We start from the raw sequence: 230686 nt of genomic DNA, 5'->3' as shown, positions 1-230686 counted from the left end.
TCAGCGCCGACAATCCCGCTTTGGTCGCGGCATAAACAGTCATTGCGCGCGGCATCCCGCGGAGTGCTGAAATAGAACTCACCGTTACTAAGTGACCATCCCCTTGTTCGCGAAAGATTTCGAGAGCGGCCTCACATTGTGCAACGGCGGCGACAAAATTGGTTTGCGCCGTTTGTACGTTGGCATGGAAGTAGCCAGTACCTAAAGACGCTCCCTTACCCATTCCAGCATTGACGATGACGCGATCGATGCTGCCAAACTCATCGCGAAATGCTTTGAACACGCTAAAAACCTTTTCGTGATCATTCACATCGAGCGCTTTCACCGATACCCTGGTTTGCGGATAATCAGCTTCAAGTTCGGCTTTTAGTGCTTCGAGACGGTCGGTCCGACGTGCGCACAATGCTAAATTGCGGCCGAGTTTAGCAAACTCACGCGCCATGCCCTCGCCCAGCCCTGAGCTTGCACCGGTAATAAGTATTGTTTGACGTACCATGCTTTATCCTTGCTTGATGAGCTTACGCGCTCGCCAATGTAAATAATTCACCAAAAACCAGAAGTTCTTGAACGAAGGATTACGTGTCTGCTTATGGTGATAACGATAATAAATTTGTTGTGCGATGACACTCAGTCGGAATAGCCCAAATACCTCGTAAAAGGTGAAATCACGCACATCGACATTCATTTTTGCGCAGTAATAATCAATGACTTCTTGCCGCGTAAACATGCCTGGTAAGTGGGTCGGTTGGCGGCGCGTCGATTGCGCGATGCGATCATCGTCCGCTTGAATCCAGTACGCCAGCATATTGCCAACGTCCATCAATGGATTTCCCAACGTCGCCAATTCCCAGTCTAGTACTCCGATAATTTCGGTTGGGTCATTGCTATTGAGTACTAGGTTGTCAAAGCGAAAGTCGTTGTGGGTCATACAAATGGTTTCGTGTTGCGGTTGATGTTCAGCTAACCACTTCATGATGCCTTTGCCACTCGGCACATTCCAGGTCTTAGCACGGCGATAACGTTCGCTCCAACCACTCACCTGGCGCTCGGTGTAGCCTGCGCCCTTCGCTAGATCGGTGAGACCGGCCTGCTGAATATCCACTTGATGCAGCTCAATCAAACAATCCAACGCGCGTTGGCATAATGTTCGCGTTTGCGCTTCACTCAAAACCAGTTCGCGCGGCATATTCTTCCGCGGGATAATGCCAGCAATACGCTCCATGACATAGAATTCAGCACCAATCACAGCTTCGTCGCTGCAATGCAAGAGCATTTCAGGGACGTATGGAAACACTGCCTTCAACGCTTTTTGAATACGGTATTCACGGCCCATGTCATGCGCTGATTTAGCTTTAGTTCCAGCAGGTGGACGCCGCAAAATCAAGTCGGCATTGTCAAATTGCAAACGATAGGTCCAATTGGACGCACCTCCTGCATATTGTGTAATGCGCACATCGCCCTCTAGTTGCGGCAGCTGTTGCTTGAGATAGGCTACTAATGGAGCTTCGGGCAGCGCTTCACCATCGCGCACTCGGCCGGCTTTATCTTCCGCCGTCGCGAGATTGGCTTGGCTCATGACTCACGCTCCCGGTATTTGTTCAGTTCAACTTTCGCAATAGTTGCACGGTGCACGGCATCCGGACCGTCCGCAATCCGCAGTGCGCGAGCGACGGCGAACAAGTTCGTGAGCGGCACATCATGTGACATGCCTGCACCACCATAGAGTTGAATAGCTTCATCAACTACTTTCTGCAAGACGCTGGGCGCTGCTAATTTAATCGCTGAGATCTCAGCGAGCGCTTTCATCGCCCCCACTTGATCGATTTTCCATGCCGCGAAAAACGTCAACAGCCGCGCTTGATCGATAGCGACACGCATATCAGCAACCCGTTCCATATTGCCGCCTAGTTGCAATAGTGGTCGCCCGAAAGCGATTCGCTCTTGACCGCGCTGCATAAACAGCTGCAATGCCTTTTCTGCTGCACCCAGAGCACGCATACAATGGTGAATTCGTCCTGGACCCAGTCGTCCTTGTGCAATTTTGAAGCCATCGCCCAAGCCACCAATCACATTTTCCTTAGGTACACGCACTTGATCAAATAACACCTCGCCGTGACCGTAGGGCGCATCATATTCGCCAAACGCCGGCAACATGCGTTCAATGATCACACCGGACGTATCAAGGGGCACAATTACCATACTATGACGTTGATGTTTAGCTGCATCGGGGTCGGTCAATCCCATCACAATCGCAAACTTCGCATCCGGGTGCCCTAACCCAGTTGACCACCACTTGCGACCAGAAATCACGACATCATCACCATCTGCAACAATACGAGCTTGCATATTTGTCGCATCTGAAGACGCTACGTCGGGCTCTGTCATGCAAAAAACAGATCGAATATCACCCGCTAATAGTGGCTCTAACCATTGCTGCTGCTGTTGTTTCGTACCAAAGTGATACAGCACTTCCATATTCCCAGTATCGGGAGCATTACAATTAAAAACCTCTGGAGCCAACAGGCTATGCCCCATCACTTCAGCTAGAGGCGCGTACTCCAGTGTCGTAAGTCCAGCCCCCAGATCGTCATCCGGTAAAAATAGATTCCACAAGCCCTGCGCTTTGGCTTTGGCTTTCAATTCATGCACTAGTGGCGGTACCTGCCAAGTGCGCCAATCCGCCGAGCCGTTTAAGCGCCGACATTCCTTATGGTAATTTGCTTCATTCGGCTCGATATGATCGCGCATGAATTGAATAAGGCGCTGCCGATACTCGGTTGTTTTCGCACTTGGAGTAAAATCCATGAGAATCCTGCCTTGCTACTAAAGTTAAACGCATGTTTGAATGATTGTAGAGAGCCTGCTCGCAACATTCAATACGAATGCTCATTGTAATACAGCTGCTGAGCGTAACTGGGGAGGCGTTCAACGAGAAAATCAACAAATACCCGCACTGCAGGTAATAAGCCCCGTCGATAGGGATACACTAAATGCATGATTCCTAGAGGCAAACTCCATTCCGGCAACACTCGCTGTAATTGCAGTTGTTGCACCGCATCTGAACAGATGTAGTTGGGCAGAGCAACCATCCCTTGACCCGCAATCGCTGCTTCACGGAGAACGAACATGTCATCGGTAATAAGTCGCGGTTGATAGCTGATACTCAGTTTATCGCCGCTAGTGTGCGTCAACTCGTAGCGGTAACGGCCACTGCTATAGTGCATCGATAACAACGGCACTTGCAGAATATCCAAGGGGTGCTCGATTGCATGCTGATTGAGCAAATCTGGCGCGGCATACAAGGTTGTCGGCGCTCGACTCAACGTCCGGGCGATAAGCGAAGAATCCTCGATCGTCGGTCGCACTCGCAACGCAACATCGATGCCTTCCTCGATGAGATTGACGGGTTGATTAGTCACCCGCCAATGAATACGAACCTCGGGATAAAGCGCCATAAACTCAGGTAGCAAATGTACCAACAAGCTCTGGCTAATAGCATAAGGACACGACACATGAATATCACCCCTTGGCGTTTGCTGCACCATCTGTGTGACTTGTTGAGCGGCCTCTGCGGCTGCCACTAAGCTCTCACAATGCACTAAAAAAGCCTGGCCAATATCAGTGACCTTTAAGCCCCGCGTACTACGATGTAGCAGCCGCACGCCTTGCTCACTCTCGAGCTCAGTCAAGCGTCGACTTAACGTTGACTTAGGCATACCAAGCTCGCGCGCGGCTTCACTGATACTGCCAGCTGCAACAGTTTTGGCAAACAACAGATAATTCGTTAAATCAGGCAGCATCTTCCCCCCTACGTCAGCTAATGGCTACTAGCTACTGGTTACTCGCTACTAGCGATCTGTGTTTTCGAGTAACTAGTAACCAATAGCCAGTGACGCACTGATGTTCCATATATGGAACGTTTGATTCTAATTTAGCCTACTACCGTTAGTAATGGAACAGCTTAATATAGTAAACAGAGTACACAGCGCACCTTTGGCTACGGCCATTCTTTGTTTGGAGGTTGTATGAAGATATTACATTTAGATTCTGGATTATTTATTGGCCAATCGGTCAGCCGCAAGTTAAGCGCGGGTATTGTTGAACGTTTACTGAAAACGGGCAGCCATGAGGTCACGTATCGTGACTTAGTCACTCAGCCAGTCCCGCATTTAGATGCGGAAACGTTGATGGATGGTGAGAATGCTCTAAGTCAGGAGTTGATTGCTGAGTTGCAAGCTGCTGACATTATTGTCATTGGTGCCCCTATGTATAACTTCACGATTCCTACTCAGCTCAAAGCTTGGCTTGACCGTGTATTAAAGGCTGGTGTTACCTTTCAATATACTGAGCAAGGTCCACAAGGGCTGTTGACCGATAAAACGGTTTATATCGCGTCAGGTCGTGGCGGTATCTACAGTAAAGGCGAAGCTGCAGCAATGGATCACCAAGAAAGCTATTTGCGTCAAGCATTGGGTTTTATTGGGATAACCAATGTTCATGTGGTTCGCGCAGAAGGCGTGAACTTAGGTGAAGAGCCGCGTGAGCAAGCGCTGCAAGCAGCACAGGCGGAAATTGAGGCGCTCGCATAGCGCCTCAATGTGGCCATATTAAAGCTGGGTGCTGTAATTGATCGGTACCCAGCGATAACCCTGCTCTTCCTCACTTAAATGACCAATACCAGGAAATGCCACGTGAGCGCCAGCAGCCCAATAACCTTGTTCAGCAACTTCTTGAAAAATCCGTTGCCGCTGAGCAAAAGCTTGCTCACTGTTGGTGTCGAAGGCAATGGTGACGCTCGGATCCTCAAATTGAACACTGGCGACGTGCATAATATCGCCCCAAACCACGAGTGTCTCACCTTGACTCTCAACATGATAAACACTATGACCGGGCGTATGTCCGGGAGTTGGATTCACCGTTACACCTGACACCAGCTCATCTCCATCTGCAAAGGTAACGAGTTGATTGCTGTCGCGATAAGGTAGTAACGACGCTTGGGCACCTTGGAAAAAACCTTTGTCACTCTCGGCAGCCGCATTCAAATTGGCCTCACTCAGCCAAAAATCAGCGTCATCTGCATCCACATATACCGTCGCTTGACTAAATACCTTTTCACCTTCATGCATCAAGCCGCCGACATGATCGGGATGCATGTGCGTAATCAGGATCACGTCAATATCCTCCGGTTTGTAGCCAGCCATCCACAAATTTTGGCGGAAGAAACCCAACGTCGGCCCGAATAGTGAACCGGCCCCGGTATCAATCAGAATTTGCTGTTCGCCAGTATCCACTAAATAGCCATTGACGGACGTCTCTAACGGGCTTGCTAAAAAGTCTTCGGCAAGGCGCTGCTTCACTGCGTCTGCATCCATGTGAAGTAGATCGTGTACTGGCAGATTTACGGTGCCATCGCTAATCGCAGTAACTTTAAAATCCCCCAGTGTCATACGATAGAACCCAGGCGCTTGTTTAACACTCTCTGATTCTTCCATCGCTACGACCGCTGAGGATAGCGTTAACGAGACAATGATGCTTGCTGTGGTGAGCACGTCCTTCATAGCTTTTATCTCCTGTCATTAAATACGTTCATGAACTATTCAGTCTAGACAATGTACAGACAGCCTGAGTATTTAGATCGCGCATCGTTACTATTTTCCAGATCAACTTCACAAGTTTATGGAGCACTTCTCAGCAACGCACTCGCGAATTGTTGATGAGTCAACTGCTGAAGAGTTTCTTGAAACACTGTGTATTGATCGGACTGCGCAGTTGAGCGTGCTAGAAACTCCTGCCAAAAGTAATAGATTCCGAATGGATACTCGCGCAATAGCGCCTCGTCAATTCGCTTGGCTAACAACATTCCGCATGCATAGTCTTGCCGAATCCTGTCATCTGGGTTCGCTTGCGCACATAATTTCTCTGCCCGCGCTAACCTCAACTCTAAATATCCAGTGGATACACCAATGCTTTCTAAATAGCGATATGCCATCCACTCGGCGCTTCCTTCATGGATCCAAGCATGATCATTATCGAATAGATTGCGTTGATAGAGATGAGCCACTTCGTGAGCAAAAAACCACAAAGTGTCATTGACGAAGGTTGGCTCAATCATTCTGTCCTCAAGTGCCATGCCGTACCAATGCACGAACAATTGATTGCCAATTACCCCACCTTGGTTACCGTAACGGCCATTCGAGGTGCTACTGTACGAAGCGAACACCATTGGCGCGGTTTCTAGGGCTCCTAAGCGCGCCGCGAAGTAATCCAACATCGGCTCTAGACTGTTTCGCAGTTCACTTTGCAGTGCTGCAGGAATACCTTGGTCAATCAACAGTGGCATGCCGCTTTGATTCGGCTGCTGGTCGCCCACATAAACCATCAAACCGTCATCCGCACTTTCATACCAACTGAGGTCTCCAGTCGCGGATGCAGTGGGAATCACAATGGAATCAGTGGATGCGCTCTGCATAGTGAAGTAAAAGCGAAATTGACCGGCAAACTCACAGGATTCTGGGCAAACTTTGAAACGACCGCTAAACCATGCCATACCACCATCCGAATAAGGTGAAAATGGCGCATAATCTTGTTCAAGATAGATATATGTGGGAGTCAATTCGAAACTGACAAACTGGAAAGGTTGTTGATCGACGCGTTGTATATATTCATCACCATTGGCAGCAACGGCAATCATAAACTCGCCGGACTCCGGAGACCAACGGGTAACACGACTTTGATCTGGCGTACGAATAAACTCGAGTTGGGTAACCGGCTCAGCTAACTGGTATTGGATCCACCATCGATCGCTTAAACCCGTTTGTTCGCGGTACATATTCACATTGATTTGTTCACGCGGCTGTTGCGCGTATATGTACAGCGCAAACACGCCTAGTGCGCAACAGAGCAACACGAACAACCGAATGGAACGATTCTGCATAGGTCCTCACCACGAATGAGTCGGTATGTCACTCACCTCGACTACTGCCGGCGACTCATGACCACCCAAGCGATACCGCTGATAATTAAGACAGTGGCAATAAATAAACGCATTGTCAGAGCTTCGCTGGCAAATAACACGCCACCTAACGTCGCCACGACCGGTACCGTCAATTGACTCACAGCGGCAATAGTAACCGTTAAATGAGGCAGCGCTAAATACCAAATAGCATAACCCACACCTGAGGTAAGGCTGCCTGATAAGATTGCCAACGCTACACCCTTTTCACTCCATACAGAGTGCTCGATTGTCATGAGTAAAAGCAAGCCTAACAGCGGTAAGGTTCGCGTAAAGTTGCTGGCGGTATCCAGCAACGGCTGTTTTGACCCGCGACCAACCAATGAGTAGATGCCCCAGCAACAGCCCGCTGTGATCATCAAAGCTACCCCAAGTGACGAATCCGGCACACTCAGCTGCGGCTTAATCAAATACACAAATCCTGTAAACGCCAGTCCGACGCCAAGCCATTCGCGCAACATGACTCGATTGCCCTGCCACCAACCAATCAGCAACATAGAGAGTTGTACTGAAGTAAATAAAATAAGAGCACCAATTCCTGTTTCTAACGTGACGTAAGCAAAGGAAAAGGCGATAGCATAACCAAATAACGCGAAAGCCCCACGCCAACTTCCCCCGCGTGTAAACTGTCGCGGGGGATGTCCGCGTAGCGCTAGGATCAGACACAAGGTCACGATTCCAGCGAAGAGTCGCAACCACGTGAAGGTGCCCGCATCAATAGCGTCATCCTTGAGTGCCAACCGCGTCAAAATGGAATTTCCCGCGAACGCCACAATCGCGAGCACGGTCATCAGGACTAAGGTGAATGGATTCAGCTTTTGTACCTTAGTCACGGCTTTGCTTACTGAGCAGGTAATCGAGGCCACCCGTGATAGCTGCAACTTGCGCAACAATGCATTCTTCAGGGTTTGTTTTTGGACTATCTGGGTACACCTCGGTCGTCGTCACATAAGCTGCGTTGGTCATACCCATACATAACCCTAATGGCTTCGCAGCGTAGTTGATAACACCCGCTTGCTCCATTGGAACGCCGATAAAGTTACCTTGATCGTCAGGTTCAGCAATATGCGTGATAGCGCCGACACTTCGAATAATAGCGGCCTGAAAATCAGCCTCCGCCCGGTCGGCGTCCCCGACTAAATAAAATCCATCTGGAATATTCCAGTTGGTGTTCACCGTCCCTTCTTTCGCTGCAAGAGCTGGGCGAAACTCCGAGTTATCGGTATCAGTTGTCTCATGCAAATCAACATGCATTGCAATAGGCGTCTTCAGTCGCGCGAGATACTGCATCGGTAATTCTGACTCCAACACGCCACTTCCTTCCTTGAAGGAACGGTTTGGATCAGCTGCAGTAGGATTCCAGCGGTTTATGGTTTCATACCCCCATGGACTGAGGCAGGGAAACACGACAATATTTACTTGGTCTTCATAAGCAGCCGCAGTGGTTTGCAAGAACCGTAAGGCACCATGCACGCCACTTGTTTCATAGCCATGCACACCGCCAGTCACAACAATAGTTGGCAACTCTGGATGCCACTGACGACTCTTAACTACAAACAAATCATATTGCCCAACAGCATACTCAAGATGGCCGTAGCACTCGACGGTAAACTGCTCTTTCAAAGCATCTATAGCAGTCACAACATCATCTACATAAGAGCGTTTCTTGTGTTGTTCACTCAACCATTGCTGCTTTTCCTCTGCGCCCCAGGGTTGGCCTTTCGTGCCGATGTGATAGACAAATTCGTCTGCCATAGAATCCTCTTTTTTTGTGTTGCTGTTTCTGCTCTACTAGATGCTACTAGCGCTCATGGAATAAGCGTATCATGGTTCCGCCGATCACGGCAGCAGGAGATCAATGCAATGCGTATGTTGGGACAACTGGCTTGGTTGTTGTTTGGTGGATTGGCTTTGCTGCTTATTCTTTGGTGGGCTCCGGATAAACCAGTACAACAACTCTACCAACAATACGCCCAAGCTCCATCGCAATTTGCCCAAGTGAATGGTCTGACAGTGCACTATCGAATTGAGGGTATGGCTTCAGCAGCGCCGCCTCTGATATTGCTACATGGCACTTCAGCCAGTCTTCATACTTGGGATGGTTGGGTGAGAGAATTACAGGATCAGCGCCAAATTATCCGCTTAGATTTACCAGGATTTGCACTGACCGGGCCGCGCCTAGATGACGATTACCGCGTCGAAACTTATGCGAATTTTGTTGCTGACTTTGCAAATGCGCTTGGTATTCAGACCTTTGACTTAGGCGGTAATTCTCTCGGTGGTTTTATTGCTTGGAAAACAGCGGAATTTTATCCAGAGCGGGTTTCGCGCCTTATTCTTGTCGACCCAAGTGGTGGTTACGAGTGGAACCCTGAAGAATTACCTTTGGGCTTTCGCATTGCTCAAGCACCTATCCTCAGCTATTCCATGGAGTATTTTACGCCGAAGTTTTTGATTCGCCGTAGTGTCGAGAATGTTTATGGTGACCCCAGCTTAGTCACAGATGAGCTGGTTCAACTGTATTACGATATGACACTTCGGGAGGGGAATCGGCGTGCCTTGCGGCTCAGATTTAAATTGCAGCAGTCTCGCAATGAGAGTGAGACATTACGCACTCTGAGCCAACCGACGCTCATTCTTTGGGGTGGTCGTGACACACTCATTCCGGTTGCCAACGCGCATAAATACGCAGCGGATTTACCCAACAATGTGTTAGTTATTTATCCAGAACTGGGGCATGTTCCACACGAAGAGGCTCCAGCCCAGACCGCCGAAGCAGTACGCGCATTTTTGCGCTAAAACGAAAAAAGCCACTCCGCATTCGGAGTGGCTTTTGTAGTCGTGAACACTAAACTAGGCTTACCAGCCTGTTTTCTCACGTAATGCTTTACCAATTTCTGCAAGACTACGTACAGTTTTAACGCCTGCTGCTTCTAACGCTGCAAACTTCTCATCTGCTGTGCCTTTACCACCAGAAATGATAGCGCCCGCATGACCCATGCGCTTACCCGGAGGTGCTGTAACACCCGCAATGTAAGACACAACAGGCTTGGTGACGTTGTTTTTGATGTATTCCGCAGCTTCTTCTTCTGCAGTACCACCAATTTCACCAATCATGACGATCGCTTCGGTTTTTGGATCTTTCTCGAACATCGCTAAGATATCGATAAAGTTTGAACCTGGAATCGGGTCACCACCGATGCCAACACAGGTAGACTGACCAAAACCTTCGTCCGTTGTTTGTTTCACGGCTTCATAGGTCAACGTACCTGAACGCGAAACGATACCGACTTTACCTGGCTTATGGATGTGACCTGGCATGATCCCGATCTTACACTCACCCGGAGTGATCACACCTGGGCAGTTTGGACCAATCATCCGCACGCCTTTGTGCGTCAAGTATTCTTTCACATACAGCATGTCCAGTGTTGGAATGCCTTCAGTGATACAAACGATCAGTTCGATACCAGCGTCTGCAGCTTCAACAATAGAGTCTTTACAGAATGGTGCTGGTACGTAGATAACCGATGCAGTAGCGCCTGTTTGTTCAACAGCTTCACGCACCGTGTTAAAAACTGGCAAACCTAAATGCGTTTGACCGCCTTTGCCTGGAGTGACACCGCCAACCATTTGCGTTCCATAAGCAATCGCTTGCTCAGAATGGAAGGTACCTTGGCCACCGGTAAAACCTTGGCAAATAACTTTCGTATTTTTATCGATCAAGATAGACATTATTGACCTCCTGCCGCAGCAACCACTTTATCAGCAGCATCAGACAAGCTCTCAGCTGCAATAATATTGAGGCCACTTTCCGCTAACTTCTGACGACCCAATTCTGCGTTGTTACCTTCTAAACGAACAACAACCGGAACTTTCACGCCGACTTCTTCCACTGCACCCATAATGCCTTCAGCAATCATGTCGCAACGGACAATACCACCAAAGATGTTGACGAGTACGGCTTTGACAGCCTTGTCAGACAGGATAATTTTAAATGCTTCAGTAACGCGCTCTTTGGTCGCACCGCCGCCCACGTCAAGAAAGTTTGCTGGCTGACCGCCGGCTAACTTGACGATGTCCATGGTACCCATAGCCAGACCTGCACCATTGACCATACAGCCAATGTTACCGTCCAATGCTACGTAGTTGAGTTCCCATTTCGCTGCTTGTGCTTCACGCTCGTCTTCTTGTGAAGGATCGTGCATTTCACGAATCTTCGGCTGACGATACAAGGCGTTGCTATCGATATTGATTTTACCGTCCAAGCAATGCAAATCGCCTTGCTCGGTGATGACCAGCGGATTGATTTCCAACAACGCGAAATCATACTGCTCGAACATTTTGGCCAAACCAAGGAAGATCTTGGTGAATTGCTTCACTTGATCCGCGTTCAAGCCTAATTTGAAACCCAGCTCACGACCTTGGTATGGCTGTGCGCCGACCGTTGGGTCAATGATCGCTTTCAGAATTTTTTCAGGTGTTTCTTCAGCAACTTTCTCAATCTCAACACCACCTTCAGTTGATGCCATGAACACGATTTTACGTGTTGCACGGTCAACAACAGCACCGAGATAAAGCTCTGAGCCGATATCAGTCAAGCTCTCAACCAAAATTTTGGTAACTGGCTGGCCATTTGCATCCGTTTGATAGGTCACAAGGTTTTTGCCGATCCAGTTGTTCGCAAATGCGCGAACGTCGTCGAGGCTAGAGACCAACTTCACGCCGCCCGCTTTACCGCGACCGCCTGCGTGTACTTGGGTTTTCACTACCCAACGCTCACCACCAATTTTCTTTGCAGCTTCAACGGCTTCTTCCGCAGTGTCTACCGCGTAGCCTTCTGATACTGGCAAACCAAACTCTCTAAAAAGTTGTTTGGCTTGATACTCATGCAAGTTCATGATGCTCTTCCGATTCGTTTGAACAACTTAAGCAGCCACCGTGGCCACTACCCGAAAATCGCGCGCATTTTACAGCTTTGCGTGCGAAAAAGACAGCCGCCGGGAAGATTTCTCTTTGCGGCGGCTGTGTATTTTCTTTACACGTCTAACAACAGACGTTGTGGATCTTCCAGTAACTCTTTGATGGTTACCAAGAAGCCGACAGATTCTTTCCCGTCGATAATACGATGATCATAAGATAAGGCTAAATACATCATCGGTAGGATTTCAACTTTCCCATCTACCGCCATTGGACGATCTTGGATTTTGTGCATCCCCAAAATAGCGCTTTGTGGCGGATTTAAAATAGGCGTCGATAATAATGAACCAAACACACCACCGTTGGTGATGGTGAAATTACCGCCCTGCATATCATCCATGGTCAATTTACCATCACGACCTTTTAGAGCTAAATCACGAATCCCATTTTCAATGTCAGCGATACTCATTTTATCGGTGTCACGCAATACTGGTGTAACCAGACCACGTGGCGTTGATACCGCAATGCTGATATCGAAATAGTTGTGATAAACAATGTCATCACCATCAATCGATGCATTGACGTCTGGGAAACGTTTCAACGCTTCAGTCACCGCTTTCACATAAAAGCCCATGAAGCCTAAACGAGTGTCATGACGCTCTTCGAATACATCTTTGTACTTCTTACGTAAGTCCATGATTGGCTTCATGTTGACTTCGTTAAACGTTGTCAACATAGCCGTCGCATTCTTCGCCTCTAACAAGCGCTTGGCAATAGTCTTGCGCAGGCGCGTCATTGGCACGCGTTTCTGATCGCGATCACCGCCAGAAGCTGGTGCTGCGGCTGGCTGAGCCGCTGGAGATTCTTTCTTACCACCGTCTTTCATGTGTTTCTCTACATCTTCCTTCGTTACCCGACCGCCTTTACCGGTGCCCTTGATATCCGCAGCTTTTAAGTTGTGCTCGGCGAGCAAACGGCGCACTGCTGGGCCCGCAACGTCGCTATCGCTATCATCATCAGAACTCGATTCAGCTTTATCTGCTTTATCGTCTTTTTTGGCAGGTTCAGCCGCGGCACTACCGCCCGCTTCAACAATACCAATCACGTCATCAGCACCGACCGTTGCGCCCTCTTCGTGTTTGATTTCAGCCAACACGCCGTCAGCTGGAGCCACAACTTCAAGAACGACCTTGTCAGTTTCGATATCCACTAGGTTCTGATCACGTTTGACCGCATCGCCGGCCTTCACATGCCAGGTTGCAATCGTAGCATCAGCAACTGACTCTGGTAGCGTCGGTACTTTGACCTCAAGCTTCTCACCGCTACCTGAACTCTTCTCCGCTGGCTTGGTTGATTTCTCTTCTTTGGCATCAGCTTTCGATTCATCTTTCGAGTCTGACTTAGACTCTGACTTGTCTTCTTCTTTGGAGTCAGATTTAGCGGCTGCGCCATCGCCCTTCTCGAGTTTACCGATAACTTCTTCGGCACCGACGGTTGCGCCTTCTTCAGCAATTATCTCGCCAATGACACCATCTTCGGGCGCTACCACTTCGAGTACCACTTTATCGGTTTCAATATCGACCAAATTCTGATCGCGCGACACTTTGTCACCTGGCTTGACGTGCCAAGTAGCGACTGTTGCATCAGCAACAGATTCAGGGAGTTGAGGAACTTTTATATCAATAGCCATGGTCAAATATCACCTATTTAATGGTTAGCGCGTCATCGACTAATTGGGATTGCTGCTTATTGTGCTCTGTTAAATAACCCACCGCTGGGGCAGCTGACGCCGCCCGGCCTGCGTAAGTTAATTCTGCACCTTTCGGAATGACTGCCCAGAAATTGTGCTGGCTACTGTACCAAGCGCCTTGGTTCTGAGGCTCTTCCTGACACCAAACAAAATCTTTCACATGCTGATAATCTTTCAAAATTTCAGCAACTTCTTCAGCTGGGAACGGATACAACTGCTCTATCCGCACTATCGCAACATCTTCTTGTTCACGCTTGCGACGCTCTTGGAGAAGATCGTAGTACACTTTCCCCGAACAGAACACGACTCGTTTAACTTTCTTCGGCGTCAACTCATCCACTTCCGCAATAGCATTCTGGAACACACCGGTAGTCAATTCTTCCAACTCAGACACTGCTAACGGATGACGCAACAATGACTTCGGTGTCATGACAATCAGCGGACGGCGCACTGGACGCAAATGCTGTCGACGAATCATATGAAATACTTGCGCTGGTGTTGTTGGCACACAGACTGACCAGTTGTGGTCCGCAGATAGCTGCAAGAAACGCTCTAAGCGTGCCGAGCTATGCTCCGGCCCCTGACCTTCGTAGCCATGCGGTAGCAACAACGTAAGGCCACACAAACGCCCCCATTTCTGCTCCCCCGAGCTCAAGAACTGGTCAATGACTACTTGCGCACCATTCACGAAGTCGCCGAATTGCGCTTCCCACATCACCAGAGCTTTAGGTTCTGCTGTTGCGTAGCCATATTCAAAAGCAACGACTGCAGCTTCTGAGAGCACAGAATCATAAATTTCAATCTTGCCTTGACCGTCGCGAATATTATTCAACGGCATATAGGTCGATGCGTCTTCTTGGTTATGCAGCACCGCATGTCGATGGAAAAAGGTTCCGCGACCACTGTCTTGACCCGTCAGACGAATATGAACGCCTTGATCGACTAATGTCGCATATGCCAACGTTTCAGCAAAGCCCCAGTCGGCTGGCTTGTCACCGGCAGCCATTTTCAGGCGCTCGTCGTAAACTTTACCAACCCGAGAATGCAATGCATGGGAGTCAGGAACCGTACTGGCTGCTTTACCTAATGCTTTCACTTGTTCGAGACTGATTTTCGCGTCGTATTCGACGTTCCATTCGTTATCAATAAATGGCTTCCAGTCCGATGAATGACTCTTCATCTCACGGAATTCATCAACGACAATTTCACCTTTATCGAGCAAGTCGCGATAATCACTCACTAGTTGCTCTAAATCTTTGTCTTTGATAACACCGTTGCTCAACAAACGCTCAGCATAGACTTCGCGCGGCACTGGATGCTGCTTCACTTTTGCGTACATCAACGGCTGTGTGGCGCTCGGCTCATCCGCTTCATTATGGCCATGACGGCGATAGCAGACGAGGTCAATCATCACGTCGCGTTGGAAAGTGTTGCGGTAATCCAATGCTAATTGAGTGACAAACACAACGGCTTCGGGATCATCTGCATTCACGTGGAAAATTGGCGCCTGCACCATCTTCGCAATATCCGTACAATACTGCGTCGAGCGACTGTCTTCACGTTTGGACGTAGTGAAACCGACCTGGTTATTAATCACAATTCGAATCGAGCCGCCAACTTGGAATGCTCGAGTCTTCGACATATTAAACGTTTCTTGCACAATGCCTTGTCCGGCAATAGCGGCATCACCGTGTATCGTAATCGGGAGCACTTTTGAACCTGTGCTATCACCAAGACGGTCCATCCGTGCGCGAACGGAACCCATCACTACAGGATTCACAATTTCTAAGTGCGATGGGTTAAATGCGAGCGCCAAGTGCACATCGCCGCCCTTCGTAGCAAAGTCAGACGAGAAACCCATATGGTATTTCACATCGCCCGAGCCTTTATTGACCGCATGCTTGCCGGCGAATTCATCGAATAAATCGGCTGGCTTTTTACCCAACACGTTGACTAACACGTTGAGTCGACCACGGTGAGCCATACCGATAACTACTTCTTTGCTGCCTTGCTCACCAGCACGGTGAATCAATGCTTTCAGCATTGGCACCAAGCTGTCGCCGCCCTCTAAACTGAAGCGTTTAGCGCCAGGGAACTTGGAACCTAAATATTTTTCCAACCCATCAGCGGCGACCAATTCTTTTAGAATACGCTGCTGCAGGTCTTGGCTGAATTCTGGACGCCCCAAGACACCTTCTAAACGCTGCTGAATCCAGCGTTTCTCGCGCGTGGATACGATGTGCATGTATTCTGCACCAATCGAGCCGCAATAGATTTGGTTGAGGGTCTTATGAATATCACCGAGCTTCATCGTGTCTTTGCCAACAGCTAAAGACCCGACGTTAAATTCTTTGTCATAATCGTCTTTCGACAATTCATGATGCTCTAAGGTTAAATCTGGAACTGTCGGCTGCTTCCATAAATCGAGCGGGTCCAGATTTGCGTGCTGATGGCCGCGGAACCGGTAGGCATTGATGAGCTGGAGTACTTTGACTTGCTTTTGATCGGGCGCTGCTGCAACCGTGGTTCCAGCTTGCTTGAACTTATTTTTTGCCGCTTCACGAAATTGTTCGCGAATGGTGCTCAGTTTGGTATCGGCTCGACCATCATCGCTCGGCAACTGATCAAAAAAGTGGCGCCATTCGTCGCCTACCGCCGTTGGATCGTCAAGGTAAACCTCAAATAGCTCCTCAACATAGGCCATATTACCACCAGCCAGGTGGGAGGATTCTAGCCAGGCTTGCATTACGCCATCTTGCATCGCTGTTCCTTCACACTCGTTTTACAAAAAAATAGCCATCCGGGCTGGATGGCCATTTCGATACAGCACGCCCACTACTATAGCAAATCATTGCCAAATGATTAAATGGCGCGATTCAATAGCATGGATTTGATGTGTCCAATAGCCTTGGTCGGATTCAATCCTTTCGGGCACACGTTTACACAGTTCATGATGCCGTGACAACGGAACACACTGAATGCATCATCAAGGTCATCTAGGCGCTGCTCGGTTGCTGTATCACGACTATCAATCAAGAAACGATAGGCGTGTAAGAGACCCGCAGGACCGACGAACTTGTCTGGATTCCACCAAAACGATGGACACGACGTTGAACAACACGCACACAAAATACACTCGTACAATCCGTCGAGCTTCGCGCGCTCTTCAGGTGATTGCAGACGCTCACGCGCTGGTGGTGTCTTGTCGTCGTTAATGAGATACGGCTTAATTTTCTCGTACTGTTTGTAGAACTGGCTCATATCTACAATCAAGTCACGGATAACCGGTAAGCCGGGTAATGGCCGAATCACAACTTTTTTACTGCCACCATTCAGGGCTGACAGTGGAGTGATACACGCCAAACCATTTTTGCCGTTCATATTCAAACCGTCAGAACCACACACGCCCTCACGGCATGAGCGACGGAATGCTAAAGTCGGATCTTGCTCTTTTAACTTCAGCAAGACATCCAGCACCATCATGTCACGCCCTTCTTCCACTTCCAGCGTGTAATCTTTCATGTACGGTGCGTTATCAACATCCGGGTTGTAACGATAAACTGAAATTTTCAACGTCTTCATCGTTTTCACCTAATCTTAGTAAGTCCGCGCTTTCGGCGGGAATGCTTCACGCAACTTCGGCTGCATATTCACTTCACGAGTCGTCATAGACTCATCGCCTGGACGGTAAACGGTATGCACTAACCACTTGTCGTCATCCCGGTCTGGGAAGTCAGCACGACTGTGCGCGCCGCGGCTCTCAGTACGGAAGTTAGCAGCTACTGCAGTTGAATAAGCGGTTTCCATCAAGTTATCGAGCTCTAAACACTCGATACGTTGCGTGTTGAATTCTTTACTGGTGTCATCCAAGCGCGCATTCTGCAGACGCTCACGAATGGCCTTCAGCTCTTTCAGACCTTCTGCCATCGCATCACCTTCACGGAATACCGAGAAGTTCAATTGCATACATTTCTGCAGGTCTTTCTTGATTTGCGCTGGATCTTCACCATCTTGGTTATTTTCCCAACGATTCAGACGCGCTAACGCTGCTTCAACATCATCGTTAGTGGCTTCACGCGCTTCGGTATTTGCAGCGAGTGATTCACCCAAATGTAGACCCGTAGCGCGGCCGAAGACGACCAAATCGAGTAACGAGTTACCACCCAGTCGGTTGGCACCATGTACAGACACACAAGCAATCTCACCACACGCAAACAAGCCTTGAATTGGCGTTGCTTTTCCGTTGGCATCAACTTGTAATGCTTGACCGTTCACATTTGTTGGAATGCCACCCATCATGTAGTGACAGGTTGGGATAACTGGAATTGGCTCTTCCGCTGGGTCGACGTGTGCAAACGTTTTCGCAAGGTCACACACACCTGGTAAGCGACTTTCCAAAACATCACGACCCAAATGATCGAGCTTCAATTTAATGTGAGTACCCCATGGGCCTTCACAACCACGGCCTTCACGGATTTCGGTCATCATTGCGCGAGCAACAACGTCACGTCCCGCTAAGTCTTTGGCGTTTGGTGCGTAACGCTCCATGAAACGCTCGCCATCTTTGTTCAAGAGGTAACCACCCTCGCCACGGCAACCTTCAGTCACCAGCGAGCCGGCTCCGGCAATACCTGTGGGGTGGAATTGCCACATTTCCATATCTTGAACAGGTACACCTGCACGCAAAGCCATGCCAACGCCGTCACCCGTGTTAATGTGAGCGTTCGTAGTTGAGGCGTAAATACGTCCGGCACCACCAGTCGCCAAGATCACCGCTTTCGCTTTGATGAAGAAGACTTCACCCGTCTCGATATTCAGAGCCGTAGTACCAACGATAGCGCCGTCTTGGTTCTTCACCAGATCAAGTGCAAACCACTCCGAAAAGACGGTCGTTTTGTTCTTCACATTTTGTTGATACAACAAGTGCAGCAGCGCGTGTCCAGTGCGGTCAGCTGCGGCCGCGGTGCGCGCAGCCTGCTCGCCGCCGAATGCTTTCGACTGGCCACCAAATGGCCGTTGATACACTTTGCCGTTTTCGAAGCGTGAGAAAGGTAAACCCAAGTTCTCCATTTCCAAAATCGCTTCGGGGCCGGTCTTACACATATACTCAATTGCGTCTTGGTCGCCGATGTAATCGGACCCTTTGACGGTATCGAACATGTGCCATTCCCAGTTATCTTCGTGGGCATTACCTAAAGCGACAGTAATACCACCTTGAGCAGACACAGTGTGCGAACGTGTCGGGAATACTTTCGACATCAGAGCGCAGGTCATGCCCGCTTGAGAAATTTGTAATGCGGCGCGCATACCCGCACCGCCAGCGCCGATGACTACAGCGTCAAATTCGAGTGTTTGATAACTCACTTACACACCCTCCACTGGCCACACGACCAACAAACCGGCAAGCCAGTATGCCATCAGTGCAACACAGACAACGAATTGAATGAACGCCCGTAGACCAGAGTGTTTAACGTAGTCAGTCAGTACCTGCCAGATACCAATCCAACCATGAATCAACACTGAGGTCAGTGCGAGCATCGTGAATATCTTCATTCCTAAGCTGGCGAACAAATTAGTCCAAGCAGCATAGGTTAATGGCTCCGCTGTAACAAAGAAGCTCATCAGAAAAATAGCGTATAAGGCCATGATAATGGCAGACGCCCGAATGAGGATGTAATCGTGGGTACCGCTACGGCCAAATGTTGAGGCTACCTTTACCATAACCAGACTCCTGCTAATGCTGAGAGGACCACTGTCAGAACAAACACAAGCTTAGCGCTCAGGCCGCCTGATTTGATTTCTTCCCAATAGCCAAGGTCCATGACCATGTGACGGACACCCGCCAGCAAGTGGTAGCTGAATGCGGTGAGAATGCCCCACGCGATGAATTTGGCAAACCAGCCGGTAAACAAACTTTGCACCATGGCAAAGTCATTGGCGGACTGCAACGATACGGCGAGCGCCCACACCAACAGACCGATCGCGACCAACATGATCACGCCAGAAATGCGATGTAAAATGGAACTAATGGCTGCTGCCGGGAAACTAATTGTCGTAAGGTCTAAATTTACAGGTCTTTGTTTTTTCACGATTGTTGTGCCTTTCAGAAAAGCATTTTTAACATGCTCGGAACTTCAAACATCCTCTCGTTGGAGGACCCTGTGAGATCGCCGCCAAAGTATATAAGCCATGGCCTTGAATTACAATTCTCCAACGCCTTCAATTACGAAAAAAGCAAAGAAAAAGATTACCTAACGTCGACCCAGTGCCGAGGGTAGCCCAGAGCTGGACTTGAGCTGAGCTTGGCGATCTAATTTCACGCGATTTAGTTGACAGTGTGTTTAGATTATTATCCATGAGACCTGCGATCAGTTTGAATCCTACCTTAGTCTCATTTCTTTCTGGAACAAATCAGCGTATAACCAGCCAACGCCCTGTAATCCAAGCGTCACAATTTGGCGTAATAATGCCCTGTTCAGCGCTGTGATTATTCTCTCGCAAGCAACCTCTCGGTTTTGGTTCAAACAGTCGTTTGAATTGACAAACGGGGTTAAGATCGAGTAAAACTAGCGTCCTTTTTTAGTGATGAAGCAGACTCAAACAAGGAGATTTCCTTATGGCTGATCGTAAAGCCACCCTGCAGATTGACGGCCAATCCATTGAATTACCAGTGCTTACTGGTACAGCCGGCTATGATGTAATTGACGTGCGTACTTTAGGTAAACATGGGTACTTCACTTTCGACCCAGGCTTTTTAGCAACAGGCTCGTGTGAATCAAAAATCACCTATATCGATGGTGAGCAAGGCATTCTTCTGCATCGCGGATACCCTATTGATCAGCTTGCTACACAAGCAGATTATCTCGAAGTATGTTACATGCTGCTCCACGGTGAAGCTCCAACTGAAGATGAATACGCTAAGTTTAAGCAAACCATAACCAAACATACGATGGTCCATCAAGGATTACACAACTTCTTTAATGGCTTCCGTCGAGACGCTCATCCGATGGCCATGTTATGTGCTGTAACGGGCGCACTCTCATCGTTCTATCACGATGACTTGGACATTCATGACTCAAAGCAACGTTTGCGCAGTGCTTATCGTCTGATCGCGAAAATGCCTACCATTGCTGCAATGGCGTATAAGTTTAGTATCGGTCAACCGTTCGTCTATCCTCGCAACGACCTGTCCTACTCTGAGAACTTTCTGAACATGATGTTCTCGGTTCCGGCAGAGGATTACAAGATCAGTCCAACTATCGCGAAAGCAATGGATCGGATCTTCACGCTGCATGCGGATCATGAGCAAAATGCATCCACTTCAACCGTGCGTTTAGCCGGTTCATCAGGTGCGAATCCTTATGCTTGTATCGCAGCCGGTGTCGCATCATTATGGGGACCTGCTCACGGTGGTGCCAACGAAGCTTGCTTGCGTATGCTGAAGGAAATTGGCTCGGTCGATAACATTCCGCGTTATGTTGAGAAAGCGAAAGACAAAAACGACCCATTCCGCTTAATGGGCTTTGGTCACCGTGTTTACAAAAACTTCGACCCACGTGCGACCGTCATGCGCGAGAGTGCTCATGAAGTGCTGAAAGAGCTCAACATTCAGGATCCTTTGCTAGATGTAGCTATGGAACTCGAGCGGGTTGCACTCGAAGATCCATACTTCGTCGAGAAGAAGCTTTATCCCAATGTTGATTTCTACTCAGGCATTATTTTGAAAGCTATCGGTATCCCAACCAATATGTTCACGGTCATTTTTGCGCTGTCACGAACGGTCGGTTGGATTTCCCATTGGCATGAAATGATGAGTGAGTCGAACCAGAAGATTGGACGTCCACGTCAATTGTACACTGGCGCTGAACAACGTGAGTTCAAACCACTCAAACGTTAAGCCTCAATTCAAACAGTTGGTCAAATTCACTAACTGTTACCAAAAAGCACCTCTCGAGGTGCTTTTTTTTATTCATTTCCACACTAAACTACGCACCATCAACTCACCACTTATTCACCTGAACCAATCGCAATCCCACTGCTGATAAGCACTAGCGACTGAATACTAAGATGAACATGTAAAGTTGGCACAGTACATGCATAACACTGATGACTTTAACCATTTAACTGATTTTTGTTTGACGGGACTAACTAAAATGAATACCAATACTCGTTTCCCCATTCGTACTAGCCTCATGGCCACTCTGCTTGCTGTGAGCTTCGGATTAAGCGGTTGTGGCAATGCCGGTGCGCAAAATCCTGAGCCTGAAACCGAAGTTGCAGCGCGAATCCCCGTTGCCACGCAACAGGTTAAATTGAGCGCCATCACCTCCAGTTTCCGCACGACCGCCACTCTCGAGGCTCGTGAGGAAACCGATGTCGTGAGTAAGGCAAATGGACTGGTTGAAGAATTATTGGTTGAAGAAGGCGACTATGTTCAAAAAGGTCAGGTACTCGCGCGCATTCGCGATGAGGAATACCAAATACAAGCTGCACAAGCTCGCGCCGAACTGAATAGTATTCAGCAAGAACTCAGCCGTATGAAAGAAATGGCCGAACAGAACATGATCAGCCAAGACTCTTACGAAAAATTGCGCTTCTCAGCCGATTTGATGCAAGCTCGTTACGATATGGCAGCATTGAACCTAGCCGAAACTGATATTCGCGCACCAATCAGTGGCTATATTGCCAAACGCTATGTAAAAACCGGTAATTTAGTCAAACAGTACGAACCGCAAAAGTTATTCCACATTATCGCGCTCGATTCGTTACAGGGTAATGTCTACTTACCTGAGCGTGAGCTCCGTCATGTCAAAGTTGGGCAAACGGCTCAATTGCGTGTCAGTGCGCTACCAAACGAAGTTATCCCAGCAACGGTAGAACGTATCAGCCCGATGATCGACACGCAATCCGGTACCTTCAAAGTGGTGCTAAATGTCGCCAACCCAGAATTAAGTTTAAAAGCGGGTATGTTCGCGAACGTCAACTTGAACTATGCAACACGCGAGCAAACCGTCACGGTACCCCGTTATGCTCTACAAAGTTTGGATAATCAACACACTATCTTTACTGTTGATGCTGATGGCGTAGCCCATAAAATCGATGTGAAAATTGGCTTTGAAGACGAAACTCACATTGAAATTGTGGAAGGCCTAAACGCGGGTGACGAAATTGTTGTGAATGGGCAATCGAATCTGAAAGATGCAGCTCTGGTCGAGGTCATTCGTCGTGAGCAACAATCATGAGTATTGTCACCTTAGCGGTCAAACGCCCAGTGACCATCACCATGGTCACCTTCGCGGTACTCCTGTTCGGTATGGTTTCACTGGGCCGTATTCCAGTGACGCTACTTCCCGACTTAGCCTATCCAACTCTGACAGTACGCACCGATTATCCTGGCGGCGCGCCCAGTGAAGTTGAACAATTAGTCAGTAAACCGCTGGAAGAGAACCTAGGCACCGTCAAAGGGATCCGTCGCATCGAGACGATTTCACGTGCCGGACAAAGCGATGTCGTGCTTGAATTTGCTTGGGGCACTGACATGGACATGGCCAGCCTTGATGTCCGCGAAAAGATTGATCTGGTGGAACTGCCATTAGACCTCGAGAAGCCGGTGTTGCTGCGTTTTAACCCAGCCGAAGAACCTGTTTATCGATTAGCTCTGGGTCTTGCCGAAGGCACCGATGGGGCGTCTATTAGCACTTTAAAGCGCCTGCGTACCTTTGCTGAAGAAGATCTCAAACGACAGCTCGAAGCGGTTGAGGGGGTTGCGTCGGTGCGCTTAGGTGGTGGTCTGGAAGATGAAATCCAGGTTCTGGTGAACGAACAGCGCACGAGTCAATTGCAAATCCCGATGACGTTGATCATGGAACGTCTGCGTAGTGAAAATATCAATCTATCAGGCGGCCGCCTCGAATCAGAACGCGCCGAATATTTAGTCCGCACACTGAATCAATTCGAAAACTTGGATGATATTCGCAATATCTATATTGCCACGCGTGACGGTCAATCGATTCTGTTACGCGATATAGCTGATGTGAACAACAGCTACAAAGAGCGCGATTCTATTTCACGAGTGGGTGGTTTAGAAGCCGTTGAAGTGTCTCTGTACAAAGAAGGAGATGCGAATACAGTCGCAGTTTCCAAAGCGATTCAGTCAAACTTGACTCAATTACAAAATGCCAAACTCATTCCGGCCGAATACACCGTAAAACCGATTTATGATCAAGCTGTCTTTATCTCTGCCGCAATTGCCGAAGTTCGCGATGCTGCGATACTAGGTGGCCTGTTAGCAATGGTGATTATCTATCTGTTTTTGCAGCGTGTGTGGCCGACTGTCATCATTTCAATTGCAATTCCAGTGTCCATTATTGCCACCTTCAACTTGATGCATGGCTACCAAGTTTCACTCAATATGATGTCGTTAGGCGGCATTGCATTGGCCGTGGGTATGCTGGTCGATAATGCCATTGTGGTACTCGAAAATATTGCACGTCGCGCAGAAACCGATAGCCCAGAGCAAGCCGCCGAAATCGGTACCAAAGAAGTAGCTGGGGCAATCACCGCGTCAACATTAACCACCATGGCCGTGTTTTTCCCGCTCGTCTTTGTTGAGGGCATTGCCGGGCAACTCTTCCGTGATCAAGCGCTGACGGTCACATTCTCGCTCGCGGCATCGCTATTAGTTGCTCTGACGTTAATCCCGATGCTGTCGACTAAAGGCTCGAAAAAACAGCGTGAACCGGCTGCGGAACTCAGTGCGTCGAACGAGTCAAATCAGCCGCTAACGCGCTGGCAAAAAGTCGGGCATGGGCTCATGTGGCCATTGCGGATTCTGTTCCATTATATTCCACTGGCTATCACCATGCTGGTGACACTGATTTGGCGTCTGTTGAGTCGTAGTTTCTTATTCATCACTACACCATTATTGGTCGGCTTCAACTGGATGTATCAACGCTTGTCAGGCGGCTACGAGAGACTTTTAAATACCGCACTGAAGCAGGCGAAGTTGACTCTCGCGTCTATCATTATCGTGGCGTTGGCATGTTACGCCCTCTTGCCGCAACTCCCGGTAGCACTGCTACCCGATATGGCGCAAGGTGAATTCTACGTAGAAGTAGAACTGCAACCGGGCGCCACTATCACTGAAACTGATGCGGTCTTGGCCGGTCTAGGCTCGGTAGTCGCAAACGATGAGCGAGCTACGGCAGCGGTTGCGCGGTATTACAGTGTGGCTGGAACCGGCAGTCTACTGAATGCAGCACCGGGTCAAAGTGGTAACCAGTGGGGTCGATTCAATGTAGTGATGCATAGCGGCCTAGCCGACTCTGAAGAAATATACGTGCGTGAAGCGTTGCGGCAGTATGCTGCGCAACAACCTGGTGTCATGGTGAAATTTGGACGCCCAGAACTGTTCAACTTCAGTAGCCCAATCACCATTGAGATCACTGGCTACGATCTTGCGCTACTTCAACAATCCGCGGAATTATTAGCAACAGAGCTCGGTGCTATAGACCGCTTTACCGATATCCGTGTCAACATGACTGATGGTCAACCAGAACTGGCGGTCTTCTTTGACCACGCTCGTTTGGCTCAGTATGGACTCACCAGCGCCGATGTTGCTGAACTTCTAGCGACCAAAATCGGTGGTCGTGTTGCCACTCAATTTAGTCTGGCCGATCGCAAAATCGATATCCTCGTTCGCAGTCAAGAGGTGGACCGTGATTCGATTCGTGATTTGGAGCAGCTGATCATCAACCCGGGTGCTGAACGTGAAATCCCACTTACCGCGGTAGCCACTGTCACGCCGATTGTGGGGCCAAGCGAAATCACCCGGGTTGACCAACAACGCACCGCACTGGTGGAAGCCAACTTCACTTATGGCGACCTCGGTGCCGCCGTCGCAGAAGCTCAGCAAGTGCTAAGCGATACGACACTGCCACTGACCATTACGGCGCATGTTGCCGGTCAAAATGAAGAAATGCAGGCGTCATTCCAGTCATTGCAGTTTGCACTCATATTGGCTGTGTTCCTGGTCTATTTAGTCATGGCATCGCAATTCGAGTCCCTTTTGCATCCGCTGTTTATCCTATTTACGGTGCCGCTGGCGGGTGCTGGTTCTGTGTTGGGGCTTTGGTTACTCGGTACCGAGCTGAGCATTATCGTGTTCATCGGCTTGATCATGTTGGCTGGTATCGTGGTCAACAACGCCATTGTTTTGGTTGATAGAATCAATCAATTACGAGCTGAAGGTTTGGCTCGTTTTGACGCAGTCTTCACTGCCGCTCAAAACCGACTGCGCCCGATTCTCATGACCATGCTGACGACAGTGCTAGGTCTGTTGCCGTTGGCATTGGGACTCGGTGAAGGTGCAGAGATTCGTGCGCCTATGGCCATTAGTGTCATCGCGGGCTTGGTCTTCTCGACCTTGCTGACCTTGCTCTTCATTCCATGTTTGTATTTGCTGGTTGATCGCAAGCAGGTGAAAACTGAGGAGAAGCCAGCATGAACGCCGCTGAAATAGGTTCTGCTTTGGCTCGTTGGGCGCTCCGGCGCCCTGTCACCACCTGCATGATCTTCGTATCTCTAGTCCTGTTAGGTGCGATCAGTTCGCGATTATTGCCACTGGAAAAGTTTCCTGGAATCGAAATACCAGAAATTGTCGTCATTGCACCCTACCCTAACTCTACCCCTGCTGAGGTCGAGCGCTTAGTGACGCGGCCACTGGAAGAGGCACTTGCAACACTCAGTAACGTGGAGCGGTTGCGCAGTTCTTCAAGTTCAGAAGGTGGTCAGGTATTTTTACAATTTGCCTGGGGCGTTGATATCAATGCCATCAGTATTGAGGCGCGAGAAAAGGTCGATGCCGTCAAACACCTACTCCCCGATGATATGGAGCGACTGCAGGTACTCCAGTTTAATACTGAAGATATGCCAGTATTTCAGCTGCGCATTTCCAGTCAGCGCGACCTGTCCAATGCCTATGATTTGCTCGATCGCAGTCTGCGTCGTCCCATCGAACGCGTGGATGGCGTGTCACGAGTCACGCTCTATGGGGTGCAACCGCAACAGATAGTCATCCGCTTAGATCAAGCTCGCTTACTAAGCCACAACTTATCAGTTCAGGAAATCACGCGTCTGTTACAACGCGCTAATTTCTCGCTCACTGCGGGTTACATTGAAAATGCTAATGAGCGTATTTTGGTTAATCCAGTGGGCGAATTTCAGAGCGAGTACGACATTGAACAATTCCCGATTAAGCCCGGCTTAAAACTCGGGGATATCGCTGAAGTCGGACGCGAAATGCCGCGACGCCAAGACGGCCGGCACTTAGATCAACGCTATGCTATAGGCATGGAAGTCTTCAAAGATTCGAGTGCGAACCTAGTCGACGTCTCGCAACGTGTCATGGCCGTGATCGAAGAAATTCGTGACGACCCGCAATTCGATGGTATCAACTTGTATGTCATGGACGATACGGCAGATGGTGTCACCACCTCGTTAAGTGACCTCGTCAACGCCGGCTTGGTGGGCGCTGCTCTCTCATTTATCGTGTTGTTTATCTTCTTACGGAATTTGGTCACGACGCTGATTGTAGTGTTATCGGTCCCAATTGCGATGTTCGTAGCATTGGGCGGAATGTATTTCTTAGGGTATTCGCTCAACGTTCTGTCGCTTATGGGCTTGATGCTTGCTATAGGGATGTTGGTCGATAACGCGGTTGTTATTACTGAGAGTATTCAATACGAACGCGAGCAAGGCGCCGAGGGCGAAGAGGCGACCATCAAAGGTGTGGGCAGTGTTTCTCTAGCCGTCGTTGCAGGAACGTTAACGACCGCTATCGTATTTTTACCGAATATTTTTGGAAAGAAAATTGACGTCACGATCTTCCTCGAGCACACCGCGATTGCGATCTGTCTCTCGTTGCTAGCGTCATTGTTGATTGCCCAAACACTGATTCCACTGCTGACTAGTCGACTCGCCAAGCATTTGGGTAGCAAAGCGAAATCAGCGGTAACACCGACAACACCGTCCAGATATGAACGTTCGCTGAATTGGACGTGGCGGCATCCGCGATGGACAGGCTTCTTTGCGGTTCTCTTATTGCTCAGTATCGCTTTTCCATTTGCGGGTGTCAGTGGTGATTCCGCACCGCAAGGGTTTAACGATCGGATTTTTATCAATTATCGGCTCCATACTCAATACAGTCTGGCTGAAGTTGAGAATGAAGTATCGATCATGGAAGACTATTTGTATCGCAATCAGGAAGCATTTGATATCGATGCAGTTTACAGCTATTACACCCCCAACTATGCAATCTCAACGGTGCTTTTAAAGCCTGAGCGCGAAGGCAAATTGGCGGACTTAATGGAACGGATCCGCTCAGATTTCCCCAAAATGTTGCGCAGTCAGCCACAATTTGGTTTCGGCGGTGGCGGCGGCGATCAAGTGCGCATTACGTTGTCGGGTAACTCTACTGACGTGCTGCAGCAATTGGCGACTGATATCGTTCCGCGTATTGCTGGTATTGAGGGTTTTACCGATGTTCAAACCGAGATGGATGCAGGTCAATTCGAACTCTTAATTCGAATTGACCGCGAACATGTGCATCGCCTTGGCTTAAGCTCCGAAGACGCCGCACGCTCTGTTGCGACGGCACTGCGTGGCCAGCGGTTGCGGTCTTTCCGCGGCGACCCCAATGGTGAAGTTCCGCTGCGCGTTGCATTCGACAAGGAATTGGAAACCTCACTAACAGCACTTGAGAATTTGCCGATTGCTCAAATCGATGGGCGTGTCTTACCGCTCGCGGCTGTTGCCACTATTGAAAAGCAACCACGCTTAGGTGAAATTCGCCGAATTGATCGGCGAACCTCATTGAATATTGAGGCGAACTTAGTGGATATCACCACCAGTGAAGCACGTACTCAAGTAACTCAGGTACTGAATCAACTGGCATTGCCGCAAGGTTACGCCTGGTCATTGGATGGCAGCTTCCAGCGGCAACAAGAAGCCGAGAACGTGATGTTGGTGAACACACTTTTGGCCGTAGCGATGATTTACATCGTCATGGCGGCTTTATTTGAGTCGATCTTGCTACCAACAGCAGTGATTACGTCGCTATTATTCTCGATTGTCGGCGTATTTTGGGCATTGTACATTACCGGCCAGTCCATTGATGTGATGGCAATGATTGGCATTCTGATATTGATGGGGATAGTCGTAAACAACGGTATTGTCCTGGTCGATAGGATCAATCAGCTATTGGCTCAAGGACACAGTTTAGAAAGAGCGGTGATTGATGGCAGTGTGAGTCGCTTACGGCCGATATTAATGACCGTAGCGACCACCGTTCTTGGCTTGGTTCCGTTGGCGTTCGGCACTACGCAAATTGGTGGTGACGGACCACCCTACGCACCTATGGCCATTTCAATTATTGGCGGTTTAGTGTTCTCCACCGTCACCAGCCTCTACTTGGTGCCTTACGCGTATGTTCGATTGCTCAGCATTCGCGCACGCTGCCGTCGCTTAAGGCTGAAAGCTGGTCAAAAAGTTAGTCGAGTAATTGCTGGTTAGCACGCACGAGGTCGGCGGGTGTATCAATACCCGCCGGCGGAGTTGCGATGGCCTCAGCGACATGAATGCGTTCTCCGTACCAAAGCACCCGCAACTGTTCGAGTGACTCAATTTGTTCCAGTGGGCTTGGATCCCACTCAACGTAGCGCCAAACGAAACCGGCTCGATACGCATAAATACCGATGTGCCGGCGATAATCGGCAAGCGCAGCAAGTTTGTTCTGACTTAATCCATCGCGCTCATAAGGAATAGGTGCGCGGCTAAAATACAAGGCATAGCCATTTACATCCGTCACCACTTTCACAGCGTGTGGACTCAGCACTTCTTCGAGTGAGTGAATCGGTACTGCCAACGTGGCCATTTGTGCTTGCTTTTGATTGGCAAGGTTATCGGCGACTTGGCGGATAATTTCCGGAGGAATAAACGGCTCATCTCCTTGCACGTTCACCACGATGTGATCATCGGCAATGGCCAAATAATCGATAACTTCGGCAATCCGCTCGGTTCCTGATTGATGATGAGTCGAAGTCAACATCGCGCGGCCACCAAATGCTTCCACAGCGCTAACAATCCGCTGATCATCGGTTGCCACAATAACCTCAGCGGCACCTGCAGCTGCAGCACGTTCGTAAACGCGCTGAATCATGGGCTTGTCCCCTATCATGGCAAGAGGTTTGCCAGGCAAGCGACTCGAGGCGTAACGTGCTGGGATGATGACCGTAAAACTCATATCAATCGGTACTCCATTACTTAAGTTCGTCTGAGGACATTTCTCGGGCTGCGGACAACAGCAAATGTGGAATATCATCAAGTACTGGAAATGCAAGCTTTTCACCCCGACAAACCAGTTCTTGTTGCTCTTCGCGCCATTCCAAGCGGCCTTTGCATTGTGGGCAAACGAGCAAGGCCAACGTTCTTGAATCCAAACTCATACCTATTCCTTACTGCTGTCTGCGTGCTATTGCTGCGTCAATACACTGTTGAAATGCCGACCAAAACTCATCACTAAACTGCGCCTTAACCGGCAAATAATAGCAACGGTCTTGCGCGAATGATTGACACTTTACAGCATCTTTTTCCGTCATCAAGATAGCATCACTATTTGACCACTTGGCAAAATCAGCAAGAGTAAATGGGTGATGATCCGCGAAAGCATGGCAATCACTGACCTGTTGATTCTGTGCTCTCAGAGTGTCAAAGAAACGGCTTGGATTGGCAATCCCGGCAATCGCGACTCGTTCACCAGCCGGCAACTCGGAAACCTCGACCCCATCGCTAACCCGCCGCCAATTGAGCGGGGTTAGTTCAAATCGGTAAGAATGCTCACACCAATGCCTCAAAGCGCCGTCATCACCACCATTCTGAACGACTAAATCAACTTCACTCAAGCGTCGCGCCGACTCTCGCAGTGGTCCCAATGGCAATTGCTTTTGATTCCCCAAGAGCCTCTCACCGTCAACCACAACGAGTTCAATATCGCGTGGCAAGGCATAATGTTGTAAGCCGTCATCACTAACGATAATGGAAATCTGTGGGTCCAGCTCGAGCAAAGTTGCTGCCGCCCGTGAGCGGTCTGGGTCAACCACCATAGTAACGCCTGTCCGCAACACAATAAGACGCGGTTCATCGCCGACTGCAGCGGTTGCTGATTGAGGTGTCACAGGTTGAGGAAAAGGTCCTTTACCACCATAGCCTCGAGCAATGACCCCAGGCCGATGCCCCTGTGTTTGCAACCATTCGACCAGAGCAACCACGGTGGGAGTTTTACCGGCGCCACCGACCGTAAGATTGCCGACGATCACGACTGGAACAGGGAGACCTTCAGGTGGTTTCTGCAAGAAGCGTTGGCGGCGGCGTTGTACCACTAGACGATACAGAACTTGCAGTGGCCACAACAGCCACAGTAAGGGATGCACACCGGAACGATACCAGGCGCGCTGCCACCACATTACTGTTCCTCGCCGCTGAATTGCAGCCGGTAGAGTTGATGATAAGCACCTTGTGATTCGAGCAACTGTTTATGGCTTCCGCGCTCGATAACTTTACCATCTTCAAGTACCAGAATTTCATCAGCACTTTCAATAGTGGATAGTCGATGCGCAATCACAATCGACGTCCGATTTTGCTGTAAACGACTCAGCGCATGTTGAATGTGTCGTTCTGACTCGGTATCCAATGCTGAGGTTGCTTCATCCAAAATAAGAATGGGAGCATCACGCAACAAAGCGCGAGCAATGGCAATTCGTTGTCGCTGACCACCAGAGAGCATCACACCATTTTCACCGACCATCGTATCTAAGCCCAAAGGTAAATTATCGGTAAACTCGGTCACGTAGGCTTGTTCGGCAACTTCTCGAATGCGCTCTGGGCTAATTTTCCCTGACGCACCGTAAGCAATATTGTTCGCAATCGAATCGTTGAACAGAGTCACATGCTGCGACACCACTGCAAATTGGCGCCGAAGACTCTTCAATTTGTAGTCAAAAATATCGACGCCATCGAGCAAGATCACGCCGTCTTGCGGGGTATAAAAACGTGTCAACAAATTGGAAATGGTCGACTTGCCGCTTCCGGAACGCCCAACGAGGGCGAGTGTTTTGCCTTCAGCGACCGAAAAACTAACGTGATCTAAAGCGGGTGAATCTGCTTCGTCATAAGCAAAACAAACATCCCGAAATTCGATATTCCCAGCAACTCGTTCGACGCGGTTTTTCCCTGTGTCCCGCTCGATTTTTTGATCCAGTAGCTCAAAAATACTTTGTGCCGCTGCTATCCCGCGCTGGAAATCACTGTTCACCGTTGTCAATTGCTTCAGCGGTCGCAACAACATAATCATCGCCGTCAGTATGGTTGTGAAACCGCCCGCGGTAAGCTGCGCAAACATCTCTGGGAAACTAGCAAGCACCAACACCATCGACAGACTAAATGAGGCAATTAATTGAATGACCGACGTACTGATGGTCTGCGCATTCACCAGCTTCATATTCTGATTTCGGGTAACATTATTAATGTGTTCGAACCGTTTCGACTCCCGCTTTTGCCCTTCGTACATCACGACCACTTTATGACCATTGAGCATCTGCTCTGCCAATGTCGTGACATTACCCATGGCCGTCTGAATTCGACTCGATACTCGGCGAAAACGCTTGGATACCACAGCCACAACTTTGGCAATGAGTGGCCCAATGATCAGAAATACCAAAGATAGCTGCCAAGAATGATAGAACATCAAGCACAACAACCCGAATACAAACGCCCCTTCTTTGATCAGAATAGAAACGGCTCGACTGCTTGCTTCAGCGACTTGCTGCGTCGTGTAGGTAATCTTCGACAGTAACTCGCCGGTAGAGTGACGATCGTGAAACGATACGGGTAACTTCATCATGTGATCGAAGAGTTGTTGCCGCATGGTTGTCACTACACGGAAACCCACCCAATTTAAGGCGTAGCTGGAGATGAAGTTAAATAGGCCTCGTGCGATGAATATCACCGGCACAAAAATAGCGCCATAAATCATGATTTGGGCATTGCGATCAGTTAACCCATCATCGATCAGCGTTTCAATTTGCGACAAGAAAAACGTATCGACGGCGGCATAGCCGAGCATCCCGATGATGGACACAATAAAGGCAGCTTTATAAGGCTTGATATAGCCCATTAAGCGACGGAAGGTGCGGTCGCGCACTTCTGGATTAAGTTGAGTGTCGTTCATTGACAAGGTCATGATCCGAAAACAATTTCAGCTATTCTATACGTTTTTGCAGGCGACTGGCTAGTTATCCCGATCAAACCAGCCGCCATTTTTCGCCGCCAAGGGTTGCTGAATGCTCCACTGGTACCCATTTGTTCGCAATTGCACTTGTCCTCCCTGCGCTGTATCCATCAATGTTAGCGCGCGTTGTTGGATGCGTTCCCGAACACGTTCGTCAACCATACCGTAAGCATTATTGCGACCACGACTTGCAATGGTGACCGAAGGTCGAACATGGTCGAGGAAATAGGATTCCGATGAACTATTGCTGCCGTGGTGGGCCAGCACTAGCACATCAGCTTGAACTGGAGCGCTGTGCGCCAATAAATTTCGCTCTGCGGCTTGTTCAATGTCACCCGGGAATAGGATGACCAAATCTCGGTAAGTGACTTGAATGACGCAAGAATTATTATTGTGATGATTATTGTAACTGCGCCTTGGATGCAAGACTCGCCACTGCACACCACGCCATTCTCCCGTTTGCCCAGCGATACATAAATGACCATCCGGTGGCGTCCGACCGAACCAACGCACCCGTGGATAGGTTCTTTGAATGGTTGCAAATCCACCACTGTGGTCCAGATCTGTATGACTGATGAACGCTAATTCAGGCGTCAATCGTTGCTGTGCCAAATAGGGTAAAACAATTCGTTCCGCTATATCTGTCCCAGTTGGCCATTTAGCCCCCGTATCAATCAGTAACGCGTATCCTTGTCTTTCGAGTACAGCTGCACTACCTTGCTCCACATCAAGCAAAGTGACGACGAGATTCGAGTCGTAGGTGCGCAAGGTTTGACCGATCGACACTGCTATGAACAACGCGCCGAAGCTGGCAAGCCGCCACCGCCATGCAAGCGGCCATGCAGCCATCAATAGTGCACCGAGCACTGCCCACAGCGGCCAGGTTTCCGCGGTGGTCAACCATTGCCATGAGGTGGTACTGAGCCAATCTAAGAACGGCCACACAATACGAAGCGGCCACTCCGCTAACCACCAGATAAAATGCGTTACTGCTGGAAGCCCAAGCAGCATAAAACACAAACCGACCAGCGCCAGCGGCAATATCCACACGGCAAACACTGGCACCAGCAGGAGATTCGTTAATGGCGCGGCCACCGGCAAACCACCAAACCACAGCAGCATGAATGGCCACAACGCAGCTGTAATCACACATTCTAAACGCCACAAAACTCGCAGTTCGCGCCAAGAGCCGGTGATCCGCGGCCAACGCCAGTGCATCCACAGAATAATACCGACGGCACACACCGACAGCCAAAATCCACTTTTTAAAGGTGCCATAGGCTCAAACACCAGCACCACCGCTACGGTTCGAACTAGCACGCGCCAAACCGACACCCTTTGCGCAAAACGACGATGGAGAACAAAAACCAATACCATCACGAGCGCACGCAACGTGGCGGTCGCAAACCCAGCTAACCACGCATATAGCATCGCTAACAGTACTGCAAACCACCATGCCCAAGTCAGTGAATTAGCCCCATCGCGGCGACTACGACTGCGCGACAACCACCAACGCAAGACTTGTCCAAGCCACAATGCAGCACCGACTAGCAGGGTTAAATGTAGGCCAGAGATGGCAATCAGATGCGCCAAACCGGTTCGCTGAAATACCATCCGATGGGTATCCGTAAGATGTTCCCGTTGGCCCATCACTAAAGCCAACAAAACGCCAAAAAATGGCAAGTCACCCGCGTTGACTTGGAGATCGTCATACAATCGTTGACGCCAAGTCGCAGCCGCGTGGAGTTGCTGTCCATGTCGCACGGTACCGAGTATTTGAATACCCTCAGCGATTAAATAGCGATGATAGAGAAAGCTGCCCTGATTTCGGGGGCCTTGAGGTGCGCGCAGTTTGACTGCCACTAGCCATGTATCGCCCGCGCTTGGTGGTGTGAGGTTTTGCTCAGGTTCATACCAATTCAGACGTGCCATCGGCTTTTGATTGATGGAAGCACCTGACATCTCCGATACGACACCTTCCAATTGCCAATAGTTATCTTCAATGCGAGGGATTTCAGTGATACGAATTTGCAGCGTTACTGTGGTATTGATGGTGGGTTTAGGCAACACGTATTTTAATGCCAAAGTCGCATTGCCAATCCCCCAGGTTATACCGCACAATACCGCCGCTAAACTGGATAGAGCGAAAGCAAGACGTCTCGGGTGAGATTCTGTATAATTCACCCAGCGGATAGATTTCGAATGGACGCAAAACGTCATTCCCAATATGACGAGCGTGCTGACCAACAGGCACAACCACGCATCCCAAGTGGGTGTTGAAGGTAATAAAAATGCCACGGCATAGCCGCATAATAGAGCGCACAACCACCGATCCATGGACGTTGTACCTTCACCTTGTAATAAACTAGGTTAGACATGCCAAAGAAGTTTATGAAAAGTATCATGCCCAGCCACGACAGCATCAAACGCAGTCGGAGCATGAAGATCTTTGGCCGTTTATTGCATGACGCAAATCTGTGGCATCTGAATCGTCGTTCCGCAGCTGGAGCCTTTGCTGTGGGCCTATTCTGTGCGTTTATCCCGGTTCCATTTCAGATGTTTTTAGCTGCTGCCGCAGCCATTCCATTTCGCGTCAATTTACCGCTTTCAGTTGCTATGGTTTGGGTATCGAACCCGATAACCATGCCGCCGTTGTTTTACCTGTGCTACAAACTGGGGGCGTGGATTTTAAGTCAACCACCACAACCGTTTGCTTTTGAACTATCCTGGGCCTGGCTTGGTAGTAGTATCTCGAGTATCGGACCGGCATTTTTATTGGGCTGCTTAATCTTTGCCGTTGTCAGCAGTATTACGGGCTACTTCGCTATTCGAATTCTATGGCGTCAATCGGTGATCGCTGCATGGCAAGAACGCGCAAAACGCATGCGTAAACGCTTGCCGCACCCGAAAGCTAAAGCGAAATCAGATCATCAATCGAGTGATTGAACGATTTCGAGACGCGCTGCTCGCCACGCGGGGTACAGCGTAGCTAATAGACTCATAAGCAGTGCTACTGCCGTAACAATGAGCACATCCTGCCCCTGCAAAGCGACTGGAATCTCCGCTACGAAATACACATCGCTCGCGAGTAAACTCTCGCCAGTCAGGCTTTGCCAACCGGCAAACAAAGCAGGTAGCGAGGCGGTGAGTGTCAGTCCACCCAAAATTCCAAACACAATGCCCCAGAGCCCGTTCAGCAATCCATGCCAGATGAACATTCGTTGCACTGTTGAGGCACGCATCCCCATCGTCCGCAAAATGCCGACTTGTTGCTGCTTATCCTGAACAGTCATGATCAGCGTCGAGACAATATTGAAACACGCTACAGCTAACACTAACGACAACACCACATACATGACTAACCGCACGAGTTGGATATCGCGATATAAGTGACCTTGCGCGCGCATCCAGTGGTCTAAATAGACATGTTCACGAATGGATTGTCCAAGTTCATAAGCTACAGATTGTGCGGCGTAGATATCGCGCACAGAAATTTCGACAGCTGCAGCTGTTTGCTCGAGTCCCGCTAATTCTCTGGCAGTCGCTAAGCTGGTATATGCCAACTGATGATCAACCTGACCACCAAAGGTAAAAGTACCGGCCACCTGCACTTGGATTCGCCGTGGTTGCCGAAAACTGTTCTGTTCAGCAACCAGTAACGTCAGCGTATCGCCTCGGTCCACTTCAAGCTTGGCCGCAAGACCACGGCCGATAATGACCTGCCGTGGTTGCGTCAGTTTTTGCCAACTCTCAGCATCTGTATATTGTTCAATCGGTTGCGATTGATTTAACGCGACGCCTTGTAGTTGCATACCGACAAAATCACTACCTTGCTGCACCATTGCTTGGCTTTTGATAACCGGTCGCGCAGTCTTGACCTGCGGATGAGCCGTAACTTGCTCAACGAGCGCTAGAACATCGTCAAGTTCACCGTCAACAGCAGTAATCTCAATATGTGGAATCAATTGAAGGAAACGATTTTCAAGGAGTTGCGAGAATCCATTCATCACACTGAGCGCCGCAATAAAAACCGTGCAACCCAGCGCTATGCCCAGCGTTGAGGACGCTGAAATAAAACTCAAAAAGCCCTGTGCTGGCCCATCACCGCTCGCGCGGTAGCGACGAAAACGTTGGGCAATTGACCAATCTAAGCGCATCAGTCAGCGTCCACAGTGGCAGTAACGAGTTGCCCATGCTGCAAATGCAACGTGCGGGGAAGTTTCGCGGCTAAGGTTTGATCGTGAGTCACAATCACAAAAGCAGTGTCGAGTTCGGCGTTCAATTGCAACATCAGATCGAAGACTTGGTTTGCTGTGGTGGTATCAAGGTTACCGGTCGGTTCGTCTGCAAGCACCATAGCCGGTTTATTCACTAAGGCTCGCGCTATAGCAACCCGTTGCCGCTCACCACCGGATAATTCACTGGGACGATGATGTTGACGGTTCGCTAAGCCGACTTTGGCGAGCCAGTGTTCCGCCTGTTCAAGGGCCATCGTGCGCTGTTTGCCAGCAATCCAGAGCGGCATGGCGACGTTTTCAAGCGCAGTAAACTCGGGCAACAAATGATGAAACTGATAAATAAATCCGAGTTCTCGGTTACGCCAGTCTGCAAGTTTATTACTCGACCAACGGCTGATCACTTCATTCCGAAACAACACCTCGCCACTGGTTGGTTTATCTAACCCACCGAGTATATGCAACAGTGTGCTTTTCCCAGAACCTGAGCTACCAACAATCGCCATCAGTTCGCCGGCGGCGATACTGAAATTCACGTCTTTGAGTACTGCTAATTGGTGTTGTCCGTCGGCATACACGCGTCCCAACTGTCGACACTCTAGCAGTGGTCCTGAACTAGTTGTAGTCATAGCTTTCCTTATTCATAGCGCAATGCCTGAGCGGGCAAGATACGGCTTGCGCGCCATGCCGGGTAAATCGTGGCAACGATGCTCAATAAGCACGCAGCGGTCAGAATCCAGACTATTTGTTCCACTTCAATAACGACTGGTAGCCCCGTACCCCCCACTAAACTCATGTCGATACCGAGAATAGTGAGGATGTCATTCATCCACCAACTTCCCGCAAGCCCCAGCATTAATCCGACGAGACTACCCATGACACCGTTGTGGATGCCCTGCATTAAAAACACACATTGGATGCCACGCCGCCGCATCCCCATGGTTTGTAAAATCGCGATATCCGCCCGTTTGTCTTGAATCATCATCATGAGCGCCGACACAATATTAAATGCTGCAACCGCAATAATCAGTCCAAGCATCAAACTAACCATACGTTTTTCGAGTGCAACGGCATCAAATAACTCGCCATAGGCTTCACGCCAGCTGAGAGAGGTGAGTCCCGGTTGATTCTCCGCAAACCATCGGCCTAATTGTTGCTGAGCGGACAGTGCCTTAAAGGGGTCATCAAAGTAATAGCGTAACTCAGTCACCTGACTTGTTGCCATCCTCAATAAACGCGCGACATCGGCACCATGTAATAGCAGCAATTGACTATCGGCCTCAGACTGCATGGCCACAATTCCAATCACTGTAAATTGACGTTGCGCAGGGACTAAACCTAGCGGAGTAAATACACCACCGCCTGCGGCAATCAGACGAACACGATCACCTGGCCAGACGTCGAGCTCTTGCGCCAAGGCTTGCCCCAATACAATTTCGTAGTCACCCGCCGTTGGTTCAAAGCGGCCAACCACCAAATGTTCACGTACAGCTGACAACGCCTGTCGACTCTCGGGGTCTGTGGGGAAAATACCTTGCAGTAGTACTGGCCTTAAGCGCCCTTGCGCTTGAATCACGCCCGCTGTCGATACTTGCGGCACTAAGGCTTGTTGACCGGGAATTGCAGGCAGCTCACTGCGCAATTTCTGCCAATGAGATAATGGTTCACGGTCGATTGAACTGACGGTTAGCTGAGGAACAACGCCTAAAATTCTTTGCTTTAACTCAGATTCAAAGCCGTTCATTACTGAACCCACGACAATTAGGGCTGCTGTGCCGACGACAATGCCAGCTAATGCAAACCTATTAATGAAGCGTGTAAAACGTTGGCCATGCCGAGCACGACTAAAACGCCACGCCAGAAGTGTGGGAGCAAACAGTGGCATAAAACCTCAAATGAACAATATCTTGCGCTGCAAGCATAAAGAAAAGCACGCACTGATCCAAGCGCCAAGTTCAGGTATACTTAGCTCTTTCCAACCAATGACCGACTAGAGATGTAACCGGGGCCATGACTCGTACTTCCATTTTGATGCCACCGATGCCGACCGATGCCAGTAAAGACATGACTTGGCAGGAGCTCGCGGGGAGCAGTGCTGCTTTGGCATTAGCTCAACTCATTGAAACGCATTCGGCACCTATTCTGATCGTGACGCCCGATGCTCCACAAGCGCATCGGCTGGAACAAGAAATTCGTTACTTTGCGCCGCAGTGGGCCGACCAAGTATGGTTGTTTCCTGATTGGGAAACCCTCCCCTACGACAGTTTCTCGCCCCATCAAGACATCATTTCCGAACGCTTGAGCGTGCTCGCGAACCTGCCTGGTATGCAACGCGGTGCACTCATTGTCTCGCTGAACACGCTACTGCATCGAATTTCACCTACCGATTACGTTGCGGGTCAAGCCCTACAGATGAAAGTCGGTCAACAGGTTGATGTGCACGGCATGCGACTCAGCCTCGAGCGCGCCGGCTATCGTTATGTCGCGCAGGTTATGGAACACGGTGAATTCAGTGTGCGTGGTTCCATTCTCGATTTATTCCCGATGGGAAGCTCTCAGCCATTTCGGATTGATTTTTTCGATGACGAGATCGACACCATCCGTGGATTTGATCCAGACACGCAATTATCGACTGAACAAGTCGACACGATTAACTTGCTGCCAGCGCATGAATTCCCGACCACGACATCAGCTATTGAAGGGTTCAGAGCACGTTATCGAGAACGATTTGGTGCTTCTAACGAACGCGATTCGGTCTACTATCAAGTTTCTCAAGGGCAGTTTCCCGGCGGGATTGAGTATTACCTACCACTGTTTTTTGACCAGACAGCCAGTTTATTCGACTTCCTCCCCGACCAAACCATGATTGTCACATTCGGTGACTTGCAAGGTAGCCTCGAGCATTTGTGGCACGATATTTCCAGTCGCTATGAATCGCGCCGCTATGACCCGTTACGCCCGCTCCTGCCGCCGCATGATGTATTTCTCACCGTCGACCAGTTGCATAGCGAATGGAAACGGCGCCCACGTATTCGCGCTCAAGTGCCAGCGGATAAGCCTCAGCCGGGACCGCGTAAATTCGGTTTAGAAGCGGTCAGTGAAATTGCTGTGGAGCCACAGCACAAGCAACCACTGCAAAAACTTAGCGACAAACTGAAACAATGGCGCCAAGACCGCTATCGCGTGCTTTTTGTTGTAGAGTCAGCAGGTCGCCGTGAATCCTTGCGTGAACTGCTTGCCCCATTACAACTTGGACTCGAGGAAGTTGATTCCTTTGCCGAATTTATCCAAGCCGAAGCCTTCGCGGCTATGTCAATTGGCCCCGTCGTACACTCTTTTGCATCACCCGCAGAACGCCTGATCGTCATTACCGAAACGGAGTTACTTGGTAACCGTATCGTTCAGCGTCGCCGCCGCGATCAGAAAGCTACCGTCAGTACTGAACACATGGTGCGCAATTTGGCGGAATTGCGGATCGGCCAACCGGTTGTTCATATTGACCATGGTGTCGGGCGGTATCAAGGACTGCAAACTCTCGAAACTGGCGGTGTTACTACCGAATTTGTCACCATTGAATATGCGGGTAACAGTAAGCTCTACGTGCCCGTCGCTGCGCTCCATCTGCTCAGTCGTTATAGCGGTGGCGAAGAGAGTAGCGCACCCTTGCACAAGTTGGGCAACGACCAATGGGAACGCGCCAAACGTAGAGCAGCAGAAAAAATCCGCGATGTCGCAGCCGAACTACTCGATGTTTATGCGCGTCGCGAAGCCAAACCCGGGTATGCATTCCAATTGAACGAAGAGGAATACAAACGTTTCGCGGGTAGTTTTCCGTTTATCGAGACCGACGATCAATTGGATGCGATTGCGCAAGTATTAGCCGACATGGAATCCGATCGCGCTATGGATCGTCTCGTCTGTGGTGATGTTGGTTTCGGTAAAACGGAAGTAGCGATGCGCGCCGCTTTTGTTGCCGCTAATGACGGTAAGCAAATCGCCGTATTGGTCCCAACTACCCTACTGGCACAGCAACATTACGAGAATTTCAAAGACCGTTTTGCCGATTGGCCATTCCGAGTGGAGGTGTTATCGCGATTCCGCAGCGGTAAGCAAACGACCCAAGTGCTTGCAGACCTAAAGGATGGCAAAGTGGATATCGTGATCGGTACCCACAAGTTATTACAAAACGATATTCATTTTCACGACCTTGGTTTGCTGATTGTGGATGAGGAACATCGCTTTGGTGTTCGCCAAAAGGAGGCTATCAAACGGCTTCGTGCTGATGTCGATATTCTAACTCTCACGGCCACACCAATCCCTCGAACCTTAAATATGGCGATGAATGGTGTTCGCGATTTATCCATTATTGCGACCCCACCCGCCAAACGACTGGCAGTGAAAACTTTCGTCCGTGAATATGATGAACCAACCATACGAGAAGCAGTATTACGGGAGATTTTACGTGGCGGCCAAGTCTATTTTCTCCACAACAATGTCGAAACCATTGAAAAAACCGCGCGCGATTTAGAAGCTCTTATTCCAGAGGCTCGTGTGACGATCGCTCACGGGCAAATGCGCGAACGTGACCTCGAGCGCATCATGTCCGATTTTTATCATCAACGCTTCAACGTATTAGTGTGTACGACCATTATTGAAACGGGTATTGATGTACCAACCGCCAACACAATCATTATGGACCGAGCCGATCACCTCGGTTTAGCTCAAATGCATCAACTGCGTGGGCGCGTCGGTCGGTCGCATCATCAAGCCTATGCCTACTTATTAACGCCGCATCCCAAGCGGATGACCAAGGATGCACTGAAGCGCCTTGAGGCTATTTCGCAACTCGAAGATCTGGGCGCTGGATTTATGCTAGCTACCCATGACCTAGAAATTCGTGGTGCCGGTGAACTGCTCGGCGATGATCAAAGTGGTCAAATTGAGAGCATTGGTTTCACCTTGTACATGGAAATGCTGGAGCAAGCGGTGCAAGCCCTACGCGATGGCAAAGAACCTGCATTAGATAGTCTGTTGCGACAACAGAGCGACGTCGATTTGCGCGTGCCTGCATTGCTGCCAGACACCTATATTGCTGATGTGAATACGCGTCTGAGTCTCTACAAACGCATTGCCAGCGCCGATAACTCGCAAGCATTGCGCGAACTACAAGTCGAAATGATCGATCGCTTTGGCTTGCTCCCAGACGCCGTAAAAAATCTGGTGCGTGTCACTGAATTACGTAATCGTGCTGGCCACTTAGGGATCCGCAAAATTGATGGTGGTCCACAGGGCATTACGTTTGAGTTTGATGCAGACACCAAAGTTTCCGTTGAACTATTAATCCAGTTGATTCAGGAACATCCGCAGTATTATCGACTCGAAGGTGCAAACCGTTTACGTATTCTTGAAAAAATCGAAGATACTCAAGCACGGTTGAAACTGGTAGAGTCATTATTAGAAGCTTTTTCTGGAAACTCATAAGCATGCGTCAATCATATGTGCGACAGTTTTGGCGATTGACTGTCACTAGCCTTGCGAGTTTGTCGTTTCTTGCTACGGCAGGTCCCGCGCTAGCTCAGACCAATGGCACCACACAACCCGTCGACCCATCGCAATGGCGGTGGTTTGATGTCGAGGTGCTGATATTTAAACATTCGAATAGTGATGTAACCGAGCAATTCCCGTGGCTACCACCACGTCCGGTTCAAAATGCGCGCAATGATCTATTGACCTCCTACTATGCACCAGACTTTGGTAGCTTCCTGTACGAAACCGATCCTTGCGACTATGACAAGGCGCTAATGAAAGGCGAAGCAATATGGTTATGTCACCAACCCAATGAACTTGATTTAAGCTACAACAAAACATTGACAATGCCGCTTGCTCGTCTCAATCGATTTGATGCTGCGCCGGTTAATGTGGTTGATGGGTTTGGTGGTGAGATGGAGAATTCTCCACGGCCATTTTTACTGCCTGCAACGGACATGGAACTGATTGAGCTACGTGATAACTTAGTGCGTCGAAATGTGGGTAAACCACTTCTGCATCAAGTCGTTCGGCAACCCGTCTTCAACCGTTCCGATAGGTATACATTCCGCGTATTCGGTGGCGCAAACTTCGGCAATCGTTTTGCTGAGGACGGCTATCTATTGCCCCAACCTGACTCCGAGTCACAATTTGCGGAATGGTCTGCTCTTGAGCAACCCGAGCGCCCCTCTTTAGCCCCGCAAGAAGAGTTATTCACACAACTCGAAGAACTACTCCAAATGGCCGATCAGGGTGACTTAGAACTGACCTTGCGTGAGCAAAAGACGCCGCCGCCACCGCCGGCCAACCGGCCTGATGTCATTGAGAAGCAACCCTTGTGGGAACTTGAAGGCTTGCTTCACATCTATTTGGTGGCAAACTACCTGCACATTGAAAGTGACTTACAACTGCGACAACCCGAAACCGTGCGGTTTAGTGCTGGCACCCTAGCCGACCAAGCGCAACTCGCTATTGATGGGCAAGAGCAGACGCAACCTTTCTTGCGGCGCTATGATTTGCAACAATTGCGCCGAGTGATTAGTCATGAGACGCATTATTTTGACCACCCGAAGTTCGGTATCGTAGTGCAGATTCGCCGCACTGATTTGTCAGCGCGACGTTGATTCAAACAGGCAGAAAGATGGAGAAGCACGAAGAATTATTGCTGGCACTGCGGAAAGTTATCCGCGCCACTGACCTCTATTCGAAGCAACTGAATAAGCTCGCGGGGCTCACGGCTCCGCAGTTGCTTATCTTGCGTGAAGTCGCTGCTGCATCCGAGGGTATTACCGCCAGTGCCGTCGCACAAAATATTACGCTCAGCCCGGCAACCGTCAGCAACGTCATCGATCGCCTTGAACATAAACAGTTAATTCGCCGCGAGCGAAGTACGCAAGACCGACGACGCGTCGTACTTTGGTTAACTGCAGCAGGCGCTGAGCGCATGCATGCCGCACCACGCCCTTTACAAGAAGACTTTATTGAGCGTTTCCAAGATTTAGAAGATTGGGAACAATCACAATTATTAGCGGCGATGCAACGCATTGCTGCCATGATGAACGCCGAACGGCTGGATGCAGCTGAAGTTCTTGATGTAGGAAGTTATGTTGAAACACAATCAGACTAGTACTCAATCGAAATTACACTGGCTGTTAGCCAGTTCCGCAGCCATTACCCTTCTGAGTGCCTGCAGTTTTTCGGCAGCACCACCTATTTGTGCCGAATCGACCACACCGATTCATGCGATTCAAGGCAATCAAGCTCAGTCACCGTATCTCGACCAAGTGCTCACGGTTCGGGGCGTGGTCACCGCGAACTTTCAAGGTGAAACAGAGCTTGGTGGCTTTTTTATGCAGAGCCTATCCGAGGATGCAGATAACGATCCTACAACTGCTGAAGGATTATTTGTTACTTATGCCGCCATCGCTTCAAATACACTTGTAAAACCCGGTGAAATAGTCAGTGTAACCGGCACCGTGTCCGAAGATGAACAACTGACTCAGTTGCAACAAGTCACTCAAGTGACTGTTTGCGGTGCTACTGAACAACCCCAAGCTGCAGAACTGTCACTCCCCGTCGAGATTCTGGCTCAGTTTGAGCAGTATGAAGGCATGTTAGTTACGACGAGTTCTTCATTGGTAGTGAATGGTAATTATAACTTGGCACGGCATGGTCAGTTTCAGGCTGCGCCAGAACGTTTATTTACACCCACACAGCGAGTTCAGCCGGGTACAGAAGCGCAACAAGTTTCCGATTACAATAGTCGCAGTCTAATTACGATAGACGACAATCAAGCCCCAAACCCAGAATTGGTTCCCTATCCAGCACCCGCTCTCACTTCAGCTAACAGCTTGCGAGCTGGAACGACTATCAAGCCCGTAACCGGCATATTTAGCGAGTTCAATTCTGATTATCGAATTCAACCAACACAACCCGTCGTGGTTTCTGAATTAGCGCAACGGCCTGCCGCTCCACCGGCACCTGCAACACAAACCATCCGTATTAGCGCATTTAACGTGTTGAATTACTTCAATGGCGAAGGTGAGGAAAAATCGTTTCCAACCGAGCGCGGTGCGAAAAATCCGGCTGCATTTACTTTGCAAGAGGCGAAAATCGTGCAAGCCATCGCAGCCATGAATGCGCATATCGTCGGACTCATGGAAATCGAGAATGATGGTTACGATACGGCAAGCGCAATTGTGCAACTCACCGCGGCTTTGAAAGCGCAAACCGGTCATCCTTGGGAGTTTGTTCGCGCCACGGAATCCGGTCCGTTTGGTTCCGTTCAAATCACCAATGGTCTGCTTTATCGAGCTGATAAAGTGACTCCAGAAGGCTCTGTATTGACTGTAACCGAGTATCCATTCGGCGCTCGCAGTCGGTATCCGCTGATTCAACAGTTCACACCCACGCATAATCAAGAGTCTTTCTTGGTTGCGGTAAATCATTTCAAATCTAAGGGAGGCTGCCCACGCACCGCTGACCCTTTGAATCAAAATAATTCTGACGGACAAGCCTGTTGGAATGGTGTTCGCGTGCAATCGGCGCAACTACTGGCTGATTTTTTGGAGAATGATCCACGTACAGCACGAATAGAAGCACGTGTGCTGCTGGGCGATTTCAATGCCTATGCCCAGGAAGAGCCTATTCAATTGCTCCTGCAACGTGGTTATCACAATCGTGTCGATGTATTTGAACCGAATGGTTATTCTTACGTATTCGCTGGGCAAGCAGGCAGTCTTGATCACCTTTTAGTGTCAACGACCTTGCACAATCGCGTCGTGCGTCAGCACCATTGGTCAATCAATGCCGACGAACCGACAGCACTGCAATATAATCAAGCGATCGATAATCCAGAATGGGTGAGTAACTCGCCGTTTCGCTCGTCTGATCATGACCCGGTGTACGCCGACATTCAGTTTTAGTAAAAGTCTTGTCACAACGTCTTCGTTTCAGGCATCTTGTTGCTAAGAACAAGGAAGAGGACGAAGGCGTTGAGCACAGGATTTGGTAGTGAAATCAGCCCAGACACAATTCGCGCGGCACAAGAGGGTCGACGTGATGCCCAGCGTGTCATCTTCGAAGTGTTTCAACGTCCCGTCTTAACCTTATTACGCGGTCTTTGCAAAGAGCCTGAATTGGCTCGCGACCTGGCACAAGATGTCTTTGTCCAAGCATTTGCAAAGCTAAATCAATTGCGAGAAACCTCCGCTTTTGGCGGTTGGCTAAAGCAATTGACGCTCAACACCGCGTTTGCCTATTTTCGGCGACCCACAAATCAGAACCATAGTCTTGAGGACGAAGCTGAGAGTGAGTCGGTTGACTGGCATAGCCAAGCGGATTGGCTCAGTCGAGTCGATGATATTGAAGCATTATTCAGCGTGTTAAGTGATGAAGAACGTCTCATCGTCTGGTTGTTTGTGGTTGAAGATTACTCGCATCAAGAATTAGCAGAACAGTTTGCTATTTCAGCAACAGCGGTTCGACAACGATATCATCGGGCGCTACAGAAATTGAAAGATAGGAGTCAATCATGACCTTACCATCAACGCCAAAGAGTCCAGCGGAACAAGCGTTGAAAGCACGTCTTGAAGCTTGGGTGGACCAAGAGCAATCGGAGCTAACTTTGCGTTGGCAAGATGTTCAGCCACAGTCAGCTTTGGCGAAACAACGTCGCTGGTTATGGTTCGCGCCTGTCGCAACAGCTGCTGCGGTCGCTTGGTTTGTGTTGGCACCTATGACGCCCACAGCGCCTGCTTTGGAACCCGTGCCACCGATGTTATTAGCCGATAATTATGCGTTAGATGCGCTCGATCAGCGTATTCAGCAAGCTTATTTAAATGGTGCAGAGCCTCAGCAAATTGATCAACTTTGGCAAGAACGCGAATATTTGCAAGCGAAGGAGCAAATTTTATGAAGCCATTCTCTCGTATCACTCTCGGCATATTAACCGCCCTGACCTTTAGCAATGCGCTGGTAGTTACTGCTGCTCAAGCGGTAGAGCCGCAAGAGGACCGAGCTCGTGAAATGGCACGTTCAGCTGCCGTGGAAGCTGCTAAGTCTGGCGGTAAAAATGACACTGTCGTGCTCGAAGAGCCAGCCCGTAGTTATTTTGAATGGGGTGCTATCGTACGCCCCGATGGAGAAATCCTTAGCGTTCGTCCAGGAACCGTTGCGGCGGATATGGGAGTCGAAGCAGGCGACCACCTCACGCATATCAACGGCACTTCGGTCGAGCGAGAATCATTACAGACCATTCTGCAAATGTTTGATGACCTGGAGCATGGTCGCACCTTCAACATTACAATTGAGCGTGATGACAAAAGTTTGACGCTCGAGAGTATCGTCCGTGCGACGGTGGTGCCTGGTTGGCGCCTTGAGGTTGACTCAACTTTCGAAGAAACGGCTCATGCTATTCAAAACGCGACTGCGTGTGGACGCGTGAGTATATTTCTGCAGCCGCCAGTGACGCGAGATTATTACCCGGCGTTTATCAACACAATCAATGGCGAAGATACGCGCATCAAGAATCCAGTGATTAAGTTGGGAGTTGGTGAGCACATTATTGGTCTTCATGAAAAGATCGGTGACCCACGGGCAACCCGTTCACCCAGCTTACGGACCGAAAAGTTGCTCCGCTTAGTTGTTGAACCCAACAAGAAGTATCACTTAGCGGCACATTTTATTGCCGACAAACGCTATGACCGAGTGAATGCAGGGTATTGGGAACCGATTGTTTGGAAAGTCACTGAACACAGTTGTGACCCGAACGATTAAAAAAACAGCCAGCTTCAAGCTGGCTGTTTTCATTTCAGTACGAGTTAACTCGACTTTTTCTCAAGAAGATTGAGTGACTTACCGATTTTGATTTGTTTTGGCTTCATGGCCTCGGGAACGATTTTCTCGAGCCCAATGGTCAATAAGCCATTTTTCATTTCGGCGCCAATCACTTCGACATGATCAGCTAGATTGAATTTCCGCTCAAAGCTGCGAAACGCCACTCCTTTGTGTAAATAGTGACGCTCTTCTTGCTCGTCAGCTTTCTTGCCCTGCACTTTGAGGACACCGTTCTCAACTTCGATGCTCAGTTCATCTTCTTCAAAACCAGCAACCGCGAGAGTAATAGCGTAGCGATTCTCATCAATCACTTCGATGTTGTAAGGAGGATAACCTCCGGCACCATTACCATCTGCGCGCATTGCTGCATCGAGTAAACGAGCCATACGGTCAAAACCAATCGAACTACGGTATAAAGGGGATAAATCAATTGTTGCCATCATCATTCTCCTAAGAAGCAATAATTTAAGTAGCCAAGACTCTCTTGGAGACATCTTGGTACTCATTATTTGTGGCTGCTTGATTCACATTTCAAGTGTGCCGACTCGAAATTTCAATACTGCTTCAGAGCCCATATTGTCACTGCATTGTCACGCAGCTGTGCTAGGATAATCGCACTTATTTTGACGTGGACATTTTGACGAGGAATTAGTCATGAAATCCAGAACTCTCGTGGCCTTAGCAATAGCAGCTGCCATCAGCACTGCCAGTTGCGCCACCACCGAAGCACCCTCAGAAGCGGCTGCCGACACGACACCACCAAACATCATTTTCATGATTGGTGATGGCATGGGGTTTGAATATATTTCGGCTTACCGCTATGCCATGAGCGAACTCGGTGCTGACAAACTTGCTTCAACACCGTTCGATGATTTGTTGGTCGGTGCAGCAACCACCTATCCGGATGATGACACTTGGGTAACCGACTCAGCGTCTAGTGCTACAGCGTTAGCAACCGGCATTAAGAGCTACAACGGCGCCATCGGCATGGATGCCAATAAACATCCGCAGCAAACACTCATGGAATTGGCTCGCCAAAATGGTTGGCTTACTGGCGCTGTATCTACGTCACAAGTGACACACGCGACCCCAGCTTCGTTCTTCACCCACCATCCGTCACGCAATATGTATCATCAAATTGCCGATTCCATGGCAACACCGATTGCGGACGGACAATGGAGCTTTGATGTCATGCTGGGTGGTGGTTATGCACACTTTAACCGTGACGACAAAAACTGGTTACCGGAACTCGAAGCGCAAGGCATGACCATAGTGACTGAGTTTGAGGAACTGCCTGAAGTTCAGCAATTACCGGCCATGGGCCTATTCGCACCCATTGGCTTACCACACGCGATTGACGATGAACCACGGCTGGCAAGCATGACCGAACACGCACTCCGACTGCTGACAGAACAGCAGACGGAGGGACAGCCTTTCGCCTTGATGATCGAGGGGAGTCAAATTGATTGGTGTGGTCATGCGAATGATATTGCGTGCGCGGTGCATGAAATGGCTGATTTTGCTGCTGCCATCGAGGTTGTCAAAGCCTATCAAGCAGAGCATCCCAACACTTTATTGGTGATTACAGCCGATCATTCGACTGGCGGTTTAACATTGGGACAGGGTGGTGAGTACGCGTGGTACTCGGAGCGTGTAATGGGTATACAAAACTCCCTCGCGTTTCTCACAGAACGACTACTCGAAATGCCTCGTGCTCAATGGCGAGAGTACTTACAACCGCGATTGAATCTCGACTTTAGCGATGAAGATTGGCAGCAATTGATTGAAGCTGAGTTGCCTGATTCTGAGCGTGCTCGTGATCAGCAATATGCTTTAGGTGCTGTATTAGTACCGCTGATTAGCAAGCATACACGAACGGGTTGGACGACAACCGGTCACACCGCTGTTGATGTGCCGGTTCTCGCAGTAGGCCCGTACGCTGAGCAACTGCGCGGTTATCAAGACCACACAGATATTGCCAAAGTGTTACTCAATATCGTGAAGTAACCCATGAAGGGCTGGCACTATGCGTGCCAGCCTAGCTCTCTCGCTCGCTTTGCAGCTAACTCAGGCACGTCAGTTTGCACGAAATGATGGTGCAAAATTTGTACCCCTAACATGTGATTAATCACCGCATCCAATTGAACTTTTTCATCAATCGGAACCGTTTCATCTTCATGTTTGGCAAAAGTGGCTTGGACCATCTCGTAGTCCAACAAACCGGCTTGAGTGACCGGCTCTTCAGACAAAAACTGCTCCGCTAATTTTAGAACAGCTTGCCATTTCTTCGGATCCGTATGCGCCGGCGGGGCCATAAATGCAAACTTCTCGCGCTTATACAACGTTTCCGGGAGCAACCCCTTCATCGCCTCACGCAGCACATATTTCTCTTTATTACCTTTGATCCGTAAATGTGGCGGAACGGTGAACGCATACTCAGCCAAATGATGATCCAAAAACGCCGGCCTCGCTTCCATTGAGTTTGCCATATCTACTCGGTCGCCACCCCAAGTCAGAATTTGCCCTTCCAACATTGTTTTGATCCACACATACTGCGCTCGATCGAGCGGGTGCCTACCCTTAAGCATTTCTTCATCGAGGGTTGCTGCAATAGCCGAGCCTGGGTCGTAATCTTCCACATCAGCGCGCCGCTCAGCCGCTATCAAAGGCAGTGCGACATCAGCACAGGATAACCATGGCTGGACACAACTTGGGGTGAAACCCATCTTGGCGTTAAAAGCTGGACTGACAAACTCTTCACGCGCCAACATAGCGCCCTTAAAGAGCTTATTGTTCTTCTCCAGCAGCTCTTGCCACGCTTTGCGCTCACTGTCAGGAAGGTGGTCTAAGCCATGTAAAAACATGTCTTTACGGAATGCTGGATAGCCTGCAAATAATTCGTCCGAGCCTTCGCCCGTCAACACCACTTTATAGTTCACATCATGAACTTGCTGACTCATCAAATATTTTGCCACGCCCAGAGTGTTGTATATGGTGCGTTCCGTATGCCAAATCGTTTTGACAAAATGATCATACAGATCATCGGCTTTGAGTCGCATGATGTGATGATCCGCACCGGTGGCCTCCGCCATTTCTTGGGCAATGGGTGTCTCATCATAGTCACTGGAATCAAAGCCAATGGTAAAGGCTTTCACGGAGGTCTGTGTAGACGCTGCAGATAGCCCTAGAATCGCACACGAATCAATCCCGCCAGAGAGGTAGCAACCGACCGGAACATCGGCTGTTAAGCGATGCTGAACGGCTTCTAATAGATGTTTACGTACCCCTTCAATGTAGGGTGTTTCATCAACTTCATCGCCCGGGTACTCATGCGCTAAAGGAAATTTCACATCCCAATACTTACTGGTTTCGATCGCCAATTTGCCCTGCTTTCGGGTCACTTTCACCACATGCCCTGGTGCCACCTGATGAATGCCCTCAAACGCAGTTGAGCCCGGCACCATAACTTGAATAAGCTGATGCAGAAGACCTTCGGTTGAAAACTCACGTTTGACATCAGGATGTGCGAACAACACCTTCAATTCCGACCCAAATACCAATCCGTTGTCGGTTTCGGTGTAATACAACGGTTTGATACCGAAACGGTCCCGCACCAGATACAACGCATCTTCATCACGATCAAATAACGCAAAAGCAAACTCGCCGCGTAATTCTTTCAGTGTTGCTTCCAATCCCACGCGCTCGAATAAGTGCAAAACAATTTCAGAGTCGCTTTTGGTACGAAACCGAGCACCCTGAGCCGTCAGGTCCGCGCGGATCCGCTTAAAATCATAAAATTCGCCGTTGTGAGCCAACAGTAATCGATCGTTGGCCGAACGAAATGGCTGCCGTGCACGATCTTCATCTAAATCAATAATCGACAAGCGTGCATGACTAAACCCAACACCACAGTCCTCCATACGGTCATAACCGAAACCGTCGGGTCCACGGTGATGCATAATAGCGGCCATATTGACGAGCGTTTGCGCCTCAATAGCAGCATTCGGTTGCTGCTGAAAAACACCTGCAATTCCACACATAAATTCGTCTCCTTACTGCTTAAACGACGTCAATAACACGCTCTGCGCGCTCGACCATACAAGTGAGTAACGCCATTCTGAGGAATACGGCACCGCGCGCTTGGCTGAAATACCAATTGTGGGCGGTATGATCTAAATCGGTTGCTAATTCTTCGCCACGCGCCAACGGGTGGAGAATAATTGCGTTTTCTTTCAGAGGTGACTGCGCGTTCAAATGAAACTTGCTGCCATAAGTATTGAAGGTATCGCCTTCCCAAGAAATCGCATTAATGTAAACCACATCCAAGGTCGGTAAACACGCATCCAAGTCGGTTGATGTCGTGATTTTTAATCCGCGACTTTCTAGTTCTTCACGCTGCCCTGGCCCGAATAGTTCGGTCTCACTCGCGCTATCGTGAATCACCACCACTTCGCTCACTGCATGCGGAAATACCGACAAGCACTTCAGGAAACTGCGAACCGTGCGCATTTTGTTTGGAACACCAATAATACCCAGCTTGATCGAGGTGTTATTAGCAGGATCAATCAATTCCGGGCACCATTTAAAAATGGCGTACATATCCGATAGCGCTTGTGTTGGATGTTCGTCCACACCGTTACCGGCATTAATAATTGGGATCCGCAATGCGTCCATCATCTCAAACAGCGAGCTTTCTTGGGTATCCCGCAACACGACACAGTCACCGTAGTTGTTAAACATTTCCGCGACATCGGCTAAGCATTCGCCTTTCGCAATTCCAGTGGTAGACCTATCGGTAATAGACATAATATCGCCACCAAGACGATGCCATGCACTCTCAAAGGAGAGTCGCGTGCGGGTGCTCGGCTCGTAGAATGCACTAATCAAAATTTTATTCTGCAACGGGGAGCTAAACCGCTTTGGGTTACTCTCTATTTTCGCAGCCAAACGAAAGAGTTGTTTCATGGTTTCTTGATTAAACTGATCACCAGAAACAATGTGCTGATTGGCTAATTGCACCAAGTAATCACCATCCTCTTGGATAGCTCGTAGCAGGGCTTTCGGATGCGCATCACCATAGACATCCGGACGCTCTCGCTCAAACGAAACGTCATTTACGTTCATAATTGATTACCATAATTGTTTAGAAATGAAATCCTTGAGCCATAGCCCCAGTAAAATAATCGGTGCACAAGCAGTCAATGCGAGACACACGTAAACCAATACACTAAAACCCGTCAGACTCATCATAGTGACTCCTCGCGCTCCGCTAATTGGTCCCACTTAAACGCTGAATTGCTGCGCCACAACCCAAGTGCACAAATACTGGCGGAAACTGCACAGGAAATCAGAGCGGCGACATAGAACCCAATCATAAAGTAGCTGATTAATCCAAGCAGTGTACCCAATGTCATAGCAGTTGCGGCATAGGCTCCGGTTATTCGGCGGCTATACAAACCGAGGACAACGGGGAAAATAGTGCTAGCAACAAAGGCTCCGGCAAAATTCAGCAAGGCGCCCAGTGTGGCTATTTGCGGCAGACAAAACAGCCAGGTCAGCACACCCAAGCCGATAATACTGTAACGATTGACGCGCATCAGTTGGCGGTCGCCTGCCTGCGGATTGAATTTTTTGTGGTAGAAGTCGCGGGTAACTAGGTCGGCAGTTGCAGCAAGCAGCGAATCTAAACTTGATGCCAATGCAGAGAACACCACCACAAACACAACCACTGCCCCAACTTTACCCAGTACTTCGGCGGCAACCATAGGTCCAACCATATCAGCACTCGGTGGGAAGATACCTAATTGTGGCGCGGCGAGCGCAATAAACCCCGTGACAATCGGGATCGGTAGCCACAACAAACCCCCTAATAAAAACGCCTTCATGGCGACTTTGCCACGAAAAGCGAGTGCGCGTGACCACCACACATTGGAATGGAAGATCTCTCCCAAACCAAAAAAGATATTGTTGAACAAAAACATGATGGCAGCTGGGAATAGTAAATCGAGTAATTGTGGATGTTCGCCACTGAGCTCACGATGAATCGAGTCTAAGCTGACAGTATCAATTAAAAACCACGCGATCAGCACCACACCAAGAATGATTATCACCGCTTGAATAAAATCCGTCGCGATGACCGCTCGTAAGCCACCAAAAAGGGTGTAGCCTACACAAATCAACAAAATAGCTGACATACCGATGTGATAATCTAAGCCGCTCAAGGCTTGCAAGAGTATGCCTCCAGCCATACCCAACGATACCAACCAACCAAATGCATAAACTACAGAGATGACAATAAAGGCCCACCATGCAGCGCGGCCATACCTGAGTCGGATGAAATCGCCCGACGTGTAGCCGTTCGGCATGAGTTGTTTGATGCGCGCAGCAAGCGGCGCAAATAAAATGAGGCCGAGCGCAGCGAATGAATATCCCACCATGCCCCAGATTCCGAACTGATAAGTCAGTTGCGGCGCGACTAACGTGGTGTTGCTAGTGACCCAGGTCGCCATAGCGGTTGCAGCAGCCAGAGCCATACCAACGTTGCGTCCGGCTAAGGCAAAGTCCTCGTGGCTTTTATTCGCGCGCCCCAAATACCAGCCAAAAGCTATCCACGCGCAGCCAAACAGAACGACAAGCCAAAGACCTAGCTCGGTGCTCAGCGCAAAGCCAGAATCACTCATGGTTCACTCCTTGGCTTGCTTGCTGTGAAGCACGTTTGAAAAAATACAGTTGTGTCGCTACAAGAATCACAAACAACAGCAAGCCAATACCGAATAACGATAAAGCCTGCCACAATGAGTAATGGTCAACGGTCACTTCAATCACATTGCTATGCGAATGCCCCTGCTCATCCACCAGACGCAAAAAATACTGACCCGATGGCACACCCGTAGCGGTGAGCTCAGAGAAATCGCCAAAGTAGCGATAATATTTGGGATTAGTGAAATCTGTGGAGGTGGCTTGTTGAAGTTGAAGCTCGGATAGTGGTATCGGATTTTCTGCTGATTCCACCAGAGACGCTTCGACTACGAAGTATCCGGCGCGCACAGATCCGTCAGGTCCACTCAGTTGATAGTCTTGAGCAGAAACCTGAGTTGCAGTGAACATTACTGCTACTAATGCAGCCAAAAAACTGCAATATCGACGCACTAACCGAGTGACCTTCGGCACGAATCCTTCCAAATTGAACGTGACTTTAAAGCCTACCAACCCCAGCAACTCTTTTCAACTCGAACTGTTTTAACAAAACTGCGCAGTCATGCCATCTGCGAAAGATCGTTCTGGCGTGGTAGTTCGTAATAGGTTGAGGTATCCTTTTTTCAGACTCATAAAGCGGTAGTAGCGAGATGATATACGTGTATCTATGCAGTATGGGAGCCAACTTGGCTCCTGAAGAGAATTTCGCCAAAGCACGGTCGAAACTGACCCCATTGGGCGAGATCCATTACTCGCGTGCGGTCTATACGAAACCAGTTGATATCGACACCGAACATGATTTTTTGAATTCGCTATTTGTAATCGCGACACAGCTCGATGCCGAAGTTTTAAAAATGGCCTTTAACAAAATTGAGACTGAGCTGGGTCGTGATAGAGACGATCCTGAATGCAGTAAAAAAGATCGACCTATGGATATCGATATTCTGGGTGCTATTGATGAAGATGTCTGGGAATCCGTTCCAGCTTATCTAGCCAGCGCCATCCCCTCACTACAACCTATTGCACAACGATTAACTGAGCAGGAGCAAGTCACTTTATGACCCAGCGTGTCGCACTCATCACTGGCGCTGGCCGCCGTTTTGGCTTCGAGTTGGCGCAAGCGCTACTCGCCGAGGATTACCTTGTTTTTGCTCATTACAATACGTCCAAAGCAGGAGTCGAAGAACTCGAATCTAAAGGTGCGATTGGCGTGCAAGCCGATCTCGCTGATTTGAACCAAGTCCAAGCGTTAATAAAAACTGTGCAGCAGCACACGCTGAAAATTGACCTGTTGGTGAACAATGCATCCTGCTTCTTCAATAATGAGGCGGTCGATGCGAGTTTAGCTAATCTGGATGCGGTATTTCGCGTGCACACTATCGCACCCTATTTACTCATTTCTGGCTTGCAACAAGAACTCAAAGAGTCTGGCCAAGCATTAGTTTTAAACATTACTGATATATACGTAGACAGTCCGTCCACCGACTATTTGGCTTATTGTGCGGCAAAAGCTGGTCTCGCGAATCTCACCCAAGGGTTTGCCAAAGCATTAGCACCGGAAATTCGCGTTAACGCTATTCAACCTGGCCCGATTCTATTCTTACCCGAGCATGATTCTGAGCATCGTCAAACGGTCCTCGCACAAACTCCGTTGAAGGTCGAGGGTGGCTTACAACCGATGATAGATACGGTCAGATTTCTGCGCGACAACCCTTTTATTACTGGGGAATCCATTAAAGTTGATGGTGGTAGAGCGCTAAATATTTAAAGGCATTCCTGACTTAATGTGCTAAAACTTAAGCGTTAAATTCGTTTTATCACTGCAAGGAATTCGCCATGAAAGTTCAAGCCTTGACGCTAACGGGGATTCTCCTCGGGCTCGTCACCGCCCCTGTTTTAGCTGATGAATCAGCGCGATTACTTCGTCAGCCAGATCTATCTGATAGCCATATCACCTTCGTTTACGGTGGTGATATTTGGTTAGCTGATCGAGATGGCTCTAACCCACGCCCATTGACCACTTCGCCAGCGCCAGAATCGAATCCGAAATTCTCGCCCGACGGCAATTGGATTGCCTTCACCGGTAATTACGATAGCAACGCAGATGTGTATGTAATGCCGATTACTGGCGGGCAACCAACCCGACTGACTTACCATCCAAGCGGTGACGTGGTGAATGGTTGGAACCCAGCTGGCGATAAAGTTTTATTCGCATCCAATCGTGAAATACTTAATTCGCGCTCCAATCAGCTGTTTGAAATTGCTGTCGACGGCGGTTATCCGACGAAACTAATGACTGCAGTGGCCTATGAAGGGCAATGGTCTGATGATGGCGAGCGACTCGCGTATCGACCCAACAATATGGCTTATTCGGGTGCGAGCGGTTGGCGCTTGCATCGAGGTGGAAGCACACCACCCATTTGGATTATGGATGTCGCGGATAATAAACTCGAACGAGTGCCACATCCGAATGCCAACGAGCACAATCCATTTTGGCTTGGCGACTCGGTTTATTTCCTATCCGATCGCGACAACGTCGCAATGAATCTTTTCCGCTATGACGATGGTGACGTGGTGCAGCTCACTGAACATAGCGACTGGGATATTCAAAGCGCCAGCGGCCACGACGACCATGTCATTTACGAAGCTGGTGGCTACTTGTACCTCATGAATATTGATTCAGGGGCGCGTGATGTCTTAACAGTAAAGCTAAATGCTCCATCAGAACAACGTCGTCCACAATGGAAAGATGCATCACGTCAACTGACGTCTGCTCAGCTTTCAACGACCGGTCAGCGAATTTTGGTTACGGCACGTGGTGATATTTTTACCGTTCCAGCCAAAGATGGCAGTACTCGTAATCTAACCGCAACCTCCGGCATTCGTGAGTTTGACGCGCTGTGGAGTGCAGATGGCACCCAAGTGGCTTACATTTCTGACCAAGGCAATCGACACAGCTTGGTGATTGCTGCTCAAGATGGCACCGGCGAACCTGAGAAGTATTTATTGGGTGAAACGGGTTATTTTAATCTGTTAGCGTGGTCTCCAACGGGTGATCGCATCGTCTATCAAGATAACCATCTGAATCTGTATAGCTTTGATGTAGCTTCTGAATCGATGCAACGCATTGCGACGACGCCTCGTCGAGCCGATTTCCAAGTCAGCTTTACCAGCGATGGACGCTACTTGGCATTCACTACGTCTGAAGCGAACTACTTCAGCCAGATTACCATTCATGATTTCAGTACGGGTGAACAATACCGTCTCACAGACGGCATTAGCCACGCGCAAAATCCAGTTTTTACAGATGATTATTTGTATTTCGCAGCATCTGTTAATACAGGTCCAAGTCAAGTCGGCTTAGATCTGTCAACGCAGGAACGTCCGGTAAGACTCGGTATTTATGCGGCAGTACTCCGTCATGACGGTCAATCACCATTATTCCCGAAAACTGGCGATGAACCTGCGGTTTCGGCTGACGAGAAATCGGCAACTGAAGAGGATGCGGATAAATCAGTAACCATTGATTTTGATTCCATTCAGAATCGAATTGTAGGTTTGCCAATTGCAGAAAAGAATTACGGCAAGCTTGGCGTTGGTAAAGACGGTGGACTCTTTATTCTGGAGTCACCTCAAGCAGGTGCTAGCAATGAGCCTCCGGGCTCTGGCGGTCCAGGCGACGCAACCTTGCATCGTTTCAACTTTGAAGAGCAAAAACTGGAAACCGTTGAATCCGGCCTGTCCACCTTCGAGTTGAGTCCAGATCGCAGCAAGCTTTTGCTGATCACTCGCCCAAATCAACTCAAGCTCGGTGACGCTGCAGCTAAACCGGATGCTAAGCCGGTCAAACTCAGTGATGTCCGCAGTTTCATTGATCCAGCGGCTGAGTGGCAGCAAATTTTCGATGACACTTGGCGGATGCAGAAGGAATACTTCTACGACCCGAACATGCACGGTATAGACTGGGATGCGATGTACGACAAATACCAACCCATGTTAGCGCATGTACAGCGACGTGAAGATCTGAACGACGTTCTCGTTCAGCTCATCGCGGAACTGCAGGTCGGTCACAACCGCGTCGGTGGCGGCGATGTCTATCGCGGTGAATCGACCAATACTGGCTTACTGGGCGCCGATTTTGCTATCACGGACGGTCACTATCAAGTGACTCGTGTCTATCAAGGCGACCGCTGGAGCCCGTATTTGGATGCGCCACTCGCGCAACCTGGCGCCACCGTGGAAGCTGGTGAGTTCATTCTTGCCATCAATGGTCAAGCTATCGGCAGTCAGACTAATATCTTCCAGCATCTGGAGCAAACTGCCGGACAGCAAGTCACCCTTACCGTAGCGAGCGATGCTTCTGGCTCAAACTCGCGTGAAGTCTTAGTAAAGCCAACGCGATCAGAATCGACACTACGACTGTGGCATTGGGTTGAGCAAAATCGGCAGTACGTCGATGAAGAATCGAACGGGCAAGTCGCATACATCTACCTACCCAATACTGCCGATGGCGGGTTCTACTTCTTCAATCGGATGTTCTTTGCGCAAGTCGATAAACCGGCTCTGATTATCGATGAACGTAGAAATGGTGGCGGACAAGCAGCGAACTACATTACCGAAATATTAGCGCGTCCCTTTTTATCCGGCTGGAAAGACCGCGATGGTTTGACGTTCAGCACGCCTGGTGGCGGCATCTATGGACCGAAAACCATGCTGATTGACCAAGACGCTGGCTCTGGTGGTGACTTCCTGCCATGGTCCTTCAAACGGTTAGGCTTAGGTAAACTCATTGGTACACGCACGTGGGGTGGTTTGATTGGAATTTCTACCAATCCATCCTTGATTGATGGTGGCGGTCATGTGGTTCCTTTCTTCCGCTTCTACACGCCTGATGGCGAGTGGCGGGTTGAGAACGAGGGGGTTGCGCCAGATATCGAGGTCATCCTCGACCCAACATTGGTGAATCAAGGTCGTGACCCGCAGTTAGAACGCGCTGTAGCTGAAACTCTCAAAGAGTTACGAGCGAACCCGCCTGCTGATCATAGCGAAGCGCCAGCGATGCCAACTAAACTCGGCCTCTAGCGTTTCATGCTCAAAATAAAAAACCCCGTGGCAACAACCACGGGGTTTTTCTTATGACCGACAACGGACTTTTTACGCCGCCAGCATCTGCCGCAATACGTAATGAAGAATACCGCCGTTTTTGTAATAAGCGAGTTCGTTACCGGTATCAATTCGACACTTCACTTCGAACTCAACCGTCGAGCCATCTTCTTTTTTCGCCGTTACTGTAAGCATCTGCCCCGGCTTCAAATCCTCATTGATACCGGCAATAGAAATCTCTTCCTTACCGGTGAGTCCATGCGCTTGAACGCCCTGCCCGTCAACAAATTGCAACGGCAACACGCCCATGCCCACCAAGTTGGAGCGGTGAATACGTTCAAAACTCTCAGCAATGACCGCTTTCACACCAAGCAAGGTTGTCCCCTTGGCAGCCCAGTCGCGGCTCGAGCCAGTACCATATTCCTTACCAGCTAATACCACCAGTGGCGTGCCTTCTTGCTGATACTTCATGGCAGCATCATAAATCGACATCTGCTCGCCGGATGGCACATGCACGGTATAACCACCCTCAACATCATCCAACATTTGGTTTTTGATACGAATGTTAGCGAATGTACCGCGCATCATGACTTCGTGATTACCGCGGCGCGAACCGTACGAGTTGAAATCAGCGACATCGACGCCGTTTTCTTGCAGATATTTACCTGCTGGCGAAGAATCCTTGATAGAACCTGCAGGCGATATGTGGTCAGTCGTAATCGAATCTGCAAACACAGCCAAGACGCGCGCCTGATCGATGTTGCTAATCGGCTCTAACGGCTTATCAATGCCATGGAAATATGGCGGATTTTTCACATAGGTCGAATCGTCACTCCAGTTGTAGGTATTCCCCTCACCAATTGGGATAGCGCGCCATTCATCATCACCTTTAAATACTTCCGCGTATTCACGACGGAACATATCGCCATCAACAAACGCGACAGCTTCGGCAATTTCAGAGCTGCTTGGCCAAATATCCTTCAAGTAGACTGGGTTGCCATCTTTATCGGTACCGAGCGGATCATTACTCAAGTCGATACGAGTGGTTCCGGCCAGAGCATAGGCAACAACAAGTGGCGGTGAAGCCAGCCAATTGGCTTTGACGTCAGAGTGCACTCGACCTTCAAAGTTTCGGTTGCCTGACAGTACCGATGACACCGTCAAATTACCTTGATTAATTGCCTTGCCGATTTCCGGTGGCAACGGTCCTGAGTTACCGATACAAGTCGTACAACCATACCCGACCAAGTTAAAACCCAACTCATCCAGATATTTAGTGAAACCAGCTTTGGCGAGGTAATCCGTCACCACTTTTGAGCCTGGTGCTAACGATGTTTTCACCCACGGCTTCCGATCTAGGCCTTTCTCGATTGCTTTTTTGGCTACTAAGCCCGCAGCCATCAACACACTCGGATTTGAGGTGTTGGTGCAGGAAGTAATGGCAGCAATGACGACATCACCGTGCGACAGCGCGTAGTCAGTCCCTTCCACAGGAATTTCTTTATCTTTCTCGTCGGCTTGGCCCGAACTCTCGAGTAACAAGTCAAAATTTGCACCTAACTGCGGCATGGCGACGCGATCTTGCGGACGTTTTGGTCCCGCCAGTGACGCGCCAACCGAACTCAAATCCAGTTCCATAGAATCAGTAAATACTGGCTCTACGCCCGTTTCCCGCCACATTCCTTGGGCCTTGCTGTAGGCCTCAACCAAATCAATCGTTTCTTGATCGCGGCCGGAAAGCTCTAAATAACGCAGTGTTTCGCCATCAACTGGGAAGAAGCCACACGTTGCACCATACTCAGGCGCCATATTGGCGATAGTCGCACGGTCGGCCAGAGGCAGATTGTCCAAACCTGGACCATAGAACTCAACGAACTTACCGACTACGCCATGCTTACGTAACATCTGCGTTACCGTCAGCACCAAATCGGTTGCCGTCACGCCCTCTGGTAATTTACCGGTCATGCGGAAGCCGACGACTTCTGGAATCAACATTGAGATTGGTTGACCCAACATAGCTGCTTCGGCCTCGATACCACCAACACCCCAGCCCAATACGCCTAAGCCATTGATCATGGTCGTATGCGAGTCGGTGCCGACCAACGTATCTGGAAGCACATAAGTCTTGCCGTCTTGTTCTTTCGTCCAAGCTACTTTCGCCAAATATTCCAAGTTCACTTGGTGACAGATACCGGTACCTGGCGGTACGACGCGGAAGTTTTCAAAGGCACTTTGGCCCCAGCGCAGGAACTGATAGCGCTCGAAATTACGCTCCATTTCAATTTTGACGTTTTGTTTAAACGCCTCGGGTGTCGCAAATTTATCCACCATAACGGAATGGTCAATAACCAAATCAACGGCAGATAACGGATTAATCTGATTTGGATCCTGTCCTGCTTTAGCAACAGCATCACGCATTGCCGCTAGATCAACGACCGCTGGAACGCCGGTAAAGTCCTGCATGAGTACACGAGCAGGACGGTATTGAATTTCTCGATCGGAACGTTTGTCCGCCAACCAATGTGCAACGGCCTCGATGTCCGTTTTGGTGACCGTGTCATCGTCTTCATTACGTAACAAGTTCTCCAACAATACCTTCATCGAGACTGGAAGCGTTGCGGCATCTCCAATATTTCGCAATGCCTCAGTTGCTTTGGGCAGACTAAAATAATGGTACGTTTTACCGTTTACTTCTAGGGTACTTAAGGTCTTCAGGCTGTCGTGGCTCGACATAGCTCTCTCCTTTTCCACGCACAATATCATTCCATAAGCTTAGCTGCTTAGTGCCAGCTAGGCTATATTTCTAACTTATAATCACTATGGTAGTGCTGTCGTACAAGATCAACCTTCATCCTGCCACAGGCAGATTCAAATAGCAGGATATTTGCTTGAAACCTGTAGGTTTTCCTTCCACTTAGCTAAGAATTGCGATTTACTATAAATGCTATCACGCTACATTTATTGGGAACTTGACCACTGGCATGGATAAACCGGCACTAGAGTCACTAGGTCGCTACATCGATTTACTCCTCGATGTCGTTTGCGTCGTCTCGTCGAACGGCGAATTCGCATACGTGAGTAAAGGTAGTGAAGTTGTGTTTGGATACCGCCCTGATGAAATGATCGGTCGGCAAATGATTAATTTTGTCCATCCCGATGACCGCGAGCGCACTCTCAATGCCGCGCGCGATATCATGTCCGGTCAGCATAAAGTGAATTTTCAAAACCGTTATATTCACAAACAGGGACATGTAGTTTACGTGCTGTGGTCAGCGCGCTGGTCAGAGGCTGATCAAAGGCGAGTTGCCGTCGCCCGAGACATCACCAAGCAATATCAAGCTGAACAACGTCAACAACTGTTGCTTGAGATCTCACAAGCAGCGCATGAAGCGAGAAATGTGACCGCTTTAAACCAGTCAGTGCAAAAGCTAATGGCGAACTATCCCGACCAAAGCATGGATACTGATTTAGAAAGCTTTATTGCTCGTCATATTGACACGTTGCAAGAGCGCCAAGCTCTCTTAAATCGATTACAAAATTTAGCGCACACCGATGTTTTAACCCAACTTCCAAATCGCGCAGCATTCTACACCACCTTCCAACAAGCTGTTGAACATGCACATCAGAAGCGTCAAGCATTAGCGCTACTGTACCTGGATCTAGACAACTTCAAGACCGTAAACGACCTACACGGTCACAAGTCAGGTGATCGAGTATTGTTACAAGCGGCTCGCATTATTCGTCAAGCAGTTCGTTCTACAGATACCGTCGCTCGAATCGGCGGTGACGAATTTGTCGTGTTGCTCGAGTATCTTGAACATCCCAACGATGCGACTGCCGTTGCTCAGAAAATTATTACCGCTTTTGAGAATCAATCTGGCGATGAATTGCTCGATCAAGTGAGACCAAGTATTGGCATTGCTATCTGGCCGCGACACGGTGCTGATCTGGATGATCTTCTGCAAGTTGCCGATACCGCGATGTACGAAGCTAAACATCATGAAACAGAGTCGTTTATAATGGCGAGCTCGAGCCCACCTATTCACAAAGCTTAGGACTAATTCATGAGCAAAGTACTAAACGACCTATTAAACTTACTTCGTTTAGAGACCATTGAACAAGGAATCTATCGGGGTCAAAGTCAAGATTTAGGATTTGGTGCTGTATTCGGCGGCCAAGTGATCGGCCAAGCCTTATCCGCAGCGAAAGAGACTTTGCCCGAAGACCGTAAAGTACATTCACTGCACACCTACTTTCTTCGCCCCGGCGATCCAACGCGCCCCATTGTGTACGATGTAGAAAGCATTCGTGATGGCAAGAGTTTTTCAACGCGGCGGGTCCAAGCAATTCAGCATGGCAAACCGATTTTTTACATGACTGCTTCGTTCCAAATCAGTGAGCCAGGATTTGAACACCAAGATCCGATGCCAGAAGTGCCCGGGCCAGAGGGATTAGTATCGGACATCGATATCTATCGTGAGCATGCCGATTTAATTCCTGAACAAATTCGGAACAAGTTCATCTCTGAAAAGCCGATTGAAATGCGTTTTGTCACCAGCTTTAACCCGTTTAAACCGCATAAAGCAGACCCGAAGCGCTACGTTTGGTTGCGAGCGAATGGCCCAATGCCAGACGACCAACGCGCTCACAAATATCTGTTAGCCTATGCATCCGACTTCAACTTTTTACCCACGGCAATGCAACCTCATGGGCATAGTTTTGCCGAGCCAACCATTCAAATGGCAACCATTGACCATGCCATGTGGTTTCACCATGAGTTTAGAATGGATGATTGGTTGTTATATGCCATCGACAGTCCAGTCGCGTCTGGAGCACGTGGTCTAGTGCGCGGACAGTTCTTTACCCGCCAAGGCAAGTTGGTTGCCTCGACCATTCAAGAAGGTGTGATGCGGAAACGCTGAGAGAAAACGCTACGGACTGAGAAGCCCGTAGCGTCATTCATTACGAAATACTAAAAAAGAAACCTGCGATAGCTGCACTCATCATATTCGCGAGCGTTGCAGCCAATAATGCCTTGATACCAAGACGAGCGATATCATGCCGACGGCTCGGCGCCATACCACCCAGTCCGCCCAGTAAGATTGCGATGGACGAGAAGTTCGCAAAGCCACACAAAACAAAGGTGATAATCACTTGGCTATGCTCACTGAGTTGGTCTTTGTAATTGACGAAATCGAGATAGGCAACGAATTCATTAATCACTAGTTTCTGGCCAATAAAGCTACCCGCTAATTGTGCCTCATCCCAGCTCACACCTAACATGTAAGCAACGGGCTGGAAGATATAGCCAAAGAGCTCTTGCAACGATAATTCAGGGTAACCAAACCAGCCGCCAACCCAGCCAAAGATGCCGTTGATCAATGCAATGAGGGCAACAAAAGCAATCAACATAGCGCCGACGTTGATAGCCAACTGAACGCCACTTGACGCGCCGGCTGCCGCGGCATCAATCACATTCACCGAACGATCTTCAACTTGAACGTCACCTGCCTTCTGCGTGTCTGTGCCTTCGATGATGTTATCGAGATCCTCGCGCGGTTTTTGCGTTTCTGGCATGATCATCTTGGCCATCAGCAATCCAGCTGGAGCGGCCATAAAACTCGCCGCAATCAGATACTTCAGCTCAACGCCTACACCCGCATAACCGGCCAATACCGAACCCGATACAGATGCCATACCACCGACCATTACCGCGAATAGTTCTGAGCGCGTCATGCTGGCTATGAAGGGACGGACCATCATGGGTGCTTCCGTTTGTCCAACAAAGATATTTGCCGCAGCTGACATGGACTCAGGCCGACTACTACCAATAATCTTCTGCAACGTGCCGCCCAATATTTTGATGATCCACTTCATGATTCCGAGGTAATAGAGCACGGAAATCAGTGATGAGAAAAAGACGATAACGCTGAGTACTTGAATGGCGAATACAAAACCAAAATCGGCAGAAGCCAAACCGCCGAACATAAATTGAATGCCCGCATTGGTAAACGAGATGATCTTCGCGACTCCCGCTGCTACTGCATACAGTACGTCTTGTCCAAACGGCACGTACAAAACAAAAGCGCCCAACAATACTTGAATTGCAAAAGCGCCACCGACAGTGCGCCAGCGGATTGCTTTACGATTTGCAGAAAACAAATAGGCAATCAGCAAGATGATCGCGATACCAAGAAAACTATTCATATATTCAGACCATGTGTTGTTTTTATCATCACTGCTTATTCAGCAAGCAGTTGACGTATTTTTGATTTAATAAGGTCGATTGCGATTTCATTTTGACCGCCGCGGGTGACTACTAAATCAGCAAATTGCTTCGACGGCAAGATGAACTCGAAAAAAGCTGGCCGAACCGTCTCTTCATATTGGTCAGCGACCGATTGAATGGTTCTGCCCCGCTCTTCGACATCACGCCGCATGCGTCGCAGCAGACAAACATCTAAGGGGGTATCCATAAACACCGAAATATCAAATATTTCGCGTAGTTTTGGATCGGTTAGGAGAAGAATCCCTTCCACCATAATCACTTTACCGGGACTGACCGAAATCGTCTCTGGTAAGCGGGTATGGGTTTTATAGCTGTATTGTGGCATGTCGACCGAGTGGCCGTCGCGAAGTTGAATAAGGTGCTCGACTAACAACTCATGTTCAAAGGCAGAAGGATGGTCGTAATTGGTCAGTTGGCGCTGCTCGAAGCTCAAATGACTTTGATCTCGGTAGTAGGCATCTTCCGCCAAAATGGCGATTCCACGGCCTCCGAGCTCAGCTACCAACTCTTGGTAGACAGTTGATGCAAAGAGACTTTTCCCTGATGCTGAAGCGCCAGCAATGGCGATAATGGTTGTCTTTCCCACGCGTCCGATCTTCGATTGCCCCACAACAGCGAAGAATTATCCTTGATCCGCTTTGGAATTGGAAGCGTTGTAACGGTTTGACCAATCTTGTTACATATTCGATTGGCTCGACACATTACAAAACGAAGTCAAGTTGTCTATTATCGACGAGTTAATCTCCCAAGTTTTATTCAGAGCAATAGGAAACACATAATGCGATTTGCTAAAACGTTAACGGCCGTAGCCGTTGCCACTGTTCTACTCGGTGGATGCCAGGCCACTGCTAACACCTCCAAAGCAGCAGCGGCACAACAACAAACCGTACAGCAAAACCTTCCAGACGTATCCATTCCATACGAAACATTCAAACTCGATAACGGCTTGACGGTAGTTGTACATACTGACCGTAAAGCGCCTATCGTGGCTGTCAACGTTTGGTATGGCGTTGGCTCAAAAGATGAAAGCGAAGGTCAAACCGGATTCGCCCACTTATTCGAACACTTAATGTTTAATGGTACTGAAAACTACGATGACGAGTACTTTGGCCCGTTTGAACGCGCTGGAGCAACCGATCAAAACGGTACCACCAATAGCGACCGGACCAACTACTTCCAAAACGTTCCAACCCCAGCGCTAGATATGGCACTGTGGATGGAATCAGACCGTATGGGTCACCTGCTTGGCGCCGTCACCCAAGAAAAGCTTGATGAGCAACGTGGCGTCGTACAAAACGAGAAGCGCCAGGGCGAATCACAGCCTTATGGTCGCGTCTTCGGTTTCCTAGCAGAGCAAACATTCCCTGAAGGACACCCCTATTCGTGGTCGGTTATCGGCTCGATGGAAGATTTGAATGCGGCATCGCTTGATGACGTGCATCAGTGGTTTAACGACTACTACGGCACCGCCAATGCGGTTGTAGTATTAGCCGGTGATATCGATGTCGAAACTGCTAAAGAAAAAATGAACCACTTCTTCGGTCATATCGATGCTGGTAAGCCATTACAGAAAATGAAGAGCTGGATTGCTAAGCGCGATGGCGAAAAACGCGCTTCAATGGAAGACAATGTCCCTGTTCCACGTATCTATAAACTGTGGAATACCGCTGAGATGGGTACTGAGGATGGCGAATACTTAAGCCTTTTAACCGATATTCTTGCTGGTGGCAAAAACTCACGTTTGTATCAGCGTTTAGTGTATGACGAGCAGATTGCTAGCTCAGTGTCAGGTTTCCAATATGCCCGTCAACTCGCCGGCCAATTCTTTGTCATTGCAGATGCCAAGCCGGGTGTCGATTTACGTGACATCGAAGCCATTATTGACGAAGAGATGGCGCGTTTAATTGCTGAAGGTCCAACCCAAGAAGAACTGAACCGCGTGCGTTTCTCCAGCGTTGCTGGCTTCGTTCGTGGAGTCGAGCGTATCGGTGGCTTTGGCGGTAAATCAGACGTGTTAGCCGCAGGTCAGGTCTATCACAATGACCCAGGTTACTATGAAAAAACGATGGCGATATTGAAAGGTGCAACCCCTGAGAAAATTCGTCAAGCGGCAGAGCGTTGGTTATCTGATGGCGCATTTGTGTTGGATGTAAATCCACAACCGCGTTACACCACTATTGAAGCGCAAGCCGACCGTTCTGGCGTGCCTCCAGTGGGTGATTTGCCGACACTTGATTTACCTGAGCTCTCAAGCTTCACGCTATCCAACGGGCTCGAAGTACATTTAGCAACACGCAGCGACGTACCCACAGTTCAAATGAACCTAGTATTTGACAGTGGTTATGCCTCAGACGTCGATGCCAAAATTGGTACCGCGAGCTTTGCTATGAGTATGCTGCGTGAAGGCACACCATCACGTCCTGCACTCGAGTTGAGCCGCGAACTCGAAACCATTGGCACCAACTTGTTTACTTCAGCAAGTCTAGATACGTCTAACATCCGTATGGACTCGTTAACCACGAACCTAGACCAGAGCTTGGATATCATGGCCGACCTGATTCAGAACGCCGCATTTGATCAAGAAGAGATCGAACGTAAGCGTGGTATCTGGTTAGAAACCATTAAGAAAGAAAAAGCATCACCGCAATCGCAAGCATTTCGCATTCTGCCGAGTATCATGTTCCCTGAAGATCACCCGTACAATGCACCATTTACTGGTTCAGGTACCGAAGCTTCAATCAACTCGCTCGAGCGTGCTGATCTGGTGAACTACCGTGATACATGGTTGCGTCCAGATATCGCTCGTTTAGTGGTTGTAGGCGATACTACCGAAGCTGAACTGAAGCCATTGTTAGAAAAATACTTGGCGTCATGGGAAGCTCCGGCAAGCGCTGCGCCAGAGAAAGTGTTTGCTGGTGTTACCGCACCAACGCAACCACGGGTCTTCTTGATTGATCAACCGGGAACCCCACAATCAACCATCATTGCAGGTCAGTTTGCCCCTTCAGGTAAGGCCGACAATGCTGAGGTTGTGGATGTGATGAATACCATCATCGGCGGTAGTTTCACCAGCCGTCTGAACATGAACCTGCGTGAAGACAAAGGTTGGTCATACGGTGCACGTTCAGTGTGGTTTGATGCTGAAGCGCAAGGCCTATTGTTGGCGTTGGCACCGGTTCAAACCGACAAAACTGCTGAATCCATCCAAGAAATCTTGAAAGAATTCAACGGTTACATTGGTGATGAACCAGCAACAGCTGAGGAGTTGGAAAAGGTTAAATCCAACAAAACAGCGCGCTTACCGGGTGCTTATGAAACCAAAGGCGCTTTGTTAGGTGCTGTCGTTGATATGCTCGAGAAAGAGAAAGACATGGCATGGTTAGAGTCATTTGGACAACGCGTCAACGCGATGGAATTGGATACTATTCAAGCCACCGCTCAAGACGTGCTGACTCCGAATGCGCTGACTTGGGTCATTGTTGGTGACCTGAGCCAAATCGAGGAGAAAGTTCGTGAACTGAACCTCGGGGAAGTTACGAAGCTCGACGCAGACGGTAACGTCCTTTAATCTCTCCCATATTCTGCATGGGATTTTTGAGCCGCTCATTTGAGCGGCTTTTTTTATCCCATTCACAAGTACACTAAACTTATGTCGTATGGCATGCGTACTGTGATTTGTTACTCTTGAGCATTACTTGAATTCTAAACAAGGACACACCCATGGAAATGATTAAAACACGTGCTGCAGTTGCCTGGGCCGCTGGCGAGCCGCTGAAAATTGAAGAAGTCGATTTGATGCCGCCGCAGAAAGGCGAAGTTCTGGTTCGAATCGTAGCCACCGGTGTCTGCCACACTGACGCCTACACACTTTCGGGCGATGATCCTGAAGGCATTTTCCCAGCTATTTTGGGTCATGAAGGTGGCGGTATTGTCGAGGCGGTTGGCGAAGGCGTCACCTCGGTTGAGGTCGGCGACCATGTCATTCCCCTCTACACTCCAGAATGTGGCGAATGTAAATTCTGTACCTCAGGTAAAACCAACCTGTGCCAAGCGATTCGTTCAACGCAAGGCAAAGGCTTGATGCCTGACGGTACGACGCGTTTTTCGAAAAATGGACAGCCCATTTATCACTACATGGGCACATCGACCTTTGCCGAACACACGGTCGTTCCGGAAATCGCGCTCGCCAAAATCAGTAAAGATGCGCCATTGGAAGAAGTGTGCTTGTTGGGTTGTGGCGTTACCACCGGTATGGGAGCCGTTCGCAACACAGCCAAGGTGCAAGAAGGTGATACCGTGGCCGTATTCGGACTTGGCGGTATCGGCCTGAGCGTGATTATCGGAGCGGTGATGGCAAAAGCGAGTCGCATTATTGCTATTGATATTAACGAGTCGAAATTTGATATTGCGCGCAAACTTGGCGCGACCGATTGCATTAACCCAAATGATTACGATAAACCCATTCAGGACGTTATTGTGGAGTTGACTGACGGTGGTGTCGATTATTCATTTGAGTGTATCGGCAACGTGAAAGTCATGCGGTCAGCACTCGAAAGCTGCCATAAAGGCTGGGGCGAATCGGTCATCATCGGCGTGGCCGGAGCGGGCCAAGAAATTTCGACGCGCCCATTTCAACTCGTTACCGGTCGTGTTTGGCGTGGCAGTGCTTTTGGCGGCGTTAAAGGCCGTACGCAACTACCAGACTATGTGCAACGCTACCTCAATGGCGAATTTGAACTGAGTACGTTCATTACGCATACCATGGGGCTAGAAGATATCAATAAAGCCTTTGATCTTATGCATGAAGGTAAATCGATTCGTTCGGTGATTCACTATGCTAAATAAACTCAGCAGTGTGCAGTGCTTTGGTGGTCAACAATTACGATTTGAGCACAGCTCCAAGGTGCTCAACTGCACCATGCAGTTTTCTGTCTTTTTACCACCTCAAGCTGAACAGAGCCGAGTTCCGGCTCTCTATTGGCTCTCTGGGCTTACCTGTACCGATGAGAACTTCAGTAGCAAGGCGGGAGCACAACGCACCGCCGCTGAATTAGGGTTGGCATTGATCATTCCAGATACCAGCCCTCGTGGTGATGATGTCCCCGATGCGGAAGATGGTGCCTATGACTTTGGACTTGGGGCTGGGTTCTATGTGAATGCCACTCAAGAACCGTTTGCCAAACACTATCAAATGGATAGCTACGTCGTCGACGAGCTGCGACACTTGGTAGAGGCAGAGCTGCCGGTGAACAGCCTCCGAAGTATTGCTGGGCATTCAATGGGGGGGCATGGCGCTATAGCATTAGCATTGCGAAACCCCGGCTTGTACCGGAGTGTTTCTGCATTTGCGCCAATTGCCCATCCAAGTTCTTGTCCCTGGGGTCGGAAGGCGTTTACTGGCTACCTCGGATCGGACCCCAAAGCGTGGCGCGACTATGACTCCGTTGAGATGATCCAAGCCGGTAAGCCTTGCCCTCCGCTATTTGTCGATCAAGGCGACGCTGACCAATTTCTGCCCGAGCAATTGGGTTTTGATGCACTGAAAGTTGCCTGTGAATCCAGTCAAATTGACGCAACATTGAGACTCCAAGCTGGCTACGATCATAGTTATTATTTCATCGCTAGTTTTATAACCGACCATTTGCGTTTCCACGCACAATACCTCGTTGATTAACCGTCAATAAAATTGGTTAAAACGCCTCCCCTCTGCTAGGTTTAAAGTGTATTTAAAACGTAGCAGTGGGGAAACAGTATGTCGCCACGTAAGGCTGCAGCGTTGGTGGCGTGTATTTATGTCGTAATGGGGGTCGTCTGGATCCGCTTTTCTGACCAAGCGCTCTATGCCATTGCAGCAGATTCCGCGTTATTGACTGAGTTACAGACTTTTAAAGGGTGGGCCTACGTTGGCGTAACCGGCATACTGCTGTTTTTTTTAGTCCATTTGGCTCTGATAAGAGAACGCAGCCTCAGTGAGCGTGATAGTCTTACCCAACTTCTGAACCGACATATGTTCCGCCGCGAACTCGAAGCTGAGCTTCAATTTGCCGAAGAACATGATCAACCGCTTGCTTTGATCTTGCTAAACCTCGATGGTTTTAAGCAAATCAATAATAACGTTGGACTAAAAGCCGGCGATGAATATCTTCAAGACGTCGCCAATGTACTTCGCGAAACCTTTACTCAGCATTGTATTATAGGACGATTTGATGGCGACGAATTTGGTGTAGCCCTCCCCTCGGCACTGTGGCCTGACACTGTCATCCCTGCAGTGGAGCAACTGCAACAACGCATTCGAGCGATAGAAGTCAAAGAACGACCAAATCTGAGTCTGACCACCTGTGTCGGAATTTCCTTATTCCCGCGTGATGGCAAGACCATACAACCTTTGATCGACGCCGCAACACTGGCGCTTGATGAAGCAAAATCCGCCGGTCCGAACCAACAGCGTACCTATAAATCCACATACGGCGAATTTGCTAACCAACGTTCACGTTTACTCTTAGACCTAAAAGCGGCTCTGGCAAACGATCAGTTATCCGTTGTCTATCAACCACAATTTGACGCCAGCAAACATACAGTAACCGGTGTTGAAGTGCTTGTCCGCTGGCAGCATCCGCAGCAAGGGTTCATTTCACCCGATCAATTCATCCAAATAGCCGAGCAAAATGGTCTTATCACGGAAATTACCGATTTCGTCATGCGGCAAGCCATAGGCGAGCTCAATGACCATGGTTTGCTCTATCACGACGTGACGCGAGTTTCATTTAATGTCTCGGCTGCAGATTTTATCGGTGAGCGTAGTCGCGAACGCTTTGCTCGAAATTTAAGTCAACTACCTGGAGATTGGTCTATCGTTCAATTAGAGCTCACAGAAACGGCAGCATTGCTCAATCTCGATAGCGTTCGCCGCGTATTGCAAAGCCTGCGGGAGCGCGGCGTGCAAGTATCTCTGGATGATTTCGGTACTGGATATTCATCCTTGAGCACCCTCCGCCAGTTGCCCATACAAGAGCTTAAAATTGACCAGTCCTTTGTCCGCGACATCGCCACTAATATGAACGACGCTAAACTCGTCCGCACAATACTCGCGATGGCTAAAGCACTGCATATGCGCGTCGTTGCTGAAGGCGTTGAAACCTCGGCACAAGCCAGTTTCTTGATTCATGAGGGGTGTCATGAACTTCAGGGCTATTTGTACGCTAAACCTATGGGAATCATGCAACTTGCTACTTTTCTGAGAAATCTTCGTTCTAGTAAGTTACAAACATGATGAAGAGGCTTTCGTTCTCAATGCGCACCGTCTCCGCAGTAGTGTCGATCATATCAATCGGTTTGCTGTCGCTCACAGTTCACGCCGATACTCATTTGATACGGCCGTTGAGCACGGATGCATCACGCATCTGGAATACTCACGATGGCCTACCCCACAATACCATTAATCATATCCACCAAGATGCACAGGGATTTCTCTGGCTAGCCACATGGGAAGGTCCAGTACGCTTCGACGGTCGTAGTTTTGAAGTCTACGGTGCTGAAAGCGGTATTCCTGATGTCAGTACACTCTTCGTTACTAGCCACCCAGTTACGAATAAGGTTGTGGCGACCGGCGGTCGAGGCGGTGTCAGTCACTTCGATGGACGACAGTGGCAAGTCAAACCGCGGATATCCAATCGAGTCGACGTGGTGCTATACGACTCTAATGGGCAGACTTGGTATGGCACTGTGGATGAGGGGGTAGTGCTCGAGCGACCTGATGGTACGCGCGACCACTTTTCTATTGAGCAGGGACTGCCCAGCACTATGGTGCTGCATTTGAGCATAGATTCTCGCGACAACCTTTGGGTGGGTACGAATCGTGGAATTGCGGTGTTTAACCCTTATGAACAACGTTTTGAGACGCCCGCCAATCTACCCACCGGGATTAGCTTTTCCATTGAAGAGGACAGCTTGGGTAACCTGTGGGCGGCTATCGACCGGAAAATCTATCGCCGCGATCTCAATGACAGCCAGTTTGAAGTGCTACCGGTCAGCTTTCCAAGTACGATAACTGAGCTTCATTTTGACACGCAGGGACGGTTGTGGGTCGGCACGCATGAACATGGTATAACGGAATTGCGTCAAGCCAATATTGATGGAGAGCCCCTGCAATTCACCAATACCGATACGGGGCTTCCCAACAACCACATTATCGATATTTTTACTGACCGCGAAAACAGTCTATGGCTGGGTACTCACGGCGGTTTAGTGCAATTTCGCAGTGCACTTGCACATTCTCATACGCAACAAGATGGATTAGGCTTCCAATTCACTCGCGCTCTCGCAGCCTACGATTCACAGCGGGTTTTAGTTGCTGGACTGGGCGGTATTGCACTGATTCAAAATGAGCGTATCACTCCCTTCGCTGCCACTACCCCAGTCAGCACTGAATCTATCTTAAGCTTGGCTGTTGATGACCAACAACGGGTCTATATAGGTACGTTCACGAATGGCATTTTTGTCATCGAGAATGAACAAGTTATTGCGCATTACAACGAGAGTAACGGTTTCCGCGGCAATGATGTGAGAGATATCCTACTCACTCAAGATGGCCATTTATTTGCAACCACAGCCATTGGCTTGCTGGTTGCGGTTCGAAATGACGATGGTACTTTAAGCGATCCACAATATTTTGGGGCGCAACACGGTCTCCCTGATCAAGTGGTGTATGCGGTACATGAAGACCAATCCGGAACCATCTGGGTCGGCAGTATGCGCGGTATCTCTGAATTTCAACGTCGTGATGAGAGTCACCAATCGTTGGTTCAATTTATCGATATCAGTGCCACCAGCAACAGTGAATTCGTATTCCAAATACGCGAAGATTCCAACTACGTATGGTTCGCTACTGACCGAGGCTTGGTGGCCTGGTCCAAATCAGCAGAGTCGTGGCATCAGCTCAGTCGGCAACATGGATTGCCCTTCGATAAGGTCTTTGACCTGATCATTGATGGTCGCGGTGACCTTTGGTTAGGTACTGGCAGAGGCGTTGCATTTGTGCCTCGCGACGAAGTTGAAGCGGTATTCGCAGACAAGAGTTCACAAGTCAACGCACGTCTTTATCATGAGTCTCACGGTTTAAGAAGCGCGCAAGTGAACACTGGTGGCCCGAGTATGTTGCAAGCAAACAACGGCTCGATTTGGGTCGCAACTGCACGCGGGGTCGGGCATTTTAATCCTAAACAGCGGACTTCGCTCTACCCGCCCCCACCGCCGGTGGTTATCACGAAAGTACAGGCCGATGACCGAATTTTGCCAGACGGTAGTTATTTGACCGCGGATACCCTACGTTTACGATTTGAATACGCTGCACTTGGTTTTCAGCACAATGAGGGGATCCGCTATCAGACCCGTCTGCGTCATTTCGACCCTGATTGGATTACTCATGATAATGGGCGCTACACCGAGTATACGGAGTTAGCTCCAGGAGACTATCTGTTTGAGGTGCGCGCAGCCTATCCAGATGGTGAATGGAGCGAAGCTGCTTCATTTTCATTCACCCAAATACCCAGTATTTGGCAACGTCCGTTTATTTGGGCCATTATCGGCATTATTGGCATGACGCTGATTGCGCTGCTGGTAAATCTGCGGTTGCGCGCACTGGCGCGATCACGCGCCCGTCTGAGCCAATTAGTTAAAGCACAAACACGCTCTCTAGAACGCTTAGTGAATCAAGACACCCTGACCCACTTGGCGAACCGACGAGCATTTGATTTGACGTTAGAAAACGCTGTAGAACAGCAATATATTCAACATCAGCCAATGGCATTATTGATTCTTGATGTCGATCACTTTAAACGCATCAACGATCAATACCTTCACACGACTGGTGATAAGGTATTACAGCGGATTGCCGAAGTATTACGATCAACCTCTCGCGACAGCGACTTAATCGCTCGCTGGGGTGGCGAAGAGTTCGCGGTATTATTGAGCGGACCAAACGCTGATGCCGCCGCATTGATTAGTGAGCGTATTCGACACGCAGTTGAAAAGGCCGATTTCAGTGATCTGGCGCCACAATTACAAGTCACTATTAGTATTGGCTTCGCTATCCATACACGTGACGAGTCACAGGCAAACTTTGTACGTCGTGCTGACCAAGCGCTTTACAATGCCAAAGCAAATGGGCGTAACCGGGTTGAAAAGGCAGCTAATTTTTAGTTCGCTGTGTGTGGGTTGTAGACAATCTCCCACAAGTGTCCGTCAGGGTCTTGAAAGATCGCTCCATAGCCGCCCCAAAACAGCTCGCGGGGTGGCTTTTTGATGGCAGCACCCGCGTAGCGAAGTTCGGCAATTAAATGGTCGACTTGCTCACGGCTAGACACGTTGTGCGCCAACATGAGAGCGCTCTCATCGCGTGGTTTTACTTCGATATCACAATCGTGTGCAAGGCTTGTCCGTGGCCACAACGCCAACGTGAGTCCGGATTGCATTGGAAAAAACGCAACCGCCCCAGATTCATACTCGCTACCCACAATGCCGTCGGTCGGAAATCCGAGTACATCGCGATAGAATGCCACAGCTCGATCCAAATCATCGACTCCGAGCGTTATATAACTTATCGATGGTTTCATGGTTTGTTCCGTTCTATTTGGTCAAAAAGTAGGTAACAAGTGTCACAATCTGAGTTGTTTCAAAATCAGCTTTCAAAACATACGCCGGCACATGAAATGATGCAACGGTGGAGTGCAGATACATTGCATTGGAAAGGCCTCGCGCGGCGCTACGAAAAAGAACTGATGCACGCAGTAGAGACGGTATTCGCGGATGCACCGCCGCGCCAGTTGCAAACACCGGGCGGCAAGACCATGTCCGCCGCAATGACCAATTCCGGCGACTATGGCTGGGTTTCTGATCGGAAAGGCTATCGTTATGAAACAAAGGACCCACTCAGCGGTCGTCCATGGCCCACACTTCCAAACGTCTTTCATGTACTTGCAGAGCAAGCTGCAGCTGCAGCTGGCTATCCAGATTTTCGACCGGATGTCGCGTTGATCAACCAATATCAACCCGGCACGGCAATGGGATTACATCAAGATCGGGACGAAGCTGATTTCACTCAGCCTATTGTCTCGATCTCGTTGGGTTTACCCGTCATCTTTTTATGGGGTGGTTTGCAACGCCGCGATAAGCCGGAACAACATCTACTGGAACATGGTGATGTGTTGGTATGGGGTGGCGCAGACCGACTTCGATTTCATGGCGTCAAAAAGCTAGCCAAAGGTACTCATCCACTGTGTGGTCAGCAACGCATCAACATCACCCTGCGACGAGCTCGATAATCAGTCAATGACGAACCGATTCGTTATCACGCCCTGCTCAGTCATGATCACTTGGAACAAATCCCCGTAGTCCTTTTCCGTCAAATCAGGAGCTTCGCCACCTGCTGCACGCACAATGTTGGGCACAGTATTACTATGCCCAATGATCAGTGTCGGATGTCTTAATTTTTTAACCGTGGCAATAATCGCATCGGCATCACCCGCTTGATAAGTTTCAACAGCAAGACCCAGCGCTGTAGCGAGTGGCGCAGCCGTTTGTTGTGTGCGTGCATAGCGGGTGCTGAAAATGGATTGGATGTCTGCATGCTGCAGTGCCCGGGCAAGTTGTTGGGCGCGCAATTGGCCTTGCTCGTTTAACGATGGATTATCGGCAGTATCGGCCTTTTCTGCATGACGAAAAACATAGATAACCTGAATTTGCATGGCATCTGACTCCACTGTTCCGCGGGCTTGAGAACTTATTAACCCCACCATAAATACAGCAAACATTAGCATAAAGAATCGCTTCATAGCTGTTCTCTCCGTGATGAGGAAGATGCTCATCGTTCGTCTTTAGACTACCGTTAGTATCCATCTTTCAGAAAGACTTATAAATAAAAACCAGAAGTGACACAGCTACGTATAAGGTTTAAGTTTCAAATTTCTGAAAGGTGATGACTCTGCAACACCCTGACTTGATTATATTCTATGACGGTGGCTGCCCACTTTGTCTGCACGAAATGCGACAGTTACGCAAGCGTGACCCAAGCCATCGTATTCAAATTGAAGATATCCTTGCTGATGATTTCCCGACTCGGTTTCCGCAAATCGATCCGTTGCAAGCTGACCGAATACTGCATGGCCAGTTGCCTGATGGAACTGTGATTTATGGTTTAGATGTCACTCATAAAGCGTGGACCCTAGTCGGTCGTGGTTGGTTAACGGCCCCGCTGCGCTGGCCAATTATCAGACTCGTAACCGACCGCATTTACCTTTGGTTTGCTCGTCACCGCAACACAATTTCCCGTGTTTTGACCGGTAATGAGCGTTGTGATCGTTGCCGAATTGATTAAAGTTATGCCATGCTGCAAGCATGAGCACAAAATCAATCCTACAACTCACCCTCTGTACTCTTGTTGCTAGTCTTCTGACTGGCTGCACGACCTATGGCTCGATTGAAAACGAGTCCAGTGTGGTATCCGAGAATCAGCAAGGCTACTCGCTAGAACACTACCAAGCCAATGACACGCGTTCTGATCGGATTACGCTGGTCGTTGCTTTTTCTGGTGGCGGCAGTCGCGCTGCAGCATTGTCCTATGGCGTCATGAAAGCGCTTCGTGACACGAACGTAGAGATCGATGGCAAATCGGAACGATTATTGGACCAGGTTGATCTGATCACCTCAGTCTCCGGGGGCAGTTTTACCGCAGCTTATTATGGTTTGTATGGCGATCAGTTATTTGAACGATTCGAAGATGATTTTCTGCGCAAAGACTATGTGACCGAGTGGATCTACGGCCTAGCCAGCCCACTTCTTTGGTTTTCGTCACAAGGTAGAACCGATATTGCGACGCAATTGTACGAGAATCAATTATTTCGCGGAGCGACTTTTGCCGACCTACAACGCCGGGACGCTCCGTTGATTCTCCTCAATGCGACCGACCTGGGCGGTGGCATCAGGTTCTCCTTTATTCAAGAGTACTTCGATTTACTATGTTCAGATATTTCGAGCTATCCAATAGCTCGCGCGGTGACTGCCAGTTCGGCGGTACCCATTATGCTGAATCCCGTGGTATTGAAGAATCACAAAGGTTGCATCAATCCTGCACAGAACTATCTCCGTAATCTCGACGATAAAAGGTTGGAGTCATTATCGCCGCACCTGCTCGATACATTGCAATCACTGCGCAGCTATCAAAATAAAGATGAACGTGAGTACATTCATTTAGTGGATGGAGGTATTACCGACAATCTCGGCTTGATGGCATTTTATGAAATGGTTGAGCTTGCCGGTGGTATTCAAGGGTTTATGGAGCGTATTGGCACCCGTCCGTCCGAACGCTTGGTGATCATTTCTGTGAATGCTTCGGCTAAACCTCGTTACAACATCGAATCGACTAATGAAATTCCTGAAATCGAAGATACCATCAATGCTGTAACCGATACGCAGTTGCACCGTTATAACGCAGCAACCCTTAGCCTTATTCGAGATAGTATGGAGCGCTGGTCGGACGAACTCGGTAGTTGGTGGAAGCCAGTCGACCCCTTTCTGATAGAAGTCAGTTTTGAGGGTATCCAGCAGGAGCGACAACGCATGTTTCTCAATCAAATACCCACCAGTTTGTCCCTCTCTCAGGATCAAGCAGACGCGCTGATTCAAGCTGGCGAGCAATTGGTCAAAGACCATCCTGAATTTCAACGTTTAATGGCGGATTTCTAACCGATTCGACCATTGACTAACAGATTCATCTAGATATCACTTGTACGCTAATCTAGGTGCTCTTATAGTGTACGTTGTTTATTTGAAAGTCTGAGCTATACCAGCTAGGTCAATGGATGTGCGTGAAACAAAGACAATAATAACCAAACACGCTTTCTGGTTTCTCGTTACTGCCTTGTTATTTGGTAGTCTCGCGGCCTTATCACTACACCTCTCGCAGCAAGCCAATAGTATCTCTCTAATTTGGTATGCCAACGCTGCCTCTGGGGTCGCTTTTGCGATCGCGGCGAAACGCTTTTGGCCTGCTATGATCACCGCGCTGATTATCAGTAATTTTGCTGTTGATAGCCTATTTTCGACACCTATAGCCGTATCCGCAAGCTTTATCCCAGGTAACTTAGTTGAAGCCCTCTTAATTGGCTATTTAATCCATCGTTGGTTTCGCAATGACCCGAGTCAGGTGCCTATCCAAACCACGTTGGAACGCCTTGCTGTACTATTTATTGCTCCGGCTTTGATTGGCGCCAGTCTTGGCGCCGTAGCAGCAACCGCTCAGTTTCAAACGCCCTATGGCTCAGCTTGGTTTAGTTGGGCGGTCAGCTCACTGTTCGGCAATATCACCATCATCCCTCTTGGACTCGAAATTCTACGTAAGCATTTGCGTGAGGATAAAGTACGATTAACTGACAGTACTCATCTGGCCATCGCGACAGTATTCTTGGTGCTGGCATTATTGGCATTTAGCTTTATGCCTTATCCATTTGTCTATGCCGCATCGTGCCTGCTCGCTGTTGCTTTATTGACCCACAAAGCAGAATTATCAATTATCGTGGTGCCATTTAGTATCGGCCTCGTTGCGTTGGTGGCATTTGGCTACCACGAACCTGCCTACGCTGATTTCGATCTCGCTGAAAGCCTGTTCTATTTGCCGATGGCTATTATCGTCGCCATGGCATTGCTGCTTTCATCAGTGCTACGCGCGCACAACAGCGCCATTCGCCAACTCGAAGTCAATAGCTCACGATTTCGGTCTCTCTATGAGAGAACGCCAGTACCACTGCATTCCATGGATATTGATAACAACTTAATTGTGGTCAGTGATGGCTGGCTGGATTTACTCGGGTACGACCGTAAAGATGTGGTCGGCAAACGCTCACTCGATTTCTTTACTGCAGAGTCCGCTGAATATGCGGTTAACCAAGTATTTCCAGAATTTAAAAAGCATGGCATTGTCAAAAATGTGCCCTATCGAATGATCCGGAAAGACGGCACAATTATTCATGTAGAGGTTTCGTCTATTTGGGAATATGACCAACAAAATAGACCCTTCCGTACACTTGCTGCGATACGCGATGTCACTAATGAGACCCTATTGAGTGATCAACTGGCACGGGATCGCGACCTCATTCAAGTCACTCTCGATTCCATTGCAGATGGTGTCATTACGACGGATATTCGCGGCAAAATTACCTATATGAATCCAGTTGCTGAACACTTGTTAGGAATCAAGCATCAAGCCGCAGCAGGAAAGAATTTTGACGATGTGGTCGAAATCTTTAATGAAGTGACCTCAGAGCCCTACCATGATTTGATTAACAGTAGCTTACGGCAACGGCGAAAACGCGAACTTAGCGAATTTGCAGCAATCCGTGACCGCCAGCACCGAGTCCGCTCTATTCAAACGACGATTGCCCCTATTATCAATCAAAAAGGCCTATTGCATGGGGCTGTGATGATATTCCAGGATGTCACAGAATTCCGTGCCAACGTGCAGCACATGCAGTACTTAGCGCAGACCGACACGCTGACTCGACTTCCAAACCGGCTCAAACTGCTGGACCAACTTGCCGATGCTTGCAAACGTGCAGCGCAAGGTCGTTATCACTGTGCCCTGTTATATATGGACTTAGATAACTTTAAGGCGATTAATGATTCACTGGGACATTCAGTTGGAGATGAGTTACTCAACGTCATCGCGGCTCGCTTACGAAGCAACATCCGTACCGGTGACACTGTTGCTCGGTTGGGAGGCGACGAGTTTGTAATTTTGCTGGGGGCCACCAGCGAGCGCAGGGTGATAGATAATGTTTGTCGGAAAATCATTCGTGAAGTGAATCGTCCGATTCAACTTCATAATCATGTGCTCGAGGCATCGGTCAGTATCGGTATTACACTATGCCCCGAAGATAGCGAAGATGCAGAGACCTTATTGCGGCAGGCAGAGTCCGCCATGTACGTGGCGAAAAAGCAGGTTCGTAATGGCTTTCATTATTTCTCCGAAGCTATTGCCGCGGAAATTCGCTCGAAATTCGATGCTGAACAAAAAATTCGCTACGCCATTCAAAATCAATTATTTACGTTACACTATCAACCTATAGTGCAAGCCTCTGACCAAGCTGTGGTTGCCTACGAGGCACTATGCCGCTGGCAACCCGAAGCGGCACTTGATTTGACGACGACCGAAATCATTCAAATTGCAGAGGATAGTCGTCTTATCATCCCTCTGGGTTACCAATTGCTCGAACTAGCTTGCGCGACTATTCATTCGTTACCAAAAGTTTTTGCTGATGGAAACGTACGACTCACGTTCAATGTCAGCGCAATCCAGCTCAACGAAACCGACTTTGTCGATAATCTTCTAAAAATACTCGACGATTACGATGTGAAACCTGATCAATTCATTTTTGAACTGACTGAAACCGCCTTAATGGTTAATCCGACCGAGTCTTTGGCGACACTGCAACGTTTACAGGACCTTGGTGCCGAAGCTGCTATTGATGATTTCGGCACGGGTTATTCGAGCCTGAGCTATCTCGCTAACTTACCCGCGAGCATGATTAAAATTGATAAATCATTTACCAGTGCAGAATCGCTGACAGTTCAAAGTAATATTGAGATGGTCAAAGCGATTGTCTCCATTGCCAATACAATGAATTTGCAGGTCGTTGCGGAGGGTGTGGAATCTCAAGCGCAAGCCGAACACCTGGCCGAGCTGGGTTGTACTTTGCTGCAAGGCTTCCATTGCGGCAGACCTACGTCCCTATAACGATTCAGCATGTCTCTGATGCGCGCGTAAGAGATAGTTTCTCGGTGTTATTGAATAGTCACAGAACTCAATGATGTCGACGCGGTAGCCCTGCTCTTCGAGAAAACATGCGCGATCCAGAATCAATAAACGCTCCAAAAAACGCTTGAACGGTGATTGCACACGTTCGATAGCATCTATCAATTGTTTGCGCTCTAATGCCGCCTCGAGCAGCGGTTGTTCAGCTTGACTCACGTCGTAATTTAACCCGTGTTGAACAGCTGCCCAATTGGCGAATGCGCTAAAGGTTCCGGTTAAATATTGCTTCGCAACTGAACGCAGTGGCTGGTAATCGCTGCAACCTGTGTGTCGTTCCCGCCAAATTTGATAGGCCAAGCGCCACAGTACTTCCGTATAGCGAAGGTTCTCGATTCGCTGACCACCCGTTACCTGTTCTTGAACGACAAACTTCAATTCGCGACGAGTAAGCGGGAAATCAGAGCCGCGGAGTATTTCTGATAGCGGCTGATAATGTTCATCTGCGATCAATGGATAGCAACAAGGCACCACATAAATAGCTTCTGCTTTGGCGAACGCTGCCGATTCAAGTAAACGCATGTGCAGCTGCCCACAGGCGTGCAATGCCATGACTTGAGGATGGGCTTGAATTGCAGCAGTACCGGCATTAGAAAGCGCATCCGCATGAATAAACGTCTGCTGCAGCTGATGTTGCTGAGCAGCCTGCTGACCAGCAACACAGAGCTGTGCATTCCATTCAATGCTGGTAACGGGACGCTGTTGCTGAAAACTGAGCAGCCTGCCCAAATGTCCTTTACCTGAGCACCATTCCAATAGAGGTGTTTGACTCGGTTGAATCTGACCGACGAATGCTTGAATTTGCTCCAACTTGCGACCACCGATACCTGCCGTTAACCAAAAAGGTGCTGGCGGCATCGCCAGTTCTGGTTGGCTTGTCACAATATCTGGGAGCGTTGCGAGTAATTGCTGACTTTGTTGCCGAAACGCCGACTCGTCGTCTCCCCATGGCCACTGTCGCTGCGCAAATGCAGGCAAACGCCACAGTTCCTGCATAGCAGACAATGTCTCGACATACTGTCGAAGTATAAAAGCCGTTGCGGTTTGCATGTGTTGTATCGAGTGCGGTTAAGAAGTCAGGAATTATACTCGAATTCCTAAACATCGATGTGCATTCTCTCACTGAAAGGAATAAAAAAAGCGGCCCGAAGGCCGCTTTGAACAGGGAGTAAAGATACTAATCTATTACGGCTGCCACTCGACAAAGAGATCAGCGCCTGAATAAGCACTGTAGCCACGAATACTCACATACCACCGACCTTGCTGCGGATCTGAGATATTACATGACTCATTATTGCCCTCTAAGTATGGACGACAGTTGTACGAGCTCGTGGTTGGCTGCGAGTTATAACGCACATACAAGTCCGCATCACCCGTGCCGCCCGATAAGTTTACATTCAACGAGCTCATACCGGCTGGAATATCCACATAGTAATGCGTGAAGCTACCGCTTGCGCCCGAGAGGTCATTGGCTGTTGCAGAGCCGCCACTGCCGCCGCTGGTGGGTTCGGTGTAGGAACCCGTGAGGCTCACACCAGAGTAGCTGGAATAGCCACGGATCATGACATGGTAGGTGCCGGCCTGAACCGAGCTGATGTCACACGACTCATTGTTGCCACCTAAATAGGGACGACAGTCGAACGTTGACGTGGTTGGCTGTGAGCCATAGCGTACGTATAAATCCGCATCACCACTGCCACCTGCCATAGAGAAGTTCAAGTCTGAAGCTCCCGCTGGCACTTGCAACGTAAAGTAGCTGACACTTCCGGTTCCACCGGATAGATTTGTCTTGGCTACCCCGTTGCTTAGCTCTGCACTGCTCGGTGGTTGCGAACCACCGCCACCGCCACAACCATTGGCTGCGAGATAATCCATCGCGTCCTTCGCTTGCACTAAGCCAAAGCCGTATGCGACATCGCGACCAGCAGCACCCAGGTCTTGGGCAGATGCGTTCAAGGCGTTACGAATTTGGGTCGCTGAACAGCTTGGATAATTGGACCAAACCAACGCAGCAACACCGGCCACATGGGGCGAAGCCATCGACGTACCACTCATGGTTCCGTAGTTACCACCGCCGGAGCCGGTGCCGGTCGGATAAGTGGACAACACACTCACGCCAGGCGCTGCGATCTCGACTTGTGAATTCTTTTGCGAGAAGCCCGCCAAGTTCTTATTGCTATCCACTGCGGCAACAGACATTACCGCATTGTACGAAGCAGGATAGGACAGCGCATCGGTCGATCGGTTTGGACTGCCATCATTCCCTGCAGCGGCAATCAATAGAACACCGCTACTTGCAAGTTGCTGCATCGCATTCGCCTCGGTCTGTGAAGCGCCACCGCCACCTAAGCTCATGTTTACGACATCGGAACCGTTATTTGCGCACACTTCAATGGCAGAAACCAAAGATGACGTGTAGCCCCAGCCGCTGGCATTAAATACCTTGACGATATGCATACTAGGATTGCTACCGATCACGCCACGTACGCCGGTGGAATTATTAATCGCAGCAATAGTACCGGCTACATGCGTCCCATGGGGTCCACCTTGATCGTACCAATTTCCTGTACCTGAGTTGTTCGTGCCATTAATGGTGCCGCCGAACGACCCCATGTCTTCATGCGGCATTTCTAAACCCGAATCGATCACACAAATCTTTTTACCGCCTGCTCCCGCGGATGCGGCAGCATCGCTGACTTGATCCGCTTGCACCATGCTAATGCCATAGGGCTGCGTTTGCGCCATCAAGCGTCGGGGATGGTCGACTTCGACATATTCCACATTCGGATTTTTAGACAAGCGTTTGAGTTGCGCTTTATCGAGTACGGCAGCGACAGCCATATTGCCGCGCATAGCCAACTTCATTTGTCCACCGACCGCTTGTACTGCGCGTTCAGCGGCTTGAACATTTAGTTCACGCTTGCCATTCGCCGCTGCAACGGCAAGGCCGGGCGCCTCTTTAAACTTGATTATGTAACGAGATTCTACAATCTGGTCAGCTTTGACGGGAGTTAATAACTGTGAGTTATCAGCGGGTTGCTGCGCGAGAGCGGCAGAAATGCTTCCTGCGACCAAGGTGGTCAACAGCACTTTGGATTTATTCATTATTATTTGACCTTGTTGATGTGTTCTTATTGTTTTCCACCCGCCGACCACAATCCTTTGTGCAGGCTAAATTTCATCCATTATTCACAGAAGGTAGCAGCCTGTTGTCAGATCAACAAGTAAAGATCGTGTTAATTTACTTTGTTAATAGTAACTCACTATTTTTTATACAACTTTATTTTTTGAGGAGGATGTTTCGAAGGATTCGATGATGGGGCAAGGTCCGGCATGACCGGTTTGACAGGCGTTTACGAGTTGGCTGAGAGCGTCTCTCGCGTCATGTAGATCTATGATCTTGCGCTCAATGTCCTGCAGCCGTTCTTGCGCTAAGGCAAGTACTTGCGAGCGCTCCTCCGTGCTGTCGAGGGCGATCAGCTGTTTGATTTCGCGCAATGTAAAACCAGCTAATTGCGCCTTTTTAATGAATTGAAGACGTTCAACATGTGCCTGCCCATAACGGCGAGTTGCTCCTTGCTGTGCTTGCGGGATCTCCAACAACTCATTACGCTGGTAAAAGCGCACAGTTTCTACACCGACACCACAATGTGCTGCCAGTTTGCTAATGGTGAAATTTAAGTCTTGACTCTGTACCATGGTACGCAGTTTAAGCTAGTCACTCGGCTCCAACAAGAGTCTTCTACTGAGAAGGAGATGTGTTATGAGTAAGAAAGCAGTGATTTACCGCATGATGACTGAGCACCATACCTGTCCGTATGGCCTGAAAACTGTAGACCTATTAAAGCGCGAAGGGTTTGAGGTTGAAGATCACCATCTGACTTCACGTGAAGAAATTGATGCCTTCAAAGAAAAGCATGATGTGAAAACAACGCCACAAACTTTTATTGGTGGCGAACGTATTGGTGGTTATGAAGCGGTTCGTAAACATTTAGGTAAGTCGGTTCGCGACCCTAACAAACCCAGTTATCAGCCGGTCATTGCGCTGTTTTCTATGACTGCGTTGACCTCGTTGGTGTTGAGTTTCTCTCTCTACGGGAATGCATTGACCATTCAAACCGCAGAGTGGTTTATCGCTCTGTCTATGGTGGTGTTGTCGCTGCTGAAGCTACAGAACGTGGAAAGCTTTTCCACCATGTTTTTGAACTATGACCTGCTGGCGAAGCGTTGGGTGCGTTACGGTTACGTGTACCCATTTGCCGAGGGATTAGCTGGTATTCTCATGGTTGGTGGCATTCTAAATGTGATCTCGATTCCGGTTGCCTTATTTATCGGTACCATCGGGGCCGTATCTGTGTTTAAAGCCGTATATATAGACAAACGTGAGCTGAAGTGTGCCTGTGTAGGTGGTTCTAGCAATGTGCCGTTAGGTTTCGTTTCACTGACTGAGAACCTGATGATGATTGCCATGGCTGTGTGGATGCTTTTTGCCCACGGAATGTAATTTATAACAAAGGGTTGATCGATGAAAAAGCAGCACCTCCCCAGTAAAGTTTGTCCCGTGTGTCAGCGGCCATTTAATTGGCGTAAGAAATGGGAAAAATGCTGGGATGAAGTGGTGTATTGTTCGGAGCGTTGCCGTCGCAATAAACAGACGGCAACGTCTTAGTTCGAGTTAATCCATAGCCGTGAGAATATCACGCACGAAATCATGCTCGCTGAAGCCAGGCTCGCCCGCAATGTCATAGCCGCGGCGCACAACCACTAAATTTTTGCTCGGGATCACCACTAGAAACTGCCCGCGATTTCCGCGTGCTGCAATAGTGTCATTCGGCAGCTCCGGGAATCGCTCGTTGTATAACCACCACTGCGCACCATAGCCCGGCGCGCCTTCATTGGGCTGTGCTGGAGCTGGCGTACTGATGTACTCAAGCCAATTAGCCGGCAACAATCGCTCGCCCTGCCACTCACCGTTATTCAAATGCAGAATGCCCAAACGTGCTAGGTCACGCGCAGTCGTCCACACCTGCGATGACAAGATAAAATCATCATTCCAGTCCGATTCTAAGAACGTGTGTTGCATACCGATTTTGTCGAGCAGCGCTTCATACGGAAACTTTAGATAATCTTGCGGATCAGCGAAGGTTTCACGCACGGCTCGCATCACCAGCATGGTGTCATTATTGGCGTATTTCCAACGACTACCTGGCTCTACTTCCAATGCGGTTGTGGTGGCTGTATCTGCGACTCGGCCGCCACCCATATAGACTCGGTCCGTACGATTCCCTGCGGCATTGCTATCGAGCCCTGAGGCCATATGCAATAAGTGTTCAAGGGTGATTTCGGCGCGTGGGTCCAGTGGCGATTGCCAATTCGCAATCGTTGCCGGCGCCTTCACATCCAGCTCACGTTGATACACCGCTGCTCCAACAATACTGGCGGCAATACTCTTCGCTACCGACCACGTCCGCTGCGAGGTTTCCGGTGTGAAACCCTCGATGTAATGCTCAGCAAGAATGCTCTCGGGCGTTGCAATCAATACCGCAGAAGTTCGTGCGCCAGAACCATAGTGTTTGCTAAAAGCCTGCGCAATGACTTGGTCAAGTTTAGCATTGCCCGTTGGTGTATTTATCGGGTGGCGTTGCTGCCAAGGCGCACCACTATCTTTTGCCTTGGGTTGTTCGGTAAATGGGCGACTAACCAACTCTGCATCATCGACCGTTGCGCCAACGGGCAGATCCACACAGCCTAAGCGTGGTCGCCACACCGAGATGCGTTCGCGAGCGCCATCATCATACTTTACCCGAACCCACTGTTGTTCTGGGTCAACCTCGGCTTCTAACACATTTACCCGATCCGCAATCAGCGAGTAAATACCCGTCAGCTCATGCTCGCGAATTTGCTCCGCCGTTTTGTTCGCGTTAAACACAGCACTGCAGGTAAAGCCAGCCACATAGCCCGCCGCATAGCTGTTAACTGTCGTTTCGGTCTCGTCCGCTTGCGCTTGGCTGGCGGTGAGAGCAACCAGTGCGGTCATCATACCGGTCAAGCAAAACTGTTGAATGCGCTGCATGCCAGACACTCCTGAATTTTTTGTTTAGGTTCACGTGGATTCGATGTCCAATCTAGGGTACAAGGACTGTAGCTGTTTGCCACTGTTGTTTTAGACGAATCGCGCGAAAAAGAGGAGAAGTAACTGCGTGTATCAATTGATTCTGCCCACTGCTGACTTGCAAGCGAGTTATCTGGATTACATTGCTGAGTTAGGTGACGAAGAGCGTTATCCGTTTCCACTGGACTTCGATCATAACGACTTCCCTGCACTGTTGCAGCGCATTGAGAACTTCCGGCTGGATATCGACATCCCCGAAGGCTTTGTGCAAAGCACCACACTCTGGCTGGTATCCGACAATGATATTGTCGGCTGCACCAATATCCGCCACCGCCTCAATGCCAAGATCGAACACTGCGGTGGCCACATTGGCTTAGGTATTCGTCCGCGTTACCGCGGGCAAGGTTTAGGCATTGAACTCATGCAACGCAGTATCGACAAGACACGTGAGCTTGGCGTGCAAACCGTGCACATCCACTGCCACACGAATAACGAACCCTCACGCCGCATGATTGAAGCTTGCGGCGGCCAACTGCACTCCACCATCACCCTCGGTGACGAGAACGTCAGCCGCTACTTGGTCAAGTGAGCTCGTTATTTTCAAAGGTGACGGCCATACACTCAGCCGTCACAAAGAACAGATGCTTGATAAAGTGGCGGCCTTTTTGCGCAGCACTTATGAATACTTATCGCCTTAATTCTTTAAGGTGAGGATTGACGCGAATGAGCTTTATCCGTCGGGTTTGCAACGCACTGCCATCTTTTGCAATCCATAAATCAAAGCCTTCTATCAACTTATGCTCTAACAGTTCGTAGAGATAAATATGACTACCCGAGTAGGAGTTATTTTGAGTTAAGATCCTACCATTCGTCGGACTACTCATTCGCTCAACGTTGTACTCAGCTTGTTTTGTGCTTTCCATGTCATTCACAAATGACTGCACTAGCGCCTTATTGTCGCCTTGGAATTCAACCACGATAAGATTAGGGCTTCCGTCACCTTCGCTATAACCGATGTAAACCGATCCAGAGACAGCATATCGATCGTTGTTCGGCGACGTAGGCTCAGATAAACTTTTGTAGGAATTGAAGAATTGGGCTGGGATTGGAGTCTTGTTGTTGCTTTGCAGCTCATAGCTGTAGTGTACCGTCTCGCCAGCACCAATCGTTCTCGATTCAACAACATCCCATCCAAGAACAGACGGCCTCATGAGTATCTGAACTGGCCGCTTATCATCCTCGCCTCTCGATATGCTAATGATGCAGCTACTGTCTGAACAAACCACGTCGTCACGACTGAAGCGCAGGGCTTTAGCCAAACGAAAACCAGAGGCCATTTTGCTGGTTACCAGCGCGTAATTACCCTCCACATCGATAACTAAAGTCTTGTAATCGAGGTAATCTTTAAAAATCCCCTCGTAATATCCTGGTGCTAACTCAAGCACCGACTTTTCTTCACTCAGGGCAACATTCGAGAGTAATACAACGGCCGCAAGCGACAACAGTTTTAAGCAATTCATAAATAGCCAGCCATTATTTCGGGACGTAGATGTGTCCCTCACCATTCCGATAATCGATAGTCAGCACGAAGTGCTTGAGCAGGTCGTAGCCCACTAAGCCGCTGATTTGGACGCCGCGCATGCGGGTGCCTAAATCACGAGAACCTTCGCCAAACTCAATCGGACTGCCTTCGGCTGGCAGTGTTACTTTGACATTCTCGAGCACAAATGGACCAAAGCCGACGGTGGGCATAAGGAAGGTCTCTACTGGCGCCATACCATTCACGCCCATCGACATTCCGGTTTCAATTGGGTATTTTTCCAGCCAATCGTGACTAGTAACGACATTGCGCGGCATCATCAAACCACCACTGCTACCCGTATCGAGCAGGAACCAACGGTCACTTTCACCATTCAAGTTCACCTTGACCAGAGGCTTGCCCGTGCCATCTTGAGCACGCATCTCTAGATTACTGATATCACGAAGGTTAAAGGTGCCCGGATTTGCAAAACGTAAACGACTATTTGGATAGTCAAACTGGACTACAAATTGATTTAATACAGGGGCACCAATCAACAAACTGGTCACAGAGCTTCCGAAATCAATCCCGACCAGCTCCATATTCAGCTCTAACCCAAGAATTTTGGTAGGGATATCTTTGAAAATATTGCGATCTTTGGTCTCATACACACCTTTGACTTTAATCGTAGAATGGCTTTTAAACTCAAGGCCATGCTCCTCCAAAAAGTCCAAGTTGATGCCGTTTAACTGGGAGCCCGAATCAATAATGGCCCAAGACTCAATACCCGCAACTTCAACCTTGATTCGTACATGTCCATTCTTATGCTCAAACGGAACCCAGCTGGTTGCCTGAGCTAACACCGCATTCGACCCCAACAAAGCCGAACCCATCAACACTAAACTCAATAAAAATTTGCGCACAAATCATCCTAATTTATTGTTATATTCCTGTTATGCAGATTATCCTAAAAGTTTGCGGTACGCGAGCACTAAAACGTAAAGATTGCTAGATCTTTGAAAAGCCGCGAATGCTATTCGCATTGGGTGCTGTACGCCTCGAGATAAGTCTTACCGAAGCACGCAACGAAGTTATCCACGATGTGCAAATTTGGTGGCCATCTCATTTCCACTGGATTCCCATTAGCGTCAGTCATATTCAGGCTCGATGGCTTTTCAACCGCCGCCAGTTGTTCGCGTGCTTCAAGTAACCTTTCTTTGTCCTTCTCGATAAACGCAATGGTTGCAGTAACGTAGTAGTTCCAGCCAAAGCTGTCGTTCTCGGGGTCTCTATACGTTTGATGAAATAGCGCCACCGCTTGCTCATACTGCGCTGCTTCCGCACGCATTTGCCCTTCGTGCCAACGCAACAAACCGAGCCTGCCCTCACTCAAATCAGAATGTTCCGTGTAATACGTTCTAATCAAATCAGCTGCCGCCAGCTCACAACCTTCACGGTCAGCGACTTCACGCCAACCTTGCTTCATTGTTTGATCAAAAGCATTGAACTCCATCGCTAAATAATCGGTGCCGGGCGTAAGACAGGCTCCCGGTTCATCTGCAGCTTGGGTGCTGAAAGTAACGAGTGAAATCAATAGTGGTAGAAGAAATTTACGCATAAGTAGTCCCTTATCAAAGCGATTTGCGTTGGACTTACCCTAGCGAAAATTGTTGAAAAGTGGAAACTATTTCGTTGCAATAAATGCACGCTCGGTTACACTTCGTTAACAAATTTGTTCGCTGGCTTGGTTGGTGCCAAATCAATGCCAGAAATGAAAGGATACTCGATGATGTTAACGAGCTTATTTTTGGCAACAACCACTATGTTTTACGTTTTGGATACCTCTTATTCTGAATCAGTAAACATAGAAAAATTTAAACCAACCGTCGAAGTCTCGCTCGAATCGCATGAAGATAGACGTGTGCATAATTTCCTCTTCCCAGACCTCCCCGTTTTCTATCTTGAAAGAGACTTAGGCGCATGCTTTTATCAGACAATTCAGGGCTCACCCAATGTGTTGCTGAAATCTAGAAGCCCAAATAAAGCGCTAACCCTTCTAGATGACCAAAAGGACGGCGTAATCGACAATACTGATGCTCTTCACAAGCTCATTCGATTCATAGATCCAGCAGAAATCAATGGATGTGTCGGACAACCCCAACTAACCTCAAACGACTATGACATTGCCATTAATACCGACAAGCCACAGCGCATAAACCAACAAATCGACAACGTGAAAGTGAACGGTCGCGTACGTGTCTCTTTCGACAAAGAGGGAGAGGTAAAGAAAGGTGCCTGGTTATACTCGATTGAGTTGACAGCGAAGTAGCATAGCCCTGTTTTCTGGATAAAGAATCACAATAGCTAGTGCTATAAAATAGCGAATAGAACTGTAAAAACTCGTTAGTTGTTTCGATATGAGCATAAAAATAGACATTGGCACATTAGCCGACATTGTAGCCATCTGTGCGCAAATACCCGAGTTTGATCGAGAAACCACTCTTGAGCGACTAAAAGCTAGGATGGAAGGAGCCGTTCATCTGATCCTAGTCGCCAAGATAGATGACGCTATTGTTGGCTACAAGGTCGGATATCAGTTAACTAACGAGACATTTTATAGCTGGATAGGCGGCGTCATTCCCACACATCGAAAGCTTGGCATAGCCACGCTATTGCTTAAACACCAAGAACAGTGGGCAATTGACGCAGGCTACAAGCAAATCAAAGTTAAATCCATGAATCGCTATCCCCAGATGTTGAAGATGTTGATATCGAATGGATACGAAATCATTGGCGTAGAAGGTGGGACTGATACCACGGAGCGTAAAATCGTGTTTTCAAAATCCTTAGGCGACAAGTGCGCCTAAAACAAAAAAGGCCGCTCCTGAAAGCGGCCTTTTGGTATTTGGTGGAGCTGGCGGGAGTTGAACCCGCGTCCGTAATACCTACATCCTCGGTCCTACATGCTTAGTCTGTCATTTAGTTAATCACCAAGTCGCCGACAGACAGGCTACTTAAGGTGACGATCCCGATTGGTTTTAACGCTTTGGCTACGGGCGAAGCCTCCACGCGAGTCTGCTTTGGGGTGAACCGACTGATCCTAGTCTCACAGACAAAGCGCTAGGGGTCGGACTCAGCGGGTTATTAAGCCGCTAAAGCGTAGTTGTCGTCGTTTGCAACTATTAAGTTGAGGCTTTTTACGAGGCCAGCCTCACCTCGGCATGCACCTTGGGTTTCGTGTATCCCGTCGAATCCAAATCAGCCCCAGATTCTTTCGAGTACACCCTTGATATGGTGGTCAAGGGTGCGAAACTCAAGTACCCATCTATGATACGCGATCAAGCGGGTTCATTACTAGAGCCATCTTGGCTCTTGGCCAAAACTATTGGCCATTGTCCTTACGCCATTGCCACTCGTTCTCGAGCGTGGCCTTGGGCAGTAACATTTGGAAATCGAGATCCGCCAGCGGTTTGTCATCTTGAAAACGCTCTGGGAAATCCGGATTCGCCAGTGCTTTCTTACCCAGCGCCAACAAGGCATTTGGGAACTCTGCGGCATAGTCGGCGTAGTTGGTTTCATCAATGCCACCGTTGATAATCAACCCTACTTCGCTCTCCTGAGCAACCACTTGTGCGAGAGTGCGTTCACTGCCGCATGCAAAAGGCTTACGGCCAACTGAGGTGTCGGTAGTATGAATAAAATCAACGCCTGCAGCTTCCAGTGTTTTGACCAACTTCACTGCCGCTTCTTCACCTTCCGGCCATTGGTACTCATTGTCGGTGACGGTAATTTGGCTAATGCGAATACCAACTACAAAATCTGAGCCAACTGCCGCTCGTACGGCTTTCACAACCTGCGCCACATAGGCAATACGCTTGTCTAGTGAACCGCCAAAGTCGTCTTCGCGTTGGTTAAAGTGCGTGCTCAGGAACTCATTGAGTAGATAACCGTTCGCACCGTGCAATTCAACGCCATCGAAACCGGCTTCTTTGGCCCGTTGTGCTGATGCGACAAAGCCATTCAATGCTTGCTCGAGGTCACTAGCGGTGGCTTCGCGCGGCTCTAACCAGCCCGGTACATCACCATAGAGGTTTAATGGCTCGCCTTTAGGTTGCACAGCGCTGGGGCCAATGGGTTCGTCTACAAAGCGGTTGTACTGCATCTGCACGCCAGCATGCATTAACTGCATAATGACTTTGCTACCGTGCTTGTGAATGCGTTCGACAATTTGCTGCCAAGCATCGGCTTGATCAGCATTAATCATACCCGGTTGGTTCACGTAACCTTGCGAGGCGCGGTCATCGGTATAGACGCCTTCAGTGATGATGAGCCCGAAGCCGCCTTTGGCGAAGCGCTCGTAATAATCGCCCATTAAAGCAGTGGGGACACCATGCTCATCGGCGCTTGTGCGTGTCATTGGAGCAACGGTAAAGCGATTCGATACATCTATAAACATAAACCCTCACCTTCAGTCAGAATATTTACCTTATGTGCGGATGAATACGCTGATTTCAAGGGAAGTGATCACGGCCTACTGAGGACAATCGCCGCTTTTTGCTTACGTTTACCGAAGCCAAAGGCCCGCCGAAACACGGCAAGCGGTATCGGCAAATACTGGCGTTCTGTAGGAGATTGCCAAGGATAATCTTCTTGGTCGGGGTCGTTAATGTAGACGTAGTTTTCGTCGGCGGCGCACAACAACACCCAGTGCGGCGCTTTGCTGGCATCAAACACATAGGTGCTAATTAACGCCACCACGAGCTTGCCTTGATTCAGGTCATCAAGCAACTGCGGTAGCGTGTATTCACCAACATGAATCGGAATATTCTGCGCTTGGAGTGCGGCGATATCGGTTTCTTGCACCCGAGCCATAATCATTTTTTTGTCGTTACTGCGCACCGAGTCCAGTAACAATGGGCCTTCTTCGGAGACATGCAACTCTACCGACAAACCACGACGAAGCGCAGCGCGGGCTAAACCATGTGGCCCACAACCGCCATGACCTGACGTCATAAATATCGTGGTCGACTCACGCCAAATTTCGAGTTCTTCATGGTGCGGATCAGCTGATGGAATATCGAAGTACGCCATGGCCATCAGCAAGCTGGCTGGACCGCAGGTAAACTCCGTGGTTTGCGTACGATACGGCACCAATCGCTGGTCACCATTAGAACCTTCAGGAATTTCGTAGCGTGGCAGAAGCTTTTGCAGCACCAAAGCGTCGCTATCGTCCTCATAATATTCGGGACGAATCTCCATATCGTAATAGTCGGCCTTGTGATACATGGCTTGCGCGGCGAGGTTGTCGGTCTTGACCTCGAGCCGCATAAAGAGGCAATGGCGGTCGTCGGCGTCATCCTCGGCAGCTTCAAGCAATAGGGTTCCATAGCCCTTGCGGCGATGCGCTGGCGCGACGGCCAATGAGTATAACCGCGCCAACTGTGTCGCTTGGCGATACAACACCATGTAATAACCCACCACTTCACCGTTGACAACCAGTACTTGAAAATCACCTATCGACTGATCGATAAAACGACGGAAGCTCCGGCGACTGATTCGGTCTGTCACAAAGCTCGTCAGTTCGATGCGTTCCAGCGCATCCAAATGCTCACGCGTGGCGCGCATGAGCTGCGGGCGCACCATTTCGGAACGGAGTGAAGCATTGGCTACAGGCATGTGATTGAACCATCCAAGTCAGTTCGGACTAAAAGTGCGCAAATTATACGCAGAAATATCAGAAAACATATGCACGAATAGAAATAATTATAGCGTGGTATGGCTCGTACATATCGCACCGCTGTAGCAAAAGTGATAAACTTGCGCGCACATTTTTCGCACGACTTTTATTTTACAAAAACGTTGAGGATCTATCGGTGAGCGACCAGAAACCTTCCCTAAGTTATAAAGACGCTGGAGTCGATATCGACGCTGGCAACGCCCTGGTGGAACGGATTAAAGGCGTCACCAAACGCACCAAGCGGCCGGAAGTGATGGGCAACATTGGTGGTTTTGGCGCGTTGTGCGAATTACCGACCAAATACAAACAACCGGTGCTAGTGAGCGGTACCGATGGCGTAGGCACCAAATTACGTCTCGCTATTGACCTAAAAAAGCACGACACGGTTGGCATCGACTTGGTTGCTATGTGCGTCAACGACTTGATTGTACAAGGCGCTGAGCCATTATTTTTCTTAGACTACTACGCCACTGGCAAGCTGGACGTCGATGTCGCAGCTGACGTGGTAACCGGTATCGGTGAAGGCTGCGTGCAAGCAGGCTGTGCACTGATTGGCGGCGAAACCGCTGAAATGCCCGGCATGTATGAGCACGGCGATTACGATATCGCTGGTTTCTGTGTTGGTGTGGTGGAAAAAGCCAATATTATCGATGGCACTAAAGTTGCTGCGGGTGATGCGCTGATCGCACTGGATTCAAGTGGACCGCATTCCAATGGTTACTCGTTGATCCGTAAAATTATTGAAGTCAGTGGCGCTGATGTCGCGACTGAAACTCTGGAAGGCAAGCCATTAGCAGAGCATCTTCTAGCACCAACCAAAATTTATGTGAAGTCGGTACTGCAGTTGCTGGAAAGTGTAGAAGCGCATGCTATTTCACATATTACCGGCGGCGGCTTCTGGGAAAACATCCCACGCGTATTACCTGACAACGCCAAAGCAGTGATTGACGGCAGTAGCTGGCAGTGGCCTTCCATCTTTGGTTGGTTGCAAGAGCAAGGCAATGTAAGCACCAAAGAAATGTATCGCACGTTCAACTGTGGCGTAGGCTTGATCATCGCCTTACCTGCCGCGCAAGCTGAACAAGCGGTCAGTATTTTACGTGATAACGGTGAGAATGCTTGGGTGATTGGCCAAGTTGCTGCACGCGATTCTGAAACGTCTGCACAGGTAGAAATCAATTGAAGTTACGCCGTAAATTAGTGGTCCTTATCAGTGGATCGGGGACCAACCTACAAGCCATTATGGATGCCTGCGAAGACGGCTATATTGCCGGAGAAGTAGTCGGCGTGATCAGCAACAAGCCTGGTGTAAAGGGCTTGGAGCGCGCCGAAAAGGCGGGTATTCCAACGGCTGTATTGCCACATACTGATTTTGATACACGTGAAGCTTATGACGCAGAGCTGCAGATGGTGATTGACTCATTCCAGCCTGACTACGTCATCCTCGCTGGCTTTATGCGGATTTTAACGCCAGCAATTACCGAACATTTTGCTGGGCGAATGTTGAACATTCACCCATCACTGTTACCGAAATACAAAGGCATTAAAACGCATGAACGCGCGCTCGCTGCCGGCGATCGTGAACACGGCGTAAGTGTTCATTTCGTGACTGCTGAACTCGACGGCGGCCCGGTTATTCTGCAAGCGCGGGTACCGGTCTTTAAAGGCGATGAAGTGAGCGACCTACAAGAACGTGTCCACGAACAAGAACATCGTATCTACCCGCTGGTCATTCAATGGCTCTGCACTGGACGGTTGATGTTAACTGATAAAGGTGCGGTATTGGATAATGAGGTGCTGGGTCCGTACGGCTATGCAGCCGACTAACTCAGCTACTGGCTACTAGTTACTAGTTACTAGTTACTCGAAAACACAGATCTGCGCTCTTCTTATGAAAAACGTTACTGGCTAATGGCTATTGGTTACTAGAAAAAACAGTGATCGGCGCTCTGCTAATAGCCAGTAACTAGTAACCAGTCACGCTTATGTTCCTACTACTGCGAGCTTTTGCCTAGCGTGATAGAGCCTCGCGGCCATGTTAGCGCGCAAATATGTCCAATCACTGGGATTAAAACGCCCACTACAAACCATACGCGAAAAGCCATATCGCGCTTTTCACCAATCCATCCGCAGGTTCCACCAAATAGCGCAATCCAACCCACTAAAACCAGAATTGGAATGGCAATCATTTCTACGAGATCCACTGAAAAACTCCATTTATTTGTGTTAGTGAAAAGTTAACAGTAAATAGTTGGAGGCACAAATAAAAACCGCTACTGGCTATTGGTTACTAGTTACTCGAAAACACAGATCGGCGCTCTTCTCATGAAAAACGTTATTGGCTATTGGCTACTTGTTACTTGAAAATACAGATCGACGCTCTTCTAATAGCCGGTAACTAGTAACCAGTTGCGCTTTTCAAGCTACGGAGCAGCAACGTCGCTACCTCGTCGCCGTCTTCGCGCTGCTGCATTTTGACCAACACACCATTGAGTTCGGGCGCAAACCAGAAGTCGGTTTCACGGGTTGAGTTTTCGCGGATGCGGGATACTTTTACGGCTTCGACTTCACCATACGGGAGACGGAGAGTTTCGATGCCAACACGCTGAAAGGTTTGCATGTCTTGCTGACCTTTTTCATCAACGGTTTGGTAAGTCTGCTGTTTACCGTCATCCAACGGCAGCATGTCGTGAGACACTTGCTCAATGAGACTGGCTTCATCAAGCAGATCTTCCCGCCAATCAATGGCAAGTGTCGCACCAGTTTCGAGCGCTCTCACCGCTTTATTCTCGCGGTCAAAGAATCCTTCAAAACTGCGGTTTTTACCGGTTCCAGTGCGCTTGTACGCGAATGTTTGTGGACGAATGCGGCCATCTTCTACAACAAACGTAGACCAATAGCGACGCCGATCGGACAAGAATAGCCAGCTGATTTCAGTCTCTGTAGCTAGCTCAAACAGCCCACCTTCAGTTCGAGTAAGCTCACGCGATGCTTCGCCATATTGCGAACCGCCGCGCTCAACCACATATGCAGCCTTGTAGGGCGTCACTTTCGCAACTGCCTCACTGGCAACCGTTGATATCAGCATAGCTATCGCTACCATTCCAAACCGCATCGCTTTCTCCACTTAAGCATTGGTAAAATGTGAACTGTGAATAGATAATAGCACTGACCTCGCGCTAAACTGTTCACTGTTCACTGTTCACTGACATTGTGACCACAACTTCTGCGCTAAGTTTAAAGTTCTTTTGCGAGTAACTAAGCGCCAATAGCCAGTCGCGAAATATTCAAACACCTGTTCAAATTTGACTTGAAAAAAGTGATCAAAACGACTACTCTCAACGTAACTAATACTGGTCAGACCTCTAACAGAATAACGGAGTCCAAGCTATGAGCGTCGCCTTATGGATCATTGCCACCCTAGCCGTGCTAGGAGGCTGTTTATACTATCGCGCATCATTACTCGTGAGCAGCTTAGCGCTCGTGGGAATTTTTGCTGTCGGTAGCTTTTTCGATATCGTCGGTGTGGTGTTATGGGTGTTGCTAGCCATTGTGCTGGTGCCATTGAACTTCACCCCGATTCGCCGCGGTGTTATCGCGAAGAAATTACTCGGTATGTACCGCAAAGTAATGCCAGAAATCTCAGAAACTGAGAAAGACGCCATTGATGCCGGTACCACTTGGTTTGAAGGTGAACTATTCCGCGGTGCGCCAGACTGGAACAAGCTGCACAGCATTCAGAAAGCTGAATTGACTGCTGAAGAGCAAGCGTTCCTAGATGGCCCGTGTGAAGAAGTCTGTAAAATGATGGACGACTGGCAAGCCACGCATGAGCTGGCTGATATGTCGCCTGAAGTTTGGCAGTACCTGAAAGACAAAAAATTCTTCGCCATGATCATCAAGAAAGAATTTGGTGGTTTGGAGTTCTCGGCTTACGCGCAATCACGTGTGTTGCAGAAACTGGCCGGTGTCAGCACTATTCTGGCGTCAACCGTTGGGGTACCTAACTCATTAGGTCCAGGCGAGTTGTTACAGCATTATGGTACGCAAGAGCAGAAAGACCATTATCTGCCGCGCCTTGCCAACGGTGACGAAATTCCTTGTTTCGCATTGACCAGCCCTGAGGCAGGTTCAGATGCGGGTTCTATTCCAGACACCGGTGTGATTTGTAAGGGTGAATGGAATGGTGAAGAAATTGTCGGTATCCGTTTGAACTTCAACAAGCGTTACATCACGTTAGCTCCAGTTGCCACTGTATTGGGCTTAGCGTTCAAACTGTATGACCCTGAGCACCTGATTGGTAGCAAAGAAGAGCTCGGCATTACCGCTGCGCTGATTCCGCGTGACACTAAAGGTGTCGAAATCGGTCGTCGTCACTTCCCATTAAACGTGCCATTCATGAATGGTCCGATCAAAGGTAAGGACGTATTCGTACCATTGAGCTACATCATTGGTGGCGAGAAGATGGCCGGTAAAGGCTGGCGGATGCTGGTTGAGTGTTTGTCAGTGGGTCGTGCTATTACCCTGCCATCAAACAGCGCCGGTGGCGTGAAATCTATTGCTTTGGCAACGGGTGCGTACTCATACATCCGTCGTCAGTTCCGCTTACCGATTGGTAAAATGGAAGGCGTCCAAGAAGCCTTGGCTCGCTTAGCCGGTAACGCGTACCTAATGGATGCAGTAACTACCTTCTCAACCAAGGGCGTTGATTTAGGTGAGAAACCATCGGTTATCTCAGCTATTGCAAAATATCACCTGACCGAGAAGTTACGTGCTTGTATGGACGACGCCATGGATGTTCATGGTGGTAAAGGCATCTGCTTAGGTCCAAACAACTATCTGGGCCGCGGTTACCAAGGTGTACCAATTGCGATTACCGTTGAAGGTGCAAACATCTTAACGCGTAACCTCATGATCTACGGTCAAGGCGCGATTCGCTGCCATCCGTACGTTCTGGAAGAGATGTTGGCCTCTGCTGAGCATGGTCCAGAAGCTCTGGCACGATTCGACAAGGCTATATTCGGTCACATCGGTTTTGGTGCTAGTAACTTTGTTCGCTCGCTGGTGTTGGGCTTAGGCGGTTATCGCTTCAGCAAGGCGCCATTTAGCGACAGCACCAAGCGTTACTACCAGCAAATGAACCGTTTCAGTGCTAACTTGGCGTTGTTGTCGGACGTTGCCATGGGTGTATTAGGCGGCGAGCTGAAGCGTAAACAGCGGATCTCTGCTCGTTTAGGCGACATGCTGAGCTACCTCTACATTGCCGCAGCAACACTGAAGCGCTTTGAAGACCAAGGCCGTCAACGTGACGACTTGCCGTTGTTACATTGGGCAATGCAGGATAGCTTGTACAAGCTGCAGGAAGCTCAGCTGGCATTATTGGATAACTTCGGTGCGGTCGGTAGCACTATGCGCGTCGTCATGTATCCGTTCGGTCGGTTCGTGAAACGTCCAAGTGACTCACTGGATCGCAAAGTTGCGAAAATCTTACTACAACCGAATGCGAGCCGTGACCGCTTAGGTGAAGGTCAATTCTTATCAGCTGATGGTCAGTTCGGTTATTTAGAACAGACCTTGCGTGACGTGATTGCTGCAGAGCCACTGGTTGCAAAAGTTGGCAAAGCACAGAACAAACGTCTCGCGTTTATGTTCCTCGATAAGATTGCCGAAGACGGTAAAGAGTTGGGCATTCTGAATGACGACGATGTCGCATTGTTGAAACGTACTGAGGAAGGCCGTCTCCGTGTCATCAACGTTGATGACTTCGCCACTGAAGAATTAATGGCGGGTAAAGCAGCGCACGAATGGGCGCTGGAAAATGCTGAAGCACAGGCTAAATCCTCAAAAAAGTCTAACGCTGCGTAGTTTGCAGCAACCGCTTCAAGCGAATGAAAAGGCCAGTCACACGACTGGCCTTTTTCGTGTACAATCGCCTGCACGCTAACGTAAATAATAGAAGAATAAAGGAGCCGGAGCTGCATGACGCAACCCAACCCGACCCCAGCACAACGTGGTGCTTTTACGCGCTTTTTGGATACCGTGGAATGGCTAGGTAACCTCCTCCCACACCCGATTACTCTATTCGCTTTGTTCGCCTTGGGTATTGTCGTACTCAGTGGCATTGCCAGTTATTTTGGCTTGAGTGCACTTGACCCGCGCCCCGGCGGTGAAATGATTGAAGTGGTCAGTCTGCTCAATGCAGAAGGCCTGCAACGCATCGTTACCGGCTTGGTGACTAACTTTACCGGCTTTACCCCACTGGGAACCGTGCTGGTTGCATTACTCGGTGTCGGAATTGCCGAACGCTCAGGTATGTTATCCGCGTTGATGCGCGGCTTGGTCATGAATGCGCATCCACGAGTTGTGACTGTTGCTGTAGTCTTTGCTGGTGTTGTTTCGAATACGGCAGCTGAGCTCGGCTACGTCGTATTAGTTCCACTTTCTGCAATGATCTTCCACTCTCTTGGACGTCACCCTCTAGCGGGTCTTGCGGCTGCATTTTCAGGTGTTTCGGCTGGATATAGTGCCAACCTGTTAATCGGAACGGTCGATCCATTATTAGCAGGTATTACCACGCAAGCGGCTAACCTTATCGATCCTGAGTATTACGTAGGTCCCGAAGCCAATTGGTTCTTCATGATGATCTCAACGGTACTGATTGCGATCATGGGTACATTCGTGACCGAGAAAATTGTCGAACCCAAACTTGGTAAATATGACCCAAAAGAAGCAACGATCAACCTGAGCGAACAAAAAATTGAATCGCTAACATCGGAAGAAAAACGAGGACTTCTGGGAGCGGGATTAAGTTTCTTAATCCTCGGAATTCTGTTGGCTATTACCATAGTTCCTGAATGGGGTATTTTACGAAACCCTGAGACAGGCGAAGTTGCTGGCTCGCCTTTTCTAAAGGGGATTGTGGCATTTATTTTCATCACGTTTGCCATTCCCGGCTATGTCTATGGTCGCATCACTAAGGTTATGCGCACTGACCGTGACGTTATTGACGCCATGTCAGAAAGTATGAGCACCATGGGGATGTACATTGTGCTGGTGTTCTTTGCCGCGCAATTTGTCGCTTTCTTTGGCTGGACCAATTTCGGCAGCATTCTTGCCATCAGAGGTGCCGAATTCTTGCAAACCGCAGGACTGACAGGCCCATCGGTCTTTATTCTGTTTATCTTGATGTGTGCATTCGTCAACTTGATGCTCGGCTCAGCCTCAGCACAATGGGCGATCACCGCACCAATTTTCGTGCCGATGTTAATGCTGATTGGCTATGCACCTGAAGTGATTCAAGCGGCGTATCGTATCGGCGACTCGGTCACCAATATCATTACCCCGATGATGAGCTACTTTGGCCTGATATTGGCTGTTGCGGTGAGATATAAGAAAGATACCGGTATCGGTACCATGATCGCGATGATGCTGCCCTACACCATCTTCTTCCTGATTGGTTGGAGCGCGCTATTCTTCCTATGGGTATTCGGTCTCGACATGCCAGTCGGACCAAGCGCACCAACGTACTACACCCCATAACGACAAGAGCGCTAGTGGCTAATAGCTAGTAGCTACTAGCCGCCGCAGTCAGCGTTATGCTGACTGCGGTTTTCTTAGTAGTGAGTAGACGGTGACGGCGGCGAGTCCACAGCAGCCCATCACGATAGCCATCCCGAGTGGCGTCCATTGGCCAACGATATTGACCACCGCTGACACTATGCCCGCGATGAGAAACTGCAATGAACCCGTGACGGCTGATGCTGCCCCTGCCCGTTCTTGCTGCTCAGCAAGCGCGCCAGCCATCGCATTCGGGAATACCATACCCAAGGTACTGATATAGAGAAATAGTGGGATTAAAACTGCCCAGAAGCCCCAGTCCATAAATCCTGCAATCAGCAACATCAGCGCAATAACACCGAGCACCGGCAACGACTTATTGAGAATTTTGCGCGAATCGCGTCGCCGCAAAAGCCATGCATTCAATTGTGCCATGCCAATGATGCCGATGGCATTCGCGCCGAATAGCCAACTGTAGTGCTCGGGCGACAGTCCAAAATGATCAATAAAGACCAGTGGTGAGCCAGAAATGTACGCGAACAATCCAGACTGAGCGACGCCACCCGCCAGTGAATAGCGTAAAAAGCTAGGATCGCGCAAGACACTCCAATAAATCGGCAAACTACTACGAATTCGTACCGATGGATTGGGCAAACGCGTCTCAGGCAAACGCACATGAATAAGCGCTAAGCAAGCAACCGCCAGCACGGCAATAATGGTAAAAATGGATTGCCAACCAAAGAATTTAGTTACATACGCGCCTGCTAATGGTGCCAGAATCGGCGCAATCCCCATTACTAATATCAGGAATGAAAAGACTTGTGCGGATGCCTTCGGTGTATACAAATCACGCACCATGGCACGTGCTATCACCAAACCGGCACAGGACCCGATGGCTTGAAAAAAGCGCAGGACTATCAGTGACTCTAAGTTAGGCGCATAGGCACAGGCTAAAGAGGTGGCGATATACAGGGCTAGACCAAAATACAGCGGCGGCTTACGACCAAAGCGATCGGCCACGGTGCCGTAGAGCAACTGTCCAATAAACAAGCCAAGAAAGAACGACGTGAGTGAGAGTTCAACGCGATGTGTATCGGTCTGATAACTCTCCGCGATGTCTCCAAACGCAGGTAGGTACATGTCGATCGACAGTGGACCGAACATCGTTAACAGCGCCAGCACGATAACCGTTAGGTCAAATCGTGCTTTATCTGAGACAGCGAAGCGCGCGGTCACGAGCCAGACTCATAGCGCTGAGTGCTATGATCGGTGGGTCGCTTTATAGTTTTTGTTGTACGGATCCAGTCGACAAAAGACTGCGCATAATTGACATAGGTATCGGTGACTTTGCCTGCTAGCTCAAGTTCACCGAGTAAGCGCCAGCCATCGCTGCCACCTGCCAAAAAGCTATTCGTAATCATCGTATAGGTTTTGGTGTCATCCAGCGGTTGCCAACTGTCTTCTTGCCACACCTGAATGGCACTGAAGCGCGAACCAAACTCAGCAGTTAAGTCGACATCAAAGCGAATACCCGCGCCATGTGGGTAAGCTCCATCAGAACCGGAGTCAGACAACGCATAATCCAGTGCTTGTTCGAGTACCGTATGTAATTCAGCGCCCGTGATTTGTACTTCCACCAGGGTATTGGCGAACGGCAACAAACGATAGGCATCTGCGATAGTGAAATCACCCGGTGCGATTTCCGCCCTTACGCCACCGCCATTTTGCAAAGCAAAATCAGCTTGCGGCGCACTCGCTAGAAAAGCTTCAGCGACCACCCGATGCGCATCGGACTGGCGGCCAATACCACAACTGTCGCTCGTAGCCGGGCCCATACGACGCAAGCACAAACGATCAGCAACGGTAGCGATAACCTCCGTCGTCAACGAATCAAGTTGGTCTTGATAGGAGACGATCAGTTTTTTAGCCTCTGCTTGCTCGGCAATAGCTGCAAACTGAGGTAATTGTGCGATAGCTTGCGGCGCATCTTCAGCAACCAAAACATGTGCTTGGCCGCCGCAGTTAGCAACATCGTCACCCGCGAATTCAATCACCATTTCGCCTACCGCTTGGCTGTACTCCCACGCGTGACCAATACACACAAGCTGATTATCGGCATTCATCACTGGCATTGGATACGGACCCACGGCATTCAAACCATGCTTGGTGTAATCGCCCAGCAAAGTATGCGAATCACCGCCAATGATAAAATCAACAGCGGGCAAACGCGCCGCTAAATCTAAATCATTTCTGTATTGAATGTGCGTCAGCAAGCCGATCTTCTCAATACCCAAGCCTTGCAACTCACGAATGTAATACAGTGCTGTTTCATACTCGTCAGCAAACTCTGTGGTGCGGTCGGGCTGTGACGACTGTTTGGTTTTCACTGCAATATCCAAACCAATCAAACCAATCTTCTCACCACCTCGTTCGAACACAGCATAAGGTTTAAAGCTATCCCAACGAGTCTTTTGTGTCAGCGCAGATACACCCACTTCCGGTTGCACGTTGGCACCTAAAACGACCGTTGCACAATTGCTCAACGACAGAAAGTCTAGAAACTGTTTTAGACCGCTATCCCCATTATCGAACTCATGGTTACCCAACTCCATGGCATCAAAACACACATGGTTCATCAGGGCTGCATCGGCCTCGCCTTTAAACAAGGTGTAGAACAGTGTGCCAGTAATTGCGTCACCCGCATGCAGCGTCAGCATGTTCTCATGACGTGCGCGAATGACATCAATCTGCGCGGCTACGCGAGCAAAGCCACCGGTTTCGACCTTGTAGGTCTCGTCACCGACACGGATAGACCGATTTGCGGTCGGCAGCAAATGCGAATGATGGTCGTTGATATGTGCTACCGCTAAGGTATAGGGTTGCGGCTCATTCGGTGTACCCGAACAAGCGGCTAAGAAAACAATCAACGAACTAATCAGAAATGGTTTCACGAGGTCACTTTTTACAATGGAGCGTATGAGGAAGAAGTAGCAGACCCGATTCACGTGCGTCAATCGGGTCTGTACTGAAGTTTACTTCACGAGACCGATTTCGCGGAGTCGCTCGAGTAAAAAGTCGTGCGAGCCAATCGCTTCAAATCGCTTCGGATTGTCGTCGCTAATACAGCTCTCCAACGGGTCAATCACAAAATCTGGATTGAAGTGCAGGAAGAACGGAATTGAATAGCGCGATTTGCTATTGAACGGCGCTGGCGGATTTACCACGCGGTGTGTGGTTGATGGCAACACACCATTGGTCAAGCGTTGCAACATGTCGCCCACGTTACAAATAATCGCACCTTCAATAATAGTCACAGGAATCCATGAACCATCTTTTGCTAACACTTCCAAGCCAGGCTCACGTGAACCGATCAATAAGGTCAGTACGTTGATATCTTCATGTGCGCCAGCGCGAACTGAAGGCGTGCCTTCATCAATAATCGGCGGATAGTGCAGCGGGCGCAAAATAGAGTTGCCCAGTTGCACTTTGTCACGGAAATACTCCCGCGGTTGCTTCAAGTATACCGCCAAGGCATCTAAAACCTGCATTCCCAAGTCATCCAGAGCTTCGTACAAGCGCAGGATCTTGGTTTTGAATTCTGGCATTTCTTTGGGCCAAACATTCGGAGTTAACTGCGGATACGGTGGCTCGCCCTCAACTTCACGACCCACATGCCAAAACTCTTTTAAGTCGACATGTTTCGCATCTTTCGCAATTTCGGTACCAAACGGCGTGTAGCCGCGTGCGCCACCGCCACCAGGGATGTGGTATTGCTTTTTCACTTCTTCGGGTAACGCGAACAAGTCGCGGCAAATATCCAGCGCTTCGTCAATCAAGCCTTGGTCTACGCCATGGTTGGTTAGCGCTACGAAACCATTCTTTTCATAACCTTCGCCGACGGTCTGCGCGAAGGCTTCAAAATTCTTGCCATAGAGGCTCATATCAATATGTGGAATCGACTTCATCGTTAGCTTTTCCAAATGCTCTAAATTAAGTGTATATGCTACGTATTTCGGCGCTTTTGCACAAGCTGAAAGCATCGAATATGCGACGGTTAACACCACGCCTACAGAGTAAAACTCGCGTAAACCCGCTGTTCTATCGAGACTAATCTCGTCACACTCCAACTCAGGTTTTATCAACGGTTCCACAGACAAGGAGTAATTCATATGAATTTACGTTCTGGAGTAGTCACGGGATTAATCGTGTTAGGTAGCAGCGTCGTCTGCATGAATGCGGCAATGGCGCAACAAAGCGGCTCACCGCAAACTGTACCTGCTTACGATTACATTGGTCTGCAGTTAAACGATCACGATCAAGGTGATGATAGCCTCTCAGTTCACGGCAGTTATACCTTCCAAAATCCGTTTTTCGTCAACGGCTACTATCGTAATCTCGATTCCGATAACTTTGGCAGTAACCGCCATTCTTATGGCGTCGGCTTTGGCCGCTATTGGTGGCTCGATAACGGCATTGGCAATGGTCTTTGGTTTGATGTACAAGGCCGTTTAGGCCGTATCGACTTTGGGCAAGCAGACACTAATTTCTGGGGTGTGGATGCTAATTTACGACAACGCATCGATCAATTCGAAATCTATGGTGGTATCGGCTACCGCGATTACACCGATGCTGGCGATGATACGGTATATCAATTTGGTCTAGATTATTACCTAAATTCTGACTTCTCTGTCGGTGTAGGCTATGAAGATAGCGAGTTTGGTGATGGTTTAAAGATCAAAGCGAGCTACCACTTTTAAAGTCTAAACAAAGCGTCTAGTGACGTTTTTTCACCAAATCAGGTATGCTGTGGCATCAGTCGCATGGAGCACGGAATCAGGAGTCCACGATGTCACAGCTACCTTCCTTTTTGCAGATGTACCGCGAGCTTATCGGCACTCCGTCGGTATCCTGTCTCGATCCCAGTTGGGATACATCCAATTTAGGCGTAATCGATAAACTTTCGACTTGGTTGCGGACGTTAGGATTTCAAGTCTCCGTTAACGAACTCGAACGGCAGCAAGGTAAATACAATCTTCTAGCTTCGTATATTCCCCCGGGTAGCTCTGGTGGTCTGCTCCTAGCAGGTCATACCGATACCGTGCCTTGGGATGAAGGCCGCTGGACACGTGACCCTTTTGAACTCACCGAAGCTGACGGCAAACTCTTCGGCTTAGGTAGTGCCGACATGAAGGGCTTTTTTGCGTTCGTCATAGAAGCGCTCCGTCATATCGATCTCAAACAATTAAAGAAACCCTTATACATTTTGGCAACTGCCGATGAAGAGACCACCATGGCAGGTGCGCGCGAGCTGAATAAGTTTGGTCAACTCAAACCGGACTTTGCGATTATTGGTGAACCGACACAAATGACCCCAGTGGTGATGCACAAAGGCCATTTAACTGAGAGTATTCGCGTAACGGGTAAGAGCGGCCATAGCTCCAATCCAGCCGCCGGCATCAACGCCATTGAAGTCATGCACGATGTAATTAGCGAGTTGCGGGAATTACAGACGCATTTTCAAAAGCACTACCACGACGGTCATTTTGCGGTGCCCTACCCAACTTTAAACTTTGGCAATATTCATGGTGGTGATGCTGCCAACCGTATCTGCGCCTGCTGTGAGATGCATATCGACCTGCGCCCATTACCGGGCATGAAGATGAACGAACTCTATGGACTGATCGATAGTCGTCTAGCAACGGTGAACGCCAAATACCCTGGTGCCGTGTGTCTCGAACACATGCACGAACCTATCCCAGGCTATGCCTGTGCTGCCGATGCGGCTATCGTGTCTTTGGTGCAAGAAATCACAGGCAATGCTGCCGAACCGGCAAATTACTGTACCGAAGCCCCCTTTGTGCAAGATTTAGGCTGTCAAACCATTGTGATGGGACCAGGCTCCATTGCGCAAGCACACCAGCCCGATGAATTTATCCAGTTGGATGAGATTGCCCCAGCACAAGCGCAACTGCGTACTATTGTGCAGCGGGTTTGCGGTTAGCTAACGCACGAGTGACTGGCGCAAAACTCTGCCGATGAATTGCGCAAGGACCGTGTTCCACTAATGCCGCGAGATGCTGCGGCGTTGGGTAGCCCTTATGTTTAGCGAAGTCATATTCCGGATGCTGGGCATGCCAAGCCAGCATCTGCCGGTCCCGCTCTACCTTCGCCAAAATTGACGCTGCACCAATACAAGCCTCAATGCCGTCACCACCCACTATCGCTTGCGCTGGGACCTTTAATTTCGGTAATTTGTTGCCGTCGACCAGCACCAATGTCGGCCCTATCGGTAACGCCTCAACTGCGCGCTGCATCGCCAGTAGTGATGCCTGCAAAATATTAATCGCATCGATTTCGTCCGCATTACACTGCGCAATCGCCCAGTACAGTGCGCGCTCTTTGATCAGTGCGCTCAGCGCGTTGCGCTTCTTCTCCGATAGTTTCTTCGAGTCATTAATGCCCTCAATCGGTCGGTTTGGATCGAGAATCACCGCTGCCGCCACTACGGGGCCAGCAATGGGTCCACGTCCGGCTTCATCGGTACCACATATCATCTGTTCCATCTGCGCTTATATCCGTGGTTGTGTCTGAAGGTGCTTTGTATGATACTTTCGTCGAATAACAAATTCGAACGATAATAAATTAAAACTAACAAGGGAACGTTCTCATGTCGGAAACTGCAGAAAATACCTTGCTCAACCGCATCCTCGACAAAGTCGAGAAGGTGGGCAACAAACTCCCCGACCCCGCGGTCATGTTTTTCGGTCTACTCATTATTGTGTGGGCGCTCAGTTGGGCATTATCAGGCGTCAGTTTCGATGCTATCCATCCGCTCACAAATGAAAACGTTGGTGTTAAGAACCTGCTCAGTGGCACTGAAATGGCAGACTTTCTCGCCAACATGGTCAACACCTTTATGGGTTTCGCGCCGCTTGGCGTCGTGCTCGTCGCTATGCTCGGTGTGGGCGTTGCGGAGCGCAGTGGCTTTATTAACGTCGCCATTAAACTCATGTTGAACGTGACCCCTAAAGTTTTACTGACTCCAGTTCTTATTCTGATTGCGATTGTATCGCATACCGCAGTCGATGCAGGGTATGTTCTTGTAATTCCACTGGGTGGCGTCATCTTCTATGCTGCTGGGCGACATCCTTTAGCGGGTATTGCTGCAGCTTTCGCAGGTGTATCTGGTGGTTTTAGTGCCAACTTTGTGCCTTCGGCGATTGACCCGCTGTTGCAGGGCTTTACGCAGTCTGCGGCACAAATTTTGGATCCTGCAGTTCAATTGAATCCATTGAATAACTACTTCTTTACTGCCGCGTCTTCACTGATTGTCATGTTTGTTGGCTGGTATCTCACCGATAAAATAATTGAGCCGCGTCTGAATAAGAACGCGAAAATTGACGGTGACAAAGATGAAATGCCGAAGCTGGAAGAAGTGTCTCCGCGTGACCGCAAGGCGTTCTACGCGGGTGTCTTGACCATGGTTGTTGGTTTGGTCGCACTGTACTTTGCTGCAGCTGCGGAAAATACTCCACTGGCTGACCCCACTGGTGAACTTGCATCATTCACCGCTCCGCTCATGCAAATGATTGTGCCGCTGATTTTCTTACTATTCATTATTCCCGGTATCGTGCATGGTTACCTCGCTGGTACCTTTACCAACTCGCAAGACGTTGTGGGCGCAATGACCAAGTCGATGGAAGGCATGGCCTACTACATGGTGATGGCGTTCTTCTGTGCGCTCTTCATTAAGGCGTTTGGTGACTCTGGCTTAGGTACCTTGCTCTCGATTAAAGGCGCTCAGTTCCTAAGTTCACTCGCCTTATCAGGCGGTGTCACCATGGTTGGTATCATCGTATTGGTAGCCTTCATTAACCTGTTTATTGGCTCGGCATCAGCGAAGTGGGCACTCATTTCTCCTATCTTCGTACCGATGCTGATGCAACTCGGTTATTCACCAGACCTAACCCAAGCAGCCTATCGTGTCGGTGACTCTATCAGTAACATTATCACACCATTGCTGCCGTACTTTCCGCTGGTGGTGCTGTACTGTCAGCGTTATGTGAAAGGCACAGGTATTGGGTCGCTAGTTGCCATGATGTTACCGTTCACGGTATCACTGATGGTCATCTGGTCTGCATTCTTGATCATTTACTGGAGCCTCGGTATTCCGTTGGGTATTCAGTCTAGCTACGGTTATCCAGCAGGCTAATGCCCATGAGCTACTACCAAGGTAAGACCGTTTGGTTGACCGGTGCCTCTTCTGGTATCGGTCTTGCCATGGCCAAGCAGCTTGCGGAGGCCGGTGCGCATTTGATTCTGACCTCACGTCGCGCCGATGCCCTCGAAGCAGTTCGGCAAGGCTTGGCACATCCAGAGCGACATCGGGTGTTGGCTTTAGACTTAAGCCAACCTGAGCAAGCCGCAACAACTGCTGCCGCTGAATTAGGTGACCAAGTGATTGATATCCTCATCAACAATGCCGGTGTCTCACAACGATCGCTGATTCTGGATACCGATATGAAGGTCTATCGGCAACTGATGGAAATTGACTACTTTGGTGTCATCGCACTGACCAAGCTGGTATTACCGCGCATGTTAGAGCGTCAGAGCGGTCATATCGTCACGGTCTCTTCGGTAGCAGGGAAAGTGGGTACGAAGCTGCGGAGTGGGTATAACGGTGCGAAATTTGGGGTGATTGGCTTTATGGATTCACTGCGCGCTGAAACTTATGGCAAAGGTGTGATCGTCACATCCATTCTGCCCGGTTTTATCAACACTCAAGTTGCCCATAACTCACTAACGGGCGACGGCTCTGCGCTGGGTCACGAAGATCCTGACAATGCCGGTGGGATTTCTGCCGAAAGCTGCGCCGCGCAGTCGCTACAAGCCATTGCTAAAGGCAAAGCGGAAGTGGTCATAGGTTCAGGCTTATCTAAGCTAGCGCCGTTCTTACAGCGCTTCTTCCCCGGCCTAGTCCGCAACCTAGTCGCCAAACGCTAAAATAAAAAAGGGCCATCCGGCCCTTTTTTGTCTTCGTTTTTCGTATTTCATCTTTTCACGAGTAACTAATAACTAGTAGCCAGTAGCTAGATCATATGTACCAACATTGACGTCGGATCCTCTAGGAACTCCTGCCAACGCTTGTTGAATCGAGCAATAGTGCCACCGTCAATAATGCGATGATCACCGGACCAACTCGCCGTCATCATCTGCCGTGCAACCACGTTGCCGTCGGCATCAAAGCGCGGCAATGCCTGCACTTTACCCAATGCGACAATAGCCGCCTCAGGTTTATTGATGATCGGAGTAGCAACCGTGCCGCCAATCACACCGATATTCGAGATGGTAATCGTGCCACCTTTCATATCTTCCTGCGCCACGCGGCCTTCACGTGCGGCTTGCGTGAGTCGTGTGACTTCGTTGGCAACATCAATAATGCTCTTGTTCTGCACTTGTTTAATGTTCGGAACGAGCAAACCAATTTTGGTATCGACCGCCATACCGATGTTGTGATCATCAAAGTAGGTGATCTCGGTACAATCGTCGTTCACTTGCGCATTCATTAATGGGAATTCTTTCAACGCTAATGACAATGCTTTGATAAAGAACGGCATCATGGTGATACGAATACCTTGGTCGGCATAGCGCTCTTTCAATTGCTTCTGTAACGCGATCACCGCAGTGAGATCAAATTCATCGGCATAGGTGAAGTGCGGAATGGTGCTCACCGAATTCATCATGGCCTTCGCCATAGCCGCTTTCACGCCGCGAATCGCTTCCGTACGTTTGCCACCCGCTGTTGGTGCAGTTGTCGATGAAGAAGCGGCTTGCGGCGCTGGAGCCGGCGCTGCGCCGCCATCAGCAAAGGCTTCCACGTCTTCTTTCATGACGCGACCCTTGGCGCCTGAGCCTTTGACTTTGCTCAGATCGACTTCCAATTCACGGGCACGACGACGCACCGCAGGACTAGCAATCGCTTTCCCGCTAGTGACGCTCGGACCTGGTTTCTCTGAACGCTCAGAACTTGGAGCGGGTGCTTGCGCCTGTGGTTGTGTCGCTGGTGCGTCGGCATTCGAGCTGCTCTCCGAACGAACGGCAAACAATGGCTCGTGAACCTTCGCGATATCGCCTTTCTGATAGTAAAGCTTCTCGACAACCCCAGCTGCTTTCGCTGGAATTTGCACCAACGCTTTGTCAGTCATCACATCGACAACCGGCTGGTCTTCCTCGATGGTATCGCCTTCCTGTACTTGCCATTCGACAATTTCGCACTCGACAATACCTTCACCGATGTCCGGCAAGATAAAATCTTCAACAGCGCTTGATGATGCCGCTGGAGCAGGCGCTGGAGCTGGTGCAGGTTGTGGCGCTGGTGCGCTCTCTGATGCATTCTCTGATGCATTCTCTGATGCACTCTCTGATGCATTCTCCGCACCAGTGATAGCAAACAATGGCTCATGGACCTTCGCAATATCACCTTTTTGGTAATACAGCTTCGCGACTACGCCATCTTCTTTGGCAGGAATTTGCACCAACGCTTTGTCGGTCATTACGTCAACAACCGGTTGATCTTCCTTAATGGTATCGCCTTCTGCAACCAGCCATTCGACAATTTCACACTCGACGATGCCTTCGCCAATGTCCGGTAAGATAAAATCTTTACTCATGATCAACGGCCTCTTAGTAATTCATCGACGCGTGTACCGCTTCGTACACTTTCAAATGGTCAACAAAGTATTCTTTCTCGTGGCACAACGGATACGGCGTATCGAGACCGCACACACGCATAATGGGTGACTCTAAGTACAAGAAGCATTCTTGCTGGATAGTCGCAGCCACTTCGCTAGCAAAACCATTGGTCAGTGGCGCTTCTTGCGTTACCACCAAACGGCCTGTTTTGAAGACTGACTTGGCAACCGTTTCGACGTCCCATGGCAAAATACTGACCAGGTCGATCACTTCACAAGAAATACCCGCTTCCGCCGCTTTGTCAGCAGCCTTTTCAGCCATCTCAACCTGCGCACCCCAAGCCACGATCGTGACATCAGAGCCTTCACGAACCACGTCGGCTTTGCCGAGCTCAAGCGTGTACTCTTCTTCAGGTACTTCACCCACAGATGCACGATACAAACGCTTCGGCTCCATAAAGAGCACGGGGTTTGGATCGAAAATAGAGCTCAGTAACAAGCCTTTCGCCATGTACGGATTACGTGGCATGACAATCTTTAGGCCTGGCGTATGCGCGAAGTAAGCTTCAGGTGACTGTGAGTGGTAATGACCACCCGCAATACCGCCACCGTATGGTGTACGGATGGTTAACCCACCGACATCAAACTCGTTACCTGAACGATAACGGAACTTAGCCGATTCATTCACAATTTGGTCAAACGCCGGGAAAATGTAATCACCGAACTGAATCTCGGCGACTGCATAGCTGCCTTGCGACGCTAAGCCGTTCGCAAAACCGAGAATCCCTTGTTCAACCAGTGGAGTATTAAAGTTACGATGCTTACCGAACTTCTCAGTGAGTCCAGAAGTAGCACGAAATACACCACCGAAAGAACCTGTATCTTCACCAAAGCTGTACACCTTGTCGCTCTTTGTCATCGCGATTTCAAGGGCGCTATTGATGGCCTGGAGTAAATTCATCTTAGCCATTATTTGTCACCTCCATTCAAACGCGACGCTGTTTTTGGATACGCATCTGGATACTTACGAATATGCGCTTTCAGCTCTTCGAGTTGTTGCTTGAGGTGTTTGGGTGGCGTGTCGTACACATCTTCAATCAATTCATCAATATGCGGTGCTGGAACCTTCTCTGCTTCTTTCAATGCAGCCAGGACAGCAGCTTTTTTCTCGTCGTAATTAGCTTGCGCATCATCTTCATTGATCCAACCCTTTGCCAGCAACCATTTCTGGAAGCGTGCGACCGGATCTTTCGCGCGCCATGAGTCTTCTTCCTCACGCGTACGATAGCCCGTTGGGTCGTCCGAAGTTGAGTGACCGGCCATACGATAGGACATGCCTTCAATCAGCACAGGCTCATTCTCTTCAACGGCCAACTTACGCGCCAACTGTGTCGCCTGGTAGACCGCAAAAATGTCGTTACCATCCACTCGAATCGTCTTCATGCCATATGCCACGCCACGCGGCGCAATCCCATCGCCTGCATACTGCTCGCCTTGAGACGGCGTAGAAATGGCATAACCATTGTTACGACAGAAGAAAATGACTGGAACTTTGTACACGGCGGCCATGTTCAGAGCAGCGTGGAAATCACCTTCTGATGCTGCGCCTTCGCCGAAATAGCAAATGGTACAAGTGCCTGATTTATCCATTTTTTGACCGTAAGCATAACCTGTGGCTTGCGGGATCTGCGTCGCCAATGGCGAAGCAATAGTCATAAAGTTCAGGTCTTTACAGCCGTAATGCACAGGCATTTGGCGGCCTTTACCTAAGTCGCGTTCATTAGAGAACAACTGATCCATAAATTGTTCAACGGTAAACCCACGAAACGCTAAAGCACCCTGTTCACGGTATTGACCCATGATCATGTCATCGGCTTGCAGTGCTGCGGCAGAGCCAATACTGGCGGCCTCTTCACCTAACGACGACAAATAGAAACTGATGCGACCTTGACGCTGAGCGGCGATCATCCGCTCATCAAGAATGCGAATAAACTGCATGGTGTCGAAGACCTTTAACGCCAGGTTTTTATCCATGTCGGGTGCTTTCACACCTTTGTGCAAGGTGCCATCCTCTTTGAGGATTTGCAGCATCGGAATTTTCAGTGCCGAAGCATCTAAAAATGCCGGCTTGGTCACTATTTCCAATTGGTGCTTAGTATCTTTCGCCATAACTTTCTCGTTGTAACAAAAATTGCGCTCACTTTACCTTTACGTCAACTGACATGCAAACGGCGCAATCGCGAATTTCACGTGGCTGGTCGTAAAATCTACGCAACAGCCACAGCTCAGACCAGATCAAGCTCCGTGACCGGTAATTCGACCACGGTCAACAATGCTCTCTGGCCAATAGCCACATTGGCATTGGGGAAAATAATACGTTCTTGTGCTTGCTCGACGTGGTACTCCGTGGTGCCATCAACGGCGAGTAATGCTCCTCGTGGAAACGGAGTAAAATTTGCGACATCATCCGGGAAGTTCAAACGGAACTCGCTCTGCGTACGATCGATCGTGCGACACACATCAAAAATATGATGCCGACTCGCGTCAAAAGCCGGTAGTTCAAGTACATCCGTACTGATGAGCTGCCGGAACATATGGTCCGCAGCTGCAAACCGACTCATATCATTCTGACCAAACGGACGCACTTTACCAAGCTCAACGGTAAACGCATCGGCACCAAACTGATGACTGCTAAAGTAGCTAAACGTAGTGGTTGGCGCTTGATTCAATAGAATCGTGGAGACGCCACATTCGGCTAGAAATGTGAGCTGCTCGCGTTTGTAGGGTTGGCCGTGACGAAAAGGATATACCGCAAACTTCTCATAGGCAGAATCACGAATAGCCGTATGTAAGTCATAATGATAGCGCTGCCGTTGCCCGGCTGGAGCACTCGTGTAAAAGCGCTCGACATAGCGCTCTAACTTCGCAGCATGTTGGTGTTCCAATGTGTCACCGGTCGCATGCGCACCGCTAAATAGGCGATTCATGTTCACCTCAACAAAGCGCTTGCCAGCCACAATCGACCACGGGTTGGCAATCATAAAAAGTACGCGCTGGCGAATCTCCAAAGCACCATCGAGAACTGCGTGAATCATGTCGCGCACCAACTCAATCGGTGCAGTCTCATCGCCATGCACCGCGCACGATATAATCACATCTTTTGAGCTACCCTGCTCAGGCTCAATCGCAATGACCCCAGTGTCATAAACGGTCATTTGCGGGTGTTCTGGGAAGTCCGGATAGTTTTCACCGCGGGCAGCGGCAAGGGTCCATTCTAAAACATCGAAAGTACGACTCACTGCGAATCTCCAGTTTCGGTTTTTTGATTGGTTATCGGGCCAGGCTGAAGGCCTTTCGTTGCCAACAACGCCCGTAGAATCGTGGAACGATATTCACGACGATACAGCACAAATACGACTACTGCGGTCGACGCGAGAAATAAGTAGGGATGCAAAAACCATGTCAGTAACGCCAACGCAAAGTAATAGGCGCGCAACCCGTTGTTGTATTCATGACCAGCTTGATCGAGCACTTTGGCTGCTTGTCGAGCGAACTGATCACGGTCTTCATCGGTAAACTCAGTCGAGCGATACTGCGGTGCTGCGCCCATCAATACCGATACGAAACCAAACTGGCGAATAGCCCAGGTAAATTTGAAGAAGGCGAATACAAAAATTAGCGCCAAGATAGCCAGTTTCAGTTGCACTTTTTCGGGTGACGATGGCGCTGTAAACGGAATGGATGCCAGTACCTCTACTACTTTGTCCGCAGACGCCAATAACGTCAGTACACCGGCTAGCACCAGTATGGTCGATGAGGCGAAGAAAGTGACGGTTCGTTCGACGTTACCCAGCAACGCGGCATCCGCAATTTGATGATCTTTACGCGTTAACGTAGTCATCCAATCGACCCGTAACTGACGCAAAATATTTGATAACGAATGGGTGGTGCGAGCACGATAGCGAGCGAATTGCGTGTAGCTGTACCAAAGCACCACAAAGATGCTTAAAGCAATAATATCCAAAGGCGCCAAGTTCATAGTGCTGTCTTCCTATGCAATAGCTTGCTCGGCAAAGAAAAAGGGCTGAGACGAATCGCCTAAGCCCTTTTCGCTGACCGATTCATTGTACGGTCAATAGTTTAACAAATTGTGACAGCTTATGATTCAGTTTTTGGTGCAGGTGGCTTCGCTAAACCATACCAAGACAACATCGTCCGTAACCCACGCTTAGTGTCATCCATGATGAGATACAAACACGGAATCAAAATTAACGTGATCACTGTCGCGAACAAGATACCGAAGGCTAACGAAATCGCCATAGGTATGACAATTTTCGCTTGCAGTGAGGTTTCCATCACAATCGGCACTAAGCCGAAGAATGTCGTCAATGACGTCAACAAGATTGCGCGGAAGCGCACGGCGCCGGCCTCAGCGACTGCTTTACGCAGAGCGGTCCCTTCAGCACGCGCTTTGTTGACATAATCCACCATAACCAGCGAGTCGTTTACTACAACCCCAGCCAAGGCGATGATCCCGAATAAAGACAGAATCGAAATCGGCATGCCCAATATCCAGTGTCCTACTACCGCACCGATCATCCCAAATGGAATTACCGACATGATAATAAAGGGCTGGCTGTATGATTTTAGTGGCACGGCCATCAACGCATAAATTGCAAATAACGCCAACATAAAGCCGATTGCAAGTGAGCTTGTAGCCTCAGCTTCATCTTGTGATGCACCTTCCAATTTAAAGCCGACCGAAGGATATTGGTCAATAATGGGCTGGATCACATTTGCCCGTACTTGACGAACAATTTCGAAGGGCTCAACAGTCTCTTTATCGACACGTGCACGAACGGTTACCGAGCGCTCACGGTTAATACGGTTGATGGTGGCATAGCCTTCCGCAAAGCGGATTGTTGCCAACTCCGTAAATGGAATCAACGAACCATCACTACCCCGCACCTTCATACTTTCCAAATTACCGATCGATTGACGCTCTAACTCCGGATAACGCACCATCACGCGGACTTCTTCATCATTGCGTTGAATGCGCTGCGCTTCAGCACCATAGAACGCATAGCGCACTTGCGTTGCTAACTCGGAGAGTGTGATCCCCATCGCCGTTGCGAGCGGTTTTAGCTCGAGGATGATTTCGTCGTTACCCTCACCAAAGGTATCTTCGATATCAAACACACCAGCGTACTCGGCCATTTTTTCCTTCAATTCCTTCGCGGCCGCAGACAATTCATTCAAATCATCGCCCGTTAACTGGAACTCGACATCGAAGCCGCCACCGCCGCCAATACTGCCCTCAAAGTTGAGGTTTTTCACACCCGCTATTTCTGGTGTTTCAAGACGCCACTCATTGACGATTGCAAAACCATCAATTTCACGTTCCTCGCCTTTCTTTAATTCCACCAGAAGCTGACCACCACTGGTTCCATTTAAGAACATAGTGGCATGACGAACAACGCCTTCACCTTCTTTTTCACGAACCTCGTCATTGACACGGTAGAGTGCATTTTCCAATTCTTGTAGCGCTCGAATCGTCGCTTCTTCTGAGGAACCTGGCTGCATTTCTAAATTAGAACGCACGAAGTCACTCGGAATATTCGGGAAGAATACCCAGCGCACGACACCGCCACTGATTAAGCCAATGGTCAGTATGAACAACGCCAAAAAGGTGGCTAGCGTGGTATAACGGTAGTGCAAACACTTCTTCAGGAACGGCGAATAGTACTTGGTCACAAACACTTTCAGACTATCAGAAATCTTATTGCGACCGCGTTGGAATGCGTTCAGCTTCTCACCACCACCTTTGGAATATTTCATCGCTGCAATGTGTGCTGGCAGAATCAGTTTAGATTCGACCAGGGAGAATGCTAGAGCGATAATGACAACCCATGCGATAGACTCCCAAATGCCACCCATGCCACCTTCAACCATCAGCATAGGAATGAACGCTACCATGGTGGTCAGTACACCAAAGGTCGCAGGCATCGCGACTCGCTTCGCGCCACGTACAACGTTATCAGTAGTCTGCCCATACTTTTCTATCTCGGTATAAGCAGACTCCCCTATCACTATGGCATCGTCGACCACTATCCCCAGTACCAATATAAATCCAAATAGTGAAATCATATTGATGGAAATGTCGATCATGGGCAGCGGCATCATGGCTATGGTTCCTAAGAAACACAGCGGAATACCAATCATGACCCAGAAAGCTAGCCGCAATTGCAAGAACAGTGACAACATGACAAACACCAAGATGCCACCGAAAATAAGGTTGTCGATCATCAAATCAAGACGACCTTGAAGATAGTATGAACTATCCCCCCAGTGCGCTAACTTCACTTCAGGCGGTAATTCTTTCTGTTTGCGTTCTACGTAGCTTCTAACCGCAGCAGCTGTGGCCAAATCATTTTGGTCACCGACCGAGTCAACTCGGACAAAGGTTGCATTATCGCCGTCAAACTTGGTGAAACGACGGTTTTCCACAAACCCATCTTTGACGTTGGCAATGTCTGCAAGCGTCAGCCGTGTGCCATCCGGATTGTTGATCAGAACAATTTTCTCAAACTCACCACCCACGTAGGCTTGGTTATTCGCGCGCAACAAAATATCGCCATTCGGCGTGCGAATCGAACCGCCTGCAACATCAATAGAGGTGCCACGGACAGCTTGGACAATCTGGCCAAACGTCAAACCGTAACGTTGTAAGTCAGCCTCAGAAATCTCGATAGAAATTTCATAGTTTCGAGCACCAACGACTTCTACTTTGGTAATACCGCCAATTTGTTTTAGGTCGTCACGAATCGACTTCGCTAGCTCTTTTTGCATAAATTCATCGGCAGCACCGTAAATCGACAGCCAAATAACCTGACGTTGTGGCCGAATCCGATAAATATTAGGAGATTCAATTTGCTCTGGTAATGCCGGAATACCATCGATGAGCATCTTCACCTCATCCATGACCACTTGCACGTCATAGCTGGGTTCCACTTCAATGGTTAGAGTTCCCAAACCTTCTCGCGCAGTGGAACTCAGCCGCTCGATACCATCGACATCTTCAATCGCATCTTCGATGCGTACAATCACACCCTGCTCAACTTCTTGTGGTGCAGCACCTGGGAAAGGTACTTGCACACTGATGATGTTCAATTCTATTTCAGGGAACATTTGTTTGCGGACTTGGCCAATAGCCAAAATACCCGCAACAATAATAATGGCCATAAGTAGATTAGCGGCGACACGGTTGTTCGCCCACCAAGCAATGAAACCTGTTTCCTGCGGTTGCTGATTATTCACCATTGTCCGCGTCCTTCTCTTCTTCAGCAGCTACTTCGGTCTCTGCATTCGGATTGGTCGGTTGTTCGAGTTGTTTAGGTACGGGATCACCTGGCAAACGGACTTTCATACTCGGTAATGCATTTGCGAGCTGAGTCAATACCACTTTGTCGCCTCGATTCAGACCGCTATCGATATAAAGTTTATTGTCATCAGCACGCAAAATATTGACGTCACGACTCTGCAAACGGCGCTCTTCGTCGACAATCCAGAGTTTGCCAGTTGTGGTTAAAGCATAACGGGGCACTTCAAAGACGCCACTCGCTTCAGAACCTTCAATACTCAGTTGCGCAAAGCGGCCGAATCGAAGCGGCGTTGGATGTGTTTGTGCAGCTTGATTATACGGGTCATCAATTTGGACAACGCCATAGATGACTCGGCTGCTGCTATCCAGAATACCCTCGCTGCGGACCATCCGGCCCAACCAACGCTGCGTTTCACCAGCAATGTTGGAATACACTTCGACCAACGGATAATTGCTCGCGTCGGTCTCACCATCTGGCAGATTAAGGTACGCTAAATCACGGTCGCTCAATGGCACACGGATTTCAGCCACCTCAGTTCCCATAAGTGTTCCAATCTGCGAATTCATCGATACATATTGGCCTAAATCGACGCCTTTATTTTGTAGCAATCCGTCGAATGGCGCTTTAATTTCGGTACGTTCTAAATCGCGCTTTGCTCGGGAAACACCCGCTTCAGCAGATTGCACGTTGGCGACCGCCGCAGCGACTTGAGGTTCGCGAATACCGAGAGCCGGAATTTCGCCCATTTGCAATGATTCCCATTCTTCTCGGGCAACTTGAGCACGTGCGCTTTCTTCAGCCAGAGTGGCTTTAGCTTGCGCTAATTGCGCTTGCGCGCTTTGCAGCGCGACTTGATAGTCAGCTGGATCGATTTTTAGCAGTACTTCACCACGCTCAAAAAAGCCACCATTGACAAACTTGTCCGAGAGTTCAACCACCCGACCACTGACTTGCGCAACCAGATTTGTCGTGCGCTTCGGCATGACGTTCCCTTGCCCGTCGACGGTGAAACGTACATCGGTCGGCGTTGCCTCAAGAACTTCAACCAATACAGCGGGACGTTCCATTGAACGCATCGGAGGTTGAGGCCGCAGCGACGAGAGAACAACGACTACGGTAATCGCAAAAGCAATGATGAGAGGGGGTAAAAATACGCGTTTTCTTAGAGCCATTAGGTGAATCATCCACTGTCGAGATTTATTAGCTGTATTATGCGGGCTAATCCCTTAGAAAGTTAGCGGGAATATGTTGCAGACTGTTAGTTTGGATCAGTCAGTTGTAACGAAGCATTTCAATTAACCGTTTAAAAGATAACTTTCGGCTGCTTCAATCGCTCTCGGACCGCCAGATAACAACAATACATCGTCCTTTTCCAGCGTGAAGTCGCCATCAACTTCTTTGATGTCTTGTTCTCCTCGTCGCACTGAACGAATCATACAATTAATGTCTTGTAGACCTAAATCACGTAACGAACGACCCGTTGCATAGGCATTTTCTGGAATTTGTACTGCGTGCAAAAACTGCAGCTTATCAATGCGTTCCGGATCCATATTGGTGCTTTCACCGGGGTAAAAGCCATGCAGTTCGCCGTAATGCGAGCGGCGCGCGTGATCCAATCGAGAGAGAATCCGGCGAATCGGAACTCCAGTACGACTCAGAATTTGTGATACCAACATCAAACTAGCTTCGAGCGTATCTGGCACGACCTGTGTTGCGCCTGCTTCCATCATAGCTTTGAGTTTAGAGTCATCACGGCTACGCACAATGACTTCGGCATGGTCATTTAGGCTGCGAATAGCTCTGAGCGCATCTAGCGCACGTTCATCTTCCGCGAAGCTAATGATAATCAGCTCAACTTCTTCTGCGTGTACCGCTTTCAGAATGTCGCGTCGACCAGCGTCACCGAAAAATACTTTCGCGCCACCGGCAAGAGCCTCTTGAACACGGCGGGTATCATGATCAATCGCCAGATGATCAATACCCTCTTGCTCCAGAAAACGACTCACGGTCTGACCAACGCGACCGAAGCCTAAGATAAGCACTTTGGTATGTTCATCTTTCGGTGCTAATGATTCTTGATCGTGTGCATTAGAACCTGCAGCGCCAACGAGTTTGAGAACCGCATTCACAATCGGACTACAACGCTGAATTACGAGCGGAGTTAATGCCATGCCAAGCACCCCAATACCCACTAAAATACTGGCGACAGCATTCGGTAGCAGTGCATAAGTAAGTGCCAAAGAAACCAGAACAAAGCCAAACTCTCCCATTTGGAAGAGCATCAATCCTGCGCCCCACGAATCTTCTGAGCGCTCACCCATACGGACAGCAAGCCAGCGCACGACGAGCGCTTTTATGGCGCCTACGACCAGCACACCAAGGACAATCCAATGCAGGTTCTCGATAAATACTATCAAATCGAGCTGCATCCCTACGGTTATAAAGAATAAGCCCATTAAAATATCGCGAAACGGTCGAATATCGGCTTCGAGCTGGTGTTTATACTTACTCTCGCCCAACATCATGCCCGCTAAAAACGCACCCAACGCCATCGATAATCCGAACAAATGGGTCAGGCCACCAGCAACCAGTGCCACCAACAAAGTCGCCAAAACAAATAACTCATCTGTTCTAAGTCGCGCGATTTCTTTGAAAATATGTGGAAGAACCCACTTCCCTATGGCCATCAACACCACAACTACACCGGCACCTTTGCCCATGGCGATGGCTAAATTGGCCCAAATGGAGCTCTCCCCTGCTGTGGAAGCAAGTAGCGGAATCACGATCAAGAATGGCACTACTGCGATGTCTTGAAACAGCAGCGTCGCAACGGTAATTTGTCCGCGCTTTGAGGTTAATTGAGCGGATTCGCCGAGCTGCTTGATCACCACCGCTGTGGATGACAGCGCCAAGACTCCACCAATGACAAATGCGGCTGCCCAGTCATTGCTGAACACATATGCGAGACCAGCAAACAGCACGGTACAAATGACCACCTGTCCAAGCCCCAAGCCAAACACTAAGCGGCGCATAGCTATCATTTTTGGCAATGAAAATTCGAGTCCCAGCGAGAACAACAGCAATACCACGCCAAGTTCAGCAATAAAGTGATATTCATCGGGGTCTTGAATCCAGCCAGTTACATCAGGTCCGGCGATAATCCCAGCCGTTAAATAAGCCAATATGGCCGGTAACTTGACGCGACGAAACCCCCACACCAACACGACTGCTATGGCGAGTAAGAGCAGGACATCTGTGAAGCCACTATTCATGTTCGCTCTCCCTGTAAACTCAAGCCGATAATAATCAAGAGTAATCCAATAACCGTAGTGTAGTGAATGGTTTCGCCCAAAATAAAGTAAATCAATAACAAGCTGATGAAAGGACTGAGAAAGACAAGTGAACTGATGCGCCCAGCATTCTCTGCACTTCGCATGGCGGTAAGCCACACCAAAAAAGTAATGCCCATTTCAAAGAGACCAACATACACGCCGCCTAGCCAACCTTGCAGGGGTAGATTCAAATAGCCCTGCCATGGGTCTGTTACCCACAACAGTTGCGCAATGAGCAACCAACCTGAACCGAATACAAAACACCAGAACAACGCCGGTATCGGCTTATCTTGGTTATGAATATTACTGAGCCAATAGCCCGCCCAGAGCAAAGTACTTCCCAACGCGAGGCCAATACCGACCCAATTGGTTTGTTGAAAATCCCAACGCCCACCAGTGGCAATAAAGATAACGCCAACATAAGCAATCAGCATCGCCAACAGCGCGCGACGTGATAGTTTTTGCTTCAAAATAGGGACTGCCAGTAACGCCATGGTAATGGCCCAACTGTAGTTAATCGCTTGGGCTTGCTGCGCCGGCAACGCGTTATAAGCAGAGAAAAGCACTAAATAATAGGCAAAAGGGTTGATAAACCCCTGAAATATATAAAACTTGTAGCGTTTTACCCCTATCGCACATGCTTCGTGCCAGCGGCGTTGCCACGTCATGATGACTGCAAATGTTATGACACTGACTACTGCTGCAATGGTCAGTAATTGAATTGGGGTTAGGTAGTCAAGAGCGAGCTTGAAGGCCGTTGCAACGGTCGACCATAGCAACACCGCAGTCAAAGCAAACTTAATGGCGCGGGTTTGGTCAGGAGTCACCTTAGTGACCTGATCAGTGGGCGGTATTGCTGCGGTTGCCGCGGTTAAATCAGGTTCGGGTTGCGTGGTCATAACGGCTCTTGCTGAATCTGTAAGCGACGATTTTTACGTGGTTGATTGTGACGGGTGATGGTAAATCGATCCCAACGCACCAGTGGTTGGCGGTCATTTTCACTGTACAGCATTTGTTCGCGAATTTGTTCGAGCACCGCATAGGAAGGAACCGCAGCTGCTGACTTTTCGATCCACAGTCGCAACAAAGCTCGCTGAAGCGCTGGTTGCTGTTGTTCCAACCAACCACACAGCAAACACCCGTCGCTATCGATAATCGCTTTGAGTTGGTCGCTTAATAGCCCCTCGAGGAGCTCTTGCTGCTCAGCGCACAATGCCGCGCTGCGCACCACTGCATCACCGAAACCCGGCCAACGCGCTTCTAAATGGGGAATAATGTCGTGCCGTAAAAAGTTTCGATCAATAAACGTATCGTAATTGGTATTGTCTTCAACCCAATGCAGCTGACGCTCTACGGCATAAGCATAAATTTCAGCTTTTGATACGTTCAGCAACGGGCGTAACCACCAACAACCGCCGCGTTCGGTAAGCGGTGCCATTGCGGATAGACCTTTAGGTCCGGACCCACGCTTCAGTTGCAGCAAGAAAGTTTCAATTTGATCGTTGCGATGCTGACCGAGCAACATCACTATTTGTTTGCCTTCGGCTCGCTCCTTCGCCAATGCAATAAGACGCTGATAGCGCGCGTCTCGCCCAGCAGCTTCTTTGCTGACTCGAGGTCCTTGTGCTACCGCTAATACTTCACCATAAAATGGGAATTGACGTTGTTCACAATCGGTTTTTAAACTGGCAGCCCAGATTGCAGAGTCTGGATGGAATTCATGATCCAGGTGAATGGCTAGAAATTGGCTATCTGGATAGTTGTGACGATAACGATCCAACAAATCTAATAAAGTCTGAGAATCCGCGCCACCACCCAAACAGGCGATAAAAAAACGTGATTCAGCGGGAGGTAGTTCCGTAAGGCATTGGCACAACGTTGGATACAGGTCACGAAAAGGGGGCAAACTCGCTGTCGCCCCCTGTTTCAGTTCATCTTGCTGACGCATCGTTGTTTAGCCGTTCAACATTAGCAGTAGCCGAACGACATCAATTTTTGATAACGCTGCTCAAGAAGTGCAGAACGATCAAGTTTACCTAACTCGGCTAAGTCAGCGAGTAAGCGGGCCTTTAACCGCTTGGCGATCTCTTCGTGGTCACGATGACCACCACCCAACGGCTCTTCGACAATCTTATCGATCAAGCCTAACTCCAACGAGCGTTGCGCAGTGACGCCCATTGCTTCGGCCGCTAGTGGTGCTTTCTCGGCACTTTTCCAAAGAATCGAGGCACAACCTTCAGGTGAGATCACTGAATAGGTTGAGTATTGCAGCATATTGACCCGGTTACCTACACCAATAGCCAACGCACCACCAGAACCCCCTTCACCAATGACCGTACAGATAATGGGCACTTGCAAACGCGACATCACTTTAAGATTACGCGCAATGGCTTCCGATTGACCGCGTTCTTCAGCACCAATGCCGGGATAAGCACCCGGCGTATCGATAAAGGTAATAATCGGCAATTGAAACCGTTCAGCCATTTCCATCAAACGCAGTGCTTTGCGATAGCCTTCTGGCTTGGGCATGCCAAAGTTACGGAGCAGCTTTTCTTTGGTTTCTCGACCTTTTTGATGCCCAATAATCATCACTGGCTGCCCGTCAATACGCGCAGTACCGCCGACAATCGCACGATCATCTGCAAAGGCTCGATCGCCTGCAAACTCGTCAAAATCGGTGAAAATATGCTTGATATAGTCGAGTGTGTACGGCCGCATTGGATGTCGCGCTAACTGCGCCACTTGCCATGCGCCCAAATCACCGAAAATTTTCTCAATGAGTTGCTCACGCTTGCCTTGCAGCTTGTCGATCTCTTCTTCCAAAGAGATATCGAAATCACCTTTCGCGCCGACGGCTTTCAGTTCTTCGATTTGCGCCTGCAACTCTGCGATGGGTTGTTCAAAATCTAAAAATTTGAGACTCATTTAAAATTCCAAAGCTACATGATTCTTGCCAAGTTGGACTTCCAACTCGTGTATTAATTCATCGGTCGGTGTCACATACCAATCAGTGCCCGCCGCGAAATTTGCTTCTAGATCATCACGAACATAGCACAAATGCAGGGGCGTTGTCCCTTGCTTATAGGGCTCAATAACTTCGACTAACCGCTTTAACCCCTGTCCTTCTAACTGATCGGTGCGGACTTTTAAACGCAATCCACGGGCATAAAATTCACGCGCCGTGATCACCGTCATGACCTCTCGAGCTGACATTGTATTGCCACCCGAGTAATCATCAAAGCTGACCTCTCCTTTTACCCACAAAATTTGGTCTTTTTCGAGCAAATGTTGGTAGTTCTCATAAGTTTGCGCGAAGAAGCGTACATCAAGACGCCCAGTTTTATCATCCAGCGTGACAATCGCCCACCGTTGCCCTTTTTTATTGACCAAGGTACGGACGTCAATCACTAAACCAGCAACCGTCGTCATTTGATCGCGACCGGTCGCTTGAACATCACATAAATCACCGGCGACATAATGACGTAGCTCTTGCCGGTAACGATTCACTGGGTGTCCGGTGAGATATAACCCGAGAGTTTCGCGTTCACCTTCTAACCAATGCGCTTCTGGCCAACGCGGTACTTGTACGAATTCCTGCTCAGGCGTTGCGGTATCCGTTGGCGTCAGAATACCAAACATATCACTCTGGCCGATTTCTTCTGCACGGGCTTGTTGCTCGGCTTGCTTCATCGCCTTCTCAAGCGTCGCGATTAAGGCCGCTCGATGCGGACCGAGTGAATCCATCGCCCCGGCACGCACCAGTTTCTCTACTACTCTGCGATTTAATCGTTTTAGGTCAACCCGGTTGCAGAAATCGAACAGATCTTTAAAGGGACCACCCTCGTTTCGCGCTGCCAAGATAGCCTCAATCGGCCCCTCGCCCACGCCTTTGATGGCGCCAATGCCATAAACCACATGACCTTCGCTATCTACGGTGAACTTGTATTCACCCACGTTGACGTCGGGCGGGAGCAGCTTCAACCCCATCTGCTCGCACTCATCAACCAAGGTCACAATCTTGTCGGTATTATCCATATCGGCACTCATGACCGCGGCCATAAATTCGGCTGGATAATGCGTTTTCATCCACAGCGTTTGATAGGACACTAATGCGTAAGCAGCAGAGTGTGATTTGTTAAAACCATACCCCGCGAATTTCTCCACCAAATCGAAGATCTTGATGGCCAGGTCTGGGTCGATGCCGTTGTCTTTCGCGCCTTCCTCAAATACCGCGCGCTGCTTTGCCATTTCTTCTGGCTTCTTCTTACCCATGGCACGACGCAATAAATCGGCGCCTCCGAGCGAGTAACCCGCGAGTACCTGAGCAATTTGCATAACCTGCTCTTGATACAAGATAACGCCGTAAGTTGGCTCCAAAATCGGCTTCAATGAGTCGTGCTGATAATCTTTATCTGGATAACTAATTAACTCACGGCCATGCTTCCGATCAATAAAGTTATCGACCATACCTGACTGCAGTGGACCTGGGCGGAAGAGTGCAACCAAAGCGATGATGTCTTCAAACGAATCCGGTAGCATTTTTTTAATGAGTTCTTTCATACCGCGCGATTCCAACTGGAATACGGCGGTGGTTTGTCCTTTTTTCAGGAGCTTAAAGCAGGCTGGATCATCCAGTGGAATCTTGTCGATCAATATCGGCGCTTGCTGGCTCCGTTCACGCTTTGCATTCACCATTTCCAGCGCCCACTGGATAATGGTTAGGGTACGCAAGCCGAGGAAGTCGAACTTGACCAAGCCCGCCGCCTCGACATCATTTTTATCAAATTGTGTGACCGGCTGTTTACCCTCTTCGTCGCAGTACAACGGCGAGAAATCTGTAATCTTAGTGGGTGCAATAACGACACCGCCAGCATGCTTACCGGCGTTACGCGTCACGCCCTCCAGTATCCGCGCCATATCGATGAGATCACGAACATCCTCATCTTGTTCATACATCTCAACCAAGCGAGACTCTTGCTCAAAGGCTTTTTCAAGAGTCATCCCGGGATCATTCGGCACCAGCTTGGTAATTTTATCGACAAAGCCATAGGGATGACCCAACACTCGACCGACATCGCGAATGGCCGCTTTTGCCGCCATGGTTCCAAATGTGATGATTTGACTGACCGCTTCCCGCCCGTAGAGGTCAGCCACGTGATCGATGACCTCATCTCGGCGATCCATGCAGAAGTCGATATCAAAATCGGGCATGGATACCCGCTCAGGATTCAAGAATCGCTCAAAGAGTAAATCCAACTCCAGCGGATCCAAATCGGTTATTTTGAGTGCATACGCAACGAGAGAGCCGGCACCTGAACCGCGCCCCGGTCCAACCGGAATACCGTGGTCCTTCGACCATTGAATGAACTCCATGACAATCAGAAAGTAACCCGGAAAGCCCATGTCATTGATAACTTTCAATTCAATGTCGAGACGCTCGTCATAAGCGCCACGTTCACGTTCGCGAACGGCTTCGTCGGGAAACAACTGCAAGAGTCTTGATTCCAGTCCTTCTTTCGACTTCTTAATTAGGAAGTCGCCTGGCGTCATCCCGCCAGTCGGGAACTCCGGAAGTACATATTCATCCAGCCGCACGGTTACGTTGCAGCGCTTCGCAATTTCGACAGTGTTAGCCAGCGCTTCAGGGATGTCGGCGAAGAGTTCAGCCATCTCTTCTGGTGATTTTAAATACTGTTGATCGCTATATTTTTTGGGACGACGTTTATCATCAAGGGTATAACCGTCCGCTACGGCAACCCGAATTTCATGCGCATAGAAATTATCTGGACTGAGAAACACGACTTCATTCGTTGCTACCACGGGTGTATCAGTCTCTGCAGCAAGAGCAACGGCAGCATGCAAGTAGTCATCTTCTTGCGGACGACCGGTGCGCACTAACTCGAGATAGAAACGATCAGCAAAATGTTGCTGATAGAATGCCAAAGCCGCGCGTGCTTCTTGAGTTCTCTGTTGCAGGAGTTTACGACCGATTTCGCCCTCGCGCCCACCACTCAACAAAATGATGCCGTGATTGTGTTCTGCCAACCATTGCTTATCGATACAAGGTTTACCTTGGCGGTGACCGGCCAGATAGCCACGACTAATCAGTTGTGTCAGTTGTTGATAGCCATCATTGTTCATGGCTAATGCGGTTAGGCGAGTCGCTGGCTCATCCAAGTCATCAGCATCAACTACCCACAAATCGCAGCCCACAATCGGCTTCAAGCCCAGTTTGTGGGTCATCCGATAGAAGCGGACCAGACCACACATATTCATTTGGTCGGTCAATGCGACGGCGGGCATACCTTTCGCCGCCACCGCTTCACACAGTGGCCCAACTTTGGGCAGACCGTCGATCATGGAAAAATCACTGTGCGTGCGCAAGTGAATAAATTGAGGTGTGGCAGGCATAGATTCAGCTGGTGCTGGTGCGTCAGTCATGTGGCTCAATGCAAGGCTAAACGTAAATGTATCCTTGTATTGTGCCGCATGCCTGCGCTTGTGTCATCCGTAGAATGCGTTCTCTTAGAACGAACCGATAAAGGCTTCGATACCCTCTTCGTTCAATGCATCAAGAGCTTCTTGCAAAGCCGCTTGATCGGACTCAAAGTGGTCTTCCCATAAGGTTGAATTATTGTCTTGATCGACAATCTCTAATATCCATCCGTGCTCGACCGACTTATAAATATCAATTTGAACGGTTTGGTCGTTTTGAGTGTAAGTTTGGGTCAGTGGGCTTTGTTCAAAGTCTTGCTCAGGATTGTCTTGGACGGGCATGTGCGGCTCCATAGGCTGTAAATGACCGCCATGATAGTGTGCTACCGCATAAAAACCTAATTCTTCGTGCTTTGATCAAACTTTTTCATCCAACCATGGACGACTTCCGGATCGACAAGACGGCCCTCTTGAACGGCTGCGGACGCCTGTTCTGCATCAGCGTAAGAATGTTCCGATGCTGTTAAGAACCGCGACTGGTAGGCATCAATAGCAGCTAATAATTGATTATACTCGGTCTGTTGCGCAACAATATTGGGCGACAGCTCACCGAGCCGTTGCAAGGCGACGGCAAGCTCTTGTTCTGTTTTTATTTTTGATCCTGACATACTTCTCAACTACCACTGCTTCAACGGATAACAAATTCCAGCACAATCCACGGAACCAAGAAAAATACGATTACGATGACCTTATAGATCGCCATACTCATATAGTGCATTTGATCAAATGACTCGCGCGATAACGGGAACCACCTCCCATGCAAATTATAAAGGCGCTCCCGAAAAGCCGTTAACACGACGAACCAGAGCAATAAAACACCGTAATTTACAATCCAACACCACAACAACACTTCCTTCCATTCACCCACAGTGACCTCCTAAAGATGCTGACAGCGTTTGTATCGAATGGATTATAGTTTGGTGTTTTAGAATTTGCTTAAATAAAGCTGGTATACAAGCTTTCTGGACATTAAGACAAAAAAAAGCCGTCTCATGCGGAGACGGCTTTAATAACTTCAGTAAGGCTCTGTTGATTACAGTGAAGCGAGCGCCCCATTTAACAGTGCTGATGGACGCATTGCCTTGGCCACTAAATCTGCATTCGGCTGGAAATAACCACCGATTTCCACAGGTGAACCATGCACGCCGTTCAATTGTTTCATAATGGCTTGCTCGTTCTCGGTAAGGAAACTGGCTAGCTTGCCGAAACGAACTGCCAAGTCCTTGTCCTCTGATTGCGCAGCCAGCGCCTCAGCCCAGTAGATACCGAGATAGAAATGACTACCACGGTTATCGATTTCACCGAGTTTACGCGCTGGTGACTTATTGTTCTCAAGGAACTTCGCAGTCGCTAGATCAAGCGCATCAGCAAGCATCTGTGCGCGTTTGTTGTCAGTGCGTTGAGCCAAATGCTCCAACGACGCAGCCAGGGCTAAAAACTCACCTAATGAGTCCCAACGCAAATAGTTTTCTTCAACAAACTGCTGAACATGCTTCGGTGCAGAACCACCAGCACCTGTCTCAAATAAACCGCCACCGTTCATCAATGGCACGATAGACAGCATTTTCGCCGAGGTTCCCAGCTCGAGAATCGGGAACAAATCGGTCAGGTAGTCACGCAAAACGTTACCAGTCACTGATATGGTATCTTGACCAGCTTTCATGCGCTGCAGTGAGTGCAGAGTCGCTTCCACTGGCGCCATAATCTGCAGATCTAAGCCTGCCGTATCGTGATCTTGCAAGTATTGTTTCACTTTCTTGATCAGTTCAGCGTCGTGCGCGCGCTGCGAATCAAGCCAGAACACCGCCGGCATTCCGCTTAAGCGTGAACGGTTTACAGCCAATTTGACCCAATCACGAATCGGCGCATCTTTCACCTGACACATGCGCCAGATATCGCCTTTCTCAACGTCATGTGAAAATACGACATCGCCAGCACTGTTCAATACTTGTACTGTACCTGCAGCAGTCATTTCGAAGGTCTTATCGTGCGAACCATACTCTTCCGCTTTTTGAGCCATCAAACCAACGTTTGGAATGGTACCCATAGTTGCTGGATCGAATGCACCATGTTCACGACAGAAGTCGATCGTAGCTTGATAGACACCCGCATAGCAGCGATCTGGGATCATCGCTTTGGTATCTTGCTGACCACCTTGGCGATCCCACATTTTACCTGAATCGCGAATCATTGCCGGCATAGATGCATCGATGATGATATCGCTTGGCACATGCAAGTTCGTAATGCCTTTGTCTGAGTTCACCATTGCCAACTCAGCTTGTTGGTCATACACCGACTGAATATCTTGTTCAATTTCAGCGCGCTCAGATGCAGGAAGCTCGGCAATTTTAGCCAGAACGTCACCAAAACCATTGGTGGCGTCGACGCCCAATGTTTTGAAGGTTTCGGCATGCTTGTCGAAGACCGATTTGAAGTAAATTTTCACTGCATGACCGAACATAATGGGGTCAGAGACCTTCATCATAGTGGCCTTTAAATGCAAGGATAACAGCACGCCTTCTTCTTTTGCCTTCTGCGTTTCGCGAGCAAAGAATTCTTGCAGTTTAGCCGCACTCATTCGCGCCGCATCAACCACCTCACCCGCTAATACTTTGATACCGTCTTTCAATACGGTTTGACCCGCTGGCGTATTCAGAACCACTTTCAATGAATCTGCGTTGGCGAACGTAGTGGACTGCTCACTGCCATAAAAATCACCATCTTGCATATGCGCAACGTGAGTTTTCGAATCTTTTGACCACTTGCCCATACGATGCGGATGCTTCTTCGCATAGTTTTTTACCGAAGCTGGTGCGCGTCGGTCGGAGTTACCCTCGCGCAGCACTGGGTTCACCGCACTGCCTTTGATTTTGTCGTAACGAGCGCGGACTTCGCGTTCTTCATCAGTCTTTGGATCAAAGGGATAATCAGGCAATTGGTAGCCTTGTTGTTGGAGCTCTTTGATACACGCAGTGAGCTGAGGGATAGATGCACTAATGTTCGGAAGTTTAATGATATTAGCTTCAGGCGTCTTCGCCATCTCGCCAAGTTCAGCTAATGCATCACCGATGCGCTGCTCTTCGCTCAGGTATTCAGGGAAATTGGCGATTACACGACCGGCTAAAGAAATATCGCGGGTTTCAACAGAGACACCTGCTGCCTTAGTAAAGGCCTGAATAATGGGTAGCAACGAATAGGTCGCTAAACGAGGCGCTTCATCCGTTTCGGTATAAATAATTTTTGAACTATCAGTCGAAGTAGTCATTGCTTGCTTAGATCCTAATATCAAAAAAAGTGGGCGGGATTATAGCAAATTAGCTGCGCTCACTCTAGTCGATTGATCTTCTACTTAAGCCGCATGCAATGCTACACTCCGCTCTCTACAACGGAATGAAATCACAATCGAGAGGACTAGGAAAAGAACAATGGATATCAAAAAATTGGTGTTTGCGAGTTGCACCTTTGCCATGCTGTCATCATGTTCGCTACTCACAACTAAAGTCGACGGTTCGCCGCGCTTCTGGCAATGTTCAGCCGAGTCGTCATTTGGGCAACGCGTCGTGATTACCGATAGCTCAAAATACCAAGCAACGAAGCGCGCGCTCGATGAGTGCAATCGAGGTTATGGGCAGTGCAGTACGACAGGCTGTGAACCTCTCGAGTTCGACTTCTAATTGCCAAGGGCAGCCGCTCTTATGCGGCTTCCATGGCTTGGAATAATTCGTCGACTAAGAAGTGTGATTGTTTGTAGACTTTGAACAATTCTGGATCTGCTAAATCAATCCGCTTCATGGCGACCGAATACTCAAAGTCTTCCACCGAGCGCAATTGCTCACCTAATTCACCGAAATAATTCAGCACCGCATCGCGAACCGAGCTCGAGATATTCAGCTCGTTAACAAACTCTTTCTTGTTAACATCAAGCAGAATGTCACAACCCGACAATAGGCCCACTAGAAATGCAACATCAGCAGCGCGCGAGCCATGCGCTGATTGCCGCATTAATTCCGCACACATATAGGCTCGAGTCAGCACCAATTTGGCGGCACCCGGTGTACTGTTGCGCAACGATAGGATGAGCAGTACCCACTTCCGTAACGGTTCCAACCCTAGCAGCATAACGACTTCGCGCACGGATTCTATTTTGCGTGCAACGCCATAATAGGGACTATTAGCTATACGCAGTAGGTTCACCACCAGCAACGGATCGGTCGAAATTGCGGCGACCAAATCATACAAGTCAGGCTCTTCACTGAAGAGTTGTTGAATGATCATGGCTTGCTCGCCAGCGGCTGACGGAACTTTACGTCCTTCAATCACTTTTGGCTTCGCTAAATAGAAACCTTGAAATAAGTCGAAGCCGAGGTCTTTATATTTCTCATAGGTAGCTTCTTCTTCAATTTTTTCCGCCAACCAAAGAACCGGATACTCGCGCATTGCATCATAACGTTCTGCGGCTTCTTCAAATGAAGTTTTAGTAATGTCGACTTTGATGATGGTCGCCAGTTTCAGAATCGGATCCCAAGACGGATGAAATTCGAAATCGTCCAACGCAAAACGAAAGCCTTCGTCAACCCATGCGCGAATCGCGGCAATAATTTCGGGGGTCGGATCAATCCTCTCGATAAGCTCTACAATCACGTCTTTTGGATTCAATGGCAGGAATATACCTGACAATAGGAAGTCAGCAGATACATTAATGCAGACGGGCATTTTATAATGCTCGACATGCTCAATAACACCGGTGCATAGATTGAATAAGAGTTCGCTGGTTGCACGTTCATCGCCAACATCAAGTGCTGATATGCCGCTATCGTGTCGATAGAGAAGCTCATGAGAGTAGATGTGCCCACGACGATCATAGATGGGCTGTGCTGCAAAAAGTATCTCGGCCATTTATTGTAATTATTTTACGTCTAGATATGTCATCTTATATAACAATTAAGCGCAAGAAAAAAGGGGTAGACGCGAATCTACCCCTTTTCTTTTACCTCGCTTAATCGACCTTAGGCGTCGTTAAACCACGGCGCTCCAGTAATGCGTCTACCGTTGGTTCTTGACCACGGAAGTCGATGTACTGTTGCATCGGGTCTTTACTATTCCCTTTCGACAAAATGGTGTCGCGGAACTTCTGACCGTTTTCTAAGGTCAAGCCACCCTGCTCCTGCATGTACGCGAACGCGTCAGCAGCAAGCACCTCAGACCACATGTACGCGTAGTAACCAGCTGAGTAGCCACCAGCGAAGACGTGGGCAAAGTAGGTTGAGCGGTAACGCGGTGGAACCGCTTCTACATCAACACCATTGCGTGCCAGTGCGGCTTCTTCGAAAGCTTGGATATCGTCAATAGCTGGAGCGTCCGCTGGCAGCGTGTGATATTCCAAGTCTAATAAGGCTGCGGAAATATATTCGAGCGTATCAAAGCCCATGTTGAAGTTCTTCGCTGCCATGACTTTCTCAAGTAGCTCAGCCGGAATTTGTTCGTCAGTCTCGTGATGACGAGCGAAGTTCGCGAGTACTTTCGGATTCAGCGTCCAGTCTTCTTGGAATGTCGATGGAAACTCAACATAGTCACGTGATACTGACGTCCCTGCTAATGAAGGATACATGACGTCAGAGAACATGCCGTGGAGCGCATGACCCATTTCATGGAACATAGTACTTACTTCATCAAAGCTTAATAACGTTGGTTCGCCATCAGGAGCCTTTTGAATGTTCATGTTGTTCAGAATAACCGGTTTGGTATCCAGCAAGCCCGACTGACTGACGAACGAGCTCATCCAAGCGCCGCCACGTTTGCCATCGCGCGTAAACCAGTCACCGTAGAACAAGCCCAGGGTTTCGCCGTCCACATCTTTAACTTCATAAACCAAGATGTCATCTGCGTAGGTGGGAATATCATCACGCTTATGGAATGTGATCCCGAATAATTCAGTCATCGCGAAGAATACACCGTCTTCAACAACGCGGTTGAATTCGAAGTACTGCTTCACTTGGTCGCCGTCTAACGCATATTTCTCAGCGCGAACTTTCTCAGCATAAAACGCCCAATCCCAAGGTTTTACCTCAAAATCGCCGCCTTCCGCTTCAATCATTTCTTGAATAGCAAGTTGCTCAGCACGAACGTTAGAAACAACCGCTGGCACTAAGTCACGTAACATGTCTTGCGCGGCAGCTGGCTCTTTCGCCATGCTGGTTTCGAGTACGTACTGGCCCCAGTTGTCATAGCCCAATAACGCAGCTTTATCAGCGCGTAATTCAGCTAAACGAGCTGCAAGTGGGCGGTTATCCGTTGCTGTATTACCCGTACCACGATTTGCAGAGGCTTCCCAAACACGCTGACGCAATTCGCGATTTTCCAACGATTGCAGAATCGGCTGGCGAGTGGTGTTGGTAATTTTAATGGCGTATTTACCATCGTGACCTGCAGCAGTTGCAGCATCAGCTAACTGCTGAATTTGTGAAGCACTCAATCCGGCCAACTCTTCTGCAGAGTCGACCACAATCAAGTTCTCATCAGCAAGCTTCATCAGATTTTGCTGGAATTGGGTGGTCAGTTCAGAAAGCTCTGAATTGATTGCACGAATTTGTTCCTTCTGCTCATCATTCAATTGTGCACCAGCACGAACGAAGCCTTTGTAGGTATCTTCCACTAACCGAAGCTCTTCGCCTGCGAGCATGTCACGAGCATCGTAAACGGCTTTCACACGAGCGAATAAATCAGGGTTCAAACTGATGTTGTCGCCATGTTGTGCCATTAAAGGCGCCATTTTTGACTGTAACGCCCGTGTGTCCGCGTTACCCGCAGCACCTGCCACGTTGTAGAAAACTGAAGCTACGCGGTTCAATAAACGACCTGAACGCTCCATGGCAACGATGGTATTTTCAAATGTTGGTGCGGCTGGATCGTTCACAATCGCTTCAATCTCAACCATATGCTGTTCCATGCCGGCCATCAATGCGGGCTCATAGTCAGCGAAATCAATGTTGTTAAAATCAGGAGCTTGATATGGCAAAGTGCTGGCTGTGTAAAACGGGTTACTCGCATTAAACTCACTGCCGCTGGTTTGCATCTGCTCTTGCTGAGCGGTTTCTGACGTTTGCTGTGCTGCATCTTTGTCTGAGCAAGCGGCTACGGTTAGCGCTGCTCCAATAGCAACAGCAATAAGGCTTTTGCGCATCATAATAGGTTCTCCCTGGTGGACTGAATCCAAAGACTTTAACGGACCTTGGCGTCATTGTTATGTGTAATCACGTGCTCTAATGTAACTTTCTGTGACTATGGGCTCAAGAGCTATTCATAGCGTAAATGGTGTGCTTTGACGGATTTCGCGGTAAATAGCTGCTTTAAGCAACAATCTTGACAGGTATTAATGGTGGTAAGCCGTGTTGAGCTCGGGCTTTATCGCAGAATGGATTATCACCCTCGTCACCGGCAACAAACTCACGGCAAGGCGATGGCCGATTCGCGTAAATGGTACAACCCACTTGCACGCCAACTTCACCCTCGAGCGCAACGCAGCGAGGTTGTTTCTGATTGGTGCCTTGCATGCACAATAAATGTGGGTGAATAGCTTGGGTGAGTTCTGACGGCACATAGCCGCCCGGAGCGCCTGTAGCTTCGCCCCAATAAAAAGATACACGATATGACGCGCAACAAGCACCACACGTCAAGCAGGCTGAAGCCGAACTCATCGCGCAACACTCCCAACAGGTAAAGAAACTTGTTGAAATGGCGGAGCGGACGGGACTCGAACCCGCGACCCCCGGCGTGACAGGCCGGTATTCTAACCAACTGAACTACCGCTCCGCAGCGGTATAACTTTGAGGAAGTGGCGGAGCGGACGGGACTCGAACCCGCGACCCCCGGCGTGACAGGCCGGTATTCTAACCAACTGAACTACCGCTCCAGCTTCCTGATTCGGGACTGACTGGTTAGTCACCCCCTGAATGCGGAGCGAATATTACGAGTGCGCCCTGTCGTCGTCAACCTTTTTTTTATGCTTTTGTACCGTTTGCCTGAAAAACACACAAAAACCACTAAAAGCGCTACTGGTTACTAGCTACTAGCTACTGGCTACTGGCTATTCGCTTTTGTCTTTTCTAATCGCCAGTAACTATTAGCCAGTAACGGTTTTGCTGTTCTGGTAGACGTGATGCAGTGGACTGGTTACCATTAACTATCGTTATGAAACCGAGATAGTTATGCGGCAAATCGTCCTCGACACTGAAACGACAGGCCTTGATCCTGCGCAAGGTCATCGCATCATCGAAATTGGCGCGGTCGAACTCATCGGCCGGAAGTTAACCGGACAAACCTTCCATCGTTATATCAATCCACAGCGCGTGGTTGAGCAAGAAGCCATTGAAGTCCATGGCATAACGAATGAGTTTCTGCAGGATAAACCGGTTTTTTCGCAGATCTGCGATGATTTCCTCGATTTTATCCGTGGCGCAGAACTCGTTATTCACAATGCAGCGTTTGACGTTGGCTTTATGGATGCTGAGTTTAGCCGCGTGAATAAGAGTATTGGTGCGACTCGAGATTTTTGTCAGATCCTCGACACCTTGTTAATGGCTCGAGAGATGCGACCTGGCCAAAAGAATAATTTAGATGCCTTGTGTCGTGCCTATAGCATTGATAACTCCAATCGTGAGTTCCACGGCGCGTTATTGGATGCTGAATTACTCGCTGATGTCTACTTAGCAATGACAGGAGGTCAAACTAAGCTTGAATTGGCGGCGAAGTCCGCATCAGCGAATGGTGAATTGGATACGGGGTGGACCCGTCTATCCAACAAACCCAACTTGCGGGTTGTTCGGGCGACAGCAGCTGAAGAGCAAGCTCATCAAGAGCGTCTTGCGCTGATTGAAAACGCTCTCTGGCGTGACAGCTAGGGGAGCGAATGATGGCGAACACGGTACACATGTATACGGATGGTTCCTGTCTCGGCAACCCCGGGCCTGGTGGCTATGGTGTGGTCATCGAGTATGGTAAGCATCACAAAGAGCTGGCGGAAGGATTTCAACTCACTACGAACAATCGGATGGAAATGCTGGCAGCCGTTCGTGGACTGGAAGCACTCACCCGCCCCTGTAACGTAATACTCACTACCGACAGTCAGTATCTCAAACAGGGGATCCAGACTTGGATTCACAATTGGAAGCGCAACGGTTGGCGCACTTCGAATCGAAAACCGGTAAAAAATGCTGATTTGTGGCAACAACTCGACGCCGCCTGTCAGCGGCACAGCATTCAATGGGAATGGGTCAAAGGTCACGCGGGACACCCGCAGAACGAGCGCTGCGATGAACTGGCTCGAACTGCGGCAACTGCGGCTGATTTAAAAGAAGATAAAGGTTTTATTCCTACGGATTCTTAACCGTATTACTCACCACTCACCAGTGGATATTTCTCGGCTTCCCAAGCATTCATGCCGCCTGCTACTGAAATGACTTGCTTAAAACCCATGCGCTGCAGCGACTCTGCTGCCAGTGCACTGCGGCCACCACTGCGGCAAATCAAATAGATCGGTTCAGCAGCCATGCGCTGCAGTGCATCATCATAACCAGCCACTGCTGGATGCTGATGCAATTGCATTTCCAATACACCACGTGGCATGTTGACGGCTTGCCGAATATGTCCAGCGGCGTATTCCGCCGGCTCACGCACATCAATCACGCGAGCCCCTTCAGCAATTCGTTGTTGTAACGCTTGCACATCAACTTCTTCAACATTGGATTTCGCTTGGGCACAGAGTTCTGCTGCCGTTAACATAATTCATCTCCTGTTCGATTAGCGACGGGTAAAGTCGCGATACGGGCTTTAGATTGTTTCCGAGCTTTCACCAGAGTCAATGGGTACTCTCGCTTACGCGCCACGATATAGTACATGGCTCCGCATTTCGGTAAAAGCTTAAATAAACTTTGCAGGCCTCGATCAGGGGGATCGAGTTTTTCGATGAGTAGGGTTGGGGCAAAGTAACCGTGCTCAACCACTTCAAAATTCAACAAGCTGAGCCAATCTCGGATACGGGCCTTGGTAAAATAACGTCCCGACCACGGAGCTTGTCGCAAATGACTTGGCCAGAATCCAGTTAATAATGCGGGAGATAACGGATTAAAGCCGACATAGAGTAAATACCCATCGGCAATTAAACTGTGCGTCAGTTCGCGCAAAAATTGATGCGGATCACGCTCAAACTCCAACTGCCCGACCTGCAGAATGGCATCCAATGCATGCTCTGCGAACGGCCACTGAGTCGGCTCGGCGCGGACATCGACTTGACCTTGTGGAGCCACAGAAAACTGATGTTTCACGCGGATGTCTGGCAAATCCACAGCCTTCGCCAAATGCCCAACCCGTGCCATATGGTAGCCGAAGATACGATCACTAAAGGGTGCCATAACGTGGCACACCTGCTGCCGCAGCCATTCACCATGCGCCAACTGCTGCCAAGATATCGGCGCCTTTGCAGTACTTTCACTTAATGCAGGTTTTAACATCGCACCCTATCACCTGTATACTCGCGTACATTGATGTCTAGATTAGCAGGGTTTGGTTATGCTTGTTACTGCACTACCCGCATTTACCGACAATTACATTTGGTTGGCTCGTGAGCTTGACTCGCAACACGTTGTGGTGGTTGATCCAGGTGACGAGAAACCGGTGCTCGATTATCTGCAAGCCCATCAACTGACACTCAGTGCGATCCTGATCACTCATCATCATTGGGATCATACCGATGGTTTACTCCCCCTATTAGAGCACTTCGACGTGCCTGTATACGGTCCTGTAAATCCGAAAATCCAGGGCGTGACAGAGCGCGTTCAAGATGGCGATCGGGTCTCGGTGCCAGGTCTCGATGAACCTATGCATGTCATCGAAACGCCCGGACATACGCTTGATCACATCAGCTTTTACAATACCACGGCGGTGTTCTGCGGTGATACGCTCTTTGCCGCGGGGTGCGGGCGTATGTTTGAAGGCAACCCCGAACAATATTACCAATCGTTACAGCGCCTTGGTGAACTCCCAGCAGACACCAAAGTCTATTGTGCACATGAATATACAGCGGCGAATGTAAAATTCGCTGCAGCGGCAGAGCCAAATAACACGTCGTTGCGGGAATTTGCGCAATGGGTCACCGCACAACGCCAACAAAATCAGATCACCCTGCCAACGACCATTGAGCAGGAGTGGCAAATTAATCCTTTTTTACGTGCTCAGTCTGTTGCAGAATTTGCGCAACGACGTCAATGGAAAGATAAGTTCTAATGCCAATGAAGACAGCTCGAATATTCTCACTCTCGGTACTGACCTGCGTACTTTTAGCAGGCTGCTCTATGCTGCCCAGTGAAACCGCAGAAACCGCCGAATCAACCGTCATGGTTGAACCATCGACGCCAATCAAAGAGCCACCCGCGCCAGCACCTGCGAAGATGATTGCCGACCTCGATGCTCCAGCAGAACCACCAGAGGCAGTGGTCGTAATTGCACCGCAAGACGAGACCAATATTTGGTTTCGAATACAACGACAGTTAATGATGGAAGCACCTGAAGTACCCCGTGTAATCAGTCAACGCGATTGGTATTTGCGCAATCCTGCCTATATGGAACGAGTTGCGAAGCGAGCGCAGCCGTTCATGCATTTGATTGTTGAAGAAATTGAAAAGCGCGGAATGCCACTGGAACTGGCGCTACTCCCTATTGTTGAGAGCGCCTTTGACCCCTTTGCCTACTCGCATGGCCGCGCGGCCGGTATTTGGCAGTTTATCCCCGGAACCGCTCGTCATTATGGATTGGAAATCAATTGGTGGTATGACGGTCGCCGTGATGTTCATGCTGCTACACATGCGGCGTTGGATTATCTCGATGCGCTCCACACCATGTTTGACGGCAATTGGCTCCATGCACTCGCAGCCTATAATTCAGGTGAAGGTCGAGTTCGTGGTGCCATTCGAAAAAATAAGCGCGCTGGCAAACCAACCGATTTTTGGTCTCTTGACCTACCCCGAGAAACACGCGCTTATGTACCCAAATTACTCGCGCTTGCTGATATCTTGAAACATCATGAGACCTATCAGTATTCGTGGGTACCCATCGATAATCAGCCGTATCTCGCAGTTGTTCACGCAGAGAGTCAAATTGACCTTGCGAAAGCGGCAGAACATGCCGGGCTGACGTTGGAACAACTGCATCATTACAATTCGGGCTACAATCGCTGGGCTACCGACCCGCAGGGACCTCATCGGCTCTTGTTACCGCTGGAAAATGCGAAGCAGTTGGAAACTTGGTTAGCGAGCAGTGACGCCAAGGACTGGGTCCAATGGACCCGCCATCGCGTGAAAAATGGTGAGAGTTTACTGGTGATTGCCAAAAAGTATCACACCACTGTCGATGCAATTCGTCAGGCCAACGGCGTTCGCGGTTCAATGATTCGTGCCGGAGAATATTTGCTCATTCCTGTCGCTACTCGAGATCTCACCGATTATAGCCTGTCGGCTGAGCAACGACTTGCCGATACCCAAGCAACGCCACGTGGTCAGCATAAAATAGAACACCAAGTTGAAGCTGGCGATACGCTGTGGGATATCAGTCGCAAATACAATGTGAATTTGCGGGCGCTCGCAAAATGGAATGGGATGGCACCAACCGACCCGCTGCGGCAAGGTCGTAAACTGGTCGTTTGGCTACCTGAAGATGAGAAACCAAGTGGCGTGATCCGGAGTTTAAGCTATCGTGTGCGTTCTGGTGATTCGCTCGCTCGTATAGCAAATCGCTTTGGCGTCAAGATTGCTGATATTGAGAAGTGGAATCAGATCAGTCGTAAAAACTACTTACAGCCGGGCCAACAACTGAAACTCTTTGTGGATGTAACCCGACTGAATTCGCAGTCATAACGCGTCGATAAGACACTAGCTCTGGATTAATTCGAGTAACTCGGCTTCGCTTAACACAGGCACGCCGAGTTGTTCTGCCTTAGCTAGCTTCGAACCCGCATTATCGCCCGCAATCACTGCGGTGGTCTTTGCCGATACACTGCCCGCTACTTTTGCACCACGCGCTTGCAATGCTTGCTTCGCTTCATCACGGGTCATTTGGGTTAGAGTGCCGGTTAATACGTATGTATTACCGCTTAGAGTTGCTTCACTCGCTGCCAGCTTCTCAACGGCTGGCCATTGCACACCTTGATCGAGTAGCTCTTCGATGACCTTTTGATTGTGTGGCTCACGGAAGAACTGGAAAATATGGCTGGCCACTACCTTACCCACATCCGCTACTTCTTCGAGTTCTTCTTGCGACGCTGCTTGGAGTTTCGGTAACTCGGCAAAATGACTCGCGAGATTCGCGGCAGTGGCCTCGCCTACTTCGCGAATCCCCAGAGCATAAAGAAACCGCGGTAACGAAGTTGCTTTGCTCTTCTCTATGGCAGCGACAATATTGGTTGCTGATTTCTCACCCATACGCGGCAATTGCGCCAGTTGGCGAGCCTGCAGACGAAATAAATCAGCGGGTGACTGCAACCACTCCAAATCGACTAGTTGTTCAATAAGCTTGTCGCCTAACCCATCGATATCGAGTGCTTTACGTGATGCAAAATGTTTCAACGCCTCTTTCCGCTGCGCCGCACAAATGAGGCCACCGGTGCAACGTGCTACCGCCTCACCCTCCGCTCGTTCGACATGCGACTGGCACACTGGGCAGGCTGTTGGAAACTCAATCGCTTCGGTCTGCTCAGGACGGCGCTCGCGCACCACAGCCACAACTTGCGGAATCACATCGCCAGCCCGACGAATAACGACGACGTCGTTGATGCGAATATCCAGCCGCGCTATCTCATCGGCATTGTGCAACGTGGCATTGGATACTGTCACGCCACCGACAGCAACCGGCTCAAGGCGAGCAACGGGCGTAATAGCGCCGGTTCGGCCGACCTGAAAATCAACACCACGAATCACCGTGAGCTCCTCTTGCGCAGGAAACTTCCAAGCAATCGCCCAGCGCGGCGCGCGTGAAACAAAGCCCAAATCCTGCTGTAAGGCGATGGAATCGACTTTAATCACCACCCCATCAATTTCATACCGTAAGTCAGCACGTCGCGCCAAAATGTCGTTGTAGTAATCTTGACAACCTGCCGCATCGTCGACACGCCTTACCTCAGCACTAATGGGTAATCCCCAGCTCTCCAGCTGTTGCAAACGGCCAAAATGCGAAGTGGCGAGCTCTACGTTGTTACTCACCACACCCATGCTGTAGGCGTAGAAATGTAACGGGCGTTGCGCGGATATACGTGAATCGAGTTGCCTTAAACTCCCGGCGGCAGCATTGCGAGGATTTGCGAATACCTTGTCACCACGCTCCAGCGCTTGAGCATTATATTTTTCAAATGCCTGCACTGGCATGAATACCTCGCCGCGGACTTCAACGCGCTCAGGAAAGTCTCCACTCAATTGCAGAGGCAAATTGCGGATGGTTTTGACGTTCTCGGTAATATCTTCACCGGTTTGCCCGTCACCGCGAGTCGCCGCCTGAACCAATTTGCCGGCCTCATAGAGAATACTGACTGCTGCACCATCCAATTTAGGTTCGCAACAATAAGCAATCGCATCTTGTCGATCCAATCGTTCGGCAACACGAGTGGTAAACGACTGAAACTCTTCCAACTCAAATGCGTTGTCTAAGCTCAACATCGGCATTTCATGGCGAACTTGCTGAAATTCTGCGAGCGCTTGCGAGCCGACTTTTTGAGTCGGAGACTCAGCGGTAGCAAGTTCTGGAAAGTCGCTTTCGAGTTGTTGTAGCTCGCGAAACAAACGATCGTACTCCGCGTCTGGAACGCTGGGTTCATCGAGTTCGTAGTATTCACGGTTGTATTTGGTCAGCAGCGCTATCAATTCTTGCATGCGCTGTGCAGGTACTTTTGAGTTCATGGAGTGCCGTTATTGTCTGATGAGACGTTTACGCTCAAATTCACGAATACGCTGATGAATGTGCTGCACCGATTGCCGCGTCAACGGATTCCGGTGTTCATCCAAAACTTGGCCCTTGTCGACGGCCGCAGCCAATTTTACCGCAGCATTGTGCATCATGGTAAATGCCTGCTTCGAATCGCCTTTAATCGGTAATGCTAAGAATAAGGCAATCCCATCGGTTTGAAACGTTTCCATATGGTCGATATCGAACGTGCCCGGGTTGAACATGTTCGCAAGACTAAAAAGTACAGGGCCGTTGCCTGCGGTATCAACATGACGATGGAAAATATCAAAATCACCGTATTTGAAGCCAAGCTCTGTCATCTGCTGCAACAGAATAGCGCCTTCGAAGTTGCCCGTTACATGCAGGACAATAACTTCTTCGGGTTCTTCGGTAATAATCTTCTCATCAGGCTTTCGCTCGACCTTCAAATCCATTTGCGCTTGGCTTGGTTCTGCTGTCATCGACGGAATTGATTCTGGGAGGTCATCCGTCGCGCGCATGGAGGGTGGTTCAACCACGTCATCCTGCGCTCGCACTGGTGCTGCTTCGGTTTCAGTAGACTCGACTTCTAAACTTTCCGATTGTGGCTCTAAATGTGGTTCTGGCGCAGATTCTGAAGCAGGTTCAGGCGTAGGCTTCGGCTCTGAAAGGGGCTCGGGAGCTGATTTAGCAGCAGGCTTCGGCTGACTGTCCGTGCGTTTGATGACACGCACAGCACCAATGCCGTCATCATCAAATCCATCGGCTGATTGACGTTTGCGGTCCAGAGCAGCAGCACGGTCAGAGTCACGCCGTTCATTCTTGCGGATGGTCCACATACCATGGCCAATAATGGCAAGGATCAGAATTAAACCTATGACCGTAAACACAATCTGCATATTACTCATGTAACGCTCTCTTCGTTGTTATCATTTCGGTTACAAGTTGATCGTTCACACTCAAGCTTCTGTCATGGCTACCGCGGCTTCAATATCAACCGCAACCAATCTCGATACACCCGGTTCTTGCATGGTAACACCAGCTAAATGCGACGCCATCTCCATCGCAATTTTGTTGTGACTGATGTAAATAAACTGGACGGTTTCCGACATTTCTTCAACCAGTCGACAAAAACGTCCCACGTTGGCATCGTCAAGCGGCGCATCTACCTCGTCCAATAAACAAAACGGCGCCGGATTCAGACGAAAGATTGCAAACACCAATGATAAAGCGGTTAGCGCCTTTTCACCACCAGAAAGCAAATGAATTGTACTATTTTTCTTACCGGGTGGCCGCGCCATGATCGTCACCCCAGTTTCCAATAGATCGTCATCTGTGAGCGCTAAGTAGGCGGTGCCGCCGCCAAAGACCTTCGGAAACAATTCCTGTAAGCCCGCATTTACCGAATCAAATGTAGTTCGGAAGCGCTGACGTGTTTCTTTATTAATTTTCCGAATGGCCGTTTCCAACGTTTCCAATGACGACGATAAATCATCATGTTGCTGATCTAAATAGCTTTTTCTTTCCGCCAATGTTTCTGCTTCATCAATCGCGGCAAGGTTGATAGCGCCAAGCCGCTGGATTGCCGCCTGCAGCCGTTCCACTTCTGCTTGCCATTGCTTTTCATTGGCCTCGTCAGAAAGTTGCTCAAGGATCGGTTTTATCGGCTGATTCATTTCTTGCAGAACCGCGAGCACATTGCGGCTGCGTTCTTGCAACGCAACTAACTCTAACTGGCTACTCTGCACCTTCTGCCGTGCTTTCTCAATATGCGCCTCGACCCCTTGCGCGCCAGAACTGACCTCACGTAATTGTTGTTCAAGCGTACTGACTTCATTAGCAATATCACGGCGCTGTTCATCCACAGCTTCGCGCTGCTGCAATAACTCTTCCAATTGCAGCGCCAGCATCTCGAGCTCTTCTTGTTGCTCGCTCGCAGGCTCTTGCAGCAGTTGTAACTGTTCTTGAGTTTGGGCGCTATGCTGTTTACTTCGTTCTAACAGTGTCGCCATCTGTTGCAGTTGCATCTGTGCTTGTTGTAATTGCATGGCGACTTGTTGCGCCTGCTGCTGTCGTTGTTGCAACCGATCGCGTAATTCTTGCCGCTGTTGCTGCAATACTTGACGTTGCTGCTGCCAGTCGGCATCGTCCTGCATAGCCTGATCTTGTTCTAAATATTGTGCTAATTCTTCGCTCGCCACAGCAGCGGTCAGCGCAGCTTCCTCCGCCTCTTGTTGCTGCGCTTCAATACGTTCATGCCACTGCGCAATCTTACTTTGTATGCGTTGTTGCTGCTCTTGTTGCCACAGCAACTTGTCTTGCCACGTCGCCCGCTGAGCCTGCAGCTCATTCATAGCATCACGTTCTGCTTGCAGCTGTTGATCGATTTGCTCAAGCAGACTCTGTTGCTGCTGTCGCTGGTCTTGCAGCTGTTTGAGCTCGCTGCTGATCGCATGCAATCGCGCCTCAATGCTGGTGAGTTCCTGCTGCTGCAACAATTGGCTGTCAGCAGCCTCAATACTGGCGGCGCTATAGCCCGCAGCGGACCAAAATTGTCCCGACGGCGTCATTGCCGCAAGCCAGCCATCGGCAAGGCATTGTTGTGCAGCGTCAGTTGACGACGCCGCTGCGATATTCTGTAGCCACTCCCAACGTGTCAGTAGCCCCTGACATTCAGCGGCTAAGCTTCCTCGCCGTGGCGCGCTTTCGGTTCCAAGCACAACCACGCGTGCGCCCAGTTCCTCAGGCCATTGCTGTAGGCGTTCGTCTACAATCCAAGCATCCAGCCAAGCTCCGGTGAGTTGTTCAATAGCCAGTTGCCAGGCTTCCGTCACTTGCATGTGATCACGCACTTGCCCGCGGGCAGTGACCTGTTGTGTATCTAACCAAGCTTTGACACTTTCCGGCCAATGACTTGCGCTCGCGGCCTCAAGTAGTGTTTGTAGAGAACTCTGCCGGCCACCCAGTTGTTGTTGTTCGGTATGACGTTCAGCAATAGCGGTCTGCAGGTTGTCACTGTGCTCCTGTGCCTGCCGCTTTTCGGTTTGAACTGCACCGAGTTGCTGTTGTCGCTCATGCAACGACGCCTCGAGACGACTTAATTGCTCCTGTAGCTCGGCGGTGTCGAGTGCATTCAATTCACGTTGCGAGGCTTCCAACTCTTGCTTTAATTGTGCAATAGCTTCCAGACATCGGGCTTGTTGGTGTTCCGCTCGCTCGATTTGCAGCTTCAGGTTCTGTTCCGTTTCGCGCCGCCGTTGTTGTTGCTCTAAGAATTGTTGATGCGCATCTTGTTGCGCCTCATAACGCGCCTCAAGCGCCTCGAATTCAACCTGTGCTTGCTCAAGCTTTGCCTGAGACTCTTCATGTTGCGGTGTGAGTTCATCTATCGTCAATTGCAACTGAACTTCAGCTTCCACATCACGCTGATAGGTTTCGTCGAGTCGTTCGAGCTCGTCACTCAACTCGCGTTTGCGTTGCTCACGTTGCTGCAATTGCCCGCGTAAGCTTTGCAGTTGGTGCTCCGTGCGAGTGACATCATTGCCGAGCTGATAAAACTGCTGTTGGACAGCGTCGAGTCGTTGCTTGGCATCCGCTGTTTGTTCTCGTAACTCGGTGGTACCGCGCTCACTGCCACGCTGTTCCGCCAGCCATTTTTCGAGTTCCGTTTCGTCGCTTTGAATTTGCCGGCGAATCGACTCAGCCTGGTTCTCAATCGCCAACCAGCGTAAAGCTTGGAGTTCTGCTCGATAGGTGCGTTCTTGCGCTTTCAATTCTTTATAGCGGCGGGCAGCAGCGGCTTGGCGCTGTAACTTATCGAGTTGGGCACCGAGCTCATCTCGAACGTCAGTCAACCGATCAAGATTATCACGAGTGTGCTGGATGCGACTTTCGGTCTCTTTGCGGCGCTCTTTGTATTTCGAGATCCCCGCGGCCTCCTCAATAAACACCCGTAATTCTTGTGGTTTTGATTCAATCAGCCGGGAAATCATGCCCTGCTCGATGATGGCGTAGCTGCGCGGACCCAGGCCAGTCCCCAGAAATAAGTCGGTGATGTCACGGCGACGGCATTTACTACTGTTGAGAAAATAATCCGAGCGTCCATCACGAGTCACCAAGCGCTTCACCGAAATTTCAGCGTAGCTGGCGTACTCTCCCTGAATACGCCCACTGGTGTTATCAAATACTAATTCGACGCTGGCTTGAGAGACCGGTTTGCGTGCATTGGAACCATTGAAAATGACATCGGTCATTGCATCGCCACGCAAATTCTTCGCAGAGCTCTCACCAAGCACCCAACGCACCGCATCAATGACATTCGATTTCCCACAGCCATTCGGCCCCACCACACAGGTCATCTGGTGCGGGAATGGCACTTTGGTTGGGTCGACGAATGACTTGAAGCCGACTAATTTGATGTGCTTAAGGCGCAAGTACGAAGTCCATGTTGTTATTGTTGTTATCGAAGCTGTTAGGATTCATGAGAATCTCGAAAAACACAAGACTATGATGGCCAGTTTCCCGACCATAACTGCTCTCGTAACTCATATTTACAATTTCAACTGCAGAGAACAAGTCTATCCCCCTATAATGCCCTCTATCTGAATGAAATAAAGAGGACGTTATGGAACGCACCGTCAGTAACTTTGGCCCGAGTTATGTCGCACGTGGTTTTGAATTAGCTTTTCAAGCCGGTGTGCGACGCTACGCTATTATTCCACTGCTACTGAATATTTTGCTGTTTGCGGCCGCTATTTGGGCAGTGTTCTCTTACGCGGGGAGCTGGATAGAACTCGCGCTCAGTTGGCTGCCCGATTACCTGGAGTGGCTGCGCTACTTGATGTGGCCGTTCTTGGTATTGGCTATTATCGTACTTTTTGCGGTGAGCTTTACCAGTGTTGCCAATATCATCGCGGCCCCCTTTAACAGTTTGCTGGCTGAAAAAGTCGAAGAAAAACTCACCGGGCAACGTCCGATTGATGGTGGCGTAGCTGGCATGGTGCGGGACATTCCTCGCATTATCGGTCGTGAAATTCAAAAGTTAGTCTATTTCTTTCCACGTTTTCTCGGTTTCCTGCTGCTGTTCCTATTTGTTCCTGTTTTTGGCCAAGTGCTCTGGTTCCTGTTCGCCGGCTGGGTCATGACCATACAATATGCTGACTATCCTATTGATAACCATAAAATTCCGTTCAAAGAGATGCGACATCAACTCTGGTCGATTAAAGGGAAAAGCTTGAGTTTTGGCTGTTTGGTGGCGTTTCTTGCCTCAGTACCTCTTATCAATTTGATTATGATTCCGGTCGCTGTAGCGGGTGCAACCGCCATGTGGGTGGATCATTTACGCGATCAAACTCTAGTAATGCGGCCAAAAACGTTCTAACCTAGCAACAAACCCATTACATATTGAGTACAAATGTTCGGTTCCGGTCACTTTCGCAAATGGATCTGCGGGGCACTTCTGCTTATGGGAGTACCGACCACGCTTGCCTCCGATATCGTCTGGGGCATTAATCACGTTCCTCCATTTCATATCCTTGAAGGTGAGTACGAGCATCAAGGTATGTGTGACGCGCTTGTACAAGCATTTATCAATGCAAGCCCACATCTGGAACATGAGATCAAAGCGCTGCCCGCATCGAGACTATCGGCACTGATACAAAATAATCAGAACGTCTGTCTGCCGTGCATGATCTTGAAACCGTCCGACCAAAGTATCGCTCAATTTTCCAACCCGACAAACACCTATCCTCCACACGGCATTATTACGCGGCCTGAACTAGCAGAGGCACTGACGAATAAATTTGGTAACCCCATCGATATTGAGGCATTAGTACTGAGCCGCGATTATAGCTTTGGCCAGCCGCCAGGGCGCAAGTTTGGTCGATTGCAAGGCTTTCTCGATCAAGAACTTGTTGATAGCCCGCAGTTTTCGGTGATTGGCGGTTCTCAATCATCCCACAATTTGTTCCTGATGCTGCGTAGTGGTCGTATTGACTACACCATCGATTACTTGATGATGAAAAACTACATTGAGAGCACCACCAGTAATGAATTTGTGTTTATTCCCATCCAGCAAAATAGAGACGATGCTATAGTCGGCGCTGTCGGTTGTTCGAAGAACGCTTGGGGAACGCAAGCCCTCGAACTCATCAATGAAATCATTCCTGTTGCTATTGAAGACCCAGTCTTTCGTGACGCCTATTATCGCTGGTTACAAGAATAAACGAGACGCTATCGGTTGCTTGCTGAAACCGCTATAATATGGCGTATTATCGATCAGTCAGGTTTTCCTCATGAGTGTAGAGCAGTTCACCCCCACCGCAGAACTTACAGCCGGTGCAAAAATAGGTTTTGTCAGTCTCGGTTGTCCGAAAAATCTTGTCGACTCTGAGCGCATTTTGACGCAACTTCGCACCGAAGGTTATGACATCGTCAACAGCTATACCAACGCTGACATGGTCATTGTCAACACGTGCGGATTTATCGACAGCGCCGTGCAAGAGTCGCTGGACGCCATTGGTGAAGCTCTGCATGAAAACGGTAAGGTCATTGTGACCGGTTGCTTGGGCGCCAAAGATGACGAGATTCGTGAAGTACATCCAAACGTTTTAGCCATTACCGGTCCTCATGCTTATGAAGAAGTGATGGGACACGTCCATAAGTATGTGCCGAAACCGACCGCAACCATTCCCTACGAAAATCTCGTACCCGACACCGGCGTTAAACTGACACCACGTCACTATGCTTATCTGAAAATATCGGAAGGCTGTAATCATCGTTGTACGTTCTGCATCATCCCTTCGATGCGCGGCGACCTCGTCAGCCGCCCGATCGGGAATGTGCTTGATGAAGCCAAACGCCTCGCCAATGCCGGTGTAAAAGAGTTATTAGTCATTTCTCAAGATACCAGTGCCTATGGCGTCGATGTGAAGCATAAACTGGGATTCTGGGATGGCAAACCGGTCAAAACCCGCATGCTTGAGCTGTGTGAAGCCCTGGGTGAATTAGGCATTTGGGTTCGCCTTCACTACGTCTATCCATATCCCTCGGTCGACGATGTCATCCCATTGATGGCCGCAGGGAAAATTCTGCCCTATCTCGATATTCCGATGCAGCACGCCAACAAACGTATTTTGAAATTGATGAAGCGCCCGGGCTCAGCGGAGCGGACGTTAGAGCGGATCCGCGGCTGGCGTGAAGTTTGTCCAGATTTAACCATCCGCAGTACCTTTATTGTCGGCTTCCCTGGCGAAACCGAAGCTGAATTTGAAGAGCTATTACAATTCTTGCGTGATGCGCAATTGGACCGCGTCGGCTGTTTTACCTACTCCGATGTGGATGGCGCCAAAGCGAATGACTTGCCTGATCCGGTTCCTGAAGCAGTGAAGCAAGAGCGTTACGAGCGCTTTATGCAAGTTCAGCAAGAAATCAGTGCGCAGCGGTTGCAGGCTAAAATTGGCCGTACCCTCGACGTCCTGATTGATGAAGTGGATGCTGAAGGTGCGATTGGACGTAGTTATGCCGACGCCCCTGAAATTGATGGCTTGGTCTATTTAAATGGCGAGGTCAATGTCAAACCAGGCGACAAAGTCAGCGTTCTGATTGAGCATGCTGATGAATATGATCTCTGGGGCTCACTCGTCGCACAGTAAACTTCTAATAAAAAAATCCCGGCTAGTGCCGGGATTTTTTTATTCGCTGTCGTCACTCGTGTCATCATCCAATAACTTCTGATCGAGCTTCTTACTGGATTGCACACCGAGTTTCCGGAAGTTTTCAACGCGGCCGACCAAGTTACCACGCCCAACTGACAACTTATTCATGGCACCATCGTAATGTTTACGAACAGTATCCAATGAATTGCCAATCTTTTGCATATCTTCAATAAAGCCAACGAACTTGTCGTACAACTTCGCCGCGTCATTGGCGATGCGCTGCGCGTTTTGATTTTGATGCTCGTATTGCCAAATGTTGTTGACCGTTCGTAGCGCCACTAACAAGTTGGTTGGACTCACCAACATAATATTGTGTTCGAGTGCCAGCCGAATCAATTCAGGATCACGGTCAACAGCCAATAAAAACGCGGGCTCAATTGGGATAAACATCAACACGTAATCGAGCGTTCTGACGCTATCGAGCTGCTGATAGTTCTTCTTACTGAGACCTTTGATGTGATTCCGCAGTGAATTGACATGCTCGGTGAGTGCCTGGTCACGGTCAACGTCCACATCACTATTGAAATAACGCTCATAGGCCACGAGTGAAACTTTAGAGTCAATGACAACGTCTTTATCGTTCGGTAGATGCACCACCACGTCTGGCTTAAACGCTTTACCATCATCATCGCGATGGTGAGTCTGAGTTTCGTACTCGTGCCCCTCGCGTAATCCTGATTGCGTTAGAATTCGCTCAAGCACCACCTCACCCCAGTTACCCTGAGTTTTCGTATCGCCTTTCAATGCTTTGGTGAGCGCTTCTGCTTCCAAAGCCATTTGCTTGTTCAGATCTTTGAGCGAGTTCACTTGCTCAGCTAGTGCAGCCCGTTGCTTGATTTCATCTGAGTATTGCTGCGTCACCTGCGTCTTAAAAGTTTCCAGCTGCTGCTTAAATGGTGCTAGCGTTGCCTCCAAGGTTTGCTTACTACTGACTTGCAAACGCTCGGATTTCTGCTCGAATATTTGCTGTGCTAGACGCTCAAACTCTTTCTTCAAACGTTCTTCACTAGCCTCGAGCAGCTTCTGCTTTTCTTCAGCATGTTGCAACGCAGATTCGAGCTTGGAACGAACAGCGGCCAGCTCAGCTTGCACGTCACTGCGCTGCTGTTGTGTGTGCTGTAATTGTTGCTCAGTACGGGCAAGACGCTGCTCATACTGATCACGTTGTTGCTCAGTAGTGGTTTGGCTTTGGTCTAATTGAGTTTGCAGAAACTGCTGCTGTTGCCGCGCCTCTTGCTGCTGCGCTCGCAACCGCGGTTGCCAAATCAACCAAATTAACGCAGCACCGAGAGCAAAAGCGCCCGCTGCTGCACTCAACCATTGCCAGATTTCTAGACTAAGCATCCGCTTCAGCCAGTTTCACACGCCAAATGGCAGGCCCAGTTTCGTGAGCATTTTCACCCGTACTATCAACCGCGACAGTGACCGGCATATCTTCCACTTCAAACTCGTAAATAGCTTCCATACCCAAATCCTCAAAGGCCACTACGCGGGCTTTCTTAATCGCTTTTGCTACTAAATACGCAGCACCACCAACAGCCATCAAATACACTGCTTTGTGTTGCTTGATACTCTCGACGGTCGCAGGTCCACGCTCAGCTTTACCAATCATGCCCAAAATACCTGTCTTATCGAGCATCATATCGGTGAACTTGTCCATTCGTGTCGCGGTCGTCGGTCCAGCGGGCCCTACCACTTCATTACCGACCGGATCGACCGGCCCAACGTAATAAATAAACTTGTTTGTGAAGTCGACCGGTAGCGGCTCGCCTTTATCCAACATGTCTTTAATGCGTTTGTGTGCAGCATCACGCCCCGTCAATAACTTGCCCGATAACAAGACAGTTTCACCGGTTTTCCAGGTTTCGATGTCAGCTTGACTGACTTCATCTAAGTTCACGCGACGCGCGTCATCACCTAACTGGAAGGTAATATCTGGCCAATCTTCAAGCTTTGGCGGTTGCAGATCAGCTGGGCCACTGCCGTCCAGTACAAAATGAGCATGCCGAGTGGCTGCACAGTTCGGAATCAGAGTAACTGGCTTCGACGCAGCGTGGGTCGGCACGGACTTGATTTTGACGTCCATCACGGTTGTCACGCCGCCCAGACCTTGAGCGCCGATACCGAGTTTGTTAACACGGTTATAAATTTCAAGGCGCAATTCTTCTTCAGCGTTTTGTGGGCCGCGATCGAGGAGCTCTTGAATATCCACTGGATCCATCAAACTCTCTTTCGCTAACACCGCAGACTTCTCAGCAGTACCGCCAATACCGAGGCCAATCATACCGGGTGGACACCAACCAGCACCTAATTTAGGCATGGTTTCAACCACCCAGTCCGCAATAGAGTCACTCGGATTCAACATGACCATCTTGGATTTATTCTCCGAGCCGCCGCCTTTAGCAGCAATCATGACGTCCACATGACCGCCCGCAATCATATCGATGTGAACCACTGCAGGTGTATTGTCACCGGTATTTTTTCGTGCGCCAGCAGGGTCAGACACAATAGAAGCTCTTAACGGATTATCTGGATTAAGGTAGGCGCGGCGTGTGCCCTCATCGACCATCTCTTGCACCGTCATGTCGGTTTTATCCCATTGCACATCCATGCCGACTTTGACAAAACAGGTGACGATACCGGTGTCCTGACAGATAGGACGTTTGCCCTGTGCCGACATTCTGGAGTTGGTCAACACCTGAGCGATGGCGTTCTTAGCTGCCTCGCTCTGTTCACGGTGGTAGGCTTGTTCGAGTGCTTGGACAAAATCCAGCGGGTGGTAATAAGAAATGTATTGCAACGCGTCCGCGATGCTCTCGATAAAGTCAGCCTGACGTATAATGGCCATGTGAACCTCTGTTGACAGCTAAAGGGTGTAAATTTGAAGTGTCGCTATAATAGCGCTTTGCATCCCAAGTGACCAGTTATGCTATGCTGCTGCGTCGTGACTTTAGTGGCAACCCGAGACGCCAACACTACGATCGCTTTTTACAGGAGAACGCCGTGATTCTGCAAGCCGTACCGCTTGAACTCGATACTCCGTTTGCGGAACTGTTTAGCCGTTGTGCACAGGAACCCGGCGCATTGTTCCTTGATAGCTGTGACCACCCTCAAGCCCAGTTTGATTTTATTTTTAGACAGCCGCACCAATGGCTAACCGAGAGCACCGATTGGCCCCAACGCTTGCACGCAGAACTGGCACTGCTGCCACCCTATCAAGGGCCCGCGCACATTCCTTTTCAGGGCGGTATCGCCGGTGCATTCAGTTACGATGCGGGTCGAGCTCTGGAACGTCTCCCAGAGCGCGCAGCTATCGATATTGAATTACCTGATATTGCGATCGGCGTTTATCATCAAGCATTGATTCGTTGTCGGCAGACCCAACAAACCTGGTTAGTGGCGCCGCAGACACAACTCGCCGAACTCAAACGCTTCTGGCTCGAACCGAAGTCACCGCAATCGGCCGCTTTTCAGTTGTGCAGTGATTGGCGCAGCAACATGTCATTGGCCGATTACACCGAAAAGTTTGAACGCATTCAGGATTATCTGCAGGCGGGTGATTGTTACCAGATCAATCTTGCGCAACGGTTTTCTGCCGACTTTAAAGGAGACGCGTGGAATGCGTATCAGCGACTTCGCGACACCAATCGAGCACCCTTTTCAGGCTTTTTACGATTATCCGACGGTGCCGTTTTATCCGTTTCACCAGAGCGCTTTTTGCGAATCGATGCCGACGGTCATGTGCAAACAAAACCGATTAAAGGGACCAAACCGCGTTCAGCTGATGCCACCGAAGATGCAGCGCTTGCGGAAGCTTTAGCGCAGTCGGCAAAAGATCGCGCTGAAAATGTTATGATTGTGGACCTATTACGGAATGATTTGAGTCGACTGTGCGAGCCTGGCAGCGTTCAGGTGCCCACATTGTTCGCGATTGAGAGCTACCCAGCAGTGCATCATTTGGTGAGCACTGTGACCGGTACATTGAGCGATGCAAAGCTTGGTATTGAGCTGCTCGGTATGGCTTTCCCAGGAGGCTCCATTACTGGCGCACCGAAGATTCGCGCGATGGAGATTATTGAGGAACTCGAACCCCATCGGCGCAGTTTCTACTGCGGCAGTTTGGGTTATTTTTCTCAGCATGGCCTCGCCGACACTAATATTGCTATTCGGACCTTAGTCGCCAGCGCGAACCGTATTCATTGTTGGGCCGGTGGCGGCATCGTCGCTGACTCGGAAGCAATGAGTGAATACCAAGAAACGCTCGATAAAGTTGCTAAAATTTTGCCTGTACTTCAATACCAACCGAAGCCAACCGACGATGAGGCTCACCATGCATCGTCATGAGTTTCTGCGGCGGTTTCAGCTCTATTGTGCTCCGCAAGTTATACGGCCCTCGTTAAAGCGGCTACGCCCCGCAGCAGTGCTAATTCCACTGTTGGAAACAGCGGACGGATTACAAGTGATTCTCACGCAACGTAGCGCTCAATTGCGGCATCATGCGGGGCAAATCAGTTTCCCTGGCGGGCGCCAAGAGCCACATGATGCGAATTTATATGAAACAGCATTGCGCGAAGCACAGGAAGAAATTGCCTTACACCCAGATGATGTCGAGCTGGTTGGGCAACTGCACGATTATCCAGTAATCAGCAATTTTATCGTGCGCCCCTATGTCGCTATTGTTACGCCACGACAACCGCTGGTTGCCGATCCGCGCGAGGTTGCCGAGATTTTTACGGTGCCGCTAGCGACCATTTTGCAACAGCGTCAACATTTCGTCTATCGACTACAGCGTTTTATGTACGATAAGGTATACTTTATGCCTTATCAGCAGCGCAATATCTGGGGCGCTACGGCTGGCATGCTCCGTGAATTAGCCGATCATGTCTACCCTGATCAACGGCCATGGTCGCGGCCATTGAATTAATCAACGGATGACCTAATAAGAGAATGTATGATTAGTGTTTTTGATATTTATAAAGTAGGAATCGGTCCATCGAGCTCACACACCGTCGGTCCCATGCGTGCGGCTACAGACTTCTTGCGCACAGCAGCGCAGAAGCTCGACCTCGAGCAAGCTACCGGCATTGAAGTGGAATTATTCGGTTCGCTCGGACAAACAGGGAAAGGTCACGGTACTGGCAAAGCGGTTATGCTCGGTCTTGTGGGCGAGTCACCCGAAACGGTCGATACCACCACTGTAGACGACTTTCTCGCCACGGTTGATCGAGAGCAAAAACTAAAACTGCTCGGTCAACACGAAGTACATTTTCCCCGTGAAGGCGCTATTACCTTCCATCGCCGTAAGACGATGCCCCGTCACGCAAATGCTATGGAGCTGCGCTTACTGCGCGATGATGAAGTTCTCTTTAAAGACCTCTATTACTCCATTGGCGGTGGTTTCATTGTTCGCGATGCGGACTTCGATGACAGTCTCGAAGAGGCTATCGAACAATCCAGCAAACCGATTCCGTATCCGTTTGATAGTTGTGCTGAACTACTTGCCCATTGCCAAGAACATGGATTGCGGATCAGTTCACTGATGCTAGCGAACGAGAAAGTATTTCGTTCAGAACGCGAGATCCGCGATGGTTTAGTGCACATTTGGAAAACCATGGATGAATGTATTGACCGCGGCATTCGCACCGAAGGGATATTGCCCGGCGGCTTGAAAGTTCGGCGCCGTGCTCCTGCTCTGTATCAACGGCTGAAGAATGAGAAATCGGCTGACCCCATGCAAGTCATGGATTGGGTCGATTTATTTGCATTAGCAGTCAATGAGGAAAATGCCGCGGGCGGCCGAGTCGTTACCGCACCAACCAACGGTGCTGCCGGTATTGTTCCCGCCGTCATGAAATATGCGGACCGATTTATCACGCCCCTCGACGAAGAAACTATCGTTCGCTTTTTACTCACGAGTGCCGCCATTGGCATTTTGTATAAAAAGAATGCCTCAATATCAGGTGCCGAGGTGGGTTGCCAAGGTGAAGTGGGTGTAGCCTGCTCAATGGCTGCTGGAGCACTGGCAGAACTGATGGGTGGAAACACCAGCAACGTCGAAAATGCTGCTGAAATCGGCATGGAACACAACCTAGGCTTAACCTGCGACCCCGTTGGTGGCTTGGTTCAAGTACCTTGTATCGAACGCAACGCCATGGGTGCGATCAAAGCAATCAACGCAGCTCGCTTGGCATTACGCGGCAGCGGTGACCACAAAGTTTCACTCGATAAAGTGATTAAAACCATGTGGGAAACCGGCAACGATATGCGGTCGAAATACAAGGAAACAGCTCGCGGTGGTCTCGCAGTCAATATCATCGAATGCTAACCCGAAAGGCGTTACTGGCTATTGGCATTTGGTTACTAGAAAACACGGTTTTACGCTTTTCTAGTAACTAGTAGCCAGTAACAAATAGCATTTATTTTCACAGGGTTGGAAGTTCGATTTTTGCGAACAATCGATCAATTTCATCCTGAGATTTCGTTTGCATCGCGCGTTCGACAGTTGTTTTCGTTAAATGTGGAGCGAAAGCTTCCATGAAGTCATACATGTAATTCCGTAAGAAAGTCCCCTTACGGAATCCTATCTTGGTCGTGCTCGGTTCAAAGATGTGTTGCGCAGGGATCGCAATCAAGTCTTTGTCATGCTGCGAGTCGATAGCCATAGACGCCACCACGCCAATACCCAATCCCATTCGAACATAAGCTTTAATCACGTCAGCATCGGTTGCGGTAAACACAACATTCGGTTTGATTCCGGCATGATTGAATGCGCGATCTAATTCGGAACGCCCAGTAAACCCATGCACATAGGTGATAATGGGCAACTCGCGTAAATCTTGAATTGACACTTTACTCTGTTGTCCTAAGGCATGGTCGCGTGGCGCAATAATCGAGCGATTCCAGTGATAGCATGGCAGCATAATCAAATCTTGATACAGATGCAGCGCTTCGGTCGCAATCGCGAAATCAGCCTTACCCTTTGCCGCAGCTTCACTAATTTGCTCTGGTGAGCCCTGATGCATGTGCAGCGACACCTTTGGATAACGAGTCATAAACTTTTTAATGACCGGCGGCAACGCATAACGTGCTTGAGTATGCGTGGTCGCGATTTGGAGTTTGCCTTGATCGGGCTGCGTATGTTCTGCGGCAACCGCTTTCACTGCATCAACTTGAGACAAAATTTGCCGAGCTATATGTATGACTTCCTCGCCAGCCGGAGTCACATGAGTGAGGTGTTTACCACTGCGCCCAAATATTTGAATGCCGAGCTCATCTTCCAACATACGAACTTGTTTAGAGATGCCCGGTTGCGAGGTGAACAGACTATCGGCAGTCGCCGAAACATTGAGATTATGATTTAATACTTCGACAATGTAGCGCAGCTGCTGCAGTTTCATAACTGACCTGTAGTGAATTGCTTATGCCAAAAATATATAACACCTTACTTATTTATTCCAATCGCATTTTGAGGTAATCCGTGAGTTCATTGCAAGATCAGCTCAAAAATCTAGGGTTTTCAACAGCCGATTCAGATACTCCTGAAAGCACGGCAGCGCCGGCCCACCCCACCTCACGTCAGACCCAACCGATCCGCATTCAACGGCAAACCAAAGGGCGCAAAGGCAAAGGGGTAACCGTGCTGTTCGACTTAGAGTTAGAGACCGCCGATATCCAAACTATGGCGAGCCAACTGCGAAAAAAATGTGGCGTAGGTGGTGCTGTGAAAGATGGCACTATTGAATTGCAAGGCGATCAACGCGAAGCTGCCAAAGCGTGGCTATTGGAACAAGGTTATCAGGTCAAATTCGCAGGCGGCTAATCCAGGCTCTACAGTTGATAGCTAAAATACACTTCCCGACCGTTCTGCTCCCATTTCAATTGCGTGGTGAGCTGGCGTAACAAATCGAGTCCGCGCCCGTGATTCATATGACTGGAGCTGATCACGCGGTTGGTATCCCAACCACTGCCAGTATCAGTTACGGTGAACTCTAACAAGCCTTTTTCGGCAATGAAGTTGACGTGGATACGAATCCGTCCCTCATCCAATGCCGACAAGCGTTCCGCGCGTAACTGGTAGTAGTTCATAAAGCCTTCTGGTGCTTGTTTAATTGAGGAGTCGAGTCGTAACAACCCATGCTCCAAAGCATTGTTGTAGGCTTCTGCTAGCAACAGGTAAATAGTGGTTCGATGATTACGCAGTCGCGGCAACGTCCCTATAGCATTAAGAACGTGGTTCACCGGATCCAGCTCCCGTAACTGATTGGATGTCAGATCGATAGTGAGTGTAAACGGCATTGCAGTATCATCTTTGAGCTGTTTGAGCTCATCCAGTCCAGTTGGACAGCAGCTCAGTACCGCGAGCGACAAATCGTCATGCAAAGGCTGTGTGCCGCGGAAATGTTCAAGCTCACCCACCAACTTAGGGAAATCGGCCGGTGCCGAAAACCGCTGCAACAATTGTTCTAAGGTGTCGCTGCCCAAAAATTCCATTTTGTGCCCTAACAACTCTATGACACCATCGGTGTAGAGCGCGATATTACTGTTTGTTGGCGCTCGAAATGTGGTCACACGACTATCGAAATCATCATCATCAAGCACACCGAGCGCCATATGCTGAGCAGGCATTCGATCGATAATTTCACCGGTATCACTGAACAGAACCGCTGGTGGCATGCCACCATTCCAAAAAGTTACCCGCTCACCATTCGCAGACAATTCTAATAAAATACCGGCACAAAACATGTCATCAGGCAGTAAGCGATTTAGGCGGAAATTGAACTCAGTGACCATCTCGGCCACCGATACGCCACGATCCGCCATCGCAAAAAAGGCTTGTGATAACGGTAACGCTCCGGTCGCGGGCGCAAGTCCATGTCCGGTAAAGTCAGCCATAAATACGTAGATATTGCCAATCGGCCCAGGCGCAACGAGGCATAAGTCGCCATTGAATTTTGACACTGGCGTCAGGTAGGTCCGAATGTGAGGGTACTCAAGGTAGTTGCGGCTGAGTGCGTTACGGAAAATATGTTCGACCAATTGATGTTCGCGGTCAATGCGAGTGGCATGCCACGCAAGAGAGTGGCGCGTTTGAGTCAATTCAGCGCGTAAGCTATTGGCATGTTCAAGTGACTGAATTCGTGTTTTCAGAATACCGATGGGTTCTGGCCATAGCACCACGTCAACGAAAAATTTACGTCGGTCGTCGTTCCAACGACCCAGTTGCCTTGCGTCATCCGTTATGATCAAACAATCATTAATGTCGGCTTCAAAGTCATCTTCACGGGCTTGCTGAAAGAGTTTACGCAATGCTGGCGCAAGTTGAGTTTGCGCCGCATAGATGTAGATGGTGATATCGCTACTCAGTAAACCGTTGCGGGCAACCGCTTCCGAATACCCAGCAGTGACAAACTCGAAATCAAGTTGTTCGAGTTGGTGCAGCACATCAGTGGCAAGTTTCGAATGATCATGAACTACATGCATACGCCCTGCCGTCTAATCGCTTACTCAATAGTAAATAGTTTATCGAAACGTGAAATGTCGAGAATACTGCGTACTTCAGGCCGACAATTAATAATGTGAATACCACGCACAGAATTACCTAATGATTTCCGCATGTTCAATAGCATTCCCAATGCAGAGCTATCGAGATATTCAGTTTCACGCAAGTCGATAATGACTGTGGGGCGTTCTTCGCCGATATTGTTGTAGGCTTGTCGAAACTCTTGTACCAAATTGAAATCGAACTTCCCTTTGATCGCAATGATCAATTCTTTTCCGTCGTTGGAGAACTGTCGATGTAAAGCCATGTGATACCTTTATCGCTTCAGTTTATTGTCATAGCATCCCTATCCATTGATACTGCCACAGCCAAGGAATTTGACAAGGATTAGTCGCACAAAATCACATTTTGACACAAAAAAGCCGAGCACAGAGGCTCGGCTTTCCTTAACGTGGTTCAGCTTAAGGTTTTTGCTGATACTTCTTATACAGTTGCATATGACGGTTGTTTAAATCAACCAAACTACCATCAATGAACATCCATTGAATATCTTGCTCGAGATGATTCAAGATATCGCCCTCAGAAACAACCAACGAAGCTTGCTTTCCAACTTCCAATGAACCGACTTTATCCGCAACACCCATTACTTGTGCCGGCTTGAGCGTGATCGCCTCAAGTGCAGTTGCATGGTCCAGTCCATAGGCCACAGAGTTACCTGCGGCGAACGCCAAGTTACGAATATCCCAATAACCAGGGTAGCTCAGCGCGAAGTTTACACCGGCGGCGGCAAGCGCTGCTGGCGTTGCATAGGCTTGATCGTAAGCCTCATCATGACGCGATGGCAAGCCGTACATAGCACCATAAACAACTGGCACTTCCGCAGCGGCTAATTGCTCAGTCATGCGCCAAGCATCACGAGCCCCCATCAGCACTAACTCAAACCCGTGCTCTTGGGAGAAGTCTATCGCCTGCTCCATTTGACGTTTATCATTAGCATGCACAAACAGTGTACTAGAGCCGTCAAACAACCCGGTCATCGCTTCCCAGCGCAAATCCGTGCCATTCAGCTCACCCGCTTGCTTCGCATCATAATAAGCTCGCGCATCAATGAATGCCTGCTTGAGCTCTGCCAACGCCTCGGCATTTGCTTTACGTTGCTCTTCTGGTGAACGCCGTTCCCACCAAGCCGTATTCAGACCGGTACGCGGCCAACTGACGTGAACACCGACATTCAGCGCTTCACCCGCATCTTCATAAGTCCAGCCATCGGTTTGCAACAAGCTCGAGCGTCCCATGATCAAGTTACCTTGTGGCACAATTTGCGCATGAGTAATGCCGTTGTAGCGAATAGTTGGAATCACTTCAGAGTCTGGGTTATAGGCCGTATGGCCGCTCACTTCCGGCGTGATATTGCCCACTTCATCTTGGTCGTCCGTAGCGCGTACCGCACCAATTTCAACCAAACCTAACGTGGTATCCAAAGCAATCAATCCAGGATAAATATGCTTGCCAGTCACGTCGATAACCTGAGCATTTTCTGGTGCAGCTAAATCCCGGCCAATCGCTGTAATTTTGCCTTCAGCAAACAACAGATCGGTGTCTTCTTGAATGCCATTCGTGATGGTGTACAAGGTACCACCTTGCAACAGGATCGGTTGTTGCTGTGGTTCACCAGGAACCATATCGTGTGCAGTTGCGGCAACACTAGCACCGATGACACTGGCGGCGAACACCGCTTTCATTAAGTTTTTCATTAGTGTTGGCCTCCGTGATTATGAGTGTCTAAAGCAAATGCATCCATCCAGACATCATGCTCTGAGTCACAATGCCAAGTCGGTTGTGGTTGCTTGTAGCTACCGCCACTGCCGTTTCGATCGCTCGCTGAGCTACCGAGTACCTTTTGTATCAATTGCTGCTTCTCTTCAACCAAGGCAACGCGCAACTCTGCATCACGCTCGCGATCAAAGTATTTACGTGCGTTGATCCACGTTTGCTGCGGCTGCGCGTAAGCACTCAAAGGATGTGCATTCCAAAGCACAAAGTCCGCATGCTTACCTTCTTTGATACTACCGACGTACTCGTCTACTTTGAGCTGTTTGGCAGGATTAAGTGTGACCATTTGCAATGCTTCATGTTCAGATACACCACAATACCGAACCGCTTTCGCCGCTTCGGTGTTTAACCGCCGCTGCAGGTCATTCGAGTCCGAGTTGATACTGGTCAGAACACCTTTCTCATGCATTAAACAAGCATTCTGTGGAATCGCGTCATACACTTCGAATTTGTAGGCCCACCAATCAGCAAACGTTGAGCCGCCGGCACCGTGTTTAGCCATCTCGGTGGCAACTTTATAACCCTCGAGAATATGCGTGAACGTGGTGAGAGTGAAACCAAACTCTTCTGCCAAACGAATCAGCATTAAAATTTCTGATTGCACATACGAATGCGCGTGTACGAATCGCTCACTGTTGAGAATTTCTAGCAACGCGTCCAAACGATAGTCAGTACGCGGCGGCGCTGTCTTCGCTTTTTCACTGCGACTCAATTTGTCATAGGCCGCTTTGCGTTCTGCATATTCCAGTGCTGCAGTAAAACCATCACGAATCACCGTTTCCACACCCATCCGCGTTTGCGGGTAGCGGGTAGTGAACGTGGTGCCCCAATTGGATTGCTTCACGTTTTCACCCAAGGCGAATTTGATGCTCGGTGGTGCTGCATCAAGCTTCATCTGGTCGCCAGTTGCACCCCAACGCAGTTTGATTACTTGCGCTTGGCCACCCACAGGGTTCGCTGAACCATGGAGTAATTGCGCCATGGTGGTACCACCTGCCAATGAACGATAAATGTGAATATCGTCAGGGTTAACTACATCACCGATCCGCACTTCTGAAGTCAGCGCTTCTGACCCTTCGTTCACACCACGATCAATTGCGATGTGAGAGTGTTCGTCAATAATACCCGGGGTGACATGCATACCGGTTGCGTCAATCACTGTGTAGCCGCGTGGGGTGCTCAAATCCTCACCGATGCGATAAAAATTGCCATCACGTACCAGTATGTCTGTATTTTCTAAAACACCAGCTTCATCAGCTGTCCATACCGTTGCATTTTTGATGTGAAGATTGACCCGCTCTGGCAGAGCTGTTTGTCCATAAGCGACGTTGGGAAACGTCAATTGACTAACATAAGTCACTGCATCTGAGTCAGCTGCGTCTTGTTCTGCTTCAGTACTGTTCGTCCGGGTAGCAGTAATATCGAGAGAGCGACCATCTGGTGCAACCGCGGTACCTCGATAACTCGTATCTGCGATTTGATTCAAACGCATCCGCCAAGCACCATTGACACCAGCAAAGTCAGCATCGACGACAAACTGCAGTGCTTCATCGGTACGCGAAGCATTGCGAAGCTTATTCGACTGCTCGCCAACGGTTAATTCACCGCTGACGTTCTTGCCATCTTTCAACGTTAGGCGCGCAGATTCGTTGGCAATCTGAACATCAAAGTCGCCAGCGAATACTGCTTTTGTCAGTGGTTTTAGCGAGACTTCTTCGCCTTGCAACCATACCGATTTGATTTCGCCGTTGGTAAACAGGTCACCCTCAGCAATAACAAAGTCAGCCATATAGCCGGTTGCAATTTTACCGGCTTTATCAGCAATGCCGGCAATCTCTGCTGGGACTGTGGTTAACGCGGCCAGAGCCACATCTTTACTTAAACCATGTTTAACGGCTTTGCGTACGTTCGGCCAAAACTCACCCGATTTTTCGAGTTGATTCATAGTAAATGAAAAATCTATACCTGCTTGAGCGAGTGCAGCAGCATTACCCGGCGCACGCTCCCAATGCCGCAAGTCAGCTAATTCAACGTCGAGATCATCATCGACACCATCTACAGCAGGTGCACTAGGGAAGTTCAACGGAAGAATAATCTTCGAGTTCGCTGCTTTGATAGCATCAATACGGGCATACTCGTAGTTCGAGCCGACGTAGGTCACCGGGACTTGGAACTGGCTAAGTAAGTCATGCGCGCGCAGCAGTGTTTTATCGTCTTCGACTCTGAAGACCATTCCTTCTTGTTCAATACCTGTCAGCTCAGCTAATGCAGCGTTGAACTCAACCGGACCATTATGTGCATCTTTGCCGTAAGCAGATTCGTACCAGTTTGCATCTGCCAGCGTCTGCCGAACCAATGCAATCGACCCCATTAAAGATGACGGGTACTGTTGTTTCGAACTGCCTTTATCAAAAGAACCAAAATGTTTGGCTTCAGCGCGATAAATCACATCATTGGCAATTTTATCCGCTAACGAGACTGTCACTGCTTGACCTTGAAAAATACCATCTAAACGAGCGCTCTGAACGGCAGTAAAACCTTGCTCAATATAGGGCGTCGCTGCTTTGCTATCATTCGCGAACGACTGGAACCAGTCTTGCTGAGCATGAATTGCATCATTCGCAGCATTACCACCTTCGCGCTTATTATTGTAGATAGGGGGAACATTGCGTGAGCGCCGCTCGGCTTGCTCGGGCTTCGGTACACCATAGTTGCTGTAAGCGTCGATAAACCCTGGATAGATAGTATGACCGGTTGCGTCAATCACGCGTGCACCGTCTGGTGCGCGGTTGTTACTATTCACCGAGATAATCTTCCCGTTGCGTACCACTAAGGTCGCGTTTTCCAGTTGTTTTCCGGGTTCGGTTACAATAGTCGCATTCTGAATGGCCACAAACGTGGATGAATTATCTTGGAGTCCTCGTATTGGTGTTGTTTGCGATGCAGCAGCAACTATCGGTAATGCTGCTAACAACGCTAACGTCACCTTACTCAGGTGAATACTCGCCTTCATTCGCTTCCCCTTGTTCGATGTATGGTATTACACTACAGTACTGGCAGCAGCTACTGTTGCGCAATCCAAATAGAGGCGAAAAGCGTAATGCAGTCGTTAAACCGCTACAACAAGGATAAAACCATGAAACTTACACAACTAATCACAGCAGGTTTGGTCGGCACATTCGTTCTTATTGGCTCAGCCGCAGCGCAAAACGCCTTCAACGATGCAGACAAAGCAGTTGAATACCGGCAGAAAGCATTGTCGGTGATGCAAAACAACTTTGCCGCGATGGGCGACATGGTTAAGGGAGATGTAGCGTGGGATTCAGCTGTATTTGCAGCCCGCGCCGCTGACTTTGCGGCCATGAGCAGTATTCCATGGTCTGGTTTTGAAACTGAAGGCGCGAAGCCCGGCAATAATACCGATGCACTTCCCGCCATTTGGGAAAACTGGAGTGACTTTCAAGAGCGCGCTGAACAACTCGAAAGTGACGCGCAAGCGTTACTGAGCGCAGCTCAAGGTGGCGACGAAGCAGCCATGAAACGATCATTCATGGCCGCAGCTCGCAATTGCAAAGGCTGTCACGATCAATACAAAGATTAATAGAGCAGCCAAAACAGCAGCGCAATAATCACCGCTGCTAGCGCGATTCCAAGCGCACCATGACGCAGTTCTGGTGCGCTTTTTAGTTCGCGTTTGCCATGAATCATGGCGGCTAATAAAGGGATACCCAGCCATTTATAGGCTGCAATAGCCACAATATGCACACCGATAATACCCAACAACACATTGAAGTTTGTCTCGTGTATGGTGGTGAGCAAGCTCGCTGTATCACCGCTAACCAGCGCATTTAAAGGTCCGCTGAAAAAGATATCGTCAGTAGCAAATAGTCCCGTCGAAAATTGAATGAGCAATAACAGTAACATCAAGATGACGGCCCAACCGCCTATTGGATTGTGCGTGGCTTCAGGTTGATACTGGTGCTGGCGTAACTCGCGTACATGCTGAAGCGCAGCGCTCGGACCTTTGAGAAAAGAGGTAAACCGCGCATTCCGACTACCAATCACACCCCACACCACACGCGCAATGACGAGTCCACCCGTTACAAAAGCTAAGCGTTGATGCCAGTCCATGTAAAGGTTCTCTGCCGTCCACCATAACGACACCAATAGTGCCGCGAGTAACCAATGAAAGAGTCGAACAAAGCCATCCCAAACCCGAACTTGTTGCACGAACCTTCTCCTTGAAGTTGATTGCTTGACTATTTCAGTATCGCGAATCTTGCCATATTTTGCTATGGTCTGAGATGTTCACGACTAAGTAGTAACACGGAGATCACCAATGAAAATACTCGTTGTTGATGACGACTTTATTTCATTAGAAGTTCTGAAAGCCATGTTAAGTCACTACGATGCGACCATTCTCGTTGCGCAAACCGGACATGAAGCTGTTGAACAAGCCCTGTCTCAACGCCCAGACTTACTGCTGCTCGACCATGAATTACCAGACATGACAGGACTCGACGTTTATTGCGAGATTTCTGCTCAACTCGGTGACCAGGCTCCAGTAGCAGCCATGATTACCGGTCATGATTTTGCAGAATTTTCTGATGCTTGCGCTCAGGTAGGTATTCATCACCATTTGCAGAAGCCAGTGTCACCGAAAGGTCTAGCGGATTTGCTGCGCATCACCAGCGGCGTTGAGTAAACGCTGACTTTCTTCGAGGAAGTTAGTCGAATAATCTCCAAAATAGTCTTTCAATGCTGAAAACTCGGCAATGAAAGCTGCTTTGTCTGCATGCTCCAACTCATCCAAAATGCGTCTAAAAGTGTTGATGTAGCGGCGCATCATCGCAAAATTCTGAGGTTGCGACAGAATGATGTCGGCATATAGCTCTGCATTTTGCGCAAAGAGCCGCCCTACCATCATCAATTCCAGTCGATAGATGGGTGAACTCAAGTCGAGCAACTGCTGCAAGTCAGCTTTTTCTTCTGCTAAGTGCATGCCGTATACAAATGTTGAGAGATGTCGCATCACTTGCACAAAGCCCATGGCCTCATCATGCTCTGCAGCGCTCACTTCACGAATATGTGCACCCCAGCGAACAATCGAGTCTAATAGCCACTGATATCGCTCTGACTCGCGTCCATGGGTAACGACCACTAACTGTTTTGCCAATGTCGCTTGCTGCGGGCCGAACATAGGGTGCAGTCCTACCACAGGTCCCGGATGCTTGACTAGCATGGCTTGTAAAGGTTTGTCTTTAATACTCGTGACATCAGCAAGAATCGTCTCAGCATCCAGTTCAGGCAGTTGTTTGATGACCGCTTCCGTTTGCGCAATAGGCACCGAAATCAATACTAAGTCAGCGTCCCTAACCAGTTCTGGAGCTCTATCCCAATCATCTCGATCGAGGATTCTGACGGTCGCCCCAGCCGATCGAAATTGCCTTACAAAAAGCTGTCCTAAAGCGCCAGCACCGCCGACAACAGTGACCACGCGCTCTTGCAAATGCACATCAGCGGCTTGTTGTTGCTGGTAAGACTCACGAATCACCCGTCGTAAGACATCCTCAATCAAATCAGGCGACAGACCTAACGCCTCGGCATCACGCCGCCGTTGCTCTAGCATGGCGCGCTCACGCTCAGGTACATACAAAGGTTGCCCCATGGCACGCTTCACAACACCAACATCCGCTGCCAATTGACGCCGACGCAACAACAGTTGCAACAACTCATGGTCAGTTTGGTCTATCTCTGCACGTAAGTGTGCTAATTGCTGTTGAGCGTCCGCCATCAAATACTCCAATGATTGCGCAATGAATGAGTAGTCCTTGCATTGTGCCTGAATTTAGCCACAAAAAAACCCGCATGAAGCGGGTTTTTTGACTATCAGGATAGTATCCCTTACGACAGCTTTTCGCGGATACGTGCAGATTTACCTGAACGCTCACGCAAGTAGTAGAGTTTCGCACGACGTACCGCACCTTTGCGCTTCACGACAATGCTATCTACGATTGGGCTGTGCACTTGGAACGAGCGCTCAACACCTTCGCCGCTAGAGATTTTACGTACTGTGACTGCTGAATGCAGACCACGGTTACGCTTTGCGATAACCACGCCTTCAAATGCCTGAATACGCTCACGGTTACCTTCAGTTACTTTAACATTAACGACCACTGTATCGCCCGGCGCGTAGTCCGGAAGGTCGGTTTTTAATTGCTCGTCTTCGATCGCTTTGATCAAATTGTGACTTACTTTTGCCATATCAGCCTCTCTTGCCTAGATTAACTACCCGAACCTGTATCTTGCGCGTCGTTTGCCGCTATAAATTCAGCTAACAGCCGCTGCTGTTCGTCAGTCAGAGCTAGGTGATTTAACAATTCGGGACGTCGTAGCCAGGTTCTTCCGAGTGCCTGCTGCAATCGCCACCGTCTAATTTCTTCATGATTACCGCTCAGTAACACCGGCGGTACCACCTCACCATCGAGCACTTCTGGTCGTGTATAGTGTGGGCAATCTAACAAGCCCTCTGCAAAAGAATCTTCCTGTGCAGAATCAGCATGTCCCAATACCCCGGGAATAAACCGAGCAACAGCATCTATCAACACCATTGCAGGGAGTTCCCCACCACTTAACACGTAATCACCAATCGACCATTCTTCATCGACGTGCCGCTGAATAACGCGTTCATCGATGCCTTCATAACGACCGGCAATCAGTATCAGTTGCTCATTCTGGGCCAACTCTTTGACACCAGCCTGATCCAACTTGCGACCTTGAGGTGACAAATAAATCACCTTCGATTGCGAGCCCAGTTGCTGTTTGGCGGCAGCAATCGCATCTGTGAGCGGTTGCACCATCATTAACATTCCCGGACCACCGCCATAGGGGCGGTCATCTACGGTGCGGTGTTTGTCATGTGTGTAATCGCGAGGATTAAAACATTGCAGCTTTAATCGCCCATCTTTCACAGCACGGCGTGTCACACCACTTTCAGTAATAGCTTGGAACATCTCAGGAAAGAGCGTTATAACCCCAACCTGCAATTGCTCAGCCATTAAAAATCCGCAGGCCAATCGACAATAATGTGTTTGTTTTGACGGTCAACTGACTGAACATATTGACTCTGAATAAACGGAATCAACCGTTCTGAACGTCCAAACGCATCATTGCTATTCGCTTTCACGACCATGACATCATTCGATGCTGTGGCCATTATTTGGTCGACTACTCCCATGTTATAACCGTCCGTATTTGCGACAGTCATCCCAATCAAGTCTCGCCAATAAAACTCATCCTCTGGCAACGCTGGTAATTGCTCTGCGGTTATCACGACATCCGATCCAGTCAGCGCATGCGCTCCATCACGGTCATCAATGTTCGCTAGCTTCGCAATCAGCCCCTTGTTGTGTCGACGCCATTCCTCGACTTGGACCTGCTGCTGCTTACCACCTTTCACAATCTGCCATGGACTGTAATCAAAAATGGCTTCCGCATCATCGGTATAGCTTTGAATTTTCAACCAACCCTTCACGCCGTAGACCGCACCGATTTGGCCAAGGACTACTTGTTCTGCGTTTGTTGTCATAACTACCTGATACGGTTTTTAAAATTAAGCTGCGCTGCGCGCGTCTTTAACTAACTTTGCTACGCGCTCAGATAAAGCTGCGCCATTGCTTACCCAGTGATCAACACGGTTTAAGTCAACACGTAACTTTTCTTCCTGGCCGCGCGCAACCGGGTTAAAGAAACCTACATTCTCAATAAAACGACCGTCGCGGGCATTGCGACTGTCAGTAACTACCATCTGGTAGAAGGGACGCTTTTTAGCGCCGCCACGTTGTAAACGAATGGTTACCATTACGTTCCTCGATACAGTTTATAATGTTAAGTAAATAAAAATGCCTCCGACCGTAGTCAGAGAGCTGCAGCATTCTACCGATTTTTGGTTCGAATGCAAGTATTCCCTAGCGTTTAGGGAACATTCCCGGCGGCATCTTGCCGCCCATTCCACCAAGGCCGCGAAGCATTTTAGACATGCCACCGCCTTTCATCTTCTTCATCATTTTTTGCATTTGCAAAAATTGCTTGAGAAGCTTATTCACATCTTGCACCTGAGTTCCCGAGCCAGCGGCAATACGGCGCTTACGTGAACCTTTGATCAAGTCAGGATGTGTGCGTTCTTTGGGGGTCATCGAATTGATGATTGCTTCCATGCGAACGGTCATTTTGTCATCCATCTGCCCTTTAACTTGCGCACTCATTGCGCCCATTCCAGGCATCTTGTCGAGCAACCCCATCATGCCGCCCATATCGCGCATCTGAGCGAGTTGGTCACGAAAGTCTTCCAGTGAAAACTTCCCTTCTTTCATAACTTTCTGAGCAACTTTGGCGGCTTTGTCCTTGTCGACTTTCTGCTCCAACTCATCGATTAACGAGAGTACGTCGCCCATGCCCAGAATACGCGAAGCAATGCGCTCAGGGTGGAAGGCCTCTAAAGCAGCGGTCTTCTCGCCTACACCCAAGAATTTGATTGGTTTACCGGTAATATGTCGAATGGATAGTGCCGCACCACCGCGCGCATCACCATCGGTTTTGGTCAGGATGATCCCCGTCAACGGTAAAGCTTCATTAAAGGCACGTGCTGTATTCGCGGCATCCTGACCCGTCATGGCATCAACCACAAACAAGGTCTCAATTGGCTTCACCGCTTGGTGTAGCTCTTGTATTTCGGCCATCATGGCTTCATCAATGGCTGTGCGACCTGCAGTATCCACCAACACCACATCGAAAAACTGCTTTTTCGCATGTGCGATCGCTGCCTCAGCGATGGTTACTGGGCGCTGGTCTACCGTGGACGGAAAGAAGCTAACTTCGACTTCATTCGCCAGGGTCTCGAGCTGTTTAATTGCCGCCGGACGATAGACGTCGGCACTAACGACCAAAACTTTCTTCTTCAGTTTCTCGCGCAAGTACTTCGCTAACTTACCGACACTGGTGGTTTTACCCGCCCCTTGCAGGCCCGCCATTAAAATTACAGCTGGCGGTTGTGCGGCTAAATTGAGGGGAACGTTGCCGTCACCCATTGCGTGCTCGAGTTCTTGCTTAACGATTTTCAGAAATTCCTGACCGGGTGTCAGGCTTTTGTTCACTTCGGCGCCAACTGCGCGTTCTTTCACTCGCGCCACAAAGTCACGTACTACTGGCAATGCGACATCCGCCTCCAGCAGCGCCATACGTACTTCACGCAGCGTATCTTTGATATTGTCTTCAGTCAGTCGACCGCGGCCGCTGATAGCCTTCAATGATGATGAGAGGCGTTCACTTAAATGATCAAACATGTGACTGTTCCGCTTTACTTCGGTTAATGCGCAAGGCACGCATGGAATTCGTTAAAATGGCGTCCAGTATAGCTGAATTCAAGTTCTTTTTCTTCACTGATAACAACTTGAATGACTTGGGTTTCCACTCAAGTATGCCTATACTAGGATTCCATCAAAACGGAATGATTCTCAGTATGACACTGTTATTAGTCATCGCAGTCACACTTTATCTTGTTGCAGCAGTGACCATGTGGCGACAATTGGGCCGCAATGCTCAATTGCCCAAGTGGTTTATTACCTTGCCTATTGTGGCAGTGGTTCTGCATGCTTGGATTCAGTGGGAGCATTGGCGATTTGACGGCTTTGATCATATTAATATCACCTTTAGTCTGAGTGCCGTCGCCCTCTTGCTGGTTATCTTAGCCATTGCGCGAGGCACCAAACCTGGTGGCATGTTGTTGCGTCCGGTCGTTTACTTATTCGCCGCAGTCAGCGTCATTTTGATGAACTTTAGCCCGGTCAATTGGGGCGCAGAATTCAATCTAAGTCCAGGATTGTTAGTGCATGTAGTTCTGAGTCTTTGCGCTTATGCCATTTTAATGTTGGCAACTTTGTATGCTATTCAAATTTTGTATGTCAGTTATGTGCTCAAACACCACAAAGCACAGGCGACCGCAAGTTACCTGCCGCCGCTGATGACCGCGGAGCGATACTTTTTCCGTCTCTTGAGTACGGGAACATTTGTGTTGGTGATAGCGATTATCAGCGGATTTGTATTTCTTCAGGATATGTTCGCGCAAGGACAGTCACATAAAACCGTATTAAGCACGCTGGCGGCGCTCATCTATGTTGTTATTGTCTTCTTACATGGGGCTCGTGGCGTGCGCGGACGCGCCATGGTCATCGCTAGCGTAGTGGCTAGCTCCATTCTCACCCTGGCCTATTTCGGCAGCCGGTTTGTCAAAGATGTGTTATTGAACACTTGACTTCATATCGGTGCTGATTACATTAGACCTCTGACGCATTACTACAGGATTTGTTCTTGGACGACATAGCGACATCCACCCTACTCATTATTTTGGGTGTTTTACTGTTTTTATCGGCATATTTTTCAGGCTCCGAAACCGGCATGATGTCGATCAACCGTTATCGCCTCCGTCACCTAGTACAACAGGGACACCGCGGGGCTAAGCGGGTTCAGTACTTGCTCGATCGACCTGATCGACTCATCGGTCTCATCCTCATTGGTAATAATCTGGTTAACATTGCCGCGTCGGCCGTTGCTACCATCATCTGCTTGCGCTGGTTTGGTGATGCAGGATTGGTGGTGGCTACATTTGGACTGACTCTGGTGGTACTCATTTTTTCCGAAGTCACGCCAAAAACTATTGCCGCATTGCACCCAGAGCGAGTCGCATTTCCAAGCTCTATTATTTTGAAGCCGCTGTTGACTATCCTCTATCCAGCTGTTGCCTCAGTAAACTTCATTACCAACGGTTTTATGCGCATGCTGGGTGTGAATCCTAACAACACGCAGGGGCAAGACGCTCTGAGCTCAGAGGAGTTGCGCACTGTTGTCAATGAAGCCAACTCGATGATCCCTACGAGTCACCAAGAAATGCTGCTCAGTATTCTCGACCTCGAGAAAGTGACCGTAGAGGACGTGATGATACCGCGAGCGGAAATCAGTGGTATTGATGTTCAAGATGACGTGAAGTCCATCATCAAACAACTGTCGCAAGCTCAGTACACACGCATTTTGCTCTACCGCAATGAAATTGATGATGCCATTGGCTTTATCCATGCTCGCGACATTATGCAGATTGTGACGAAGAACAGTGTTGAACTCGACAAGTCAGAAATCGTTCGTTCGGCGCGCGAAATCTACTATATCCCCGAAGGCACACCGTTGAATGTGCAGTTACTCAAGTTTCAGCGTAATAAAGAACGTATCGGCTTAGTGGTTGACGAGTACGGAGACATTCAGGGGCTCGTAACACTCGAAGATATTCTGGAAGAAATTGTCGGCGACTTCACGACAACGATTACTCCACTGTCGAGCGAATCAACCACGTTGCAGCCAGACGGCTCGGTATTGGTGGATGGTGTTGCCAACATCAGGGATTTGAATAAGGAAATGAATTGGAATCTGCCTATTGACGGTCCCAAAACGGTCAGTGGTCTGGTCATTGAAGTTCTCGGCGATATTCCGCAACAACCGCTTTGTTTGACCGTCAATGATTATCGGTTAGAGATAGTGGAAAGCAGCGACAATATGGTCCGTAAAGTTCGCTTCTTTGACCTCTGAGAAGCCTAAACTTAGCCAAACAGCAAGCGTTCGAACCAACCTCGCTTGAGTTCATCCTCACAGCTCCGTAATTGCGCGCCATAGCGCTCGGCGCGAGCTTGAACTTTGCGCGATGTCTGAATTAACCAACCTTTCTGCGCATAGGTCTGGCGACGATAGCCACCCCAACCCTCGTGATAATTGAGGTATTGCTCGTACGCATCCCACTTCGAAACACCATTGACTGTGTGAGTTTTACTGATAAACCAACCCATGAAATCAATGGCATCATCAAAATCGTCTCGTGATGCCCAGCCATTGTCGGTTTCACGTTGATAGTCTTCCCAGGTAGGAGTCTTCGCTTGAGAATAACCGTAGGCACTGCTCACGCGTCCCCAGGGAATGATCCAGAGCAAATAGTCTCGCGGTGGCAGAGCATCATGTTTGAACGAACTTTCTTGGTACATGATTGCCATAGGCACGTGAATAGGAACACCCCACTTGTCACGCATATCTGCTGCAGCGTCATACCAATCACGTTTTTCGCGGAAAATTTCACACAGATTATCCGGTTGCTCGGGTGGCGCCGATGCACAACCCGCTAACACAGAGCAACCTAGGGCAATGGTGACAAGTGTACGAACAGGTTTCAGCATGCGTAACAACTCCTAGCTCTACTGACAATCCGGCGAGGCACAGGCCGCACGACGAAAATAATCACTTAAAAACGCACTAAAATCTGAACCAGCGTCTTGTTGCTCTATTGCGCGTTGTTCCGCCAACGATGCTTGCGCCCAAGTCGCGAATTGTTCTGCGGTAAAATGAGATAATGGTTTGGCCAGCTCAGCTTTATATTTTTTGGCTAACTGCATACCCAGCTCACTATTATCCAACTGTTCATCGCGCAATAAGCTCAAGAATCGACCAGAGAACGTCAACTCAGGATTCAGAACCGCTCGATACTGGTCGTTGACTACAGCGACATACTCGTCGCTTTGATAGGCTTCATCCAGCCACTTTGCAATACCGTGTAATTCTCCGAAAATATCTTCTAACCAATCGGCGATAGGTCGTTCGAAATCGCCATCTAATAGGGTTAGACGCGGGTTACGCCCGTCAAGCACCACGCGGTTAAAGTTGCGGTCTGCTAGCGCTTGTTCATCAAGTGACATAGTCGGACTGTCGAGCAACAAGCAGTACAACAAAAAGGTATCTAAAAAGCGGATTTGCTCGGCACTAATGCCGATCGCACTGAATGGATTTACATCCAGAGCGCGAACCTCGATATATTCGACGCCACCGCGTTCCAGTGCTTGAGTCGGCGTTTCACCGTTTTTAGTCACGCGCTTCGGCCGTATTGGCGAGTAAAATTCATTTTCAATCTGCAAAATATTACTATTCAACTGACGGAAATCGATGCTCCCATCAGCTTGCGGCACTGCGACACCAATGCGTTCAAAACGAGCTGACGGTTTTGTAATCGCACGACGCAAGCCAGCTACATAATCTTCCAGAGAATTGTAGGTAATGGCTAAGTCGGCTTGTTCTTTATTGGTATAACCCAAATCGCTCATTCGTAAAGATGTGCCATATTTTCGATAGACGGTGCCTTTACCGAGAGACTCAAATTCCATCGATGAATCGGCGTGCTGCAAAAACGACTGACAAATAGCAGGAGACGCTCCAAACAAGTATGGGATAACCCAACAGAAACGTTTGTAGTTACGAATTAAATCAAAATAGCGACGTGACTTGTACTGGCAGTCTGCGGTAGTTCCTTCAGCTGCGGCAAGTGCTTGCCACAATGTCTCTGGCACCGAAAAGTTATAGTGCACACCCGATATGATTTGCATGGCGCCGCCATAGCGGTAGGTCAGACCTCGCCGATACAGCGTTTTCATACGGCCCACATTGGAGGAACCATATTGCGCAATTTGAATGTCTTTTTCGTCGCCAACAAAGCACGGCATACTCAATGGCCATAACAACTCGTCACCTAACTGCTGAAGTGCGAATCGGTGAACATCGGTCAGCTGGGCTAAGGTTGTCTGAATATCTTGCGCCACGGGTGTAATAAATTCGAGCAGGTTTTCCGCATAATCGGTCGTAATGTAATCATGTTTTAGCGCTGAGCCAAGTGCCTCAGGATGAGGTGTTTGAGCCAATTTTGCGGTCGGCGTGATTCGTAAACATTCACGTTCAATGCCTCGAGAAATATCACGTAAAACAGCGGTGTGACCGGTTTTTCTTAGGTTCTCTATCTGAGCTCTAATTGTCGACTGCAAAATCAGACCTACCTATGCTAATGAACTGCTATATGAAAGGACAAAGCTTACTGGTTATTCGGCTGATAGTCTATGTTGTATGGGCATTCCGTGGCAAACAATCGCTTGGCGCAACTACGCTGAAATGGCATGATGAACAGACTTGAAGTGAGGAGACGAAACGGCGTGAAGAATACTCCGGACCAACTGAAGCGAATGCAAGAAGCTGTGCGTGATGCGCAAGCTGCTGCAGAAGCTAAAAGTGAATTTTTAGCGAACGTGAGTCACGAGATTCGAACTCCGATTAACGCCATTCTCGGCATGACCCAATTGTGTTTGAAAACTGGGCTTGATGAGCAGCAACGCGGCTATCTGAAATCGATAGAGAGCTCGTCCAAAATTTTGTTGGGTATCATCAACGACATTCTCGATTTTTCTAAAATCGAAGCCAATAAACTAACGATTGAGACCATTCCGTTTGATTTAGAAGAAATGCTGGCAAGTCTGGCCGATATGTTTGCTTATAGAGCCTATGATAAAAACCTCGAGTTCGTCATTAAGCTACCCAGCAACATTCCCACGCGTCTTATTGGCGACCCGCTGCGACTCAACCAAGTACTGGTGAACTTGGTGAGTAACGCGATCAAGTTTACCGATAGTGGTGAAATTGTGATTAGCGTCACGCTTCTGGACCTTGATGACCAAGAAGTGTTTCTACGATTCTCAGTAACAGATACCGGCATCGGTATGGACGAGCATCAGCGAGCCAAGCTTTTTCAAGCATTTACCCAAGCCGATTCTTCGACAACGCGGAAATTCGGTGGCACTGGTTTAGGTCTCGCCATCTCGCAGCGTATTGTAAAACTGATGAACGACGACGGTATTGGCGTCATCAGTAGTTCGGGACAAGGTTCGACATTCTTCCTTGAACTCAAATTACCGTTGCAACCCAACGCCGACCAAACGGTTGCTGAATCCATTCGTGCGCGGTTAGCGCAAAAATCAATTCTGGCGATAGATGATAATCTCACGACGCGTGACATGATTACGGAACTGCTTCGGTCGCACCAAGTGCAAGTCACTTCAGTGCGAACAGCCGAAGATGCATTGGAAGTTATGCAAACGCAACACTTTGACGCTTGTTTTGTGGACTGGCAGTTGCCCGGCATGAGTGGGCTCGACTTCTGCCGGGAATTACTCGCGACCGAGTCAGCCACGCAACCGACTCCAGCACTTATTTTGGCAACCAGTTACCATGCTCATGAACTACGGAACGAAGCCAGAGCCGCTGGCGTTCAGCATCTCATAGTAAAACCCTACCTGAGCAGCAGCGTCATTCGCGTATTGAGTTCAGCACTGGCGTTATCCGGAGATAGCTCCGAGCAACCCAGCTTAGATCTCGAGCAAGAGCTGTGTTGTGCGCCCATTTTGATTGTCGAAGACAATGATATTAATTTGCATATAGCGCAAGAACTGTTGACCCATGCAGGTGTGCAAGTCGACACGGCAATGAATGGCGCGGAAGCTATTGAACAAGTGAAGCGTAAACAATACGCGTTGGTCTTTATGGATATTCAAATGCCGATCATGGACGGCCTTACCGCCGCTGAACACATCCGAACCTTATATTCGTATCAACAACTACCGATTATTGCGATGACAGCGAATACATCGAGCGAAGATATCGAACGTTCCTTGGCGGCAGGTATGCAAGATCACATCAGCAAACCCATTGATGAAAAAGTCCTGCTTAAGGCGCTGCAAAAATGGTGTATTCGCGGGGAATATGCCATGTCGATGCCAGTAACGCAGCGGCACGAGTCAACTGCGGCACCGGCCATAAGCTACCCACGCCATGCGGATATCGATTTTCAGTCCGCATTAGAACGCCTCCAACATAACACGAGCTTGTATCGCACACTCATCGAGCGGTTGGTACATGACTACAGCGATGCACCACAAAAGATTGTTGATTACTTGGCAAAAGGCCAACATGAGGAAGCTCGTCGCTTCTTTCATACGCTCAAAGGTGCGGCGGGCAACCTCGGTTTAGTTCGCTTAGAAAAAGCAGCTGCAGAACTTGAACGCCACACCAAATCAGGTGATTACGAATATGTCGCTGACCACATCATGCGCTTGAATCAATTGCTTGAACAAGCCGATCTAGCCTGTTCTGATTTGCTTTTGTGGCAACAGCGCAACAACAAAAGAGGATAATCATTTCCAATGACACGATTTCTGTTTCTGATTCCGCTCGTTTTAAGTGTGTTGTGGTTTATTTACTTACGCGTCAATGGTTGGACGCTGAGGCAGGGACTGCGGGGGTTTATTTACATTCTTATATTCAGTAGCTTTGTCGCGATTGTCTACACGCTTCTACTGTGGTTAACGGGCCGATAAGGCCCGTTAACTGTAGTCATTAACCTACTAACGCCAACAAGATACCGGCCGCCACCGCCGAACCTAACACTCCAGCAACGTTCGGTCCCATCGCATGCATAAGCAGAAAGTTCTGTGGATTTGCCTCTAGCCCGACCTTATTAACGACTCGTGCCGCCATAGGTACAGCTGAAACTCCGGCAGCTCCAATCAATGGGTTAATCGGTGATTTACTGAATTTCGCCATCAGCTTCGCCATCAATACGCCGGAGGCGGTACCGATCGAAAATGCAAATGCGCCGAGTAATAGAATGCCTAAGGTCTGTACCGACAAAAACTGATCAGCTGAGAGTTTTGAACCAACCGCCAACCCTAAAAAGATGGTGACAATATTGATCAGCTCATTTTGTGCGGTTTTACTCAGTCGATCGACCACACCCGCTTCACGCATCAAGTTCCCTAAGCAGAACATCCCCACCAATGGTGTTGCGGTGGGCAAGAATAGCAAGGTTAGAAACAGGACTGCCAACGGGAAGATGATCTTCTCACGTCGGCCAACTGGTCGCAGCTGTTCCATTTGGATAGCGCGCTCAGCTTTCGTTGTGAACAGCTTCATAATCGGAGGCTGAATAATAGGTACTAACGCCATGTATGAATAAGCTGCAACGGCAATCGCACCAAGTAAGTCAGGCGCTAAGCGTGATGCGAGGAATATTGCTGTGGGCCCATCCGCGCCGCCGATAATTGCGATTGCACTGGCATCTTTCAGTGTAAATTCAAACCCTGGTACGCCATTAAGCGCAATAGCCCCGAATAGAGTTGCAAAGATCCCGAATTGAGCGGCAGCACCTAACAGTAATGTGCGAGGGTTCGCCAACAGCGGACCAAAGTCAGTCATAGCCCCCACTCCCATAAAAATGAGCAGTGGGAATACGCCCGTCTCGATCCCGACATAATAGATGTAATAGAGCAATCCACCCGGGTCATTGAAACCGGCTAATGGAATGTTCGCGAGGATGGCACCAAACCCAATTGGCAGTAGTAACAGCGGTTCAAACTTTTTACTGATTGCCAAGTACAGCAGTAAAAGTCCAACTACCATCATCACTGCTTGGCCCCATGTAAACGCAGCAATAGCGGTACTATTCCACAATACTTCCCAACGTCCCATGGTTTACTCCAAGGTAATCAAAATATCGCCGACATTAACACTGTCACCTTCTTTGACGTCGACATCGACGACGGTTCCAGCCTGTTCAGCTTTGATATCCGTCTCCATTTTCATTGCCTCAAGTATGATGACAACCTCTCCAGCTTCCACAGTTTCGCCCGGCTTAACCATGACCTTAAAGACATTGCCGGAAAGTGGTGCGCTGATAGGCTTCACATCGCTAGACGGGGCCGACTTACTATCTGAAGTCTTGCTATCCGTTGATGCCGAAGCCGATACTTCGCCAGAAGGCCCAACCTCGACTGCAAACACTTTACCGTCAACCTTCACCGAGTAACTCTCAATGCCGCCTTTAGCTGGCGATTTTACAGCCTCTTTTTTGGGCTGTGGGTCGCTGCTATCAGCGCCAGTAGGCACGGGTTCAAAAGCGTCTGGATTATCACGATTCTGCAAAAACTTCAGGCCAATTTGCGGGAACAACGCGTAGGTCAGAACATCATCGACTTCGTTTTCTGCCAAACGAATTTTGTCTTCCTTCGCCTTTTTACGTAACTCAGTAGTCAGTTGCTCGAGTTCATCGTCAATTAAATCAGCAGGACGAACAGTAATGGGCTCGTCTCCCTCTAACACGCGCTGTTGCAATTCTTTATTTACCGGTGCAGCGGTAGCGCCATATTCGCCGCGCAAAACACCTTTGGTTTCTTTCGAAATAGATTTGTAACGCTCTTGGCTCAATACATTCAACACCGCTTGAGTCCCGACAATTTGAGATGTCGGTGTGACTAGCGGAATAAAGCCCAGATCTTCGCGGACTTTTGGAATTTCGGCGAGTACTTCATCAAATTTATCTGCAGCACCCTGTTCACGAAGCTGGTTTTCCATATTCGTCAGCATGCCACCAGGTACCTGTGCGAGCAAAATTCTCGCATCGATTCCTTTGAGCGAACCTTCAAACTGAGCATACTTCTTGCGAACTTCGCGGAAATAGCCAGCAATGTCCTCAAGATGCTCTAAATCAAGACCCGTATCTCGCTCCGTTCCCTCGGTCATTGCCACAATCGTTTCAGTAGCTGAGTGGCCATAGGTCATGCTCATTGAAGAAATCGCGGTATCGAGCATATCAATGCCCGCATCAATGGCCTTCTGATAGGTTGCTGTGCTTAATCCTGTGGTCGCGTGACACTGCATCGCAATTGGAATGCTGAGATTCTTCTTCAATGCTGAAATCAGTTCGTGAGCCGCTTGCGGACGCAAGAGGCCTGCCATGTCCTTGATGCATAATGAGTCGCAACCTAGATCTTCAAGTTGCTGCGCCATCTCTAACCATTTGTCCAATGTGTGCACCGGACTGACGGTGTACGACATGGTGCCTTGCGCATGCCCATCTACCGCTTTCGCTGCCTTGATAGCCGTTTCAAGATTGCGGACGTCGTTCATAGCATCAAAAATACGAAATACATCGACACCGTTTTCACGAGCTCGCTCAACAAAACGTTTAACGACGTCATCGGCGTAATGACGATACCCGAGGAGGTTTTGACCGCGCAACAGCATCTGTTGTGGTGTCTTCGGCATGACCTTTTTCAGCTCGCGGATACGCTCCCATGGGTCTTCACCCAGATAGCGGATACAAGCATCGAAAGTAGCACCACCCCACGATTCCATCGACCAGAAGCCAGCGTCATCTAATTTTTCAGCGATGGGCAACATATCATCGAGTCGCATTCTTGTCGCTAACAGCGATTGGTGCGCGTCACGCAAGACAAGTTCGGTTAGCAGTAATGGCTTACTCATGCAGAATTCTCCCTCAACGGCAGTTTGATAGCTAATTGTTGGTCACTTAAGACTTAGAGCCGCGATAACGGTGAACAGCAGCAGTAATCGCTGCAAGTTGCTGTGCTGTTGGTTGTGACACTGCTTTCGATTTTTTACGCGCTGGTGCTGACTGCACATCGACCTCAACCACGAATCGACGCAACAAGAGCATGGCGCATATCAGTAGCGATAAAAACATGAATACCGTCACCATGCCCGTAAACAGGATAGCCAGCGCTTCGTTCAATTGCTCATTCATGCTGCGACACTTCCTTAGCAAGTACTTATTAGCAAACAAAATTTATGAAAATCTGATATCAGAATAGCACAACTTGGCTGAGGAAAAAGTTTGGACGAGATATAGCAATTATAGATAGAAACTATAGGAGGAGTAGATGGCGCACTCGGGAGGACTTGAACCTCCAACCGCTCGGTTCGTAGCCGAGTACTCTATCCAATTGAGCTACGAGTGCGTATCTAAAAACTGTGGTTAACGACTGGCGCACTCGGGAGGACTTGAACCTCCAACCGCTCGGTTCGTAGCCGAGTACTCTATCCAATTGAGCTACGAGTGCGTTGTCTGTCGTTAAAAGCTGGCGGTGAGGGAGGGATTCGAACCCTCGATAGAGCTACAAACCCTATACTCCCTTAGCAGGGGAGCGCCTTCAGCCACTCGGCCACCTCACCACTTACTTGTGGCGATGAATGATAGCGGCAACGACAATAATGTCAAACGATTTTTTCCGAACCGGGTACTGTTTGTGGGATTTTTAAACACTTCGATGGATTATCGGGCACAAAGGCTTGTTTAACTAAGAATACGATCAAAAAAGCTGACAACATGTGTGTCAGCTTTTTGATGCAGGGAATTACTTATTCTCGGAGTTGTTGTCGGCATGCTCCGCTTGAATTCGCATATAAATTTCTTCGCGGTGTACTGAGACATCTTTCGGCGCATTGACACCAATGCGCACTTGGTTGCCTTTTACACCCAATACGGTGACTGTAACCTCGTCGCCAATCATCAAGGTTTCACCCACTCTACGGGTTAAGATCAACATTTGCCTGCTCCTTCCCTACTTCGGTTCCTGTACGATGAAAGCGTAGACTATATTCATCGATCGCACTACTCGCTTTCGTCATTTTAATTGTTATAGCGATTGTTATATCCTAATCGCTAAGACACTTGTGTACAAGCCTAATTATTCCGAATCACTGGTATTTACAATATCGACTCGAGATGCGCTCTCGCGGCCTCTAGAGCCGTTGTAACTTGACTAGCATCCGACCCACCAGCCTGCGCCAAATCAGGTCGTCCACCACCTTTACCACCAACACACTGTGCCGCCACATTCACTACGGCACCCGCTTGAACTTTGGTAGTTAAGTCTTTTGTGACCCCAACAATGAGGCTGACTTTACCGTCATTCACCACCGCAAGAACTACGACCCCTGAACCGATTTGATTCTTCAGATCATCAACAAGTTCACGCAATGCTTTACTTTCTACGTTATCAAGCTGTGCGATGATCACTTTAGTACCATTAATTTCTATCGCTGAACCGACCAGATCGTTTCCAGCTTGGCTGGCTAGGCGACCTTTTAACTCGTCGACCGACTTCTCGAGGGCTTTGCTACGCTCGAGCTGCGCTTGCACCCGCTCAGAAACATGATTCATGTCTGCTTTCAGCATGATCGCAATACTACGCAACTGCTGCTGTTGTTGCAGCGTGAACCGGACCGCGCCAGCACCCGTTACAGCCTCAATACGACGTACACCAGAGGCAATTCCCGCCTCACTGACAATCCGGAAAGCACCGATATCGCCAGTACGGCTCACGTGAGTTCCACCGCACAGCTCCATCGAGAAATCGCCCATAGTGACTACGCGGACGTCGTCATCATATTTCTCCCCGAACAGTGCCATAGCACCGGCCTTTTTCGCTTCTTCAATCGGCATGTGAGCGGTTTGCAAAGCGTGATTCTTGTAGATTTCTTCATTCACTTGACGCTCAATCGCGTCCAATTGCTCTGCTGTAACAGCCTCAAAGTGAGAGAAATCGAAACGCAAACGATCAGCCGTCACTAACGAACCTTTTTGCGTCACGTGTTCACCGAGTAAATTACGTAATGCGGCGTGCAACAGATGCGTGGCAGAGTGGTTCTTCTTGACCGCCGCGCGTCGCTCTGCGTCGATTTCAGCGCGTACGCGATCACCAACTTTCAAAGCACTCGCCGCTTTGCCATGATGCGCTATCGCTTTACCAATATACTGAGTATCTTCGACAATAAACTCGCCACCATTAGCCACTAAGCGACCACGGTCACCAATCTGACCACCACTTTCGGCATAGAATGGCGTTTGCGCTAGCACCACAACGCCTTGTTGACCTACTGCAAGTTCCGCCACGGGCTGTCCATCAGCGAATAACTCGACCACTTCGCTTTCATCGTCCGTCTGCTCATAACCAGTGAACTGACTGCGTACAGAGCTTTTCAGGCGCTCGTTATAATCAACGCCAAATTGCGAAGATTGTTGTGCGCGTTGGCGCTGCTGCTCCATCGCTGCTTGAAAGCCGGCTTCATCAATGGTGAGTTCTTTCTCACGTGCGATATCCGCGGTAAGGTCGACAGGGAAGCCAAATGTATCGTACAGCTTGAATACGACATCACCCGGAATCACTTGTCCATCTAAAGTCTCTAGGGCGTCATTGAGAATCGTCAAACCACGCTCGAGGGTTTTGCCGAACTGTTCCTCTTCCCGCGCTAGCGCGTCACGAATGACTTTCTTCTTCTCCACTAACTCAGGATAGGCGCTACCCATTTGTGTGCAGAGCTCTTGCACCAATTGGCTAAAGAATCCAGCTGGAGCGCCGAGCATGTTGCCATGCCGAACTGCGCGTCGAATAATACGACGTAATACATAACCACGGCCTTCATTCGATGGTTGCACACCATCGGCAATCAAAAAGCTACAAGAACGAATATGATCAGCGATCACACGCAGTGATTTGTTACTTAAATCAGTCGTTCCAATAATTCTTGCTGCGGCTTTGATTAAAGCTTCGAATAAGTCGATTTCGTAATTACTATGCACATGCTGCAGAACTGCGGAAATGCGCTCAAGCCCCATGCCTGTATCAACCGAGGGCTTCGGCAATGGTAATAAAGTGCCATCAGCCTGACGGTTATATTGCATGAATACTAGGTTCCAAATTTCGATATAGCGGTCGCCATCTTCCTCAGGTGTTCCCGGAGGACCACCCCAAACCGATTCACCATGGTCATAAAAAATTTCAGAGCAAGGACCGCATGGACCCGTATCACCCATGGCCCAAAAGTTGTCTTTGGCACCGATGCGCGAAATACGATCACGTGGAACACCTATTTCATCGGCCCAAATGTTGTAGGCTTCATCGTCCTCGGTAAAGACCGTGACCCACAGCTTTTCTTTTGGTAATTGCAACGTATCAGTCAGAAACTCCCACGCGTATTGGATGGCTTCACGCTTGAAATAATCGCCAAAACTAAAGTTCCCAAGCATTTCAAAAAACGTGTGATGGCGTGCGGTATAGCCCACATTTTCAAGGTCGTTATGCTTGCCGCCAGCGCGCAAACAACGCTGTGACGACGTGGCCCGTGAATAGTCACGGTGTTCGTCACCGAGAAAGACATCCTTAAATGGAACCATACCCGCATTGGTGAATAACAACGTTGGGTCATTGCCAGGAATTAGCGATGCTGAGGCAACACGTTGGTGGCCTCGCTCGGCAAAAAACTGAAGAAATGCTTCGCGTATTTCAGCACTAGTCATGGTCATGGCGTGTTCCTACTACCTTGCATCCAATGGGTGAAAAATTAAGGCGAAAAGACTACCACGAATGGAGACTGACGCCTAGTCTGTCGCTGCCTCTGCTTGCCAACTCAATGCCTGTTTAATTTCACTGTAGGAGAAACCGCGTTGAAGTAAATGGCGCATCATTCGGTCTCTCATTTTGGCATCCGCAGGTGGCTCATCACCAAATTTTTTTAGCAGTCGTTGATAACAGAGATCATTCCAGTCCGGCTCTAACCGCTGCAGTAGATTAGCCACGAGCTCAGTATCTAGTCCTTTGTTCTGTGCCGCCGCTTTTATTTTCTGCAAACCATCGCCGTTGGCAAGGCTGTGGCGCAACCACGCCTCAGCAAAGCGCTCATCACTTTGCCAGTTGTTCGCTTGCGCTAGCGTTAGCACTGTATCGCAAATGGTATCCGCGAATCCGCGTTGACGCAGTTTTTGCTTAAGTTCCTGCGCACTGTGTTCGCGTCGCGCCAACAGGCGCAACACCACATCTTTTGCTTGTTGCTCATCTGAAGTCATGAAATGGTACCTTTACGCAGCGTTTACAGTCACAAAAAGCGGTAGTGAGCTATCCTATTCACTAGACTCAAACTGAAACGTCGGAGAACTAATGTCGAGTTACTTTACCAAAAATATCAGTGCTATGGTGCTGCTTCCCGTTGCTACTGTGCTTATTTTGACGGGTTGCATGCCGAATACTTCTAGCCCGCACGCCAGCTTCGATGCTAGCAACACAGAGCAATCTATTCGCGTATCCGGTACTGGCACCACCTATGCCATCCCTGATGTACTGAGCTTCACGTTAGTCATTACCCGCGAAGGTGACACCGTAGCCCCCCTTAAAACAGCCGTGGATGAAGTCACTGCAAAGGTATTAGAGACGCTCTCACAAGCCAACATTGAAACCAATGACGTTCGCTCGTTTGCGGTTCAAGCACAACCACTTTACGATTACTCGGATGACCGCTCAAAACCACGTATTCGAGGCTACTCCGTAACACGTACTATAGAAGTCACTATGCGTGACCCGAGTGCTTATGATCAAGTTCTCGACCAATCTTTGGCCGCGGGAGTGTCCGCAATCCAATCAGCTAACTATCGAGTTAGCGACCCCAGTAAGCATTATGCAGAAGCACTACGGTTAGCCATTGATGATGCGCGCAGTAAAGCCGAAATCCTCGCCGCGAGTGGAGACGTTACTTTAGGTAAAATAATTCGAATCTCCGAGCATTCTTCAGCACCACAGCCAGCATTTCGAATGGAGAGCATGCGTATGGCTAGTGCCGATGTCTCGATGCCGGGTCAATCGGATATTCAAGCTCAAATTGAAGTGGTCTTCCTGATCAAATAAGAGCAATGGTTAAGCGGGTCGGTGCAACAGGGGCAGCGGTAAGGTCATACAGTGCGGTCCACCGCCGCCCGCAATCATCTCATCTGCAGCAACGGGCACGACCGCAAGGTGAGGTACTGCCGAGCGGATTAGCCGAACTGCCTCGGCATCATCAGCACGGCCAAATTGAGGCACAAACACGGCTGTTGGCGTTCGGACAAAGTTTACGTAGCTACTTAACAAGGGCTTGCTGCCGCGACGCATCACACCGGCACGACGCTGCACACTGCTAAAGAGACCAGGACTCGGTTGAAACGAGCACGTTGGTGGCAGTTCGAGAATTTTAATAGAGGTCGGTAACTGCGCAAGAATGGCAGCATCACTCTGCCGCACATTAGTATCGATTGCGAGCCACTCCGGCGTCAGAAACTGCGCCATGTTATCGACATGGCCACCCGTCTCATCAGCAGCATAAGTCGAATTGAACCAGAGATGATGGGTTGCGTTGATAGTCTTTTCTAACGCCTGTTGAATGCGACTTCTCGCAACGCTAGAAGCTCCATTGAGCCCATTATTGCGCTCGATACTGCTGCGACTCCAACACACCACACCAGCACCATTACTGTTCACTGCTCCGCCTTCAAGAATCGTTTGATGGGCGATACGTCGCCAGCCGAAACGCGCACTGAGCTCACGCACAAAAGTTTGATCAGCCGCCATATTAGGGTAGAGCCCATTCCATGCGGAAAACTGAAAGTCATGTGCTTGAATTCCAGATGGCGTTTGTGTCCACACTGGCCCAATATCACGTGGCCACGCATCATTGTAGCGAAGAGGAATGGTTTGAATAGTGGTCGGCAAGAATCGCGAAGCACGAGATAGCTCACGCGGATGCACACCCATGAGCACTGGATGATGCGCTTGGACTTCCACCAAGAAATCGGTCAGTTGACGTTGAATCGGCCGCGCTTGCTCGCGCCAAACGTCGATACGAAAGGGCCACAACGCAAGTAGTGGCCCAGGTAAACTCCAGTCTGGACAGAGCATTTAACGCTTTTTCGTTGATTGCCGAGTGTCGCGACTTACTTTGCGGGCTTGTTGCAGACGCTGAGTCTGATTTCGACGGGCTCGGGAGTAGCGCTTTTGGCGTGTTTCATTTTGGCGCGGATCGACGAACGTACGTTGCTCTGGGGGGAGTCCCACCAGCTCACGCAAATAGTTTATCTCCGGCAATTTCAGTTCACCCCAACCGCTTTGTGGTAAGCCTTGTTCGAGTTTGATGTTGCCATAGCGAACCCGCATTAAGCGGCTTACTTGCATCCCTTGCGATTCCCACAGACGACGTACTTCTCGGTTACGGCCTTCAGTGAGAACCACGTGATACCATTGGTTCATGCCTTCGCCGCCACCACGCTGAATCGACTTAAATGAAGCCGGTCCGTCCTCCAGCTGCACACCCTTTAATAAGCGTTTGATCATGGCATCATCGACTTCACCAAATACGCGCACAGCATATTCACGCTCGATTTGGTGACCGGGGTGCATTAACCGATTGGCGAGCTCGCCATCGGTGGTAAACAGCAGAAGTCCTGACGTGTTTACGTCTAATCGACCCACCGCTACCCAGCGCGAACCTTGCATACGTGGAAGGCCGTCGTAGACCGTTGGCCGCCCTTCAGGATCGCGACGCGTACACAGTTCGCCTTCTGGTTTGTGATACATGATCACCCGGCAAACCACATCTTCTGGAGGCTTAATTGTGACTTCGTGGCCATCAATTCGAACCATAGCGTTGGTATCAATACGCTCGCCTAAAGTGGCAACACGACCATCGACACTCACTCTACCAGCTGCAATTTTGGCTTCTAATTCACGGCGGGATCCATGACCCGAACGGGCCAATACTTTCTGTAATTTTTCACTCATGGGCATGTCTACTCTGTTTCTGTCGCTGTCGCAGCGGTTATCTGAGTGCTTTGCCCTGCATCCTTCACCTGACTGGGCGGCTCTGGGATATCAGGTAACTCGGCTAAGTCCTGCAAACTAAAATAATCTAAAAATTCAGGCGTCGTTGCATAAAGTTGAGGGCGCCCCGGGACTTCACGCTGCCCAACGACTTTAATCCAACCACGTTCCTGTAGTGTTTTCATAATCTGTGAGCTTACACTAACCCCCCGAATTTCTTCGATATCACCGCGTGTAATTGGCTGGCGATAAGCTATGAGTGCAAGGGTTTCGAGGAGTGCCTGTGAATACTTAGTTGGCTTCTCCTGCCACAGGTTGCTGATTATATCACCCAATTCGGCTCGCGTCTGAAATCTATAACCGGAAGCGACTTTTCGCAACTGCACGCCACGCTCTTGATAATCGCGCTGCAATTCATCCAGAACGTCTCGTATCTGCTTTTTGGTAATTTGCTGTGACTCGACCTGCTCTGCCAACTGCGATTCAGTCAGCGGTTGTTCAGCGACAAAGAGTAAGGCTTCGATGACTTGTTTAAGTTGATGCTTCTGCATAGGCACCTGTTGTTCGGTTCGCAACAGCTATATGAATGGCACTATAGGCATCAATTTGAACCACATCAATCAATGCCTCTTTGACTAACTCAAGTATTGCTAGAAAGCTAACCACAACTCCCTGGCGGCCCTCTGCAGTCTCAAAGAGCTCATGAAAAGCAAGCCGTTGTTTACTTTGCAATAGATCTAAAATTCGACTCATGCGGGCGCGAGTCGACAGTTTCTCTCGATGGACTTGGTGGTGATGTTGCAGCTCTGCATGCGCCAGTGCCTGGGCAAACGCCAACGCAAGTTCTGCTAGGGCTACTTCCGGCAGCACTGTTTGAACATGTTCTTGGGCATCCGTATGCGCGTGTGCCACAAATTCATCTCGCCCGATTTGAGGCAAGGCATCTAAATGCTGTGCACCTTGTCGAATCGCTTCATACTCTTGTAATCGTCGTACGAGTTCAGCGCGCGGATCCAATTCTTCGTCTTCGATCGCCGCAGGACGTGGCAGCAACATTCGACTTTTAATCTCGGCCAACATGGCAGCCATGACCAAGTAATCAGCAGCCAGCTCGAGCTTTAACTCCTTCATCATGTCGACATACGTCATGTATTGCTTGGTAATCGGCAGAATGGGTAAATCGACAATATCGAGCTTTTGGCGCCGAATCAGATACAGCAGCAAATCCATGGGTCCCGAAAAACTCTCGAGAATCAGTTCCAATGCATCCGGTGGAATATAGAGGTCTTCCGGTTTGTCGATAACCGGTTCGCCGCGCACAAAACCAAGCGGCAGCGACTGCTGCAGTGGCTCAGAGGAAGCGACTGACATCACCCGCTCCCTCCCGGATTACCTTCGCTGTTCCATCCGCTAAGTCAATGACGGAAGTCGGCTCCTCGCCGCGGTGTTCACCGTCAATGATGACATCAACGGCATGATCTAATTGTTCTTGAATCTCATACGGATCGGACTCTGCAAAGTCACGACCTTGCAACACTAGACTGGTCGACATCAATGGCTCGCCGAGTGCATCCAATAGCGCCACCACAATAGGATCATCCGATACGCGGATGCCAATGGTCTTGCGCTTTGGATTAAGCATACGTTTGGGCACTTCTTTGGTTGCCACTAAAATAAAGGTGTAAGGTCCAGGGGTATTATTTTTTAATAACCGAAAAGCTTGATTGTCGACGCGAGCATAGATAGACAGCTCACTCAAATCACGACACATCAAGGTAAAGTGATGTTCTTTATCGATTTCGCGAATTCGACAAATGCGTTCCATAGCATTTTTGTCACCAATTCGACAGCCGATCGCATAACCAGAGTCGGTTGGATATACCACCACACCGCCCTGACGGATAGCTGCGACAGCTTGCTCAATGAGTCGCGACTGCGGATTTTCTGGATGGATCGTTAAATACTGACTCATAGTGTTTTATTACCGAGGAAATGGGCTTTACCAATGTTGCCATATTGGCACACAGGCCTCGGGAAGGACAATATTTTTACCCAAATCACGCCAGTTTGACGGGTAATGAAAATCAGACCCCGCAGATGCCGAAAGCCCGAGTTCATTCGCAAAGGTTGCCAGCGCTTCACGTTGCCCGGGGGATTGTTGACCTACAGCTACTTCCATGCCCGTTACACCCGCATCTTTCGCTTCTTGAAGTAACCGGCGTAACCACTTGTTACTCAATTGATACGCATGAGGATGCGCTATAACACTGACACCGCCCGCTGCCGCGACGATCTGAATAGCATCTTCGAGCCGAACCCAATCACCTTTCACATAAGCAAGCTGCCCTTTGCCGAGATAACGTCGAAACACCGCATCAAATGAACTCACCCACTCTTGCTCAACTAAAGCATCAGCCAAATGTTTACGGGTTGGCATTTGATGTGGGCTGAATATCGGCAGCTCTACATGCAAACCAGCCTTGTGCAGCTTTGCCAACATCTGTTCGAAGCGAGCCAAGCGTTGTTGTTGTTGCTGATTCAGCAGATCTTGCAAGCGGTCGGCGTTGGGATCGAACTGCAGCGCGACGAGATGAATCTCAAAGTCTTCCCAACGACATGTGATTTCAACGCCAGGAATCAACTGAAGATCAAGCTGCTGCTCTGCTATTGCGTGTTCCGCAGCGGCTAATCCGGCCGTAGTATCATGGTCAGTTAGCGCCAAATGAGTCACTTCGCGTTCGGCAGCACGCATGACCAAATCAGCGGGGCTCAAAGCCCCATCTGAAAAGTTGCTATGACAATGTAGATCGTACCGAGAGGTCATCGCTTAAATTTGTGCTGCCAGTTCGGCGCCTTGTCGGATTGCTCGTTTCGCATCGAGTTCGGCAGCCACATCAGCCCCACCAATCAGATGTACCGACTGCCCAGCGTCTATCAATTGTTGCTGCAATTCACGTTGTGGAATTTGTCCCGCACAAATCACGATATGATCAACTTCCAACTCCGTCACTTCGCCATCGCGCTCGATTAAAAGTCCTTTCTCGGTAACTGCCTTGTAACTGCAGCCCGCCAGCATGGACACACCTTTTTTGGCTAAAGTAGCCCGATGCACCCACCCCGACGTTTTACCCAGACCAGCACCGACCTTGCTCGTCTTGCGCTGCAGTAGGTAAATTTGTCGAGGCGAATGCTCTTGCACGGGCTTAGTTAATCCACCACGGTCGCTGTAATTGTGATCAACGCCCCATATTTCAGACCAAGCTTTGACATCGAGTGTCGGTGACTCTTCTGTAGTGAGATATTCCGCCACATCAAAGCCGATACCACCAGCACCAATAATAGCGACTCGTTTGCCAAGTTTTTTGTGTTCTTTGAGCACATCTAAATAGCCGACTACTTGGTCTGGGTTGGCACCAGTAAGTTCAACGTCTCGCGGCACCACGCCGGTTGCTAATACCACATCATCGTACTGACCGGCTGCCAATGAATCCGCCGACTGCCGACTGTTTAAATGCAGGTTAACACCCAGTTCTTTGAGTCGTTGGTCAAAATAACGAATGGTTTCGTGAAATTCTTCTTTACCTGGAATCTGTTTTGCATAGTTGAATTGACCACCAATTTCACTGGCACTATCAAACAAGTGCACTTCATGGCCACGTTCCGCTGCATAACAGGAAAAGGCTAGTCCAGCTGGACCTGCGCCTACCACTGCAAGTTTCTTTTTGGTGCTCGCAGGATGAAACTGTAATTCAGTTTCGTAACAGGCTTGCGGATTGACCAGACAACTGGCTCGCTTGTTCTCAAACACATGGTCTAAACAGGCTTGGTTACAGGCAATACAGGTATTAATGGTATGTCCAGCGCCTTGCGCTGCTTTGTTAACGAATGCAGGGTCCGCGAGCAACGGTCGCGCCATCGACACCATATCGGCTTCGCCCTTAGCAAGAATAGACTCAGCTATTTCAGGCGTATTGATACGATTCACCGCCACAATAGGTATTGATAGCGACGCTTTCACGCGCGCAGTGATCCACGTAAAAGCACCGCGTGGTACTGACGTGACGATAGTCGGAACACGCGCTTCATGCCAACCGATACCACTGTTGATGATATTAACGCCTGCGGCTTCAACCGCTTTACCTAATTCGATTACTTCGTCGAACTGATTGCCATCAGGAACCAAATCAAGCATCGATAACCGATAGATAATAATGAAATCGGAGCCTACTGCGGCCCGTATGGCATTGATAATCTCGAGTGCAAAGCGGCTACGATTCTGAAACGAACCGCCCCACTTGTCAGATCGTTTATTCGTTCTTGGACACAAAAACTGGTTGATCAAGTAACCTTCAGACCCCATCACTTCAACGCCATCATACCCCGCCTGCTGAGCCAACTTCGCAGCACGAGCAAAATGCGCAATCGTAGTCCGAATTTGGCGATCACTCATGGCACTGGGAGTGAAAGGATTGATGGGAGCTTTGATCTTACTTGGAGCCACATTAAACGGGTGATACGCATAGCGACCTGTATGCAGAATTTGCATGCAGATTTTGGTTCCATGGCGATGCACCGCTTCCGTGATCAGTTTGTGTTTTTTGACGTGCCACGGTTTACTCAACTCACTCCCAAACGGGGCGACTCGACCACGAAAGTTAGGCGCGATACCGCCAGTCACGATAAGACCTACGCCACCTTTAGCACGTTCTTCGTAAAAGGCCGCCAATTTGGGAAAGCCATCGCGTTCTTCTTCAAGCCCAGTATGCATCGAGCCCATTAGAACGCGATTTTTCACTTGCGTGAAACCAAGGTCGAGCGGCTGCAGTAAATGTGGATAATCGTGACTCACAAAAGCCTCTTCTTAAACAACTGTTTGAATCGTTACACTCTACTGCGTTGCCGCTATGAGAACAAGCATTTCGGCGCTAGAAGTAGTAGCCAATGTTAATATTGAAACGGGTTTCAAAGTCATCACTGTCGCCGGCCATAGTGCCACCGATGAAGGGCTGGTTTTTGGCCTTCACAAAATCAACATAGGTATACAGACCACCCGCCGAAATGGCCATGCCTAGGACATTCATGATGGTGTCCTCATCGTAACCGCGCTTATTCGTCATCACGCTTAAATCGTTATAAAAAGTCAGGTTGGTGATGGGACCTATTTTGACCGGCAGGCTATAGGCAATATTTGCAGTATACAGTTCAGCCTTGCTTGGGATCGTATCGTAAAACGCATAAGCACCGACCACAATACCGTCGTTTGCCATGTCCATGTCATACTCGTATTGAGTCGCTTGGCCCATAAACGTCCAACGATCATAGGTATAGACACCATGCAGTGCATAGGCACTGCGGTCGCCTACGTCGTCTACACCATCGTTCATTTTGCCGAGTTGCCCAGATAAGCCCACTTCAAAACTACTGATGTCACTGAGCGCAAATTTGCGGGCGGCACGAACCGCGATGCTGTTGGTTTCACCGACTGCTAGGGTGGGCGTATCGTATATGCCCTCGCCACTCAAACGAACTCCGAGCGGATCATAGGCATAGCGGTCCTCTCGCGCGCTGACGGAGCCATCGATGCCACCTTGTTCGTCATTTTTGAAAAAGGCAAAGTCGAGATCCCAATCAGTATCGCGATAACGGAGCTTCACACCCGCATCGTGATCGTCCTCTAAGCCCACGTAAAAGTTGGAGCTGAAGAAATAACTATTGGAGTTATACGGAGTTACACCGAAGGGCACTTTGGTAATCCCTAATTGCCCCTGCCAATTCTCCGTAAAGTTGTAACCGACCCATGCATGTTGCAATGACTCCATGTATTGGAACCAGCGATACTGAGCCGACAGGATAACGTCACCAATGGAGCCGCTGTAATCCAGTCGAATCAAGTCAAAGTCAAAGTCACCGCCCCGATCCGTGTTGGCATCGTCGTAATCGGCCCATACATATTGCGTTCGTACCGCGCCGCCAATTGATATCGGCGCATTTTCCGCAGCCTTAACATCGTCCTCTAACTTCTCAACACGAGCCGCTAGTGCGGGACTGCTGTAGATCCGCTGACGTGGTTCCAGCTCTTCATTTGCTGTTACAGCTGGTGCTGCCGCAACTTGTTGCTCAGGCTTTTGCTGTTCCTTCAACTGTGCTTCGAGTTCACTCACGCGCTGTTGTAATGCTTGCATTTGCTGCAATAACTCCTGCACTTGTGCGGCAGTGACAGGTTCCGAACTAGTATCCTGAGCGAGCGCAGAAGCACTTAAACTCGCACTGATACACAATGCTAATAATTGCTTTTTCATAACGCCTCCCTGTTATCGCAACACATGTAGAAAATGCATGTGTTTGTGATAGTGATTAATCACATCACCTATCACCGCATCGCGCGACCAGCCAAGAATATCGTAATCTTGACCGCCCTCACGCAAGTGTACCTCAGCTCGGTAGTACTTTTTCTCTTCCGAGGCGGCACTCGCTTCCTCTACCACGTTGATAAATTTCGGCAATATGTGGCTCGTTAAATGAACTTGATAGATGAAATCAATCTCATCGCCATGAACCACTCTAAAAGTCAGTTCTTTACTGTCATCTACCTCGAGTTCGACTGTCAGACCGCTTTGTCGCATTTCTTCTGCAACTTCATCAAACGCCGGTCGAATCACTTTGTTTAAAAAGCGTTCACCAACCTGATAACTCGGGAAATCGATAATATTCTGAAAACGCTCTCGCCAGTTTTTACTGCTCATCGATGCCGCACCCAGATAGTTATTCTGCAATGCATCTTTCTTGTGAACATCGACACGCAGAGCCTTGATCAAGCCCCAGGTTGCGATCGTCAAGATAATAGTAAAGGGCAAGGCACTTGCTATCGTCATCGTTTGCAGTGCTCCTAAACCACCCGCGAGCAATAGAACAATCGCCACAACACCCTCGCCACTTGCCCAGAAGATCCGTTGCCAAACTGGCGTATCATCGCGACCATTGGAACAGAGCATGTCGACGACCATGGAACCAGAGTCCGACGACGTCACAAAAAACACGATGACCATGACTGTCGCAAGTCCCGATAAAAAGGTACTAAACGGGAAGTTCTCTAGAAATGCGAACAATGCAACGGGTACGTCGGTCTCAACCATATCAGCTAACTCAGAAGCACCTTGGTTCATAATGAGATCAATAGCTGAGTTACCAAACACGGTCATCCACATCAGCGTAAAGCCAGCTGGGACCAGTAGGACACCGGAAACAAATTCCCGAATGGTTCGTCCGCGCGAGACCCGCGCGATGAAAAGTCCTACGAATGGTGCCCAACTCAGCCACCAGCCCCAATAGAAAACAGTCCAACCACCAATCCAGTCCGTTTTTTCATAGGCAAAGAGATTGAAGGTGTTATCGACAATATCCGCGATATAAGAACCGGTATTCTGGACAAAAGCTTGCAGTAAAAATACCGTCGGCCCTGCTAACAAGACAAACAACAGTAATAATACGGCTAGTCCCATATTGAGTTCGGACAACCTACGGATACCTTTATCCAAGCCTGTGGTCACTGAAATAATCGCCAATAAAGTTACACCGACAATCAGCATCACTTGGACGGTCGTAGAAACCGGTACATCAAATAGGTAACCTAAACCGGAATTGACCTGCGACACCCCATAACCCAGTGAAGTGGCTACCCCAAACACCGTACCAATAACAGCGAACACATCAACGATGTGACCTATTGGACCATAAATCCGGTCGCCAATAAGTGGATACAGTGCGGAACGCAAGGTTAGCGGTAAACCATGTCGATAAGCAAAGAACGCAAGTATCAGAGCGACAATGGCATAGATTGCCCACGCATGAAGTCCCCAGTGGAAGAATGTAATCTTCATGGCCTCACGTGCTGCTTCTGTCGTACCTGTTTCAGCTACTGGCGGTGCCAAGAAGTGCATCACCGGCTCGGCGACACCGAAAAACATCAGTCCGATACCCATGCCGGCACTGAATAACATCGAAAACCAAGTTATTCGCGAGTAATCAGGCACCGAGTGATCAGGGCCCAGCTTAATCATTCCGTAACGGGAAAAACCAAGATAAACCACCGTCAATAAAATCATCGCAACAGCTAGTACATAGAACCAACTGCCGTTCGCAATGATGGTGGATTGCATCGTTTGGAAGAGTGAATCTGCTGAGTCAGGGAATATGGATGTGAACAACAGGATGAGGAAGATAAGACCAGCCGCAGAATAAAAAACGGGTGGATTCAGACGGGCTTTTTCGGGAGTTCCCATTCGTCTTGCTCCTTGTTTTTATTTCCTTTTAGTATAGGGACATATACAAAAGATGCGAATTTGGATCATAAAAAAAGGCTTCCACGAGGGGAAGCCTTTCTATAATCACGTTCTAATCGCAAGCGATTAAATCGTTTCTGCGCGCTCTACGATTTCAACCAATGCCCAAGTTTTTGTCTTGGATACTGGACGAGTTTCGCGAATAATCACGGTATCGCCAGTGTTGCATTCATTGTTCTCATCATGAGCATGAAGCTTAGTCGTACGAGTAATATACTTACCGTAGACTGGGTGCTTCACTCGGCGTGTTACAGCAACAGTGATAGACTTGTCCATCTTGTCGCTTGTGACACGGCCTTGCACAGTACGAATACGTTTTTCTTCAGCCATTACGCACCTGCCTTCTGAGTCAGAATAGTTTTCACACGTGCGATATCACGGCGCACTTGCTTCAACATATGAGTTTGATTCAGCTGACCAGTCGCTGCTTGCATACGCAGGTTAAACTGCTCACGACGCAAACCTAGCAATTCTTCTTGCAGCTGCTCAACGGTTTTATCATTCAGTTCGTTCGCTTTCATTACATCACCGTCCGAGTTACAAAGGTGGTTTTGAATGGCAGCTTACGGGCCGCAAGCTCAAACGCTTCACGCGCTACTGCTTCCGATACACCATCCATTTCATACAGGACACGACCTGGCTGAATTTGGGCTACCCAATATTCCACGCTACCTTTACCTTTACCCATACGCACTTCAAGTGGCTTCTGAGTGATTGGCTTATCTGGGAATACACGAATCCAAATTTTACCTTGACGTTTCACGTGACGCGTCATGGCACGACGAGCCGCTTCGATTTGACGCGCAGTCATACGACCGCGGTCAACCGCTTTCAAACCGAAAGTACCGAAGCTGACTTTGTTACCAGATTGCGCCAGGCCACGGTTACGACCTTTGTGAACCTTACGGAATTTTGTACGCTTTGGTTGTAACATCTAGTCTCTCCTTACTTACGGCCTTTAGGGCGTTTCGCTGGAGCTGCTGCAGGTTTTTCTTCAACGGGCATGCCGCCGAGTACTTCACCTTTGAAGATCCAAACTTTAACGCCGATGATACCGTAGGTGGTACCTGCTTCAGCAGTTGCGTAATCGATATCAGCACGGAGCGTGTGAAGTGGAACGCGACCTTCGCGGTACCATTCGGTACGTGCGATTTCTGCGCCGCCTAAACGACCGCTCACTTCAACTTTGATACCTTTTGCGCCTAAACGCATTGCGTTTTGTACTGCACGCTTCATCGCACGACGGAACATGACACGACGGACTAACTGACCAGTGATGTTCTCAGCAACCAGTTGTGCGTCCAATTCAGGCTTACGCACTTCTGAGATGTTGATTTGCGCTGGTACGCCAGTCAACTTAGAAACCGCTTGACGCAGCTTCTCGACGTCTTCGCCTTTCTTACCAATCACAACACCTGGACGGGCTGTGTGGATAGTGACGCGAATGCTCTTCGCTGGACGCTCGATGACGATACGCGAAACTGATGCATTGCTCAGTTGCTTGTTCAACATCTTGCGAACCAAGTGATCGCTGTGCAGGTTATCTGCGAAATCTTTCGTATTCGCGAACCAGGTTGAATTCCATGGTTTGGTGATACCTAGGCGAATACCATTAGGATGTACTTTCTGACCCATAACTTATCTCCTAGCTATCTGATACAACCACAGTAATGTGGCTGGTACGCTTAAAGATACGATCAGCACGACCTTTCGCACGAGGCTTGATGCGTTTCATAGTTGGACCTTCGTCTACCATGATTTTCGCAACTTTCAGCTCGTCGATGTCAGCGCCTTCGTTGTGTTCAGCATTCGCGATGGCTGACTCCAACACCTTTTTCAGCAGACCAGCTGCATCTTTAGGGCTGTAAGCCAGTACTTCCAACGCTTTCGCTACTGGAAGACCACGAATCTGGTCAGCAACCAACCGGCCTTTTTGCGCAGAAAGTTTGGCAAACTTGTGAATAGCAATAGCTTCCATCTCTCGTCTCCCTTAACGTTTCTTCGCTTTCTTATCAGCGGCATGGCCACGATAAGTGCGGGTTGGTGCAAATTCACCAAGCTTGTGACCAATCATTTCGTCAGAGACGAATACTGGCACGTGCTGGCGACCGTTATGAACAGCAATAGTTAAGCCGATCATATCAGGGATAATCATTGAACGGCGGGACCAAGTTTTAATTGGCTTCTTGTCCCCGGCTTCCAACGCTTTCTCCACCTTATTCAATAGGTGAAGGTCAATAAATGGACCTTTTTTAAGAGAACGTGGCATGTTAAATCCTCAACTCTTATTTGTTGCGACGACGTACGATGAACTTATCGGTACGCTTGTTTTTACGGGTCTTATAACCCTTCGTCGGTGTACCCCATGGAGTAACCGGATGACGACCACCTGAAGTACGACCTTCACCACCACCGTGTGGGTGATCAACTGGGTTCATCGCCACACCGCGAACGGTAGGACGAACACCACGCCAGCGCGTTGCACCAGCTTTACCCAATTGACGCAGCATGTGTTCTGCGTTGCCGACTTCACCGATGGTTGCACGACACTCTGACTGGATCCGGCGAACTTCACCAGAACGCAGACGTAAGGTCACGTACGCGCCATCGCGAGCCAAAACCTGTACTGAAGCACCAGCTGAACGAGCCATCTGAGCGCCTTTGCCAGGCTTCATTTCAATTGCGTGCACAACCGAACCTACTGGAATATTACGCAGTGGCAAAGTGTTACCCGCTTTGATAGGTGCATCAGCACCCGATTGAACTTTATCACCAGCTTTCAGATTCTTAGGAGCTAGGATGTAACGACGCTCACCATCTGCATACAACACCAAAGCGATGTTTGCAGAACGGTTTGGATCATATTCCAAACGCTCAACTTTTGCTGGGATACCGTCTTTATCACGCTTGAAGTCAATCATGCGATAGTGTTGCTTATGACCACCACCGATGTGACGTACCGTGATACGACCATTATTGTTACGTCCGCCTTTCTTGTTGTTTTTATCCAACAACGGGGCGTAAGGCTTACCTTTGTACAGATCTTCGTTTACCACTTTAACGAGGTGACGACGACCTGGTGACGTAGGCTTACACTTAACTAATGCCATGTGAATTCCTCCTGTTACTCAGCGCCGCCGACGAAGTCGATGTCCGCACCTTCTTTCAGGGTGACATACGCTTTCTTCCAGTCACTACGCTTACCGAAGCGCATGCCTGTACGTTTGGTTTTGCCTTTTACGTTGACAGTGCGAACACCTTCAACTTCAACTTCAAACAACTTCTCAACAGCTGCTTTGATTTCAGTTTTGGTAGCGTTCGTAGCAACTTTGAATACCACAGTATTCGCAGTCTCTGCAGTCATAGTCGACTTCTCAGAAACGTGAGGAGCCAAGATTACTTGAAGTAAACGTTCTTCGCGCATCATGACAATACCTCCTCAAGCTGCTTCACTGCTTCAGCAGTCATCAATACTTTTTCAAAAGCAATCAGGCTCACTGGATCAACGCCTTGAACATCACGTACATCAACTTTATGCAAGTTGCGTGACGCTAAGAACAAGTTCTCTTCAACTTCTTTCGTCACGATCAATACGTCACTCAAATCCATTGCTTTTAACTTGGCAGCTAATTGCTTAGTCTTTGGTGAATCAACACCAAAGTTTTCGACCACAATCAGACGGTCCTGACGAACCAGTTCTGACAAAATGCTTTTCAAAGCACCGCGGTACATTTTTTTGTTTACTTTTTGGTCGTGGCTACGTGGTTTTGCTGCAAACGTAGTACCACCAGAGCGCCAGATTGGGCTACGGATAGTACCTGCACGAGCACGGCCAGTACCTTTTTGGCGCCATGGCTTTTTGCCACCGCCAGATACTTCAGAACGCGTTTTCTGTGCTTTGGAGCCCTGACGAGCACCCGCTGCATAGGCAACAACTACCTGATGTACCAAAGCTTCGTTGAACTCGCGTCCAAAGGTTGCTTCGGAAACTTCAAGAGCGCCTTTTGCGTCTTTAAATGTTAATTCCATCACCATTCTCCTCGGACGTTACGCCTTAGCCTTGACTGCTGGCTTGATGATGACATCACCGCCAGTAGCACCAGGGACAGCGCCACGAACCAATAACAAGCCACGCTCAGCGTCTACACGTACAACATCTAGAGTTTGCACGGTAATTTGCTTGTTACCCATTTGGCCTGCCATTTTCTTGCCTTTGAATACCCGACCCGGAGACTGGTTCTGACCGATAGAACCCGGCGCGCGATGCGACAACGAGTTACCATGAGTAGCGTCTTGAGTACGGAAATTCCAGCGCTTAACAGCACCTTGGAAACCTTTACCTTTAGAGGTGCCGGTAACGTCAACTTTTTTGGTGTCTGCAAATATTTCGACAGTGATTTCAGAACCTACTGCGTAATCTTCACCTTCACCGTTCTCTAGGCGGAATTCCCAGAGTCCGCGACCTGCTTCGACACCAGCTTTCGCATAGTGACCCGCAAGTGGTTTAGTAACGCGGTTTGCTTTTTTCTCACCTGTTGTAACTTGAAGCGCACGATAGCCGTCGGTGTCCTCAGATTTAACCTGAGTCACACGGTTTGCTGTCACTTCGATCACAGTAACAGGTACAGAAGCGCCGTCTTCTTGGAAGACGCGAGTCATTCCTACTTTACGACCGACTAGACCAATAGCCATTGTTAAAACCTCTCGTGTGTAATCCTATTACTGCCCGCTTAACCCAGGCTGATTTGTACATCAACGCCAGCTGCCAGGTCCAAACGCATTAAAGCGTCAACGGTCTTGTCAGTTGGGTCCATGATGTCAATCAAACGCTTGTGGGTACGGATTTCGTACTGGTCACGCGCATCTTTATTTACGTGTGGTGAAATCAACACAGTAAAACGTTCTTTGCGCGTAGGCAGTGGGATTGGACCACGTACCTGAGCACCAGTGCGTTTAGCAGTTTCAACGATTTCTGCTGTTGACTGGTCAATCAGACGGTGATCGAACGCTTTCAAGCGAATCCGAATTCTTTGATTAGCCATGTAAATAGCCTCAATATAAAGAGCATTTAAAAAAGAGCACAGAAAAAAACCGCCACCCTGGCACATACCGGGTGAGGTATTTTCAACGAAAATACATTCAATCCCCTATCGGGACTGCTGTGGCAACCTAAATACAGTCAGCAAAATCCCCGAGGGGTTTCCAACTGTGGTCGCGAATTATACGCTTTTGAAGGGGAAAAGCAACACCGAAATGACAAGGCGCTCTTGGTTACTAGCTACTTGCTATTCGCACACACCGATCGAGGTAGTTCAAGTAGCGAGTAGCTAGTAACCAATTGCGCTGTTTTGGGCTAGTTGTTGGCGGCGTACGCCTCTACCTCGCGCCATACGCGAAGTAAGTTTTCGTTCAGGATTTTCTTGATATCAGCGTCCGAGTAACCGCGGTCAAGTAAGCCTTGAATCAGGTTCGGATAGCTCGCGACATCTTTGAGTCCGACTGGCAACGAATCACCGACGCCGTCATAGTCAGAACCAATACCAACATAGTCAATACCCACCAAGTCGACCACATGGTCGATATGATCGAGCACTTGCTCTAACGTCGCGAATGGGTATGGATTGCTACTGCGTAATTTTTCAATACGTGCTTGGGCTTCTTCAGAATCAGCGCCGAGCTCTTCACGAATCGCCTCAGCTTGCTTCGCAATCATTGCGTTGTAACGGTTGGCTTGCTGTGTCACGAAAGCGCTACCGTAGTTGATCATGATGACACCACCGTTATCGGCGAGTGCTTTAATCATATCGTCGCTCATATTGCGTTCAAAGCCTGGGGTATATCGACGCAGCGATGAGTGTGAAGCAATAACGGGGACTTTCGTGACTTCAAGTGTTTGCCAAAATGCCTCGTCAGACACATGCGAAATATCGACCATCACGCCGGTATTATTCATTGCTTCAACGAGCTCAACACCAAATGGGCTTAATCCATTCCATTGTTTACGAATATCGTAGGAAGAGTCGGCAATATGATTTGATTCAGAATGCGCCAACGTGATGTAACGAATGCCGCGCTCATAAAAAGTTTGTAAGTTTGCCAAGTCGCCTTCAATTGGCGAACCGTTTTCCATTCCCATCGCAATCGAAATAACGCCGCGCTCATACTGCTCTTCGACATCAGCAACACTGTAAGCAATATCGAATTTGTCAGGAGCGCGATAGGCAAGTGCTTCCATGCTATCAATCAATTTGTGCGCTAGCTGGTAGCTGGCGCCTTCGGTACGTTCGAGGTTTGCTGGGATATAAATGGACATGAAAGGCACATTGAGACCACCAACAACTGCTCGTGGATAGTCAAAGTCACCACGTTGGGTGGCTACCGTGACATCTTCCCAATCTTTTTCGAGTCGATAAGGAACGTCGATGTGGGTATCAATAATGAGATTATCTTGCGCAAGCTGAACTGCTTTATCACTTGCTTGATAGGTTTGTGCTACTGCTGAAGCGCTTAAAGTTAGGGCGCTCACCAAGCCAATCAGTACATGCTGTTTCACCGGCAACTTCCTCTTGTTGTCGACTCAATTGAGTCACTTTTGAAGAGTTGCAGACTAGCACAACTGGGATCGGTGATCACCCTGATTTGTGTGAGCTTACCGCACTGGACGCGATGACTACCGCACCCGCTACCACCGTACCAACTACGGGTGCGATCATCATCAGCGTGAGGAACATAGGTTGTAATAACATCCTTGGAACCTCCACTCTTACTCGTCTGCAGCTTTCGCTTTAGTGTCAGTGGTCACTGCTGCTACGGTGACGGCAGGTTCTTGTTCTTCGTCAGCAAAAGCAAGTTTCCAATCATTTACAGTCGCTTCAAGTGCAGATTTGGTTGCATTCACCAGCTCTACTTGAATGCTCTCAACTTGCGCGCTAAACATTGCACCTAAGTTCAATTCCAGTGACGACTTGTCATTGTTTGCCAATGCACTACTAGATGCGCTCAAAACAACTGCTGCAACCGCTACTTTTAACATGGTGTTCATTTTCGTTTTCCTTATCGAGGTTTTGATACTTCACGTTACGGCTGTGAATACTGGTTAAGTCGATAAGAACAGAGCAAAGGTTGTGCCAACTTTTATGTTTTGTATTTAAATATATGTTTTTATTGATATTTATTTTTACCTGCTGATAAAGCAGAGACTAAGATGGTTACAAGGATGGTGAAACGGAGAGACATCACAGAATAGTTAGTTGGCGTATTCCGCTACTTTTTGGTGAAATTTTTCGCGCGCTGCAGCCACTTCTTTGAGCGCGAATTCAAATAACTCTGCCGCAGATTGCGCGGTTGGTCCTTGTTGACTCATGACTTGCCGCCAACGCTTCGCGCCCGGTTGGCCGTTGAACAGACCTAACATATGCCGAACCACATGCCAGACTCGTCCACCGGCCTGAACATGACTATCGATATAGGGAATCATTGCCACCAGCACCTGTTCGGTAGAGGGCACATGGGTGTCATAGCCGAGTATGCCGTCAAACGAGCCAATCAACTCAGGATTTTGATAGGCCTCACGACCAACCATAACACCATCAACGCGCTGCAGATGTTCAGCAATCGCTTCTGCAGTTTTAATACCACCATTGATACTGATGTGGAGCTGTGGATAGCGCTCTTTCATACGGTAGACACGATCATACTGCAGCGGCGGAATTTCCCGATTCTGCTTTGGACTGAGACCCTTCAACCAAGCGGTCCGCGCATGTAACGTAAAGTGTTGGCAGCCGGCCGCCATTACAGGTTCCATAAAGCGCTGCAAGAACTCATCACTATCTTGGTCATCAATACCCAATCGAGTTTTCACCGAGATACGCGCCGTAGGCGCAGACTTCCGCATTGCTTCCACACACTCAGCGATAGTCTCAGGCGTTGTCATCAAACACGCGCCGAAGCTGCCATTTTGAACGCGCTCAGACGGACACCCAACATTGATATTTACTTCATGATAGCCGCGCTCTGAAGCGATAGCGGTACATTCAGCCATCGCTATTGGGTCACTACCACCAAGCTGTAAAACTACAGGCTGTTCGGCATCGTTAAACCCAAGGTGATCTTGTTGGCCAAATAGAATCGCTCCCGTGGTCACCATTTCAGTGTATAGAACGGTGTGTTGAGAAAATTGTCTATGAAAGTAGCGACAGTGCCGATCAGTCCAATCCAGCATCGGTGCTACAGCAATTAATTGACTCATGACTCTCTGTTTAACCTAACTCAAACCACATAATTTGGGGCTGCGTATGATACCAGCCCCATTACTCAATACCAGTTTTATTGCGTAAGCTTTCCTAGAGTGGCGCAGTCAACTTTGGCGCGCGACGTGCTTTAGTACGCTGCTCGAAGTCGTATGCGGCTTCAATCAGTATCGGTTCACTCTTTGCTGTCCCAAAGAAACTCAAACCAATCGGTAAATGATGCACAAAGCCCATAGGCACACTGATGTGTGGGTATCCTGCAACCGCCGCGGCTCCGCTCGCGGACCCGAGAAAGTGGTCGCCAGTAATCAAGTCAATTTTCCAGGCCGGTCCACCTGTCGGAGCAATCAACAAATCAAGATCATGCGCTTCTAATAGCGCATCGATACCCTCGGTGCCTGCTTTACGTTTCGCGTCAGCCCGAGCTTGCTCGTAGGCTTCTTGTTGTTCAGCTGTGCGTTGCTCTGCCATCTCGAATAACTCTTGACCAAACCACGGCATCACTCGACTCGCATGTGCTTGGTTCGCTGCAATCAGGTCGCTTAAGGATGCGTAATCAGGGTGAGGGCTTGCCTCAAAATACGCTTGCATATCGGCTTTGAACTCGTGCAACAAAACCGTGAATTCATCCCCACCCCAGTTGCGACCATTTGGGAATGAGAGCTCATCGACTAATTCCGCACCTGCTTCCTGCAATACGGCAAGTTGCTGTTCAAACAACGCATCAACACCCGCATGATAGCCGGCCAGCTCACGGACGATACCTATACGCTTGCCGCGTAAACCATCCGCTTTTAAATGTGCCGTGAAATCGACTGCTGCATCGAAGCTGGCAGCATCAGCACTATCCTGTCCAGTCATGGCGTTCAATAGATACACAGCATCACGAACGGTTCGCGTCAGCGGGCCAGCAGTATCTTGACTCGACGAAATCGGAATAATCCCGTCACGACTCAGGAGTCCAACGGTTGGCTTGATGGTAACAACCCCGTTAATCGTCGCTGGACAAGTCAATGAACCGTCCGTTTCAGTACCGACCGCAAGCGCAACAAAGTTCGCGCTCACGGCTGCTGCAGAGCCCGAGCTTGAGCCACAAGCTGTGCGCGAGGTATCGAACGGATTCTTGACCTGACCACCAAAGCTACTCCAACCCGAAGCCGATGACGTGGAGCGAAAATTCGCCCACTCACTCAAATTAGCTTTACCCATAATGATGGCACCCGCAGCACGAAGACGCTGCACAATAAAGGCATCATCCGGTGCAAAATGCTCTCTAAGTAACCACGAGCCACCGGTATTCGGCATCCCGTCTGCCGTATCGATGTTGTCTTTCAGAAGCACCGGAATGCCATGTAAGGGTCCGCGAACATTACCTGCAGAGCGCTCGGCATCGAGCGTTTCAGCTATTTGATGCAGTGTTTCACTGTCCAGCAGCGTGTTCACCGCGCGCAAATCAGCACCGTCTTGGTTGTGCTGATAGATTCGCGCTAAATAGAAGTTCACCACGTCCACGCTAGTGAAGTCGCCGTTAGCCATGCCTTCTTGTAATTGATCAACACTAAATTCCTGTAAATCGAGTTCGGCCGCAACGGCTGAATGTACGACCGCGCCGATACTCATCAGCAAGGCGAATAGGTATCCTACAAACCACTTCTTCATTATTATTCTCTCTCTAGAAGATGAATCGAGAAAAGCTGAACGACTGAGTCTATCCCAGTCGTAAACCCCGTGGTAAACTTGCGCTATGACTTCAAAAGAAACCCTGCGGCTTATCACCAAAGCCGAAAAAATATGCGAACAACGCGGTGCTCGACTTACTCCGGCGCGCCGTGAAGTGTTCGAGATCCTAGCTGGCGAGTCTGGCGCAGTTGGCGCGTATGATCTGCTCGATAAGCTCCGAGCAGCCGTTCCTAACGCTAAACCACCAACTATTTACCGTGCGCTGGACTTTTTGCAAGAACAAGGTTTCGTCCACAAAATCACTTCATCAAACAGCTACGTTCTATGTAGCCATTTTGACCATCAACATCCAGTACAAATGCTCATTTGTGAATCCTGTGGTAACGTCCAAGAGATTCAATCAGATGGGGTTTATGATGCGCTACGCAAACAAGCTGAAGGGCAAGGTTTTCGCGTTGCAACGCAGACCATCGAGGCACATGGGTTGTGCCAAGATTGCAACGCAAGCTAATTCACTCAACTCAGTGACGCGAGTGCTCGTCTGGTTCCCGTCGCGCTAAATTTTCAAACCGCGATAAATGCCCCTGGAATTTCAGGTCCACCGCACCTATCGGCCCGTTCCGCTGTTTCCCAATGATTACCTCTGCCAGCCCTTTGTTCTCCGACTCAGGATGATAGACCTCATCTCGATAGATAAACATAATGACGTCAGCATCTTGCTCAATGGATCCAGACTCCCGAAGGTCAGAGTTCACGGGACGCTTGTTCGTCCGTTGCTCCAATGATCGATTCAGCTGCGACAATGCAACCACAGGTACCTGCAATTCTTTAGCGAGTGCTTTTAACGACCGTGAAATCTCGCCAATCTCTAACGTCCGATTCTCAGACATACCTGGCACCGTCATGAGCTGCAAATAATCGACCATAATCATCGATAGCCCACCTGACTCACGAAATACTCGACGCGCTCGCGAGCGCAGTTCGGTGGGTGTCAGTCCTGACGAGTCATCAATAAACATGTTATTGCGTTCTTTGAGGATATTGATAGTCGAAGCAATCCGCGTCCATTCTTCGTCTTGCAATCGCCCCGTTCGAATACGCGTTTGGTCAACATGACTCAGTGATGCCAACATCCTCATCATGATTTGTTCTGACGGCATTTCCAAACTAAAGACCAGAACCGGCTTGTCATTGCGCATAGCAACATTCTCACACAAGTTCATTGCAAAGGTCGTCTTCCCCATCGACGGACGAGCCGCAACGATGATCAAGTCAGATGGCTGTAAACCTGCTGTCATTTGGTCGAGATCATAAAACCCTGTTGAGACCCCGGTCACACCATTGTGGTTCTTACTTCGACTAAGCTCATCAATACGGTTGATGGTTCGCTCTAGTATCGGCGTGATTGGCTGCGGCCCATCTGTTGCGCTGGTGCGCTTTTCCGCAATTTTGAAAACTTTACTTTCGGCGATATCGAGCAGCTCGCTTGAGGTTCGATTTTGCGTATCAAAACCTGACTCTGCAATTTCATTGGCAGCAGCAATCATTTCCCGAATAACGGCTCGCTCACGAACAATTTGAGCATATGCCCGAATATTGGCTGCACTCGGTGTATTTTTTGCAATCTCACCCAGATAAGCGAAACCACCGACATCTTGTAACTCACCAGATAATTCCAGAGATTCAGATACAGTGACCAAGTCAATGGGTTGTGTGCGATCGGCAAGACGATGCATTGCGGTAAAAATCAGCTTATGCCCACGATGATAAAAATCATCCGCAATAAGTTCACCAGCAATAGTATCCCATGCATTGTTGTCGAGCATGAGTCCACCCAATACGGATTGCTCGGCTTCAATAGAGTGTGGAGGCGTTTTGATCGCATCTAATTTCGCGTCATTGCGCGGTTTTTCCTTGGTGCGCGAAGTGGCCATGCTTGTCCCGCTGCTCGAATAATTTTAGCTAGAGGGAGACTATACAAAAACTAGCAGAATGAAGAAAGCGGATTGCGTCAGGCAACCCGCTTTTTGCAGAGGTATTTAATTTCGAATAACGATATTGCCGCTGACCGAGTTCAGTTTAACATTGCCGGAACCATTACCTACGGTCATCGTCAAACTTGCGCCAGGCCCATACTTTGGACGACGTGGCTCATCATCGGTCAAACGATTGGTAATATCACCGCTAGCGCTCGCTTCAGCATCGAGTCGAAAGTTCGGGGTACCCTTAAATGTAATCGCCATATCGCCGCTCACTGTATTGCCGCGCAAACGCCCATTATCGTTCAGCTCAACTCGTACACTCACATCACCGCTGACCGAAGTCGCTGTCACGTCATTAGCACGCTCTGTAGTTAAGTTTACATCACCCGAGATTGACTCAGCGCGAACCTCACTGGCGTTGGTGACCACAGCGACATCACCGCTCGTGGATTGGAATACGCCGCGTTGTTGATCTCCATCGGCGTCATTCACATCACCACTTACCGATACCAATTCAACATCGCCATTTAATTTACGCCCAGATACATCGCCACTGGTAGTCTTTAAACGGACATTCTGATCCAAGCTATTGGCATCAATATCGCCACTAATTGTGGTGACGCGAGTACCCTGACGAATATCTTTAACCGTAAAGTCTGAGGAAATACCGCTGACATCAACCATAGATTCATACGGAATGCGTAATACCAAGTCCGATCCATTGTCATTGTAATAGCGCTTATTGCGGGGCATTTTGACCTCAACAATCAGAGCATTGCCGCGTTTTTCAAAAATGAAGTCCGTCGCTTCCTCATCAATGGTCCCGGATATTGATGCGGAGGACTGCCCCCACCCGAGAACCTTGACATGCCCACGCATATTATCGACAAACACTTGGACACCAGGCTCAACCGATAATGTCTGATCTACTTCTTTCGCCGCAACCTTCGTTGCAAACTGAGCAACTGTGACTAGACCAACTACAGTAATGAGTTTTAACCATTTCATCGTTCGTACTCCTTAAGCTTGTTGCCAGTTTTGACGTGGCGCAAAGTTCGCTTTTAATAATTCCAGTTCTTGTTGATGTAGCCATTGCAGCAACTGCCACAATGATTGATTGTTCGGATCGTCCATGAGCTGCTGAGTAACCTGGGCTGCTGCTTGGCGCAGTTGCTCCAGTTCGGTTTGACTGCTGAGTTCCCCAGCCGTCACACCCGAGCTTTGGATACTCGTCAACAATAGGTTTCGTTGTGATTCATGGTGCTGATTGACTGCTGTAATCAACCGCATAATTTCTGGAACTTCATCATTTGATTGAGTCGGTACCCACTGCAATGTCATCGCACTGATTGCAACAACCATGACCGCAGCACTCGCCCAAACGTAACGAAGCCAGACCGGAGAACGTTGCTGCTGACGCGTCAAGCCATGTTCAATACCACGCCATAAATTTTGCGGTGGCTCATAACGTTCCGGTGTTTGGGTCGCGTCCAAGATCAAATCATCAAGACGTTTTCGTGCATTCGTTTTCGTTGATTCACTCATGACTCAACCACTCCTCTAACAACGTACGAGCTCTGTGTACCTGAGCTTTACTAGTGCCAACTGCAATACCAAGCTCCTGACTAACTTCCTCATGTCGTAAACCTTCAATACAGTGCAATACGAATACCCAACGAGTTTGTGGTGGTAACTTTTGTATCAAACGGTCAAGCTCGCTCAAGTCAGCACTGTCTTCGTGTACTAAATGATGATCGTAGTCGTCATCTCCAGCTGTATGTAAACGCGCAAACCAGCGTTTCTGTTTGCGCAATTCCGAGATGGCGACTCGGGTCGCAACGGTATGCAGCCACGTGCTGAACTTACTCTCGCCGCGAAATGATTTCAGTGCGCTCCACAACTGAATGAACACTTCCTGCGTTAGATCTTGTGCTACATCAATATTTCCCGCTAACCGCAACACTAATCCATAGACGCGACGATGGTGCCTCTCAAAGAGTGCTTGGAACGCTTGCATATCGCCGTCACTGGCCCTCTCAACGAGGTGCACATCTGGGTCGTTAAATGCATGAGCTGTAATGACTTGTGCTGTCACCGATCTTCCTTATTTTTGTACTACAGCTTTATTGGTTTCTGCTTAATTAGTGTAAGGCTATGCTGAAAAGGTTTATCAAGCACTGAAAAAATCCAAAAAAAAAGCTGCTCGAGAGCAGCTTTTTTTACGATGATTAAGAAACTTAATCTGCAGCAACTACTTGCAACTTTACAGTTGCAAATACATCCGCATGCAAATGCAGTTCGATATCATACTCGCCCACATCGCGGAGGGTACCGTTTGGCAACAAGACTTCGCTTTTCTTCACAGCTACACCAGCTGCGGTGATCGCATCAGCGATGTCACGAGTACCGATTGAACCAAACAATTTACCTTCGTCACCCGCTTTAGAAGAAATCACAACTGCTTCCAACGCGTTAACTTGCGCAGCGCGTTCTTCAGCAGCAGCCAAATCAGCAGCGATTTTCGCTTCTAATTCAGCGCGACGCTCTTCAAACACCTTGATGTTTGCTTGCGTTGCTGGAACAGCTTTGCCCTGTGGGAATAAAAAGTTACGTGCATAACCAGACTTCACTGCAACTTGGTCACCCAAGCCGCCTAAGTTGGCTACTTTGTCTAATAGAATAATTTCCATTGTTCGCTACCTCAAATCTAGTCAGATCGTTCGTTTACTGGCTTACTGATGTGAATCAGTATAAGGCAGTAAAGACAAGTAACGTGCACGTTTGATGGCACGCGCCAACTGACGCTGGTACTTCGCAGAAGTGCCAGTGATGCGGCTAGGAACGATTTTGCCACTCTCAGTGATGTAGTTCTTGAGAGTAACGATATCTTTGTAATCAATCTCTTTTACGCCTTCTGCCTTAAAGCGGCAAAATTTACGGCGACGGAAAAAACGAGCCATGATGGTCTCCTCAAATCAAAACAAGTTGCTGGGCGTGCAGTACTAATTTGCCAATTCCGTTTTTATCTTCTTCTCGATTCAAAAAACCGCGAACCGTTACTGCCTGTCCAACGTTTAATTCTTTGCTCCACTGCGGTGCATCTTGACCACTTAACACAACCTGCAATCTAACATAACTGCGGCGTGGTAAATTGGCCTCCACCTGTTCTGAGCGATGCTCAACTACGAACCTTAAGTGGTATATGCCAGCCGGGCTTTTGGTCAATTGGGGTGGCTTGGTAAGCACGCCACTGAGTTCCAGTTGATTGAAGCTTAGCTCCACAATCGATGAACGCGACGTCACGGCTTATGCCGCTTCGTTATCGTCCTGCTCTTCGTTACGGTCTGAACGACGGTCATCTTTCTTGCCCATTTGGTGCGAGACTTCAGTTTCCGCTTCTTTCTTACGCATAATCATGTTGCGCAATACCGCATCATTGTATCGGAATGCTGTTTCCAGCTCGTCAACAACATCAGACGACGCTTCGATGTTCATCAACACATAGTGTGCTTTATGCAACTTGTTGATTGGGTAAGCCAATTGACGACGGCCCCAGTCTTCTAGACGATGAATAGTACCGTTACCTGCTTTGATGGTCTCGCTGTAACGCTCGATCATGCCAGGTACTTGCTCGCTCTGGTCCGGATGGACCATGAATACGATTTCATAATGACGCATTTCTGCTCCTTATGGTTCATAGCTACTGTATTGGCTCAGTCGCACCGGCAGCAGCAAGGAACGCTTGTTTTTAAATAAACTTCGAGAGACTGATTTAAGCGGCGGGAGTGTAGCGGATTTCTGGCTATATCACAAGTCGTTTGCTTGGTTTTCGCCGGTTTCGACCTTTTCAGTTAACACTTTCACCAACTGCTCCGGCAAAACCAGCGCAGCTTCGTTCGGAGCTTGTACTCGAATTCGCTGAATTTCCCGGCCAGCCGCTACCTCCAAGTTGGCAGGTGCGCGCAACTCGGCGATTAACACGGTTGTGTCAACAGTGGTCTCAAAACCAATGCTCACCTGCCAAGCATAGTCTGTCGATACCTCGCGCAATCGCCACTCATGGCGAGACTGCAAGCGTTGATTTAATTCGGTCTGCAACTCACTAAAACGGGGGTCGGTTGCTAAACTCAGATAGTTGACAACCAATTGTGGTTTGTTACTACGCTGCTCAGGTAGCAAGTCACCCATTGGCAGCCATGCTAACGCTAATAAAATCAGCAACGTGCCGGTGACCAACAGTGGCCACCAAGAACGTTTCGATTGTCCGTTGCGAAAATTGAACCAACTCCGTAACAACATGGCTTAGTTTCCACTCACACTTTGTCGCTGCCGGACGGCTTCAAACAAACACACTCCCGTTGCTACCGATACGTTTAGACTACTCACACTGCCTAGTAATGGAATCTTGATCAGTTGATCACAGGTTTCCCGGGTCAATCTCCGCATTCCGTCGCCTTCAGCACCCATTACGAGCGCTACGGGTCCTTTTAAGTCTGCGGCGTAAAGATCGTCGGTCGCTTCACCGGCAGTGCCAATGATCCACACTTGCAAATCTTGCAATTGACGGAGTGTCCGAGCAAGGTTTGTCACTTGAATGAGTGGAATAGTTTCAGCAGCTCCAGAAGCAACTTTGCGAACTACTGGAGTCATTGAAGCCGACTTGTCCTTGGGAACCACAACAGCGGTGACTCCTGCAGCATCAGCTGTGCGCAAACAAGCGCCCAAATTGTGTGGATCTGTCACATTATCCAAGACCAACAGCAAAGTCTGACGACCACGCTCGGTCACCAGCTTTTCTAAATCATCTTCAGTAAGTTGAGGGGCTTCTAAACACACCACAACAATACCTTGATGGTTGCCACCTTCTGCTCTTTTGTCCAAGCTTTGCTTGGGAACAAACTGTGGCCGCGTGCCCATGCGTTGAGCTTGCTGGATCAACGCCTGCAAGGGTTGATCCTGACGTTCTTTGGTCGCATACAATTCGACTAGACGTTCCGGATGGTTTTGCAGTAATGCCCGCACTGCATGCAGGCCAAAAATAGTTACTTTCTTGCTCATGATTTCCGCTTTTTATTCGAAGGACGAGGCTTTTTCTTACCGGCCGATTTGCCACGATTTTTAGCACCTGACTTAGGTTCAGATTTAGATCCAGATCGACTACTCGTTTTACCCCGATGGTGCTCTTGACCACCTGCACTTTTACCTTGCTTCATGCGTTTACGTTGCGGTAATGCATAGTCACTGGCTTGTCGCTGATTGCCCGCCGGAGTCTCAGCAGACAACAAATCCAAGTCAATTTTCCGCTCATCTAGATTTACCGAGCGCACACGAATTCGTGCTTTATCACCCAATCGATAAGCCTTGCCGCTATTTTCACCAATCAGTAAATGTCGATCACTATCGAATTGGTAGTAGTCGTTGTCTAAATTACTAATGTGCACTAGACCATCAATTTGCATATCGTCAATGCGCACAAATAGACCAAAGTTGGTCACTGCAGCAATCACACCGGTAAACTCACTACCCACATGATCTTGCATATATTCACACTTCAACCACTCGTCGACTTGACGGGTCGCATCGTCCGCTCTGCGTTCAGTCATTGAGCAATGCACACCCAGCTCATCCAACTGTTCGTCTGGGTAAGACCATGCTCCTTCAAGCGCTTTGGATGCGCCATTCAACTGCTTTAACTTCGCCTTGATCGCACGATGCAAAATCAAATCTGGATAGCGCCGAATAGGTGAGGTGAAGTGCGCGTATTGCTCTAACGCTAAACCGAAGTGCCCTTTGTTTTCCGGGCTATACACCGCCTGTTGCATGGACCGTAATAACATCGTTTGAATCAATTCCGCATCAGGTCGGTCAGCAACTTGCTTGAGAATAGCTGCGTAGTCTTTTGGACCCGGCTCATCACCACCTGTCATAGTCAATCCGAGGTCGGTCAAAAAGGTTTTGAAACCACTCAAACGATCATTCGGTGGCGTCTCATGCACACGAAATAGTGCAGCGATGTCATCGTGACTCTCAATAAAACGCGCAGTCGCGACATTCGCCATAATCATACATTCTTCAATGATGGTGTGAGCTACATTTCTACGAACTGGGAGTATTTCCTCAATTTTACGTTCGGCATTGAAGATAAACCGTGTTTCTGTGGTTTCAAACTCAATCGCGTGACGCAGTTGCCGTGCTTTTTTCAATACCTTAAAGAGCGCATGAAGGTTATGAATACCCGTCAAAACTGGTTCATACTCAGCTCGTAGCGGCGGATCGCCGTCGAGAATTTTTGCCACTTTGGTATAGGTCAATCGAGCGTGAGATTTCATAACTGCAGGATAGAACTTAGCCTCGCCGAGTTGACCACGCTCATTGATGAACATTTCAGCGACCATACATAAACGATCCACATGCGGATTCAACGAGCATAAACCGTTTGAGAGCTTCTCCGGTAACATCGGCACGACAAAATCGGGGAAATATACCGAGTTGCCGCGCTCTAGTGCATCTTTATCAAGCGCAGTATTGGGACGAACATAGTAGCTTACGTCCGCAATGGCCACCCACAATCGGAATCCCTTTTGTTCTGGCTCTGCATAAACTGCATCGTCGAAGTCTCGTGAGTCTTCACCGTCGATAGTAATCAGCGGAAGTTCTCTCAAATCGAGTCGACCTTCATAGGCTTCTGCGGGTATCGACTCGTCTAATTGCGCGACCGACTTTTCTGTTTCCGCGGTCCAATTGACCGGAATGTCATGTTCGCGAATTGCGACTTCTATTTCCATGCCGGGAGCCATATGGTCGCCCAACACCTCAACAATAGTCCCAATTGGACTTGTACGCCGATTCGGGCGATGGGTAATTCGCACCACCACTATCTGTCCGTGACGTGCCGCACCTTTGTTTTCATCTGGGATCAAGATATCTTGATTGATGCGGGTATCGTCTGGCACTACGACACCAAGGTTGTGATCTACAAAATAGCGGCCAACAATGTCACCCTCTCGAGGCTTTAAGACGCGAACAACGCGTCCTTCTCGACGGCCTTTTGCATCCTTTTTCTGTTCTTGAACGAGTACTTCATCGCCATGCAACACGGCATACATTTGCGGTTGTGGGATGAATAAATCATCGCCGCCATCATGCGGACGGCAAAATCCAAAACCATCTCGGTGTCCGATGATCCGACCTTTGATCAGGCTCATACGATCGGGTAAGCCGTAAGCATTCGCTTTGGTGTAGATAAGTTGTCCATCTCTTTCCATAGCGCGCAGACGGCGCTTGATACCAATAAGTTGTCGCTCATCATCGAGCGCAAATTTGGCAACGAGATCATCAAAACTGAGAGGTTTTAGGCGTGCTTTGATGGTGTCAAGAATCGCCTCTCGCGACGGGATTTCAACCTCATATTCGGGTTGATCGGTGTTGATACCATCAGTTGGGTTGGACATGTAGCTCCATGAATTTACTTAAGACCTCTACATGATAGCAAAGAACCTCAGTTCACATACAAAAAAACCCGAGGACTAGGCTCGGGTTTTCAAAAATGCATCGGTTATCTTATCGAATATAAACGTATCGACGAACGTCAGCTGTACGGGATTTCACGTAGATTCCGTCAAGCGTGTAGTACGAATAAACGATTCGAAGGAAAGTTTCACCGTTTATAGTGATGAAATACTGATCAGCATAAACAATATAATCGCCTTCTTGATAGGTAACGGTGCTCAATGCGCTGATACCATCGTTACCACCATTGGCAGCTTTATCAGCGCTTTTGCCCTTTCCCCAGGCATTCACATTTTCCACCTCTTGATAAACGATGTTACCGTTTTCATCAAACTGAGTGAAAATATGAAATTTACCGACCAATTCAGCTTTTGAGCAGCTCTTCGTACATTCACCACCAGTCGAAGACCACAGTAATTCGCGAACTTCATTTTTGTGCGATGCACTGTTAGATGGCGTTCCGTCATTATTGGCATGAGCCGATGCACTGATAGCAACGGCCATTAACGCGCAAGCAGCAAACAACGAATATTTCATGATATTTTCCTTGTGTAAGCAAAGTAGCCTGTTTATTAAAACAATTAATTGACAACTACAATAGACGAAGTTCACATAAACGCAAGATATTTATAGCTCTCGCCAGTAATAGAGTTGGTTCGCTTCCTTCGACAGAACTACCAGCTCAGTACCTGCGGCATAATCATGCCAAGCCCTACGATTCTTCCTATCGACCAGCACCCATAAGTTACCGAGCCCAAAGCCGGAAGTGAGCAGTCGTACCAATGTCTGCTTTTTAGTAAGTCGTTGACCGTTGCGCTGTTGAACTTTGAGCCGCCAAGCACGCATGCCAAGTGTTTGCCCACTGCGCCACCAAAACCAACCAAAAAATAACGCCAACATCACTACAATATACATACCAAAGAGTGGCGAACGGTTCAGCCAAGCAGCATGGTCCTCTCCCTCGCCGAGTGTGATCCAACCAAAAGTGGTTAATAATGCGGCAAATCCAAGAGCTAGAGCACTGGCCAGCATGATGATGGCAACAGCGACCAAAAGATCATAGATCCACGAGGCAACTCGTCGCCAGAACCCTGCGCTCGGGAAGCCTGCATGAACGGATGCAGTCGAAGAATTGGTTGTCATAGGCAGTCACTTGTTTAAATCAGAGAGTTATAGTGTACCGAAATGCTCATCACGATGTCTGCAAATCACATTAAACTTCCCGAAACAATAGACAAAACGCTCACGAAATAAGCAAACAGTTCGCAGACATTTAATTTTTCTTGATCGGCAAATGAGCATGCGTATAATGCGCTTCACCAATTGATTCCAATCTTTTTGCCGAAGTGGCGGAATTGGTAGACGCAGCGGATTCAAAATCCGCCGCTGGTAACAGCGTGGGGGTTCAAGTCCCCCCTTCGGCACCATCTCATACGTTCAGTTTTACGCTTGTCTAGCGATGTTTCTGTAATACCCATAACGCAGCACCAGCAAATAAAGCGCTTGGCAACATTGCGCCGAGAATAGGTGGTAATTGATAGACTTGCGCCAGCGGACCAAAAATCTCGTTACTCACATGAAAGCCAAAACCTGTCACCACACCAAGCAGAATTCGCGCACCCATAGTGGTTGAACGCAACGGGCCAAAAATAAACGATAGCGCAACCAACAACATCACCGCCACGGTCACTGGAGCTAAAAGCTTACGCCAGAGCGCAAGTTCATAACGTTCTGCTGCTTGCCGGTTACTCTCTAAATAATCGAGGTAATCGGTTAAGCCACGAATCGAGAGTGACTCTGGTTTAACCGTCACTACACCGAGTTTGTCTGGTGTGAGCGAGGAATCCCAAATCCACTGACCAAAGCTTGACCGATTGATACGTTCCGCTCGATGTTCGGTCAAAATCACTTGTGATAGGCGCCATTGCTCACCTGTGTAGACTGCTGTTCGTCCTTGTATCACCGAGTCAAGATTCCGACTTTCGTCAAAACGGTAAATGGTAATATCACGCAAGCGACCCGTATTCTCGACCTCACCAATATTGACAAAATGATTGCCATCACGGGCCCAGATGCCCTGTTGTGCTGAGATCAGACTCCCACCAGAAATGGCTCTTGCTCTTAATTCGCGACCTTGAGATTCCAGTTCAGGTGCTACAAACTCCCCCAAAGCCATAACCACCAGCATCATTACAACTGCTGCTTTCATCACCGCATTAATAATATTCAAACGCGACCGTCCAGCTGCGATCATGACGACCAATTCCGAATTACTCGCCAGCATTCCCATACCAATTAATCCGCCCAATAACGCGGCCATCGGAAAGAAAACTTCAATATCACGAGGAATGCTGTACAACACAAACAATCCAGCATCGGCGACGCTATAGGTGCCTTTGCCTACCGACCGCAGTTGCTCGACAAAGCGAATCAGCCCAGATAATCCCGCAAGTACCGCTAGACTCAACAATGAGGTGCGCAATACAGTCAAAGCGATATATCGCTCTAAAATTGAAAACATCAGTGGCTCCCTCGCAAACGCGCTAAAAAGCGAAGGCCGAAAGGTCGCCCTTTACCAATCAAAATAAGTCCAAACAACAATAGCAGTACATGAATCCACCAGAGTCCGACGATCGGTGGAATCACACCATCAGCGACCGCCGAGCGTGCCGCCATGAGCAGCAGGAAGTAACCGAGGTAGATCAATAATGCTGGTGCCATCCGTGCGAATTTACCTTGCCGTGGATTCACCCGACTGAGCGGTACCGCAATCAAAGTAAGCAACGGCATCGCAAGTGGAATCGCAAGGCGCCATTGCCATTCAGCAGCAGCTTCAGGATCATCTTCAGCCCACAGTTCGCTGGTTGTGTAAGCTTCCAGCTTGCGCGTATATTCCGTGCCTTCTTGTTCCTTAATCTGCAGTTGATAGCTATCAAACTGCATGACTTGATATTCAGCTGCTTGATCTTCGGTGGCATAGCGCATCCCGTTTTCGAGAACCAATGTCTGGGCGCCGGCAGGATTCAATACGACATCTCCTCGATCAGCCATGACGACGCTACCGCCAACGACGGTGTTGTCCTCATCACGAATGGATTGCGCCACAAATACTTGATCGAGCTGACCTTGCTCAGTCAGTCCTTCAACAAATATCACGGCTTTCTGGTTGCTCGCCTGCTGGAAACGGCCCGGCATAATGACACTCAAGCCAGTATCGGATCGCGCCCGTTCTTCAACCAGACGTTCCTGCTCTAAACTCCAAGGTACCATCCATAAGGTCAACGAAGCAGTCACAATACTCAAAATTAAAGCAACGGCTAGAGTAACTCGCGTCACATACCATTCGCTCACACCACAAGCGTGTAAAACGGTCATTTCGTTGTCGGCATAAATGCGACCATGCGCGAGCAAAATACCTAAAAATAAGCTAAGAGGAAGTATGAGAGCGGTCAAAGCAGGTAAATTAAGACCCAACAATTGAATGACCAATTCACTGGGTATTTCGCCCGCTGAGGCGTCTGCCAGCACGCGAACAAATTTTTGACTCACAAAAATGGTCAGCAATACCACCATTACGGCGATCTGAGATTTAAATGTTTCTCGCATCAAATAGCGAAATATACGCACTGGTGACCACTCTTAACTTTGCTTTTTGCTGGAAATACCGCGATTTTTAAGTAAACTTGTCGTTTTCACAAGAATTATTCCTTGGCAGCTAAACCCTGTCAACCGCCTAACAGGAGCACTCATGGAGTTCAATGTCAAAAGTGGAAGTCCGGAGAAACAGCGTTCAGCCTGTATCGTCGTTGGTGTCTTTGAACCGCGTCGCCTCTCTGGAGTCGCCGAACAACTCGATAAAGTCAGCGATGGTTACCTGAGCAATTTACTGCGCCGAGGCGACCTTGAGGGCAAAGCCGGACAAACACTTCTTCTCCATCACGTACCGAATATATTGAGTGAGCGTGTCTTACTTGTCGGTTGCGGTAAAGAACGCGAACTGGATGAAAGACAGTATAAACAAATTATTGAAAAAACCATCCACACATTGAACGAAACGGGTTCAATGGAGGCAGTATGCTTCCTCAGTGAATTGCATGTCAAAGGCCGTGATACCTATTGGAAGATTAGACAAGCGGTAGAAGCAGCTCAAGGTGGTTTATATACATTCAACCAATTGAAGTCGCGTAAAGAAGAACCACGCCGGCCCCTCCGGAAGCTTGTTTTTAATGTGCAGACGCGCCGTGAGCTCTCACTGGGCGAAAAAGCTATTAGCCATGGGTTGGCTGTAGCTAAAGGTGTTACTTTATGCCGCGACGTAGCCAACATGCCGCCGAATATCTGCACCCCAAGCTATCTTGCAGAGAAAGCCAAAACATTGACTGAGCAATATGAAAACATGAGTTTCAGTGCTGTAACCGAACAAGAAATGGCAGAACTGGGCATGAATGCTTATTTGGCCGTTAGTCGAGGTTCCGAGCACGAGGCTGTATTGTCCCTTATCCATTATCAAGGGGCTTCCAGCGATCAAGCGCCCATTGTGTTGGTTGGTAAAGGATTGACCTTTGACAGTGGTGGCATCTCGATTAAGCCAGCCGCTAATATGGATGAAATGAAATATGACATGGGGGGGGCTGCTGGCGTCCTCGGTGCCATGCAAGCCTTGGCTGAGTTAAAACTACCGATCAATGTGATCGGAGCCATTGCGGGCTGTGAAAACATGCCTGACGGTAAAGCCTACCGTCCCGGTGATATCATTACCACCATGAGCGGTCAGACCGTTGAGGTGTTAAATACTGATGCTGAAGGCCGTTTGGTTCTGTGTGACACCCTGACGTTTGTCGAGCGCTATGAGCCTGAAGCTGTCATCGATGTAGCAACATTAACTGGGGCTTGTGTGATTGCGCTGGGAGCGCATGCGAGCGGTTTAATGAGCTCGCACAATCCGTTAGCACATGAATTACTGAACGCGTCAGAACAAAGCGGTGATCGCGCTTGGCGACTCCCGTTGTGGGATGAGTATAACGAGCAACTGGAAAGCCCTTTCGCTGACTTCTCAAATTTAGGTGGTCGCGAAGCTGGTGCTATTACCGCTGGTTGTTTTTTAGCGAAGTTCACCAAGAAATATAACTGGGCGCACATCGATGTTGCTGGTACAGCATGGCGCAGTGGCGCGAAAAAAGGCTCGACTGGACGGCCGGTTCCGATGTTGACGCAGTATCTGCTTAATAAAACTCAAACAGGTACGCACGACTAATGAAATCGCGCGCAATCTTTTACGTGCTCGATGGTCTCGATGAGAACCAACAGCTACAATTCTTCTGCCGACAGATTACTGAACGTTGGAGGGAGTTTCGCAGTGTGCGCGTATTTTGTGCAAGCCAGCAACAAGCGGAGCAATTGGATGAAGCCTTGTGGCAACAACCCGCTGATGCTTTCGTACCTCACAATTTGTTTGGCGAAGGTCCGCCGCAAGGTGCTCCGGTAGAATTATGCTGGCCTGAGGCCGCTATGCCGCAGCGACGTGTGGCAGCGGTCGTTAATTTTATGGATGACATTGCACCGACAGCAGGAGCTCGACTCATCATCGATCGGGTTCCTACTGCTGAAGCTGAACGCCAACAAGCGCGGGAACGCTACAAAGCATATCGTGTCCAACAAATAGAACTCTCGACTCAGCCTGCTGCTGAGCAGACCTAAACTCAACACTCAATAGAACGTGGTGAAAGTTTCTATGGATAAGACCTACGCTCCTGAAGCACTCGAGCAAAAATTGTATCAACAGTGGGAAGCGGCTGGCTATTTCAAGCCAAGTGGTACCGGTGACAGTTACTGCATTATGATTCCGCCGCCCAATGTAACCGGTAGTTTGCATATGGGCCATGCGTTCCAGCACACCATTATGGATACACTGACTCGCTATAAGCGCATGGATGGCTATAATGCGCTCTGGCAAGTTGGTTCCGACCACGCCGGTATCGCCACACAGATGGTGGTCGAACGCCAACTGGCTGCGCAAGGCGTGACGCGTCAGGAGCTTGGTCGCGACACATTTATTGAAAAAATTTGGGAATGGAAAGCGCAATCAGGCGGCACCATCACTCAACAAATGCGCCGTTTAGGTGACTCTGTTGACTGGGATCGTGAGCGTTTCACCATGGACGATGGTTTATCCAACGCGGTGAAAGAAGTTTTCGTTCGACTCTACCAAGAGAATTTGATTTATCGTGGTAAACGGTTGGTCAACTGGGATCCTAAATTACAAACAGCCATCTCTGACTTGGAAGTCGAGAATAAAGAGCAACAAGGCCACATTTGGCACTTACGCTATCCTCTCGCAGACGGCGCGAAAACTGCAAGCGGTCAAGATTACTTGGTCGTTGCGACCACTCGTCCTGAAACCATGCTTGGCGACGTTTGTGTAGCGGTACATCCTGACGATGAACGTTATACTGCGCTGGTTGGTAAATTTATCGAGCTTCCGTTGGTGAATCGGCGCATTCCAATAGTTGCAGATAGTTATGTCGACCAAGAATTTGGGACGGGTTGTGTCAAAATTACACCCGCTCATGACTTCAATGACTATGAAATTGGTAAGCGTCATCAACTCGCAATGATTGCGATTTTCGACGATATCGCGCAAGTTCGTGTCAAAGCTGGCCTGTACACGCCAACGGGCGAAGCGCTCGATACTATTGGTGATTTCGACGGTACACTGCCAATCACCTACCAAGGGTTAGATCGCTTTGTTGCACGTAAACAAGTGGTTGCTGATTTCGACGCATTGGGTCTACTGGACAAAGTAGAAACACACACCAATAAAGTACCTTACGGTGATCGCGGCGGTGTTCCTATCGAGCCCCACCTGACCGACCAATGGTATGTGCGTGTTGGCCCTATGGCTGAGGTAGCTACCAAAGCAGTCGAAGACGGACAAATTCAATTCGTACCCAAACAATACGAGAATATGTATTTTGCCTGGATGCGTGACATTCAGGATTGGTGTATTTCTCGTCAGTTGTGGTGGGGACACCGAATTCCAGCCTGGTATGACAATCAAGGGAATGTATATGTGGGCCGAGATGAAGCAGAAGTGCGCCAGTCTCATGCTCTCGCTGATGATGTTATCTTGCATCAAGATAATGATGTCCTCGATACCTGGTTCTCATCAGCGTTGTGGACTTTTTCAACGCTAGGTTGGCCAGAGTCGACTGATGACCTCAAAACCTTTCACCCCACAGACGTACTGGTAACCGGTTTTGATATCATTTTCTTCTGGGTTGCGCGGATGATCATGATGACCATGCACTTCCTGAAAGATGAGAATGGTCAACCACAAGTGCCTTTCAAAACTGTCTACGTGACTGGCCTGATCCGAGATGAAGAAGGTCAAAAAATGTCGAAATCCAAAGGGAATGTATTAGACCCACTGGATATGATTGATGGCATTGATTTACCGAGTCTAGTAGCAAAACGCACCGCAAATATGATGCAGCCGCAGCTCGAAGAAAAAATAGCGAAGCGGACAGAAAAGCAATTCCCAGACGGTATTACTGCTCACGGCACTGATGCTTTGCGTTTTACACTGGCAGCTCTCGCGTCAACGGGTCGTGACATTAACTGGGATATGAAGCGCCTTGAGGGCTATCGGAACTTCTGTAATAAGCTCTGGAACGCCAGTCGCTATGTGTTACTCAACACAGAAGAGCATGACTGTGGTCAATCGGGTGGCGCCTTAGAGCTATCTCTCGCTGACCAATGGATCCTAGAGCGGTTTAACGACACTGTTCAGCAGTTCCGTCAAGCACTCGATAACTACCGCTTTGACCAAGCAGCAGCCATTGCCTATGAGTTTACTTGGAATCAATTCTGTGACTGGTATTTGGAGTTGACGAAGCCGGTGTTGCAGCATGGTTCTGAGGCGCAGATGCGTGGTACCCGACACACCTTAGTGACGGTGCTGGAAAGGTTACAGCGTTTACTCCATCCATTATTACCATTTATCACCGAAGCGATATGGCAACGTGTCGCGCCTTTGGCAGGAGTGCAAGGCGAAACTGTCATGCTCCAACCGTATCCGCAAGTAGAAGCGGAAACCTATGCAAACGCTCGTGATGATATGGAATGGCTGAAGCAAGTTATTGTGGCTATTCGAAATATCCGTGGCGAAATGAACTTATCGCCGAGTAAACCGCTGCCTGTCTTGATTAGTCAAGCAGACTCGAAGGGGCGCGAACGCATTGAACAGAACATGACATTCTTTAGTGCTTTAGCCAAACTCGAATCAGTCACATTTATTGGTACGGCCGAAGAAGCGCCAGCTAGCGCAACCGCCTTAGTGGGTCGTATGGAAATCCATATTCCAATGGCCGGTTTAATTGATACGCAAGCGGAACTCGCTCGACTCGATAAAGCCATCGACAAAGCCGAAAAAGATGTCGCTCTGGTGCAACGTAAACTGAGTAATGAAAACTTTGTGAGCAAGGCGCCGGCTGATGTTATCGACAAAGAACGTGCGAAACAGCAAGACGCCGAGGAAACTCTGGCTCAGTTGCGTCAACAGCGTGAAAAAATAGCGTCACTCTAGTGACGCTATTTGAGTTTGGTCACTGGTGCGGTAGTTAGGCAAATGCCATCGCTGCCGCTACCACCACCAATGCTGCAATAATTGGGATCAACACAGTTACGACAAAGATGTCTTTGTACGCTTCCTTGTGTGTTAATCCCATCAATGTAAACAACGCAATCACGGCACCCGAGTGCGGAAGTGAATCCAAACCTCCGGCTGCAATATTTGCCACCCGATGTAAAATCTCCGCGCTCACACCCGCCTCTAAATAAACCGGCGCAAGACTCGACATGAAGATTTGTAATCCACCAGAAGCAGATGCGGTGATACCCGAGATCAAATTGGCACTGAAGAACACCGATAGCAGAGGTGGCACTGGCAATTCAACCAACCAAGTCGCAAACTGATGAAACCCTGCGGTCTGAATCACGACGCCACCGAATCCGATTACCGCAGCTGTATTAATCAAAGGCAACAAAGCATCATCCACGCCCTGACCTGCGGTAGCCCAGAATGCTTGCCGCGCAGGCGCAAACAGAACAAAACAACTCGCCACCCCGCACAGCAGTGCGAAACTGGACCAAAGCACTGGCTGCGTATTCGCAAAACTAATCCAGTCAGCACTCAGACCTGCCAACTGCAGCACACGAGGCAACATAATCATCAGAAGAACAACGACAATCGGGAGCACAGACGCAAATAATGATGGCAGTTGCTGATCGGGTCTTGGGGCCAAAGCCGCCATTTGCTCATCTTTTGCATGCGTAACATAGTTCTCGCCATTAGCTTGCGCTTTGCGCCATTGAGACTGCAAATACCACATCCCAATACCTGCCATCACTGCTGCAGCGAGTAGGCCATACCAGCCACCGGCAAAGAGGTCTGTACCCAAATTGCGGGCCGCAATAACGTTATGAATGGACGGCGTGCCAGGCAGCGCCGTCATCGTGAATGTTCCAGCTCCTAACGCAATAGCGGCAGCATAGAGACGCCGCGGAATATTCGCTTGGCGCATTAAGGTCACCCCAATGGGGTACATGGTAAACATCACGACAAATACAACAACACCGCCGTAAGTCAGCAACGCGCACACGAGCATTGCAATCAATAGTGTCCGCTGCACTCCGAGGCGCTTGGTGATGCCCATCGCTACGCCTTGAGCCGCGTGGCTAGCAGCCATGACTCGTCCGAATACAGCACCACACAGGAATAATAAGAGGAAGTTTCCAGCAAAACTGAATGCCCCAGACGGGCCAAAGGGAAAATGCTTAAGGAAGATATCCGTAATGGGAATAGCGTTGGTTAACCCAATCACTAGGATGGAAATCAATACGGCTAAAAGAATATTTATACCGCGTAGCGCTAACAGGATAAGGAGCGCCAGCCCTACTACGAGACCGATATTTCCAATCATGGAATGTCCCCTGTCGAGAGTTTATTCTTCTTCGTCGTCCGTTTCACCGAAATAGGTGCCCCAGCCATCATAGTCCACACCCGCTAAGTCAGCGATTTTTGCGACTTCGACGGTTTGCATATCTAGAATCTTGGCATCCAATTGCACTTCGCTCACTGCAACAAAAGCAAACAGCCGAGAATGATCATCCAACTCATATTCATCCGCGTCATCAACATGGTAGCCAGCTTTAACCAATTCCACCGCTGCTTTTTCTAACTTACTGAAATCAGTACTCGCTAAGTGATGCTCAATAACATAGAGCTCGTCTTCTGGAGCGCCATCGGCGAGCAATGACTCAATGGTTTCTTCGCTTTGGGCACGAAGTGCGACGATATCGACAGCCATAATGTTTCCTTATTGCGAACGAGCCAATTCGTGATCTAACTCACTAATTTTGGTTTGCATAATTTGATGGCATTGTGCCACTAAAGCTCGCACTGATTCATCACCATACTCTGCCGTAGAAATCGGTTGCAGGTACTCAATAATCAGTGTTCCATTATTCCAACGGTTTAATCGAATCCGTCCATGCAGATTAGACACGCAGATAGGCACGAGTGCAACTTTTGCCTGAATGGCGGTACGAAATGCACCCGTTTTAAACGGCAGCAAGCCACGGCCATTGCTACGCGTAC

General features: G+C 49.1%; 202 protein-coding genes, 6 tRNA genes and 1 other RNA gene (2 of these 209 only partly in view). 66 read left to right on the top strand and 143 right to left on the bottom strand.

From position 1 onward, the window contains the following. The 4 genes from CWE22_RS01275 to CWE22_RS01260 form a co-directional block, all read right to left on the bottom strand. A protein-coding gene (locus CWE22_RS01275) for an SDR family oxidoreductase (RefSeq protein WP_169929595.1) crosses the window boundary here: on the bottom strand, positions 1-496 show its 5' portion. It extends 260 nt beyond the left edge of the window; the window shows 496 of its 756 coding nt (coding positions 1-496); the start codon lies at positions 494-496; its stop codon lies beyond the left edge, outside the window. A gap of 3 nt (positions 497-499) precedes the next feature. Beyond that, a complete protein-coding gene (locus CWE22_RS01270; RefSeq protein WP_169929594.1) occupies positions 500-1576 on the bottom strand; it encodes a phosphotransferase family protein in 1077 nt (358 codons plus the stop codon). Beyond that, positions 1573-2805: an acyl-CoA dehydrogenase family protein gene (locus tag CWE22_RS01265; RefSeq protein ID WP_169929593.1), complete on the bottom strand. Its 1233-nt coding sequence runs from the start codon at positions 2803-2805 to the stop codon at positions 1573-1575. The genes CWE22_RS01270 and CWE22_RS01265 overlap by 4 nt, the downstream gene beginning before the upstream one ends. A 68-nt stretch (positions 2806-2873) precedes the next feature. Further along, positions 2874-3800: a LysR family transcriptional regulator gene (locus CWE22_RS01260; protein ID WP_169929592.1), complete on the bottom strand. Its 927-nt coding sequence runs from the start codon at positions 3798-3800 to the stop codon at positions 2874-2876. Between the two features lie 225 nt (positions 3801-4025). On the opposite strand from CWE22_RS01260, the gene CWE22_RS01255 reads away from it, so the two are divergent. Then, positions 4026-4589, top strand: a complete 564-nt coding sequence (locus tag CWE22_RS01255) for an FMN-dependent NADH-azoreductase (protein ID WP_169929591.1) — start codon at positions 4026-4028, stop codon at positions 4587-4589. 18 nt (positions 4590-4607) lie between these two features. Here the strand turns inward: CWE22_RS01255 and CWE22_RS01250 are convergent, their stop codons facing one another. From CWE22_RS01250 to CWE22_RS01235, 4 genes are all read right to left on the bottom strand, one after another. Then, the gene (locus CWE22_RS01250; RefSeq protein ID WP_169929590.1) at positions 4608-5558 is read right to left on the bottom strand and encodes an MBL fold metallo-hydrolase; all 951 of its coding nucleotides are present in this window, start codon (positions 5556-5558) and stop codon (positions 4608-4610) included. Positions 5559-5674: 116 nt separating this feature from the next. Continuing rightward, a complete protein-coding gene (locus CWE22_RS01245; RefSeq protein ID WP_169929589.1) occupies positions 5675-6934 on the bottom strand; it encodes a hypothetical protein in 1260 nt (419 codons plus the stop codon). Positions 6935-6975: 41 nt separating this feature from the next. Further along, positions 6976-7845 carry a DMT family transporter gene (locus CWE22_RS01240; protein ID WP_244595922.1) on the bottom strand — a complete coding sequence of 290 codons (870 nt, stop codon included), beginning with the start codon at positions 7843-7845 and terminating at the stop codon, positions 6976-6978. Then, entirely contained in the window at positions 7838-8767 is a 930-nt protein-coding gene (locus CWE22_RS01235; RefSeq protein WP_169929588.1) for a M14 family metallopeptidase, read from the bottom strand. Before CWE22_RS01235 ends, CWE22_RS01240 begins: the two co-directional genes overlap by 8 nt. Positions 8768-8875: 108 nt before the next feature. On the opposite strand from CWE22_RS01235, the gene CWE22_RS01230 reads away from it, so the two are divergent. Continuing rightward, positions 8876-9811: an alpha/beta fold hydrolase gene (locus CWE22_RS01230; RefSeq protein WP_169929587.1), complete on the top strand. Its 936-nt coding sequence runs from the start codon at positions 8876-8878 to the stop codon at positions 9809-9811. Between the two features lie 60 nt (positions 9812-9871). Here the strand turns inward: CWE22_RS01230 and sucD are convergent, their stop codons facing one another. From sucD to sdhC, 8 genes are all read right to left on the bottom strand, one after another. Next, positions 9872-10744: a succinate--CoA ligase subunit alpha gene (gene sucD, locus CWE22_RS01225; protein ID WP_169929586.1), complete on the bottom strand. Its 873-nt coding sequence runs from the start codon at positions 10742-10744 to the stop codon at positions 9872-9874. Beyond that, positions 10744-11910 carry an ADP-forming succinate--CoA ligase subunit beta gene (sucC, locus tag CWE22_RS01220; protein ID WP_169929585.1) on the bottom strand — a complete coding sequence of 389 codons (1167 nt, stop codon included), beginning with the start codon at positions 11908-11910 and terminating at the stop codon, positions 10744-10746. The genes sucD and sucC overlap by 1 nt, the downstream gene beginning before the upstream one ends. A 137-nt stretch (positions 11911-12047) precedes the next feature. Further along, a complete protein-coding gene (gene odhB, locus CWE22_RS01215; RefSeq protein ID WP_169929584.1) occupies positions 12048-13619 on the bottom strand; it encodes a 2-oxoglutarate dehydrogenase complex dihydrolipoyllysine-residue succinyltransferase in 1572 nt (523 codons plus the stop codon). Positions 13620-13632: 13 nt separating this feature from the next. Continuing rightward, positions 13633-16440, bottom strand: coding sequence for a 2-oxoglutarate dehydrogenase E1 component (locus tag CWE22_RS01210; RefSeq protein ID WP_169929583.1), 2808 nt, complete (start codon positions 16438-16440; stop codon positions 13633-13635). Positions 16441-16541: 101 nt separating this feature from the next. Continuing rightward, a complete protein-coding gene (locus CWE22_RS01205) occupies positions 16542-17261 on the bottom strand; it encodes a succinate dehydrogenase iron-sulfur subunit (protein ID WP_169929582.1) in 720 nt (239 codons plus the stop codon). A gap of 15 nt (positions 17262-17276) precedes the next feature. Beyond that, on the bottom strand, positions 17277-19043 hold the full coding sequence (gene sdhA, locus CWE22_RS01200) for a succinate dehydrogenase flavoprotein subunit (protein WP_169929581.1): 1767 nt from the start codon (positions 19041-19043) through the stop codon (positions 17277-17279). Continuing rightward, complete coding sequence (gene sdhD / locus CWE22_RS01195) at positions 19044-19400, bottom strand: succinate dehydrogenase, hydrophobic membrane anchor protein (protein ID WP_169929580.1); 357 nt, start codon at positions 19398-19400, stop codon at positions 19044-19046. Further along, positions 19394-19768 (bottom strand): succinate dehydrogenase, cytochrome b556 subunit, encoded by a 375-nt coding sequence (sdhC, locus tag CWE22_RS01190; protein ID WP_169929579.1) that lies wholly within the window; start codon positions 19766-19768, stop codon positions 19394-19396. The genes sdhD and sdhC overlap by 7 nt, the downstream gene beginning before the upstream one ends. Positions 19769-20295: 527 nt before the next feature. Between sdhC and CWE22_RS01185 the strand changes: the two genes are divergently transcribed. The 4 genes from CWE22_RS01185 (at position 20296) to CWE22_RS01170 (ending at position 29249) form a co-directional block, all read left to right on the top strand. Further along, positions 20296-21576 (top strand): citrate synthase, encoded by a 1281-nt coding sequence (locus CWE22_RS01185; RefSeq protein WP_169929578.1) that lies wholly within the window; start codon positions 20296-20298, stop codon positions 21574-21576. A 256-nt stretch (positions 21577-21832) separates the two neighbouring features. Beyond that, positions 21833-22921, top strand: a complete 1089-nt coding sequence (locus CWE22_RS01180; protein ID WP_169929577.1) for an efflux RND transporter periplasmic adaptor subunit — start codon at positions 21833-21835, stop codon at positions 22919-22921. Further along, the gene (locus tag CWE22_RS01175) at positions 22918-26184 is read left to right on the top strand and encodes an efflux RND transporter permease subunit (protein ID WP_169929576.1); all 3267 of its coding nucleotides are present in this window, start codon (positions 22918-22920) and stop codon (positions 26182-26184) included. The genes CWE22_RS01180 and CWE22_RS01175 overlap by 4 nt, the downstream gene beginning before the upstream one ends. Next, complete coding sequence (locus CWE22_RS01170; protein WP_169929575.1) at positions 26181-29249, top strand: efflux RND transporter permease subunit; 3069 nt, start codon at positions 26181-26183, stop codon at positions 29247-29249. The genes CWE22_RS01175 and CWE22_RS01170 overlap by 4 nt, the downstream gene beginning before the upstream one ends. Here the strand turns inward: CWE22_RS01170 and kdsB are convergent. Genes kdsB through CWE22_RS01145 form a run of 5 tightly spaced genes read right to left on the bottom strand, consistent with a single transcriptional unit; the run spans position 29227 to position 35358 of the window. Further along, positions 29227-29979 carry a 3-deoxy-manno-octulosonate cytidylyltransferase gene (gene kdsB, locus CWE22_RS01165; protein WP_169929574.1) on the bottom strand — a complete coding sequence of 251 codons (753 nt, stop codon included), beginning with the start codon at positions 29977-29979 and terminating at the stop codon, positions 29227-29229. The two genes, CWE22_RS01170 and kdsB, sit on opposite strands and share 23 nt — an antisense overlap. A gap of 16 nt (positions 29980-29995) precedes the next feature. Continuing rightward, positions 29996-30181 carry a Trm112 family protein gene (locus CWE22_RS01160; protein WP_169929573.1) on the bottom strand — a complete coding sequence of 62 codons (186 nt, stop codon included), beginning with the start codon at positions 30179-30181 and terminating at the stop codon, positions 29996-29998. 9 nt (positions 30182-30190) lie between these two features. Next, positions 30191-31198 carry a tetraacyldisaccharide 4'-kinase gene (gene lpxK / locus CWE22_RS01155; protein WP_169929572.1) on the bottom strand — a complete coding sequence of 336 codons (1008 nt, stop codon included), beginning with the start codon at positions 31196-31198 and terminating at the stop codon, positions 30191-30193. Continuing rightward, on the bottom strand, positions 31198-32961 hold the full coding sequence (msbA, locus tag CWE22_RS01150) for a lipid A export permease/ATP-binding protein MsbA (protein ID WP_169929571.1): 1764 nt from the start codon (positions 32959-32961) through the stop codon (positions 31198-31200). Before msbA ends, lpxK begins: the two co-directional genes overlap by 1 nt. Positions 32962-33021: 60 nt before the next feature. Further along, complete coding sequence (locus tag CWE22_RS01145; protein WP_169929570.1) at positions 33022-35358, bottom strand: DNA internalization-related competence protein ComEC/Rec2; 2337 nt, start codon at positions 35356-35358, stop codon at positions 33022-33024. A 39-nt stretch (positions 35359-35397) separates the two neighbouring features. On the opposite strand from CWE22_RS01145, the gene CWE22_RS01140 reads away from it, so the two are divergent. Then, on the top strand, positions 35398-35967 hold the full coding sequence (locus CWE22_RS01140; RefSeq protein ID WP_169929569.1) for a DUF2062 domain-containing protein: 570 nt from the start codon (positions 35398-35400) through the stop codon (positions 35965-35967). Here the strand turns inward: CWE22_RS01140 and CWE22_RS01135 are convergent. From CWE22_RS01135 to CWE22_RS01125, 3 genes are read right to left on the bottom strand one after another with little or no spacing between them, the layout of a single operon-like run. Next, positions 35952-37178 (bottom strand): lipoprotein-releasing ABC transporter permease subunit, encoded by a 1227-nt coding sequence (locus CWE22_RS01135; protein WP_169929568.1) that lies wholly within the window; start codon positions 37176-37178, stop codon positions 35952-35954. The genes CWE22_RS01140 and CWE22_RS01135 overlap by 16 nt on opposite strands. After that, complete coding sequence (lolD, locus tag CWE22_RS01130) at positions 37178-37885, bottom strand: lipoprotein-releasing ABC transporter ATP-binding protein LolD (RefSeq protein WP_169929567.1); 708 nt, start codon at positions 37883-37885, stop codon at positions 37178-37180. Before lolD ends, CWE22_RS01135 begins: the two co-directional genes overlap by 1 nt. Before the next feature lie 8 nt (positions 37886-37893). Continuing rightward, a complete protein-coding gene (locus CWE22_RS01125; RefSeq protein ID WP_169929566.1) occupies positions 37894-39141 on the bottom strand; it encodes a lipoprotein-releasing ABC transporter permease subunit in 1248 nt (415 codons plus the stop codon). A gap of 125 nt (positions 39142-39266) precedes the next feature. On the opposite strand from CWE22_RS01125, the gene mfd reads away from it, so the two are divergent. From mfd to CWE22_RS01090, 7 genes are all read left to right on the top strand, one after another. Beyond that, the gene (gene mfd / locus CWE22_RS01120; protein WP_169929565.1) at positions 39267-42737 is read left to right on the top strand and encodes a transcription-repair coupling factor; all 3471 of its coding nucleotides are present in this window, start codon (positions 39267-39269) and stop codon (positions 42735-42737) included. Positions 42738-42739: 2 nt separating this feature from the next. Then, entirely contained in the window at positions 42740-43906 is a 1167-nt protein-coding gene (locus CWE22_RS01115; protein WP_169929564.1) for a CsiV family protein, read from the top strand. Positions 43907-43923: 17 nt separating this feature from the next. After that, a complete protein-coding gene (locus CWE22_RS01110; RefSeq protein ID WP_169929563.1) occupies positions 43924-44409 on the top strand; it encodes a MarR family winged helix-turn-helix transcriptional regulator in 486 nt (161 codons plus the stop codon). After that, on the top strand, positions 44387-46207 hold the full coding sequence (locus CWE22_RS01105) for an ExeM/NucH family extracellular endonuclease (RefSeq protein ID WP_169929562.1): 1821 nt from the start codon (positions 44387-44389) through the stop codon (positions 46205-46207). The genes CWE22_RS01110 and CWE22_RS01105 overlap by 23 nt, the downstream gene beginning before the upstream one ends. 69 nt (positions 46208-46276) lie before the next feature. Continuing rightward, the gene (locus CWE22_RS01100; protein ID WP_169929561.1) at positions 46277-46819 is read left to right on the top strand and encodes an RNA polymerase sigma factor; all 543 of its coding nucleotides are present in this window, start codon (positions 46277-46279) and stop codon (positions 46817-46819) included. Beyond that, positions 46816-47199 (top strand): hypothetical protein, encoded by a 384-nt coding sequence (locus tag CWE22_RS01095; RefSeq protein WP_169929560.1) that lies wholly within the window; start codon positions 46816-46818, stop codon positions 47197-47199. Before CWE22_RS01100 ends, CWE22_RS01095 begins: the two co-directional genes overlap by 4 nt. Beyond that, on the top strand, positions 47196-48059 hold the full coding sequence (locus tag CWE22_RS01090; protein ID WP_169929559.1) for a PDZ domain-containing protein: 864 nt from the start codon (positions 47196-47198) through the stop codon (positions 48057-48059). Before CWE22_RS01095 ends, CWE22_RS01090 begins: the two co-directional genes overlap by 4 nt. Positions 48060-48103: 44 nt before the next feature. On the opposite strand, the gene CWE22_RS01085 is transcribed toward CWE22_RS01090, so the two are convergent. Next, positions 48104-48559, bottom strand: coding sequence for an Hsp20 family protein (locus CWE22_RS01085; protein WP_169929558.1), 456 nt, complete (start codon positions 48557-48559; stop codon positions 48104-48106). Positions 48560-48773: 214 nt separating this feature from the next. Here CWE22_RS01085 and CWE22_RS01080 point away from each other — a divergent pair, with 214 nt between their 5' ends. Continuing rightward, on the top strand, positions 48774-50126 hold the full coding sequence (locus tag CWE22_RS01080; protein ID WP_169929557.1) for an alkaline phosphatase: 1353 nt from the start codon (positions 48774-48776) through the stop codon (positions 50124-50126). A gap of 17 nt (positions 50127-50143) precedes the next feature. On the opposite strand, the gene asnB is transcribed toward CWE22_RS01080, so the two are convergent. The 4 genes from asnB to CWE22_RS01060 form a co-directional block, all read right to left on the bottom strand. Next, positions 50144-52159 carry an asparagine synthase (glutamine-hydrolyzing) gene (gene asnB, locus CWE22_RS01075; RefSeq protein WP_169929556.1) on the bottom strand — a complete coding sequence of 672 codons (2016 nt, stop codon included), beginning with the start codon at positions 52157-52159 and terminating at the stop codon, positions 50144-50146. 19 nt (positions 52160-52178) lie between these two features. Then, positions 52179-53243: an aspartate/ornithine carbamoyltransferase family protein gene (locus CWE22_RS01070; protein ID WP_169929555.1), complete on the bottom strand. Its 1065-nt coding sequence runs from the start codon at positions 53241-53243 to the stop codon at positions 52179-52181. Between the two features lie 122 nt (positions 53244-53365). Further along, a complete protein-coding gene (locus CWE22_RS01065; protein ID WP_169929554.1) occupies positions 53366-54799 on the bottom strand; it encodes a sodium:solute symporter family protein in 1434 nt (477 codons plus the stop codon). Further along, positions 54792-55226 (bottom strand): hypothetical protein, encoded by a 435-nt coding sequence (locus tag CWE22_RS01060; RefSeq protein ID WP_169929553.1) that lies wholly within the window; start codon positions 55224-55226, stop codon positions 54792-54794. The genes CWE22_RS01065 and CWE22_RS01060 overlap by 8 nt, the downstream gene beginning before the upstream one ends. 239 nt (positions 55227-55465) lie before the next feature. Between CWE22_RS01060 and CWE22_RS01055 the strand changes: the two genes are divergently transcribed. The 3 genes from CWE22_RS01055 to CWE22_RS01045 all read left to right on the top strand — a co-directional run bounded on the left by CWE22_RS01055 (position 55466) and on the right by CWE22_RS01045 (position 59897). Then, positions 55466-55876 carry a 2-amino-4-hydroxy-6-hydroxymethyldihydropteridine diphosphokinase gene (locus CWE22_RS01055; RefSeq protein ID WP_275069049.1) on the top strand — a complete coding sequence of 137 codons (411 nt, stop codon included), beginning with the start codon at positions 55466-55468 and terminating at the stop codon, positions 55874-55876. Further along, positions 55873-56583: an SDR family NAD(P)-dependent oxidoreductase gene (locus CWE22_RS01050; RefSeq protein ID WP_169929552.1), complete on the top strand. Its 711-nt coding sequence runs from the start codon at positions 55873-55875 to the stop codon at positions 56581-56583. The genes CWE22_RS01055 and CWE22_RS01050 overlap by 4 nt, the downstream gene beginning before the upstream one ends. A 68-nt stretch (positions 56584-56651) precedes the next feature. Beyond that, positions 56652-59897 (top strand): S41 family peptidase, encoded by a 3246-nt coding sequence (locus tag CWE22_RS01045; RefSeq protein ID WP_169929551.1) that lies wholly within the window; start codon positions 56652-56654, stop codon positions 59895-59897. 72 nt (positions 59898-59969) lie between these two features. Here CWE22_RS01045 and acnA read toward each other — a convergent pair whose 3' ends face one another. Then, entirely contained in the window at positions 59970-62651 is a 2682-nt protein-coding gene (gene acnA / locus CWE22_RS01040) for an aconitate hydratase AcnA (protein ID WP_169929550.1), read from the bottom strand. Positions 62652-62899: 248 nt separating this feature from the next. On the opposite strand from acnA, the gene CWE22_RS01035 reads away from it, so the two are divergent. Continuing rightward, positions 62900-63973: a sensor domain-containing protein gene (locus CWE22_RS01035; protein ID WP_169929549.1), complete on the top strand. Its 1074-nt coding sequence runs from the start codon at positions 62900-62902 to the stop codon at positions 63971-63973. Between the two features lie 9 nt (positions 63974-63982). After that, entirely contained in the window at positions 63983-64840 is an 858-nt protein-coding gene (gene tesB, locus CWE22_RS01030) for an acyl-CoA thioesterase II (protein WP_169929548.1), read from the top strand. Positions 64841-64880: 40 nt separating this feature from the next. Here tesB and CWE22_RS01025 read toward each other — a convergent pair whose 3' ends face one another. Further along, the gene (locus CWE22_RS01025; RefSeq protein WP_169929547.1) at positions 64881-66125 is read right to left on the bottom strand and encodes a NupC/NupG family nucleoside CNT transporter; all 1245 of its coding nucleotides are present in this window, start codon (positions 66123-66125) and stop codon (positions 64881-64883) included. 35 nt (positions 66126-66160) lie between these two features. Then, a complete protein-coding gene (udk, locus tag CWE22_RS01020; RefSeq protein ID WP_169929546.1) occupies positions 66161-66793 on the bottom strand; it encodes a uridine kinase in 633 nt (210 codons plus the stop codon). Between the two features lie 192 nt (positions 66794-66985). Here udk and CWE22_RS01015 point away from each other — a divergent pair, with 192 nt between their 5' ends. From CWE22_RS01015 to CWE22_RS00995, 5 genes are all read left to right on the top strand, one after another. After that, positions 66986-69775: a M16 family metallopeptidase gene (locus tag CWE22_RS01015; RefSeq protein WP_169929545.1), complete on the top strand. Its 2790-nt coding sequence runs from the start codon at positions 66986-66988 to the stop codon at positions 69773-69775. 152 nt (positions 69776-69927) lie between these two features. Next, the gene (locus CWE22_RS01010; protein WP_169929544.1) at positions 69928-71052 is read left to right on the top strand and encodes an S-(hydroxymethyl)glutathione dehydrogenase/class III alcohol dehydrogenase; all 1125 of its coding nucleotides are present in this window, start codon (positions 69928-69930) and stop codon (positions 71050-71052) included. After that, a complete protein-coding gene (fghA, locus tag CWE22_RS01005; RefSeq protein WP_169929543.1) occupies positions 71042-71881 on the top strand; it encodes an S-formylglutathione hydrolase in 840 nt (279 codons plus the stop codon). Before CWE22_RS01010 ends, fghA begins: the two co-directional genes overlap by 11 nt. A 78-nt stretch (positions 71882-71959) precedes the next feature. Further along, positions 71960-73477, top strand: coding sequence for a putative bifunctional diguanylate cyclase/phosphodiesterase (locus tag CWE22_RS01000; protein WP_169929542.1), 1518 nt, complete (start codon positions 71960-71962; stop codon positions 73475-73477). Beyond that, complete coding sequence (locus CWE22_RS00995) at positions 73474-76404, top strand: ligand-binding sensor domain-containing diguanylate cyclase (protein ID WP_169929541.1); 2931 nt, start codon at positions 73474-73476, stop codon at positions 76402-76404. Before CWE22_RS01000 ends, CWE22_RS00995 begins: the two co-directional genes overlap by 4 nt. On the opposite strand, the gene CWE22_RS00990 is transcribed toward CWE22_RS00995, so the two are convergent. Beyond that, positions 76401-76817: a VOC family protein gene (locus tag CWE22_RS00990; RefSeq protein WP_169929540.1), complete on the bottom strand. Its 417-nt coding sequence runs from the start codon at positions 76815-76817 to the stop codon at positions 76401-76403. The genes CWE22_RS00995 and CWE22_RS00990 overlap by 4 nt on opposite strands. A 96-nt stretch (positions 76818-76913) precedes the next feature. Here CWE22_RS00990 and alkB point away from each other — a divergent pair, with 96 nt between their 5' ends. Next, complete coding sequence (alkB, locus tag CWE22_RS00985) at positions 76914-77525, top strand: DNA oxidative demethylase AlkB (RefSeq protein ID WP_169929539.1); 612 nt, start codon at positions 76914-76916, stop codon at positions 77523-77525. Here the strand turns inward: alkB and CWE22_RS00980 are convergent, their stop codons facing one another. Next, the gene (locus tag CWE22_RS00980; protein WP_244595920.1) at positions 77526-78035 is read right to left on the bottom strand and encodes a SixA phosphatase family protein; all 510 of its coding nucleotides are present in this window, start codon (positions 78033-78035) and stop codon (positions 77526-77528) included. A gap of 143 nt (positions 78036-78178) precedes the next feature. Between CWE22_RS00980 and CWE22_RS00975 the strand changes: the two genes are divergently transcribed. The 3 genes from CWE22_RS00975 (at position 78179) to CWE22_RS00965 (ending at position 82990) form a co-directional block, all read left to right on the top strand. Beyond that, entirely contained in the window at positions 78179-78577 is a 399-nt protein-coding gene (locus tag CWE22_RS00975) for a thiol-disulfide oxidoreductase DCC family protein (protein WP_169929538.1), read from the top strand. 20 nt (positions 78578-78597) lie between these two features. Beyond that, a complete protein-coding gene (locus CWE22_RS00970) occupies positions 78598-79944 on the top strand; it encodes a patatin-like phospholipase family protein (RefSeq protein ID WP_169929537.1) in 1347 nt (448 codons plus the stop codon). A 118-nt stretch (positions 79945-80062) separates the two neighbouring features. Continuing rightward, a complete protein-coding gene (locus tag CWE22_RS00965) occupies positions 80063-82990 on the top strand; it encodes a bifunctional diguanylate cyclase/phosphodiesterase (RefSeq protein WP_169929536.1) in 2928 nt (975 codons plus the stop codon). On the opposite strand, the gene CWE22_RS00960 is transcribed toward CWE22_RS00965, so the two are convergent. From CWE22_RS00960 to CWE22_RS00950, 3 genes are all read right to left on the bottom strand, one after another. After that, positions 82985-84115, bottom strand: coding sequence for a methyltransferase (locus CWE22_RS00960; RefSeq protein WP_169929535.1), 1131 nt, complete (start codon positions 84113-84115; stop codon positions 82985-82987). The two genes, CWE22_RS00965 and CWE22_RS00960, sit on opposite strands and share 6 nt — an antisense overlap. Positions 84116-84250: 135 nt before the next feature. After that, entirely contained in the window at positions 84251-86170 is a 1920-nt protein-coding gene (locus CWE22_RS00955) for a S8 family serine peptidase (RefSeq protein WP_169929534.1), read from the bottom strand. A gap of 165 nt (positions 86171-86335) precedes the next feature. After that, a complete protein-coding gene (locus CWE22_RS00950; RefSeq protein WP_169929533.1) occupies positions 86336-86764 on the bottom strand; it encodes a MerR family transcriptional regulator in 429 nt (142 codons plus the stop codon). Between the two features lie 64 nt (positions 86765-86828). On the opposite strand from CWE22_RS00950, the gene CWE22_RS00945 reads away from it, so the two are divergent. Continuing rightward, complete coding sequence (locus tag CWE22_RS00945; RefSeq protein ID WP_169929532.1) at positions 86829-87569, top strand: glutaredoxin family protein; 741 nt, start codon at positions 86829-86831, stop codon at positions 87567-87569. Positions 87570-87590: 21 nt separating this feature from the next. Further along, positions 87591-87734, top strand: coding sequence for a DUF2256 domain-containing protein (locus CWE22_RS00940; RefSeq protein WP_169929531.1), 144 nt, complete (start codon positions 87591-87593; stop codon positions 87732-87734). Positions 87735-87740: 6 nt separating this feature from the next. Here CWE22_RS00940 and CWE22_RS00935 read toward each other — a convergent pair whose 3' ends face one another. Continuing rightward, positions 87741-89138 (bottom strand): serine hydrolase domain-containing protein, encoded by a 1398-nt coding sequence (locus CWE22_RS00935; RefSeq protein WP_244595919.1) that lies wholly within the window; start codon positions 89136-89138, stop codon positions 87741-87743. A 127-nt stretch (positions 89139-89265) separates the two neighbouring features. Here CWE22_RS00935 and CWE22_RS00930 point away from each other — a divergent pair, with 127 nt between their 5' ends. Further along, positions 89266-89766: a GNAT family N-acetyltransferase gene (locus tag CWE22_RS00930; RefSeq protein ID WP_169929530.1), complete on the top strand. Its 501-nt coding sequence runs from the start codon at positions 89266-89268 to the stop codon at positions 89764-89766. A 97-nt stretch (positions 89767-89863) separates the two neighbouring features. Here the strand turns inward: CWE22_RS00930 and CWE22_RS00925 are convergent, their stop codons facing one another. The 3 genes from CWE22_RS00925 to CWE22_RS00915 all read right to left on the bottom strand — a co-directional run bounded on the left by CWE22_RS00925 (position 89864) and on the right by CWE22_RS00915 (position 92314). Then, on the bottom strand, positions 89864-90697 hold the full coding sequence (locus CWE22_RS00925) for a hypothetical protein (protein ID WP_169929529.1): 834 nt from the start codon (positions 90695-90697) through the stop codon (positions 89864-89866). Positions 90698-90710: 13 nt separating this feature from the next. After that, positions 90711-91619 (bottom strand): pepsin/retropepsin-like aspartic protease family protein, encoded by a 909-nt coding sequence (locus tag CWE22_RS00920; protein ID WP_169929528.1) that lies wholly within the window; start codon positions 91617-91619, stop codon positions 90711-90713. Between the two features lie 110 nt (positions 91620-91729). After that, positions 91730-92314, bottom strand: a complete 585-nt coding sequence (locus CWE22_RS00915; protein WP_169929527.1) for a hypothetical protein — start codon at positions 92312-92314, stop codon at positions 91730-91732. Between the two features lie 168 nt (positions 92315-92482). On the opposite strand from CWE22_RS00915, the gene CWE22_RS00910 reads away from it, so the two are divergent. Then, positions 92483-93025: a hypothetical protein gene (locus CWE22_RS00910; protein WP_169929526.1), complete on the top strand. Its 543-nt coding sequence runs from the start codon at positions 92483-92485 to the stop codon at positions 93023-93025. An 88-nt stretch (positions 93026-93113) separates the two neighbouring features. Further along, entirely contained in the window at positions 93114-93563 is a 450-nt protein-coding gene (locus CWE22_RS00905; protein WP_169929525.1) for a GNAT family N-acetyltransferase, read from the top strand. A 39-nt stretch (positions 93564-93602) separates the two neighbouring features. On the opposite strand, the gene ssrA is transcribed toward CWE22_RS00905, so the two are convergent. From ssrA to CWE22_RS00890, 3 genes are all read right to left on the bottom strand, one after another. Further along, positions 93603-93962, bottom strand: a transfer-messenger RNA (tmRNA) gene (gene ssrA, locus CWE22_RS00900). Positions 93963-94078: 116 nt separating this feature from the next. Further along, the gene (locus tag CWE22_RS00895; RefSeq protein WP_169929524.1) at positions 94079-95152 is read right to left on the bottom strand and encodes an NADH:flavin oxidoreductase; all 1074 of its coding nucleotides are present in this window, start codon (positions 95150-95152) and stop codon (positions 94079-94081) included. Between the two features lie 68 nt (positions 95153-95220). Then, entirely contained in the window at positions 95221-96372 is a 1152-nt protein-coding gene (locus CWE22_RS00890; RefSeq protein WP_244595918.1) for a peptidase C39 family protein, read from the bottom strand. Between the two features lie 197 nt (positions 96373-96569). Here CWE22_RS00890 and purM point away from each other — a divergent pair, with 197 nt between their 5' ends. Both purM and purN read left to right on the top strand, forming a co-directional pair. Continuing rightward, the gene (gene purM / locus CWE22_RS00885; protein WP_169929523.1) at positions 96570-97616 is read left to right on the top strand and encodes a phosphoribosylformylglycinamidine cyclo-ligase; all 1047 of its coding nucleotides are present in this window, start codon (positions 96570-96572) and stop codon (positions 97614-97616) included. Beyond that, positions 97613-98260 (top strand): phosphoribosylglycinamide formyltransferase, encoded by a 648-nt coding sequence (gene purN / locus CWE22_RS00880; RefSeq protein ID WP_169929522.1) that lies wholly within the window; start codon positions 97613-97615, stop codon positions 98258-98260. Before purM ends, purN begins: the two co-directional genes overlap by 4 nt. Before the next feature lie 167 nt (positions 98261-98427). Here the strand turns inward: purN and CWE22_RS00875 are convergent, their stop codons facing one another. Together CWE22_RS00875 and CWE22_RS00870 are read right to left on the bottom strand one after the other, a co-directional pair. Further along, a complete protein-coding gene (locus CWE22_RS00875) occupies positions 98428-98637 on the bottom strand; it encodes a hypothetical protein (RefSeq protein WP_169929521.1) in 210 nt (69 codons plus the stop codon). A gap of 194 nt (positions 98638-98831) precedes the next feature. Next, positions 98832-99548, bottom strand: coding sequence for a DUF3108 domain-containing protein (locus CWE22_RS00870; protein ID WP_169929520.1), 717 nt, complete (start codon positions 99546-99548; stop codon positions 98832-98834). A 275-nt stretch (positions 99549-99823) separates the two neighbouring features. Between CWE22_RS00870 and fadE the strand changes: the two genes are divergently transcribed. Together fadE and CWE22_RS00860 are read left to right on the top strand one after the other, a co-directional pair. Next, positions 99824-102298, top strand: a complete 2475-nt coding sequence (gene fadE, locus CWE22_RS00865; RefSeq protein WP_169929519.1) for an acyl-CoA dehydrogenase FadE — start codon at positions 99824-99826, stop codon at positions 102296-102298. Between the two features lie 114 nt (positions 102299-102412). After that, the gene (locus CWE22_RS00860; protein ID WP_169929518.1) at positions 102413-103972 is read left to right on the top strand and encodes an AbgT family transporter; all 1560 of its coding nucleotides are present in this window, start codon (positions 102413-102415) and stop codon (positions 103970-103972) included. A gap of 54 nt (positions 103973-104026) precedes the next feature. Here CWE22_RS00860 and CWE22_RS00855 read toward each other — a convergent pair whose 3' ends face one another. From CWE22_RS00855 to CWE22_RS00845, 3 genes are all read right to left on the bottom strand, one after another. Next, a complete protein-coding gene (locus tag CWE22_RS00855; protein ID WP_244595917.1) occupies positions 104027-105226 on the bottom strand; it encodes a Bcr/CflA family multidrug efflux MFS transporter in 1200 nt (399 codons plus the stop codon). Continuing rightward, entirely contained in the window at positions 105223-106941 is a 1719-nt protein-coding gene (locus CWE22_RS00850) for a bifunctional metallophosphatase/5'-nucleotidase (protein WP_244595916.1), read from the bottom strand. Before CWE22_RS00850 ends, CWE22_RS00855 begins: the two co-directional genes overlap by 4 nt. A gap of 81 nt (positions 106942-107022) precedes the next feature. Further along, positions 107023-107955: an isopenicillin N synthase family dioxygenase gene (locus CWE22_RS00845; protein ID WP_169930972.1), complete on the bottom strand. Its 933-nt coding sequence runs from the start codon at positions 107953-107955 to the stop codon at positions 107023-107025. 204 nt (positions 107956-108159) lie between these two features. Between CWE22_RS00845 and CWE22_RS00840 the strand changes: the two genes are divergently transcribed. Both CWE22_RS00840 and argE read left to right on the top strand, forming a co-directional pair. Next, a complete protein-coding gene (locus CWE22_RS00840; RefSeq protein WP_169929517.1) occupies positions 108160-108747 on the top strand; it encodes a porin in 588 nt (195 codons plus the stop codon). An 89-nt stretch (positions 108748-108836) separates the two neighbouring features. Beyond that, positions 108837-109991, top strand: coding sequence for an acetylornithine deacetylase (gene argE, locus CWE22_RS00835; RefSeq protein WP_169929516.1), 1155 nt, complete (start codon positions 108837-108839; stop codon positions 109989-109991). On the opposite strand, the gene rnhB is transcribed toward argE, so the two are convergent. Next, positions 109966-110544, bottom strand: a complete 579-nt coding sequence (gene rnhB / locus CWE22_RS00830; RefSeq protein ID WP_169930971.1) for a ribonuclease HII — start codon at positions 110542-110544, stop codon at positions 109966-109968. The genes argE and rnhB overlap by 26 nt on opposite strands. Before the next feature lie 113 nt (positions 110545-110657). Between rnhB and CWE22_RS00825 the strand changes: the two genes are divergently transcribed. Both CWE22_RS00825 and CWE22_RS00820 read left to right on the top strand, forming a co-directional pair. Continuing rightward, positions 110658-112202, top strand: coding sequence for an AbgT family transporter (locus tag CWE22_RS00825; protein ID WP_169929515.1), 1545 nt, complete (start codon positions 110658-110660; stop codon positions 112200-112202). A 5-nt stretch (positions 112203-112207) separates the two neighbouring features. Beyond that, positions 112208-112993: an SDR family oxidoreductase gene (locus tag CWE22_RS00820; protein WP_169929514.1), complete on the top strand. Its 786-nt coding sequence runs from the start codon at positions 112208-112210 to the stop codon at positions 112991-112993. 86 nt (positions 112994-113079) lie between these two features. On the opposite strand, the gene CWE22_RS00815 is transcribed toward CWE22_RS00820, so the two are convergent. The 16 genes from CWE22_RS00815 to CWE22_RS00745 form a co-directional block, all read right to left on the bottom strand. Then, positions 113080-114660, bottom strand: a complete 1581-nt coding sequence (locus CWE22_RS00815) for a dihydrolipoyllysine-residue acetyltransferase (RefSeq protein ID WP_169929513.1) — start codon at positions 114658-114660, stop codon at positions 113080-113082. A gap of 13 nt (positions 114661-114673) precedes the next feature. After that, entirely contained in the window at positions 114674-115651 is a 978-nt protein-coding gene (locus tag CWE22_RS00810) for an alpha-ketoacid dehydrogenase subunit beta (RefSeq protein WP_169929512.1), read from the bottom strand. Beyond that, the gene (locus tag CWE22_RS00805) at positions 115651-116850 is read right to left on the bottom strand and encodes a thiamine pyrophosphate-dependent dehydrogenase E1 component subunit alpha (protein WP_169929511.1); all 1200 of its coding nucleotides are present in this window, start codon (positions 116848-116850) and stop codon (positions 115651-115653) included. Before CWE22_RS00805 ends, CWE22_RS00810 begins: the two co-directional genes overlap by 1 nt. 116 nt (positions 116851-116966) lie before the next feature. Then, complete coding sequence (gene astE, locus CWE22_RS00800) at positions 116967-117980, bottom strand: succinylglutamate desuccinylase (protein ID WP_169929510.1); 1014 nt, start codon at positions 117978-117980, stop codon at positions 116967-116969. After that, positions 117977-118720: a DUF599 domain-containing protein gene (locus CWE22_RS00795; protein ID WP_169929509.1), complete on the bottom strand. Its 744-nt coding sequence runs from the start codon at positions 118718-118720 to the stop codon at positions 117977-117979. The genes astE and CWE22_RS00795 overlap by 4 nt, the downstream gene beginning before the upstream one ends. A gap of 119 nt (positions 118721-118839) precedes the next feature. After that, positions 118840-122001: an efflux RND transporter permease subunit gene (locus tag CWE22_RS00790; protein WP_169929508.1), complete on the bottom strand. Its 3162-nt coding sequence runs from the start codon at positions 121999-122001 to the stop codon at positions 118840-118842. Beyond that, the gene (locus CWE22_RS00785; RefSeq protein ID WP_169929507.1) at positions 121991-123235 is read right to left on the bottom strand and encodes an efflux RND transporter periplasmic adaptor subunit; all 1245 of its coding nucleotides are present in this window, start codon (positions 123233-123235) and stop codon (positions 121991-121993) included. Before CWE22_RS00785 ends, CWE22_RS00790 begins: the two co-directional genes overlap by 11 nt. Positions 123236-123358: 123 nt before the next feature. Beyond that, positions 123359-125335, bottom strand: coding sequence for a monovalent cation:proton antiporter family protein (locus CWE22_RS00780; protein WP_169929506.1), 1977 nt, complete (start codon positions 125333-125335; stop codon positions 123359-123361). Next, positions 125332-126294 (bottom strand): DMT family transporter, encoded by a 963-nt coding sequence (locus CWE22_RS00775; RefSeq protein ID WP_169929505.1) that lies wholly within the window; start codon positions 126292-126294, stop codon positions 125332-125334. The genes CWE22_RS00780 and CWE22_RS00775 overlap by 4 nt, the downstream gene beginning before the upstream one ends. Beyond that, positions 126291-127343 carry a tRNA lysidine(34) synthetase TilS gene (tilS, locus tag CWE22_RS00770; protein ID WP_169929504.1) on the bottom strand — a complete coding sequence of 351 codons (1053 nt, stop codon included), beginning with the start codon at positions 127341-127343 and terminating at the stop codon, positions 126291-126293. The genes CWE22_RS00775 and tilS overlap by 4 nt, the downstream gene beginning before the upstream one ends. A gap of 20 nt (positions 127344-127363) precedes the next feature. After that, a complete protein-coding gene (accA, locus tag CWE22_RS00765; RefSeq protein ID WP_169929503.1) occupies positions 127364-128320 on the bottom strand; it encodes an acetyl-CoA carboxylase carboxyl transferase subunit alpha in 957 nt (318 codons plus the stop codon). Then, complete coding sequence (gene dnaE / locus CWE22_RS00760; RefSeq protein ID WP_169930970.1) at positions 128321-131806, bottom strand: DNA polymerase III subunit alpha; 3486 nt, start codon at positions 131804-131806, stop codon at positions 128321-128323. It lies immediately after the preceding gene. A 114-nt stretch (positions 131807-131920) separates the two neighbouring features. Beyond that, positions 131921-132172, bottom strand: a complete 252-nt coding sequence (locus CWE22_RS00755) for a hypothetical protein (protein ID WP_169929502.1) — start codon at positions 132170-132172, stop codon at positions 131921-131923. A gap of 56 nt (positions 132173-132228) precedes the next feature. Further along, positions 132229-132498 carry a hypothetical protein gene (locus CWE22_RS00750; protein ID WP_169929501.1) on the bottom strand — a complete coding sequence of 90 codons (270 nt, stop codon included), beginning with the start codon at positions 132496-132498 and terminating at the stop codon, positions 132229-132231. A gap of 20 nt (positions 132499-132518) precedes the next feature. Further along, positions 132519-132740: a DUF6868 family protein gene (locus CWE22_RS12175; protein WP_476704280.1), complete on the bottom strand. Its 222-nt coding sequence runs from the start codon at positions 132738-132740 to the stop codon at positions 132519-132521. Between the two features lie 183 nt (positions 132741-132923). Then, entirely contained in the window at positions 132924-135155 is a 2232-nt protein-coding gene (locus CWE22_RS00745; RefSeq protein ID WP_169929500.1) for an NADP-dependent isocitrate dehydrogenase, read from the bottom strand. A gap of 160 nt (positions 135156-135315) precedes the next feature. On the opposite strand from CWE22_RS00745, the gene CWE22_RS00740 reads away from it, so the two are divergent. Continuing rightward, positions 135316-135564 carry a hypothetical protein gene (locus tag CWE22_RS00740; protein ID WP_169929499.1) on the top strand — a complete coding sequence of 83 codons (249 nt, stop codon included), beginning with the start codon at positions 135316-135318 and terminating at the stop codon, positions 135562-135564. Positions 135565-135583: 19 nt separating this feature from the next. Here the strand turns inward: CWE22_RS00740 and CWE22_RS00735 are convergent, their stop codons facing one another. From CWE22_RS00735 to CWE22_RS00715, 5 genes are all read right to left on the bottom strand, one after another. Further along, positions 135584-136786, bottom strand: a complete 1203-nt coding sequence (locus CWE22_RS00735; protein WP_169929498.1) for an EAL and HDOD domain-containing protein — start codon at positions 136784-136786, stop codon at positions 135584-135586. 100 nt (positions 136787-136886) lie between these two features. Then, the gene (locus CWE22_RS00730; RefSeq protein ID WP_169930969.1) at positions 136887-139070 is read right to left on the bottom strand and encodes a M3 family metallopeptidase; all 2184 of its coding nucleotides are present in this window, start codon (positions 139068-139070) and stop codon (positions 136887-136889) included. Positions 139071-139236: 166 nt separating this feature from the next. After that, entirely contained in the window at positions 139237-139584 is a 348-nt protein-coding gene (locus tag CWE22_RS00725) for a YkgJ family cysteine cluster protein (RefSeq protein WP_169929497.1), read from the bottom strand. 38 nt (positions 139585-139622) lie between these two features. Next, positions 139623-139699, bottom strand: a tRNA-Asp gene (locus CWE22_RS00720). A gap of 23 nt (positions 139700-139722) precedes the next feature. Next, positions 139723-139799: transfer RNA gene (locus tag CWE22_RS00715), tRNA-Asp, on the bottom strand. Positions 139800-140094: 295 nt separating this feature from the next. On the opposite strand from CWE22_RS00715, the gene dnaQ reads away from it, so the two are divergent. Both dnaQ and rnhA read left to right on the top strand, forming a co-directional pair. After that, positions 140095-140787, top strand: coding sequence for a DNA polymerase III subunit epsilon (gene dnaQ / locus CWE22_RS00710; RefSeq protein ID WP_169929496.1), 693 nt, complete (start codon positions 140095-140097; stop codon positions 140785-140787). An 8-nt stretch (positions 140788-140795) separates the two neighbouring features. After that, on the top strand, positions 140796-141272 hold the full coding sequence (rnhA, locus tag CWE22_RS00705) for a ribonuclease HI (RefSeq protein WP_420821017.1): 477 nt from the start codon (positions 140796-140798) through the stop codon (positions 141270-141272). Positions 141273-141277: 5 nt separating this feature from the next. Here the strand turns inward: rnhA and CWE22_RS00700 are convergent, their stop codons facing one another. Both CWE22_RS00700 and CWE22_RS00695 read right to left on the bottom strand, forming a co-directional pair. After that, positions 141278-141667 carry a rhodanese-like domain-containing protein gene (locus CWE22_RS00700; protein ID WP_169929495.1) on the bottom strand — a complete coding sequence of 130 codons (390 nt, stop codon included), beginning with the start codon at positions 141665-141667 and terminating at the stop codon, positions 141278-141280. Further along, positions 141661-142395, bottom strand: a complete 735-nt coding sequence (locus tag CWE22_RS00695) for a methyltransferase domain-containing protein (RefSeq protein ID WP_169929494.1) — start codon at positions 142393-142395, stop codon at positions 141661-141663. The genes CWE22_RS00700 and CWE22_RS00695 overlap by 7 nt, the downstream gene beginning before the upstream one ends. Before the next feature lie 58 nt (positions 142396-142453). Between CWE22_RS00695 and gloB the strand changes: the two genes are divergently transcribed. Both gloB and CWE22_RS00685 read left to right on the top strand, forming a co-directional pair. Beyond that, a complete protein-coding gene (gene gloB / locus CWE22_RS00690; protein ID WP_169929493.1) occupies positions 142454-143167 on the top strand; it encodes a hydroxyacylglutathione hydrolase in 714 nt (237 codons plus the stop codon). A 68-nt stretch (positions 143168-143235) separates the two neighbouring features. Next, positions 143236-144792, top strand: coding sequence for a lytic transglycosylase (locus CWE22_RS00685; protein WP_244595915.1), 1557 nt, complete (start codon positions 143236-143238; stop codon positions 144790-144792). A gap of 15 nt (positions 144793-144807) precedes the next feature. On the opposite strand, the gene ligA is transcribed toward CWE22_RS00685, so the two are convergent. From ligA to smc, 3 genes are read right to left on the bottom strand one after another with little or no spacing between them, the layout of a single operon-like run. Then, positions 144808-146823 carry an NAD-dependent DNA ligase LigA gene (gene ligA, locus CWE22_RS00680; RefSeq protein ID WP_169929492.1) on the bottom strand — a complete coding sequence of 672 codons (2016 nt, stop codon included), beginning with the start codon at positions 146821-146823 and terminating at the stop codon, positions 144808-144810. Positions 146824-146832: 9 nt separating this feature from the next. Then, positions 146833-147756 (bottom strand): cell division protein ZipA, encoded by a 924-nt coding sequence (gene zipA, locus CWE22_RS00675; protein WP_169929491.1) that lies wholly within the window; start codon positions 147754-147756, stop codon positions 146833-146835. A gap of 51 nt (positions 147757-147807) precedes the next feature. Continuing rightward, a complete protein-coding gene (gene smc, locus CWE22_RS00670) occupies positions 147808-151281 on the bottom strand; it encodes a chromosome segregation protein SMC (protein ID WP_169929490.1) in 3474 nt (1157 codons plus the stop codon). Positions 151282-151472: 191 nt separating this feature from the next. Between smc and cysZ the strand changes: the two genes are divergently transcribed. From cysZ to rimO, 3 genes are all read left to right on the top strand, one after another. After that, positions 151473-152228, top strand: coding sequence for a sulfate transporter CysZ (gene cysZ, locus CWE22_RS00665; protein ID WP_169929489.1), 756 nt, complete (start codon positions 151473-151475; stop codon positions 152226-152228). An 84-nt stretch (positions 152229-152312) separates the two neighbouring features. Next, positions 152313-153071, top strand: coding sequence for a hypothetical protein (locus CWE22_RS00660; RefSeq protein WP_169929488.1), 759 nt, complete (start codon positions 152313-152315; stop codon positions 153069-153071). A gap of 70 nt (positions 153072-153141) precedes the next feature. Next, on the top strand, positions 153142-154500 hold the full coding sequence (gene rimO, locus CWE22_RS00655) for a 30S ribosomal protein S12 methylthiotransferase RimO (protein WP_169929487.1): 1359 nt from the start codon (positions 153142-153144) through the stop codon (positions 154498-154500). Positions 154501-154539: 39 nt separating this feature from the next. On the opposite strand, the gene rmuC is transcribed toward rimO, so the two are convergent. Together rmuC and CWE22_RS00645 are read right to left on the bottom strand one after the other, a co-directional pair. Next, positions 154540-155907, bottom strand: coding sequence for a DNA recombination protein RmuC (gene rmuC / locus CWE22_RS00650; protein WP_169929486.1), 1368 nt, complete (start codon positions 155905-155907; stop codon positions 154540-154542). Continuing rightward, on the bottom strand, positions 155900-157411 hold the full coding sequence (locus CWE22_RS00645) for a fumarate hydratase (protein ID WP_169929485.1): 1512 nt from the start codon (positions 157409-157411) through the stop codon (positions 155900-155902). Before CWE22_RS00645 ends, rmuC begins: the two co-directional genes overlap by 8 nt. A 68-nt stretch (positions 157412-157479) precedes the next feature. On the opposite strand from CWE22_RS00645, the gene pabB reads away from it, so the two are divergent. From pabB to CWE22_RS00630, 3 genes are read left to right on the top strand one after another with little or no spacing between them, the layout of a single operon-like run. After that, positions 157480-158907, top strand: a complete 1428-nt coding sequence (pabB, locus tag CWE22_RS00640) for an aminodeoxychorismate synthase component I (protein ID WP_244595914.1) — start codon at positions 157480-157482, stop codon at positions 158905-158907. After that, positions 158894-159487 carry a CoA pyrophosphatase gene (locus CWE22_RS00635; RefSeq protein ID WP_244595913.1) on the top strand — a complete coding sequence of 198 codons (594 nt, stop codon included), beginning with the start codon at positions 158894-158896 and terminating at the stop codon, positions 159485-159487. Before pabB ends, CWE22_RS00635 begins: the two co-directional genes overlap by 14 nt. Positions 159488-159514: 27 nt before the next feature. Then, the gene (locus tag CWE22_RS00630) at positions 159515-160888 is read left to right on the top strand and encodes an L-serine ammonia-lyase (protein WP_169929483.1); all 1374 of its coding nucleotides are present in this window, start codon (positions 159515-159517) and stop codon (positions 160886-160888) included. Between the two features lie 97 nt (positions 160889-160985). Here the strand turns inward: CWE22_RS00630 and cysB are convergent, their stop codons facing one another. Further along, positions 160986-161960 carry an HTH-type transcriptional regulator CysB gene (gene cysB, locus CWE22_RS00625; protein WP_169929482.1) on the bottom strand — a complete coding sequence of 325 codons (975 nt, stop codon included), beginning with the start codon at positions 161958-161960 and terminating at the stop codon, positions 160986-160988. Positions 161961-162040: 80 nt separating this feature from the next. On the opposite strand from cysB, the gene CWE22_RS00620 reads away from it, so the two are divergent. Next, positions 162041-162382 (top strand): translation initiation factor, encoded by a 342-nt coding sequence (locus CWE22_RS00620; RefSeq protein WP_169929481.1) that lies wholly within the window; start codon positions 162041-162043, stop codon positions 162380-162382. Between the two features lie 8 nt (positions 162383-162390). Here the strand turns inward: CWE22_RS00620 and CWE22_RS00615 are convergent, their stop codons facing one another. From CWE22_RS00615 to CWE22_RS00600, 4 genes are all read right to left on the bottom strand, one after another. Further along, a complete protein-coding gene (locus tag CWE22_RS00615; protein ID WP_169929480.1) occupies positions 162391-164043 on the bottom strand; it encodes an ATP-binding SpoIIE family protein phosphatase in 1653 nt (550 codons plus the stop codon). A gap of 20 nt (positions 164044-164063) precedes the next feature. Next, positions 164064-164369 (bottom strand): STAS domain-containing protein, encoded by a 306-nt coding sequence (locus CWE22_RS00610; RefSeq protein ID WP_169929479.1) that lies wholly within the window; start codon positions 164367-164369, stop codon positions 164064-164066. 154 nt (positions 164370-164523) lie between these two features. Beyond that, on the bottom strand, positions 164524-165816 hold the full coding sequence (locus CWE22_RS00605; RefSeq protein WP_169929478.1) for an amidohydrolase family protein: 1293 nt from the start codon (positions 165814-165816) through the stop codon (positions 164524-164526). After that, positions 165816-168908 carry an amidohydrolase family protein gene (locus tag CWE22_RS00600; RefSeq protein ID WP_169929477.1) on the bottom strand — a complete coding sequence of 1031 codons (3093 nt, stop codon included), beginning with the start codon at positions 168906-168908 and terminating at the stop codon, positions 165816-165818. Before CWE22_RS00600 ends, CWE22_RS00605 begins: the two co-directional genes overlap by 1 nt. A 123-nt stretch (positions 168909-169031) precedes the next feature. Between CWE22_RS00600 and CWE22_RS00595 the strand changes: the two genes are divergently transcribed. Continuing rightward, entirely contained in the window at positions 169032-169496 is a 465-nt protein-coding gene (locus CWE22_RS00595) for a c-type cytochrome (RefSeq protein ID WP_169929476.1), read from the top strand. On the opposite strand, the gene CWE22_RS00590 is transcribed toward CWE22_RS00595, so the two are convergent. Next, a complete protein-coding gene (locus CWE22_RS00590) occupies positions 169493-170125 on the bottom strand; it encodes a cytochrome b/b6 domain-containing protein (protein ID WP_169929475.1) in 633 nt (210 codons plus the stop codon). The two genes, CWE22_RS00595 and CWE22_RS00590, sit on opposite strands and share 4 nt — an antisense overlap. A gap of 109 nt (positions 170126-170234) precedes the next feature. On the opposite strand from CWE22_RS00590, the gene CWE22_RS00585 reads away from it, so the two are divergent. Beyond that, complete coding sequence (locus CWE22_RS00585) at positions 170235-170600, top strand: response regulator (protein ID WP_169929474.1); 366 nt, start codon at positions 170235-170237, stop codon at positions 170598-170600. Here the strand turns inward: CWE22_RS00585 and tyrA are convergent. The 6 genes from tyrA to ffh form a co-directional block, all read right to left on the bottom strand. Beyond that, positions 170562-171689 (bottom strand): bifunctional chorismate mutase/prephenate dehydrogenase, encoded by a 1128-nt coding sequence (gene tyrA, locus CWE22_RS00580; RefSeq protein WP_169929473.1) that lies wholly within the window; start codon positions 171687-171689, stop codon positions 170562-170564. The genes CWE22_RS00585 and tyrA overlap by 39 nt on opposite strands. Positions 171690-171799: 110 nt before the next feature. Continuing rightward, positions 171800-172159, bottom strand: coding sequence for a 50S ribosomal protein L19 (gene rplS, locus CWE22_RS00575; RefSeq protein ID WP_169929472.1), 360 nt, complete (start codon positions 172157-172159; stop codon positions 171800-171802). 20 nt (positions 172160-172179) lie between these two features. Beyond that, a complete protein-coding gene (gene trmD, locus CWE22_RS00570; protein ID WP_244595912.1) occupies positions 172180-172953 on the bottom strand; it encodes a tRNA (guanosine(37)-N1)-methyltransferase TrmD in 774 nt (257 codons plus the stop codon). Next, a complete protein-coding gene (gene rimM, locus CWE22_RS00565; protein WP_169929471.1) occupies positions 172953-173483 on the bottom strand; it encodes a ribosome maturation factor RimM in 531 nt (176 codons plus the stop codon). Before rimM ends, trmD begins: the two co-directional genes overlap by 1 nt. A gap of 24 nt (positions 173484-173507) precedes the next feature. After that, positions 173508-173756 carry a 30S ribosomal protein S16 gene (gene rpsP, locus CWE22_RS00560; RefSeq protein ID WP_169929470.1) on the bottom strand — a complete coding sequence of 83 codons (249 nt, stop codon included), beginning with the start codon at positions 173754-173756 and terminating at the stop codon, positions 173508-173510. 106 nt (positions 173757-173862) lie between these two features. Then, positions 173863-175236: a signal recognition particle protein gene (ffh, locus tag CWE22_RS00555; protein ID WP_169929469.1), complete on the bottom strand. Its 1374-nt coding sequence runs from the start codon at positions 175234-175236 to the stop codon at positions 173863-173865. Between the two features lie 176 nt (positions 175237-175412). On the opposite strand from ffh, the gene CWE22_RS00550 reads away from it, so the two are divergent. After that, positions 175413-176204, top strand: a complete 792-nt coding sequence (locus tag CWE22_RS00550; protein WP_169929468.1) for a cytochrome C assembly family protein — start codon at positions 175413-175415, stop codon at positions 176202-176204. 56 nt (positions 176205-176260) lie between these two features. Beyond that, entirely contained in the window at positions 176261-177526 is a 1266-nt protein-coding gene (locus tag CWE22_RS00545) for an HlyC/CorC family transporter (protein WP_169929467.1), read from the top strand. Between the two features lie 11 nt (positions 177527-177537). On the opposite strand, the gene CWE22_RS00540 is transcribed toward CWE22_RS00545, so the two are convergent. Next, a complete protein-coding gene (locus tag CWE22_RS00540; protein ID WP_169929466.1) occupies positions 177538-178161 on the bottom strand; it encodes a transglycosylase SLT domain-containing protein in 624 nt (207 codons plus the stop codon). An 18-nt stretch (positions 178162-178179) separates the two neighbouring features. Continuing rightward, positions 178180-179790: a glutamate--cysteine ligase gene (gene gshA, locus CWE22_RS00535; protein WP_169929465.1), complete on the bottom strand. Its 1611-nt coding sequence runs from the start codon at positions 179788-179790 to the stop codon at positions 178180-178182. 165 nt (positions 179791-179955) lie between these two features. On the opposite strand from gshA, the gene CWE22_RS00530 reads away from it, so the two are divergent. Together CWE22_RS00530 and CWE22_RS00525 are read left to right on the top strand one after the other, a co-directional pair. Continuing rightward, positions 179956-181986 carry a response regulator gene (locus tag CWE22_RS00530; protein WP_169929464.1) on the top strand — a complete coding sequence of 677 codons (2031 nt, stop codon included), beginning with the start codon at positions 179956-179958 and terminating at the stop codon, positions 181984-181986. Positions 181987-181995: 9 nt separating this feature from the next. After that, positions 181996-182169 (top strand): hypothetical protein, encoded by a 174-nt coding sequence (locus CWE22_RS00525; RefSeq protein WP_169929463.1) that lies wholly within the window; start codon positions 181996-181998, stop codon positions 182167-182169. Between the two features lie 19 nt (positions 182170-182188). On the opposite strand, the gene CWE22_RS00520 is transcribed toward CWE22_RS00525, so the two are convergent. The 9 genes from CWE22_RS00520 to CWE22_RS00480 form a co-directional block, all read right to left on the bottom strand. Then, positions 182189-183319, bottom strand: a complete 1131-nt coding sequence (locus CWE22_RS00520) for a sodium ion-translocating decarboxylase subunit beta (RefSeq protein WP_169929462.1) — start codon at positions 183317-183319, stop codon at positions 182189-182191. 3 nt (positions 183320-183322) lie between these two features. Beyond that, positions 183323-185113, bottom strand: coding sequence for a sodium-extruding oxaloacetate decarboxylase subunit alpha (gene oadA / locus CWE22_RS00515; RefSeq protein ID WP_169929461.1), 1791 nt, complete (start codon positions 185111-185113; stop codon positions 183323-183325). Positions 185114-185159: 46 nt separating this feature from the next. Next, entirely contained in the window at positions 185160-185393 is a 234-nt protein-coding gene (locus CWE22_RS00510; protein WP_169929460.1) for an OadG family protein, read from the bottom strand. A gap of 137 nt (positions 185394-185530) precedes the next feature. Then, positions 185531-185607: transfer RNA gene (locus tag CWE22_RS00505), tRNA-Arg, on the bottom strand. Positions 185608-185632: 25 nt separating this feature from the next. Next, positions 185633-185709 (bottom strand) — tRNA-Arg (locus CWE22_RS00500). A gap of 19 nt (positions 185710-185728) precedes the next feature. Next, positions 185729-185821 (bottom strand) — tRNA-Ser (locus CWE22_RS00495). Positions 185822-186003: 182 nt separating this feature from the next. Next, positions 186004-186195, bottom strand: coding sequence for a carbon storage regulator CsrA (csrA, locus tag CWE22_RS00490; protein ID WP_169929459.1), 192 nt, complete (start codon positions 186193-186195; stop codon positions 186004-186006). 161 nt (positions 186196-186356) lie between these two features. Next, positions 186357-188954 (bottom strand): alanine--tRNA ligase, encoded by a 2598-nt coding sequence (gene alaS / locus CWE22_RS00485; protein ID WP_169929458.1) that lies wholly within the window; start codon positions 188952-188954, stop codon positions 186357-186359. Between the two features lie 75 nt (positions 188955-189029). Then, positions 189030-189494 (bottom strand): regulatory protein RecX, encoded by a 465-nt coding sequence (locus CWE22_RS00480; RefSeq protein ID WP_169929457.1) that lies wholly within the window; start codon positions 189492-189494, stop codon positions 189030-189032. Between the two features lie 91 nt (positions 189495-189585). Here CWE22_RS00480 and CWE22_RS00475 point away from each other — a divergent pair, with 91 nt between their 5' ends. After that, the gene (locus CWE22_RS00475) at positions 189586-190326 is read left to right on the top strand and encodes an SIMPL domain-containing protein (protein WP_169929456.1); all 741 of its coding nucleotides are present in this window, start codon (positions 189586-189588) and stop codon (positions 190324-190326) included. A gap of 9 nt (positions 190327-190335) precedes the next feature. Here the strand turns inward: CWE22_RS00475 and CWE22_RS00470 are convergent, their stop codons facing one another. From CWE22_RS00470 to CWE22_RS00355, 24 genes are all read right to left on the bottom strand, one after another. Continuing rightward, positions 190336-191352: an agmatine deiminase family protein gene (locus tag CWE22_RS00470; protein ID WP_169929455.1), complete on the bottom strand. Its 1017-nt coding sequence runs from the start codon at positions 191350-191352 to the stop codon at positions 190336-190338. Then, positions 191353-192231 (bottom strand): 23S rRNA pseudouridine(2605) synthase RluB, encoded by an 879-nt coding sequence (rluB, locus tag CWE22_RS00465; protein ID WP_169929454.1) that lies wholly within the window; start codon positions 192229-192231, stop codon positions 191353-191355. It lies immediately after the preceding gene. Between the two features lie 8 nt (positions 192232-192239). Beyond that, positions 192240-192821: an SMC-Scp complex subunit ScpB gene (gene scpB / locus CWE22_RS00460; RefSeq protein WP_169929453.1), complete on the bottom strand. Its 582-nt coding sequence runs from the start codon at positions 192819-192821 to the stop codon at positions 192240-192242. After that, entirely contained in the window at positions 192802-193641 is an 840-nt protein-coding gene (locus CWE22_RS00455) for a segregation and condensation protein A (RefSeq protein WP_169929452.1), read from the bottom strand. Before CWE22_RS00455 ends, scpB begins: the two co-directional genes overlap by 20 nt. Further along, entirely contained in the window at positions 193622-194242 is a 621-nt protein-coding gene (locus CWE22_RS00450; RefSeq protein ID WP_169929451.1) for an L-threonylcarbamoyladenylate synthase, read from the bottom strand. The genes CWE22_RS00455 and CWE22_RS00450 overlap by 20 nt, the downstream gene beginning before the upstream one ends. A 27-nt stretch (positions 194243-194269) precedes the next feature. Further along, positions 194270-195094, bottom strand: a complete 825-nt coding sequence (locus CWE22_RS00445) for a PHP domain-containing protein (protein WP_169929450.1) — start codon at positions 195092-195094, stop codon at positions 194270-194272. A gap of 3 nt (positions 195095-195097) precedes the next feature. Next, entirely contained in the window at positions 195098-197119 is a 2022-nt protein-coding gene (locus CWE22_RS00440; RefSeq protein ID WP_169929449.1) for an NADPH-dependent 2,4-dienoyl-CoA reductase, read from the bottom strand. Between the two features lie 76 nt (positions 197120-197195). Then, the gene (locus tag CWE22_RS00435; protein WP_169929448.1) at positions 197196-198569 is read right to left on the bottom strand and encodes a DUF3138 family protein; all 1374 of its coding nucleotides are present in this window, start codon (positions 198567-198569) and stop codon (positions 197196-197198) included. 12 nt (positions 198570-198581) lie between these two features. Beyond that, on the bottom strand, positions 198582-200549 hold the full coding sequence (locus CWE22_RS00430; RefSeq protein ID WP_169929447.1) for a BCCT family transporter: 1968 nt from the start codon (positions 200547-200549) through the stop codon (positions 198582-198584). Between the two features lie 126 nt (positions 200550-200675). Continuing rightward, positions 200676-200939, bottom strand: coding sequence for a 30S ribosomal protein S17 (gene rpsQ, locus CWE22_RS00425; protein ID WP_169929446.1), 264 nt, complete (start codon positions 200937-200939; stop codon positions 200676-200678). After that, positions 200939-201130 (bottom strand): 50S ribosomal protein L29, encoded by a 192-nt coding sequence (rpmC, locus tag CWE22_RS00420; RefSeq protein WP_169929445.1) that lies wholly within the window; start codon positions 201128-201130, stop codon positions 200939-200941. The genes rpsQ and rpmC overlap by 1 nt, the downstream gene beginning before the upstream one ends. Further along, positions 201130-201543, bottom strand: a complete 414-nt coding sequence (gene rplP / locus CWE22_RS00415; protein ID WP_169929444.1) for a 50S ribosomal protein L16 — start codon at positions 201541-201543, stop codon at positions 201130-201132. The genes rpmC and rplP overlap by 1 nt, the downstream gene beginning before the upstream one ends. A gap of 11 nt (positions 201544-201554) precedes the next feature. After that, positions 201555-202244 carry a 30S ribosomal protein S3 gene (rpsC, locus tag CWE22_RS00410; RefSeq protein ID WP_169929443.1) on the bottom strand — a complete coding sequence of 230 codons (690 nt, stop codon included), beginning with the start codon at positions 202242-202244 and terminating at the stop codon, positions 201555-201557. 10 nt (positions 202245-202254) lie between these two features. Beyond that, a complete protein-coding gene (gene rplV / locus CWE22_RS00405; protein ID WP_169929442.1) occupies positions 202255-202587 on the bottom strand; it encodes a 50S ribosomal protein L22 in 333 nt (110 codons plus the stop codon). A 12-nt stretch (positions 202588-202599) separates the two neighbouring features. Beyond that, positions 202600-202878, bottom strand: a complete 279-nt coding sequence (gene rpsS / locus CWE22_RS00400; protein WP_026860408.1) for a 30S ribosomal protein S19 — start codon at positions 202876-202878, stop codon at positions 202600-202602. A 16-nt stretch (positions 202879-202894) separates the two neighbouring features. Beyond that, a complete protein-coding gene (gene rplB / locus CWE22_RS00395; protein WP_169929441.1) occupies positions 202895-203719 on the bottom strand; it encodes a 50S ribosomal protein L2 in 825 nt (274 codons plus the stop codon). A 14-nt stretch (positions 203720-203733) separates the two neighbouring features. Then, complete coding sequence (gene rplW, locus CWE22_RS00390; RefSeq protein WP_169929440.1) at positions 203734-204036, bottom strand: 50S ribosomal protein L23; 303 nt, start codon at positions 204034-204036, stop codon at positions 203734-203736. Continuing rightward, the gene (gene rplD / locus CWE22_RS00385) at positions 204033-204638 is read right to left on the bottom strand and encodes a 50S ribosomal protein L4 (protein ID WP_169929439.1); all 606 of its coding nucleotides are present in this window, start codon (positions 204636-204638) and stop codon (positions 204033-204035) included. Before rplD ends, rplW begins: the two co-directional genes overlap by 4 nt. Before the next feature lie 18 nt (positions 204639-204656). Then, positions 204657-205301, bottom strand: a complete 645-nt coding sequence (gene rplC, locus CWE22_RS00380) for a 50S ribosomal protein L3 (RefSeq protein ID WP_169929438.1) — start codon at positions 205299-205301, stop codon at positions 204657-204659. A 38-nt stretch (positions 205302-205339) separates the two neighbouring features. After that, positions 205340-205651 carry a 30S ribosomal protein S10 gene (rpsJ, locus tag CWE22_RS00375; protein ID WP_008488677.1) on the bottom strand — a complete coding sequence of 104 codons (312 nt, stop codon included), beginning with the start codon at positions 205649-205651 and terminating at the stop codon, positions 205340-205342. A gap of 311 nt (positions 205652-205962) precedes the next feature. Then, complete coding sequence (locus CWE22_RS00370) at positions 205963-207147, bottom strand: dipeptidase (RefSeq protein ID WP_420821040.1); 1185 nt, start codon at positions 207145-207147, stop codon at positions 205963-205965. A gap of 225 nt (positions 207148-207372) precedes the next feature. Continuing rightward, entirely contained in the window at positions 207373-207651 is a 279-nt protein-coding gene (locus tag CWE22_RS00365) for a hypothetical protein (protein WP_169929436.1), read from the bottom strand. A gap of 204 nt (positions 207652-207855) precedes the next feature. Beyond that, positions 207856-208857, bottom strand: coding sequence for a tRNA dihydrouridine(20/20a) synthase DusA (gene dusA, locus CWE22_RS00360; protein ID WP_169929435.1), 1002 nt, complete (start codon positions 208855-208857; stop codon positions 207856-207858). Positions 208858-208951: 94 nt separating this feature from the next. Next, positions 208952-210517 (bottom strand): amidase, encoded by a 1566-nt coding sequence (locus CWE22_RS00355; protein ID WP_169929434.1) that lies wholly within the window; start codon positions 210515-210517, stop codon positions 208952-208954. Between the two features lie 85 nt (positions 210518-210602). On the opposite strand from CWE22_RS00355, the gene zur reads away from it, so the two are divergent. Continuing rightward, a complete protein-coding gene (gene zur / locus CWE22_RS00350) occupies positions 210603-211049 on the top strand; it encodes a zinc uptake transcriptional repressor Zur (protein WP_169929433.1) in 447 nt (148 codons plus the stop codon). 10 nt (positions 211050-211059) lie between these two features. Here the strand turns inward: zur and dnaB are convergent, their stop codons facing one another. From dnaB to CWE22_RS00285, 13 genes are all read right to left on the bottom strand, one after another. Then, positions 211060-212472: a replicative DNA helicase gene (gene dnaB, locus CWE22_RS00345; protein WP_169929432.1), complete on the bottom strand. Its 1413-nt coding sequence runs from the start codon at positions 212470-212472 to the stop codon at positions 211060-211062. A 105-nt stretch (positions 212473-212577) separates the two neighbouring features. Then, positions 212578-213528, bottom strand: a complete 951-nt coding sequence (locus tag CWE22_RS00340; protein WP_169929431.1) for a DUF4097 family beta strand repeat-containing protein — start codon at positions 213526-213528, stop codon at positions 212578-212580. Between the two features lie 12 nt (positions 213529-213540). After that, a complete protein-coding gene (locus tag CWE22_RS00335; RefSeq protein WP_169929430.1) occupies positions 213541-214065 on the bottom strand; it encodes a hypothetical protein in 525 nt (174 codons plus the stop codon). Next, on the bottom strand, positions 214058-214615 hold the full coding sequence (locus CWE22_RS00330; protein WP_244595910.1) for an RNA polymerase sigma factor: 558 nt from the start codon (positions 214613-214615) through the stop codon (positions 214058-214060). The genes CWE22_RS00335 and CWE22_RS00330 overlap by 8 nt, the downstream gene beginning before the upstream one ends. Positions 214616-214757: 142 nt before the next feature. Beyond that, complete coding sequence (rplI, locus tag CWE22_RS00325; protein ID WP_169929429.1) at positions 214758-215210, bottom strand: 50S ribosomal protein L9; 453 nt, start codon at positions 215208-215210, stop codon at positions 214758-214760. Positions 215211-215252: 42 nt separating this feature from the next. Next, on the bottom strand, positions 215253-215480 hold the full coding sequence (gene rpsR / locus CWE22_RS00320) for a 30S ribosomal protein S18 (protein ID WP_169929428.1): 228 nt from the start codon (positions 215478-215480) through the stop codon (positions 215253-215255). A 10-nt stretch (positions 215481-215490) separates the two neighbouring features. After that, positions 215491-215805, bottom strand: a complete 315-nt coding sequence (priB, locus tag CWE22_RS00315) for a primosomal replication protein N (protein ID WP_169930963.1) — start codon at positions 215803-215805, stop codon at positions 215491-215493. A 21-nt stretch (positions 215806-215826) separates the two neighbouring features. After that, positions 215827-216198 (bottom strand): 30S ribosomal protein S6, encoded by a 372-nt coding sequence (rpsF, locus tag CWE22_RS00310; RefSeq protein WP_169929427.1) that lies wholly within the window; start codon positions 216196-216198, stop codon positions 215827-215829. 129 nt (positions 216199-216327) lie between these two features. Beyond that, a complete protein-coding gene (locus CWE22_RS00305; RefSeq protein WP_169929426.1) occupies positions 216328-216819 on the bottom strand; it encodes a hypothetical protein in 492 nt (163 codons plus the stop codon). A 3-nt stretch (positions 216820-216822) separates the two neighbouring features. Continuing rightward, on the bottom strand, positions 216823-217578 hold the full coding sequence (gene rlmB / locus CWE22_RS00300; RefSeq protein WP_169929425.1) for a 23S rRNA (guanosine(2251)-2'-O)-methyltransferase RlmB: 756 nt from the start codon (positions 217576-217578) through the stop codon (positions 216823-216825). Then, positions 217575-219971, bottom strand: a complete 2397-nt coding sequence (gene rnr, locus CWE22_RS00295; RefSeq protein WP_169929424.1) for a ribonuclease R — start codon at positions 219969-219971, stop codon at positions 217575-217577. The genes rlmB and rnr overlap by 4 nt, the downstream gene beginning before the upstream one ends. A 109-nt stretch (positions 219972-220080) precedes the next feature. Next, entirely contained in the window at positions 220081-220566 is a 486-nt protein-coding gene (locus CWE22_RS00290; protein ID WP_169929423.1) for a hypothetical protein, read from the bottom strand. 90 nt (positions 220567-220656) lie between these two features. Further along, positions 220657-221172: an RDD family protein gene (locus tag CWE22_RS00285; protein WP_169929422.1), complete on the bottom strand. Its 516-nt coding sequence runs from the start codon at positions 221170-221172 to the stop codon at positions 220657-220659. Between the two features lie 197 nt (positions 221173-221369). Here CWE22_RS00285 and CWE22_RS00280 point away from each other — a divergent pair. Further along, a tRNA-Leu gene (locus tag CWE22_RS00280) sits at positions 221370-221456 on the top strand. 26 nt (positions 221457-221482) lie between these two features. On the opposite strand, the gene lptG is transcribed toward CWE22_RS00280, so the two are convergent. Beyond that, the gene (gene lptG / locus CWE22_RS00275) at positions 221483-222550 is read right to left on the bottom strand and encodes an LPS export ABC transporter permease LptG (RefSeq protein WP_169929421.1); all 1068 of its coding nucleotides are present in this window, start codon (positions 222548-222550) and stop codon (positions 221483-221485) included. Beyond that, positions 222550-223656, bottom strand: coding sequence for an LPS export ABC transporter permease LptF (lptF, locus tag CWE22_RS00270; protein ID WP_169929420.1), 1107 nt, complete (start codon positions 223654-223656; stop codon positions 222550-222552). Before lptF ends, lptG begins: the two co-directional genes overlap by 1 nt. Positions 223657-223777: 121 nt before the next feature. Here lptF and pepA point away from each other — a divergent pair, with 121 nt between their 5' ends. Genes pepA through CWE22_RS00255 form a run of 3 tightly spaced genes read left to right on the top strand, consistent with a single transcriptional unit; the run spans position 223778 to position 228613 of the window. Further along, positions 223778-225283, top strand: a complete 1506-nt coding sequence (gene pepA, locus CWE22_RS00265; protein WP_169929419.1) for a leucyl aminopeptidase — start codon at positions 223778-223780, stop codon at positions 225281-225283. Next, positions 225283-225726 (top strand): DNA polymerase III subunit chi, encoded by a 444-nt coding sequence (locus CWE22_RS00260; RefSeq protein WP_169929418.1) that lies wholly within the window; start codon positions 225283-225285, stop codon positions 225724-225726. Before pepA ends, CWE22_RS00260 begins: the two co-directional genes overlap by 1 nt. Before the next feature lie 34 nt (positions 225727-225760). Beyond that, a complete protein-coding gene (locus CWE22_RS00255; RefSeq protein WP_169929417.1) occupies positions 225761-228613 on the top strand; it encodes a valine--tRNA ligase in 2853 nt (950 codons plus the stop codon). Positions 228614-228647: 34 nt separating this feature from the next. Here CWE22_RS00255 and CWE22_RS00250 read toward each other — a convergent pair whose 3' ends face one another. The 3 genes in view from CWE22_RS00250 to CWE22_RS00240 are tightly spaced (at most 21 nt apart) and all read right to left on the bottom strand, a layout consistent with a single transcriptional unit that may run on beyond the window. Continuing rightward, positions 228648-230009, bottom strand: coding sequence for a GntP family permease (locus CWE22_RS00250; RefSeq protein WP_169929416.1), 1362 nt, complete (start codon positions 230007-230009; stop codon positions 228648-228650). Positions 230010-230030: 21 nt separating this feature from the next. After that, positions 230031-230396 carry a ribonuclease E inhibitor RraB gene (gene rraB, locus CWE22_RS00245; protein ID WP_169929415.1) on the bottom strand — a complete coding sequence of 122 codons (366 nt, stop codon included), beginning with the start codon at positions 230394-230396 and terminating at the stop codon, positions 230031-230033. 9 nt (positions 230397-230405) lie between these two features. Then, on the bottom strand, positions 230406-230686 hold the 3' end of the coding sequence (locus CWE22_RS00240; protein WP_169929414.1) for a 1-acylglycerol-3-phosphate O-acyltransferase. The gene runs 457 nt beyond the window's last position; only the last 281 of its 738 coding nucleotides appear in the window; the start codon falls outside the window, past its right edge; it ends in the stop codon at positions 230406-230408.

The organism is Pseudidiomarina aestuarii, assembly GCF_003987355.1.
Classification (GTDB): Bacteria; Pseudomonadota; Gammaproteobacteria; order Enterobacterales; family Alteromonadaceae; genus Pseudidiomarina; species Pseudidiomarina aestuarii.
This window is presented reverse-complemented; position numbering and strand designations above follow the sequence as displayed.

Excerpts from the sequence above, each read along its gene's own strand:
- CWE22_RS01270 (WP_169929594.1), bottom strand. The coding sequence starts at position 1,576 with ATGAGCCAAGCCAATCTCGCGACGGCGGAAGATAAAGCCGGCCGAGTG.
- CWE22_RS01265 (WP_169929593.1), bottom strand. The coding sequence starts at position 2,805 with ATGGATTTTACTCCAAGTGCGAAAACAACCGAGTATCGGCAGCGCCTT.
- CWE22_RS01260 (WP_169929592.1), bottom strand. The coding sequence starts at position 3,800 with ATGCTGCCTGATTTAACGAATTATCTGTTGTTTGCCAAAACTGTTGCA.
- CWE22_RS01255 (WP_169929591.1), top strand. The coding sequence starts at position 4,026 with ATGAAGATATTACATTTAGATTCTGGATTATTTATTGGCCAATCGGTC.
- CWE22_RS01250 (WP_169929590.1), bottom strand. The coding sequence starts at position 5,558 with ATGAAGGACGTGCTCACCACAGCAAGCATCATTGTCTCGTTAACGCTA.
- CWE22_RS01245 (WP_169929589.1), bottom strand. The coding sequence starts at position 6,934 with ATGCAGAATCGTTCCATTCGGTTGTTCGTGTTGCTCTGTTGCGCACTA.
- CWE22_RS01235 (WP_169929588.1), bottom strand. The coding sequence starts at position 8,767 with ATGGCAGACGAATTTGTCTATCACATCGGCACGAAAGGCCAACCCTGG.
- CWE22_RS01230 (WP_169929587.1), top strand. The coding sequence starts at position 8,876 with ATGCGTATGTTGGGACAACTGGCTTGGTTGTTGTTTGGTGGATTGGCT.
- sucD (WP_169929586.1), bottom strand. The coding sequence starts at position 10,744 with ATGTCTATCTTGATCGATAAAAATACGAAAGTTATTTGCCAAGGTTTT.
- sucC (WP_169929585.1), bottom strand. The coding sequence starts at position 11,910 with ATGAACTTGCATGAGTATCAAGCCAAACAACTTTTTAGAGAGTTTGGT.
- odhB (WP_169929584.1), bottom strand. The coding sequence starts at position 13,619 with ATGGCTATTGATATAAAAGTTCCTCAACTCCCTGAATCTGTTGCTGAT.
- CWE22_RS01210 (WP_169929583.1), bottom strand. The coding sequence starts at position 16,440 with ATGCAAGATGGCGTAATGCAAGCCTGGCTAGAATCCTCCCACCTGGCT.
- CWE22_RS01205 (WP_169929582.1), bottom strand. The coding sequence starts at position 17,261 with ATGAAGACGTTGAAAATTTCAGTTTATCGTTACAACCCGGATGTTGAT.
- sdhD (WP_169929580.1), bottom strand. The coding sequence starts at position 19,400 with ATGGTAAAGGTAGCCTCAACATTTGGCCGTAGCGGTACCCACGATTAC.
- CWE22_RS01185 (WP_169929578.1), top strand. The coding sequence starts at position 20,296 with ATGGCTGATCGTAAAGCCACCCTGCAGATTGACGGCCAATCCATTGAA.
- CWE22_RS01180 (WP_169929577.1), top strand. The coding sequence starts at position 21,833 with ATGAATACCAATACTCGTTTCCCCATTCGTACTAGCCTCATGGCCACT.
- CWE22_RS01175 (WP_169929576.1), top strand. The coding sequence starts at position 22,918 with ATGAGTATTGTCACCTTAGCGGTCAAACGCCCAGTGACCATCACCATG.
- CWE22_RS01170 (WP_169929575.1), top strand. The coding sequence starts at position 26,181 with ATGAACGCCGCTGAAATAGGTTCTGCTTTGGCTCGTTGGGCGCTCCGG.
- kdsB (WP_169929574.1), bottom strand. The coding sequence starts at position 29,979 with ATGAGTTTTACGGTCATCATCCCAGCACGTTACGCCTCGAGTCGCTTG.
- CWE22_RS01160 (WP_169929573.1), bottom strand. The coding sequence starts at position 30,181 with ATGAGTTTGGATTCAAGAACGTTGGCCTTGCTCGTTTGCCCACAATGC.
- lpxK (WP_169929572.1), bottom strand. The coding sequence starts at position 31,198 with ATGTGGTGGCAGCGCGCCTGGTATCGTTCCGGTGTGCATCCCTTACTG.
- msbA (WP_169929571.1), bottom strand. The coding sequence starts at position 32,961 with ATGAACGACACTCAACTTAATCCAGAAGTGCGCGACCGCACCTTCCGT.
- CWE22_RS01145 (WP_169929570.1), bottom strand. The coding sequence starts at position 35,358 with ATGGATCGGTGGTTGTGCGCTCTATTATGCGGCTATGCCGTGGCATTT.
- CWE22_RS01140 (WP_169929569.1), top strand. The coding sequence starts at position 35,398 with ATGCCAAAGAAGTTTATGAAAAGTATCATGCCCAGCCACGACAGCATC.
- CWE22_RS01135 (WP_169929568.1), bottom strand. The coding sequence starts at position 37,178 with ATGCGCTTAGATTGGTCAATTGCCCAACGTTTTCGTCGCTACCGCGCG.
- lolD (WP_169929567.1), bottom strand. The coding sequence starts at position 37,885 with ATGACTACAACTAGTTCAGGACCACTGCTAGAGTGTCGACAGTTGGGA.
- CWE22_RS01125 (WP_169929566.1), bottom strand. The coding sequence starts at position 39,141 with ATGCCACTGTTTGCTCCCACACTTCTGGCGTGGCGTTTTAGTCGTGCT.
- mfd (WP_169929565.1), top strand. The coding sequence starts at position 39,267 with ATGACTCGTACTTCCATTTTGATGCCACCGATGCCGACCGATGCCAGT.
- CWE22_RS01115 (WP_169929564.1), top strand. The coding sequence starts at position 42,740 with ATGCGTCAATCATATGTGCGACAGTTTTGGCGATTGACTGTCACTAGC.
- CWE22_RS01110 (WP_169929563.1), top strand. The coding sequence starts at position 43,924 with ATGGAGAAGCACGAAGAATTATTGCTGGCACTGCGGAAAGTTATCCGC.
- CWE22_RS01105 (WP_169929562.1), top strand. The coding sequence starts at position 44,387 with ATGTTGAAACACAATCAGACTAGTACTCAATCGAAATTACACTGGCTG.
- CWE22_RS01095 (WP_169929560.1), top strand. The coding sequence starts at position 46,816 with ATGACCTTACCATCAACGCCAAAGAGTCCAGCGGAACAAGCGTTGAAA.
- CWE22_RS01090 (WP_169929559.1), top strand. The coding sequence starts at position 47,196 with ATGAAGCCATTCTCTCGTATCACTCTCGGCATATTAACCGCCCTGACC.
- CWE22_RS01085 (WP_169929558.1), bottom strand. The coding sequence starts at position 48,559 with ATGGCAACAATTGATTTATCCCCTTTATACCGTAGTTCGATTGGTTTT.
- CWE22_RS01080 (WP_169929557.1), top strand. The coding sequence starts at position 48,774 with ATGAAATCCAGAACTCTCGTGGCCTTAGCAATAGCAGCTGCCATCAGC.
- asnB (WP_169929556.1), bottom strand. The coding sequence starts at position 52,159 with ATGTGTGGAATTGCAGGTGTTTTTCAGCAGCAACCGAATGCTGCTATT.
- CWE22_RS01070 (WP_169929555.1), bottom strand. The coding sequence starts at position 53,243 with ATGAACGTAAATGACGTTTCGTTTGAGCGAGAGCGTCCGGATGTCTAT.
- CWE22_RS01065 (WP_169929554.1), bottom strand. The coding sequence starts at position 54,799 with ATGAGTGATTCTGGCTTTGCGCTGAGCACCGAGCTAGGTCTTTGGCTT.
- CWE22_RS01060 (WP_169929553.1), bottom strand. The coding sequence starts at position 55,226 with ATGTTCACTGCAACTCAGGTTTCTGCTCAAGACTATCAACTGAGTGGA.
- CWE22_RS01055 (WP_275069049.1), top strand. The coding sequence starts at position 55,466 with ATGATATACGTGTATCTATGCAGTATGGGAGCCAACTTGGCTCCTGAA.
- CWE22_RS01050 (WP_169929552.1), top strand. The coding sequence starts at position 55,873 with ATGACCCAGCGTGTCGCACTCATCACTGGCGCTGGCCGCCGTTTTGGC.
- CWE22_RS01045 (WP_169929551.1), top strand. The coding sequence starts at position 56,652 with ATGAAAGTTCAAGCCTTGACGCTAACGGGGATTCTCCTCGGGCTCGTC.
- acnA (WP_169929550.1), bottom strand. The coding sequence starts at position 62,651 with ATGTCGAGCCACGACAGCCTGAAGACCTTAAGTACCCTAGAAGTAAAC.
- CWE22_RS01035 (WP_169929549.1), top strand. The coding sequence starts at position 62,900 with ATGGATAAACCGGCACTAGAGTCACTAGGTCGCTACATCGATTTACTC.
- tesB (WP_169929548.1), top strand. The coding sequence starts at position 63,983 with ATGAGCAAAGTACTAAACGACCTATTAAACTTACTTCGTTTAGAGACC.
- CWE22_RS01025 (WP_169929547.1), bottom strand. The coding sequence starts at position 66,125 with ATGAATAGTTTTCTTGGTATCGCGATCATCTTGCTGATTGCCTATTTG.
- CWE22_RS01015 (WP_169929545.1), top strand. The coding sequence starts at position 66,986 with ATGCGATTTGCTAAAACGTTAACGGCCGTAGCCGTTGCCACTGTTCTA.
- CWE22_RS01010 (WP_169929544.1), top strand. The coding sequence starts at position 69,928 with ATGGAAATGATTAAAACACGTGCTGCAGTTGCCTGGGCCGCTGGCGAG.
- fghA (WP_169929543.1), top strand. The coding sequence starts at position 71,042 with ATGCTAAATAAACTCAGCAGTGTGCAGTGCTTTGGTGGTCAACAATTA.
- CWE22_RS01000 (WP_169929542.1), top strand. The coding sequence starts at position 71,960 with ATGTCGCCACGTAAGGCTGCAGCGTTGGTGGCGTGTATTTATGTCGTA.
- CWE22_RS00995 (WP_169929541.1), top strand. The coding sequence starts at position 73,474 with ATGATGAAGAGGCTTTCGTTCTCAATGCGCACCGTCTCCGCAGTAGTG.
- CWE22_RS00990 (WP_169929540.1), bottom strand. The coding sequence starts at position 76,817 with ATGAAACCATCGATAAGTTATATAACGCTCGGAGTCGATGATTTGGAT.
- alkB (WP_169929539.1), top strand. The coding sequence starts at position 76,914 with ATGATGCAACGGTGGAGTGCAGATACATTGCATTGGAAAGGCCTCGCG.
- CWE22_RS00980 (WP_244595920.1), bottom strand. The coding sequence starts at position 78,035 with ATGAAGCGATTCTTTATGCTAATGTTTGCTGTATTTATGGTGGGGTTA.
- CWE22_RS00975 (WP_169929538.1), top strand. The coding sequence starts at position 78,179 with ATGACTCTGCAACACCCTGACTTGATTATATTCTATGACGGTGGCTGC.
- CWE22_RS00970 (WP_169929537.1), top strand. The coding sequence starts at position 78,598 with ATGAGCACAAAATCAATCCTACAACTCACCCTCTGTACTCTTGTTGCT.
- CWE22_RS00960 (WP_169929535.1), bottom strand. The coding sequence starts at position 84,115 with ATGCAAACCGCAACGGCTTTTATACTTCGACAGTATGTCGAGACATTG.
- CWE22_RS00955 (WP_169929534.1), bottom strand. The coding sequence starts at position 86,170 with ATGAATAAATCCAAAGTGCTGTTGACCACCTTGGTCGCAGGAAGCATT.
- CWE22_RS00950 (WP_169929533.1), bottom strand. The coding sequence starts at position 86,764 with ATGGTACAGAGTCAAGACTTAAATTTCACCATTAGCAAACTGGCAGCA.
- CWE22_RS00945 (WP_169929532.1), top strand. The coding sequence starts at position 86,829 with ATGAGTAAGAAAGCAGTGATTTACCGCATGATGACTGAGCACCATACC.
- CWE22_RS00940 (WP_169929531.1), top strand. The coding sequence starts at position 87,591 with ATGAAAAAGCAGCACCTCCCCAGTAAAGTTTGTCCCGTGTGTCAGCGG.
- CWE22_RS00935 (WP_244595919.1), bottom strand. The coding sequence starts at position 89,138 with ATGCAGCGCATTCAACAGTTTTGCTTGACCGGTATGATGACCGCACTG.
- CWE22_RS00925 (WP_169929529.1), bottom strand. The coding sequence starts at position 90,697 with ATGAATTGCTTAAAACTGTTGTCGCTTGCGGCCGTTGTATTACTCTCG.
- CWE22_RS00915 (WP_169929527.1), bottom strand. The coding sequence starts at position 92,314 with ATGCGTAAATTTCTTCTACCACTATTGATTTCACTCGTTACTTTCAGC.
- CWE22_RS00910 (WP_169929526.1), top strand. The coding sequence starts at position 92,483 with ATGATGTTAACGAGCTTATTTTTGGCAACAACCACTATGTTTTACGTT.
- CWE22_RS00905 (WP_169929525.1), top strand. The coding sequence starts at position 93,114 with ATGAGCATAAAAATAGACATTGGCACATTAGCCGACATTGTAGCCATC.
- CWE22_RS00895 (WP_169929524.1), bottom strand. The coding sequence starts at position 95,152 with ATGTTTATAGATGTATCGAATCGCTTTACCGTTGCTCCAATGACACGC.
- CWE22_RS00890 (WP_244595918.1), bottom strand. The coding sequence starts at position 96,372 with ATGCCTGTAGCCAATGCTTCACTCCGTTCCGAAATGGTGCGCCCGCAG.
- CWE22_RS00870 (WP_169929520.1), bottom strand. The coding sequence starts at position 99,548 with ATGCGGTTTGGAATGGTAGCGATAGCTATGCTGATATCAACGGTTGCC.
- fadE (WP_169929519.1), top strand. The coding sequence starts at position 99,824 with ATGAGCGTCGCCTTATGGATCATTGCCACCCTAGCCGTGCTAGGAGGC.
- CWE22_RS00860 (WP_169929518.1), top strand. The coding sequence starts at position 102,413 with ATGACGCAACCCAACCCGACCCCAGCACAACGTGGTGCTTTTACGCGC.
- CWE22_RS00845 (WP_169930972.1), bottom strand. The coding sequence starts at position 107,955 with ATGAAGTCGATTCCACATATTGATATGAGCCTCTATGGCAAGAATTTT.
- CWE22_RS00840 (WP_169929517.1), top strand. The coding sequence starts at position 108,160 with ATGAATTTACGTTCTGGAGTAGTCACGGGATTAATCGTGTTAGGTAGC.
- argE (WP_169929516.1), top strand. The coding sequence starts at position 108,837 with ATGTCACAGCTACCTTCCTTTTTGCAGATGTACCGCGAGCTTATCGGC.
- rnhB (WP_169930971.1), bottom strand. The coding sequence starts at position 110,544 with ATGATATGTGGTACCGATGAAGCCGGACGTGGACCCATTGCTGGCCCC.
- CWE22_RS00825 (WP_169929515.1), top strand. The coding sequence starts at position 110,658 with ATGTCGGAAACTGCAGAAAATACCTTGCTCAACCGCATCCTCGACAAA.
- CWE22_RS00820 (WP_169929514.1), top strand. The coding sequence starts at position 112,208 with ATGAGCTACTACCAAGGTAAGACCGTTTGGTTGACCGGTGCCTCTTCT.
- CWE22_RS00815 (WP_169929513.1), bottom strand. The coding sequence starts at position 114,660 with ATGAGTAAAGATTTTATCTTACCGGACATTGGCGAAGGCATCGTCGAG.
- CWE22_RS00810 (WP_169929512.1), bottom strand. The coding sequence starts at position 115,651 with ATGGCTAAGATGAATTTACTCCAGGCCATCAATAGCGCCCTTGAAATC.
- CWE22_RS00805 (WP_169929511.1), bottom strand. The coding sequence starts at position 116,850 with ATGGCGAAAGATACTAAGCACCAATTGGAAATAGTGACCAAGCCGGCA.
- CWE22_RS00795 (WP_169929509.1), bottom strand. The coding sequence starts at position 118,720 with ATGAACTTGGCGCCTTTGGATATTATTGCTTTAAGCATCTTTGTGGTG.
- CWE22_RS00790 (WP_169929508.1), bottom strand. The coding sequence starts at position 122,001 with ATGGTGAATAATCAGCAACCGCAGGAAACAGGTTTCATTGCTTGGTGG.
- CWE22_RS00785 (WP_169929507.1), bottom strand. The coding sequence starts at position 123,235 with ATGGCTCTAAGAAAACGCGTATTTTTACCCCCTCTCATCATTGCTTTT.
- CWE22_RS00780 (WP_169929506.1), bottom strand. The coding sequence starts at position 125,335 with ATGAATAGTGGCTTCACAGATGTCCTGCTCTTACTCGCCATAGCAGTC.
- CWE22_RS00775 (WP_169929505.1), bottom strand. The coding sequence starts at position 126,294 with ATGACCACGCAACCCGAACCTGATTTAACCGCGGCAACCGCAGCAATA.
- tilS (WP_169929504.1), bottom strand. The coding sequence starts at position 127,343 with ATGCGTCAGCAAGATGAACTGAAACAGGGGGCGACAGCGAGTTTGCCC.
- accA (WP_169929503.1), bottom strand. The coding sequence starts at position 128,320 with ATGAGTCTCAAATTTTTAGATTTTGAACAACCCATCGCAGAGTTGCAG.
- dnaE (WP_169930970.1), bottom strand. The coding sequence starts at position 131,806 with ATGCCTGCCACACCTCAATTTATTCACTTGCGCACGCACAGTGATTTT.
- CWE22_RS00755 (WP_169929502.1), bottom strand. The coding sequence starts at position 132,172 with ATGCCCGTCCAAGACAATCCTGAGCAAGACTTTGAACAAAGCCCACTG.
- CWE22_RS00750 (WP_169929501.1), bottom strand. The coding sequence starts at position 132,498 with ATGTCAGGATCAAAAATAAAAACAGAACAAGAGCTTGCCGTCGCCTTG.
- CWE22_RS00745 (WP_169929500.1), bottom strand. The coding sequence starts at position 135,155 with ATGACTACTTCGACTGATAGTTCAAAAATTATTTATACCGAAACGGAT.
- CWE22_RS00740 (WP_169929499.1), top strand. The coding sequence starts at position 135,316 with ATGGATATCAAAAAATTGGTGTTTGCGAGTTGCACCTTTGCCATGCTG.
- CWE22_RS00735 (WP_169929498.1), bottom strand. The coding sequence starts at position 136,786 with ATGGCCGAGATACTTTTTGCAGCACAGCCCATCTATGATCGTCGTGGG.
- CWE22_RS00730 (WP_169930969.1), bottom strand. The coding sequence starts at position 139,070 with ATGCGCAAAAGCCTTATTGCTGTTGCTATTGGAGCAGCGCTAACCGTA.
- CWE22_RS00725 (WP_169929497.1), bottom strand. The coding sequence starts at position 139,584 with ATGAGTTCGGCTTCAGCCTGCTTGACGTGTGGTGCTTGTTGCGCGTCA.
- dnaQ (WP_169929496.1), top strand. The coding sequence starts at position 140,095 with ATGCGGCAAATCGTCCTCGACACTGAAACGACAGGCCTTGATCCTGCG.
- rnhA (WP_420821017.1), top strand. The coding sequence starts at position 140,796 with ATGATGGCGAACACGGTACACATGTATACGGATGGTTCCTGTCTCGGC.
- CWE22_RS00700 (WP_169929495.1), bottom strand. The coding sequence starts at position 141,667 with ATGTTAACGGCAGCAGAACTCTGTGCCCAAGCGAAATCCAATGTTGAA.
- CWE22_RS00695 (WP_169929494.1), bottom strand. The coding sequence starts at position 142,395 with ATGTTAAAACCTGCATTAAGTGAAAGTACTGCAAAGGCGCCGATATCT.
- gloB (WP_169929493.1), top strand. The coding sequence starts at position 142,454 with ATGCTTGTTACTGCACTACCCGCATTTACCGACAATTACATTTGGTTG.
- CWE22_RS00685 (WP_244595915.1), top strand. The coding sequence starts at position 143,236 with ATGCTGCCCAGTGAAACCGCAGAAACCGCCGAATCAACCGTCATGGTT.
- ligA (WP_169929492.1), bottom strand. The coding sequence starts at position 146,823 with ATGAACTCAAAAGTACCTGCACAGCGCATGCAAGAATTGATAGCGCTG.
- zipA (WP_169929491.1), bottom strand. The coding sequence starts at position 147,756 with ATGAGTAATATGCAGATTGTGTTTACGGTCATAGGTTTAATTCTGATC.
- cysZ (WP_169929489.1), top strand. The coding sequence starts at position 151,473 with ATGGAACGCACCGTCAGTAACTTTGGCCCGAGTTATGTCGCACGTGGT.
- CWE22_RS00660 (WP_169929488.1), top strand. The coding sequence starts at position 152,313 with ATGGGAGTACCGACCACGCTTGCCTCCGATATCGTCTGGGGCATTAAT.
- rimO (WP_169929487.1), top strand. The coding sequence starts at position 153,142 with ATGAGTGTAGAGCAGTTCACCCCCACCGCAGAACTTACAGCCGGTGCA.
- rmuC (WP_169929486.1), bottom strand. The coding sequence starts at position 155,907 with ATGCTTAGTCTAGAAATCTGGCAATGGTTGAGTGCAGCAGCGGGCGCT.
- CWE22_RS00645 (WP_169929485.1), bottom strand. The coding sequence starts at position 157,411 with ATGGCCATTATACGTCAGGCTGACTTTATCGAGAGCATCGCGGACGCG.
- CWE22_RS00635 (WP_244595913.1), top strand. The coding sequence starts at position 158,894 with ATGCATCGTCATGAGTTTCTGCGGCGGTTTCAGCTCTATTGTGCTCCG.
- CWE22_RS00630 (WP_169929483.1), top strand. The coding sequence starts at position 159,515 with ATGATTAGTGTTTTTGATATTTATAAAGTAGGAATCGGTCCATCGAGC.
- cysB (WP_169929482.1), bottom strand. The coding sequence starts at position 161,960 with ATGAAACTGCAGCAGCTGCGCTACATTGTCGAAGTATTAAATCATAAT.
- CWE22_RS00615 (WP_169929480.1), bottom strand. The coding sequence starts at position 164,043 with ATGCATGTAGTTCATGATCATTCGAAACTTGCCACTGATGTGCTGCAC.
- CWE22_RS00610 (WP_169929479.1), bottom strand. The coding sequence starts at position 164,369 with ATGGCTTTACATCGACAGTTCTCCAACGACGGAAAAGAATTGATCATT.
- CWE22_RS00605 (WP_169929478.1), bottom strand. The coding sequence starts at position 165,816 with ATGAAAAACTTAATGAAAGCGGTGTTCGCCGCCAGTGTCATCGGTGCT.
- CWE22_RS00600 (WP_169929477.1), bottom strand. The coding sequence starts at position 168,908 with ATGAAGGCGAGTATTCACCTGAGTAAGGTGACGTTAGCGTTGTTAGCA.
- CWE22_RS00595 (WP_169929476.1), top strand. The coding sequence starts at position 169,032 with ATGAAACTTACACAACTAATCACAGCAGGTTTGGTCGGCACATTCGTT.
- CWE22_RS00585 (WP_169929474.1), top strand. The coding sequence starts at position 170,235 with ATGAAAATACTCGTTGTTGATGACGACTTTATTTCATTAGAAGTTCTG.
- tyrA (WP_169929473.1), bottom strand. The coding sequence starts at position 171,689 with ATGGCGGACGCTCAACAGCAATTAGCACACTTACGTGCAGAGATAGAC.
- rplS (WP_169929472.1), bottom strand. The coding sequence starts at position 172,159 with ATGGCAAAAGTAAGTCACAATTTGATCAAAGCGATCGAAGACGAGCAA.
- trmD (WP_244595912.1), bottom strand. The coding sequence starts at position 172,953 with ATGGCTGAGCAATTGCAGGTTGGGGTTATAACGCTCTTTCCTGAGATG.
- rimM (WP_169929471.1), bottom strand. The coding sequence starts at position 173,483 with ATGACAACAAACGCAGAACAAGTAGTCCTTGGCCAAATCGGTGCGGTC.
- rpsP (WP_169929470.1), bottom strand. The coding sequence starts at position 173,756 with ATGGTAACCATTCGTTTACAACGTGGCGGCGCTAAAAAGCGTCCCTTC.
- ffh (WP_169929469.1), bottom strand. The coding sequence starts at position 175,236 with ATGTTTGATCATTTAAGTGAACGCCTCTCATCATCATTGAAGGCTATC.
- CWE22_RS00550 (WP_169929468.1), top strand. The coding sequence starts at position 175,413 with ATGACACTGTTATTAGTCATCGCAGTCACACTTTATCTTGTTGCAGCA.
- CWE22_RS00540 (WP_169929466.1), bottom strand. The coding sequence starts at position 178,161 with ATGCTGAAACCTGTTCGTACACTTGTCACCATTGCCCTAGGTTGCTCT.
- CWE22_RS00525 (WP_169929463.1), top strand. The coding sequence starts at position 181,996 with ATGACACGATTTCTGTTTCTGATTCCGCTCGTTTTAAGTGTGTTGTGG.
- CWE22_RS00520 (WP_169929462.1), bottom strand. The coding sequence starts at position 183,319 with ATGGGACGTTGGGAAGTATTGTGGAATAGTACCGCTATTGCTGCGTTT.
- oadA (WP_169929461.1), bottom strand. The coding sequence starts at position 185,113 with ATGAGTAAGCCATTACTGCTAACCGAACTTGTCTTGCGTGACGCGCAC.
- CWE22_RS00510 (WP_169929460.1), bottom strand. The coding sequence starts at position 185,393 with ATGAATGAGCAATTGAACGAAGCGCTGGCTATCCTGTTTACGGGCATG.
- csrA (WP_169929459.1), bottom strand. The coding sequence starts at position 186,195 with ATGTTGATCTTAACCCGTAGAGTGGGTGAAACCTTGATGATTGGCGAC.
- alaS (WP_169929458.1), bottom strand. The coding sequence starts at position 188,954 with ATGACCATGACTAGTGCTGAAATACGCGAAGCATTTCTTCAGTTTTTT.
- CWE22_RS00480 (WP_169929457.1), bottom strand. The coding sequence starts at position 189,494 with ATGACTTCAGATGAGCAACAAGCAAAAGATGTGGTGTTGCGCCTGTTG.
- CWE22_RS00475 (WP_169929456.1), top strand. The coding sequence starts at position 189,586 with ATGTCGAGTTACTTTACCAAAAATATCAGTGCTATGGTGCTGCTTCCC.
- CWE22_RS00470 (WP_169929455.1), bottom strand. The coding sequence starts at position 191,352 with ATGCTCTGTCCAGACTGGAGTTTACCTGGGCCACTACTTGCGTTGTGG.
- rluB (WP_169929454.1), bottom strand. The coding sequence starts at position 192,231 with ATGAGTGAAAAATTACAGAAAGTATTGGCCCGTTCGGGTCATGGATCC.
- scpB (WP_169929453.1), bottom strand. The coding sequence starts at position 192,821 with ATGCAGAAGCATCAACTTAAACAAGTCATCGAAGCCTTACTCTTTGTC.
- CWE22_RS00455 (WP_169929452.1), bottom strand. The coding sequence starts at position 193,641 with ATGTCAGTCGCTTCCTCTGAGCCACTGCAGCAGTCGCTGCCGCTTGGT.
- CWE22_RS00450 (WP_169929451.1), bottom strand. The coding sequence starts at position 194,242 with ATGAGTCAGTATTTAACGATCCATCCAGAAAATCCGCAGTCGCGACTC.
- CWE22_RS00445 (WP_169929450.1), bottom strand. The coding sequence starts at position 195,094 with ATGACCTCTCGGTACGATCTACATTGTCATAGCAACTTTTCAGATGGG.
- CWE22_RS00435 (WP_169929448.1), bottom strand. The coding sequence starts at position 198,569 with ATGAAAAAGCAATTATTAGCATTGTGTATCAGTGCGAGTTTAAGTGCT.
- CWE22_RS00430 (WP_169929447.1), bottom strand. The coding sequence starts at position 200,549 with ATGGGAACTCCCGAAAAAGCCCGTCTGAATCCACCCGTTTTTTATTCT.
- rpsQ (WP_169929446.1), bottom strand. The coding sequence starts at position 200,939 with ATGGCTGAAGAAAAACGTATTCGTACTGTGCAAGGCCGTGTCACAAGC.
- rpmC (WP_169929445.1), bottom strand. The coding sequence starts at position 201,130 with ATGAAAGCGAACGAACTGAATGATAAAACCGTTGAGCAGCTGCAAGAA.
- rplP (WP_169929444.1), bottom strand. The coding sequence starts at position 201,543 with ATGTTACAACCAAAGCGTACAAAATTCCGTAAGGTTCACAAAGGTCGT.
- rpsC (WP_169929443.1), bottom strand. The coding sequence starts at position 202,244 with ATGGGTCAGAAAGTACATCCTAATGGTATTCGCCTAGGTATCACCAAA.
- rplV (WP_169929442.1), bottom strand. The coding sequence starts at position 202,587 with ATGGAAGCTATTGCTATTCACAAGTTTGCCAAACTTTCTGCGCAAAAA.
- rpsS (WP_026860408.1), bottom strand. The coding sequence starts at position 202,878 with ATGCCACGTTCTCTTAAAAAAGGTCCATTTATTGACCTTCACCTATTG.
- rplB (WP_169929441.1), bottom strand. The coding sequence starts at position 203,719 with ATGGCATTAGTTAAGTGTAAGCCTACGTCACCAGGTCGTCGTCACCTC.
- rplW (WP_169929440.1), bottom strand. The coding sequence starts at position 204,036 with ATGATGCGCGAAGAACGTTTACTTCAAGTAATCTTGGCTCCTCACGTT.
- rplD (WP_169929439.1), bottom strand. The coding sequence starts at position 204,638 with ATGGAATTAACATTTAAAGACGCAAAAGGCGCTCTTGAAGTTTCCGAA.
- rplC (WP_169929438.1), bottom strand. The coding sequence starts at position 205,301 with ATGGCTATTGGTCTAGTCGGTCGTAAAGTAGGAATGACTCGCGTCTTC.
- rpsJ (WP_008488677.1), bottom strand. The coding sequence starts at position 205,651 with ATGGCTAATCAAAGAATTCGGATTCGCTTGAAAGCGTTCGATCACCGT.
- CWE22_RS00365 (WP_169929436.1), bottom strand. The coding sequence starts at position 207,651 with ATGAACACCATGTTAAAAGTAGCGGTTGCAGCAGTTGTTTTGAGCGCA.
- dusA (WP_169929435.1), bottom strand. The coding sequence starts at position 208,857 with ATGAGTCAATTAATTGCTGTAGCACCGATGCTGGATTGGACTGATCGG.
- CWE22_RS00355 (WP_169929434.1), bottom strand. The coding sequence starts at position 210,517 with ATGAAGAAGTGGTTTGTAGGATACCTATTCGCCTTGCTGATGAGTATC.
- zur (WP_169929433.1), top strand. The coding sequence starts at position 210,603 with ATGACTTCAAAAGAAACCCTGCGGCTTATCACCAAAGCCGAAAAAATA.
- dnaB (WP_169929432.1), bottom strand. The coding sequence starts at position 212,472 with ATGGCCACTTCGCGCACCAAGGAAAAACCGCGCAATGACGCGAAATTA.
- CWE22_RS00340 (WP_169929431.1), bottom strand. The coding sequence starts at position 213,528 with ATGAAATGGTTAAAACTCATTACTGTAGTTGGTCTAGTCACAGTTGCT.
- CWE22_RS00335 (WP_169929430.1), bottom strand. The coding sequence starts at position 214,065 with ATGAGTGAATCAACGAAAACGAATGCACGAAAACGTCTTGATGATTTG.
- rplI (WP_169929429.1), bottom strand. The coding sequence starts at position 215,210 with ATGGAAATTATTCTATTAGACAAAGTAGCCAACTTAGGCGGCTTGGGT.
- rpsR (WP_169929428.1), bottom strand. The coding sequence starts at position 215,480 with ATGGCTCGTTTTTTCCGTCGCCGTAAATTTTGCCGCTTTAAGGCAGAA.
- rpsF (WP_169929427.1), bottom strand. The coding sequence starts at position 216,198 with ATGCGTCATTATGAAATCGTATTCATGGTCCATCCGGACCAGAGCGAG.
- CWE22_RS00305 (WP_169929426.1), bottom strand. The coding sequence starts at position 216,819 with ATGTTGTTACGGAGTTGGTTCAATTTTCGCAACGGACAATCGAAACGT.
- rlmB (WP_169929425.1), bottom strand. The coding sequence starts at position 217,578 with ATGAGCAAGAAAGTAACTATTTTTGGCCTGCATGCAGTGCGGGCATTA.
- rnr (WP_169929424.1), bottom strand. The coding sequence starts at position 219,971 with ATGTCCAACCCAACTGATGGTATCAACACCGATCAACCCGAATATGAG.
- CWE22_RS00290 (WP_169929423.1), bottom strand. The coding sequence starts at position 220,566 with ATGAAATATTCGTTGTTTGCTGCTTGCGCGTTAATGGCCGTTGCTATC.
- CWE22_RS00285 (WP_169929422.1), bottom strand. The coding sequence starts at position 221,172 with ATGACAACCAATTCTTCGACTGCATCCGTTCATGCAGGCTTCCCGAGC.
- lptG (WP_169929421.1), bottom strand. The coding sequence starts at position 222,550 with ATGTTTTCAATTTTAGAGCGATATATCGCTTTGACTGTATTGCGCACC.
- pepA (WP_169929419.1), top strand. The coding sequence starts at position 223,778 with ATGGAGTTCAATGTCAAAAGTGGAAGTCCGGAGAAACAGCGTTCAGCC.
- CWE22_RS00260 (WP_169929418.1), top strand. The coding sequence starts at position 225,283 with ATGAAATCGCGCGCAATCTTTTACGTGCTCGATGGTCTCGATGAGAAC.
- CWE22_RS00255 (WP_169929417.1), top strand. The coding sequence starts at position 225,761 with ATGGATAAGACCTACGCTCCTGAAGCACTCGAGCAAAAATTGTATCAA.
- CWE22_RS00250 (WP_169929416.1), bottom strand. The coding sequence starts at position 230,009 with ATGATTGGAAATATCGGTCTCGTAGTAGGGCTGGCGCTCCTTATCCTG.
- rraB (WP_169929415.1), bottom strand. The coding sequence starts at position 230,396 with ATGGCTGTCGATATCGTCGCACTTCGTGCCCAAAGCGAAGAAACCATT.